Origin of the sequence: Mesobacillus sp. MER 48, assembly GCF_023714225.1 — a bacterium.
Lineage (GTDB): Bacteria > Bacillota > Bacilli > Bacillales > Cytobacillaceae > Mesobacillus > Mesobacillus oceanisediminis_A.
Genome location: NZ_JAMAUR010000007.1, coordinates 1 through 169,526, shown reverse-complemented (window position 1 = coordinate 169,526; position 169,526 = coordinate 1). Strand labels below are relative to the sequence as shown.

Sequence of the window (169,526 nt, the reverse complement as noted above, 5' to 3'; positions counted from 1 at the left end):
AAGATGAGATTTCCCATAGCGCAAGCTAGTAAGAACCCTGAAAGATGATCAGGTTGATAGGTCAGAGGTGGAAGCGCGGTGACGTGTGGAGCTGACTGATACTAATCGTTCGAGGACTTAACCAAATTGATCATTCGATTCTCTTGTATTCTTCTTACACATTATCTAGTTTTGAGGGAATAAAACCTCAAACCAAATAGTCTGGTGGCGATGGCGAGAAGGTCACACCCGTTCCCATACCGAACACGGAAGTTAAGCTTCTCAGCGCCGATGGTAGTTGGGGGTTTCCCCCTGTGAGAGTAGGACGCCGCCGGGCACTAAAAAGAACAGTCATAATGGCTGTTCTTTTTTTGTGTGAGAAATACTAACTCTGCAGAGAGAATCCTTACAGAATGGAAGGGGAAACTATGAAGCTGTTTGAACCCTGAGCATTCTCGAACAAAACCACAGAGCTAAAAAAATGGTCTGTACCTCAATTAACCTAAATATGCCGGGAAGCTCAAGCAATACAAGCGAGAAGCTTTACAGCGGCGATTGAACTCCAGTATCACATTCCGTCAAACTAGTATCAGATTCCACGAAAAACAAGACTGATTCCGCGAATTTCCCATGTAATTCCGCGGCCTGGAAAAAACTAGGATTTTTTCCAGTAAAACGTATGAAAAACAGCTTGTGACAATCACTAGAAAGACCGCACAATAAGGCTGTTTATCCCTGTCACATCTTTATTTTGTCGAATTAATGAAATCCCCCCTGAGATAATTAACAATCACAGAAATCTTCCGATATAACCTGAGTATTTAATGTTTCTATCGTTACAAACAATAAAGAGTCGGTTTACTTCAATGGGGGGAACAATTATTTTGAGGAGAAACAAGTCTGGTCTTAAATTGAAATTAGGGACAAAAATTAATTTAATCGTGTTGGGCACTGTGCTGGTGCTTTCTGTGATCATTGGTGTCATCGTGAACAGGGAAGTGACGATGGGGATCAAATCTTTTGCAGTGGAGAAAGCAAAGGGCGACCTGGCATTAAGTGAAGGGTATATCAACAATAAATTCCCTGGTGAGTGGGAAATTAAAAATGGAAAGCTGTATAAGGGAAACCAGGTTTTTAATGAAAACTTCGAGCTCGTTGACAAAATTGGCAAGGATACAGGAGATACAGTCACCATTTTTCAGGAAAACACCCGAATTGCCACAAACGTCATGCTGGATGGAAAGCGAGCTGTCGGAACGACTGTTTCAGAAGAGGTTGCTGAAGTAGTCCTGAAGCAGGGGAAGCCTTATTACGGTGAAGCTAATGTGGCGGGGCACTCGTATCAATCGGCTTATAAACCGATAATTGATCAGAATGGCAAGGCGATTGGAATTCTTTACGTTGGTGCTTCAGAAAAGATCATCGTTCAAATTCTGAGTTCTTTTATGACGAAATTTTTAATCCAGATTGCAATCGTATTAATCATCGCATTTATAGGAATCTATTGGTTTACACGAAATTTAAGAAGAAGGCTTAATGCCATATCGGCAGCCATGGTCAAGGCAGGAGCCGGGGACTTCACAGCTGTTGTCGAAGACCGGAGTGGAGATGAGCTTAGTGACCTTGCGGATAGCTATAATCACATGAAAGAAAACTTGAGCACTATGTTGCATGATGTGCTTGAAACTTCAGAACAGGTTGCCGCTTCGTCTGAACAGCTGACTGCAGGTGCTGAACAGACAAGCAGGGCGACCGAGCAAATAACAGAAGCGATCCAGCAGGTTGCCAGCGGTTCTGACACACAAACACAAGGGGTAGAAGAGAGTGCAAGGGCGTTGGAGGAACTGGCAAGGGGAGTGGCAGAGATTGCGGAAACTTCCTCATTGATTGCTGAGTCAAGTTCAGAAGCAAGTGACCATGCCAAACAGGGTGGGGCGTTTGTCGAGGAAACTGCAAGTCAAATGAATATGATCCATGCTTCTGTAGAAGAAACAGGAGAAGTTTTCAATCTGCTGAATGAAAGGTCCAGGGAAATCGACAATATCTCTAAGGTGATTACAGAGATTGCAGACCAGACCAATTTGCTCGCCTTGAATGCGGCCATTGAAGCAGCGAGGGCAGGGGAACATGGCAAAGGATTTGCCGTTGTTGCGGCAGAGGTCAGGAAGCTGGCTGAACAATCACAGAAATCCTCTTCCCAAATTTCCGATTTGATCGGACAGATACAAATGGATATGGAGCAGTCCAATGATTCGATTGAGACTGTAAAAAAAGAAGTATTAAGCGGCCTGGGAATTGTTGAAGGGACCCAAAAGAGCTTCCAGGAAATCCTTCATTCCATGGAAAATATGAGTGCGCGGATCGAAGAGATGGCAGCCACTGCGGAACAAATGTCTGCGAGCACAGAGGAAATCTCCGCAACCGTGAATGAGGTCTCGACGGTCTCAAAAGATTCTTCTGTCCATACTCAAAATGTCGCGGCTTCAGCTGAGGAACAATTAGCTTCCATGGAGGAAATAACAGCATCAGCCAATAACTTGTCTACAATGGCAGAAACGTTAAAAGATACAGTTAGCCGATTTAAAATATAATGGAGAACCATCAAGCCCTTCCTGGAACGGATGCTGGCCTGATGGTTTTTTTATGGCTTGTTCATTGCCGTGTCAATTGTGGAAAAGATTTATAAAAATAATTTTCAAATAGTTTCAAATGCTGTGCTTGAGGAAACCTTAAAATAAGAAATCTTTTCTCTCGTTATTCTGCAAGTTGCTTTACAAGTGATTTGATTAATGCGAACATTAAGGCTTATTAGATGAGATGTCTGGAGGGGTTATTGAATGCTGGAGAATAGTTTTGTCATGGTTGCCATCATCTTAATCATCAATATTGTGTATGTGTCTTTTTTTACAATCAGGATGATCCTGACGTTGAAGGGTCAGCGTTATCTGGCTGCAGGTCTGAGCATGATCGAAGTAGTGATTTATGTAGTCGGACTCGGGCTGGTACTTGAGAATTTGAATCAGATTCAGAACCTGGTTGCCTATGCTGTGGGCTATGGTATTGGTGTCATCGTTGGGATGAAAATTGAAGAGAAGCTGGCGCTTGGATATATTACGATAAATGTCATTACAAAGGAATATGATCGAGATCTTCCTAAGGCATTACGGGATCAGGGGTATGGTGTGACAGACTGGGCCGCTCACGGGCTTGAGGGTAACCGGATGGCTATGCAGATTCTGACTCCGAGGAAATATGAATTAAAGCTGTACCAGACGATCAAGGAGCTTGACCCGAAAGCATTTATCATTGCATATGAACCGAAAGCGATTCATGGCGGTTTCTGGGTAAAATCAGTTCGGAAAGGAAAGCTGTTCTCATGAGCAAGGTTAGAAAGAAACAGATGTATGAAGTCGGCGAGCATGAATCAATCGATGATTGCCTAAATAGAATGAAAAAGGACGGATTTGCCCCTGTCCGCAGGATGGAAAAGCCGATTTTCAAGGAAGTTGAGAAGAATGGCTCGGTTGAATATGAGCCTGCTGGAAGGCAGATTATCTTTGAAGCAAAGCTGATTGAAAGCTAAAGTGCGTTAGTTATTTAAAGTCCTAAACACGAACGATTTAAAATGGAAATTATTTAACGTTCGATTATTGATTGACAAAAAGTCTAAATGGTTGTTAAGATGTAGTTGTCGAAAGTGAAATCAGTTACTCCCTCGTATAATAATGGGGATATGGCCCATGAGTCTCTACCCGGTAACCGTAAATCGCCGGACTATGAGGGAAAGTAGTTTTTTAAAGTGAAGGGAAAAGAAATCACATTTACTTGTGGGTTTCTTTGCGTTTGCACCCGGACGGACTACTTTCTCTTCTATCAGAGGAAGCAGTCTATCCGGGTTTTTTGTTTTTAAAACTCCAAAGGGAGGTTTAGGTATATGACCGTTGCAGTTATTATGGGGAGCAAGTCGGATTGGGAAACGATGAAGCATGCGTGTGACATGCTGGATCGCTTAGAGATTTCTTATATAAAGAAGGTAGTTTCCGCTCATCGGACACCGGATTTAATGTTTGAGTTTGCCGAAAATGCTAGAAATGAAGGAATTAAAGTCATCATCGCCGGAGCGGGCGGAGCAGCTCATTTGCCGGGGATGGTTGCAGCGAAAACGACGCTTCCGGTTATCGGCGTGCCTGTACAGTCGAGAGCGCTCAACGGCTTGGATTCATTGTTATCGATTGTCCAGATGCCTGGCGGCGTACCGGTTGCGACGGTGGCGATCGGAAAAGCTGGGGCAACGAACGCAGGATTGCTCGCTGCTCAGATTTTAGGTGCATTTGATGGTAAAGTAGCAGAAATGCTGGCGCGATTACGAGAAGAAACAAAAATCTCAGTGATGGAAAGCAGTGATGAGCTTGTCTAAATTGATTTTACCAGGAGAGACGATCGGAATCATTGGCGGCGGGCAGCTTGGCAAGATGATGGCACTGTCAGCAAAAGCGATGGGTTTCAGGGTGATTGTGCTTGACCCGACAGAGGATTGCCCGTGCGGCCAGGTCACTGACGAGCAGATTGTCGGCAGTTATGATGATCTTGAAAAAATAAAGCAGCTATCTGAACAAAGTGATGTGATCACGTACGAGTTTGAGAACATTGATGCGGATGCTCTTGAATGGTTAAATAAATACGCCTATGTGCCACAGGGGACCGAATTGCTTCGGGTCACTCAGGACAGGATAGAAGAGAAGCGCCATATCGAGGCAGCCGGGGTGAGAGTGGCCCCATATGTGGCAGTGACCAGCGTGGAAGATATCAGGAATGGTGTTGAGGAGCTAGGTTTGCCGGCAGTATTGAAGACGGCACGGGGCGGTTATGATGGCAAAGGACAGCTGGTCATCAGGTCTGTTGAAGACATCCCTTTGGCGGAAACATTGGTCAGCCAGGGCTCGTGTGTACTGGAAAAATGGATTCCGTTTGAAAAAGAAATCTCTGTGATCATTACCCGCGGGACGAATGGTGAGACTGCTGTTTTTCCAGTCGGGGAAAATATCCATAAGGAAAATATCCTGCATCAAACCATTGTGCCGGCGAGAATCAGCTTGCAGGCTGAAGCAAAGGCAATAGGAGCTGCAAAGCAGATTGCCGAGGCGTTAGGTTTAATCGGGACGCTGGCGGTCGAGATGTTTTTAGGAGCGAATGATGAGCTTTACATAAATGAACTGGCACCGCGGCCGCATAACTCGGGACATTATACAATCGAGGCCTGCGAGACATCGCAGTTTGAGCAGCATGTCAGGGCAGTCTGTGGCTGGCCACTGGGCAGCACGAACTTGCTTAAGGCTGTTGTGATGGTGAATATCCTGGGTGAGCACCAGCAGCCATTGCTGGATAAAATCGCTGAAGTGCAGGATTGGAAGATTCACTTATATGGCAAAAAAGAAGCAAAGCATAAGCGGAAAATGGGGCATGTGACCCTTTTACGAGAGACAGTAGAGAGGGCGCTGGAGGAAGCAGAGCAAAGCGGCATCTGGGAAGGCGCAGCAGAAATGATCGGAGGACAAAAGAAATGATAGATCGTTATACAAGACCGGAAATGGGAGCAATCTGGACGGAGGAGAATCGCTTCAAAGCGTGGCTTGAGGTCGAGATCCTCGCATGTGAAGCATGGGCAGAGCTTGGCGAGATTCCTAAAGAAGATGTGAAGAAGCTCAGGGAAAATGCTTCATTTGATATTAACCGGATCAAGGAAATCGAGGAAGAGACACGCCATGATGTCGTTGCTTTTACAAGAGCAGTATCTGAAACGCTTGGAGAGGAACGTAAATGGGTGCATTATGGCCTGACTTCGACGGATGTGGTCGATACAGCATTATCGTATGTGCTTAAACAGGCGAATGCGATTTTGCTGAAGGATATTGAGAACTTTGTTGAGATTTTGGCGAATAAGGCTAAAGAACATAAATACACAGTGATGATGGGACGTACGCATGGTGTCCATGCTGAACCGACGACTTTTGGCTTGAAGCTGGCGCTATGGCTTGAGGAAATGAAGCGCAATCTTGAGCGATTCAAAATGGCTTCCAGCGACGTAGAATTCGGCAAGATTTCCGGTGCGGTTGGAACGTACGCGAATATCGATCCATTCGTTGAATCGTATGTCTGTGAAAAATTAGGACTGCAGCCGGCACCGATTTCCACTCAAACCTTGCAGCGGGACCGCCATGCGTTCTATATGGGGACACTTGCGTTAATTGCGACTTCCATTGAAAAATTCGCGGTGGAGATCCGCGGCTTGCAAAAAAGCGAAACTCGTGAAGTTGAGGAGTTCTTTGCGAAAGGACAGAAGGGTTCATCGGCGATGCCGCATAAGCGCAACCCGATTGGCTCTGAAAACATGACTGGGATGGCGAGGGTCATCCGCGGATACATGACAACAGCCTATGAGAATGTGCCACTGTGGCATGAGCGCGATATCTCACATTCATCTGCTGAGAGAATTATTTTACCCGACGCAACGATTGCTTTGAATTATATGCTGAATCGCTTTGGAAATATCGTCAAGAACCTGACGGTGTATCCGGAGAACATGAAGCGTAATATGGATCGGACACTTGGCTTGATTTACTCCCAGCGTGTGCTGCTTGCTTTGATCGACAAAGGGATGTCGCGTGAAGAAGCATATGATACGGTCCAGCCTCGCGCGATGGAAGCATGGGAAAAGCAGGTGCAGTTCCGCAGCCTGATCGAACAGGATGAAAAGATTGCCGGACTGCTGAGTGAAGCAGAAATCGATGACTGCTTTGATTACAACTACCATATCAAGCATGTGGATATGATTTTTGAAAGACTGGGACTTTAATACAAAAGGGCAAGGTTTCTTGCCCTTCTTTTATCTCTAGGAGACTGAAGATTGCCAATTATCTCAATCGGAGGGCGTTGAAATGGAAGAGCTGTTATACGAAGGGAAAGCGAAGCGGATTTACGCGACAGATCAAGAGGATGTAGTAAGGGTTCAATACAAGGATTCTGCGACGGCATTTAATGGCGAGAAAAAGGCAGAGATTGTCGGCAAGGGCAGGCTGAATAACGAGATTACGAGTCTATTATTCTCAAAGCTTGGCAAAGCTGGTATCCAATCGCATTTTATCGAGAAAATTTCCGAGAATGAGCAGCTGGTGAAGCGTGTACAGATCATCCCGCTCGAAGTGGTTGTCAGGAATTTCGCTGCGGGCAGTTTTTCAAAGCGCCTTGGCATTGAGGAAGGCAACAAGCTTTCAAGGCCAATCGTCGAGTTTTACCTGAAGGATGATGCGCTAGGCGACCCGCTGATTACCGATGAACATATTGATGTGCTGAATTTGGCAGCTGCAGAAGAAGTGGCTGAACTGAAGGCAGCGGCTTTGAAAATTAATGAAGTGCTTGGCGGATTTTTCGCTGAAATAGGTGTGAGATTAATAGATTTTAAGCTAGAGTTCGGCAAGGATACTGACGGGAAGATCCTGCTGGCGGATGAGATTTCGCCTGATACATGCCGCCTCTGGGATATGGAGACGCAACAAAAGCTAGACAAAGATGTGTTCCGCCGCGACTTAGGAAATCTTACTGATGCTTATGAAACCATTTTAACGAGATTGGGAGGACAATTGCATGTATAAAGTGAAGGTGTATGTCACGTTAAGGGAAAGTGTTTTGGATCCACAGGGGACGGCTGTTAAAAAATCGCTTGCGACTCATGGTTACGAAGGCATCCAGGATGTCCGAATCGGCAAGTATATGGAACTTACTTTGGATGAGAGTGTAAAGGATGTTGACGGCGCTGTTAAGGAAATGTGCGAGCGCCTGCTGGCGAATCCGGTGATTGAGGATTACAGGTATGAAGTCGAGGAGGTTGTTGCACAGTGAAATTTGCGGTGATCGTTTTTCCGGGTTCAAACTGTGACATCGACATGTACCATGCGGTAAAAGATGAGCTTGGCGAAGAAGCAGAATATGTCTGGCATGATGCTGAAAGCCTTGAAGACTATGATGCTGTGCTTTTGCCTGGCGGTTTCTCATATGGAGATTACTTGAGATCAGGCGCGATTGCGCAGTTCAGCAATGTGATGAAGGAAGTTGTCAAAGCGGCCGAAGCCGGAAAGCCTGTACTTGGCGTCTGCAACGGATTTCAGATTTTGCTGGAAGCAGGCCTTCTTCCAGGTGCAATGCGCAGAAATGACAGCCTGAAGTTCATCTGCAAGCAGGTCGAGCTGAAGGTGGAGAATAACGAAACAATGTTTTCAGCTGGCTATGAAAAAGGCGAGATCATCACGGTTCCGGTTGCGCATGGTGAAGGCAATTATTATTGCGATGAAGAGACGCTGGCTAATTTGAAGGCAAACAATCAAATCGTGTTCACATACGAAGGCGAGAACCCGAACGGAAGCCTTGGGAATATTGCCGGGATCATCAATGAACGAGGAAACGTCCTCGGGATGATGCCGCATCCGGAGCGTGCAGTCGATGAGCTGCTTGGCGGCGCGGACGGCCTGAAGCTTTTCAAATCAATCGTCAAACAATGGAGGGAAGCAAATGCGGTTAATGCTTGAACCAAGCCCAGAGCAAATTAAACAGGAAAAAATCTATCGTGAAATGGGACTTTCAGACAGCGAGTTTGCTTCTGCCGAACAGATCCTTGGACGTACTCCTAACTATACAGAGACTGGCTTGTTCTCGGTTATGTGGTCAGAGCATTGCAGCTACAAGAACTCCAAGCCTGTCCTGAAAAAGTTCCCTGTCACAGGTGAACGCGTGCTTCAAGGACCGGGCGAGGGTGCAGGGATCGTGGATATTGGGGATGGCCAGGCGGTCGTTTTCAAAATCGAGAGCCATAATCACCCTTCAGCAATCGAGCCATACCAGGGTGCTGCTACGGGTGTTGGCGGAATCATCCGCGATGTATTTTCGATGGGAGCAAGGCCAATTGCATTATTGAATTCCCTCCGTTTTGGCGAGTTAGAATCGCCACGGGTGAAATATTTGTTTGAACAAGTTGTTGCCGGTATTGCCGGTTACGGGAACTGCATCGGCATTCCGACGGTTGGCGGCGAGGTTCAGTTTGATGGTGCTTATGAGGGAAATCCGCTTGTTAACGCAATGTGCGTCGGTTTGATCAACCATGAGGACATTAAAAAAGGCCAGGCGCATGGCGTTGGAAATACCGTCATGTACGTTGGCGCTAAGACTGGCCGTGACGGAATCCACGGTGCGACATTCGCGTCCGAGGAATTGAATGAGGCGTCAGAAGAAAAGCGTCCTGCCGTACAGGTCGGGGATCCATTCATGGAAAAATTGCTGTTGGAAGCTTGCCTTGAGCTTGTGAAAAATGACGCGCTTGTCGGCATCCAGGACATGGGCGCAGCCGGATTGACAAGTTCTTCTGCTGAGATGGCGAGCAAGGCGGGCTCTGGGATCGAGATGAATCTTGACCTTGTGCCTCAGCGTGAAACAGGCATGACAGCTTATGAAATGATGCTGTCAGAGTCCCAGGAGCGTATGCTGATCGTCGTGGAAAAAGGCCGCGAGCAGGAAATCATCGATCTTTTTTCAAAGTATGAGCTTGAAGCCGTTGCAATCGGAAAAGTAACGGATGACAAGATGCTTCGCCTTTTACATAAAGGGGAAGTGGTTGCGGATGTTCCGGCAGATGCACTGGCTGAAGAGGCGCCTGTCTATTACAAGCCTTCCAGCGAACCTGCGTATTTCCGTGAGTTCCAGGCAATGGACAACAAAATTCCTAATGTAGAAAACTATGAAACTACTCTTTTGCAGCTGCTTCAGCAGCCGACCATTGCAAGCAAAGAGTGGGTTTATGATCAGTATGACCATATGGTACGCACAAGTACGGTCGTTTCGCCTGGGTCTGATGCTGCTGTCGTCAGAATCCGCGGTACGGAAAAAGGTCTGGCGATGACGACGGACTGTAACTCTCGGTATATCTATCTTGATCCGGAAACGGGCGGGAAGATTGCTGTTGCGGAAGCGGCGCGCAACATCGTCTGCTCTGGCGGCGAGCCCTTGGCGATCACGGATTGCCTGAATTTCGGAAATCCGGAGAAGCCAGAGATTTTCTGGCAGTTTGAAAAAGCGGTCGATGGCATGAGTGAAGCGTGCCGGACATTAAGCACGCCTGTCATCGGCGGAAACGTGAGTTTGTATAACGAAACGAATGGAACAGCTGTCTATCCGACACCAGTGGTCGGCATGGTTGGTCTGGTTGAAAATTTAAAGCATGTAACGACTCAGCATTTTAAAAATGCCGGCGATTTGATTTATTTGTTGGGAGACACGAAGGACGAGTTTGGAGGCAGTGAGCTGCAGAAGCTTGTATATGGCAAGATTTTCGGCAAGGCGCCTGAGCTAGATTTGGAAGTGGAAGCTAGCTATCAAGCGCAAATTTTAACAGTGATTAAAAATGACCTTGTTGCCTCTGCTCATGATGTTGCCGAGGGCGGCGCAGCGGTTGCACTTGCTGAATCCGTAATCGGAAGCAAGGGGCTCGGAGCAGCAGTTGAGCTCGAAGGCAACGCAGTATCAGCATTGTTCAGCGAATCGCAATCCCGCTTCATTTTATCGGTAAAACCTGAGAACCAAATTGAGTTTGAAAGTTTAACAGACGCAGTGCTGATCGGGAAAGTCGTTGAAACGCCAGTCTTAAAAGTTGATGTCAACGGTGAGAATGTGATCAATCAAGATGCAGAGGGGCTGAAAAAGGCCTGGAAAGGAGCCATCCCATGCTTGCTGAATTAAAAGGCTTGAATGAGGAATGCGGCGTTTTTGGTATCTGGGGACATCCAGAAGCAGCACAAATTACTTACTACGGCCTCCATAGCCTGCAGCATCGCGGCCAGGAAGGCACAGGCATCGTTGTCAGTGACGGCAAGCACCTTAAGGGCCGGAAAGGCGAAGGTCTTGTTACGGAAATTTTTACAGCAGATGCCATGGAAGATCTACAGGGTGTCGGCGCCATCGGCCATGTGCGCTATGCGACTGCAGGAGGAGGCGGCTACGAGAATGTTCAGCCGCTGCTGTTCCAATCACAGAGCGGCGGCCTGGCCCTTGCACATAACGGCAATCTTGTTAATGCCGATGCGTTAAGGAATCAGCTTGAGGCACAGGGCAGCATCTTCCAGACAAGCTCAGACACTGAGGTGCTGGCACATTTAATCAAGCGCGGCGGCTTCAGCCAGCTGAGGGATCGTGTGAAAAATGCCTTGCCAATGCTGAAGGGTGCTTACGCCTTTTTAATCATGACCGAGACAGAATTCATGGTGGCGCTGGACCCGCATGGGCTGCGACCTTTGTCATTGGGCAGACTTGGCGATGCGTATGTGGTTGCGTCTGAGACTTGTGCATTCGATATCGTCGGGGCAGAGTTTATCAGGGACATCCTTCCTGGAGAGCTGCTCGTGATCGATGCAGATGGCCTTCATTCCGAGATGTATTCAATGAGCTCCTCAACGGCAATCTGCACGATGGAATATATTTATTTTTCCCGCCCAGACAGCAATATTCACGGCATCAACGTCCATGCGGCCCGCAAGAATCTCGGCAAGCAGCTGGCAAAAGAAGTACCGATTGAGGCTGATGTTGTCACAGGTGTACCTGATTCAAGTATTTCTGCGGCCATCGGCTATGCGGAGGAATCAGGCATTCCGTACGAAATGGGCTTGATCAAGAACCGTTATGTCGGCCGGACATTCATCCAGCCTTCCCAAAGCTTAAGGGAGCAGGGTGTGAAAATGAAGCTTTCGCCGGTGCGCGGTATTGTTGAAGGCAAGCGTGTCATTATGGTGGATGACTCGATCGTGCGCGGCACAACAAGCCGCCGGATTGTGAAAATGCTTAAGGATGCCGGTGCCACTGAGGTCCATGTCGTCATCAGCTCGCCGCCAATCCAGAACCCGTGCTTTTACGGGATCGATACATCTACTCGCGAAGAGCTGATTGCTTCTGAACATTCCGTCGAAGAGATTCGTGAGTTGATTGGCGCTGACTCGCTGACGTTTTTAAGTGTCGAGGGCATGCTGGAGGCAATCGGACGCAATGAACCTGGCGAAACGCGAGGCCAGTGCCTGGCATGTTTTACAGGTAAGTATCCGACGGAAATCTATCCGCAGGCAGTACCTGCCGGGCAGAAGTGCTGATGGGTTTCACCAAAATTAGGATGAAGGTGCAATTATATCAGGTTAACGCGCAATTATGCGATAGAACTGTGCAATTATAGTTTCTGTTGGTGCAATTAACCTGAATGATCGTGCAATTATGAGTTCCATTCGTGCAATTAACTCGAATGACCGTCAATAGAAGGCTACTATTCGTAGAATTCTCCTGTAGTCTGGCGATGGAAAACATGGTTGAGAAGAAATGTAGAAGTTGAATACTAGAAAAACAGCCAAATCGGAGGTAGTGAACATGGCAAATGCGTATAAGCAGGCAGGTGTGGATATAGAGGCCGGGTATGAAGCGGTCGAACGGATCAAAAAGCATGTGAATCGGACGGTCAGGCCGGGTGTGTTCGGGGCGCTGGGCGGATTCGGGGGGATGTTCGACCTTTCCAGTCTCGGACTGAAAGAACCGGTACTCGTTTCAGGTACGGATGGTGTCGGCACGAAGCTGATGCTGGCTTTCATGATGGACCGCCATGATACAATTGGCCTTGATGCGGTCGCGATGTGCGTGAACGACATCGTTGTCCAGGGAGCAGAACCACTCTACTTCCTTGATTACATTGCTTGCGGCAAAGCCCAGCCTGAGAAAATCGAAGCGATTGTCAAAGGAATTGCCGATGGCTGCGAGCAGGCAGGCTGCGCCCTCGTAGGCGGGGAAACTGCGGAAATGCCGGGAATGTACTCTCCGGAAGAATACGATTTGGCTGGTTTTTCGGTGGGGGCCTGTGAAAAAGCTGATATCATTACAGGCCAGCAAATCAAGGAAGGCGACGTGCTGATCGGGCTGGCTTCAAGCGGGATTCACAGCAATGGATACTCGCTTGTTCGCAAAGTGTTTCTTGAGCAGGCCGGCTGGAAGCTTGACCGACATGTGGAGGAGTTCGGCTGTACACTTGGTGAAGAGCTGCTGAAGCCGACCCGCATTTATGTAAAATCAGTACTTGCCGCTATGAAGCAATTCGAACTTAAAGGGCTTGCCCACGTCACAGGAGGCGGCTTTATTGAAAACATCCCGAGGATGCTGCCGGAAGGACTTGGCGCTCAGATAGAAGAAGGCAGCTGGGAAATACCTCAGGTGTTCCTGACACTGGAATCATTAGCCCAACTCGACCGCCAGGACATGTATAATACTTTTAATATGGGTATTGGCATGGTAGTGGCTGTTGATCCGAAAATCGCACCAAAACTTGTTGAGTTTTTCAACGAAAATGGTGAGCGTGCTTCGGTGATTGGGACAGTCACTGTTTCTGAAGGAATCCAGATAAAAACGGCTGGTGAAGCAGTATGAAGAAAATCGCGGTGTTTGCATCTGGAAGCGGGAGCAATTTCCAGGCGATTGCGGTTGCTGCCCAGTCTGGAAGCCTGAATGCTGAAATCAGCCTGCTTGTATGCGACAAGCCGGGTGCGTTTGCAGTTGACCGTGCTGAAATGCTGGGGATTCCTGCCCTGGTCATCAGCCCGAAGAGTTATCCATTCAAGGAAGCATATGAGGAAGAAATTTTACAAAAACTAACCAGCCTGGAGGTAGACCTGATCGTTCTTGCAGGCTATATGCGCCTGATTGGGCCGACATTGCTGAATGCGTACGAAGGAAAAATCATCAATATCCACCCGTCGCTGCTGCCTGCCTTTCCCGGAAAGGATGCAATCGGCCAGGCGCTGGCAGCGGGAGTCAAGACAACGGGAGTGACGATTCACTATGTTGATGAAGGGATGGATACAGGCCCGGTCATTGCAAGTGCGGCAGTGAACATCATCGCTGGTGAGACACACGAGTCACTCCAGAAGAAAATACAGCGGATCGAACACAGCTTATATCCAGAAGTTCTGGAGGAGCTGCTGAACGGAAAAGAGGAGGCAGTACAATGGGAAAAAAGCGTGCACTGATCAGTGTTTCGAATAAAGAAGGAATTGTTGAATTAGCAAAGGAGCTTGTTGAGCTTGGATTTGAAATCATCTCGACCGGCGGTACGAAGAATGCCTTGAAAGAAGGCGGAGTTCCTGTCATCGGCATCAGCGACGTAACCGGATTCCCTGAAATCCTTGAAGGGCGCGTCAAGACGCTCCATCCAAAAATACATGGCGGATTGCTGGCAAAGTATGATGATCCCTCCCATCAGGCTCAGCTGTCTGAGAATGAAATTGGAAAAATCGAACTTGTCTGCGTCAACTTGTATCCTTTCAAAGAAACCATTTCAAAGCCAGACGTGACACCGGAAGATGCGATCGAGAATATCGATATTGGCGGTCCGGCTATGCTGCGCGCCTCAGCGAAAAACCATCAATACATAACCGTGCTCGTCGATCCTGCCGACTACCAGCAGGTGATCGAAGAATACAAAAATAACAATGAAACCACTCTGGAAACCCGCCGCACCCTTGCAGCGAAGGTGTTCCGCCATACGGCAGCCTACGATGCGCTGATTGCAGAATACATGACGAATCTCGCAGGCGTGGAACAGCCGGAAAAAATGACGGTTACTTACGAGTTGAAGCAAAGCCTTCGATATGGCGAGAACCCACATCAGAAAGCTGCTTTTTATCAGAAGCCGCTTGGTTCAGCATTTTCGGTTGCGGCTGCTGCACAGCTTCATGGGAAAGAGCTGTCTTACAATAATATCAATGATGCCAATGCGGCTTTGCAGATTGTAAAAGAATTCTCTGAGCCTGCTGCGGTTGCCGTCAAGCATATGAACCCATGTGGTGTCGGCACTGGAAAAGATGTTTTTGATGCTTTTGGAAAAGCGTTTGAAGCGGATCCTGTCTCAATCTTTGGAGGCATCATCGCGCTGAATCGCGAGGTCGATGGAGAGACGGCACGCAAGCTGTATGAAATCTTCCTGGAAATCATCATTGCGCCTTCTTTTAGCGACGAAGCTCTTGAGATTTTAACAGCTAAGAAGAATCTGCGCTTGTTGAAGGTTGGATTTGATGGGAATGAAGCCAGGGAAAATACCCTTTCCTCGATCGAGGGCGGCTTGCTTGTCCAGGAGCAGGATGCATTTGGATTCGAAGACGCTGAAATTTCTGTGCCGACGAAACGCGAACCGACGGATGCTGAGTGGGAAGCGCTGAAACTGGGCTGGAAGGTTGTTAAGCATGTTAAATCCAACGCAATAGTCGTAACCGATAAGGATATGACACTGGGGATCGGTGCCGGGCAGATGAACCGTGTCGGAGCTGCGAAAATCGCCCTTGAACAGGCTGGTTCAAAAGCGGAGGGAGCGGCGCTTGCATCTGATGCGTTCTTCCCGATGGATGACACTGTCGAAGCGGCGGCAAAAGCAGGGATCACCGCCATCATTCAGCCGGGTGGATCAGTCCGTGACGAGGATTCAATTAAAAAGGCGGATGAATACGGTATTGCGATGGTATTTACCGGAGTAAGACATTTCAGGCATTAATTTTGTGTGAATTGACAGGATGCAGGTCAGAAAAAAGCAGTTCTGAAATTAACGGGGGTGCGTGTTATGAAGGTTCTGGTGGTTGGCAAAGGCGGCCGGGAGCATGCGATTTGCAAGAAGGTCAGTGAGAGTCCGCTGGTTACAGAGGTTTTAGTGGCCCCGGGCAATCCGGGTATGGAGGATTGCGCGAAATTGGTCTCGATAAATGAAATGGATACAGAGGGTCTTGTTTCATTTGCGAAGGAGCAGCAAATCGGGCTGACAATCATCGGTCCGGAGGTTCCCTTGCTGGAAGGGCTGGCTGATATTTTCATTGAAGAGGGACTCAAAGTTTTTGGTCCCCGAAAAGCAGCAGCGATCATCGAGGGCAGCAAATCGTTTGCAAAGGACTTGATGAAAAAGTACGGCATTCCTACTGCTGCTTACGAGACATTCACGGACTATGCCGAGGCAAGGGATTATCTTGCGAAGGTAGGAGCTCCGATTGTCATCAAAGCGGACGGACTGGCAGCGGGAAAAGGCGTCGTTGTCGCGATGACGATGCAGCAAGCGGAACAGGCGCTGCAGGAAATGTTGCTAGACGGCAAATTTGGCGAAGCCTCCGCAAGCGTGGTCATGGAGCAATTTTTACCTGGGGAAGAGTTTTCGCTGATGGCGTTCGTGAACGGAGAAACTGTGATCCCGCTTGAAATCGCCCAGGACCATAAGCGTGCATTCGATGGCGACAAGGGGCCTAACACCGGCGGGATGGGAGCGTACTCCCCGGTGCCGCATATCAAAAAGGATTCGATCGAAGAAGCAGTGCAGAAAATCCTCATTCCTGCAGCAATCGCAATGGAAATGGAAGGCCGGAGCTTTACAGGTATTCTGTATGCCGGGCTGATAGAGACGGCAGAAGGTCCAAAAGTGATTGAATTCAATGCAAGATTCGGCGACCCGGAAACACAGGTGATCCTGCCGAGGATGAAATCGGATTTGGTCGAGGTGATCCTCGAACTGCTTGAAGGGTGCAAACCTGAAATTGAATGGCATAAGGAAGCGATGGTCGGCGTAGTGGTCGCGGCCAATGGCTATCCGGAGGAGTATGGAAAAGGGGCTGAACTCAAAGGCATTGAGAGCATGTCAGATGTTTTCCATGCAGGCACGGCGAAAAACGTCCAGGGTAAGTTCGTGACAAACGGCGGCAGGGTGCTGCTTGTCGGTGCAAAAGCGGACTCGCTAAAGGAAGCGCAGCAAAAAGTATATGCTGAGCTCGAAAAGCTGGACTGCCCGGAAACCTTTTATCGCAAGGATATCGGCAGCAGAGCTATCGGGCACGTCTCTTGCTAGAACCCTTCATATAGACAAGAAGCAGGGCAATGATGCTTCCGATCAGTGCAATCCAGACGAAGCTGACGTCCATGATATATTCCCAAAACATTGAATCATCTCCTTTTTGGAAGCCCCCGGGTCTGGGGGCTTTATTTTATTGCTTTGAACCATACAACAATCAACTAGGGTTATACTGGATCCATCCCTCAGAGTCCTCATCCTCAGAATTCTTTTGCTCCATCATGTCCTGGCCTTTTTCATAGGCAGCAGTGAGCGGACAGTAGCGGACGATTCCTTCCCCGACTTTCATCGCGCCAAGCATCGCAATGAAAAGGTAGGAATCCTTCCAAGGACGCTTCACCATTTTGGAAGTCGACCATGCCAGGATCGTCAACCCCGCCGTAATTCTCACAAGTGCATTGATGATACCGATATTCGGACGCACCTTCATTTTCCATCGCTCCTTTATACAGCTATTTACAATAATTTTGAAATTCTTTAATGCGTTAAACAGTGAAATATGTTACGATAGTACAATAATGTAAGGGCTTTCTTTTTGATTTTTTAACATATAGAAAAGGGGAACATGGTATGGAACAACGTTACCGATGGAAAAACAAACAATTGCGCAACCATGCTGCTGTTTTGGACGGCACCCTTTCACCGACGATCTTATTGAAAAATGCAACGTATTTGAACCAGACATTCCGCAAGTGGATGACTGCGAACATATGGATTTACAATGACAGGATTGTGTATGTTGGTGAAAACCTGCCGGAAAACACGAAGCGGTGCGAAATAGTGGATTGCGCTGGAATGAAACTGGTGCCAGGTTATATTGAACCTCACGCCCACCCATTTCAACTTTATAATCCCCATTCTTTCGCTGCCTATGCATCACAGACGGGGACGACCACACTGATCAATGATAATATGGTGCTTGCTTTACAATTGGGTAAAAAGAAAGCGTTTTCCTTTATAAATGAACTGAATGACAACCCGGTCACCATGTACTGGTGGAGCCGTTTTGACGCTCAGACAGAAATCCAGCATGAGGAGGAGGTATTCTCCAACAGCAATGTCAGGTCATGGCTTGAGCATGAGAATGTTGTCCAGGGCGGCGAGTTGACTTGCTGGCCGAAGCTGATGAATGGCGATGACATGATCCTTCACTGGATGCAGGAAACGAAGCGGATGCACAAGAAAATCGAAGGGCATTTCCCGGGTGCATCAGAGAAAACGCTGGCAAAAATGATGCTGTTCGGCGCGGATTGCGACCATGAGGCGATGACAGGCGAGGAAGTCAGAAGGAGGTTGATGCAGGGATATATGGTTTCGCTGCGGCATTCCTCAATCCGTCCTGATTTACCGAAGCTGCTTGATGAAATCCATGAGCTGGACATCGCAGTGTATGACCGGTTTATGATGACAACGGACGGGGCATCGACGGCGTTTTACGAAAATGGTGTCATCGATGAATTGATCCGGATTGCCATCGATCATGGCGTACCGGTTATTGATGCCTACAATATGGCGACAATCAATGTGGCGCGTTATTATAATTTCGAGCATCTGCACGGGAACATCGCCACCGGACGAATCGCGAATATCAATATCCTGAGCGATGAACTGAATCCGACACCTGTTTCGGTGCTGGCGAAGGGCCAGTGGGTGAAGCGCGACGGTGAGGCAATTGATGCAGCGAAAGAATTGAATTGGCCCGAGATGGGTTTCGCTCCGCTAGAAATGGACTGGGATTTAACGATGGACGATCTGCAGTTTTCAATGCCATTTGGAATCAAGATGGAGAATTCGGTGATCACGAAACCTTATTCCATCTCGATCGATGTGTCTGAAGATCAATTGTCCTCAAAACATGATGAATGTTTTTTCACTCTGATCGACCGCCATGGGAACTGGCGCATCAATACAGTCCTAAAGGGCTTCGCCACCGGTTTGCAGGGGCTTGCGAGCTCGTTCTCAAATACCGGTGACATCATTTTAATCGGTAAAGATAAACAGGATATGATGGCTGCTTTTAACAGGATGAAAGAGCTTGGAGGCGGAATTGTTGCCTGTGAAAATGGGGTTCCTGTCAGGGAAATCCCGCTGAGACTTCAGGGGATCATGTCGAGCCATCCTGTGACGGAGCTGATGGCGGAGGAAAAGCATTTGCTGGAATATCTGAAGGATAAGGGCTACAAATTTGCTGATCCGATCTATTCCCTGCTATTCTTCTCATCAACGCACTTGCCATACATCCGCATCACCCAGCAGGGCATCTATGACGTGATGAAAAAAACGGTACTCTTTCCAACGATAATGCGTTAAAATATAAAAGTGCATCTAGAGATAGACAGCCATGAATGAACTGGGTTCAAGGGGTGGCGAAAATGAGAAAAACATGGATCGCTGTGCTGGTTGCAGCAATCGTGCTTGCAGGCGGGTGCAGCAGTAAAGAGACAGAGAAAAAAGAAACAGTTAAAGAACATAAAGAAAAAGAAGTGGAAACTGTTGGCAAGGAAGCAGAAGAGTTTCAGTTCAAATTTCCGCTTACTGGAGTGGGCACCAAAGAAGAATCCTCAGATAGGGCAGTAGCAGTGGTTGTCAATAACCACCCGAAAGCAAGACCGCAATCTGGGCTTAATAAAGCAGACGTTGTTCACGAAGTTCTGGCTGAAGGCGACGTAACAAGATTCGTGGCGATTTTCCAGAGCGAGAAGCCTGAAAAGATTGGACCGGTCCGCAGTGCGCGTGAATACTTCATCGGGCTGGCATCCGGGTTTAACAGCTTCTTCGTCGCCCATGGATATAGTCCTGAAGCAAAGGAAATGCTTGAACACGGCGAAATTGATAACATCAACGGAATGCAATATGACGGAACATTGTTCAAGCGTGCTGATTTCCGTAAGGCACCTCATAATTCGTATATCACTTATAAGAATATCGTGAAGGGTGCGGAAATGAAAGGCTACGGAATGGACAAAGCTCCTGAACCTGCTGTATTCTTGAGCGGTGAGGAAGCCGATCAGCTGGAGGGAACTTCGGCGGAAGATTTCATGGTATCCTATGGTTCGCCGTCGTTCGATGTAATTTACGAGTATGATGCTGACAAGCAGAAATACCACCGTTTCAATGGAAGCGAAGAAACAGTGGATCTTGAATCGAAGGAATCTGTTCTGCTCGACAACATCCTTGTCGTGCAAATGAACCACAAGATCGTTGATGATGCCGGGCGCAGGGTAATCGACATGAATTCCGGCGGCAAGGGATATTTGTTCCAAAAAGGCAAAGTGAATGAGATACAATGGAAAAATGAGGCTGGCAGGATCGTCCCTTATAAGGATGGAGCAAAAGCTGGTTTCGTTCCCGGGAAAACATGGATCAACATTGTCCCATCAATCAGCGATGTCTCATTCGACTCTCAACAATAAAATTCTGAGTGAATTAAGGGGTAGAATATATGCAAATTGATAAATTAAGAGGCAAGGAACTAGACCAATTGTTCAAGGCGATTTTATCGCTGAAGGACCTTGATGAAGCGTACCGATTCTTCGATGACCTGGCAACGGTGAATGAAATCCAGTCACTCGCACAGCGTCTTGAAGTAGCCCGCATGCTTCGCGAAGGCAAGACCTACCATAAAATCGAAACAGAAACAGGCGCAAGCACGGCAACGATTTCCCGTGTCAAGCGCTGCCTGAACTATGGAAACGACGCCTACGAAATGGCGCTCGAAAGATTGAAAGAACAGGAAAATGCTGAAAAAGCGAATTAGTTTATGACATGGGACGGAACCAGATCTGGTTCTGTTCTTTTTTTTGGGCTGGCCGGTAAATTGGTAAAAACTACGGATAATTCCCAATTCGCTATAAAAATGAAAAAGTCGCTATATAAATGAACTTTTCGCTATAAAAATCAGAAAGTCGCTATAAAAATGGATTTTTCGCTATATAAAAGAAATTGTCGCTAAATAAAATGGGAAAAAACCAGGTTATTTTCCAGTTCGCCAATAAAATCTGATTATCGCCAAAAAAGCAGGTATTTTCGCCAAAAAAATGAAAAATCGCCAAAAAACAGGGTGAAATTCCCAATAAATATCTATAATCGCCAAAAAACCAGGTTACCCGCTATTTTAAAAGGGTAGGGGGTAGGTAAAATATAAACTTTGGAGTGAGTTGATGGGGGCAAGCTTGACGGTCATTGCGATTGTGATTATTTATTTAGGTATTATGATCATGATTGGGTACATATCTTCGAAAAAAATCAATGATAATGAGGACTTTTTGGTTGCGGGCCGTAAGATGGGTCCGTGGCTGCTGGCGGGAAGCCTTGCAGCGACTGAGGTTGGCGGCGGGTCGTCACTCGGGGTGGTTGAAAAAGCGTATGGAGATTGGGGGCTGTCGGCAGTCTGGTATGTCATCACAATGGCGATTGCCTTCGTCGTGCTGGCGTTCCTCGCGCCTATGCTGCGGGAAGCTGCTGTAAAAACGGTACCTGAATACTTTCGCAGGCGGTACGGGAAAGCGAATTCACTGGTAACATCCATTATCATGCTGCTGCCGATGGTCGGTCTGACGGCGGTTCAGTTCATCGCATCGGCGACGATCCTGTCAGTCATGACCGGCTGGAGCTACACTGTTTCTGTCATCATCGTCACCGTTGTTGTTACGTTATATAGTGTGATGGGCGGCATGTACAGTGTTGTTTACACCGATGTGGTCCAGTGGATCTTCATCATCGTCGGGATGGGGCTGATCATTCCATTCACGCTTCAGGCAGGCGGTGGTTTCGAGCAAGTGACGGCCAATATACCGGATGCGAAGTGGAGTCTCGTGGATGGTGCTGGCTGGGGGACGATTCTTGCACTGGTCGTTATGTATATCGCTTCCTTCACGGTTGGCCAGGAGGCGGTCCAGCGCTATTATTCCGCCAAGGACGGCAAGGCAGCGAAGCAAGCTTCCTATATTACTTCTTTCGTCTACGTGCTGTTCGCATTCATCCCTGCGATGATCGGTCTATTCATGTACGGAATGGTCGAGAACGGCCAGATTGACGGGGCGATGCTGATGGAAAGAGGTGCGCAGTACGCATTGCCAGTGTTGGCGATGGAGGTGCTGCCGGATGTCGTGACCGGTATCCTGTTCGCCGCACTGATTTCGGCGACGATGTCGAGCGCATCTAGTAATCTATTGGCGGCTGGATCCATTTTCACAAATGATATTTACCATCAATATATCAACAAGGATGCAGCGGATGGTAAGCTGTTAAAAATGGTCCGCTACACGATGTATGTGGTTTCCGGCTTCGCCTTGCTGACAGCAATCTGGAATGTTTCGGATATTATCACGCTATTAATGTTCTCTTTTACATTGAGAGCGGGAGGCGCGTTCATTCCTTATGTGCTCGGGCACGTCTGGGAAAAAGCGACCCCGGCAGGCAGCCTGGCGTCCTTGTTCCTTGGGAGTCTCGCAGTCTATCTTGGCGAAAAGGAGTTCATCAGCTTCTTCGGGCTTGATCCTATTTATCTCGCATTGGTTGTGAGCGGAATCAGTTTCTATGTTTTTTCAAAATTGTTCAAAGAGCAATACGAACACCGTGATTTGTAAAAAATTGCTGAAAGCGTTCCGGAAGGCGGGACGCTTTTTTGCGCATATTTAGGAGCATTCATCTATTTTTCGCTTTGAAAAAAGCCTGGCGTCAGCGCTTGCGGATTTCTCTCAAACAACCTTATGTTTCCTTTTTTATATACCGGCAACAAATGCTATAATGGTGGAATGGATAGATAGAATGGGGGCAATTCTGGGATGTACGATGTTCGCGAGTGGAGACATGTGTTCAAACTCGATCCAAATAAAGAGATCACTGATGAAGAATTAGAAAGAATTTGCGAGTCTGGAACCGACGCAATCCTGGTTGGGGGAACGGATGGAGTCACGCTAGAAGGCGTCCTCGATTTAATGGCCCGCGTCCGCCGCTATACGGTTCCGTGCATTCTCGAGGTTTCGACAATCGACTCGATTACGCCGGGTTTTGATTTTTATTTTATCCCGACGGTGCTGAACAGCGGCAATCCGGAGTGGATTACCGGGCTGCATCATAAAGCAGTCAAGGAATATGGCGATCTGATGGATTGGGACGAGCTAAAAATGGAAGGCTATTGCATCCTCAATCCGGATTGCAAGGCAGCCAGATTGACCGAGGCGAAGACCGAGCTTTCAGCCGAAGATGTACAAGCCTACGCGATGATGGCGGAAAAAATGTTCAACCTGCCAATTTTCTATTTGGAATACAGCGGCACGTACGGCAATCCTGAATATGTAAAAGCTGCAAAAGACGTTCTCGATCAAACCGTCCTCTTTTACGGTGGTGGGATTGAAACGGCGCAGCAGTCAGCGGAAATGGCTGCACATGCCGATGTCATCGTTGTTGGGAATGTAATCTACAGCAACCTGGACGAGGCATTGAAGACAGTTGCTTCAGTAAAGCAATAACCCAGTTGTATAGAAATATATTATAAGATAAAATAAGAACAAATGTTTGTATGGTGGTGAAGAGTGTGCAATTTTTGACGGATAAATTATTGAACGGCCTGAATCCGGAGCAGCAGAAGGCTGTCAAGACAGTCGACGGACCACTGCTTCTGATGGCAGGGGCAGGCTCTGGTAAAACAAGAGTTTTGACACACAGGATTGCGTATTTAATGGTGGAAAAAGGGGTAAATCCTTATAACATCCTGGCGATCACATTTACGAATAAAGCGGCACGCGAGATGCGCGAGAGGATTCAGAAAATGATGGGCGGAGCGGCAGATGATATCTGGATTTCAACGTTCCACTCGATGTGTGTGCGGATTTTGCGCAGAGACATTGACCGTCTCGGTTATAACCGCAACTTCACGATTCTTGACTCAACAGACCAGCAATCGGTCATTAAGTCGATCTTGAAGGACAAAAATATGGATCCGAAAAAGTTCGACCCTCGTGCGATTCTAGGAACGATCAGCTCGGCGAAGAACGAATTGATCACGCCGGAAGAGTATGCGAAAACAGCCGGCGATTATTTCTCACAGAAGGTCAGCGATGTGTACGAAGAGTATCAGCGCAGGCTTCGCAAAAATAACGCGCTTGATTTCGATGACCTGATCATGTCGACAATCACGCTGTTCATCCGCGTGCCTGAAGTGCTTGAGTACTATCAGCGCAAGTTCCAGTACATCCACGTCGATGAGTACCAGGATACGAACAGGGCACAATACATGCTGGTAAAACTGCTTGCGCAGCGCTTCCAGAACCTTTGTGTCGTCGGGGACTCCGACCAGTCGATCTATCGCTGGCGCGGTGCTGACATAGCGAATATCCTTTCTTTTGAAAAGGACTACCCAAGAGCGAGTGTGATTTTGCTGGAGCAGAATTACCGCTCAACAAAGAAGATTTTGCTGGCAGCGAATATGGTCATCCAGAACAATATGAACCGGAAGCCGAAAAATCTCTGGACGGAAAATGCCGACGGCAACAAAATAATGTATTATCGTGCCGATAGTGAGCAGGGCGAAGCTCAGTTCGTGATCGGCAAAATCCAGGAGCTTATGCGCCAGGGCCGCAAGCTGTCCGATATCGCAATCCTGTATCGGACGAACGCCCAGTCGCGTGTGATCGAGGAATCATTCCTGAAATCGAACATTGATTACTCGATTGTCGGCGGCATCAAGTTCTATGACAGAAAAGAAATCAAGGACATCCTGGCCTATCTGCGCCTGATTTCGAATCCGGATGATGATATCAGCTTGCAGAGGATCATCAATGTTCCGAAGCGCGCGATCGGTTCAACATCGATAGATAAAATCGCCAACTTCGCGACGATGCATGATCTATCGATGTTCCAGGCGCTCGAGACGATTGAAATGATCGGACTCAGCCCGAAGGCAGAAAAAGCTGCGGCCGAGTTCCGCAACCTGGTCAGCAATTACACACACCAGCAGGAATACCTGTCGGTCACTGAGCTGGTGGAGGAAGTCCTGGATAAGACAGGCTACCGCGATATGCTTAAGGCGGAAAAATCGCTGGAATCACAGAGCAGACTTGAAAACATAGATGAATTTTTAACCGTAACAAAAAGCTTTGAAGAAAGCAGTGAAGATAAGAGCCTCGTTGCATTCCTGACGGATTTGGCACTTGTTGCCGATATCGACCGTCTTGACGATGATGGCGAACAAAAAACCGATTTTGTCACACTGATGACCCTGCACTCAGCCAAGGGACTTGAGTTCCCGGTTGTCTTCCTGATCGGTATGGAAGAAGGAGTCTTCCCGCATAGCCGCTCCTTGATGGAAGAGGATGAGATGGAGGAAGAGCGCCGTCTTGCCTACGTGGGAATCACCCGTGCTGAAGAAGAGTTATTCATCACGAATGCACAGATGCGTACGCTTTTCGGCCGCACGAATATGAACCCGGAATCACGTTTTATCAAAGAAATTCCTGGTGATTTAATTGAAGATGCCGTGCCGAAAGTCAGAAGGCCTGCTCCAACAAGCGGCGGCAGACCAGCATCAGCCAGCGGCGGCAGACCAGGCGCTTCTGCAAGACCGTCCATGCCAGCCCGCGGCGCTGTTACCCGTCCAGTCGCAGCTGCAAGCGGCGGTGAAGGCATTGACTGGAAGGTTGGAGACAAAGCGCAGCATGGCAAGTGGGGAACAGGAACGGTAGTCAGCGTGAAAGGCTCCGGTGAAGGAACCGAGCTGGATATAGCCTTCCCAAGCCCAACAGGAATCAAGCGATTGCTGGCCAAGTTCGCGCCGATTACTAAGGCTTAATCTATACCATTCTTACAATTAAATTTCTGTCTAGCTCCAGCGCCTAGCCCCTCGAGACGCTTCGGTCCTGCCAATGAAGTCAAAGAACGACTTCACTGTCAGGCCCTCCACCGCTTGTCGGGGCTGACCAAGGCGCTTCCGCTTTTCAGTTATGAAAGGGTTGGATTTATGGATTTTCAAAGTGCTGAGAAAAAAGCCAAGGATTTGCAAAACCTGCTGAATCAATATTCTTATGAATATCATGTTCTTGACCAACCATCGGTTCCGGATGCGGAATACGACAGGCTGCTTCGGGAACTGATTGAAATCGAGGAGCAATTCCCTGAATTGCAGACTCCTGATTCCCCTACACAGCGTGTCGGCGGCGAAATATTAACGATGTTCAATAAGGTGCAGCATACGATTCCGATGCTAAGCCTCGGGAATGCATTTGACGACCAGGATCTTCGCGATTTTGACCGTCGGGTGCGCCAGGGTGTGGGCGACAATGTTTCCTATGTTTGCGAGCTGAAGATCGATGGACTAGCCGTCGCCCTGATTTATGAGGATGGCATGCTCGTGCGCGGTGCGACTCGCGGAGATGGAACGACAGGGGAGGATATTACGTCTAATCTGAGGACAATCCGTTCCCTGCCAATCCGCCTGAAGGAGCCGGTTTCGCTGGAAGTCCGAGGCGAAGCGTTCATGCCGAAGAAATCATTTGAAGCTTTGAACAGGAAGCGAGAAGAAAAGGAAGAAGAGCCATTTGCCAATCCCCGCAATGCGGCGGCAGGTTCTTTGCGTCAGCTTGATCCGAAGATTGCCGCTTCAAGGAATCTTGATGTTTTCCTCTATGGAATTGCGAATGTCGGTGATACAGGAATCCGGGCGCATAGTGAGGGACTGGACTATCTGCAACAGCTTGGGTTTAAAACAAATAAAGAACGCCGCAAGGTTGACAGTATCGAAGGTGTTATCGAGTATGTGAACGGTTGGGTAGAAAAACGCCCGGACCTTCCGTATGATATTGATGGCATCGTCATCAAGGTCGATTCACTTGACCAGCAGGCAGAGCTGGGCACGACGGCGAAAAGCCCTCGCTGGGCAATCGCTTATAAGTTCCCTGCCGAAGAAGTTGTGACGACTCTGAAGGATATCGAGCTGAGTGTTGGCCGGACGGGAGTTGTTACACCGACAGCCATCCTTGAGCCTGTACAGGTAGCAGGTACAACCGTTGGCCGTGCTTCCTTGCACAATGAAGACTTGATTCGTGAGAAAGATATCAAAATTGGTGATAAGGTCGTTGTCAAAAAAGCGGGCGACATCATTCCTGAAGTCGTGAATGTTCTTGTTGAGCAGCGGACTGGTGAGGAAGTCGAGTTCCATATGCCAACTCATTGCCCTGAATGTGAAAGCGAGCTTGTCAGGATAGAGGGTGAGGTCGCGCTTCGCTGCATCAATCCGAAATGTCCTGCCCAAATCAGGGAAGGCTTGATCCATTTCGTTTCCCGTGATGCGATGAACATCGACGGGCTTGGTGAAAGAGTGGTCAGCCAGTTGTTTGCCCAGGAGCTGATCAAGGATGTTGCCGACATTTACAAGCTGACACGCGAGCAGCTGCTGGCTCTTGAACGGATGGGCGAGAAATCCGTCAATAATCTGCTGTCCGCTATTGAAGCCACAAAGGATAATTCATTGGAGAAGCTATTGTTCGGACTCGGGATCCGCCTCGTTGGCGCAAAAGCTGCGAAGACGTTAGCCCAGGAATTTGGAACGATGGATCATCTTATGGAAGCATCGAAGGAAGAACTGACTGCCATCAACGAAATCGGCGACAAAATGGCCGACTCCATCGTCACGTATTTTGACAATGATGAAGTGAAGGAACTGATCTCCGAACTGAAGGCTGTTGGCGTCAATATGGAATACAAAGGACCTAAAAAAGTGACCGCGGAAGAATCGGATTCATTTTTTGCCGGTAAAACGATTGTATTGACTGGAAAACTAGAGCAAATGGGCCGAAACGAAGCGAAAGAAAAGATCGAAGCGCTTGGCGGCAATGTAGCCGGCAGCGTCAGCAAGAAAACCGACCTGGTCATTGCCGGAGAAGATGCCGGTTCAAAACTGACAAAAGCAGAAAGCCTTGGGATTGAAGTGTGGAATGAGGAGAAAATGCTTGAAGAATTAAATAAATAAGAGGTGTACACGCCATGAGAAAACTCTCAATGGTCGCTCTCTCTCTTGTCCTTTTGCTGACGGCCTGCGCCCCAAATTTTCAAAAACAGGAAGAGGTCGTCCAGAAAAAGGATGATGATACAAAAGAAAAAGCGATTATCCCGAAATATAAAATCTCGGAAAAATATTACCGTACCATCATGCCATTCGAGCCAGGGGAAGCCCGAGGCATGGTCGTCAATAATTTGAATACGCGCTACGACATCACAGAGTTCGAAACTGGACTGATGCGGATTGCGCAAAATTCTTTTCCAACCGACAAGTATGTGTTCAAGGAAGGCCAGTACCTTGATGGAGGCACTGTGTCAGCCTGGCTGGAACGTGAAATGACTCCGGCGCAGGTAAAGGCAAAGGAAGAAGAGCTGCAGGCAAAGGCTAAAAAAGAAAAAAGCAATAAGAAGGTCACAGTAAAGAATCTTGGACTGAACCCAATCGACACAGGCAAGGGAGATGTCCACAAACGGAACGAAAAGAATCCTATTTATCTGGCTCATATTATCGAGCATGATTATCTGGTCCAATCCGGGAAAAAGGATACGTACCAGCTTGGCGGCATTGCCATTGGCCTGGCGTTGAATTCCGTCCACTATTATCGTGAAGAAGCATTTGGGGCTGTGTTCGAGAAAAATATTCCCCGTTCCGTCCTGGAGGCAGAAGGGAAGAAAATCGCCAAGCAAGTCGTAAGCAGGCTCCGGAACATTGACGAGTTGAAGAATGTGCCGATCACCGTCGGATTGTTTGAGCAGGAAAGCCGTTCTTCGGTTGTACCAGGGAATTTCTTCGCATATACCGAAGTTTCCCAGGGCAGCAACGATATCGGCAGCTGGAAAGATGTCAAAGAAGAGTATATTCTATTCCCATCCGGCAAAGCCGAGAAGGAACACAGGGATGACCTGACATTCTTCGAGAACTTCAAACAGGATGTCGAAGAATATTTCCCTAACTTCAACGGCGTCATCGGCAAAGGCTTTTATGTCGATGGCCAGCTGCAGGAACTGAACATTGAGATCCCTATCCAATTTTACGGAAAAGCAGAAGCAATCGGGTTCACCCAGTACGTAACCGGTCTCGTCATGGAGCATTTCCCTAACTATATCTCCGTGCAGGTCAGCGTCTCCTCCGTCCTCGGCCAGGAAGCGCTGATTGTCAAGAAGCCGGATCAGGATGAACCATTTGTCCATATTTATGAGTAAAAGCGAAGCAAAGAGCATACTGGCTCTTTGCTTTTTTGCATTCTTCATCAGCTGTGTGGAGTTATTAAAGTGCCTTGCAGTTTCGTGAAACCTAGGTGTTTCAAAAATTACCGAAAAAAAAGTTGTATCTATCAGTCTCTGATTATCGTCTTAATGAGAAACACTTTGGGGAGGAAATACATGGTGAGGCTATGGGTTGTGGGAGGACTGCTCCTTATTTTAGTATTGGCGGGCTATGCGAGGTCGTCCGGTTCAATCTCTGTCACTGCGGAAAGTCAACAGGAGATTGAAAAGTACATCCGGGAAGAAGTGATGTCGCCAAACTTCGGGGGTGAGATTTTTAGTGCACATGAGATACTGGGATCTAACGAGAAGAAAGGTGAATTATACATCTGGGCGTTAATCGAGGAGTACTATAAGGAAGATTCCAAAATAGAGCAGGGCACAGGTATGTCTGTTCCGATGGTTCTCAAGGTGGATCAGACAGAAGATTCCCTGCAAGTCATCAGCCACTCAATTCCAAGGGATGGAAGCTATTATGCGAATGATATAAAAGACATGTTTCCTTACTTTGCTGAGATAAAAGCCCTTGATTATCCCTCAATCTATGTAGATAAATTGATTAAGAAAATTGAAGCAGAGGTAGCTGGAGAGTGGTGAGGAAAAAGCAAAGAGGCAGCTCTTTGCTTTTTACATGTATTTCTTTAGATCAAGTATCGTTTGAAGATGCATTCCTTCATGGAAAATCGTCCGGATGAGTACCTGTTCGATGGTGTGCATGCCCATCTCGGTTTGCGGGAATTCCTCTTCAAGACGCTCGCCATATGTTTCTTTAATTATTGCAGGCTGTATTCTGAGCAATTTTTTCAGCTCAGTGACGGAAGGTGTCTCTTCGGTAAAATTGGCTGGTGAGGTGCCATAGCCGAACCACTTATTGAAGTTTTCCGGAACATCAGCTGTCTCCTTTGTCACTGCCTGAATCCATAAATATTGGTCAAGGTAGATATGTCCGAGGTTCCAGCGGATATTATTTTTGAATCCAGCGGGAATTTTCTCCGCATCTTCTATAGAAACGGCATCCACCACGCTTAAAATCTCGCTGCGATAGGATTCGAGTTGATTGAACAACACTTCATGACGTTTTTTCATGTAAAATAGACCCCTTTTTTGAAAGATAGATAATTATTCGCTAGATTTTGGGGATTCCCTGCTGTGAGTTAGTGTAGTTAATCCTTTTATTGGCGGAAATCAGATTATATCGACCGCATTTTTGAATATATCAGCGGAAAATGAGATATATCGACCACATTTACGATTATATCGACCACTTTCCAAAATATATCGACCAAGTCCGTAAATCTACCCAAATTACAATATTGCCATAATAAATATCAAGAAAATTCGCAATCCAATACTTGCTAGTACGTTGGCATTGAACACTATGAGATTCTCATGATAGAATGGGAAAGGAATGAAAACGTTTTAATACATAGGAGGGGATAGAATGGTTCAGGCATACAAACACGAGCCTTTCACGAATTTTAAAGTTGATGAAAACCGTGAAGGATACTTAACAGGACTGAAAACTGTAGAGGGCTATCTTGGCCAGGATTACGATTTGGTAATTGGCGGAGAGAGGATCTCAACTGAAGACAAGATTGTATCTTATAACCCATCCAATAAAGAAGAAGTTATTGGTCGCGTTTCAAAGGCAAACCGCGATTTAGCTGAAAAAGCGATGCAGGCTGCTGTTGAAGCGTTCAAAACTTGGAAGAAAGTAAAGCCTGAAACACGTGCAGATGTATTATTCAAAGCTGCAGCGATCATTCGCCGCCGCAAGCATGAGTTCTCAGCACTCTTAACCAAAGAAGCAGGCAAGCCTTGGAACGAAGCAGATGCTGATACAGCAGAAGCAATCGACTTCCTTGAGTTCTATGCTCGCCAAATGCTGCGAATCAAAGACGGTGTACCAGTAGAAAGCCGTCCAAATGAATATAACCGTTATGACTATATTCCTCTTGGAGTTGGTATCATCATCTCTCCATGGAACTTCCCGTTAGCAATCATGGCTGGTACAACGGTAGCAGCAATCGTAACAGGGAACACAGTTCTATTGAAGCCAGCTTCAACTACTCCAGTAGTTGCAGCTAAGTTCGTCGAAGTTATGGAAGAAGCAGGTCTTCCTGCAGGTGTTCTTAACTTCGTGCCAGGAAGCGGCGCAGAAGTGGGCGACTACCTTGTTGACCACAAGGACACTCGCTTCGTAAGCTTCACAGGTTCACGTGACGTGGGTCTGCGCATTTACGAGCGCGCTTCAAAATTGAGCGAAGGCCAAATCTGGCTAAAGCGTGTAATCGCTGAAATGGGCGGAAAAGATACTATGGTTGTCGACAAAGATGCTGATCTTGAGTTAGCAGCCCAAGCGATCACTGCTTCAGCTTTCGGTTTCTCTGGACAAAAATGCTCTGCATGTTCACGTGCAGTAATCGTTGAAGATGTTTATGATCAAGTTCTTAACCGTGTCGTTGAACTTACAAATGAGCTTAAGCTTGATGATCCTACAGATCAGAGCACATTCATGGGTCCTGTTAATGACCAGGGTGCTTTCGACAAGATCATGAGCTACATCGAAATCGGCAAGGAAGAAGGCCGTTTGATGACTGGCGGCGAAGGAGACAGCTCTAAAGGCTACTTCATCAAGCCGACCATCTTCGCTGATGTCGATCCAAAGGCTCGCATCATGCAGGAAGAAATCTTCGGACCAGTTGTCGCATTCGCAAAAGCGAAGGACTTCGACCATGCGCTTGAAATCGCAAACAACACTGAATACGGCCTGACTGGAGCTGTTATCACGCGCAACCGTGAAAACATCCAGAAGGCACGCGAAGATTTCCATGTCGGAAACCTTTACTTCAACCGCGGCTGCACAGGCGCAATCGTCGGCTACCAGCCATTCGGCGGCTTCAACATGTCAGGAACAGATTCAAAAGCTGGCGGACCTGACTATCTAACGCTTCACATGCAAGCAAAGACTACTTCTGAGATGTACTAATACAGATTTGGAATCCCCTTCTCGTTGAGAGAGGGGGATTTTTTGTGTTGGAAACATTAATTGCACGGTAAAGACCAGGAATTGCACTATCCCCGCTATTAATTGCACCGAAAAGAGGACGAATTGCACGATAAGACTACATAATTGCACGCTTCATAAGCAAAATTGCACTGTTTACCTATTTATGGATAAGGACTATAGACCTATTTTAAAAATTTTTCAGAAAAATCCCGCAAAATAGTTGCAATCTTAAAAGTCTGTTATATAATACATATTAGAGTTATTGATACTGTACTATAACAAAAAGGGGTGAAGACAGTAAATGCCGACACAAACTACAGGGATTGAAATTGTTGGCACCATGAAAAGCGGATACGAAGAAATTTTGACACCAGAGGCTCTTGATTTTGCAGAGCGGCTTGAACGGCACTTCGGTGAACGTCGGGTGGACCTTCTGGCGGCACGGCAAAAGCGCCAGGAAGAAATCAATTCCGGCAAGCTTCCGGATTTCCTGCCAGAAACAAAGCATATTCGGGAAAGCGGGTGGACAATCGCGCCGCTGCCGAAAGACCTGCAGGACCGGCGGGTAGAAATCACAGGCCCAACTGACAGAAAGATGGTCATCAATGCACTTAATTCCGGAGCAAAAATTTTCATGGCAGACTGTGAAGATTCAACTTCGCCGACATGGGAAGCGATTGTGGAAGGCCAGATCAATCTGAGAGATGCAGTCAACCGGACAATCTCTTTTGAAAATCCCAACGGAAAAAAGTATCAACTGAACGAAAAAACAGCTGTTTTAATGGTTCGCCCAAGAGGTTGGCACCTGGAGGAAAAACATGTATTGCTCGATGGCAACCCGATTTCCGGCGGATTATTCGATTTCGCGATGTACTTTTTCCATAATGCGAAAATGCTGGTGAAGCAGGGCACAGGCCCATACTTTTACCTTCCTAAGATGGAGAGCCACCTTGAAGCGCGCCTATGGAATGATGTGTTCGTTTATGCACAGAATCACCTCGGCATTCCACAGGGAACGATTAAAGCAACTGTTTTGATCGAAACGATTTTGGCTTCATTCGAAATGAATGAGATTTTATATGAACTGAAAGAGCACTCCGCTGGCTTGAACTGCGGACGATGGGATTATATTTTCAGCTATCTGAAAAAACTGCGTTCACAAGATGATGTGATTTTACGTGACCGCTCACAGGTCACGATGACGGTACCATTCATGAGGTCGTATTCCTTGCTGACCATCCAGACTTGCCACCGCCGCAAGGCACCGGCAATGGGCGGCATGGCGGCGCAAATCCCGATTAAAAACGATGAGGAAGCAAATGCTGAAGCATTCGCAAAGGTACAGGCCGACAAAGAACGCGAAGCCCGCGACGGTCATGATGGCACATGGGTCGCACATCCAGGGCTGGTACCTGTAGCCATGGAGGCTTTCAATAAAGAGATGCCGCAGCCGAACCAGATTTATTCTGGAAAGCAAATGGATATTGAGGTAAAAGGAGCTGACCTGCTTGCTGTACCAGAAGGCACTATAACAGAAGCGGGCGTGCGCATGAATATCAATGTCGGCATCCAATATGTAGCCTCCTGGCTGAATGGCAGAGGCGCAGCTCCAATCCATAACCTCATGGAGGACGCTGCTACAGCAGAAATCTCCAGGGCCCCGCTGTGGCAATGGATCCGTCATCCAAAAGGAGTTCTCGATGATGGGCGCAAAGTGACAGTTGAAATGTACCATGAACTAAAGGGAGAAGAACTTGAAAAAATTAAGCTGGAAGTCGGCGAAGCGGTATTTGCAAACGGAAAATTCGAGCAGGCAGCAGAGCTGTTTGATCAGCTGATATTAAATGATGATTTTGTTGAGTTTTTAACATTGCCTGGCTATCAGGCTTTAGCTTAATAGATTGATAGATTTCATATAAAACAACCATAAGGAGGAACAAAAAATGACTCAAGATCGTGTAAAGCAATTACAGGAAAGCTGGGAAATGGATAACAGATGGGCTGGAGTAGAGAGAACGTATTCTGCGGAGGATGTAATTAAGCTTCGCGGTTCGATTGATATTGAATATACACTGGCACGCCGCGGCGCTGAGAAGCTTTGGAAGCTTGTAAATGAAGAAGACTTCGTCAATGCACTTGGCGCGTTAACTGGGAATCAGGCAGTCCAGCAGGTAAAAGCAGGCTTGAAGGCAATCTACCTGAGTGGATGGCAGGTTGCAGCGGACGCGAACCTTTCCGGGAATATGTATCCTGACCAGAGCTTGTACCCTGCGAATAGTGTTCCGGCGGTAGTTAAGCGCATCAACCAAGCTTTGCAGCGTGCTGACCAGATCACTCATGGTGAGGGAGACGATTCAATCGACTGGTTCGCACCGATCGTGGCAGATGCAGAAGCAGGCTTCGGCGGCCAGCTGAACGTGTTCGAACTAATGAAGGGCATGATTGAAGCCGGAGCAGCAGGCGTACACTTTGAGGACCAGCTTTCTTCTGAAAAGAAATGCGGACACCTTGGCGGAAAAGTACTTCTTCCGACACAGACAGCTGTACGTAACCTGATTGCCGCCCGACTTGCGGCAGATGTCATGGGTACGCCAACCCTGATAGTTGCCCGTACTGATGCGAATGCAGCAGATTTGATCACAAGCGATGTCGATCCATATGATGCACCGTTCATCACAGGTGACCGGACGCCTGAAGGTTTCTTCCGCGTGAAGGCTGGCCTTGACCAGGCAATCGCCCGCGGCCTTGCTTATGCTCCATATGCTGACCTTGTCTGGTGTGAAACGTCCGAGCCTGATCTAGAAGAAGCTCGCCGCTTTGCAGAAGCTATCCATGAAAAGTTCCCTGGCAAGCTGCTTGCATACAACTGCTCACCATCATTCAACTGGAAAAAGAAGCTGGATGACGAAACCATCGCAAAGTTCCAGGTCGAGCTTGGCAAAATGGGCTACAAGTTCCAATTCGTTACACTTGCAGGCTTCCATGCACTGAACCACAGCATGTTCGAACTGGCTCGCGGCTACAAAGAGCGCGGCATGGCTGCATACTCCGAGCTTCAGCAAGCTGAGTTCGCAAGCGAGCAGCACGGCTACACAGCAACAAGACACCAGCGTGAAGTCGGAACAGGCTATTTCGATGATGTATCAATGGTCATTTCCGGAGGAACTTCCTCAACTACTGCCCTGAAAGGATCTACGGAAGAAGCACAGTTCACCGCTTCTTAAACTAGTCTGTCAGCCAGGTCCATCGGCTGAGCTTAACGGGTTTTCTCCATGCCTGGGCCCTCCAACTCAGGCGTGGATTTACCATATTAGTTTTTGATTTTTTTTACCTTGCATTCTCCTATTTGTGTCCTTCTCTTCGCTGCGAAGAGAAGGTTTTTTTTGCTCAAAATAGGTTAACCTTAAACTAGCACAGACAAATGGGCGGGAACATACATAGTATTAGTGGAAAGATGCCGCTGTTTTTTGCCATCATAGACAGAAAATGAAGGATCAGCATGGTTTTTGGGTGTCATTGAGGCCGTGATAGACAAAAAATCTGTGGAAAAAGAAATATGTGTCCGTCACCAAGGCTATGACGGACAAAAATAGTACTGAAAACGAAAGAACTGTCCGTCAACAAGGCAATGATGGACAAAAATCGAAGGAAAAGTGAAAAAACTGTCCGTCATCAAAGCTATGATGGACAAAAATCCAAGGAAACACGAAAAAAGTGTCCGTCATCAAGGTTATGACGGACAAAAATCGAAGGAAAATCGAAAAAAGTGTCCGTCACCGAGGCTATGATGGACAAAAATCGAAGGAAAAGCGAAAAAAGTGTCCGTCAACAAGGCTATGCGGACAAAAATCGAAGGAAATACGAAAAAAGTGTCCGTCATCGAGCCTATGATGGACAAAAATTGAGGGAAAAGTGAAAGAACTGTCCATCATCGATGCTTGGGAAGGTAGAAGGTTAGCCCAAGTGAGGACGAAGGAGTAATATAAAGGATACCATGAAAAGTTAAACGGAAGTTACAATAAGTTAGGGGTGAACCGATTGAGCAACAGCAAGTTGGACGATTATTTGCAGCAGGGGATCCATGGTGCGAAGCAGACGAAGCCTGATGAAAGAAGAAGGTTCCTGACGACTTTGCGTGAAAGGGTTGTTATCGCGCTTACACAGGGAGAGGTCATGAGGAAAGGCGTTGAACCGGAAGTTGAGCAGCTGATGGATGAAAATCGCAATGCCCATCTTTTTTTAAATGGCAATATATCATATCGATATTTATCAGAATACATTAAAGCAGCAGAAAAACGGGGTATCGAGTTTACAATCGTGACCAATAAAGATTATGATTCCGAGTTGGGACTTGTTTTAGCGCATGACCATGCAATCGATAAGGAGGAAATTTATCTCGGTAAAAAGAAACCTGTTATCCAAGCGGCACCGGCCAAGAAAAAGGGTTTCTTATCTGGATTTGGTAAGTTATTTAGGAAATGAGCAGCCCTGCAGGGTTAGCTCATTTTTTTATGACCATCATACTTTTCAAAAAATTCACAAAAATAACATTGAAAAACGACAATGTTGTCGTTATAATAAAAACAAGTAAAACGACACCGATGTCGTTTTAATTAGGAGGGATGACAATGGACGGTCTTTTAAAAAATAAAGGCTTTATCACATTAATGGTGACACAGTTAATTTCTAGCATTGGTGACTGGTTAAGTGTTGTGGCGATCATCACGATGGTTGGATTGAAGTGGGAAGCATCGCCGATGGAGGTTTCTCTTATCATTCTGTGTTTGGCAGTCCCGATGGCGCTTCTTGGGCCATTTACTGGAACGATTGCTGATAGGTTTAACAGAAAGTCATTAATGATATTTTCGGATTTGATTAGGGCCGGACTTATTCTTGCGCTTGCCTTTGCTGAGTCTTTATGGACTGTTTATACATGCTTGTTCATCGTCGGCATGCTCTCGGCGGTATTTGTACCGGCAAAGAATGGCAAGCTTAAAGAACTGGTCGACCAGGAAAATATGAAAAGCGCAATGTCCATCACCTCCATGATTGATTCCGGGACGAAGGTGTTGGGCCCATTGTTAAGCGGCCTGCTGGTCTCGGCTTTTGGAACACAGCTAGTGTTTTTTATCGATTCAGGTACCTTTATCATTTCGGCGCTGCTGCTGTTTGCTTTGCCAAAGTCAATCGCAAAGCCGACTGAATCGGAAACTAAGGAAGCTTCTACATTTAAAGAGGATTTCATGGAAGGAATCAGGTTCATCAAAGGAAGTCGTTACTTAATCGTTGGTATGATTGTTTTAGGGGTCAGCCTCTTGATTTTGCAACTGTCTGACTCTCAAATCATCGTTTTATTGAGGGAATTACCGAATGCCTCTCCCGATTTGTTTGGTTATATTGTTACAGCATCTGGGGTCGGGATGTTTTTAACCGGACTGCTTTTGGCTAAAAAAACGGACTATAATGCGCTAATCCTGTTGTTTATTGGGGTTTGCGGAATTGGCGTCAGTTTTAGTATGATGGCTGTATTGACACGATTTGATTTAGCACTGCCAGCTTTATGGGGATCAGGGCTGGGGTTGTTAGCGGGGTTTTCAGCCGGTTTCGTCTTTATTCCGTTTCAGGCTGCTGTCCAGACTGAAACTCCTGTCCACATGACAGGCAGGGTATTCGGCGTTATGAATAGCGTGACCACAACGGCAACGATCATTGGCCCATTGGCTGGAGGCTTGCTTGCAACGGTGCTCGGAGTTGTCCCGACATTTGTGATTACCGGCCTTTTGCTGATTGCAGTCTCAATCGTTGGGTTAATCTTTAAAAGCAGCATAGAACGGGGGAGAACGAATGTCTCCGAAAGTAAGTCAGGAGCACATGAAACAGCGTCGAGCTGAGATACTGCAGGCGGCCAAGGAGGTGTTCATTGAGCATGGTTACGAGCGGGCCACGATGAAGCACATCATGGATGCTGCGAGTGTCAGCAGAGGCGGTCTGTATCAATATTTTTCTAGTAAAGAAGATGTGTTTGAAACAATCCTTGAAGAAGCTTTAGATATAGAATTAGAGGTAACGCTGGATATGGTAAAACAACATGCTACCTCTTATTGGAATATGCTGATGAAAACCATGTTTGGGAACGATGGGGAACCTGATGATGAAATGGATCCTTTAGCGCCGGCAAAACTTGAGTATTTTATTATTGGAAGAAATGATGAACACAGGAGAGAATACGGGGCCGCTCGATATGAAAATGGTTTGAAGATATTTGCGCATATCATTGAACATGGCCAAAAAAGCGGTGAATTCAGCTCGAGGTTTGGTCATGAAATTATTGCGCGTTCAATCATTACGTTTATCGACGGCTTAGCTGTAGACGATGCCATGTTATCGAGGGCAGACCTGAAAATCAAGGAGCAATCGATATTGTTTGTGGACTATTTAAAAATGGCACTTGGAATTGCCGAGGATAGAAAATAATGTATTTTAGAGGGCTTCTGGCTTTATGGAATTATAATGTATTTTAGAGGGCTTCTGGCTTTATGGAATTATAAAAGATAAACGGGGTGGAGATGGATTCCATCCCGTTTGTTGTGTGGACGCTGGATGATGCGGCAGCAATAATCAAAAAGTTTTAAATAAAAATGAACAATAATGTAGAAATGCCAACTCCTAAAATAAACGGAAGCAGCTTGCTTTTGCGTTCTTTTGGCAGTTCTTCCTTAACGGTGTTTAATAAGATGCCTCCTGCGAGCCAACTGAACCAAAGAGCAAACAAGGTGGTAGGGAGTGTGACGAAGAAGCCGAGCAGCCAACCCGCAAAAACAGAAAGAGCCAGTAGCAGCGAACCCCATGGGTCATATCGCTTTTGATGGTCCAGCCGAAGCCCCACATCATTAACCATCAGGTGTAGAATGAAAGCGACCGTGAAAATGATTAAGGATTTAGGCTCCTGCTTCAACCCTTTAATCAGGTAATAGCCTATAAATGAGTTATAGAGAACGAAGGCTCCTATATGAAAAGTAAAGACGGTTGTATCCGGTTTTGATGATTTCACAAAATGATTTATAGAATAAAAGGCAATAAAGCCAACAGTCGCAACTAAGTACAAACTATAATCTTCAAATTTTTTTGGGATGGGGATAAGGATATTGAACTCCTTCTGGATCTTTTGGAATTCAGGTAAAAGATGAATGATGACATAGGCAACGGATGCACCGCCGGCAAAGCTTAGAATTGGTTTTCGCGGCTGCTCCATCAATTTGGAGTAGTATTTTACAGATAGATGGACTCCTGCTAACAGGATTACCAGAAAAAAAGTCAAAATAGCCAAGTTTTTTTTACCCTCCTTAGGCTTTTCCTTCCCTCTGTAAATCAGCCGCAAACTATGAAAAGAAGAACACATTTGCAAAATGACATTATATATCTGCGATCTGTCTTCACTTCTGTTAAAATAGTACAAAAAGCAAGGCTTGTATTGCTTTAACGCGGAAAACTTTGCTATGATCATTATTATTGTCTGACGATTTAAAAATGGAGGTGCTATTATGTCAAGGATTTCAGAAGATCAGGTGAAGCATGTCGCACACCTGGCGAGACTGGCGATTACTGAGGAAGAGGCGCAAATGCTGACAGACCAGCTGGATAAAATCATTACATATGCAGAACAGTTGAATGAACTGAATACGGATAATGTTGAGCCGACTGCTCATGTGCTTGAAATAAAGAATGTTATGCGCGAGGACCGTGCCGAAAAGGGCCTTCCGCGCGAAGAAGTTTTAAAGAATGCGCCTGAGCACCAGGGTGGGCAGATCAAAGTACCTGGAATTATGGAGTAGGAGGATCGGCGATGAGTTTATTTGAACATAAGATTTCGGAACTTCATGAGCTTTTACATAAGGGAGACCTGAGTGTTTCCGACCTGGTCGATGAATCGTTCAAGCGGATTGGCGAGGTTGAAGGCAAGGTGCAGTCGTTTTTGACATTGGATGAAGACAATGCAAGGGCAACAGCGAAGGCATTGGATGAGAAAGCCGTGAAAAACGCTCCAGCCAATAAATTATACGGCTTGCCAATCGGCATTAAGGATAATATCGTCACGAACGGATTGCGCACGACGGCAGCGAGCAAGATTCTCGAAAACTTCAATCCTATTTACGATGCAACTGTCATCCAGAAGCTGAAGCAGGCTGAATCGGTGACTATCGGCAAGCTGAACATGGACGAGTTCGCGATGGGATCATCGAATGAAAACTCTGGCTTCCAAAAAACGCTCAACCCTTGGGATCTTGAGCGTGTTCCAGGTGGATCTTCGGGCGCTTCCGCTGCTTCGGTTGCAGCAGGTGAAGTGCTGTTCTCTTTGGGTTCTGATACAGGCGGATCAATCCGGCAGCCGGCATCATTCTGTGGTGTGGTCGGCATGAAGCCAACATACGGACTTGTTTCCCGTTTCGGATTGATTGCCTTCGCGTCATCTTTGGACCAAATTGGCCCAATCACACGAAATGTTGAAGACAATGCCTTTCTGTTAAAAGCGATCGCGGGCCACGACCAGATGGATTCAACTTCTGCAAAAGTGGATATCCCGGATTATATCGGTTCCCTGACTGGCGATATAAAAGGGTTAAGGATCGCCGTTCCAAAGGAATATCTCGGCGAGGGCGTAAATGAAGAGGTGCGCAAATCTGTCATGGACGCACTTGAAGTACTTGAGCGCCTTGGAGCTACATGGGAAGAGGTATCCCTGCCGCACTCCAAGTATGCTCTGGCTGCTTATTATCTTTTATCTTCATCCGAAGCGTCCGCTAACCTGGCGCGCTTTGATGGTGTCCGCTATGGCTATCGTACACCAAATGCTGAGAATCTGATTGAAATGTATAAAAAGACTCGTGCAGAAGGCTTCGGTGAGGAAGTAAAACGCCGGATTATGCTTGGTACTTTTGCGCTAAGCTCTGGTTATTATGATGCTTACTATAAAAAGGCCCAAAAGGTCCGTACACTGATCAAGCAGGACTTTGAAAAAGTATTCGAACAATATGATGTCATTGTTGGACCGACAACACCAACTCCAGCCTTCAAACTTGGCGAGAATACAAGAGACCCGATGACAATGTACGTAAATGATATTTTAACGATCCCGGTCAACCTGGCAGGTGTGCCGGCCATTTCGGTTCCATGCGGACTTGATAAAGGGCTCCCGCTAGGTTTGCAAATCATCGGACGCCATTTTGATGAAAGCACAGTATATAAGGTTGCCCATGCGTTCGAGCAGGCAACAGAATTCCATAAACAACAACCTGAATTGTAAAGGGGTGAAAATGATGAAGTTTGAAACGGTAATTGGGCTTGAGGTCCATGTTGAATTAAAAACAGATTCGAAAATCTTTTCGGCGAGTCCGAACCATTTTGGTGCCGAGCCGAATACAAATACAACCGTGATCGACCTTGGCTATCCTGGAGTACTGCCGGTCGTGAATAAGAAAGCAGTCGATTACGCTATGAAAGCCGCTATGGCTCTGAATTGTGAAATTGCAGAGCACACGAAATTCGACCGCAAGAACTATTTTTACCCGGATAACCCGAAGGCCTACCAGATTTCCCAGTTCGATAAGCCAATCGGTGAGAATGGCTGGATTGAGATTGAGGTAAATGGCTATAAAAAGAAAATCGGCATCACCCGCATCCATATGGAAGAGGATGCCGGCAAATTGACACACGGCAATGGCTATTCACTAGTGGACTACAACCGCCAGGGAACGCCGCTCGTGGAGATCGTATCGGAGCCCGATATACGCACTCCGGATGAGGCATATGCTTATCTTGAAAAGCTGAAGTCCATCATCCAGTATACAGACGTATCGGATTGTAAGATGGAAGAAGGCTCACTCCGCTGTGATGCGAATATTTCCATCAGGCCGGTTGGCCAGGAGGAATTCGGCACGAAAACAGAGCTGAAGAACCTGAACTCCTTCAACTTCGTCCGCAGAGGCCTCGAGTACGAAGAAAAGCGTCAGGAAGAGGAAATCCTTGCTGGACGTGAAATCCAGCAGGAAACAAGGCGATTTGATGAGTCAACAAACACCACCATCTTAATGCGTGTAAAAGAAGGATCGGATGACTATCGTTATTTCCCTGAACCGGACCTGCCTGACCTTTACATTGATGAAGAGTGGAAAGCAAGAGTCCGTGCGGAGATTCCAGAGCTACCGGACGAGCGCAAGAAGCGATATGTTGAAGAGATGGGACTGCCAGCTTATGATGCTGAAGTGTTAACTGTTTCTAAGGAAATGGCTGATTTCTTTGAATCGGCTGTGAAGGCAGGAGCAGACCCTAAACAGGCGTCAAACTGGCTTATGGGTGAATTCTCTGCCTACCTGAAGGCTGAATCGAAAGAGTTGCATGAAACAGCATTGACTCCTGAAGGACTGGCCGGGTTGGTCAAGCTGATTGAGAACGGCACAATCTCTTCCAAGATCGCCAAGCAGGTATTCAAGGAATTGGTTGAAAAAGGCGGCGACCCGGAGCAAATCGTCAAAGAAAAGGGTCTTGTGCAAATCTCTGATGAAGGTGCGCTGCTAAAAATCATCACCGAAATCATCGATGCCAACCCGCAATCGGTCGAGGACTTCAAAGGCGGGAAGGACAAGGCAAAGGGCTTCCTTGTCGGCCAGATCATGAAAGCAACCAAAGGCCAGGCGAATCCGCCGTTAGTAAACAAATTGCTAGTAGAAGAATTGAATAAGAGATAATAGCGAAAGCTGGCGAACCAATCGCCAGCTTTTTTGTCGATATTTCCCGGGAAAAAGAGAAATGTACACCGAAAAATAGTCCTATAAATACACTGATGCTAATATTAGTATAAGAACGCAACAGGGGCTGGCCGTTATTTTATTAAGAGATATTGACCTTGAGCTGCCTTGCATAAAAAAAGAAAAGATTACTAATGTTGAGCTGGATCAAAGGCCATCCAGAAGAAGGTAAAAGAAGTCGTAATCGAATTTAACAGGCTCAACGACGAATACGATCATTGCATAGAAACACTGGAACGTGAAGAATTATTCGAGTTCATTGATGATAAAGCGTGGGAAGCCGGTCTGGTGCTTGACGATGATATTACAGAAGAGTGGAGAGAGTGGTAATCTGAAACAGAAGATTTTGGTTGAAGAGGTTCCGAATGAAGTGGTCTATGGAATATTTTAAGAAAAGCAGTCTGGAAAAGTCATTGGGCCGGTTCAATAACGTTGATTAAAATTCAGGAGTTGTGCTCATGTATAAGGTATTTCTGCAAAAAATAGACAAGCTTTATAATGATGACCGGAAAAAACTATGGATTCTGTATGGAAATCTGTATGAAGACCGGTGGCAAACAAATATCCAAAAGCCTTTGAATCTTGAAGAATTACATTCACTCGAAGACGAAATAGGCAATATGCCGAATGACTTTAAAGAATTCCTGTTAACGTCGAATGGATGCTACTTGTTTGATATTTTAAGGGTCGCTGGTAAACAGAATGGTTATAGAGGTATGACCATTGAGGAACAGATTCATCAGCCAATCTCATTTCGGAAAATTTCGCCTTACTCACGCAATACAAAACACCTGGATGGCTTATTTGTATTTGCGGATTCGATGCTCACAGGCACATTTTTCGCATATAACGAAGAAGGTCAGATACTTCAATTAGAATTAAGGACCTTTAAGCCTATTAATACCTATCAAACTCTGATGGAATTGCTTGAAGCAGTATACGAGGAAGGCGAGAGGCTGGTTATTAACAAAGAATATCTGGATTTTGAATAAGAAAACAAAAGGCCCTTCAATCAGGGCCTGATTTAGATTATTGCCGGTCACCATGCGTCAATATTCTGATCAAAGATTCCTTATCCTCGACTGTCTGCTGAAGAAATTCTGTATTAAAGATCAAGTATATTGGTGCTGTATATATTCGAAGCTCTGGATAATGTGTCTTCTTCAATTCCTCCATATTATCTGATATCTGAAAGGAATCAAGCTTTTCCTTTACCTCTTCAGGAATGTCGAACTTTTCTGACTCTCCACGTGGAACAATTGCAAGGACAGCAAGTTTTTCAGGATCCTTTGATAAAAAATCATATAGGGGTGGAAGTTCTTCGATATCTAGCTTCACATAGTAAGTACTAAATTCCTTTCTCCATATTGCTTTTATCTTAAAATAGGTTCTTTCCATGTACGGGTTTTTTGGAATTGGAATGCTGGTCCCTTTAACAATCTTCTTTTCCATGCCTGGTAATGTATTTATCTGGCTGATTAAAATAGAATCAGGCTCTATTTCTGGAGGAAATGAGACTTCGAGTGTTTCTCTTTCCTTGACCTTTGATGGATTCATGCCAGCCATGGCTTTGAGCGGATCCATTTTCTCCGTCTTGGTGCCATGCCAATCATATTGGCCGAGAATTTGTGGAATCTCCTGTCCATTCACCGTTACGATTGGTACAGGCGGCTTTTCCTCTTTATATAATTTGTAGCGGTCCATGGCGATCAATACGGTCAAAAGCAATATGGTTGATGTTCCATAGAATAGCAGCTTTCTCTTCATCATTTTCCCCTCACGCTTAAGTGGTCACTATATGAATTCTATTAAGAATATGTAATTTCCTGTAAGATTTTATCGGAATGTAAAAAAACCACAGAGAAAGATCTCTGTGGTACCAGATTTTACGATTTTAAATTTTTAACACTCATATCGAATTCTTTTTCGATTTCAGGGTTTGGTCTATAAGTAACAAGGCTGATGACTACGGAAATAACCAGGTTGATGATAAAGCCCGGTACGATTTCGTACATGACATCGCTCAGGCCGAGATTACTCCAGATAACTACTGTTGCTGCACCGGCAACCATACCGAAGATCGCGCCCCAGTTGGTCATCTTTTTCCAGTAGAGGCTTAGCAAGATGATCGGTCCGAACGCTGCACCGAAGCCTGCCCATGCGTATGCAACAAGTCCAAGGATTGTATCGTTCTGAACCCAGGCAAGGGCAGCAGCGATAATCGCTACAACCAGTACCGCGATACGTCCGAAAAATACGTATTGTTTATCAGATTTTTCTTTTTTGAATAAAATCTTGTATAAATCCTCCGTCAGTGCGCTGGAAGTAACGATCAGCTGGGACGAAATCGTGCTCATGATTGCGGCAAGGACGGCTGCAAGCATAAGTCCGGCAAACAATGGATGGAAGAAGATTTGCCCTAGCACGATGAAGACTGCCTCAGGGTTATCAAGCTTGACATCAGGATTCTGGGTGAAATATGCAAGACCGATTAAAGCTGTCAGTATTGCTCCGATTAAGGAGAAGATCATCCAGCCCATTCCGATCCTTCTTGCACTTGTTGTTTCTTTTATTGATGTGATTGCCATGAAACGGGTGATGATATGTGGCTGACCAAAATAGCCAAGCCCCCATGCTGCCGTTGAAATGATGCCCAGCAGAGTTGTACCTTTAAATAAATCAAGCAATGCAGGGTCGATCGATCGGATTGTATCGAACGTTTCTGCAGGTCCCCCTGTTTTCGTGAAACCGATAATCGGCACTAGCAGCAGGGCGAGAAGCATCATCATACCCTGGATGAAATCTGTGTAACTTACAGCCAGGAATCCGCCGAATAGTGTGTACGCCACAACTACCGCAGAAACAAGCAATAAGCCGGTATGATAATTAAGTCCGAACGAACTCTCGAAGAAAACAGCCCCGGCGACCATTCCGGAGGAAACGTAGAAAGTAAAGAATAGAAGAATAACAATACCGGATACGATTCTTAAAAGCTTTGTATCATCTTTAAAACGGTTTTCAAGGAAGCTTGGAATCGTGATGGAGTCATTCGCAACATGTGTGTATGAGCGGAGTCGAGGTGCTACATAAAGCCAGTTGAGATACGCGCCTACGGTCAATCCGATGGCAATCCATGCACTTGCTAAACCGCTTACATAAATTCCCCCAGGAAGGCCCATCAAAAGCCAGCCGCTCATATCTGCCGCACCGGCGCTTAGCGCTGTGACTGCCGGACCGAGCGATCTGCCGCCAAGCATGTAATCAGTCAGATTGCTTGTCTTTTTGTAGGAATACCAGCCGATATAAAGCATCGCGGCCATGTAAATCCCGATAGAAATGATTTGATACATATCGTTGGACATCATCTTTTCCCCCTTTGTTATTTTGAGAAAATATTAAAAAAATATTGCTAATACAATTAATATTCTATCATTTTACGTAAATGATTAACAATCTATTTTTTCGCTAAAAAAGTTATTCCATAAATAGTAATTTACTTTATTAATATATTTAAAAAATAAGAGACCATGGTTGGACAACCATGGCCTTTCGTCAAAAGTTCTTAGGGGGAATGCGGTCTCCCTTCACTTTTTTATCATTGATCTTTGGTTCTATGCCGTTAAAGAAGTTCTGCAAGTTTGAACGGTGCAGGAAAATTAATAAAATAATAAAAGCAGTGAAAAGAAGCGGCTCATTGATATCGGGAGAGAAGAACGAATAAATCAGCATCGCGATTCCAACTGAAATAGAGCCCATAAATACATATTTGGTAAGGAAAATAACGGCAAAAAATGTCACATAGACGGCCAGGAACATCCCGATATTAACAATCAGCAGGGCACCAGCTGTCGTGGCGATTGCCTTGCCGCCGCGGAATCCGGCGAAGATGGGGAAACAGTGGCCAACGACCGCAATCAATCCCGCATACAAAGGTTCAATCGGTACATTGAAAGTCAGCGGAAGTGAGGCCGCCAGCATTCCTTTTGCCACATCAATCAGCAGGACAATGATAGCAGCTCTTTTGCCCATTACCCGCAGCGTATTGGTGGCGCCGGGATTTTTGCTGCCGTGATCCCTGATATCCACATGGAAAAAGTATTTGCCGACCAATAATGCGGTCGGAATCGAGCCAATTAAATAAGCAGCCAGGAGAATCAGCCAGATCATAAAAAGTCACCCTTTTAGTCAAGATTAGAGGTTCTGGTGTATTGTAAAATTATGTAACCATCCTTTCTGTATTGTAAAAAATAAATGGTATGATTGAAAGAGTTTTTCTGAAAAATACGATAGTTAACACTTTGATTAAATACTGAGTTTCTTTTTGGCAAATAGGTGTAAAGTAGTTTATGATATATCCGGTAGTATCCGGGAGATTGCCTGGATGAGAAATATGAGCTATGATGTAAAATGATGGAATCAAAAACCATATTAAGTAGGATGATGGGTATGAAAAGAGCAAGAATCATTTATAATCCGACTTCGGGCCGTGAAGTTTTTAAAAAGCATCTTGCGGAAGTTCTGGTGAAGCTGGAGAATGCCGGCTATGAAACATCATGCCATGCAACGACATGCGAGGGTGATGCGACGCAGGCTGCCAGGATTGCAGTCGAGCGGAAATATGACCTCGTGATTGCGGCTGGTGGCGATGGAACGATCAATGAAGTGGTCAATGGAATCGCCGAGCAGGAATACCGCCCGAAAATTGGCGTCATTCCAGTTGGCACAACGAACGACTTTGCCCGCGCACTGCATATTCCGCGGGATATCGAGGCAGCGGTCGACATCATTGTAAAAGGCGAAACGATCCCGGTCGACGTTGGCCGGATCAACGATAAATATTTCATAAATATCGCAGGCGGCGGCAGGCTGACTGAGCTGACATACGAAGTTCCAAGCAAGCTCAAGACGATGCTCGGCCAGCTCGCATACTATTTAAAAGGAATCGAGATGCTGCCATCGATCAGAGCATCTGAAGTGACAATTGAGTATGATGGCAAGCTGTATGAAGGCGAGGTCATGATGTTCCTCGTCGGGCTGACGAACTCTGTCGGCGGATTTGAGCGTCTGGCACCGAACTCATCAATCAATGACGGGATGTTCTCGCTGTTGATTTTGAAAAAGACTAACCTGGCTGATTTTATCAGGATTGCTTCACTTGCAGTCCGTGGCGAGCACATCAATGACCCGGGTGTAATATACACACAAGCCAACCGGATCAAGGTGCATTCGAAGGAAACAGTCCAGCTGAATCTCGACGGAGAATACGGCGGAAACCTTCCAGCCGAATTCGAAAACCTGTTCAGGCACATCGAAGTCTACGTGCCGCTCGACGAAATCCGTCCAGAAGACCGTCCGGAGAACCTGGAATTGAACTTTAAAGCAGAATGATTGGAAACCACTCCTGGTTGGAGTGGTTTTTTTGTGGTTTGGAGTAGGGTATAGGAGGATATTCCTTGGAAAATGATTATATTCCTTAAAAATGAAAATATATTCCTTAAACCTATCGATTTATTCCTGAGAAAGCAGGATATATTCCTTAGATTTTGGTTTTATTCCTATATCAAAATAAATCGATGTATGCTGATCAATATTTAGCTGTGATCAACCATTTTTACTGACAACCTCTGATAACTAAATCAGGCAAGCTAATATAGATGTACCAAAAGCCCGCCATTCGAAATGAAAAATTTGCCTGAAAATCATATTTGGATGAAAATAAAAGATAATAAGATAAAAGGATGTGGATACATAATGGGGAAGAAAGCGTTGATCAATATCGACTATACGTATGACTTCGTGGCGGATGATGGGCGGCTGACTTGCGGTGTGCCTGGCCAGGCAATTGAAGAGAATCTGGTTGGCGTGACGCAGGAATTCATCAAAAATGGCGATTATGTTGTTTTCGCGATTGATGTCCATGATGAGGGGGACGAGTTCCATCCGGAAACAAAATTGTACCCGCCACATAATATCCGCGGCACAAAGGGCAGAGATTTGTTCGGCAGCCTTCAAGAAGTTTATGACGAGAACAAACATCTGGACCATGTGTATTATATCGACAAGACAAGATATTCTGCGTTTGCCGGTACGGACCTGGAAATAAAGCTGCGCGAGCGGGGCATCACGGAAGTCCATCTTGTCGGGGTATGTACGGATATTTGCGTGCTGCATACAGCGGTCGATGCTTACAATAAGGGATTTAAGGTTATTGTGTATAAGAATGCGGTGGCTTCTTTTGACCAGGTCGGGCATGAATGGTCACTTCGTCATTTTGAGAACACGATTGGGGCAGAGGTCAGGTAGGATATTGAATACGTGGTTTTGGCAGGGAAAACGGTAAAAAGGTAAGTCGGTTTTCCGTGTTTTTAAAAGCATCCGTGCAATATCCATGATGAATTAGATGCAGTTAATTTGGAGGTTTTTTGATGAGTACGAAATTCATAGATGATAGTTTAATGCTCCATACGGACTTATATCAGTTAAATATGATGGAAACTTACTGGCGTGACGGCGTCCATAATCGCCGCGCGGTGTTTGATTTGTTTTTCCGCAAGCTTCCTTTCGGCAATGGATATGCCGTTTTTGCAGGCCTAGAAAAAATCATCCAGTACATCGAGAACTTTGGCTTCACAGAGGATGATATTCAGTATTTAAGAGAGGAAGGAAAGTTCGGAGAAGATTTCCTTGCTTTTTTACAAGATATGAAATTCACTGGCTCGATCCGTTCTATGCAGGAGGGGGAGATTGTTTTTGCCAATGAGCCGCTGATTCGGGTGGATGCTCCGCTTGCTGAAGCGCAGCTGATTGAAACTGCGCTGCTGAACATTGTCAACTACCAGACATTGATCGCGACAAAGGCTTCCCGTATCAAGCAGGTGGTGAAGGATGAAGTGGCGATGGAGTTCGGTACGCGCCGGGCGCATGAACTGGATGCGGCGCTCTGGGGCACTCGCGCTGCCTATATCGGAGGTTTTGATTCGACCAGTAACGTACGTGCCGGCAAGCTGTTTGGAATTCCAACCGCTGGGACTCATGCGCATTCCATGGTTCAGGCTTACAAGGATGACTATACCGCTTTTAAAAAATACGCCGAAACGCATAAGGACTGCGTATTCCTTGTTGATACGTATGATACTCTAAGGTCCGGTGTGCCAAACGCAATTAAGGTTGCCAGGGAATTTGGCGACAAAATCAACTTTATCGGGATCCGCCTCGACAGCGGTGACCTTGCGTATCTTTCCAAGGAAGCACGCAAATTGCTGGATGAAGCAGGATTTAAGGATGCAAAAATCGTGGCCTCCAGCGATTTGGATGAATACACAATCATGAACCTGAAAGCCCAGGGCGCAAAAATTGATATTTGGGGAGTGGGCACAAAGCTCATTACCGCATATGAACAAGCTGCGCTCGGCGCTGTTTATAAAATCGTTTCAGTCGAGCAGTCTGATGGAAGAATGGAGGACACCATCAAGATTTCCTCGAATCCTGAAAAAGTGACAACGCCTGGAATCAAAAATGTGTACAGAATCATCAACAAAGCCAATAATCGTTCTGAGGGGGACTACATCACACTTGAAGGCGAAAATCCGCAGCAGGAAAAGCGCTTGAAGATGTTCCACCCGGTCCACACGTTCATCAGTAAGTTTGTCACCAATTTTGATGCAAGAGATTTGCATCATGATATTTTTAAGGAGGGCAAGCTTGTGTATGAACAGCCAAGCCTGGATGAAGTCCGCAAGCATTCAACATACTGCCTCGGCGTTCTTTGGGAAGAATACACACGCATGCTTAATCCTGAAGAATACCCAGTGGACCTCAGCCAGAAATGCTGGGACAACAAGATGCGCAATATAGAAGAAGTGAGAGAAAAGGTCATGGAGATGACTGGAGAGAAAATGTAATGGTGAGGGCTGCTTCCTGAGGGGGAGGCAGCTTTTTAAATATATCCTGCGAATATGAAGGATTTCCCCTAGGAATAAAGAATTATTAGAGAACGAATCTTCTGCTAAGGGTGTTGCCGTGTGAATGACCAGAAGTGCAAGGTGGATTACGAACAGTTCATTCCAAGAGAAACGGGCTTTATTTTCAAGTTCGAAAAGAAAGACAATACCTTCATCCATACGTTTATTGAAGGCAAACTTCTCGGAAAAATGGGTCTTTGCCCAGAATTAATCGAGGGAAAAACTTTATTTGAGTTCCTTCCGGCTGAACATGCTCTCCGTAAGGCAGCTTTTTATGAAAAAGCTTGGAACGGGGAGCATGTCAACTATGAAGGGAGCATAGGAGGAATCCACTACTTGGCTGTCTTGAATCCTGTCCTGCAAAACGGAGTGACGGTGGAGGTAATCGGGACGTCGATCGACATTACCAAGGAAAAAACGAGAGAAAAGCAGGTCCAGCAGATGGAGAAGCTTTCCGTAGTTGGTGAATTGGCGGCAGGCATCGCTCATGAAATCCGGAATCCTCTCACATCACTGAAAGGTTTTGCGAAAATCATCAAAGAAAGTGTGTCGGACCAAACTTTATTGCCGTACCTGGACATCATGCTGGATGAGATGGACAGGATCAATGAAATCGTCAATGAGTTCATGTTCATTGCGAAACCAAGTGAACATGTCAATTTTCAGCAAACAAATTTTAATAAGCTATTACAGGAATGCATTCACTTTATGGCACCTCAGGCCAACCTTAAAAGTATTGAAATAGAGCTGAATTCCGATTCCGAAGTTTTCTTGAATTGCGACCGCAAGCAAATGAAACAGGTGCTGATTAATTTGCTGCAAAACTCGATCGAGGCGACAGAGGACAACGGACATTTTATCGAAGTAAGGCTCGAAGAAATGGGCACGGATTCTGTTTCGGTAACAATCATCGATAAGGGCTGCGGAATTGAAGATTCAAGGTTCAACCGGTTATTCGAACCGTTTTATTCAACAAAAGAAAAAGGGACTGGGCTAGGGCTGATCACCTGCAAGAGAATCATCGACCTCCACCAGGGCCGTATTAATATCAAGAGCAAGCTTGGCGAAGGCACAACCATCAGGATTTGTTTACCAAGGTTACTGGATGGAAAATCGTAAAATAAAAAGTGCTTTGCTCCTTTTTGGGGCAGGGCATTTTTGCTGTATATCTGTTACAATGAAAGAGTATTTCCTCATCACTCCCCCACTTTTTCTCACTGAAAGGAGTCCGCAAAATGCTGCAAAAAGCCCATGAATTATTGCAAAACCATTTTGGCTATTCCTCATTCCGCCGAGGACAGGACCAGGCAATCACCTCGGTGCTGGAAGGGAAGAATACGGTCTGCGTCATGCCGACCGGTGGAGGCAAGTCGATCGTCTATCAAATCCCGGCACTCGTGCTGCCAGGGACGACCATTGTCATCTCTCCGTTGATTTCTTTGATGAAGGACCAGGTGGACACACTCATCCAGCACGGAATTCCGGCGACGTATATCAACAGTTCGCTGACTGCCGGCGAAGCCGCCAGCCGGATGGATGACGCCAGGAACGGAAAGTACAAGCTGTTATATATCGCGCCAGAGCGGCTTGGATCCTGGGAGTTCATCGATGACTTGCAGGACATGGAAATCCCGCTGATCGCTGTCGACGAAGCGCACTGTATTTCCCAGTGGGGACACGATTTCCGACCGAGCTATCTGCAGATTTCTGGCCTGGCTGACCGCCTGCCTAGAAAACCGATTGTGCTCGCCTTGACGGCAACCGCGACACCAAAGGTAAGGGAAGACATTTGCGCCTCGCTGAAAATAAACCCTGAGAATACAGTGATTACAGGGTTCGAGCGCAGCAACCTGAGTTTTTCTGTCGTAAAGGGCCAGGACCGACAGGCCTATTTAAGAGATTTTATCAAAAAGAATGAGAAGGAAGCAGGCATCATCTATGCAGCGACACGGAAGAATGTCGACCAGCTTTATGAGTGGCTGCAGAAGGAAGGCTTCAATGCCGCCCGCTATCACGCAGGAATGAATGATGAAGACCGGAACCGAGAACAGGAGCGTTTTTTACAGGATGAAGCCACTGTGATGGTCGCGACGTCGGCATTCGGGATGGGCATCGACAAAAGCAATATCCGCTATGTCCTCCATTTTCAGCTTCCGAAAAATATGGAGAGCTACTATCAGGAGGCTGGACGTGCCGGTCGTGATGGCCTGGACAGTGAATGTGTCGTGCTGTATTCGTCCCAGGATGTCCAGGTGCAGCGCTTTTTGATTGACCAGTCTGCGGATCGTGAGCGGATTGCGCCTGAACTGGAAAAACTGCAGCAAATGGTCGGCTACTGCCATACCGAGGAATGTCTGCAATCCTATATCCTCCACTACTTTGGCGAGAGTGATGCGGAGCCGTGCGGTCGCTGCGGCAATTGTACCGACTCCCGTGAAACGGAGGATGTCACGAAGGATGCGCAAATGGTGCTGTCGTGCATCATCCGGATGGGCCAGAAATACGGCAAGGCAATGACGGCGAATGTTTTGACCGGTTCGCGAAATAAGAAGGTGCTCGAATTCCGGCTAGATAAACTGCCGACGTACGGATTGATGAAGAATAAGAGCACGAAGCAAGTGAATGACCTGATCGAGTTCCTGATTTCGCAGGAACTGATTGGTGTAGAGCACGGAACTTATCCGACGATTTATGTCCCGGAAAAGGGGAAGGATGTTTTGCTCGGCAAGACCAAGGTGTTCAGGAAGGAAGCGGTCCGGGTCAAGCAGGTTTCAAATGATGATCCGTTATTTGAAGAACTGCGGGAATTGCGGCGAGAGATTGCTTCTGCTGAAAAAGTGCCGCCATTTGTGATTTTCTCAGATTCCTCACTGAAGGATATGTGCCTGAAGCTGCCGCTGACGGATGGAGAATTCCTTGGTGTGGCTGGAGTTGGAGAGCATAAGCTGCAGAAGTATGGCGCACCATTCATTCAGCGGATCATCGAGTTCTGCGAGGAGCACCCAGAGCGTCAGCCCGTGATGAATGCAGTAGCTGAGCCGGTGAAGAAACCGGCGAAAAAAGCTGTTGGCGATTCCCATCTTGAAACCTACAAGCTGCATCAGGAGAGACTGTCAGTGGCTGAAATTGCCGCTAAGCGTGAATTGGTGGAAAGCACGGTCGAAAATCACTTGATTCAATGCATCCAGCAGGGAATGGAAGTCGACTATGACGTGCTGATTCCTGCTGAGTTTATAGCTGACCTGGAGCAAGCCGTGGCAGAAGCCGGCCGCGACAGATTAAAGCCAATCAAGGAACTGCTTCCAGAAGAGGTCAGTTATTTTATGATCAAGGCATTTTTGTATATGTCAAAAAAGAAGGTACATTAAGATGAGACGAAGCCAGGGGGCTTCGTCTTTTTTCATGTTTTCCACTTTATCCAGGGGTTTTGTTGTCAGTTCGGTAACATAAAGAAGTGAAATGTTCCCCGTTAATTGAGGAGAATAGGAAACGGGTCACATAAAAAGAAGATATGTGCCCGGTCAGGGGAGGAAAGGGAGAAACGGGTCATATAAATGCCGGATATGTGCTCGGTCAGGGGAGGAAAGGGGAAAACGGGGCACATAAATGCTGGATATGTGCCCGGTCAGGAGCGGAAAAGGGAAAACGGGGCACATAAATGCTGGATATGTGCCCGGTCAGGAGCGGAAAGGGGAAAACGGAGCACATAAATGCCGGATATGTGCCCGGTTAGGTGTGGAAAGGAGAAACGGGGCACATAAAGAAACGATATGTGTTCATTTAGGTGAAGAAAAACAGGTCAAAATAATGCAAATAAAATACAGTTGATTTCCAGTCATACCTACTCTCCAACAGCAAGAATCCTATTACTCTAACAAGGTCAAACGAAAATAACACTTTTCAGAAAAATTAAAAATGGTAAAATATAACTGATGACTAATATAGGGCTGGTGTGAGAATGCATCCGATTACGGTTATTGAGATTTTGTTGGCATTGGGTCTGCTTTTGCTGATTTTAGGTGTAGGTTATTTTTTGCCGCGGAACAGGAGAAAAACTGTAATCAAGATTGTCTTGATTGTAATAGTGCTAGAGCTGGCCTTTTTTGGAGTCCGTCCATTATGGATTGACTATCATCGTGAGATCAAGACGGAGCAGCTGTCTGAATATCTAAACAAAAGGTATCCGGGGGAAAAGTTCGAGATCAGTTATCCGACCAGCAGGAGCTATAGTCCATATCAGATGCAAGTCAGGTTCGCCAATGAGCCAGGCTGGATTTACTCTTATTTTGTCAATAAGGATGAAATCAAGCAGGTGGATATTGGGGTTCCCGATGTGGAGCTGCCGGAAGAAGGCGATCATTATGAGGATTTGGGAGATTGAGAGAAAGATAGTTGGAATATATTAAAATTATGTCCATCAGGAGGCTTCATGGTTTATTTTAAAAAGGCAATCGAGCAGTTTGTATTGTGGATTGTCTGTGTATTTTTGTTCATCGGGATTTTGTTTATGCCGGTTACGACGGAATACCAGACTGGTCAGGGCGGACAGTTTGAATCCGCAAGCTATCAGTATGAATTGGACAAGCACATTGCTAATATCAAAGGTTTCTTTACGTATATAAAAGAAAACCCTGACCTTGGAGAGTTTGTCCCTGGCGAATCGTATGGCCACCGGATTGCGGGCAAGGCCTGGAAAAGCCTGCTTTTGATTGTTCCGACTTTGATTTTTGCTTATATTTTTGGCATCCTAAAAGGGATTTTTGATTTCCGGATGCAAAAAAAGAAGCTGAACTTCCTTGGGAATGGGACGACTTGGCTGTTCATCTCCATGCCGGATCTCTTTTTCATCATCATCATCCAGATTGGATTGATGCTTTTATATGAAAAAGGTCTGTTTTTCCATGTAACGTTATATGGAAGTGAAAAGCTGGAAACCTATATTTTTGGCATTCTATTTTTGCTCATTTATCCTGTATTCTACCTTGCGAATATCACGAATGTGAGCCTACAGGAGCAGTCAGGGAATGATTATATCCGGACTGCGAGATCCAAAGGGACATCCGGCGTGAAAATATTGTTCATACATATTCTGAAAAACTCGTTTCCAAGGATTCTGGCGCATGCGAATACGATTACACTCTATGTATTATCGAATCTATTTATTGTAGAAAAATTGATGAATTTTCAAGGGGCGGCGGATGGCCTGTTTAATGCTGTCCTGAGGGGCACAGGCTTCAAGGTCGGGATGGAAATCATGGTGGACGGGATCTCGGCAGCAGGTTACACAGTCTTTTTTGCCTCCATCATTTTGGTCTCGAATCTGTTCACCCAGCTCTTTAAAAGTCTGGTCACTCCGGTTTCGCAAGAGGTGGACCATGAATAGATCACTACTTCTTGGCTTACTCATTTTGTCTTTTCTAGTGGTCATTTCATTTATCGCACCATATCTTCCGTTCGTGGATACCTCGTTAAAGGAAACGGTGATGAGGCAGAAGGCAGGCGGAGGATTTGAGCTTCCTCCGTTCGCGCCAACTGCGGATCATCCGATCGGCTCGGATGCGAATGGGGTGGATTTATTGAGCAGGGTGCTGCTGGGTACGAAAGAAACACTGTTAACGATCCTGGCGATTGTCTTGATTCGTTATATCATCGCGGTTCCGCTGGCGATGGCGAGTTTTTATTCGCGGTTTTTTCGGAGGGTCCTGATTCTTTGGAATCGGTTATTCTCCTTCATGCCGCCGATTTTCTTTGTGATCCTGATTCTCGGCACACCGTTTATTGTGTTTTCAGGTAATCGGTATCTTTGGATCTTGCTCGTTCTCGCGGTAATTGAAGTAGGGCGGGTTGCTGATATTTTTTATCAGGGCATGGTGGATATCTCGAAGAAACCTTATGTCGAAGCGGGGATCGTCTCGGGCTCTTCACCGTTGACGATGCTGAAAAAATACTACTGGCCGCCGTTAAGACCTTTTTTTATCGTCCAGTTTTTCTCTGACCTTGGAAGAACATTGTTTCTCATCGGCCAGCTGGGCATCGTCGGAATTTTTCTTAGTGTCAAATTCGTTTCCCAGCTCGATGGTGCCTATCAGGCGGTGAACACGTCCAATGTCTGGCCAACCTACTTCGTGAACATTACCAACCATATCTGGTCACATCCATGGCTGCCGATTACCGGAACCGTCGCCATTGGGATTACCATTTTTGCATTCTCCATGACCAGCAGCGGGCTCCAGAAGTATTTTGACAAAAAATATAAGAGAGGTTAAACGAGGGAGAGGTGCAAATGCACTTCTCTTTTTGTTTAAGTCTGTTTTCGTAATGATTGTTGTTAAAATCTTCAAGCCGATTTTAACGTGATAATAAGTCATTTTATAGTTCGGAATTAAGTGTGCAGGCTCTTTTCTCTTAATTGGCTTTAATTTTGTGCAGAAATATATATCATTCAATCCAATTTTGTTGCCAAAAACAACAAAGTTTGAGAAAAGAGCCTTGTTTAAAAAGGATTCATTAAGTTAATCAAAAAGTGTAACCTTTTTAACCGTTCTCCTGACAAATAAATAAAGAGTTTCATCAACAGGAGGATCGGACAATGAGAAAGTTATGGATAATATTGCTGATGGGTTTGCTGGTGACCGGCTGTGGTACAGGAAACCAGGTATCGAATAACAATAATGAAGAAAAAGGAGGTGCCGGAATCGTGGCAGGAGAAATGGCTGCAAGTATAAAAGAGGATAGTCCGCTGGTTTTTCAATATGAAGTGAAAAATCAGACGGAACAGGAAGTGACCCTGGAATTTACGAGTTCCCAACGTTACGATTATTCGGTTGAGACAAAGGATGGAAAGGAAATCTTCCTATTCTCAAGTGTCGCCAACTTCTTACAGGCTTTAGGAGAAGAAAAAGTAAAGCAGGGGGAGACGTTGAGCTATGAAATCGACCTTCATGAGCTATCCCTGGATAAAGGTGACTATATCCTTTCTGTCTGGATGACGCCGAAGGAAGGAAAAAAGTTCAGGGTGACAAAGGAATTTTCTGTTGAGTGATGAATCTCCAAGTTACATTAAAAATTGAATCATGGCGAATGTGATGGAGATGATGCTAATTCCAGTTCCAACAATCCATTTGATCAATTGGATCTGGTTTTGGCTCAGTCTTTTTTCAAGGTCTGCAGCGGCTACGACTTCTTTATCAGCCAGGATCTGGTTTACCAGGGCCCGAACATCATCATGATCCAATTGTGGTTGTGAGGAGTCTTGAATATGATCGATCAAGGCTTCCAGTTCCTCTATTTTTAACTCTAGTTCTTTTATTTTAAGCTTTAAATTATCCATAGTATTCATCCTTTGCTTTTTCCATATTCTATTCGTAAAAAGAGATAAAGACGGGGCTTGTACCTAATCGAACCGTTTAGAAATGCCCAAACTGCGGCCTTCAGATAAAAAGGGAGAATCGAAATGAGAACAATAAAAAAGGGGATTCTAATGCTGTTTCTGCTGGCTTTAAGCCTTGCAGCCTGCTCGAATGAGCTGATATCTGGCGAGGGTTATATTTTAGAGGTAAGCGATGAGGCAATTCTAGTCGTAAAAAACATAAATCAGGAAAGATATAATGAAATCAAAGATGTTCCCGGTGACTCATTAATCGACCAAGGAGGATTGGAGTTAATCTGGCTGGAATATGAGGCAGCGGATAGGTTACAAAAAGGCGACCATATTGAGTTCTGGATTGAAGGCAGTATCAGGAAAAGTTATCCAGAGCAAGCCACTGCAAAGAAAATAGAACATAAATAAGATGTGAAATCGAAAGCTGATCAAAAAGTTTGCTTTCTTTTTTTATGGGATGAAAGATTCCGTTGTTTTTGTCAGGACTTTGATTCCGCCCGCTCCTTCTATTGCTGCACCGATGGATTGTATAAAGTCCGAAGAGATGATGATTTTCTGCAATTCTCTCAGTTCATCCTGATTGAAGGTAGTCAGTTCTTTGCTGACAGCTAAAGCTTCGATTGTCTGGCCGATTGATTGGATCCATACACCTGCAATAATTTCGCTTTCTCCATCTTTGTCGTCTTTCAGAGCATATAACCTGGATAATAAAACCGCTTCTGTAATTTGGGCTGCTGCCTGAATGCAGAGGGAGATAGAAATCTGCTTTTCAATTTGGGCAATCAACTCCTCTTTGCTCAAATCGCTCTTCTTTTTATAAAAGTAATCCATTTTGCATTTCCTCCAGTCCATCGTGCGGATACTCAATTATATTCATATGAAGGAAATCGGCTATATAGGGAAGTGCCTAAAAGGTAATGCGTGTTCAGTAAGGAGCAGGAAGAAAGCAAATTCATAATTACAACATAGTGCCCAATTCCAACAAATTTAGGCGATTGCACTATGTGATTTGCCTAAATCTACATAAGGTGTAAAGGGAACATATTTAAGACCCACTGAGAGGAGTGCTTGCATGTATACAGATACAATGAATGCCCATTTTGTACCAGAGGTGAGAACCTTCGGAGCTGGTGGTGGACTGGGATCGTTAACTGGGTTAATGCAGCCTGGAGGATACGGTTACCAAGGAGGACCAGGCTATGGTGGCGGATTCGGCTATCCGGGATATGGCCAATATGGAGGATGGGGTCCATACCATGGAATGCCGTGGCACGGCGGATTTGGACACCACCACCATTGGCATGGAGGACCTTGGCATGGAGGAGGTCCCGGTTACCCTGGAGGACCATGGCATGGGGATCAGCCGTGGTTTGGCGGCCATTGGCATGGTCGATATTGATTTAAAAACTTTCCAATAGAGATTAGGTGTAAACCCTGAAGAAAAGCACAGCGAATCTATTCCCATTCGTTGTGCTTTTTTACTTAGGTGTTAAATTTGATATCAATGAGTGACGAATGGGTCTTGGTCTGAATGCAAAGTATGAAAGTTGTGGGCCGGCGTTTCGCAATCACTCCTTCAATATGATAAAATCTGACTTAGCTAATTCACAGCAAAGGACTTGAAATGATGAGCAAAACAATCCCTGTTAAAAAGAATGATTATATAGATGTAGAATTTGAGGATTTAACGCATGACGGTGCGGGTGTGGCCAAAATTGATGGCTACCCTATTTTCGTCCAGGGCGGACTCCCTGGCGAAAAGGCAACAATTAAAGTGACCAAGGTGAACAAGGGCTACGGTTTTGGACGCCTGATGGAGATTCTTGAAATAAGCACCTTCCGTGTTGAGTGTCCGGCAGAGGATGCCCATAAATATGGAGGCTGCCAGCTGCAGCATATCAGCTATGAAGGCCAGCTGAAGTATAAGGAAAACCAGGTGAAACAGGTACTGACGCGGATCGGCAAGCTTGAGAATGTTGTAGTGCATCCGATTCTTGGAATGGACAACCCGTGGCATTATCGGAATAAAGCACAGGTTCCGGTTGGCGAGAAAGATGGCAAGCTGATCGCAGGCTTCTTCAAGCCGCGCAGCCATGAAATTGTCGATACGAATGAAAGCCTGCTGCATCTCCATGAAATTAACGAAGCTGTCCAGGCAGTAAAAGAAATCGCCAGCGATTTGGGAATCCAGCCATATAATGAAGAAAATCATAAAGGGGTGCTTCGCCACATCATGGCGCGTTATGGACGCCAAACTGGGGAGCTGATGGTCGTTATTGTGACGAGGACCAATGAAATCCCGCATAAAAACCAGCTAATTGAAAAGATTATCGCAAAGCTGCCTAAGGTAAAATCAATCGTCCATAACATCAACTCGAAGAAAACGAATGTAATTATGGGAGATCAAACGAACTTATTATGGGGCAGTGAAGTTATCTACGACTATATCGGTGACATAAAATTCGCGATCTCAGCGCGATCATTCTATCAGGTGAACCCTGAGCAGACAAAGGTGCTTTACGACAAAGCGCTCGAATACGCCGAGTTGACAGGGGAAGAATCTGTCATCGACGCCTACTGCGGCATTGGCACAATTTCGTTATTTTTAGCGCAAAAAGCAAAAAAAGTATTCGGCGTGGAAATCGTTCCCGAAGCCATCGAAGACGCAAAACGAAACGCCGAGTTGAACAGTATTAACAACGCAGAATTCGCAGTCGGAGAAGCCGAAACAGTCATCCCGGCCTGGTATAAAGAAGGCAACAGTGCCGACGTGTTAGTGGTTGACCCACCCCGCAAAGGCTGTGACGAAGCACTTCTGCAAACTATCATCGACATGAAACCGAAGAAAGTAGTTTATGTGTCATGTAACCCAGCCACCCTCGCGAGAGACTTGCGAATCCTCGAAGATGGCGGGTACATGACGGTTGAAGTCCAGCCAGTTGATATGTTTCCACAGACGACGCACTGTGAAGCTGTTGCGAAAATAATTTTGAAAGAAGGCAACTAACCCTCTGGGCGTTGTCTTTTTGTTTGTTGAATGGAATTCCGACTAAGAAATTTTCGTTTTTAGATCTTAGGCTTTATAAGCTGGAAAAAACTCGGCCGTTTTTTATAGAGCCGAGTTAACAAGAAAATTACCATATCGATTCAAACTGTTTGGAGTAGAGGTTTGAATATGCTCCATGCTTTTCAAGCAGCACATCATGTGTTCCTTCTTCGACAATACCCTCCTCAGTCAAAACGATAATCCGCTGTGCGTTCCGAATTGTTGAAAGGCGATGAGCAATAACGAGGGTTGTTCGCCCTTTTGCGAGCAATTCCAGTGAGTCCTTAATGATGCTTTCGCTTTCGTTATCTAGTGCACTCGTTGCTTCATCCAAGATAAGGATTGGGGGATTCTTAAGGAACACGCGGGCAATGCTAAGCCGCTGCTTTTGTCCGCCCGAAAGCCTGACCCCCCGCTGACCAATTTCAGATTGGTAACCGTTCGGCAGCTTCATGATAAAGTCATGTGCATTAGCGGACTGGGCCGCAAAGATAATTTCCTCATCACTTGCATTGGGATTCCCGTATCGGATATTTTCCATTACCGTTCCTGCAAACAGGTACATATCCTGTTGAACGATACCGATGTTTTTTCTTAATGAATAAAGATCGATTTCACGGATATCAATTCCGTCCAGCATTACCTTGCCGTCAGTGACATCATAAAAGCGGGGGATAAGAGAGCAGAAAGTCGTTTTTCCTGCACCCGAAGGGCCGACCAAGGCAACATATTCTCCCGGTTTTATTTTAAGCGACATATTTTCCAAAACATGATCCAAATGGTCTTCATAACGGAATTGAACATGCCTGAATTCAATTTCACCAAGGACTTTCTGGAGGCTCACGGCATTCGGTTTGCTTTCGATTGCGGGCTTTAGATTCATAATTTCCATAAAGCGCTGAAAGCCGGTGATGCCTTCCTGGAGTTGTGTGCTCATATGAACCATTTTTTGAATCGGTTCCAGCATAAAATTTATATACAACAAAAAAGTAAGTAAATCTGCTAAATCAAGTGTGTTTTTTACAATACTGGCACTGCCGAAAATAATAACTGCAATCGTAATCAGCTGGATAAATGTTTGTACCCCATTGTAAAAAATCGCTTCTGCTTTATAGAAGGCTATCCTGCTTTCAAGGAAGAGGTTATTTTCACGAGTAAACTTCTTAATTTCCACCTTTTCATTGGTGAACGATTTTACAACGCGGATGCCAGCCAGACTATCCTCCACCTGAGCGTTTACGTCGGCAATCCTTTCTTTGTTTCTTCTTAATATCCTGTTTTCAATCTTGTTGAGCTGAAAAATAAAAAAACCCAAGAACGGCAAAAAGCAAAATACAATAATCGTCAAGGGGGCATTAATGAAGAACAAGATGACAAACGCCCCGACTAAACGAACCAGGTATTTTAGATAATCTTCAGGTGCATGATGGTATAGCTCTGAAAGCATCAACAGGTCGTTCGTAATCCTCGACATGAGCTTGCCGATTTTTTCTTTATCGTAAAAACTGAAAGAGAGTTTTTGCATGTGCTCAAACAGTTCGCTGCGCAGGTCGCTTTCCATGCGAGCGCCTAATTCATGTCCTTTAAAGTCAACAAAGTAATTCGCAAGATTTTGGATTGCGGTTAGAACAAGCATCAGCCCGCCAATCCAAAACACTTTATTTAATGCGATTGATAGGTTCCCTTCAAGGACGTCCTTTGTAATATACCTTACGAGAAGTGGAAACAACAAAGACAAGGCGGAGACGATAAAGGCACATGCCAATACGGACAAAAACAATTTTTGATAAGGTTTATAATAAGAGAAAAATTTTTTGACTGAAGAATCCATGAGTTACCCCTTTATGTGTTATTTAAATAAACACATATAAGGGAGTACACCGTAACAATTAAAGAAGTGTTTCCCCCTTATATGTTTGTACGGTTTTGTTCATGATGTTTCTCATTGAAATTCCTCCTTAATGGTTGATAAGAAAATTATAATCTAATTATTTGAAATAAGTACAGAATATTCTTAAAATTATTGATGAAATGTCCCTATGTCACCTAATCTCAGATTGGCTCTTGACCAGGCAAAACTGTTTTAATAGAGTCTGCAGCCACATTTTAGAAGTCAGAACAAATAAAGGTCAGACACACCCAAAGAGGAGGAGTTGAATTGTGAAATTTTTGCTTACATCTGCAGGCATTAATAACAAAAGTATACATGAAGCGTTGGTTGACATGCTGGACAAGCCGATCGCCGACTCTAACGCCCTGTGCATCCCCACCGCGATGTACGGACACCCCTGGGTTGGCCCCGGCGTCAAAGCTTGGGAGTTCATCAGCGGGAAAGAAGATAATCCTATGGTCGACCTGGGCTGGAAATCTGTCGGCATTCTGGAACTCACAGCACTACCAAGTATTAGTGAAGACCGCTGGGTGCCGTTGTTACAGGAGACGGACGTCCTGCTGGTCGCGGGAGGCGACGCCCTCTACCTGGGTTACTGGATGAAGCAGTCCGGATTGGCGGACCTCTTGCCGTCACTCAACGCAGTCTATGTGGGGATGAGCGCCGGTAGCATGGTGATGGCACCTAGAATTGGGGACTTCTTCGTTAGCTGGACTTCGCCGAGCGGTGGCGATGAAACGCTGAGTATGGTCGATTTTGCAATGTTCCCGCATCTGGATCACGAGATGCTGCCGTATAACACGATGGCTGCTGCAGAGAGATGGGCCGCTGGGATGCAGGGGCCGGCATATGCAATTGATGATCAAACCGCCATCAAAGTGATTGACGGAGAGGTCGAAGTTGTCACTGAAGGGAATTGGATACTTTTTACGCCATAATCTTACTACGCTGCTAGCATCTGGGATGCACCCCCAAATTCACCGAGTACTACAGTTCAATAATGAGGTATTCATCGAGATTCCGTGCAAGTACAGTTGCGGAGAATAGAAGACTTCGGTTTTTGTTGATACTTGATCGACTTGAATGGTGACAACCTAGCAGTGATGTATTCGGAGATCATATTCGTAAAATATTAAAAAACTCACCAGGCACCTCAACTGTTGCCACATACACTCAACGCATGTGGAGTGTGTGGCGCAACTCATTTTACAAGAAGGCAACTAACCCTTACTGGAGTTGCCTTTACATGTCCTGTAAAGGATTAACGAGGCTTTAATGGATATGAATATCGCCGTCTTTATTGGAAGTTATTATTGTCGTTATTACAGGTGCAGGCAGCGGGCTAGGTGCTTCGCTGACTAGAAAGTATTCTGAACTGGGCTGCCGAGTGTGTGTTTTTTTATGAAATGTTACTGAGAATCCTACCATCATTATACTTGTTGACAATTTTACTTGGCTGATTATATACTTTTACTGAATTGAATAATAAAACTTTTTTTAGTTTGTGGATTTTTCTAGAGAAACTCTATTTTCGCCACACAATTGCCTTTTTGGCAGTTGTGTGGCTTTTTATTTGTAAAAAAGGAGGGGAAGATTTTGAAACATTGGCATTATGCATTAATTGTTTTTATAGGAGGAAGTTGTTATGGAGTATTATCAACATTTGTCAAATTTGCATACTCAGCTAACCTTTCAGCACCTGAGGTTACAGGTGGACAATATTTTTTTGGAGCAGTATTGATTTGGATCATTTTCCTATTTACTAAAAAGATAAAATTTACTTTTACTCAAACATCTAAATTGCTATTATCCGGAATTCCATTTGGCTTAACATCTTTATTTTATTACCAGTCTCTTCAAAGACTTGATGCTGCATTAGCCATCGTTTTTTTATTTCAGTTTGTCTGGATTGGTACAGTTTTTGATTGGATATTTAATAAGAAAAGGCCTTCCAAAGAAAAGCTTGTTTCTATAACCATTCTCTTAATTGGTTCAGTTTTAGCAGCAAATATTGTTTTACAAGAGGGAAGTGTTCCCTCATGGCAAGGGGGAATTTGGGGATTGCTTGCTGCTGTTTCATTTACTGCTTCGGTTTTTTTGAGTGGTTCAGTCGAGAAGGATATTCCGCCAGTGCAAAAAAGTGCTCTTCTTTCAACTGGTGCATTAATAGTTGTCTTTGCATTGTATCCGCCAACATTTCTATTCGACGTTTCTGTGTTATCGAACTTGGCACCATATGGGCTGCTGCTTGGTTTGTTTGGAGTAGCTCTTCCGCCACTTTTATTTTCAATTGGAATGCCGCATATTGGACCAGGACTTGGCACCATATTAGTAGCTTCTGAGCTTCCGGTAGCCGTTACATTGTCTTCATTCGTTTTGCTGGAGCATATAAGCTGGACTCAGTGGGTGGGAGTATTACTCATTTTAATTGGGATTGTAAGTGGAAATATTAAGAGTGATAAAGGGAAGAGTAAATCTTTTGATAAAGAAATGCTAGCCCATGAAATGTAGACATCACATATTCCTATAAAGGGGTTTTAAAAACTTAAAGTGTTGCCATTCAATCAATGATTGTAGAGTGTGTTGCGCAAATAGAGTTAAAATAGTTTGGTATCAAAGGTTTTAAGCCTTTAAATTAAAAAATTAAAGTATGTTTTATGTTCCCTCAGACTGTTGGTTTGGGGGATTTTGTTTTGTAGAATCTTACTATTAGGCAGAAACTAGGATATTTGCGTTGGCATTTCAATAAAATTCGAATTAAGAACAGCATACTCGAGTGAGAATATGTTGGTGAAAAACAGGAAGAAATTTTTGAACATGTAGATATATAATTACAATAGATGTGAGATAGAGAGGTGAAGGTCTATTACAAGCGAAGAAAAATGGAAAGCAGTTAGTACCTGTAATCATTCATATGATGGATTGTTTTATTATGCAGTCATAACAACTGGAATCTTTTGCAGACCATCCTGTAGGGCCAAGACACCTTTGAAAAAGAACATTATTTTCTTTGATTATATAGAGGATGCACTGAAAGATGGATTTAGGCCATGCAAAATGTGCAGGCCTGATCTTAATGGAACAACGTATGAACCTAATAAAGAATTAATAGAAAGGGCAAAAGAAATAATTATTAGCAGTTATAACGAGCCTCTTAATCGTAAAAAAATAGCCGAGAAGCTTGGTGTAAGCAATAATCATCTAGCTAGATTATTTAAACATTATTATGGTATGACCATATCTGAATATATTATTGAGATAAGAATGGAAGAAGCAACCAGGCTCTTGACACATACAGACATAGAAATTACTGAAGTTGCACTTAAAACAGGGGTTAAAAGCATGTCTAACTTTTACAAAATTTTTAAAGAAAGAACTGGTTTAACCCCAAAAGAATATAGATTGAAGAGTCTATAAGATAATTATTTCAAGAGATGCTTCTTAAAACTAGGGAGGGATAATATGAGAAATAACTTTCAAATCGTTGCGTTACAAGAGAAGGAATTTAATAACCTATTTTTGTTGAATGAAGAAGCATTAAAAAGTATCGGGGCAGTCAAAATGATCGCAAATAAAAAGCCCGGATATCCCTGCAGGGTAAGTTTGAAGGATGCAGAGGTAGGAGAAGAGGTAATCTTACTGAATTACCAATATCATTCTGTTAATTCGCCTTATAAAGCAAGTGGGCCTATATTTATACGAAAAGGTGCAACTACCGCTAAGCTGGATGTAAATGAAATTCCGGATATGTTACACCATAGGTATCTTTCAGTACGCGGCTACAATACTGACTCAATGATTGTAGAAGCAAGGGTTATAGAAGGGGTAAATTTGAGAGAAAATATAGATGGGATTTTTGATAATAAAGAAGTAGAATATATTCACATTCTTAATGCTAAACCAGGCTGCTATAACTGCCTTGTTAATAGGGTGTAATAAAGTTGGAAATGCAAATATCTATTATCCTATAAGCATTATTATACCTTGCCATATGAGAACAGGTAAATAAGAGCTTAGAAGGCAATGTAGGAGGTGCAAAAAGACGACAGGTGGGAGTGGAGATGACCTGGAGTTGAGGGGGGATTTTGACAAAACGAGATAGTAACTTACCAGCATCCTGTGTTGTCATATACTCTTAGTGCACTGTGAAGCTGTGGTAGAAATTGTATTAGCATAAATAAGAGAGCCCTATCCATTTGGCGGATAGGGCTCTTTAAGAAGCGATACTTTACTAATTGGAATGATATTTCGCTTCCCGAATGAGACGTAAGACCATCTCTATTTCTTTAGCGCAGTGTTTTATGGAAAGGAAAGAACTGTTAATGCCCACTCAAGTAAAAAGAATCGGGAAGGTTGAATCATAAAAAGGTTTACTGTCTTATCGGATTGTTAGAGTGCGATCAGTTTCACGTCCAAAACCATCTACTTCCAGACGGTCTTTATAAACCTTTAATATGGAATATGCATTTGTATCAGCGGTTTCTACCATTCCCTTAAGGTTTAAATAATGAATTCCATTTTTATATTCATAATTTCCCGCATGGTTATGTCCATTAAAGAATGCAACAACATTGCCGGCTGCCTCGAGTTCTGCCATTACTGCTTCGGAATTCCACACATTATGCTCATTTTCAGGGTAAACAGGCATATGGGAGAAGACAACGACTTTTTCATGTGATTTCGCAGCCTTTTCAAGCACATCGTGAAGCCATTTTAGCTGTTCTTCGCTTACCCCGCCGTTCCAGGTTTGAGCGTTGATGGCATTCTTTTCTTTTAATTCGGTATACATTTTTTCAGCCTGCTGATATTTCTCAGATCCTGCTGAATTTGCGTAAAGGCTAAGGTCATTGGTGTCTAGTGCGATAAATCGCCAGTTCTTGTATTTGAAATCATAATATTGATTCGGCATGCCGAGGATATCAACGACTTGATCTGTTGTTACAGGAAAGTCATGATTGCCAAGAAGATGATATTTCGGACCCTCAATTGTGTTGAAGTATGGAAGAATGGTTGAAAAGCTGGATATATTGCGGTCAATCAAATCACCTGTTTGTACAGTGAAATCTACATCTTGCTCATTAAATGTTTGTGAAGCCTCCATTAACTTGTCGATCGAATTGCGGTAAAAGCGGGTTCCGTTATCGGTACAGTCACAGTACTGAATATCCGGTACAATACCAAATGTAAATTTTGGCTTTTCTTCCGTTTTTGCGAACGCTGAAGTTGTGGGGCTGACTGCAGCAAGGGAAATCGCAAGTGCAGAAGCGGTTACCAGGCCTTTTAGGTTTATTCCTAGTTTCTTCTTTGTTGTTTGTCCATTTAACATAAAAATTCCCCTTTCCTTTTCCTGCAAGAAGTATGTGTGATTCTTTCTAATAATAGACTATTTAAATTTTGAAAAAGCTATATTAACAATCTCTTTACCAAATTTTGATTTATTAAAGAAATCCAGTGAAAATCTTAAAAAAAAACCGTACTTTTATATCTTTACTTTTTTGCTGAGTAAAATGACAGATAGCTTTATAGGATTCTCGATAGTGCAAGAAGTCGAAGTAATCAGTGCTGGGAGATTTTATGTTCCTCTTTGATTGACCAAATACCTATGAGGATTTTACTGGTTTTTATTTACGGTTTATTATCATAATACTAGATGAAATTTTACAACTCCTATCTAAACTTATAATAGTTATTTATTTTACAAGATTAAGGGAGTTGAGAGAATGAAGAAAAAAAAGTTCATATTAGCAACATTGGCTGCTCTGATGGTGAGTACAGCTGCCAGCCAGGTATCAACACAGTCTGTTTCGGCGGCTGAGAACCCGACTTGGTCACATAACTCAAAGAGCTTTGGTCCAAAGGAGTTCGACCTGCAGGCCCACCGCGGAGGAATTGGACTAACTGTTGAGTCAACGATTGCCTCGTTTTCCAAAGCACTTGAAGTCGGTGTGAGTACCCTTGAGCTCGACGTGCAGATCACCGAGGATCATCAAGCTGTTGTCACGCACGACCGTAAGATATCAGGTGCCAAGTGCCAGGACACAGGACCGGCCTTCGAAGGAGATCCTGAATATCCTTACGTAGGAAAATACATAAAGGACCTTACCCTTGACCAGGTGCGTACATTGGACTGTGGCTCTCTTAAACTGCAGCAATTCCCGGGGCAGGAGCTGAGTCCTGGAGCAAAGATGCCCCTGCTTAGCGAGGTGTTTGATCTTGTCAAGTTCTACCACGCAAACAAAGTGTGGATGAACATCGAGACGAAAGTGGAGGCCGGGGCACCTGAGGAGACTGCTCCACGTGAAGAATTCGTACAGATTGTTGCCCGGGAGGTTCGCGAGGCAGGGATGATTAACCGGGTGTCAATTCAAAGCTTTGACTGGGGCGCACTTATGCGAATGCGTGAGGTTGAGCCTCGCCTGCCTATCGTCGCTTTGACTAACGGTCCGCAGTTCCTCCAGCCTGGACAGCCTGGTGCCTCTCCTTGGTTGGGTGGAATTGATATTGACGACTTTAGTGGCGACCTTGTTGCCGCTGCCCACTCATTCGGTGCAGATGCCATCTCCCCTGTACACGGTTTTCCGCAGAATGGCAAAGTCACAGATGAGAACTATGAACCCTATGTAACTAAGAGTATGGTGCAGGAAGCGCATAATTACGGTATGAAGGTTATACCGTGGACAGTAGACGACGAGCCGACGATGAATAAGCTTATCAATGACGGCGTTGACGGGATCATCACCGACTACCCGGACATGCTTCGTAAGGTCATGGAGCAGCATAGCATGGAACTGCCTAAGAACTACTTGGCTCCCAAGGACTTTGAGTAAAAATAAAATCTTAGCTAAACCCATTACTTAAAAGCGCCTGTGCTGAATATCTTAATTCAAGGCGATTTGAGCTCCTAGCTAGAAAGTTTTGAATCTATTTATCTTTTACTTTTAATCTCTTGTTACTCACGACGGGAAATGCTCCCGTCGTTTTTTGTATGCCAGGCAGGTTCATTAACTTGGCGGTAAGAGTCCGCTATGGGAGTTAGGATATACAAACCATTAGCTGAAGGCAAGGGTGCTATTTTGATGAAGGTGTAAACTCACCAAGCACCTTTTGTATTGGCATATACAATCAACTTACTGTGAAGCTGTTTCGAAATTAGAGAGTCTTATCCCTTGGAGGATAAGGCTCTTTTAGCAGTATGTTTTATTTCCATCTTTTGGTGTGATATATTGGTATGAGTCTTTGGAAGCCCTTGAAGGAGAGGGTTAACATAAATGGGAGTGATCTGAATTGGATAGCATTATTTTTGATCTGGATGGAACTATTTGGGATCCAATAGATACGGTCCTTAGTGCCTGGAACAGCGTTATAAGAAAAAGTAATCACTTAAATAGTGAATTAACCCGGAAAGACTTTGAAGGTACGATGGGTTTACAGATGAATGAAATAACCAGGAAGTTCTTCCCTACCCTTAATGATAATGAGCGTCAAGAAATAATAAAAGATTGTTGCGAAGTAGAACATTCTGTCATAGAAAAAAGCGGAGGGGTTCTTTTTGACAATGTAGAGAATGTCTTAAAAGAGCTTTCTCGAAAATACAAACTATTCATCGTCAGTAACTGCCAGGATGGTTACATAGAAGCGTTTTATAAGTATCATAGGCTTGATCAGTATTTTTTGGACTTTGAAAACCCAGGCAGAACTGGTTTGTCAAAAGGTGAAAATATTAAATTAATTATTGAGAGAAACAACTTATCAAATCCAGTTTATGTGGGCGACACTCAAGGTGATTTAGATGCAGCCAGATTTGCTAACATTCCCTTTATATATGCTGAATACGGATTTGGCCAAGTAAGTGAATATGATATGAAAGTTAAAAGCTTTGAAGAACTTTTAAGATTATGCTAGCAGTTGTAATGACGAAAGTGAGGGTTTTGTATGAGAGTAATCGGAATTGACTTATCAGGTCCAAGAAATCATAAGGATACAGTCCTCACTATTTTTAACCAAAAGGGAAACCACCTGCAATTGGTTAAGTGGGCAAATAATATGAGTGATCAGGACATATTGAACGAGATTTTTGAGCAAAGTCAATTAGATGAGGTAACAATCGGAATTGATGCACCATTATCCTATGAAGACGGTGGCGGAGATAGAAAAAGTGACCGGGAACTAAGAAAGTTTATTGTGAATTTAGGGATGAGATCAGGGTCCATCATGCCGCCAACCTTTAATAGAATGGTGTATTTAACTTTAAGAGGAATAAAGCTTAGTAGAGAAATAGAGAATTTAAATACTGCGAATCCCATTTCTTTAGTAGAAGTCCATCCAGGGGCCGTAATTGGATCAAGACTGTCCAAACAAAATATTGAATTTGTGTTGGCTTACAAACAAGAACAATCAGCTAGAAGTTATATCCGAAATTGGCTTATGGAGCAGGGACTTGCTCAATTACCTATTGAAATCGAAAGAGAAAGCCATTCCATCGATGCATGTGCAGCTGCGTTAGGTGCATGGCATTGGAAGGATCCTGCCCATAATCCAAAATGGATTTACCGGGCTTCTCCTCCGCTGCATCCTTATGACTATTGCTGTTAAATTCAGCGTAGTTGGCTGTATGTATTGGAAATACGCCAGGTTTGTTAGTTGGTATTTCTTATTCATCAGTTGCTTCAACTTATCCATCTTAGATTACAACCAAGGTATTAATAAAAAATGAAGAAAAAATATGATGGAATTGAGGAGGAAAAGTAAATGGATGCTGCAAATGTTGCTGAAAGAATTAATGCCCTGTTCAATATAACAAATAATGAAATTTATTCAATGGAATCCGGGCTTACATACCATGCAGATAAAAAAGTTGAAAAGGTAGGCTACTGTGTGAACCTCACCCTTGAAACCATAGAGGAAGCAAGACTTCATGGTGTTGATATGATGGTGACACACCACGATGCCTGGGATGAAATATATGGATTAAAAGTGGCATGCATCGAAAAACTAGCGGAATATGGTATCAGTCACTACTATAATCACTTGCCGCTTGATGACTGTAAATTTGGAACAAATGATAGTTTATTAGAAAAATTGAATTTAGAAATTGTTAAAAGAACCCACGAATGGGAAGGGTTATTCTTTGGCAGAGTCGCAGAGTACGCAGAAGAAATCGAATTAAATGATTTAGTGGAAAATATAGAGAATCTGCTTGAAGAGCCAGTTAAATACTGGCGCTTTAATGACAATAAGGTAAAGCGAGTAGGCTTAGTCTGTGGTAACGGAGCGCCAACAGCTTGTCTTAAAGAAGCAGTTGAAAATAAGTGCGATGTCTACATTACAGGTGAGTGTAACTTGTATACGATTCAATATGCTCAGTTTAAAGGGATCAATCTTATCATTGGAAGTCATACTTTTACAGAACTTTTTGGAATTGAAAGCCTGGCCATGAAATTGATTGAAAACGTAAAAGGGCTTGAAGCAGTTAGACTTAATGAAGAGCATTATGAAGCGAATATAAAATAAAACAAAAGCCATCCCCGACCTATATCCAAAGGGAGCCTAAAGTGATTTGTCATCGTATATACGTGCACATATACCATCTACCTTCATTGTAAGCGGTGGCGAAAATAGTCTGGAATAATAGAAGAGCCTTATCCTTTGGTGGGATAAGGCTCTTTCAGCAGCAAGAAATTCCGCTATTTGATCTGATACTTCTGCCCCTGGGTTGGAGGGAAGAACCAATGTTTTTTTCTTTTCTTATTTTAGAGTGTCACAAAAGCTTAGGTGCATTCGTTATAAAGAGTGAAAGGAGGGAGCAGTAACATGAATGATCCCAATAAGGATTATGAAAAGATGGAAGAGTTATACGACCTCTATGAACAGAAAATTTATTATTTGGCATATTCGGTTTTGAATAATATTCAGCAGGCGGAAGACACCGTTCAAGAAACGTTTATTACTCTCTATCAGCATATAGATAAAGTCCACTGTTTGAACAAGCTAGAGCTTAAACGTTACATATTGAGAATTGCAAAAAACAAGGCAATTGATAGCTATAGGAAAAACAAACGGCTTGGAATAATCTTGGATGAATATCAAAAAGAGACGACAGAAGCAGCAAATGAGAATATTAAAGATTGGGAACAGGGTGTAATCTCTGAAGCCCAAATTGATACGTTGTTAACAACTTTAAAGAATCCTTACAAACTTGTTTTTAAATACAAAGTCTTCTATGACCTGAGTTATCATGAAATTTCCGAGTTAATAGGAATCACTGAAGCGAATGTCCGCAAGCAATTTGAACGGGCTCGAAAAAGTATACTGACTATTTTAGGAGGTAGACAGAGTGATGAATTCAAAAAACTTAAAAAGAATGGATGAAGTAGCTGAAAAAATTGCTATGGACGATTTTGAAAAACAACTGGAAGAACATCATGAATTTTCACATACATACCTGCGCAGGAAAAGGTTGTTTATGCAGGGAATCAAGATGAAAGGTGAACAGCCGCTGGCCAGGCGCAAAAGGAATCGTATTTTAATCACTGTAGCCTGCTTATTGATTGGCATTCCAACTACCGCATTTGGGGCAGTTAAAGTCTATGATATGATTGTGCAAAAACAAAATTATGAAGTAAATGTATCAGTAACAAATAATGCCTCAAAGAATAACAATTGGTACAAATTAAAACTCAATTATTTGCCGGAAAATATGGAGGCAATCGATGAGACTGCAATGAAATACTCTTTTAAAGATAACTATGCCAAAGGTGGGTTTTCATTCATCCTTTGGAGGTTGGGAGAAAAGTCAGATTTTCAAACTTTGTACTCAAACAACTACGAAGAAAAAGAGATCAATGGCAGGAAAATTTTGATTGTTAATAAGGACACTGGAAACGACAATTTAGCCTTTAACAGGCAGGTATTTCTCTTATTTAAGAAAGAGGGAATCATGTTAGAAAGTTATATAGGAAAAGATGTAAGCGAAGAACAGATGGTGAAGGTCATTGAGAATATTTCTCTTGAGACAACTTCAAAAGAATTGGCATCATATATAGCAGATTATGATAGTTCGCATTTAAACAAATTGGAGGATTCAACCGAACCTAGGGTAATTCCTTTGAAAAAGGACAGCAAGCAACTGTTTCGTGTAGGACAAAAGGTTCCGGTAACAATAGAACAGATAGTTACTGGTTCCACAAGCAAGAAAGACAGGATTGAATATGTTATAGAAAAAGTTGAAGTCTTTGATTCAATTAAGGATTTAAAACAAGGTAACTTTAATGAGGTAGGACTACAAGTTCTGAGTAAGAATAAGGCTATTGATGAAACTAAGACATTCTTGCCTTACAAGCGGGATGTTTATAAAGTTGGAGATGGTAAAGATTCAATTGACGAAATAATAGAGTCAAAATTAGTTAACCCTAAATTTGTTTACTTGACCACAACAGTGAAAAATACCGGTAAACAGGCAACCGAAGAAATCTACATGCACCCGTCTTTACGAATACTTCGATCTGAAAACAATGCATGGAACTATGATGGAAAAACTGGAATTAACGAAGAAAGTATTATGACGGGCGAAGTTGATTATTTGGAACCTCACGGAAGAGGAAAAAGCTTTTACAATATTGGCATTATCCAACCAGGCCAAACGAAGAAGATAAATTTAGGGTATTTTGTTGATGAGGATAAACTGGATTCAATCTTCCTTGATGCTTTCCATTATAGTGGAGTTGGCAGTACTGAAAATATGAATGCGAAAGATCGTTGGTGGATTGATCTTCGTCAATAGCAGCCGACACCATACAAACAAGAATGGCCATTCTAGAGCATGTAAACTTCATTTGCATTCCATGTATTGTCATATTATATCAGCACAGGTGAAATATGTAGCAAAACATTATACAAAAAAGGCAACTGACCCAGTGTGGGAGTTGCCTTTTTTACTTTTTAAAAAATTTATAAAACTGTAATGTGAATAAAGATATCATTTATATCCCAAGGAAAAAAGGAACGGGTTATTTTTTACGTTTTTTCATGTTATGTGAAATAACGATATTTCTAAATAAATTTATTTGAAGATTGTTTATAAAACTTTTCCTCCCTTAAAGATTCCAACTAAGGCATAAGTGGAATTTCCCCAACGCTTCCTGTTTTTGCATAAATAGTCCAATCCCCTATGAATAAATTCCCATAATATATTGTGTTCTCAATAAAAAATAAAGGAGTGAGATTATTGGGAGATAAAGAGAATCACAAGAAGGATTTTTCAGCAAATATCAACAGCTGCTCAAACAGAAACGTAGAACCAGACGTAAATTTTGATGCCAGGATAAGCAAGGTACCTGTAGTCTTAGCTGAGATTGAAGTTAGTACCTCGGTTACAGCTGATATTACCTTTCCGGAGGATGTCTTGGAAATCAAGGATATCAAAAAACGAGTAGTCCTTGTTCAATGTCGTCTTCTGGTGCCAACGAATCAGCTATTCATAAAAGGATATGTGGAAAAAAATATTAGATACGCTGCAGCACCAACGGGATGGAAGCGGAAGTCTATTGATTCAAATATCCGATCACTTACCGTGAAAGTTCCTTTTGAGTGTTCAACTCCAATTAGGGAGTTCATTACTCGTCCAGTAAACGTCCAATTCAACCAGCGCAGTGAATTTGATTTTTTGATTAAGAAACCATTACCGGAAGGGTTTCCTGAAAAAGATGAACTGCTAACGAGCGACCTTTCACAATTTCACCAAGATAGTACTCAGCACTATAATGAACTTCCATACTGTGACTTGGTGTCCAGCCGTATTATAGAATGGGATGAAGCTACAGACAGGGTACCGTTACAAGAGGGAGCAATATTCGAAGGAACCTTTAGGAACATCGTTGAAAAGATGATCGTCAGGTTTACAATCAAACTGCTTCAGAAACAACAAGTCCCAATTGGCGGAGGTGCGACGGGGCCAACCGGGCCAACGGGACCAACAGGACCAACAGGACCGACTGGAGAAACAGGTGCAACCGGAGCAACCGGACCGACGGGACCAACAGGACCAACAGGACCAACGGGACCAACGGGGCCAACGGGACCAACGGGGCCAACGGGACCGACTGGGCCAACCGGGCCAACGGGACCAACAGGACCAACAGGACCGACCGGACCTACTGGACCAACAGGACCGACGGGACCAACAGGGCCAACCGGACCTACTGGACCAACAGGACCGACGGGACCAACAGGGCCAACCGGACCGACGGGACCAACGGGGCCAACGGGACCAACAGGACCAACAGGACCAACAGGACCAACAGGACCAACGGGACCAACGGGGCCAACGGGACCGACTGGACCGACTGGACCGACTGGACCAACAGGACCGACGGGACCAACCGGGCCGACGGGACCGACAGGACCAACAGGACCAACAGGACCAACAGGGCCGACCGGACCAACAGGACCAACGGGACCAACTGGACCGACCGGACCAACAGGACCAACAGGGCCAACCGGGCCGACAGGACCAACAGGACCAACAGGACCAACAGGGCCAACAGGACCGACGGGACCGACAGGACCGACAGGACCGACAGGACCAACAGGACCAACAGGACCAACAGGGCCAACAGGGCCGACGGGACCAACAGGGCCGACCGGACCAACAGGACCAACGGGGCCAACTGGACCGACCGGACCAACAGGACCAACAGGGCCAACTGGACCGACTGGACCAACGGGACCGACTGGACCAACAGGACCAACAGGACCAACAGGACCAACAGGGCCGACCGGACCGACAGGACCAACAGGACCGACCGGAGTAACCGGACCAACGGGGCCAATGCCTGCAACTGAATGTGATTGCTGTGTTGAGCGAATGAAAGAATACCTGGAATCATTAGAAGGCGCCACGAACATTAGTATTGCAACGACGATACAAAGCGCCCAGGGTGGGTTCACTAATGCAACCATAAATAGGGTTGTTGGTGATTATGTGATTATCAATAATGGGGATGCAGCAATACCGATTTGTAAGATTGTCGGGCTAGGAGGAAGCGCTACTTCTGCATTATTAACAACACCACTACCATCATCTGAAGATGAAGAAGGTGGCTTCTGTGAGTGCTGTGAACAAGCAACACGGGAAATTCTGCAATTGATCAAGGATAGGCCAGCGACTGCAGACTTCTTAACCGAGGGTTCTGGCGACTTTGGTAACTTACAGAATTTCACCATTCTAGAAATTCAAGAAGGATTAGTGAAGATCCGAAGTGGAAATGATGTCAGGGTACTCTCAACTTGCCACATAGCAGCTCTGTCAGATATAAATCCAAACCTGATTGTCCCTTAACACCATAACGAGATGAGGCTGTCCTAAGAGTGAATCTCTTAGGAACAGCCTTTTTCATTCTTTTACAAATTCAACAATTGATTGGTTCTTAAATATATTGATACATAATGTATCAATATGAAACATTGTTAGAAGGTGAAGATATGATTCAAACGCTAAGAACAAACGAATTCAATAGACGTCTGGCACGTCTTCCGGATGCTGAAAAACAACTGCTGACGCGTATAAGAAGAAAAGAAGATGATCAACTGCATATTGTTTACGCTATGACCCATGTCGGTATTTCTGGCGGAGTCAAAGTCATATTTGAGCATGCAAACAGGCTGAAAAAAGCAGGTGCGAGGGTATCGCTGGTATCTCATTTTCAGAAGCCGTCCTGGTTTCCGATTGAAACAGAATATATCCAGGTTCCCTTTGACCTTGACCTGGCAAAAGGGATTCCAAATTGCGATGTGATTGTCGCGACTTATTGGGATCATATTCAGGCGTGCATTGAAACGGGGATTGCACCTGTTGTTTATTTTGAACAGGGTGATTTTCATTTGTTTGATTATGACTCAATGAACGGTACTTTGAAGAATTTCATTCAGAGACAACTGGAAATTCCTCCTTTTATTTTCACTGTTTCCAATCAGGCATCAAAGCAGATTGTCAGTATTTATGGCAGGGAGGCAAAGGTTATTCCCAATGCGGTAGATGAAGATATTTTTACGATGAATGGAGGAAAAGAAAGGGGAGAAAGGCCTTATCTGCTAATGGTAGGCGCAGAGTCAGCCAAATTCAAGGGAATCGCTGATATCATATCAGCTTATGAAAAAGTGAAAAGTGAATTTGATATAGATTTATATTGGATAACTCCTGAACAGCCTTCTGAAGCAATGAAAAAGAGGGTGGCCAAGGTTTTTGTCGGTCCCACTCAGCAAAAAATCAGCAGCTTATACAGAGGGGCTTCTTTGTATATTTGTGGGTCAACCTACGAAAGCTTTTCCCTTCCGGCTTTAGAGGCTATGGCCTGCGGATGCCCTGTTGTTACGACTAATAATATTGGGGTACTTGAGTATGCAGTCGATCAGGAGAATGCTGTTATATGCCAAATGAAAGATCCTGTTGATATGGCAGAGAAAATGGCCTGTGTATTATCAAGTGAAGAAATACAAAAAAGATTAACGGCCAATGGTCTCATAACAGTTGAAAAATATAAATGGTATACAATAATCGAGGAACTGCTGTTTTTTTATAAAAAAGTGGCTTCGCATAAAGTAAAGGGACAGAATCGGCTTTCCGAGTGGGAAATAGCTGTAAAAGCAGAGCATTTTCTGGCAAAGGAAGATTTAGCGAAACTGAAAAACTTTTTACGGGTGACCAGCGCGGATATTGTGAAAGTTCCTGTGGTGTACGCTGTTGAAAAAGCGCCGGCAATAGCCAGGTGGGAAGTTGTTGCTTGTCGCAAACACGGGGATGAGGGAAAAACGGAGCATTGCTTCACCCCATTATTGCCGTTTAACAAGCTTCAGCTGTTTAATTTTCCTGGGTACAGGTCATTTTTAGTTGAAGAATATGAAAATGCCCTGGCTGAATTTCAATTTCTGTATGATCGGGAAGAAATTGAAAAGGAAAAAGCCGCAATAGGCCGCTGGGTCATTCTGAGTCTTTTGAGACTGCAAAGAAAACAGCAGGCAAAGAAGAGATTAAAGGAGTATATCAAACAATTCCCTGATCATGCTGATTTTTATTGGCTGAAATCACATCTTGATGAAAATGCGAAGGAAAAAGCCAGTTCAATTGAAACAGTTAAGCTTTTGGGTGATGCCACGTCACTTCCTGAATTTTTCTATCAAGTGAATCGTGAAAATTCAGCCGAAAAACCAACCTGAAACCCTGTTGGAAAAGTAAACAAACACTTCTTTCGTATATTTGAATATACCTAAAATGACTGAAAGAAATTTGAAGGTAAAAAGGAGTTTTTCAATTGACCTATTCATTTTCGCCGGAACAATGGGAAAAGTTGTTCAGGCTTGGCTATCCGGGTCCCTGGGATAAGGAGTCAATGGCCTCGGAGGCTATTTACAGAGGCGGAGAGGCAATTGTTAAAAGCAAACTATTAAAAAATCAATATCTTCCTTATAATCTTGAAGATATCATCGAGGAAGGCATGAAGGACCTTTCGAAGGATATAATCTGCCTGCAAACAGCAAGCGAAGTAGAAGTGCAGCTGTTAGAGGCTTTGCGGGAAAAGAAGGGGTTCAGTGTAATAAGGATTGGTGATGGCGAAATATTGGCTTTATCACACGATATCCTGGTTGCGTCAAAAGAAATTAATCAAAACAGAAGGCTTAAGGGTATGGGCGGATTTAAGGTCCCGAACCATGAAAAAAGAGATTTATTGGCTAAGAATTTGCTAGAGGCTGATATTGTTGGCATACCAGAAGCGAGATATCCAGTCTATCAGAGGATGTTTAATCAAGTCGCTAAGGAATATAGGCTGCCATTGCAGTCTATGAAATTGGCCACTTCGCTGATCAATTATCAGCTCAACCAGGAAACTGCTTTTTATCATCATGTGTTAGAGAATTATCGAGTCCTGCTGATTGGAAATCGTTCGGCTGATGGAGAAGAATTTTTCATTAAAAAGGGATATAAATCCATTGCAGGCACTATAAAGGTTCCGGGATTTGATTCGATTGAAAAAGTGTTAGAAGAAGCCGATCGATATGAGTATGATATTGCCTTCGTTTCAGCAGGGGTAGCTGCCAACATCATCTGTGTGGAGATTGCTAAGAGGGATAAGGTGGCAATAGATTTTGGACATTTGCTCGATTGGTATCTATCAGGCCGGAGGGTGATCAGGACCGAATGAGGATGACGATTATCTCTTTTCTCAATCACATAACAGGGGTGTTTTTATGATTAGCGTCATTTTGCCAGTGTACAACGGGGGGGGATTTCCTTAAGGAAACCATCAGCAGCATCTTGAATCAGACACATAAAAATCTGGAGCTTATCATCGTAAATGATGGTTCAACAGATAACAGTGAAGAGGTAGTGCTGACCTTTACTGATGAAAGAATGAAATATTGTAAACAAGAGAACAAGGGAGTGGCGGAGGCTTTTAACAAGGGATTATCAGAGGCCAAAGGAGACTATATTACCTTCCATGGGGCCGACGATATCTCCCTTATAAACCGTTTTGAGCGGATGCTCAAGATCCTTCAGCACAGCGGGATTGGAGTTGTGCATTCTGATATGCTCCTGATTACTGCTGGGGGCTCACCGATGGGCTATTGGCAATCGGGAAATGTGCTGTCTGAAGACCTGTATTCTTTTTTCCTGAATGTAGGAACTCCATTCAATAACCCAACGATGATTTTTAAAAGAGATGTGCTCAAAAGCGAAGTAAAATATGATCCTACTATTAAAGTTGGGTCCGATACGGATTTTATTTTGAAGGCTTTACAGAGTGACTGCCTGTCCTATCATATCCCGGAGCCTTTGTATCTTTACAGAAGGCATCAGACAAATGTGACGAACCAGAAAAACCCGGCTGTACTGGCTCGGCATGTGAAATTGAATCTTTCCGATGATGACCTGAAGAATATTCACGAAGCAAATGGGGGTCCTGATGGTACAGGTCACAATCTTTTTGCTGCTAAATTAATTGCCGGGCTCGCATTATCCCGGAGATGGATGATGAATGAAGCATTTATCCTCTTTAATGAGGCCATCCCATTAATCAAGAGTGACCGTGACCGTATTTTTTTTGAAGGAATGAAGGGATTGATTGAAAAAGACTATCCGCGTGCGGTTAAGCACTTCACCAAGCTCGAGAACAGGACCCATCTGGAGGAAAATTATTTGGGTGAAGCCTTGATGCTTTTAAAGAAATATAACGAGGCGTACCCACATTTCCTTAAAGCATTGGAACGGAGTCCAGATTATCATTCTCCTGTTCAGAACCTCAAAGCAATCGGCACTTTAAGAGGGCTTAATGTCATTGATAAACATGTCAATAAGTATAAATAGACCCCCAGATCCAGGGGGTTCTTCTATTCAGATACCCGGGTTTTACAGAACACGAAGGAGTGGAATCCATTGAAGGAGAAATTGAAAATTTTACTGCTGGTCAAGCCGTTCTGGATTAAGTTTCCGAAGCATAAGCCAAAGTATGAAACGATTGCTGCCCTGGAGAGCCATGCTGAGGTCAGGTACTGGCATAAAGACGGAAACATAAAAGATATCTTGCGAAGAATCGATTTTAAACCGGATTTCATTCTTCAGTATGATGTGGCGTGGGGATATGCCTTTTCACCGATCATCAGCGGCCTGGGGCAAATCGACATCCCTAAAGGGTCAATTGTAATCGACATCCATTACTTTCCCTATGTAAGAAGACAATATTTTGAAGATACCAATATGGATATGATTTTTTCCCTCACAAAGTCACCCTTTTTGAAAACATTCCCCGAATATCAGGAGAAGTTCAGGTGGTGGCCGTTTTCTATTAATCCAACTATTTTTAAAGATTGGCAGCTTGAAAAAGACATCGATTACTTACTGATGGGCCAGGTGTATGACCCCGACGGACAGAACAACACAAATACCCCAAAAGGGAGATACCCTTTCAGGGAGGAAGTTTTAAAGATGATGAAGGGGATTGATGGTTTTGTCCATCACGCTCATCCAGGGCATGATGCCCCTGAAGCTGCGATCCTGAATGAAAAGTATGCCCGTGAATTAAACCGGTCTAAAATTTTCTTCACTTGCGGGGGGCAGTATAAATACCCTGTTCTGAAATATTTTGAAGCCCTGGCATGCAGGACCCTGCTGCTTGCCGAGCCGGTACAGGATATACTGGATCTAGGTTTTAAAGATGGCCATCATTTCGTGGCATGCGATCTTTCAAACTTCCAGGAAAAAGCGCAATATTATCGGGACCATGAAAAAGAACGGCAGCTCATAGCTGATAATGGATATAGGTTTATCCATGAAAACCATACGAATGAAGCCAGAGCCAGGCAAATGGTTCAATATATTCAGGAGTTTTTAGATGGAAAGAAAAAATGAATCCATGAAAGATAAAAAAGACGAGGTATCGAAATCTCGTCTTTTTTGCTTAATTTTTTTCGGTTTTAACTTCTTTTAAAACCTTTTCAAGATAAGCTATTACATCTTCCTTCAGTTCATCTCTTTGAAGGGCAAAATCAATCGTTGTCTGGACAAAGCCTAATTTTTCGCCAACGTCATAGCGATTCCCTTCGAATTCGTATGCGAACACTCTTTGGATTTGATTCAATTGCTGAATGGAATCAGTCAATTGTACTTCGCCTCCTGCACCCACTTTCTGCAAATCAAGAAACTTGAATATTTCAGGGTTCAAGATATAACGGCCGATGATCGCTAGGTTAGAGGGGGCGGTTCCCGCAGGAGGCTTCTCGACAAAGTTTTGAACATGATATCTCCGTCCATCCTGTGCGGAAGGATCAATGATGCCATACCGATGTGTCTCCTCAGCCGGGACTCGCTGAACACCGATGATACTTGAGTGTGTCTCTTCATATTGGGTGATCAGCTGCTTTAAGCAGGGGGTTTCGCTTTGCACGATATCATCTCCGAGCAGAACGGCAAACGGTTCATCTCCGATAAAATTCCTCGCGCACCATACGGCATGTCCTAAACCCTTTGGTTCTTTCTGGCGGATGTAATGGATATCAGCCAGTTTAGAGGGGTGCTGAACCCGCTCGAGTAAATCGAGCTTTCCCTTTTCGAGAAGATTTCGTTCAAGTTCATGTGCAATATCAAAATGGTCTTCAATGGCTCTTTTGCCTTTCCCGGTCACAATGATAATATCCTCAATTCCCGATGCTACTGCTTCTTCTACAATGTATTCAATGGTCGGTTTATCGACGATCGGAAGCATTTCCTTTGGCATGGCTTTGGTAGCCGGCAGGAACCGGGTACCTAAGCCTGCAGCAGGAATGATGGCTTTGCGTACTTTTTTCACTAGCCTTCCTCCAATAATTAGTTGGTTTGTACATTATACTTATGAATGGTCTTGCATATGATTGTGATGACAAGAATCGGTGACTGCATGATGGCTGGAAAGAAGCTTAGGAAAAAGAAAGTGGTTTGTGATCAACTGATGATCTCCTTTAAAGCCTCACATATTTCCCGGATTTGATCCTTGGTTAACTCAGCGTACATCGGCAGGGATAAAAGGCTGCCGGCATATTCTTCGCTGAGCGGAAATGTCCCTTCAGGAATTCCAGGGTCTCCATAGGCTTCGGTGAGATGGATTGGCGCCGGATAATGGATACCTGTTTGGATGCCTTTGTCGAGCAGCTTCTTTTGGGCATCTTCACGATCCTTGATGCGTATTACAAACAGGTGGTACACATGCCTGACATCTTCTTTTTCAATTGGAAGAATGATATTTGTATCTTTCAGCATCTCCTTGTATAGAGAAGCATTTTTCCTTCTGGCTTCAGTCCACTGTTCGATATAGTTCATTTTTACATTCAGGATGGCAGCCTGGATTCCATCTAATCTGCTGTTATAACCGGCAATTTCATGAATGTATTTCACTTTGCTGCCATGCTGGCTCAAGAGGCGCACGCTGCCAGCAAGTTCCTGGTCATTCGTCACCACGGCACCGCCATCACCATATGCCCCTAAATTCTTGCCAGGGTAAAAGCTGAAGCATGCGGCATCACCGATCGACCCAACCCGTCTTCCCTTATATTCAGCGCCATGAGCCTGGGCTGCATCTTCAATCACTTTAAGTCCATGCTGGGCTGCGATTTCGAGGATTGGGTCCATATCTGCAGGCTGTCCATATAAATGGACTGCAATAATTGCTTTCGTTTTTTCGGTAATCCTGGAGGGAATCTCTTCTGGATTGATCGTATACGTCTCTTTGTCATGATCGACGAATACCGGCCGTGCACCTACGGCTGTAATCGCTTCTGCAGAGGCAATGAAAGTATTGGCAGGGACAATTACCTCGTCCCCATGTCCGATGCCCATTGCCTTTAAGGTAAGCCACAAAGCGTCCGTTCCATTGCCGACACCAATACAATAAGGCGCGTGGCAATAATCAGCGAAGTTTTTTTCGAAAGTTTCGACCTCTTTGCCGCCTACAAATGCACAATCCTCGAAAATTTTTTCGACGGCTTTCTTCACTTCACCTTCGATGCTTTTATACTGGGCCTTCAAATCTAAAAATGGGATCATTCTTGGTTTCTCCTTAATAAAAGATCACTTTCCTCGAGTACTTTTACAACATTCAAACCTTTATTTCCGCTGCTCAAAGGCTCTTTGTTGTTCAGGACGCAATCTGTGAAATGAGAAAGCTCAACACTCAATGCTTCTTTTAAAATAAGCTCGGGAAAATACTCTTTTTCATTCTCATACTGGTAGGAAATAGTGCCATCTTCATTTTTTGAGAAGTCTGCATGCTTATGAAATACCTTTATTTTCTTCTCGGGCTCCATGTCGTCGTAAATCATCATGCCTTTTGTTCCGACCACCGTCATTTTCCGGACCTTTTCCGGGTATAGCCAGCTGTTCATAATATAGACTTTCTCTCCGGTTGAATAGGTTAAGTTAAGAAAAGCGGTATCTTCGAGCTGTGGATTGATATCTCGATGCCCATATGCTTTGACCTTGGTGATCTGGCTGCCGATCAGATAGTCCGCAATCGATAAGTCATGAGGAGCCAAATCCCATAAGACATTGATATCCTTTTGGTATAAACCTAAATTCAGACGCTGGGATGTAATATACCGAATGGTCCCTATTTCACCTGAATCAATAATTTCCTTCATTTTTTTGACGGCGCCAGTGTATACAAAGGTATGCCCGACCATAAGTGTTAGGTTCCTGGAGTCTGCAAGTTTACAAAGTTCTTCTGAAGTTTGAACAGAGTCGGTGAGAGGTTTTTCAACAAAGACATGCTTGCCGTTAGTGAGGGCTTCTTTTGCAAATCGATAATGGGTATTCACTGGGGTCACAATCAGTACGAGATCTATTGCGGGGTCCATGATGATGTCAAGGTAGTTTGTGGTGGTTTTAATGTAAGGGTATAAGGCTTTTTGTTTTGCCAGCTGCTCAGTATTCAAATCTGCAACATAGATTAACTCAACTCCAGGCAGGGCATCCAGATTGCGGATAATATTTGGTCCCCAATAGCCGCAGCCTATGACTCCTGCTTTTAACATACATTGATCCCTCCTTGAAAAATTTTCCTGCAGCGGGATAGGATACATTATTCCTGGATGTATCGAATGACTTTAGCCGGGTTTCCGGCAACGATCGAGAATTCCGGCACATTCCTGGTGACAACACTGCCAGCACCGACTATTGCGCCTTTACCGATCGTGAGTCCGGGAAGGATGGTACTGCCGGATCCGATGGAAGCCCGTTCTTCTACAATCGTTTCCAGGAGAGTCCATTCTCCATCATTTTGCAAGGAGCCATCCGGATTGGTGGAGCGGGGGAACATATCGTTCGTGAACATCACCCCGTGGCCGATAAAAACTCCATCTGCTATATGCACTCCTTCACATAAAAAAGAGTGGCTTGAGATTTTGCAATTTTTTCCGATTTTAACTCCTTTTTGGATCTCAACGAATGTGCCAACCTTTGTTCCGTCTCCTATTTCGCAGCCATAGGCATTTACGAAATCATAAATCTTGACGTTCTCACCTAGCTTTACATTGTTTAAATTGCTTTTATTACTCATATAACACACACCCATATCTATCATTTTTAAAGAGGGGGATCACCGATTCATAATCAGTCTCTTTATGGTATATGTTCTGAAAATGGAAGTGTATGGGGGGGTGCCTACAAATGAAAAAAATCCTCTGGAAAATCAATGGCTATGCTGGTTTATTCCGATCTTGATGATCCATGATAACTGGCTAGATATTCTTCCACATATTCAATAAATTGCTGTGCCCTTACATCGTTTGTATGGTGGGTATGGATAAACTCGTAGCCTGTATCTGTTATTTTTTTTCTTTCTGCCTCGTTTTCCAGATAATACATCGCTTTTTCATAGAAATTGGATTCATTACAGGCAATAAAGTTTTCACCATCTACGAATCCCAATTCGGTAAGGTCCGGAACAGGTTTTGCCAGGAGCAGCGTTCGGCACGCGGGAGCTTCAAAGTATTTCAGTACAGGATATTGAAACTTGGACCCGCAGGTAAAGAACATTTTTGCCCGGTTTAGTTCTTTCGCATATTTTTCATTAAGATAGTTTTTTGAAGTATTCTTTGCGTAGTGTCCCGGGTGATGGTGAAATAGAAAGCCTTCTTCTTTCCTCATCCGCACTAAAACTTCCTCTCTAAATGGGTACTTGCCCTTTGGAGTACCAGTCACATTCCTGCTTTTTCGTTCCCTGTCAAAAACCTGCCCCATCAGCAGGAAATTAATATTCTTCTCAATCTGCCAATCTTTAAAAACTTCAGGATTGATGGCAAAGGGGAGCCAGCGGAACTGGTCCTTATATTGAGGGAATTTTTTCAAGAATGGTGACTTTGTTACAGAAAAAATCAAATCAATTTTATTTCGATTAAAAAATTTTACTCGTTCAGAGGGACTATAGTGGATATCAATCACGAAGCACCCTTTTGGGATGTTGATTTTGCCTAATCCCTTTATCCTTGGGGTCAGGGGGCTGTTCCAGGCATGATCATAGTGCAGAATGAAATCCGGGGTGAAATTCAATGCAACTAAAATATCATTGATGTTGCCGTCTTTATGCCAGTACCGTACGTCGGCGAATTTTTCGATTGCTTTGATTGTATCGAACTTTGGTTGATGCTTTGGTGCCGATTTGTTGAAAGACTTGATCAAAACAAGAATCTTAAGTTTCTCTTTTTCTTCCATGAAAAACACCTCCATTTCGGTGTAAGGACTTGTTTATTTTAGCTTATTCACTCTTTTTCCCGATGCCTGGTCAATTGTCACAATTGAACGGCGGAATGGTCATTTTATTTACACAAACAAACTGCGACTACATAAAATAACGGAGAGTAATTGCCAGAAGATTTCCATGATTTCGGGGGATTTCAGCTAAAAAGGCCAGAAAGGATTGTTAAGATGAAAAATGTTACAGTTGTTGGTTTAGGAAAGATTGGCTTGCCCTTAGCCGCAATTTTTGCGAATTGCGGACATTTTCATGTGTACGGAGCAGATATCAATAAAGCAGTGGTGGACAAAGTGAATCAGGGGATTTCCCATGTGGATAACGAACCGGGACTTGATGAGCTGGTTTCAAAAGCATATGAGTCCAAAACATTGGAAGCAACTGTTGATACATCAAAAGCGGTAAGTAAATCTGAGGTGGTAGTGGTCATTGTACCGGTACTCACAAAGGGAAACGGTACGATAAACTATCAATATATCGATTCTGCCGTAGAGGATATAGCCAGAGGGATTAAAAAAGGAACGCTTGTAAGCTTTGAAACGACTTTGCCTGCCGGTGATACGAGAAACAGGTTCGGCTGGACGATCGAAAAGATTTCAGGATTGAAGATGGGGGTCGATTTTTTCTTATCCTACAGTCCTGAACGTGTGTACTCCAACCGGATCATCAAGGACTTGTCTGCCTATCCAAAGGTAGTGAGCGGATTGAACGCCAAAAGCCTGGAGTTAGCAGCTGATTTTTATCAAAAAGGGTTAAACTGCGATATTTTACCGGTCAGCAGCCTGGAGGCAGCTGAATTTACCAAGGTTGCCGAATGTGTTTATCGTGATGTGAACATCGCTCTTGCCAATGAACTTGCGATGTATGCAAACAAGCTGGACATTGACATCATGGAGGTCATAAAGGCAGCAAACAGCGAGCCCTATTCGAATATTCACCTGCCGGGTATTGGCGTTGGCGGGCACTGCATTCCTGTGTATCCATACTTCTTTATCAATAATGGCCTTGAGGAGGGCTTGACCACTTTATCAAGAAGGATTAACGATGACATGGCCAAATACGCTTTACGGCTGGCAGAAGAACATCTGGATTCGTTAAAGAACAAAAGGGTCTTGATCTTAGGCCTGTCATTCCGGGGAAATGTGAAGGAGCCAACAAAATCATCCACATTGCTGCTGATTGATGAATTGAAGGAAAAGGGAGCTGCAGTATATGTCGATGATCCTTTATTCGAGGCAGGGGAGATTTCAAAATATGGTGTTGTTCCATTTTCAAAACAGCAGGCGGAAGAAATTGAACTGATCATCCTGCAGGCATACCATGATGAATATAAGAACATGGACTTTTCAGCATTCAAAAACTGCAGCCTGGTTCTGGACGGAAGGAATGTGCTGGATAAACAGGCCATTATGCAGCAGGGCATTCATTATCTTGGAATTGGAGTTAAATAGCCGGCAATTAAATGGCAAGAGGAAAGAGGAAATCTTCATGATTCCCTCTTATTTTTTGCCGCTATTTTTCATGAAATCATTAAAAAATTTCTCATTGAACAAGACCTGCTTGTCATCCGGCCGGTATTTCTTGGCGTTTTGATTGTGTTCAATCGATTTTTCTACATTGCCTAGTTCCCAATGGCACACACATAGCTGAAGATTCGGATACCAGGTGGAATAAGCCTGGTTCTGGAAGCCGGCTGTATCCTTATTCATCTTTATGGCGGTAGTATACCAGTAGATTGCTGTTTGATAATCCTTTTTGGCCTTGAAAAGATCGCCGATGCGGCAGCACGGTTCAGGCCGGGGTGCATCGAATGTCAATGACTTCAGCAAAGCTTCCATTTCTTCATCCTTTTCTCCTAGATGGACATGGCAATCAGCCAGATTCAAACACGCTCTTATGTTGTCCTCCACCCAGCCTTTTTTGCCTCCAAGGAACTCATGATAATAAATGATCGCTTTTTCATATTGCCTGTGATCCCGCAGCTCATTGGCATAATAATATAAGTCCCTTGGAGTGAAGTCCTCTCCTCTTTTAATCCGCTTCTCATAAATTCTTAAATTCCTGTCAGATGAATGGCCGGACGATCGTTTTTCATTCTTTTTATGCTCAACTGATATATCAGAAGATAGAATATTGCCGCTCACATCAAGATATTCATGAACGGGTCCGATCCACTTGAAGTTCTTGCTCCTCTTCACCAGGCGGTTCCTTCTGTAATGGAAAGTCGGGTTCCCAAATTCATCTCTGAGGATGACATAGATCATGGAGACACCATCAACATCCTTTTTCAGGGAGGTTTTCAGCTTTTTGAACTTTTGCTGGTCAGCATGCAGCAGAATATCGTCGGCATCGAGCCAAAGGATATAGTCCATCGTTGCGTTGCTGAAGGCAAAATTGCGGGCTGCGGAAAAGTCGTCAATCCACTCGAAATCGAGTACTTTATCACTGTACTGCCTGGCTATTTCCTTTGTCCGATCAGTCGACCCGGTATCCACAATGACGATTTCATCACAGATATCCTGTACACTCCTGAGACAGTTCTCCAATACTTCTTCTTCATTTTTAACAATCATGCAGAGACTGATGGTGGGCATTGATTTCCCTCCTGTAAAAGATTTTCTTCACATTTTATGTAAAAGGATAACGATGTGAAACCCCTTCGAATCCGGATGTGCAATATAGGCCGCCAGGCAAATACTTTATTTTAAATAGCCCAGTGGGATGCTAAGTGGCGGAAAGTTAAAATTACCATTTCAATCAGTTTGATAAAAAGTGCTCAAGCATGGTATAAGTGTAAAAGGAGCAGGAGCATTCTGCTTTTTAATTTTGGGATCATGGGTAAGCTCTGGTATCCCATGATGAGAGGGACTGAACGATTATGAAAGAAAATTTCTGGCGTGATTTACCACGGCCGTTTTTTATACTGGCACCAATGGAAGAAGTGACGGATGTTGTTTTCCGTCATGTAGTGAGTGAAGCAGCAAGACCTGATGTATTCTTTACCGAGTTTACAAACAGTGATAGTTATTGTCACCCGGATGGCATCAAAAGTGTGCAGGGGCGTTTGACTTTTACAGAGGATGAACAGCCGATTGTCGCGCATATATGGGGGGACAAGCCTGAATATTTCCGGCAAATGAGCATCGGGATGGCAGAAATGGGATTCAAGGGCCTGGATATCAATATGGGCTGTCCCGTGCCCAATGTGGTGCAGAATGGAAAGGGAAGCGGCTTGATCCGTCGTCCGGACGTTGCAGCAGATCTGATTCAGGCAGCAAAAGCGGGAGGATTGCCGGTAAGTGTCAAAACAAGGCTTGGCTTCTCGGACTTAGACGAGTGGAAGCCCTGGCTGAAACACATATTGGAACAGGATATTGTCAACCTTTCCATTCATCTGCGCACAAGGGATGAAATGAGCAAAGTGGATGCTCACTGGGAACTGATTCCGGAGATCAAGAAGCTTCGTGACGAGGTCGCTCCGGATACACTTTTGACGATCAATGGGGATATTCCTGACCGACAGACCGGCCTCAAGCTCGTGGAACAATATGGTGTCGATGGTGTGATGATCGGCCGTGGTATTTTCCATAATCCATTTGCTTTTGAAAAGGAGAAGAAGGAGCATAGCAGTCAGGAATTGCTTGATCTTTTAAACCTGCATATGGATCTTCATGATAAGTACTCGCATTTAGAACTGCGGCCGTTCACGGCTTTGCATCGCTTTTTCAAAATCTATGTCAAAGGGTTCCCCGGGGCGAGTGGGTTAAGAAATCAATTAATGAACACTAAATCAACGGATGAAGTGCGTGAATTGCTTGATCAGTTTGCGTCCAAGGATTTGGGTGGAGTGGGAGAGCAGTAGGAGTGAGTTGAAAATCAAAATGACTCGATGACTTTCAAAGAGTCAGATTCAATAATAAACAGTTAATTGGCTGGTGTGGAGTCTAGGGTAAACCGGACTCATGCCTGCCAATTTTTTTTGTTTGTTATTTTAGTAATCTATATTAGGTTTCCCGTTCCCAAACTTTATAGTGCGATATTTTAAGTAAACTTCAGGGTCGTGATGGTACAGCTCGGATACCCAAAGCAGGACGGTTGTAGTCCGGGCCATAAGCTAATAAATAAATTGAAATCGAAGTATTTATGACTTCTTTGAAAAAATGAGGATTTTGTATAAGCCATCTTTTATATATTAAGTAGAAATAAGCAGCTGACTTTTTCTTTTAAAGGTCTGGGGGGAAGAAGTGATGAAAGAGGGAAAAGAAATAAGGATTGGAGCCATCTATCCTTTTACAGGCTCACTGTCAGCAGTTGGGAAGGATATTCGCCAGGCCATCGATTTGGCTGTTGAAATTGTAAATAATCGATATGATTTGGATTTGCCTTTAGCTCGTACTATAGGCCTTCCTATATTAGAAAATCGAAAATTTAAAGTGATTTATGGAGATTCAGAGGGTATACCGGAAATTGGGCGGGAAGAAGCCAAACGATTAATTGTAAAAGAGAAGGTTGCGGCCATAATTGGTTCATATCAAAGTAGTGTGACTTTGCAAGCTTCTGCTATAGCTGAAGCAAGAAAAGTGCCTTTCTTAACACCAGATGCATCTGCCCCGTCGCTTACAGAGAGGGATTTTCAGTTTTTTTTCAGAACAGCACCTAATGATCATCTATATACAAATCTTTTCTTTGAACTATTTCATTTTCTAAGATCAAGAGGCAGAGAGATCAACAAATTTGCTATTTTGACCGAGGACTCTATTTTTGGATTAGAAGCAGCTGCGATTGAAAAAAGTCTTATCCGGAAGTTCCCTGGAGAACTTACAGCTTTTGAAATATATACCCCGCCTGTTACATCGCTAGTGAATGAACTCACCCGGATTCGAAAAAGCAAAGCTCAAGCCGTCTTTGGTCACCAGTTCCTTTCTGATGCTATAAATGTCGTTCAAGGTCTTAAAAGGTTAAATTGGTTTCCAGAAGGGCTGGTGGTCCAAAATGCAGGTTACACCATACCTGAATTCCTTGAAACGGTAGGGGAGGATGGCAATTATATTATTAGTCGTGTTGCCTGGGCACTCGGTTTGGGCAGAGTCAAACCTATTGTAACGGAAGTCAATGAACTTTATCGCTCAAAATATAAAGAAGATATGAATGAGACCAATGCACGCAGTTTTACAGGATTACTCGTCCTGGCTGATGCCATTAATAGAGCTGGAAGTATAAATAAAGATAAAATAGTTCAATCTCTGCGTCAAACCAACATGCCAGGAAAAAATTTAATAATGCCATGGCGAGGTGTCCGATTTGATTCAAACGGGCAAAATATATTGGCGGATGCTTTACTGGCTCAAATTATCAATCAGGAATATAAAATTATATGGCCGCTCTCAGTTGCCGAAACCCCGGTCGTGTGGCCGGCACCGCCATGGAATCAGAGATAGCAAAGTGAGGACGGCTTTTTATTGTAAGAAAGGCCGTCTTCATCAAGAGAATGTAATTTGTTTTTGCTTTAAAATCATATCCCGCTTAATTTGCCACTTTCTAATTACCTCAGTAATTTTAAAAAAAGCCGCTAGCTCACCACGTATAAATTAAGTGTTTTCTCCAAATTCATTTTGTTCAAAGTGAAAAAGTCTTATCGATAAAAGTCTGTTATTTTAATGCCATGCCCGCTAAAAGAAATCAAAAGGGGTTATACTTTTTCCTCCCACCAGCCAAACGCGACTCTTGCATGTACCTGACTTTTTCCTGGGGATCGAAAGAATAAGGAAATAGAACTTCCAGGCGGGATGATGAACATACCTTGAAAGTCATGCTTTGTGAGGGTTGTAGTTGGCTCAACCCTTCGTACAAAGGCGTTAGTACCCCGACTTGGCTTTCCTGAAATGAAGCTGGCGTTTTTGATATCAGTCTTCGGCATTGGCGGGGGCTTTAAGGCCTGGTTCCCTGAAGCGAAATGCGGCGATGTTTTTCCGTTTCCGGGAAGGATGCTGCCTATCCAGGCTTCAGTGGTTAATGCCTCATTTGAATAGTTGCTGATGGTATAGGCGTTTAAGAATAGATTCACATTGGAGTCCGCCGGGTTGACCAGTCCGCCCCATCCGTTGTAACCACCACCGAAGGATATGAGATCTGTTTGACCAAGAAAGTATTCACCGAGATAGGAGTGATATACATTTTCGGGCAGTACGGTGACCTCATTGAGGTGTTTCTCGCTGTCCATTGACTTGAAGTTCATGCCAGCTATCTCCTGCTCATGCATTGGCCGCTTCCTCCCACCAGGTCAAAACGATTGTCCCTGAGATGTATTGATAACCCGGCGGCCTTAGAAGTATGGAGAATGAGTCTCCGGGACCAATAATGATGGAACCATTGTGTGAATCGCTGACAAGGGTGGAATTTTGAGCAACGATTCTATCAAAAATATTCACACCTTTGGCCATGGGCTCAGCAGAATATCCAGCATATTTCAAGATTGCCTTTGGATGTGGAGAAGGTGAAATCGCCTGATTGGTTGGAGTTACATGGGACGAGACCGCTGCATTTCTCGGTGGAACAGCGTTTAACCAGATTTCACTGATGAAGTTTTGGTTTGAAAGGTTTGTGATCGTAAAAATATCGATGTATACATTGACCCCAGAATCAGCTGGATTGACGATTCCGCCCCACGCGTAATATCCGCCCCCGAAATTCAGCAATCCGGTTTTGCCGATAAAGTATTTTCCGCGCCTTGAATTTAAGGCTGGACTGGTTACATTCACCACTTCAATTGTCTGTTTATCCATTTCATTTGGCATACCATTACTCCTAACTGTTCATTTGTCAGAATATATAATATGAAACATTTTGGGCAGATGTTCAGGTTGGTTTTACATTGAGGGAGCAGGGGGTACGTTCCCTTGCTCCTTTTTACTTCGCCCATGGCTTAAGACTGGGGGCAAGTAACTTTGCAGCCGCTTAAGAAACTGCATAAAACGGCCGTGCACTTTTTAGAAAGGATAAAAAAGTACAGAAGATAATAAAAGATTACTATATGTTAACGCTTTCAAAGCGAATGGTCCGCTATAAGATGGAGTTGTAGCAAATTAATTTCATCTTTAAAGGGGGAAATATTAGTGAAAAAAGCTTGGAAATTATTTTCTGTTTTGATCGTTATGACAGTGTTGACTGGAATGCTGGGTGCATGCAGCGGGAAAACTGGCGGAAGCAGTAAAGTGAGCGTGGGAATCGTTCTTCCAACGAAGGATGAGCCAAGATGGGTGCAAGATGAGCAGCGCTTTAAAGATGCCTTAGCTGATTCTGATTACACGACAGAAATTTTATTCAGCCAGGGTTCTTCTGCGAAGGAAAAAGAAAATGTGGAAACTTTGCTTAACAAAGGAATCGAAGTATTGATTATTGCTCCTCACGACGGCGCAGCAGCTGGCTCTGCGGTAGAAGCGGCGAAAAAGGAAGGCGTAACCGTTATTTCTTATGACCGCTTAATTACAGAGACAGATGCAGTTGATTATTATGTAACGTTTGATAGTTTGGCAGTAGGTGCTGCTCAAGGCCAATACTTAATCGACCATGTAAAAGGCACAAATGTCCCGTTATACCTTTATGCTGGTGCTTCATCTGATAACAACGCATTTTTATTCTTTGAAGGTGCATGGAAAGTTCTTCAGCCGAAGATTGCGGACGGCACGTTTGTAATTGCTAACTCTACAGAAGCAGTGGCATTGAAAGATAAGCAAGAGCTTACTCGTGATGAGCTAGGAAAAATCCTCGGTCAGGTAACAACAAACTGGGATCCAAACGAAGCGAAAAATAAAGCACAAACACACTTAACAGCAGCGGGTGCAGATTTAAAAGGTGATGTAGCTGTTTTAGCTCCAAACGATGGAACGGCTCGTTCTATTGCTGATGTTTTCGGAACAGACTCTGATATTTCTAGTTTCGTCGTAACAGGCCAAGATGCTGAGAAAGCTTCTATTCAATACATCATTGATGGCAAGCAATCTATGACGGTATTTAAAGATGTAAGAACACTGGTTGCAGACGCAATTGATATGGCGATCGACATCCTGGATGACAAAAAACCAGAAACAACTGGCTCTTACAACAATGGAAAAGTTGATGTGAAAGCGAAACAAACAGACGTTATCGTGGTAGACGAAGAGAACGTTAAGAAAGAACTAATTGATTCAGAATACTATGAAGCTAGTGAGTTTAAAGGACTTTAAAAAAATAAAACTGCGTGATCGTATTCATTTTGCTTACGATCACGCAGTTATTATAGCAGTTTTGGTTGGAGGGAATGAGGATGAGCGAATATATTCTGGAGATGAAGCAGATTTCAAAGGAATTTACAGGAGTCAAGGCGCTCGACAATGTCAATTTCAAAGTGAAGAAGGGTGAAATACACTGCTTAGTTGGCGAAAATGGGGCTGGGAAATCCACTCTGATGAAAGTGCTGAGCGGGGTTTATCCTTACGGGACTTATGATGGGGATATTGTTTACGAAGGTAAGGTACAGCAATTCAATAAGATTAACGATAGTGTTAATACAGGTATCGTAATCATTTACCAGGAGCTGGCTTTGTTTCCTGATCTCACAGTTTATGAAAATATATTTGCTGGCAATGAAATCAAGCAAGGGGCTTTTATTGACTGGAATGAGACGATTGTTGAAGCGAAAAAACTGCTTGAAAAAGTTAACCTCGACATTAACCCGGAGACTCTTGTAAAAGATTTAGGAGTAGGGAAACGTCAGTTAATTGAAATTGCCAAAGCGTTAAGTAAAGACGTAAAGCTTCTCATTCTCGATGAACCGACTGCAGCGTTAAATGAGGACGACAGTGAAAATTTATTAAAATTACTGGACGATCTCAGAAAACAAGGAATTACCTGCATTATGATTTCCCATAAATTGAAGGAAGTTATTTCAATAGCAGATAGTGCAACTGTTATTCGTGATGGACAAACGATCACGACCCTGGATGCGTCCAAGGGGGAGATAACCGAAAATACGATTATAAAAAATATGGTTGGACGCGAAATTCAAGATATTTATCCGAAACGCCCGAAGAAATCTTATGGAGAAAAGGTGCTTGAGTTAAAGAATTGGTCTGCATATGACCAAAAGCTTGGCAGACATGTTGTGAAAAATGCAAACCTGAACGTTAAAAAAGGTGAAATCATTGGTTTGGCAGGCTTAATGGGCTCTGGCCGGACGGAACTTGCCCTTAGTATCTTTGGTAACGCGAAAGCCTATAAGCTTCAAGGTGACTTGCTATTGGATGGAATGCCAAAAGCATTGAAACATACTAGTGATGCAATAAAGGCTGGAATTGCGTATGTTACGGAGGATCGCAAAGGGGATGGGTTGTTTTTACTGCAAGATATTAAAAGCAATATTTCTGCCGCGAATTTACAAGGAATTTCTGCCAACGGAGTTATTAATGACAATGAAGAGATTAAAGTAGCAGATAGCTATAAATCTTCATTGCACATAAAAGCTGCTTCTTTAGAACAGCTTGTTGGCAAACTAAGTGGCGGTAACCAGCAAAAAGTTTCGTTAGGCAAGTGGCTGTTTGTTGGCCCTAAACTCCTAATATTAGATGAGCCTACCCGAGGTATTGACGTGGGCGCAAAATTCGAAATTTACACGGTGATGAACAAGCTGATTGAAGAGGGAATGAGTATTATCATGATTTCTTCTGAGCTTGGTGAAGTATTGGGAATGAGTGACAGAGTTTATGTCATGGCCGAAGGAGAAATCAAAGGCGAATTGCCAATAGAAAACGCCGACCAGGAAAAAATAATGCAACTGGCAACACAATAGGAGGCTAAACCAATGACTTTAATAAATGACGTGAAAACGTTAATCAGTAAAAATATTCGTGACTACGGGATGTATATTGCTTTATTTGTCATCTTTCTCATCTTTACTATTTTAACGGATGGCTTATTTATCTCTTCCCGTAATATTAGTAACTTACTAGACTCTGCAGGTTATATTGCAGTTCTGGCAGTCGGTGTCATGCTGGTCATTGTCATCAGGCATATTGACTTATCGATCGGATTCTTAGCAGGGTTCCTTGGAGCGATTGCGGCCATCCTTTTAATGCAGCATGGTTTACCTGTTTATATTGTGATTCCTGTCATTTTGGTACTTGGAACGATTGCCGGTTTGTTTACAGGCTTCCTTGTTGCAAAAGTAGGAATTCCTGCCTTTGTAGCAACACTTGCAGGCTGGCTGATTTACCGCGGTGCGATTCTGCAAGTAACAGAAAAGTCCGGAACCATTATCGTTCAAAACGACGCTTTTAATGCGATTGGAAATGGGTACATCCCATCTATTATGCAAATTAGCGGGTTGCATTTACTCTCTTTATTAATCGGTGTACTTGGCATAGTATTTTACAATTTTAGTGCAGTATCCAACCGCCGAAACAAAATTAAGTATAATTTCGAAGTGGTCTCAAAACAGATCTTCATTTTGCAGCTTGTGTTCGTTTCGGCTATCATCGCTGCAATCACTTGGATCCTAGCTGGCTATAATGGTTTCTCCTGGACAGTGATGATTATTTTATTAGTCGTGCTCGTCTATCATTTCTTGACAACGAAGACAGTAATGGGAAGACATATTTATGCTGTCGGCAGTAATCCAGAAGCTGCACATTTAAGCGGAATTAACGTAAACAAGATAACATACATCGTATTCGGCTCAATGGGTTTGCTATCTGCTTTATCAGGCATTCTATTTACCTCTCGCCTTCAGTCAGCAACGACGACCGCTGGAACCCTATTCGAACTTGATGCCATCGCAGCTGCCTACGTTGGTGGCGTATCTGCAGCTGGCGGAGTAGGTAAAGTAACAGGAGCGATTATCGGGGCGATCGTAATGGCATCCTTAACGAGCGGGATGAATTTGCTGGGTGTAGGGATTTCCTATCAATATATCATTAAGGGCGGCGTTTTAGCCTTAGCAGTAATCTTCGACGTTATGACAAGAAGAAAAGGAAACTAATTGCCTCTTCTTGCGGGCTTTCACCAAGATCATTGGGGAAGCCTTTTTTGCCATATAAGAATTCAGGAATCTTGTATAGCTCCTGTGCTGGCAGGGCTGTCCCGTGCGATTGCTGCCTGAATGACTGCCTATTTTTTTAATGCAGTTTACTAACGAGGCTGATAGAATCAAGTTAAATGACACCAAACGGCTAAAGAAAGAAAAAGGGGAGAGAGCAATATGAAAAAGTATATGTATGCCATATTGGGTCTTGTATTTGTCTCCCTTTGTTATCTCATTTTTGTATCAGCCAATATTGTCTTTAGCAATGACATAGCTTTGCCTAAAGCAAAAAATCAAACAGACTCTCGCTATCGCTTAGTTCTCATCACGAGAGACATGGACACGACGTTTTGGAATAAGGTTGGCATGGGGGCATCGAGGCAGGCAGTGAAAGAAGGGGTCAGCCTTGAAATTTGGGGAAGCTATAGCAATAATTCAGAACAGTTTTTAAAAAAATTAGAACTGGCTATCCATTCCAAAGTGGATGGAATCATCATACAAGGACTTGATACAGACGAATTTAAAGAACTTACAAAAGTAAAGGCCGCTTTTAATGGAATTCCGATTATCACAGTAGCGAATGATGTGCCAATGAAGGAAAGTCTAAGAAGAACCTACGTTGGTTCCGATCAATTCCGTGCCGGAGGTTTAATAGCAAGGCAGTTGTTGAGTGATATGGGAACTGAAGGGAAAGTTGTACTGCTGTCTGACAAGCAGAAAGAGTTTTACCAGAACGAAAGATTAAAGGGCATCTATGCCACGTTGAAAGTGTATCCAAAAATTAAGATACAATATGCCGAAACAGGAGAGTCAAAAGATCAGGTCATTACGACGATGAGAGACCAGTTAAATCAGGTGCCGGATGTGGATGGGTTTATCGCTGTAAACGCAAAGATGATTGGTCCGATGGTACAGGAAATAGGGAAACGTTCCCGGGTTGAACCATATTTTATCTATACGTTTGATGATGGACCAGAATCGTTACCGCTCTTTGAAGAGGGGAAGATTGACGGAGTCGTTGAGCAAGATCCGGAAACAATGGGTGAAGTCAGTGTACAGCAAATTGTTAAATGGCTGAATGGAGAAACGGTTCCGCTTGATATTAATGGTTACTTCACAAACACACGCATATTGAAGGACAGCAGAAATGAATAGCATCAGAAAGAAAATATTATCATTTACAACTATAGTCATTATCATTATGTCCATCATTTGGATTGCTCTGACATTTTATAACTATAAAACACAAGTAAAATACAATGATATTTTAAACCGATACTTAATATTAAGTGATGTTTCAAGGTCCAGCAATCAAGTGATTACGGACTTGAATAATTACATGAACCAATCGACACCAGGAAACTTACAAAAATTAGAGAGCAGCAAAAAGGAGCTGGAATCTTCTAGATACGAAGTATTTCAGGTGAGAAATGAAGTAAATGATTTTACATTAACAAATTACATAAATTTAATGGGCAGCTTAATTGAAACAACTGACAGATTAATGGGACTTGAACGAGATTCCGAGGCAGCGGTAAAAGACCTTGCCGAAATTACACGTATCAGCAATTATATTTCCGATATGACGCTTACCTTAATCGATATGGAACTTAAAACACATGAGCCGTTTTATCGCGGCATTATGGAACAATCCATTGAGTTGGTGAAACTTGCGATATGGATGGTTTTATTAACATCCTTGCTGCTATTATTGGCTACTTATTGGTTCTCCTTAAGCATCACAAGGCCAGTCCAGCAGCTAACGAAGGCTGCAAGTGAACTGGCGAAAGGAAAATTCGATAATGAAATAACAGTCAAATCGAATGATGAAATTGCCTTTCTTGCTAAAACATTTGATCATATGCGTACGAATATCAATAATTTAATACAGCAAATAAAGGAAAAAGCAAAGCTGGAACACGAACTGCAGCAAAACAAGATTTTGCTTCAGGAAAGCCATTTCCGCAGTCTGCAAAGCCAGATGAATCCGCATTTCCTGTTTAATACCCTTAATACGCTTTCGAAAAAAGCTTACTTGGAAGGGTCTGAAGAAATCAGTGATTTGCTCGTCAGCGTGGCAGACCTTCTGCGTTACAATTTAAAACAAATTGACCGGTCCGTCACATTAAGAGATGAATTGGTTGTTGTCAATCAATATATGCAGATTCAAAAGGCGCGCTTTACGGATAGGCTGCAATTGCGATTAGACATTGATGACTCATGCCTGGATGTTGCTATTCCCGCACTTACCCTGCAGCCGATTGTTGAAAATGCAGTCATTCATGCAATAGAGCCCAATATTAATGGGGGTGTCATCACCATTCATGTGAAACAGAAGGATGGTTATGTCGAAGTTCGAATTGAAGATGACGGAATTGGCATGTCTGATGAGATCATTTCTCAAATTTTAATGGAACGTCAAGTGCAAACAGCTGGACATTCAACAGGAATAGGTTTCAGCAACGTTGTTAAGCGTCTGCGTCTATTTTATGAGAGCGACGACGTCATTCAACTTGAAAGCAAATTAGGCAGCGGCACTGCCGTTCTATTAAAAATCCCGGAACAAAGAGGCGAGAAGCATGATTAGAATTTTAATTGTGGATGACGAACAAATAGAACGGGAAGGAATGGAAGCGATTTTAAATCGGGCATTCCCGGACCTGATTGTTGAACAAGCCAGTAATGGGAACAGAGCAGTAGAATTAGCAGCAAGCTTTAAACCAGATTTAATATTAATGGATATTCAAATGCCTGGAATGAACGGCCTGGAAGCAGTAGAGCAGATACTCACTGATTTTCCTCATATTAAATTCATAATGGTAACAGCATATGACACATTTAATTATGTGCAGTCAGCCTTAAAGCTTGGAGCAAAAGACTATATCTTAAAACCCAGTAAGGTGAGTGAAATTAGGGCAACGGTAGGGAAGGTATTGCACGAAATAGAAAGTGAGAGGGAACTGCAGGCAGAAAGCAGCTTACAACGGGAAATGATACAGAAAACATTAGCTCTCGTTGAAACGGATGTTGTAACACAGCTGCTATTCGACCATGTGCATGAAGTTCATTTAAACATGCTCATTGAGATGCTCGATATTCAATCAACAAGTCAGGTATTCGTCATGAATGTGATTGTACCAGAGGGAATGGAACATCTTTACTCCAGGATTAAAGAAAAAGTCAGGAAAACAAGAAGCGGATGGATGGGTGCCCTTTACGATGGACAGCTGCCGATCATTATCTTCAGAAACGGCCAGTCTTATCGGGCACAAGCGACTTCCCTGGCAAGAGATATTTTATTTGAAGTAAATAAGGAGCAGAAATCAGGCTGGTTCATAGGGATTGGGGATGATTGCAATTCATTGGAGAAAATCCGCCAATCTTATCAAGAGGCAATCATTGCTTCGAGCAATAAGACACTTCCGGTAAAATACCGGTTTTATCAAGATATTCCTGTCTTGAATGAAACAGGCAGCTGGCAGCAGGCAAAATACTTAAAAAAGGATCTAACCGACCAGGTACGGCTAGGGCAGTGGGAACATATAAAATCGAATCTTAGCCATCTTATTCAAGCTTACGAGATGGAAGGCATAGAAATCCAGCAAGCACAACAATTCGTATTAGAATCATTATGGTCAATCTGGTCGATCATAAACGATCTGGGGATTGAGGCAGCAACACCAATTTACCAGTATCAAGCGTCAAATTACCGTCAATTGCGGTTTGAAACCGCCAATCTTCTCGCGGAGATGAAAGATTTTTATGATCAACATTACATTAGTTTGGAAGCGGATACAATTTATCGGATTAAACAATATATCATGGAGAATTCGCAGCAGAATATTTCTTTAGAAACACTTAGTAATAAAGTAGGTTTAAGCCCAATTTATATCAGTAAGATGTTCAAGGAAAAGCTAGGGATTAATTACATTGATTTTTTAACCGAGTGCCGTATTGAAAAAGCAAAGAAAATGTTAGCAGAACCGGACAAGAGCATTAAAGAAATTACCATTGAAGTTGGCTATCATGAACCCAATTACTTCAGTAAAGTTTTTAAAAAGATGTGCAATGTTACGCCGAGAGAATATCGGAAAACATTGCTTGGAATAAAAGATTAGTCTCTTTCCTATAAAAAATGCAATCTATTAGAATAATGCAAAGCTTAAACTGAAGTTCCACAGGGAAGGGAGGGGAAATAGTGATAACAAAGTTTAGGAAAGTTGGTATATTGAATCTTATCTTCCTTCTAATGTTATTGGCGGCATGCGAAGAAGGTGGATCTCCAAAACATAAAGAGGACCAGGGATCAGAGAATGAAAGTGTTGCTGATTTTGATACAAAGCTTAAAATTGGTTTTTCGATGGACACGTTAGAAGAGGAGCGTTGGCCAAGAGATCGTGACTTTTTTAAAGAAGCGGTCGAATCATTAGGGGCGGAAGTCGTGATACGTGAAGCAAAGGGTGACGATACCTTGCAAATTGTGCAGGCAGAAACGTTAATCAGCGAGGGAGTGGACTTGCTTGTAATCGTTCCGCATAACGCCGAGGCGGTAGCAACCATCGTGAATAAAGCCCATTCTGCAGGCATTAAAGTGATTTCCTATGACCGATTAGTCAAAAATTCTTCTGTAGATTTATACATCTCTTTTGACAATGAGTTAGTCGGGGAACTTCAAGCTAAGGCAATAACAAAATTAGTTCCAAAAGGGAAGTATGTATATATTGGCGGGGCAAATACAGACAATAATGCCCATTTATTGAAAAAGGGAGTTTTTAATGTCCTCCAGCCCTTCATAGATAAGGGGGACATACAGATTGTATATGATCAATGGACTGAGAATTGGACTCCAGAAAACGCTTATGCCAATATGAAAGCCGCCCTGGAAATAAATAATAACGAGATAGATGCTGTTATTGCTGCAAACGATGCGACGGCAGGCGGAGTCATAAAAGCACTTGAAGCGCAAGGGCTTGAGGGGAAAATTCCGGTTGCCGGACAGGATGCGGACTTAGCAGCGGCCCAGCATATTGTGCAAGGGACTCAAACAATGACTATTTATAAACCTATTAAAACATTGGCCTACGAAGCAGCAAGAGCAGCGATCAAAATGGCGGAAGGTGAGATCATTACTGCGAATAGAAAGATGAACAACGGAAAAATGGAAATACCATCGCTCCTTCTTGCACCCATTGCTGTAGATAAAAATAATATAGATGACACGATTATTGCAGATGGATTTCATCGGCGAGATGAGGTATATGAAAAGCGAGGGGAATGAACTTCACACCATCCAGTTATAAAGTTTATAATCCAAAATGCCTGAGTCTATTAAGGAAAATAGAAGCACGCAGCATGCTTCCGTATTCCAGATTTAGGTAGTTTTGTTTATGATTTTAATTTATTCAAATAATTCCAATTATTCATGATATTTCGTGCATAGAAATATATAATAGACCCATCCAATGGAAATTGATGGGAGGAATGGTATTTTTGAAGAAGAAATTGATTTTACCCGTAGTTCTGTCGTCGGCAATGTTGGTAAGTTCGATCCCGATGAGCAGTGTATTCGCACAGCCATCCGATTCCAGCAGTGGACAAGCTTCCAAGGCGTGGAATGAGAAAGCAAGCGTTCCTTTATTTGTGAAGGAGCGATATGCGGAAAAGTTTTCTTCCAGCACAGCTTCTGAAGCGTTAAGTTATCTGAAACAGAACCAAGACAAAACAGGAATTCCTCATCCTGACAAAAACCTCAAGGTAAAGAGCACTCAAAAAGATGAACTTGGTATGACTCACGTTCGTTTCAACCAATCTATAAATGGTGTAAAAGTTGAAGGAGCCGAAGTTGTTGTTCACTTTAATAAGAATAATGAAATCGTATCCGTCAACGGAAGAACCAATCAGACAATTGCTGAGGGTTCAGTCGACACAAATGCCTCAGTAAGCAGCGATGAAGCTTTGAAAGCGGCACTGGCTTCTGTCAATGCACCGGAAGAGCTGACATACGAGCCTGCTTCTGAGCTCGTTGTCCTTCCTTTTGAGGGAAAAAATTACACAGCTTACAAGGTGAATGTCAACTTCATGGGAGATGCGCCTGGCAACTGGTTTGTTTTTGTGGATGCGAAAACGGGAGAGGTAATCGATCAGTACAATGGCTTGATGCATGCTGATGAGCAGACGCAAAAAGGTGCAGGGAAAGGCGTGCATGGCGATCACAGGGAGCTGCACATTACCCAGGTGAAAGAGGCGAATGCCGGAACTAAATTTGCGCTGGCAGATTACTCTCATGAGAACCTTGGAGGCATAATAACCTATGATGCCAAAAATGATAATAGCTTCAGTAACGATACTGTCTATGTTGGGAATTCGGCAGCCTTTATCAGTGACTATGACCGCGCGGCTGTCGATGCACACTATAATTCTGAAAAGGTATATGAGTATTATTTAAATGAACACGGCCGTAATTCTCTTGATGGAGAAGGAATGGCGATTGTTTCGAGAGTCCACTATGGCAACAATTATAACAATGCTTCCTGGAATGGGCGCTGGATGACCTATGGTGATGGCGATGGGAAATTCATGATTTCGCTATCAGCTGGCCTTGATGTTGCTGCACATGAGATGACTCATGGCGTCATCACTCATTCTGCAAATTTGGTGTATCGAAATCAATCCGGAGCTCTGAATGAATCCTTCGCTGATGTCTTTGGTGCACTCATTGACGACAGCGATTGGGAAATGGGCGAGGATATTATGGCACCGGAGGCTAAGGCTAGCGGAGCAACAGTATTGCGCAGCTTAAGCAATCCAAACGGTGTTGTTGTCAGCAACGAGCAAAGAAGGGCATACAGCACAAATGGCGGAGTCTATCCTGACCACATGGACGAGTTTTATCATATGCCAACCACAGTAGATGGCGGTGGGGTCCATGTTAACTCTTCAATTACGAACCATGCGGCATACCTGATCGCCCAGGATCTTGGAAGAGAGAAATTAGGGAAGATTTATTATCGTGCTTTAACGGTTTACCTAACTTCGAATTCCGATTTTAGCGATGCACGACAGGCAGTTGTCCAGTCAGCAATCGATCTTTATGGGGAAGGCAGCGAGGAAGAAGCAGCCGCTAACGCTGGATTCGACGCAGTCGGAATCTATTAATACTTTTGAATGGTACATTGAAATCCCTCAGACTGTTAGTTTGAGGGATTTTTAATTATCAGATCAATAGCGTAGCCACCTCTGTATCCAAAGAAGGCGTTCACATAATTGTTGATTAAGTTTGAAAAAAACCGGATAGATATAATACGAGGTGTGGTATATTTTTTCTTAGACAGACAGCTTTCTTTCAGATTTCCCTCGTACGCCGCTCATTATTTTCTCCCTATTTAAAATCCTTGATTTCTAACCTTTCATGAATACCTTTTAAATGAACCCTCAGATCGCCATTCGAATATCTCTAACTCTCTCATATTATTTTTAAAATAAAATCCTTCAAACGTGAAAGGAGTGATTAGCCATGTAACTGTTTATCAGTTTCACTAAGGTTCCGTAATCAATTCATATTTTACTTTTGAGGGAGGATTATCAATCAATGGGCCATGATATATACGGATTGAATAAAGCAAGGGAAGAAATTGCTTATGCGCGTTTTAGCATGGGGAATCGTAATGCACTGCTGCTTTACAATTTGCTTGATTCACTTCAATTTTATGCTGGAGTAAGTGGGTCAGGAAAGTTCTCGACTTTTTCGTTACAACAAATAGAAATGGCAATGAATGACTACAAGAAGTTTTTTAAAACTGGTGATACCCCGTCGGAAAGTGATTGTACATCCTGGGATCAAAAACAAATCCTGAAATTTATCCAAAGTTGTTTGGCAACAGCACAAAAAGAAGATAGCGTCGAAGTGTATTTTGGTTAGTAGTCTTCCACCTAAATCCACTCCCCTATCCCCCTCAGATGCCCCTATTCATAAAAGATTCCAATTATAGATACTAAATCCCTTGTCTCTTTCATAGTTATTAATGTTGAAAGCTTAATTATTTTTATTTTTGCGAAAGGGGAACGAAAATGGACAAGGATACTGCAAAGGTTGGAAAATGCCCGGTGATGCACGGGGGTGCTACTAGTCAAAAAACGAGTGGTACGGCAAATAGAGACTGGTGGCCAAATCAGCTGCAATTGAACATCCTTCATCAGCATGACCGAAAATCCAACCCTATGGGAGAAGATTTTAATTATAATGAAGAATTTAAAAAGCTGGACTATGATGCACTTAAGCAGGATCTTCAAGAACTCATGACAACAAGCCAGGACTGGTGGCCGGCTGACTACGGTCATTATGGGCCATTGTTCATCAGGATGGCCTGGCACTCAGCAGGAACCTATCGTATTGGCGATGGCCGGGGCGGCGGCGGAACGGGTTCTCAGCGTTTTGCGCCGCTGAACAGCTGGCCTGATAACGGCAACCTGGATAAGGCCCGCCGACTGTTATGGCCAGTCAAGCAGAAGTATGGCAACAAGATTTCCTGGGCTGACTTGATTTTACTGGCAGGCAATGTGGCGATTGAGTCGATGGGCGGCAAGACAATCGGCTTTGGCGCAGGACGCCCCGATATCTGGCATCCGGAAGAAGACACTTATTGGGGTGTTGAATCAGAGTGGCTCGGGGATAAACGGTATACAGGCGACCGCGAGCTGGAGAACCCGCTTGCTGCGGTACAAATGGGTCTTATCTATGTGAATCCTGAAGGACCGAATGGCAAGCCGGACCCACTCGCAGCAGCCCGGGATATTCGCGAAACTTTTGCAAGGATGGGAATGAACGATGAAGAAACAGTAGCGCTGATCGCTGGCGGCCATACTTTTGGTAAAGCCCATGGTGCAGGGGACGCGGCCAAAGTAGGTCCGGAACCGGAAGCAGCTCCGATTGAAGAGATGGGTTTGGGCTGGAATAACGCATATGGCAGCGGCAGAGGACGTGATACCATCACCAGCGGCCTCGAAGGAGCCTGGACGGCAAATCCGACACAGTGGGATAATGGCTACTTTGATTTACTGTTTGGCTATGAATGGTGGCTGACAAAGAGTCCGGCTGGTGCCTATCAGTGGCTGGCTGTGGATCCTGCCGAGAAAGATCTTGCTCCGGATGCAGAAGATCATTCTGTAAAAGTTCCAACCATGATGCTTACAACCGATATTGCCTTGCGCCATGATCCGGCATATGAAAAAGTGGCCCGCCGATTCCATCAGAATCCAGATGAGTTTGCGGATGCTTTTGCCAAAGCTTGGTTCAAGTTATTGCATCGAGACATGGGCCCTAAATCAAGGTATATCGGTCCGGAAGTTCCAAAAGAAGATTTCGTCTGGCAAGACCCTGTTCCCGCTGTAGATTATGAATTAACGGATGGGGAAGTAAAAAAGATAAAGGAATTGATTCTTGACTCGGGACTTTCCATCAGTGAGTTAGTGACAACGGCCTGGGCATCGGCAAGTACTTTCCGCGGATCTGACTTCCGCGGAGGAGCGAACGGTGCCCGCGTACGACTGGCTCCGCAAAAGGACTGGGAAGTGAATCAGCCGGAGCAGCTTTCAAAGGTGCTCAATACACTTGAAGACATTCAAAGCCAGCTGGACCAGGAAGTCAGCCTTGCCGATTTGATCGTACTTGGCGGCAGTGCAGCGATCGAGAAAGCTGCACATGACGCAGGCTTTGATGTAACTGTTCCGTTTGCTCCGGGGCGCGGGGATGCAACAGAAGAGCAAACTGATGCTGAAGGCTTTGCAGTGCTTGAGCCCTTTGCCGATGGCTTCCGCAACTATCAGAAAAAGCAGTATGGCGTAAGTCCGGAAGAGCTCTTGCTGGATAAGGCGCAGCTATTAAACCTCAGTGCACCTGAAATGACGGCCCTGATTGGCGGCATGCGCGTCCTCGGCACAAACCATGGCGGGACAAAACACGGTGTATTCACTGACCGTGTCGGCACGCTCACCAATGATTTCTTTGTGAACCTGCTCGATATGGGAGTGGAATGGAAGCCTGCAGAGGGCGGAGTATATGAGGGCCGTGACCGTAAAACGGGTGATGTTGTACGTACAGCTACCAGAGTAGACCTCGTCTTTGGTTCCAACTCACAGCTGCGTGCGATTGCGGAAGTGTATGCCCAGGACGATAACAAAGTGAAGTTTGTTCGCGACTTTATTTCTGCGTGGGTCAAGGTAATGAATGCAGATCGTTTTGACCTGCATGCAAATGTTGATGAAACTTCAGAATTAGCAATAAATTAATAGTTTGTAAGATAGCAGGTCAGTAAAATGATCTGCTATTTTTCTGCGCTTGAACCGGGGCACCAGTGGAAGATTCAATATGGCATGAGCGCAGTGGTTAAAAAACCTGATTTTCTGGGAACAATTATCTATTAACAACCTGCTAATAGTTAAGGTATGATTATTGAGTATTTAGAAAGTTGAGATTTTTATGTGTTAAAATCTTTGTATTGTAATATAATATTTCAGCCTCTATAATACTTAGTACGCGGACAGTTGTATTTTTAAAGAGGACAGTGTGCGCTGGCCTTGTACAAACGAAAAGAGAATCTACTTGTGGGGGAGATGACGATGAACGATTTACTGAAGAAGTTGAACCGAGTAAGCCTGGTGAAACAAATTATTGCGGGTCTATTAATTGGTGTGATCCTGGCACTGACAATCCCTGAAATTGCAAAGCCGGTTGCTATCTTTGGGTCATTATTTGTAGGGGCCCTGAAAGCAGTTGCTCCTGTTTTGGTATTATTCCTGGTTATGTCTGCGATTGCCCAGCATAGGCGCGGGCAGAAAACAAACATGAAAACAATCCTTTTCCTGTATCTTTTTGGAACGTTTGCGGCAGGACTTATTGCCGTTATTGCCAGCTTTATGTTCCCGGTCAGCTTAAAGCTTACGGCTGGCGCTGAGGGTGTGACGCCTCCAGGAAGTGTCGTCGAGGTACTTAAAACCTTATTGCTCAACATTGTAGATAATCCGGTTAACGCTATTATAAATGCTAATTATATCGGTATTTTAGCCTGGGCTGTCCTGATCGGTCTTGCCCTGAAGAGTTCAGCAGATTCCACAAAAACGATAATTGGGAATTTTGCCGATGCGATGTCCAAAATCGTCGCATGGGTGATAAAATTCGCTCCGCTTGGCATCATGGGCCTGGTATTTGAATCGATCACGACAAACGGTCTCAGTTCTTTGCTTGGCTATGGAAAATTGCTTGCTGTCCTGATTGGATGCATGCTTGCAGTTGCACTTATCGTCAATCCAATCATCGTGTTCACTTTAATCAGGCAAAATCCATATCCGCTTGTTTTTAAATGCTTGAAGGAAAGCGGGATTACAGCCTTCTTTACACGAAGTTCCGCTTCAAATATCCCTGTGAATATTAAAATCTGCGAAGAATTAGGGCTTGATAAGGACTCCTATTCTGTTTCAATTCCATTAGGCGCAACGATTAATATGGCTGGAGCTGCCGTGACGATCTCCGTCATGACACTTGCTGCAGTCCATACACTTGGCATTCAGGTGGATATTCCGACTGCCATCCTTCTGAGTGTGATGGCCGCCATCAGTGCTGCCGGTGCTTCGGGTGTTGCAGGCGGTTCGTTATTGCTGATCCCTCTTGCATCCAGCTTATTCGGCATCCCGAATGATGTCGCGATGCAAGTGGTTGCAGTAGGCTTTATCATTGGCGTTCTGCAGGACTCTTTTGAAACAGCGCTTAACTCATCGACAGACGTTCTATTCACGGCTGCAGTAGAATTCAAGAAATGGCGCCAGGAAGGAAAAGTCATCAACATCAAAAAAGCATCATAAATTGGCTGGATGTCTGGTACGCTTTTCACTTATTGGCGAAAGTTAAAACATATCGACCATACTCTCAGATATATCAGCGGATTTTCGATTTTATCGACCACTTTTCGCAAGATATCGACCACATCCACTGGTGGCAAGGGGAAGTCCCTTTGCTTCCAGTTGGAGCTTATATTAAGATAAGATAAAAGTGCACATCAATTGAGGTGCGCTTTTTCTGTGTAAGCAGAAGACACGTAATCATAGTTACATAGCATGAAAATGCGATAAAAAGGAGTCAAAGATGTCTAAAATAGATGAAAAAAACAAAAATCTTATGAATGCCCTGGAAGATCTGGGGGTATCTTATCGTCAGTTTGGGAAAATGGAAAAAAAGTTCTGGAAGAAGGCTGAGGCACCTGTCCGTCTGATTGATGTTTTATCAGTGCTGACAAAAGTTGAATTAGACGCAATCCGTAAACAACTTGAACTTGGCGGAATGAGCACCCTGAAAAAGGCAGAGCTTGCAGCTGAACTTGCACAGGTCATTCCTGCACACCTTGAAAGGGTGTTATCAATATTTGATCAAGAAATGTACAACCTGATAAAAAAACTAATTAAGAAATCCGGCTTATTGCCAATTGAAGATGTGTCTCTCGATTACAACATAAACTCGCTCACGAACCTGGGAATCGTTTTTCCGGTCATGCTGAATGGTCAAAAGCAATACGCGATGCCGGTTGAGCTTTTAGATCAATTTAAACAAATTGACCAGGCTAAGCTGCAGGAATGCATCCAGCGAAATTCAGAATGGATCCGGCTGATTCACGGGATGACCTATTATTATGGTGTCATCGAATCTTCAAAAATGATTGATAAGCTTGAAGATTTAACGAAGAATGAAGTGGATATTAGAAAATACTCGCAGGTAGTCAGGCTGGCTAGTGACTATTATCAGCTAATGGGTGTTTACTACCATCGCTTGGACGGATATCTCGTAGATGAGAGTATAAATAATGTTGAAGAAATTATTGAGGAACATCGTTCAAGGCCGGATGTTGATTATTATCCGTTCACCAAGAAGCAGTTTTTTATTGCCGGTCAACCCGGATTCATTGATAAATCTCCCGAAATGGTGAAATTCCTCCGTTTTTTATCTGAATCATATGACATGACAGCAGAGGATAAAGATGAAATTGCGGAAGCATTAATTTATATGATCAATTCAAATGATCCTCCATCAAAATTGATTGAGTATTTACAAAGTGCTTTAGAGTTTCCTACCTTCGAATTTGTGCAGCAGCTGACCGCACATGTCATGGAGGTCTACAACAATACGCGCAAGTGGGCTCTGAAAGGTTACAAACCGACGGAACTGAGAAAAGAAAGAGAGAACCATTTGAAATCCAAGCCTGCGCATCCTTTTCGACAGCCTCACAGTCCTTCAAATGTCATCGATTTTAGCACCAGACAAAAAGTTGGACGCAACGATCCCTGCCCTTGCGGAAGCGGGAAAAAGTATAAGAAATGCTGCGGGAAATAGGCAATTTGATAAAAGCGAAAGAAGGTCATATAAAATGAAAACGGAAAAAGAGAAGATGGTGGCCGGGGAAATGTACAACCCTGCTGACCCGGTATTGGTAAAAGATCGTGAGGAAGCCAGACGCAAAGTCAGGATCTATAATCAAACACTGGAAACGGAAGGCGAAAAACGAACACAGTTACTAAAGGAATTGCTAGGTTCTACGGGAGACGCTGTTTTTATGGAGCCGAATATCCGATTTGATTATGGCTATAACACACATGTAGGAGAAAATTTTTATGCCAATTTTGACTGTACCATCCTCGATGTGAGTGAAGTCCGCTTTGGCGATAATTGTATGCTCGCCCCTGGCGTGCAAATCTATACGGCCACACATCCGCTCCATCCGAAGGAACGTAACTCTGGCAGGGAATATGCGAAGCCAATCACGATTGGAAACAATGTATGGATTGGCGGGGGTGCCATCATCAATCCAGGAGTTACCGTAGGAGACAATGTGGTGATTGCATCAGGAGCGGTCGTGACGAAGGACGTCCCGGATAATGTCGTCGTTGGCGGCAACCCGGCTAAAGTGATTAAACGGATTGAGTTGTAAGTCGGAAGGTTTTGAAGTTGAAGTGTTGTGGGGGAGATTATGCTTTTTTTCGGACAAGGCTAAATGCCCGAACTTGGGGCTATTTCGGACAAAATCATCGTGAAGAGCTCGTGAAATGTCCGAACCTGGTCTGACTTCGGACAGATTCACGGTAAGAGCGGGAGAAATGTCCGAACCAGGTTCACCTTCGGACAAGATCATCAGTAAGAGCAGGAGAAATGTTCGAACCTGGTCTGACTTCGGACAAAGTCATCGTGAAGAGCTCGTGAAATGTCCGAACCTGATCTAACTTCGGACAAAGTCATCGGGAAGAGCTCGTGAAATGTCCGAACCTGGTCTGACTTCGGACAAAGTCATCGGTAAGAGCTACAGAAATGTCCGAACCTGGTCTGACTTCGGACAAAGTCATCGGTAAGAGCCGGAGAAATGTCCGAACCTGGTCTGACTTCGGACAAAATCATCGTAGAGAGTTCGTGAAATGTCCGAACCTGGTCTGACTTCGGACAAAGTCATCGGTAAGAGCCTGAGAAATGTCCGAACCTGGGTCAACTTCGGACAAAATCAGTATGGAAAGCCGGAGAAATGTCTGAACTTGGGTCAACTTCGGACAAAATCAGTGTGGAAAGCCGGAGAAATGTCTGAACCGGGGTCAACTTCAGACAAAATCAACGGAAAGAGCCGGAGAAATGTCCGAACCTGGTCTGACTTCGGACAAAATCATCGTAAAGAGCTCGTGGAATGTCCGAACCTGGTCTGACTTCGGACAAAGTCATCAAGAAAAGCCGGAGAAATGTCCAACCCGGGTCAACTTCGGACAAAGTCAACGGGAAGAGCCGGAGAAACGTCCGAACCTGGGTCAACTTCGGACAAAATCAACGTTAAGAGCGGGAGAAATTTCCGAATCTGTACCCGAATCTGAACAAGTGTTAATTACTGGAGGGAACAACTATGAATGAACCGGTCGTCATTGTCGGAGCGGGTCTGGCAGGGCTTCGTGCTGCTGCTTTGCTTCAGGCAAATGGAATCAGCTGCCGGGTGTTGGTGGCGCGTGATCGAATTGGAGGCAGGGTTTTGAGCATGGAGGCCCAGGACATGCCGGAGCTTGGCAAGTTTGATCTGGGTCCTACCTGGTTCTGGCCGGATCATGAACCTGTCATCACTAATTTGGTCAAAGAACTTGGGTTGTCCACTATTGAACAGCATACCTCGGGCGCAATGCTTTATGAGCAATCGAAAACTGGCCCCATCCAGCGGCATGTTTTGCCAGAAGGTGCTGTTGAGAGGTCTGTGCGTCTGGCTGGCGGTATCCAATCCCTTATTGATGCCATCGCATCCACGCTTCCTTCGGGCACGATCGAGCTGAATACACGGGTTACGGCTATCCAACTCGATGATCAAGTGACAATCGAAGCGGAAGAACTTACAGGGAAAAAGAAGAGCATTCATGCTGGAGCGGTAATCCTGGCATTGCCGCCTCGGATCATCGCTGAAAGGATCGACTTTTCACCTTCTCTTCCAGATGGAATTTTAGCGAGCATGAAAGACAAGCCAACATGGATGGCGGGCCAGGCCAAAGCGGTTGCGATTTATGACCGTCCATTCTGGAGGGAAGACGGTCTTTCCGGCCAGGTCACCAGCTGGTCTGGTCCTTTGCAGGAGATCCATGATGCATCGCCAGAAACAGGGTACGGCGCACTTTTTGGCTTTTTCGGCATTCCGGCAAAAATCCGGCAAGAACTTGGTGAAGAACACTTACATTATCTTGTCATTGACCAATTGACACGGCTTTTTGGCCCTTCGGCTGAAAAACCGATGGCTTTCCTGTATAAAGATTGGGCAGGTGATCCTCAAACAGCAGTGGAACAAGATCTTCCTCCGTTGACCAGCTTTCCGGACTATGGCCTCCCGGCAGGAATGAGTTCGTGGGGCAAGAGGGTTATTTTTGCAGGTACTGAGACAGCGCCTGGTCATGGCGGGCATCTTGAAGGAGCTCTTTTGTCAGCGGAGCGAGCGGCATCTGTTTTGATGAAACTGGTTGATGAGAATAAACTGTAACGATAGATATAAAACGAAAGCGTGCCTTTTCCGATAAAACGGATGAGGCGCTTTTTTGTTTGCGCAACTGTAGTTAGTGGAACAGGACCATGCCTCAGCAGAAATCTGGTTTAATGTAACTATTAAATTTACCTATTATTAACACAGTGATATAGTAAGAATTACCTAACTTGAGAGGACGCTATATACTATGAGTTGCAATGCGTGTGTGGTTGGAAATTTACAGTTTGAGATAAGGGTAGAAGGGGAGCAGAATGTTACCATTTTTCCTGAAGTGGTTCGTCACATGGAGCGTAACGGTGAACTGGTGCGGTCGGAAGGTGGTTCACTGGTTGTTAGCGAAGCAGGGATGAGCGATTTCCTTGATTTTTGCCATGATCATATGGAGCCGGGCAAGGTGTTTTTTCGGCTGGATGAAGAAAAATGGAGGCTTCTCTCGGAAGCAGAAGAAATCCTCGAAAGTGAATGGATCGACGAGGTTATCCGAAAAGAGCTGGTTACTTGCCATGCCCAACCGATAGTTGATGCTGGAGGCAAGGTTTACGCCCATGAAATGCTGGCCAGATTTTACCGAGAGGATGGTTCGGTGATTTATCCTGGTGCAATTTTCAGAGCTGCCAAAAAGCGTGACCGGTTGTATGCTCTTGATCGGATTTGCCGGATGGCCGCCGTCAGGGCAGCCTCATTTACGGATAAGAAGGCGTTCATCAATTTTATTCCGACATCGATTTATTCTCCTGAATTCTGCCTGAAGTCGACGACGATGCTGGCTGACCGACTGGGAGTCGATCCGGGACGGCTTGTCTTTGAAGTCGTTGAAACAGAAAATGTCGAGGATACGGATCATCTGAAAAGAATCCTCACTTTTTACAAAGAAAAAGGTTTCCGTTACGCGCTTGATGATGTGGGTGAAGGGTACAGCACATTGGAGCTGCTTTCCGACCTGCAGCCGCATTATATGAAACTAGATATGAAGTATGTACAGGGAGTGGCTGCAAATCTTCAAAAGCAGCGGACTGCTTCTGCATTCTTAACTGAAGCGAAGAAACTGGGATCTGTTCCGCTTGCGGAAGGAATTGAATCTGCGGAAGATTTTGAGTGGCTAAAGGAAAAAGGATATCAGCTGTTCCAGGGGTACTTTTTTGGCAAACCTGCGCCAATTGAAAAATCAGCAGAAGAATAATAAAGAAAAGAAACCGTGCAAAATACGGTTTCTTTTTGCTATATATCATCGGCATAATGCATGGAGCGTTTTGCTTCCAACATCTCTTTCATTTCATTTATTGCTTCTGTCAGGAGAGCAATGTCTTTAAGAATTTGCTGTTTGATGAATGTGTCGGCACTTGACTGATATTCAATTTTCAGTTGGATCAGTTCCCTTTGGAATAGAAAAAGTGTTAGCAGCTTAATCTCCCCCTTTGGAAAAATAATCATCCTCTCTATCTGTATAGTTCTATATACCCAAGTTTCTTAGTTTTAAAACATAAAATATGGTAAAAAGCCTCCCCGCATTATGGGAGAGGCTTTCAAATTTACGCTGTTGTCTTTTGTGCTTCAAATACGGCCACAGATTCTTTCCTCTGGTAGTAGTACCAGTTGAGGACGATTGAAATCACATAGAAGCCGATGAAGATGGAGAATGCTGGTACATATCCTCCGGAAATTTTTACGGACCAGCCGAACAGCTTTGGAATCAGGAAGGATCCGTACGCTGCGAATGCTGCCGTAAAGCCGAGTACTGGAGCCGCTTCTTTCGGAATAAAGATTCCAGGAATCATCTGGAATGTTGAACCAGAACCGATGCCAGAAGCGATGAACAGAACCATGAATGAAGCCAGGAAGCCGCCGAATTGCTTCGTGCCAAGGAAGTAAATGACGCTTCCAGCACCAGCCATCATCACAACAAGGACGATGGATGTCAGCTTGGCTCCGCCCATCTTATCAGCCATCCATCCGCCGATAGGGCGTGCACCTGCAGCAAGGAAGGCGCCAAGGAAGGCAAGTGAGATATATTCAGGGAACTGTGTTTTCAATAAAAGCGGGAATGCCGCTGAGTAACCGATGAAAGATCCGAATGTTGCAACGTAAAGCCATGTCATGATCCAAGTGTGCTTTCTTTTTACAATGACGAATTGATCAGCGAATGATTGCTTTGTGCCAGGCAGGTTATCCATGCCGAACCATGCAGCGATTGTGACGATGGCGATTGGGATCAGCCAGATGAATGCTGCGTTTTGAAGCCATACTTCCTGACCGTTAGACAATTTCTGTCCATCACCAGCGATGAAAGCGAATGTTCCAGTTGTAATGATTAATGGTGTTACGAATTGAACGACAGATACACCCATGTTGCCTAAACCGCCATTGATGCCGAGCGCAGTTCCACGTGCTTTTTTCGGGAAAAAGAAACTGATGTTGGATGAAGAACTTGAAAAGTTACCGCCACCCAGGCCGCACAGTGCAGCGAGTAAAAGCATCACTGAGTAAGGTGTGTCAGGATTCTGCACCGCGAAGCCGATGCCGACAGCCGGAATTGCGAGCACTGCAGTTGTCAGGACTGTCCAGTTGCGTCCGCCCATCATTCCTACTCCAAATGTGTACACAAAGCGCAGCGTGGCACCAACAAGACCAGGCATGGCTGCCAATGCGAAAAGCTGTTGATCAGTAAAATTAAAACCAATATCATTAAGGCGAATTGCAACCACAGACCAGATTTGCCAGACAATGAATGCGAGCATCAAGGAAGGTACCGAAATCCATAAGTTACGTTGGGCATGTTTTTTTCCTTCAGATTGCCAGAAACGATCGTCTTCAGGGTTCCATGTATTTATGCGAGCCATTTTAATTCCTCCATATGTGATATGAGTGTTTACAAGATTAATAAACCATTTATATCACACATCAGTTGTGACGAACCTCACATCTGGAGACACCATCACAATTCTGTCAAAAAGTCTTGAACAAATTTTGACAAGGAGCAGTGTAAGTCTGAGGGAAAACACCTATAGGAGTGTTTGGGCATGGGGAGTCTATTTTGATTTATGGCGCTCAAACGGATGAATTTACATGGAGAAAACATAAAAAGTGTGCGATTACATGACAACGAGATCGAGATTAGCCTCGAATAGAGGCAAAAAGCATGTCGGGGCGCCGGTTATTGGCGAAAATTCCAATATATCGACCACATTTTAAAATATATCAGCGGATTTTTGATTTTATCGACCACATTTAAGATTATATCGACCACATTTCGCAATATATCGACCAACTCATTATGGAATCCAGAAACATAAAAAAGCCTTATCCGGTTATGGATAAGGCTGTTCTTTGTTAATTTCTTTGCTTGATTGGCTCTCCAGCTAAAATAGGTCTAGAAATTGCCAGCTGCTTTTCTTTTAAAGGAGCAGGCTTGTTTTTCAAAAAGGTAAATAAGAAGCAGCCTGCGATGACGATGATACTGCCGGCGCCTTGGGTCCATGTCATTTTCTCACCCAAAAAAGCAAAGGCTAAAACAGCTGTGAATACTGGGTTGAAATTCAGAAACAGCCCGGCGGTACTTGGGCCGAGTTTATTTACCCCGATATTCCATAGGACCATGCAAAGGACTGTGGAGATCAGGCCTGTATATAAAATAGATTGGATGAATGATGCATTTACGTTTGTGACTGTGAAATCTGAAATCGTAAAAGGCAGAAGGACCAGCAAACCGAAAATGCCAGAATAAAGGATGGACATCATCGGTGTAACGGATGCCATCGCCCATTTGCTAAAGACCGAATACATTCCCCACATGCCCACTGCTGCCAGCATATAGAGATCCCCAGTGTTGACCTTCAAGGCAAACAATGACTCGAAATTTCCTTTTGAAAGAACAAGCAAAACGCCAAATAATGAGACGACCATTGAAAGGACCTGAAGAGAGTTTATTTTTTCCTTTAGAAAAAAGAAAGAGAATGCAGCAATTGAAAACATGTTTAACGTCGAGATTAAACCGACGTTGGTAGCCGACGTCTTTTCCAGGGCCATAAATTGCAATGCCTGAAACAAGGCCACGCCAGTGACACCCATCAAAAATAACGGGAGGATCGATTCCTTTGGAGGAATCAGCTTTTTTTCTATCCGCCAGATAAGAGGAATCAGGAAGATGATTGCAATAGCCCATCTTAGGATGGTCAGGGTGGCAGGGGAAGCATGCTCAACCAGCGTTTTTCCCACGATAAAATTACCGCCCCAAAGAAAGCTGGTCAGTAGCAATAAGATATAATATTTCACGTCATTTAGCTCCCCTTCTAAAAGAGCCATTGTGCACAATGACATTGTTCATATGAATTATTTTAACATTCTAGTTAAAAAACATAATGATATTTTGTATAATTTATATTATTTGAAATAAATGAAAGTAATATAGATTTTTAGTTTAAAAAATTCATTTTCGAATAGTGGTTAGATCTGTTTTTTGAATAATTGAAAAGGGTGATGAGTCATGGAGTCGATTGTCAGCAAAGTTTTGGACAATGTGGATATTAGAATTTTGGATTTACTGCAAAAGGATGCACAGCTAAGCAATCTTGAACTGTCAAAGCGTGTGAATTTATCGGCACCGGCGGTTCATGCAAGAATCAAGAGATTGGAGTCTGAAGGATATATCAAAAAGCAGGTCGCGATTTTAAATCATGAGAAGCTTGGTTTTGATTTGCTATGCTTTGTATTTATAAGCACCAATATGCACCAGGCTGAAATGCTCGCATCACTGGAAGGTTCATTGGAAGCAATGAAGGAAGTCCTCGAGTGTCATTGCTTATCAGGCGAGTATGATTATCTGCTAAAGGTTGCCTGCAAGGATCGCAAAGGCCTGGAGATATTTATTAGAAATCTGAATGAGCTGGGGGTCACCAGGATACAAACAAGCCTTGCTTTGAGGGAAATTAAGGATTCTACCGTTTTGCCAATACATGGTGATGAATAAAGAGTTAGATTTTTTAAAATATTGAATATATTTGTTTGGATATCCTATAATAAAGGGAGATAAGTTTGTCCTCACGATATACATAAATAGCATCTAATTTTTATTCAGGAGGTTATCATGGGTAGATTAGTTCATTTTGAAATTCATGTGAGTGATATGGATCGGGCTAAGAAGTTTTATGGAGAGGTATTCGGATGGTCATTTCAAGATTGGAGTGAATATGCAGGAATGCCATACTTCGGTGCTGTGACTGGCGATGAAAAAGAGCCTGGAATCAATGGTGCATTAATGCAGCGGCAGAGTGCTCCTCCAGAAGCTAACCAAGCATTAAATGGATTTGCATGCACAATGGGAGTAGAAAACTATGATGAAACTGAAGCGAAAATTCTCGAAAACGGCGGCAATGTGTCAATACCGAAATATGCCCTCCCTGGAATGGCGTGGCAAGGATATTATAACGATACTGAAGGAAATGTCTTCGGAATTCATCAGCCTGATGAGAATGCGAAATAGAATCTTTGGTAGGTGAACAATATCCGAGATGATTGAATAAGTGCGCTCGAGGCATGGCCAAAACTTAAATCCACAAAAGACTTCTTCTTGTGGATTTTTTTTGTGCCCGTAATGTTTAATCAAACGTTTGATTAAATTTATTGATAATAAGCGAATTCAGGTTGAGCGTGGCCGGCCCCCATGGGATTCTCCGCTTGCGGGGTTATGTTCCAAGCATCAGCGTTTCAATTTATTGGCGAAAATTTAATTATATCGGCCACATTTCCAAATATATCAGCGGATTTTTGATTTTATCGACCACATTTAAAGATTTATCGACCACATTTCGCAATATATCGACCACACTCATAATTGGCGTGCTGTTATGAAAATAGTTGAAAAACCCTCAGAGATGATTTACTATCAATTCATAACACGATATATTGTGTTGGAAAGAGATTAATATAACTAAATATTGAAATTGCCGGTAAGTATGGTGTCTGAACAAGACTTAATAGGGAATCTGGTGAAAGTCCAGAACTGTTCCCGCAACTGTAAGTGCTGACGAAATAAGGATGAACCACTGTCTTAAAAATGGATGGGAAGGCCTTAAAGTAGGGTGAAGCACAAGTCAGGAGACCTGCCATATTTATGCGTGTTATCTTCTTCGGGAATTGGGAAGGTATTACGGGGATAAATTGATAGGCTCATGTAATTTTGCAGATACATATGAGGTGTTAATTGATCAACGTTACTTAAACCCATCTTTCGAGATGGGTTTTTCTCATTTTCAGGGAGCATTTTTCAAACAGGAGGTCAGGAATGGAAGGATTATCTACAAATGTGTCCAGGACTTTGCAGAACCGGCTGGTTTTGCCTCCGGACACGAATCATCTTGGAACGATTTTTGGCGGCACCGTGTTGTCCTATATTGATGAAATCGCAGCGATTGCAGCGATGAAGCACAGCAGGATGGCAGTTGTTACGGCTTCGATTGACTCAGTGAATTTCCTGTCATCGGCAGTAGTGGGCGATATCTTAACGCTTGAAGCTGTGGTGATTTCAACAGGGAGGACGTCGATGGAAGTGTTCGTGAAAGTGGAAAGCGAGAACTTGAATACGCGTAAAAAGACTTTGACGACCACCTCGATTTTAACCATGGTGGCAAAGGATGAAAAAGGTGTGCCCGTTCCGGTCGCCGGGGTCATTCCGGAAAGTATTGAGGAATGGGAGCTGTTCAACACGGCGGACATGAGAAGGCAGCATAGGCTGGAAAAGAAAAAAAGTAAACAAGCAGGAGGAGTCATCGATGAAAATTCAAGTAAAGGATGATCATGCAGCCAAACGGATTGCAGAAATTGAACAATCGTTCCCTCAATTAAATTTTTCACCATTCAAAGAAAAGGTCGACCAGGTCCTTGAAGCCAAGAATATGACAGACGATCAACTCGAGAACATGTTAATTTTGACAGCAGTCGAACGAATCGGCCGTATTGAACCTGACTGGACCTATGTGGCAGCACGCTTTTACTTGAAGAAATTGTACAAGCTTAGTGCAGGCTTTCGGGAAGGAGTTGGTTATGGATCCTTCTATGATTTAATCAATAGACTGATAGGAATCGGGATTTATGATAGCCGAATAGTAAAGGCTTATTCCCAGGAAGAAATCGAATATCTTGAAAAAGTGATCGATCCCGAGAGAGACAAATTATTTACCTACATAGGGCTTGCCACGATGGCGGAAAGGTATCTTGCACGCACTCAAAAAGGCGATTTTGCGGAGCTGCCGCAGGAGAGATTCATGATCATCGCGATGACCTTGCTGGCAGAAGAACCGATGGAAAAGCGGCTTGGATTGGTAGAGGAGGCATACTGGGCGCTGTCCAATCTCTATATGACCGTAGCAACACCGACACTTGCGAATGCTGGCAAAAGCTATGGCCAGCTGTCGAGCTGCTTTATTGATACGGTAGCGGATGATTTAAGAAGCATCTATGATTCCAACACGGATATCTCAACCTTGAGCAAGAATGGCGGCGGCATAGGCGTGTACTTGGGAAAAATCAGAAGCCGCGGCAGTGATATCAAAGGTTTCAAAGGGATCAGTTCCGGAGTGATCCCGTGGATGAAACAGTTGAATAACACCGCGGTTTCGGTTGATCAATTAGGGCAGCGCCAGGGTGCGATTGCTGTTTACCTTGATGTCTGGCATAAAGATATCTTCCCGTTCCTTGATGCAAAGCTGAACAATGGAGACGAGCGCCAGCGGACCCATGACATATTCACAGGCATTTGCATTCCTGATTTATTTATGGAACAGGTAGAAAAGCGGGGCGACTGGTATCTGTTTGATCCACATGAAGTAAGGCGGGTAATGGGATTTTCGCTTGAAGATCATTTTGATGAGGAAAAGGGTGCAGGTTCATTCCGGGAAAAGTATTGGGCATGCGTCATTCATCCAGGGTTGTCACGTGAAGTGGTGCCGGCAATTGAAATCTTTAAATCGATCATGGTCTCTCAGCTAGAAACCGGCACGCCTTACATGTTTTACAGGGACCAGGTCAACAGGCTGAATGCCAACCACCATAAAGGGATGGTTTACTGCAGCAACCTATGCACGGAAATCACCCAGAACATGAGCCCAACTCTCCTTGAAGAAGAAACAATCGAGGACGGAAGAATTTTAATTTATAAAAAGCCTGGTGATTTTGTCGTCTGCAACCTGTCCTCGATTTCCCTTGCCAAAAGTGTAATGGATGATGTACTTGAACGAGTGATCAATATTCAAGTCAGGATGCTGGATAATGTCATCGATATCAATGAAATCCCTGTGCTGCAGGCACAAATAACCAACAAGAATTATCGGGGAATCGGTCTTGGAACATTCGGCTGGCACCATCTTCTGGCTCTGAAAGGAATCAAATGGGAAAGCGAAGAGGCGGCAGAATATTGTGATGCCCTCTATGAAGAGATTGCCTGCTTAACCATCAGCGCAAGCCTTGAGCTGGCAAAAGAAAAAGGGGCATATCCTTATTTTGAAGGTTCCGATTGGTCGACAGGACAGTTTTTCGAGAAGAGACAGTACAATGGTGAAAGATGGGATGCTTTAGCCGAAGAGGTAAAGCAGAATGGCATCCGGAACGGTTACCTGATGGCGGTGGCACCTAACTCTTCAACATCGATTCTGGCGGGTTCGACAGCAAGTATTGATCCAATTTTCAGGCTCGAATATTCTGAGGAAAAGAAAGATTACAAGATTCCAGTGACTGCACCTGATCTATCAGCAGAAACAATGTGGTTTTACAAGACGGCCTACAATGTTGACCAGCATTGGAGCATCAAACAGAATGCGCGGCGCCAGCGCCATATCGACCAATCCATTTCATTTAATTTTTATGTGAAAAATACCATCAAGGCAAAAGCGCTGCTGGACCTGCATATGGATGCCTGGAAATCAGGGCTGAAGACGACATATTATGTCCGCTCCACGTCGAGCAGTGATTTTGATGAATGTGAAAGCTGCCATAGCTAAGGGAGGAGGGAAAATCATGACCCAATTAAAGAAAAGATCACTTGTAGATGTTGGGGCACCGAATGCTTCGACAGGGATTATAAATGGGCAAAGTTCAAATATCCTGAATTGGGATGATGTCCGCTTTCCATGGGCATATCCAAAATACAAGCGAATGCTGGGGAATTTCTGGACCCCTTTTGAGATCAATATGTCAAAGGATATCAAGCAATTTTCCCAGCTGTCTGAAAAGGAAAGGGACGCCTTTTTAAAAATAATTGGGCTTCTGGCCCTCCTTGACAGCATTCAGACAGACTATGCCGGCAAGGTGGCTGATTACCTGACCGACTCTAGTCTAAATGCGCTGATGATCATCCTGGCGCAGCAGGAAGTGATCCATAATCATTCCTACAGCTATGTGCTGTCAAGCATCGTATCCAAATCGAAACAAGAGGAAGTCTTCGACTATTGGAGGACAGAACCAATCCTGCGCAAGCGGAATGAGTTTATAACAGATGGGTATAAGGATTTTGCTGAAAATCCTGATGTCGAGAATCTGCTGCATTCCATCGTTTATGACGTCATCCTTGAAGGCCTGTTCTTCTACTCGGGATTCGCCTTCTTTTATAATCTGGCGCGGAATCAGAAAATGGTCGGCACCAGCACGATGATCAACTACATCAACCGTGATGAACAGCTCCATGTAGGATTATTTGAGAAGATTTTCAAAGAGATTCTCCGTGAAAACCCTAAGTATGACTCACAATCATTGAGGGAGTTTGGGACTGCAGCCTTCCGGGAAGCTGCCCGGCTGGAGATTGAATGGGCTGAATATATTATCGGCAACAATATCGATGGCCTGCTGATGTCAGACGTGGAGGCCTATATAAAATTCATGGCCAACAAACGGGCAGAACAGCTGGGATTTGCAGCGCCATTCGAAGGTCATCGCACCAATCCGCTAAGATGGATCATCGCTTATCAGGAGGTAGACCTTGGCAAGACCGATTTCTTTGAGCAAAAATCAAGACAGTACACGAAAACATCGGATGAGAATGGGTTTGATGAGCTTTAGAGGTGGCTATTGGTCCTGGTATCTAGTGCATATGATAAAGCCTTTAGCTTCGAACTGGCTATTATTCCGAGTTTTGGCCGAAAACGCAATGACCTTGGAAAATTACCAGAAATATATTTTACGGAAAAAGCCATGATTCTGATCATGGCTTTTTTGTGCCCATGACTCATGATGCTGGCATCTGGGTGACGAAAAATGACGAGCTGATTTTCGAAAAGTTTTCCACTTGTTAAATGAAATTTCAAATTGATAAGAAAGTGACTTTCCTCCTCTGTATAAGAACCTATGGAAAATAGAAAAATAACGGAAAAACGAATGAGAGAATGATGGCATGCAACTAAAAGAATTAGAAAATAAAACCGTTTTGATTTGGAAAATGGCTATTGCCTCGGCAATTTCCTGGGAGGTAGCCAAGCTGGTTGGCTCAGATCACCCTTACCTGGCGCCGCTTTCCGTTGTTTTATGCTTACAGACGACCGTCTATCAATCGATCTTTTTTTCGATTCACCGTGTTATCGGGACAGTGATTGGTGTCATAACAACCGTATACCTTGTCAGCCGTTTAAGCATGAATGGCTGGATGCTGGGGCTATTGATGTTAGGTGGGACATTCATCGCAAAATGGCTGAGGCGTGATGAAACGGTATTGCATCAGGTAGCCCTCACGATTTTATTTATTTTCGTTTTTGAACGGAATTCAAAGGATTATGCGATGGACCGGATTGTAGATACCATTGTTGGGGCAGTGATTGCTTTATTGATTCACATGTTTTTCTATCCTCCGGATTACACAAAACAGGCAGCTGCGTCCGTTGGAAGACTGACACGGCAGATATCAGACATATTTGCGGAAGTTTCGCACTGGATTGAATTTGAATGGGGACAGGGGAAATCGACTGAAGTCGAGAACAGCATAAACCAATTCCAGCAAGAGCTAAGCACCGCCAAGACCTTGTTGAAGAGCGCCTCCAAAAGCCTGAAGTTCATTCCTTTTGGAAAAAAGCATAAATTCAACATTTCCAGATGCCAATCAGAAATGAAAAAGCTAGAGAAAGCACATACCTATCTATCTACAGTCACCGGTACTTTTAAAAATTGGGAGAAAGAGCTCCTTTTAATGCCTGAAGAGCAAGCGGATATGGGAAGGCAAATAAAGAATTTCAGCAAGCATTTCAAGAATCTTGGGAATTCCCTTCAAATTGAGGCGGATAAGTGGGACAAAACAGAACAAGCAACCCTGTATAATGTGCTTAATTCCGAATTGCAGGCATTACCGCAGGTTTCCCACGAGGGATTTAAGGGATCATTCTATGTCGCAACCAGGAATTTCTTAAAAGAATTAATATAAAATTTTGTGATGCAGAATATTCATATAGAGATGTGTATATAAAGTGGGGGGAACTCGTGGAGGATCTATATCGGATTTTGGAAACAATCGGTTGTTCCGATCAACAGCCTATGGTGCTCGCGACTATTATTCTTGTAAAAGGGTCCGCCTATAAGAAGGAAGGATCCATGATGCTGATACTGAATCACGATCGGACAGTAGGAACATTGTCAGCAGGCTGCCTGGAAGAGGATCTTAATGAAAGAGCGAAACAAGTCTGGTGTGAACAGCAATCATGTACAGTTGAATATGATTTGAGCGCTGAAGACGATTTGTCATGGGGGCAGGGAGCAGGCTGCAATGGGGTGATCACGGTTTTATTGGAGCCTGTGGCAGGAGAATTGCGGCAAAACCTTCTGTTGTTGAAAAATAAACTGGAGGAAAAACAGAAAGTAGCCAGAATCATCCGCTTCACAAAAAGCCTCGATCAACTGGAAGACTCCTTTTTGGTTGAAGACGGATCAAGCTTCGGTATCGGCGAGTTTTTTGAAGCCATTGATGAAGGAGTCCATCCTTACGATCTGAAAAAAGGCTTAATTAGGAGCAAGCATGACTCCGATTTATTTTTCATTCATGAAATCGCCCCGAAGCCGCTGTTGTATGTCTTTGGGGCAGGAAAGGATGCGAGGCCTCTAGTTTCATTGGCGTCATGGAGTGGTTTTGAAGTTTATGTGATTGATTGGCGCCCTGCCTTTTGCCACCACGGCAATTTTCCGGAGGCAAAGGAACTTATTGTAGGGCATCCGGAAGAAGTGATGAAAAACCTCAATGTTACTGAAAAGGATTTTGTGGTGGTGATGACCCATCAATTCCAAAAAGATCAATATATCCTTTCGCGATTGCTGAATAAACCGTTGTTTTATTTAGGAGTGTTAGGTTCCCGGAAACGTACTCAGCGACTATTAGGAAGTGAGCGTATCCCTAATCATATTTCCTCGCAAGTTGGACTTACGATCGGGGCAGATGGTCCTGAGGAAATAGCCGTCAGCATAGTGGCTGAGATAATCGAAAAAATGAGGCAAACGGGGAATGCTGATTCATGAACATTATCGGAATCTACCTGGCAGCCGGCGAAAGCAAACGAATGGGCAGGGATAAACGGTATTTGCCTTATCATCAGCTTCCTTTAGGATCCGTCGCCCTGAATGAAGCTTTGGAGTCCCATCTCGACCATACTATTGTGGTGACAAGAACAGAGGATTCGCTTGACTGGCTTAAGTGCAAAACACTACCTATAAAATGGAGCCGTATGGATTGCCTCCGTGCGAACGATGGCCAGGGATTGTCGATTCAGTGCGGACTGAAGAAAGCCATTGAGGCAAAAGCGGATGCTGTCATGATTCTTCTGGCAGACCAGCCTTTTATTAATAGAGAGGTAATAAATATTTTAATAGACTCTTATAAAAAGGAGCCTGGCTGTTTTTATATAGCGGCGGGGAAGAGGCAGATTCCTATGCCGCCGGTGTTATTTTCTTCGGAATGCTTTCCGTATCTCCAGAAATTGAAGGGGGATCAGGGAGCAAGGAAAATTCTCCGCGGGGAGCTTTTCAATAAAGGCAAAATCATTGATTTCCATGATCCGCTGCTTTTTTTTGATGTGGATACTGAAGAGGATTGCGTTATTTTGCAAGCCTTGGAATGAACCAAGGGGGGAGTTTAGGTGGAGTATATTGGGAAGAGTGTCATTCGCAAGGATGCATTTGAAAAAGTTACGGGAGCGGCAAAATATACCGGTGACTTTGGATCTCCGCGAACATTGCACGCAAAAATGCTTATTAGTCCCTATGCCCATGCCAGGATAATTTCGCTCGATTTTACGGAAGCCTGGAAAATCCCCGGAGTAAAAGCGATATTGGGTGGTGAACCATATCCTCTAGTAGGGGAGGAAATTAAGGACAGACCTCCAATCGCCTACGAGAAGGTGAGATATCACGGCGAGCCTGTTGCAATGGTGGTCGCCGAGACGCCTGTTATTGCAAAAATGGCTGTGGATGCAATCAAAGTTTCCTATGAGCCTCTTCCAGTTGTCAATTCCCCTACAGAAGCGATCAAAAAGGATGCCCCCCTTGTCCATGAAAATATCGCAAGCTATGAAAAGCAGCCGGGTGTATCCCCTATTCCCAATACTAATATTGCAAATTTGAACAAAATACGAAAAGGAAACATAGAAAAGGGTTTTCGAGAAAGCGATGTGGTTGCCGAGTTTACGATATCCTTCCGCCCTTCCGACCACGCGGCGATGGAAACCCGGAGTACAATAGCCGAAATCCGTCCGGACGGAACAGTCGTTTTTATGGCTTCACCCCAGGCTCCTTATGCCATAAAAAAACTAATGGATTGGTATTTTGGAATTGAGCCTGGTAAAGTCATCGTCAATACGCCATTCGTCGGCGGTGCCTATGGCGGGAAAGCCTCGGTCCAATTAGAGGTGCTTGCTTACTTAGCTTCAAAAGCAGTCAGCGGTCGCCCTGTCAAACTTGTCAACACAAGAGAAGAGGATATGATTACTTCACCCGTACATATCGGGCTTGACGCAACTGTAAAATTAGGTGCGACAAGTGATGGGAAGCTGAAGGCTGCGCAAATCCAATTCTTGTTCGATGGCGGTGCCTATTCCGACAAAGCAGTGGACATAAGCCGAGCAGGAGCGGTGGATTGTACGGGTCCATATGAGATCGAAAATATATGGTGCAACTCTTACTGTATTTATACTAACCACCCTTATGCCGGGGCCTATCGGGGCTATAGCCATTCTGAAGTACTGTTTGCCTTTGAACGGACAATGGATGTACTGGCTGAAAAATTATCGATGGATCCGCTTGAGCTGCGCTATATAAATTCGATCCTTCCTGGAGATACCACGCCAACACAGGTTCAGCTTACTTCAAGCACGGTCGGCAACCTGCCTGAATGCATCCATCGATTGCGGGAATTGATGAATTGGCAAGAGGGGCAGCGGATTCAAATAGATAGCCGAAGAATCAGAGTGAAGGGAGCATGCTGCATCTGGAAAACATCGACCTTTGATACCGATGCATCCTCCGGTGTGCTCCTTACTTTTAACTCTGACGGAAGCATTAACCTGATGTCCGGTGTGGTGGAAATTGGAACGGGGACGAAAACTGTGCTTGCGCAGATACTGGCTGAACGGATGAAGATGGATATAAACAGGATCCATGTGAAAATGCTCGTTGATACTCAAACCACACCTGAACATTGGAAGACGGTCGGTAGCCGGGGGGTCTTCATGGCAGGGAGGGCAGTTCTCGAGGCGGCGGAGGATGCAATCCGGCAGCTCAAGGAGCGTGCGGCCTGTGTTTTAAGAGTTCCTGCTGTGGATCTGGAGGTCGCCAATGAGAAGGTGTATTTTATCGATAATCCGACTATCAGCCTGGAAATAAAGGATTTAGCTTATGGATATAAGTATCCGGCCGGAAACACACTTGGAGGACAGATCATCGCCACTGGTACCTATACATTAACCCGGATCACCTATTTGGATCGGGAAACGGGGAAAGGAAACCCGGGACCCGAATGGACAGTAGCAGCCCAGGGAATCGAAGTGGAGATGGATACCCGTGACTATACTTATCGGATCCTGAAAGCCTATTCTGTGATTGACATAGGTAAAGTAATGAATGAAAAAGCTGCTTTAGGCCAGGTAATGGGGGCAATGAGCATGGGAATTGCATTCGCGGGAAGGGAAACATTTGTATTTGATGAGTATGGCAGAGTGCTGAATCCGCAGCTTCGGACCTATCGGCCACTGCGTTATGGTGAGGAGCCTGATTATGTCATCGACTTCATCGAAACGCCTCATCTTGCGGCACCATACGGGGCAAGAGGAGCCGGTGAGCATGGATTGCTGGGAATGCCTGCGGCGCTGGCGAATTGTTTATCTGTGGGGCTTGGTGTTCAGCTGCAGCATCTTCCGCTTATTCCGGAACAATTATGGCGCATGCGTGAAGGTGTAAAGCAATGATCCCATTTAATTTTGAATATGTTAAACCACAAACGTTTCAAGAGGCAGTCAGGATATTTCAGGATTTGACAAGGGATAAGAAAAATCCAATGTACTTTTCAGGCGGAACCGAGTTGATTACGTTAGGAAGATTAAATCTTGTCTATACTGATGCGGCGATTGACTTAAAAGGGATTCTGGATTATTCTGCTATATTCCAGCATGAAAATTATTTAGTCATTGGAGGAGGAGCGACCTTGACCTCCATTGAAGAGTCCAATCAATTTCCGCTGCTCGGCAAAACAGTCAGCGGGATTGCGGACAGGACCGCACGCAATAAAATCACTCTTGCGGGAAATATATGCGGTCAGATTTTTTACCGGGAAGCGATTTTGCCCCTGCTAGTTTCAGAGTGCATTTGTGTAATTGCCGGAGCGGAAGGAATCGTCTATAAGCCGATCAATAATATTTTTAATGGTGAAATCCAATTAAACGAAGAAGAATTTATTTTTTCGATCCTGATTGAAAAGAAGTATTTAACCAAACCATATGTAAGCATTAAAAGACGGAAACAATGGAACATTGGCTATCCGCTTGTGACAGTAGCTGCCATTAAAATAGAAGATGAAATCAGGATGGCTTTCAGCGGAGTCTGTCCATTCCCGTTCCGTTCTAAAGAAATGGAGCTTGTGCTGAATGACTTGGCCCTCTCAGTTGAGGAGAGAGCAGAGAAAGCAATGCCATTCGTCCCTGGACCTGTCCTGAATGATGTGGAGGGTTCAGCAGAGTACCGCTTATTTGTGTTGAAAAATACGATTATTGATGCGATTCAGGCAGTTGGAGGGTGATTGGATGACCAATGAAACTATTACTAGCGTTTCGCTCATAGTGAACACCGATGAAAAAAACGTGACTATTAGACCGGCTGATACGCTTTTGTATGTCATCAGGGTAAGACTTGGGCTAACAGGCGCTAAGCCAGGATGCTTGAATGGCGATTGCGGAGCCTGTACAGTTTTGGTAGATGGCGTTCCGATGAAATCCTGTCTGATGCTTGCCGTCGAAGCAGAGGGGAAAGAAATCACCACCATTGAAGGTCTTGAAGACACGCCGATTCAGAGAGCTTTTATTGAAAAATTTGCCTTTCAATGCGGCTACTGCACATCCGGCTTTCTGATGAACTGCCATGGACTCGTCAATAAAAAACCAGGAACAGACGAAGCTGAAGTAAAAGACTGGCTCGAATCAAACATCTGCCGCTGCACAGGTTATAAAGAAATCAGGGAAGCTGTGTTATCCGTTTTAAAGCATGAATAAATACGTACCTTATGCTTCTTTTTGAGAGGGGAAAAGTCCGTTCCTATGCTTCTTTGGCTGCAAAACCGTTTTTATCCTACTTTCCAGCACATGAAGTAAATATGCTACAATTGAACAATACTAGTGATGAGGCAAGCTATAGGAGGACTTCCAATGCTAAACAATGATATATTGATCCGTTTACGTTACGCCCTGGATATCAAGGATACCGATATGGCGGAGATGTTCAGGCTTGGCGGCGTGGCCATGAGGAAAGAAGATGTGCAGCTGATGCTGAAGAAAGTGGATGAAGATGAGTACGATGAACTGCCCGAGGATTACATAAGGGTCAACAATGCGATGATGGAGCAGTTCTTGAATGGCCTGGTTACGTTTAAAAGAGGGAAACGGCCTGGGGAAACGGGTGCTCCGCCTTTGACTGGGGAAAGTGTGAATAACCAGCTGTTAAAGATGGTGAAAATTGCCCTGTCGCTGACGAGCGAGGACATCCTTGAGCTTTTCGATCTTGCCGGTGTCCGGGTTTCCAAAGGCGAGCTTGGAGCGATTTTGCGGAAGGAAGGGCATAAGAATTACCGTGAATGCGGTGATAAGTTCGCCCGTAATTTCCTGAAAGGCCTGACCTTGAAGAATAGGGAATAAGGAAAGCATGGGGACGTGGTGCAGTTCAGCGTCCCTATGCTTCTTTTTTTAGCTTGATTTCTTTCAGTTTTTGGTGCTGTTCATCTGGCCACCATGCTCCGCAATCATCTGAAACAACACAGGCTGCGCATTTTTCGAGGTCGTAGACTTTCATTCCGGTGATTGGCGGGGAATAGAGATGGAGGGTAACGAGTCCCTCTGTACCATCACCCTGCATTTTATGGACACCATTTTTAGGCGCGAAAAAAAGCTGATCTCGATGATGGTACTCCTTGAACAACTCCTTCGGAAGCTTGCTGTTCTTGACTTCGTAGACGTAGTTGATGGAAGTCCCGTTCAGGACGTGGATCCAACCATGGGAATCGCCGTGGTCATGGGGAGCACATTCTAAATCCGACCAGTTCATCACAAGCAGCTCGACATCCTCACTTTTGTACAGAAGCTTGCGGTAATAAGGCTTTCCGGATGGCGATTCAAGGAATGTCTCCAACTCTTCAATCGTCATATTGATTTTAGCCAGCGCTTCCTTCATCTCTTGCCTGGAAGGATTCTTTAAAGAATCTAACACATTCCTTGCCTTATGATTCAAATTCATGGGCACTCCCACCTTCTTCATTTTTTAAAAATGACACTCGCTACTAAACGTGCAAGACCGCCATTGACAATGGCCACTCCTATCATAATTATGATTCCGCCGGCCGCACTTATGAGGATAAATTTTTCATGTAAAAGAATAATGGCCGCAATCAGGGTGACCAGCGGTTCAAGGTAAATGAAAATAGATACCCTTGATGCATCCAATACCTCAAGCGCCTTTCCCCAATACCAATACCCAATTCCAGAAACGAATATCCCGAGGAACAAAAGGTGGGCCCACTCTGTCTGTGTCAGCAGAGGAATCGACTCCCAGCCTTTGTTCCGGACCATAAAAGGGAGAGTGAGAATGAAGCCGATCAAGCTCATGTAGAAGGTAACAACGAGAGCGGGATAGGGGATTTGCAGCTTTTTTAAAAGGATCGAATATACTGCCCAGTTCAGCGTACTAAGGATCATCAGGATGAAGCCGATGTTAAGGGCGAATTCGAACGAATGACCGCTTCGGGTGGTCGTGACGATAAAAACGCCTGTGATCGCGACCAGCATTCCCAGCGCTTTTTTCACATCCATCTTTTCATGCAAAAACAGCACCGAAAGAAGAACGGTGAAAATAGGGGAAAATGAAATCAGCCATCCGGCAGATGAGGCATTGATCGTCAACAATGACGTTGCCTGCAGGACCTGATGAATGAACACACCCAGAATCCCGAGGACAACCAGATGAGGGATGTAACCAACCGAAATACGGAGCCGGGAACGATTGATCAGCAAAATTATCAGCAGAAACAAAGCACCGATGCCAAAGCGAAGCACCAATAGGGAATAGGGGTCAAGCTTTCCGAGAACGGCTTTCGCAGAAACAAAGGAAACTCCCCAAAAACTGACTGATAGTAAAGCATAAAAAGAAGCAGTAAGCCTGGTTCGAAACGGTAACATAACACGGAATCCTTTCTGAAGGACAAGTTTTCTACCATCCTATGCCTGTCCGGAAGAAAGAAGAAGTGTGAAAAATACTGCATTTACAAAATTATGCAAAGCTGAGATAATAAAGCAAATGGTTTAGGAGGGAAAGTAAGTTTATGGAACCAACATCTAATTGCTGATTATTAATTTTATTAATAAGAATTTTGTATTGAGTGTGAAAAGCCTATTTGCATAGGTTTATTTCGTTATGCTCTTTATGGAATGACGGCAATTAGAAGGAAACTTACTTTACTGAATCGGGATAGGTGTATTTTCGCATGGCTTATTTTGGCCTGCTGAAGATGTTGATTCAAGACTGTAGGGATTTCTGCAGTCTTTTTTATTTTGGCAGCGGGAAAGCTGTGTGAGTCAAAAATTGAATAGTAGATAAGTTCTTCTTTGTGCTGTCCATAAAAAGCGTAGCTTCATTATGGATGAAAGAAGGAATTTGTATGTTAGAACTGAAGGTGCATGGAATAAAAAAATATATGGAAGCGACGCTGGTCGTGAACAGTTTTACATTGGAAGCTTTTGAAGGAGATAAGGTGGGGATTGTCGGGGCGAACGGAAGCGGGAAAAGCACGATCCTCAAGGTGATTTGCGGAATTGAGCCGATGCATTATTATCCTGGCTACCCGCAGACCTCGAGTCCAGGTTATGATGAAGGTTTGATCCACAGGCCGCGGGGTGCGTCATTCGCTTATTTGGAACAAATGCCGTCATACCCAGCCGGTCTAAAAGTGATTGATGTTTTGAATCTGGCTTTTGAAGAGGTCCATGGGGTTGAAAAACAGATGCGTGAGCTGGAAGCGCAGATGCAGCTTTTACAGGATGAGGCTCTTGAAAAAACGTTAAATAAATATAGTGATCTGGTGAATATATTTGAAGCAAGGGGCGGGTATGAACAGGAGGAGAAGTTAAGCAGGGTTTGCACCGGGCTTAAGTTTTCTGAGAATTTTTTGCAGAGGGATTTTGATTTGCTGAGCGGCGGCGAGAAAACGACTGTTGGTCTCGGGAAAATCCTGGTTCACCAGCCGGATATCCTGCTTCTCGATGAGCCGACCAACCATCTTGATATGGAATCGATCGAATGGCTGGAGGGCTTTTTGAAAAATTATAAAGCCATCGTGCTGATTGTTTCGCATGACCGGTATTTCCTCGATAACGTTGTGAACAAAATCGTCGAGATCGAAGACATGGAGACCATCTGCTACAGGGGAAACTATTCAAGTTTTATCAGCCAAAAGGAAGAAAATATGCGGGTGCAATATGAGCAGTTCCGCGAGCAGCAAAAGAAGGTCAATAAAATGGAGAAGCAGGTGACGAGCCTGCGTGACTGGGCGCTGAGGGCGGACAATAACAAATTTTTCAGGCGCGCGGCAAGCATCCAGAAGAATCTTGATAAGCTGGAGCGCATTGATAAGCCGGTTTTTGAGCGACGCAACATGAGGCTTCATTTTAACGAAACGATGAGGTCCGGGAATGAAACGATCAAGGCGGTTGGTGTTTCTAAGCGGTATGAGGATAAGGTGATTTTTAATGGTGCTGATTTGATGGTCCATTATGGTGAACGAGTGGGTCTCGTTGGCCCGAATGGGAGCGGAAAGACGACGTTCCTTAAGATGCTTCTCGGCAAGGAACGGCCTGATGCAGGTATGGTTGAATTGGGAGCGAATGTAATGGCTGCCTATCTGCCTCAGAAGATTGTGTTTGCAAACGAAGAGCTGACCGTGCTTGAATGCTTCCGGGAGGATATCTCGATTGTCGAGGGAAAAGCGCGCGAGTACCTGGCGAAGTTCATGTTTTATAAAAAGAGTGTCTTCAAAAAAGTGAAAATCCTTTCAGGGGGCGAGCGGATCAGGCTGAAGCTGGCAATGCTGATGTTCCAGGATATCAATTTGCTGATCCTCGATGAGCCGACGAACCATCTGGATATTGATTCGATTGAAACCCTTGAGGCCGCTCTTGAGGATTTCAAAGGCACGATTTTCTTCATTTCACACGACCGCTATTTTATCAATAAAATCGGAGAGCGCGTGATTGCGGTCGAGGACTTTGGCTTGAAGAGCTATGAGGGGAATTACGATGATTATAAAAGGGAGCAGGCCGTAGCCGAGCAGGTTCCTGTTTTAAAGAAGAAAGAGCCGCATCCTGCGAAAGCGGGACCGGATGCAAAGCTCTTAAAGAAAATCGAAAGCCTGGAAAAAGAAATTTCGGAGCTTGATCTGGTGATGGGTGTTCAACAGGATTATGTCGAGTTGGATCAGTTGTACAGCAGGAAGCAGCAGCTTAATAACGAACTCGAGCTGGCGATGGAAATGTGGCTTAGTGCCGGGGAGTAATTGAGAGGAAGCATGGTGTTCATGCTTCCCTTTTTAGGTGGTATAGAGGGAAGGAACAATAATGCAGTCTTAATAGTTAGAATTTTCTATATATTAGTCGAGTATATATGTTATAAAATATATATAGGCACAAAGCTCTATTCGGGTTGTGTTTCAGGCGGCTGTCCCAGCAATGTTATCAAAGACTATTGAAAAGCAAGCCGCTGTTTTCATGAACAACAGTGACGGCAAACTGCGGGCTTAGTACCGGGAGCTTGTCAAAAAGCAGCAAGCGGCATCAAACATGAGGCAGCTGTCATGGTTTAATCGTACTCATGTCAACAAAACGATTATAGGGGGACAAGAAATGCCTACAGAGCCAATGTTCTACGATGGGAACGGAGAAAAAAAACAGGTTACTAGTTCTGCAAACCCGCAGGAAGTCAGCGTCACTCTTACTCCAGAGATTAGAAAATCCCTCAGCGGCAACCCTTATGTGTTTGTGAAATAGGAAGATTGGAGAAAGCGTCAGCCATTTGGCTGGCGCTTTTTTTTAATATAATTATTGCCTTTGGACAAGTTTGAGGACCGCGGAGGAAAAGCTGTCAAGAAAAGCCCGTAATTTTGACAGGTATAAGGTCACAAGGGGAAAAGCTGTCAAGAAAAGCCCGGAATCTTGACATGTATAAGGCCTTAAGGAGAAAAGCTGTCAAGAAAAGCCCGGAATCTTGACATGTATAAGGCCTCAAGGAGAAAAGCTGTCAAGAAAAGCCCGTAATTTTGACAGGTCCAAGGTCTCAAGGAGAAAAGCTGTCAAGATAAGCCTGTAATTAAGACAGGGACAAGGTCTCAAGGGGAAAAGCTGTCAAGAAAAGCCCGGAATCTTGACATGTATAAGGCCTCAAGGAGAAAAGCTGTCAAGAAAAGCCTGTAATTAAGACAGGTACAAGGTCTCAAGGAGAAAAGCTGTCAAGAAAAGCCCGTAATTAAGACAGGTTTAAGGTCTCAAGCAGTAAAGCTGTCAAGAAAATCCTGGAATCTTGACATGTATAAGGCCTCAAGGAGAAAAGCTGTCAAAATAGTCATCAGACCACCATTTATTTTTGCACATTCAAATGTTTTTTTCTCTAGCATTAGGTAAAAGTAAGAAAAAGGAAGGTGAGAAACAAAGATGAGTGTGTTATCGGTGAATGGAAGAGTCGACAAGGGAAAATTGGTGAAGGAGATATTGATTCCGGTGGTTGGCGGCATGGTAACAGGGATGCTTGCGACGCGGAATGCGAAAGAGAAATACAGGAAGCTGAGGCAGCCTAATTATGCGCCTCCTTCGTGGGTGTTTCCGGTTATGTGGACCGGTCTGTATGCTACGATGGGACTTGCTAATTACCGGGTTTCGATGAAAAAGGAACCGACGGCTGCGGCGGAAACCCTTTATGATATCCAGCTCGGATTGAACTTTCTCTGGTCTTTCTTGTTTTTTAAGTGGAATCTGCGCGGGACGGCTTTTGCGGAGATCGGATTGCTGCTCGGTATGATTACGTTGACAACTTATCAATACTATCAAAAGGATAAAATAGCAGGCAGGTTGATGCTGCCTTATATTGCCTGGGTGTCGTACGCTCTTCAGCTCAATTACAGCATGTGGAAGTTAAATAAGTGAGAGGGCATTTGATTCAGCCCTCTTTTTTCTAAATTTTATGCAACTTTTCTAACTATTATCCGTCTAAAATAATAGACTGCCAATCTTTGGCTGATTAAAAGTTTGCTAGAGTGGGAATACTATTTCTAACAACAAATTAAAACGGAGGTAGATTACAATGAAACAAATCACTGAGTTTATGAATGAAGAAGGTTTTGAGCTTAAAGGTTATCTTTCTCAACTATTTGAAGAAGCATCTGATAAAAAAGACGAGAAGAAACGCTGATCGCAGCAGGCTGATCAGCGTTTTTTTATTTGCTCCAAAACTTCATCGATTTTGCGTGATCTTCTGGTGATTCATCGATATGCTTCCACAAGAGTTTTCCTTCGGCTGAATAGAGCCATGTTCCTCCCTGGATGTAGACATCCCTTTTTGTAAAGCATAAAAGTTTGGATACTGTCGAAAAAAAGTTTTTGCAATTTTATGAAAACAAAGCATAAAATAAACTAAACAGTCGGTTTATTTTATAAAGAAAAGAGGAGATTCTTCATGAAAGTTGAGATCAAAAGACTGAGTGATTGTCCGTTAAAAGACGGGGTGGAAGCCTATAATCGAGGGTTTGAGGGTTATTTTTACGACCAGTCGAAAACGATAGAGACATTCGCGAACCGTTTTGGGCTAGATGGTATTTCTCCGGAGCACTCGGTGATTGCTTACTATGAAGGCAGGCCTGCCGGGATTGTGCTGAGCGGCATCAAGAAGATTAATGGTGAAGTGATTGCCTGGAATGGAGGGACCGGGATCGCGAAGGAGCTGCGGGGAAAAGGGATCGGAAAGCAGTTGATGAATGCGGCATTGGATATTTATCGTGAGAATCAGGTGAAGTACGCAACTCTCGAGGCGATCTCAAGAAATGAAGGTGCCATTCAACTATATCAATCTCTTGGTTTTACGCTGGTGAAAAAACTGAAATTCCTCCAGTACAATGAGCCATTTCCAGAAGGTACTTTTGATAGTGCAACCAACTATCAAGTCGAGCACGTGGCACCGCAAGAATTAAGTCAGGTGAATTTTTACCGTCATAAAACCTCCTGGCAAAATCACAAGGACAATGTTCAAGGTGGCAATGCGATGATCCTGCGTGATGAACAGAACGAGATTGCCGGTTACTCTCTTTTTAAAAAGTTTTATAAAGAGGGAGAAGTGGCAAACATCGGGCTGCTGCAGCTGGAAGTGGCAGAAGCCCGTGAAGACCGGGCTGATGTGATGAAAACGCTGCTGAAGCACTCTTTCTCGCCGCTGGACCGGTCATTCAAAAAGACGACGGTCAATACGCCAGAAGAAGATGCTGAGTTATTAGAGTTATTAACCGCTATTGGATTCAAACAGTGGGAAGAACAGGTATGGATGATCAAAGAGGTTCACAATTCTTAACAATCCTTTTCAATATATTTACAACTCCTTAAAACCCCATTAATAACTCTCTAGTAATCTTGTACTTGTAGCAACGGACATCATATTAGGGGGAATTATGGAATGAAGGGTTTTAAAAAGTTAGCGATGTTTACAATGCTTGCTGGAGTAATGGCTTTCGGAACAGCTTGTTCGGATGGTGAAAGCAACGCTGAAGCAAAGAATGGATCTAATGGAAATGAAACTCAACTTGAAGGCAGCGTAGTGATTGATGGTTCTGGTACGGTTTATCCATTCATGGCTAAAATGGCTGAAAACTACATGGGCAAGCAGGAAGATGTTTCTGTGGAAGTAAGCCGCTCAGGGACTTCGGCTGGTTTCAAGAAATTCCTTGTTGAAAATGGAACAGACTATAACGATGCATCTCGCCAGATCAAAGACGAAGAAAAGGCAAAAGCTGAAGAGCTTGGCATCGATGTAAAAGAAATGAAGGTCGCTTTGGATGGTTTGACGATTGTCATCAATAAGGACAATGAATGGGCGAAGGAATTGACGAAAGAAGAAGTCATCGACATCTTCCTTGCTGAAGGCGGCAAGAAGAAATGGTCTGATGTACGCCCTGATTTCCCGGATGAAGCCATCAACACATATGGCCCGAATGAAAACCATGGCACATACGAATTCATGTTTGAAAATATTTTAGAAGAAAAAGACCTGGTTGAAGGCATCAACCTGCAACAGGATTATTCAACACTGGTTGATCTTGTTTCCAAGGATAAGAACGGCATTGGATTCTTCGGCTACGGATATTATGCGAACAACAAAGATAAATTGGCAGCAGTGAACGTCGATTTCGGCAACGGACCTGTTGAACCATCTCTTTCAACGATCAAGGAAGATGGCGAATACGGACCATTCACACGCCCAGTGTTCACATACTTGAATGTAAACATGGCTAAAGAGAAGGCCCAAGTACTTGACTACGCAATCTACACTATGAAAAATGCACAGGAAGTCGCATCGGAAACTGGTTTCGCACCATTGACAGATGAAGACATCCAGGGAACATTAACTGAACTGGAAGAACTGAAATAAGGAAGTGAAAGAAGAATGGGGGCGTCCCTGTTCTTCTTTTTTAATGGGCAAAAAAATAACAGTGAGATCCACTGTTATTTGCCTTCCAATGCCGCCATGGGTTTATGGCGCTTTTGGGTGTTATTGGGCAGCCGTTCGATGGCAGAAAGTAGGGAACTTCTTTCACCAGCTCACAGCTATTTTGTATCTTGTCTTCTTTTACGTTAATTATTCGATGATTGTCAATAGGGCTTCTTGGTTATACTAAGTTCGATTTCCTTTATTTGTAAAAAAGGGGAGAATTTATGGTAAATACAATTTATGGGCTGGTTTGGGCAGGCATATTAGTGAAATGGGGAGACTGGAAGAACTGGAGAAAGTACTATCCAACCGTTCTCTTTTTTATTCTGGGCGACTTTCTCTACATGTACTTATTATCCGATCATTATCCAATGTGGAAGTATAATCCTTCACCCGGGGATGAAGGTGCTGGAATCACGAATACCCATATTTCTTTTTCCATCATGGCGATCAAGTATCCGGCCACATGCCTGGCTTATTTGGCGCATTTTCCGAGGCATGGGATCATAAAAAAAATCCTTTATTATCTTGCATGGGTGGTTGTCTATTTTGTGAATGAGCTGGTAGACATTAATTTTCAGCTGATAAAATACTTCAATGGCTGGAACTTGTGGTGGTCTGCGTTATTCAATTCGGTCATGTTCCTTATTTTAAAGCTTCATTTTCACAATCCATTGTTTGCCTGGATAGCCTCTGCGGTGTTTATATTGTTTTTATGGAATCAGTTTGATGTGCCGGGAAGTGTCTTTCGGTGAAGGCCCGAATCCTTATGTAGAATCGGGCCTTCTTTCGGTTTTTGAGGTGCTCAGGTCGTGACCTCTTTTTGGCCGTGACTTCATCCATACAAAAAAATTTGTCAATAATTTCGCTAAAATGAGCACAGATAAATAACTCAAAAATAAGTGGACATAGTGGAGGTTTCCATACATTTTAAACAGCCCCAAACCGACCAACATTGGTTTGAATGCAAATGAGAGGATGACTGCAGTCAGGATTGCATAAAGATAATAGTTCTTTTTGTGGTTAATAGACCATTGATACACGAGCATAAAAGTTACAGGGATCAGACTTGAGTCGAGCGAGATTCCTGGTAAAACCGGGAGAACTGGAAAGGGATAATTCCAGAACCCCATATTTCTTCCATAAAGATCTTCATATCCGAAGAAAACATGGACACTGTAACCATAGAAAGCGATTCTGAAGATCTTTGTCCGGTCGATTTTAAAAAACAATAAGATGAGCGGGCCTATAAGGAATAGGACCATCAGCCAATATTCAACTGAAGCATAAAGGGAGTAATCGAGCCAGTATTGATTCAAGGCCTTTTGACCTTGTTTCCCCAGCTCGACGATCTTGTCAAACTCACTTATCCTCACTTTTTCCACTTGTATCATCCGTTCTGTTTTTTCTTAGATTACCGATTTGGGGCTTGATATATGCATGATTGAGGGTTATAAGGGTATAATTAGGTATCTTGAATGAAACTGCGGAGGTGTAAAGATGGCATTTGAATTTTCTGAAGAAGATGGCCGTTTTGTTGCGAAGGATGCAGATGGGCTCGAGGTTGGGGAAGTGACGTTTACGAGGGATGGCGATGATTTTCTCGTGGTCAATCACACTGGTGTGGATCCAGATTACCGAGGTAAAGGCATAGCGGAGGAGCTGGTCCGCCATGTTGCTGAAAAAGCGAAGAATGAGGGCTTGAAGATTGATCCTGTTTGTTCTTATGCAAAAAAAGAGCTTGAGAGGAAGCCTGAATACAGCGGGGTATTAAAGGGTTGAGTCTTTGGGATACCCCCAAAGGCTTTTTTGTTGGAGACTTCTTTCTTGCACTTTGTGCTGTTGCGTGATAAGATTATCTCGAATTCAAGATAATTTGTTTTTTCGAGATGAAAACAGGTTATAGTAAGGATAGATATTTTTTTGAAAATATATCTCGATTTCAAGATAAAGGAGAGAGACCATGAACGAATTAAGAGGAATACACCATGTAACAGCGATTACGAGCAGTGCTGAAAAAAACTACGAGTTTTTCACCTATGTACTCGGAATGCGTCTTGTGAAAAAAACGGTCAATCAGGATGATATCCGTACGTATCATTTATTTTTTGCGGATGATAAAGGGTCTGCTGGCACGGATATGACATTCTTTGATTTCCCTGGGATTCCTAAAGGATCTCACGGAACTGATGAGATTTACAAAACCGGTTTCCGTGTGCCGACAGATGCCGCGCTGGAATACTGGGTCAAACGCTTTGATAAATATGAAGTCAAACACACTGGCATCAAGGAGTTGTTCGGCAAGAAGACGATTTCATTCATCGATTTTGACGATCAGCAGTATATGCTGGTATCCGATGAGCATAATGAAGGTATAGCTTCGGGTACGCCATGGCAAAATGGACCTGTACCGCTGGAGTACGCGATTACTGGTCTTGGACCGCTTCATGTCCGCATTTCACGTTTCGATTATTTTAAAGAGGTACTTGAAAAAGTGATGCATATGCGTGAAGTGGGAAAAGAGGGTTCCCTGCATCTGTTTGAAATGGGTGAAGGCGGGAACGGCGCGCAGGTCATTGTTGAAGACAATAAAGTGCTGCCTGCTGGCCGCCAGGGATTCGGAACTGTGCACCATGCGGCATTCCGTGTTGCTGACACATCGGTTCTTTATGAGTGGATCGATCATATGAAAGCTGCAGGATTCGGTACATCCGGTTATGTTGATCGGTTCTTCTTTGAATCATTGTACGCCCGTGTGGCACCGGGAATCCTGTTCGAATGGGCAACTGACGGACCGGGCTTCATGGGTGATGAGCCATATGAAACCCTTGGTGAAAAGCTATCCCTTCCGCCGTTCCTTGAATCAAAGCGGGAGCAGATCGAGGATTTCGTGCGTCCGATTGATACTGTACGAAGCACGCGTAAAATCGAAAAAGAATACCTGTAAGCCGAGTTTGCAGTTTGGACAAGTGTGGAATCATACTACTAAAGGAGGCAGATAAAATGGTTAAATTGGCAGTTATTTTTTACAGCATGGGTGGAACGAATGTGCAGCTATCCAAATGGGCTGCAGAAGGCGCGAAGGAAGCAGGAGCGGAAGTCAAAGTTTTTAAGGTGAAAGAATTGGCTCCTGAATCAGCTATCGAAGGCAATAAAGCATGGAAAGCGACAGTTGAGGCAACAAAGGATATCCCTGAAGTGACTCCGAATGATCTTGAATGGGCAGATGCCATCATTTTCAGTGTCCCTACACGTTTCGGGAACATGCCATCGCAAATGAAACAATTCCTTGATACGACAGGCGGTCTGTGGGCACAGGGCAAGCTGGTGAACAAAGTCGTCAGTGCGATGTCCTCTGCTCAGAATCCGCATGGCGGACAAGAAGCAACCATTCTGTCACTATACACAACTATGTACCATTGGGGCGCCATCGTCGCAGCTCCTGGCTATACCGATCCAGTCACTTTCGGAGCTGGCGGCAACCCATACGGCACTAGCGTAACAGTCGACCAGGACGGCAATATGGTCGAGGATGTAGAAGCAGCGGTAAAACATCAGGCAAAACGCACTGTGACCGTTGCCGGCTGGGTAAAGAACGGGAATCAATAAGCAATGGCAAAAGTCTAATTCCTTGGGGAATTAGGCTTTTTTCATTGAGGTCCATTTTAATCACCGGGAATATCTTCTAAATCAGGCCTAATAAACACCCAGGCTCCCCATGCAGGCTGGCAATAACCGCTGCGGCAACGGAAAGGCGAAGCTGACTTTCCCTGCAGTTTGATAAGCTGCTATATCATTATCACTCCCTAGATGATGGTAAAATGTATATATGGATTCTACTGGTTATATATTCCTTTCTGCCGAAACACCGCTTTCCTTTTTCAGGCGAGGGTATATTAAAGCTAAACAGTACGAACAAAGGGAGGTAATCCAATGACTGACAACCATGCTGGCTGGAAAATGGATAATAGCTATTCGCGGCTGCCGAACATATTTTATAGTCTGCAAACACCGACTCCAGTGAAAGCACCTGAGGTAGTGATTTTTAATGAGTCACTTGCGGAAGAACTGGGTTTGAACAGCGAGGCACTTCAAGGTGACGAAGGGGCTGCAATCTTTGGCGGGAACGAGATTCCACAAGGAGGAACTCCCCTTTCCCAGGCATATGCGGGACACCAGTTTGGACATTTTACGATGCTGGGGGATGGCCGGGCTGTCCTGCTTGGTGAGCAAATCACCCCTGACGGCGACAGGTTTGACATCCAGCTGAAGGGTTCAGGCCGGACTCCGTATTCACGAGGCGGCGATGGCCGTGCAGGACTTGGGCCGATGCTGCGCGAGTTTATCATTAGTGAAGCGATGACGGGCTTAGGGATCCCAACAACAAGAAGCCTCGCTGTGGCTGTGACGGGAGAGGAAATCATCCGGGAAACGATGCAGACCGGAGCAGTTTTGACACGCGTGGCAGCGAGCCATCTGAGAGTAGGAACATTCCAATTTGCTGCCAACTGGGGGAAGAAGGAAGACCTCCGGGAGCTGGCTGATTATGCAATCAAACGCCATTATCCTGAACTCGAAGGGGAGGGTAACCGATACCTCTTATTCTTGAAAAAAGTGATCAAGAAACAGGCAGCCCTGATCGCGAAGTGGCAGCATGTCGGCTTTATCCACGGTGTCATGAACACGGATAACATGACAATTAGCGGTGAGACGATTGATTACGGTCCTTGTGCTTTTATGGATACCTACGACCCGGCAACTGTATTCAGCTCGATTGATCGGGAGGGACGGTATGCCTATGGAAATCAGCCGTATATTGGCGGCTGGAATCTTTCTCGATTTGCCGAGGCTTTATTGCCATTGTTACATGAGGATGAAGATGAAGCGGTAAAACTGGCCGAGGAAGCCCTCTCTGAATATCCGGGGAGTTTTGAAACAGAGTTCCTGTTGGGTATGAGGCTGAAGCTTGGGCTTTTTACTGAGGAAAAAGAAGACAAAGAACTAATTTCCGAACTCCTTAATCTCATGAATAAGTCAGAAGCCGACTTTACGAATACGTTCAAAGCCCTGACCTTCGGAAAGCTTGAAGGATCCGAGTTATTTAAGGGTGACGAATTTAATCAGTGGCATGAAAAATGGCAAGAAAGGCTTGGGCGCCAGGAAGAATCAAAGGAAGATGTCCATGAACTGATGCGCAATAACAATCCAGCAGTCATTCCGCGCAACCACAGGGTAGAGGAAGCACTGAATGCCGCGGTAAAAGGTGACATGAGCGTCATGCTGAAATTGCTTGAAATCCTGGCAAACCCATACGAACATTCACCTGAGCAGGCCGAATTCTGCCAGCCCGCACCGCCAACAGCTAAGCCATATCGGACGTTTTGCGGAACATGAATTGGGTTGATGTGCTTTTGCTTTAAGGCTATGACGGACAGAAATACGAGGAAATTCTGAAAAAGTGTCCGTCATCAAGGCTATGACGGACAGAAACACGAGGAAATCGTGGAAAAATGTCCGTCATCAAGGATATGACGGACAGAAACACTAGGGAATCGTGGGAAAATGTCCGTCATCAAGGCTATGACGGACAGAAACACGAGGGAATCGAGAAAAAGTGTCCGTCATCAAGGCGATGATGGACAGAAACAAGATGAAATCGAGAAAAAGTGTCCGTCATCAAGGTGATGATGGACAGAAACATGAGTGAATCGAGAAAAAATGTCCGTCATCGGTATCGAGAAACGAACACACCTCTGGTCATGAAAAAAGGCAGTCCCATATCAAAACGGGACTGCCTTTTCTATTTTTCCTGCACTACAGCTGTTTTCTGATCCTTTTCAAAGAATAGGATCAGAGCCGGCAGCAGCATGCCGCGTACCAGGAAGGTGTCGAGCAGGATGCCGACGGCGACGATGAAGCCGAATACGAACAAGTCGGCGATTGGCATTGTCGTAAGGGCTGCGAAGGTTGCGGCCAGGATGACACCGGCTGATGAGATCACGCCGCCGGTATTGCGGATCGCGATTTCCAGGGCATCCTTCACTCTGTGTGTTTTTCGCTCTTCCATGAATCGGGAGGCAAGGATGATATTATAGTCGATTCCCAGTGCCACCAGGAAGATGAAGGCGTAGACAGGGACGCGGGAGCTTAATGCGTCGAAGCCGAATAGGACGTCGACGAGGAAGATTCCCAGCCCCAGTGCTGATAAATAGGACAGCAGAATAGTCCCCATCATGTAGATGGACATCTTCAGTGATCGAGTAAGAGCGAATAATAGAGCCAAAATCAAAATGGTTTCAAGGAGTACGATTTTTACGATATCTCTGTTATTGATTTCGCGTTCGTCCAGAAGCTTTGCTGTGACTCCGCTATAATAAGCTTCGCCGTCAATCGAAAGATCCTTCAATAACCCAGGCGTTTCTTCGCGCAGTTTCCCGATGAAATCAATAGCTTCTATGGAATATGGATTCATCGATAAAGCAACGCTGAGCTTCAGGGCCTTCTGATCTTCGGATTGTGCAGAAACCCGGACGGACGCAATTTCATCATATTTTTGCCATTGTTCGATGATGGCATTTGTATCTTCCTCTGTAAAAGCGTCATCACTTTCAACAAGCATGGTTGTTGGTGCCAGTTCCCCTTTATCGTACCGGGCCTCGACGATTTCATACCCGACTCGTGACGGCAGGTCTTCAGGGAATTTTTTTACCGTATCGAATTCAAAGTCGAGGTTGAGGACATTGAATGCGGTGATAACCAGGAAAACAGCGACGAGTCCGCCCGAGATGACAGGCTTGTTGACAACGAATCTGGCGACCGGCCCCCAGATTCCATGCTTTACTTCGGTTTCCTGACCGTATTTTGGAACCTTCGGCCAGAATGCTTTGCGTCCGAATAACGTGAACAGCGCCGGCAGCAGCGTGACCGATGCAATTATGATGAAGAACATGGCCGTCCCGAAAACGGGTGCGAAATTCAGGTAATCACGGAAATCGGCAAAGAACAGGATAAGCATGGCAGCGAGAACAGTGCCACCTGCAAAGAACACAGGCTCGCCAGTTGCACGCATCGCATATTTCATTGCTTCATATTTGCTTTCATATTTGTTCAGCTCCTCGCGATAGCGGGAGAAAACAAACAAGGAATAGTCAATGACCGCTGCAAAAAGCAGGATACTCATGATCGAAGAAGTCTGGCTGCTGACCTCCAGGCCACCTGCACCCATGAGCGCTACAGTTTGGTTCACGACCTGATAGACGATGACCGTCGCAAGCAGCGGGATGATCGCGAGCAGGGGTGAGCGGTAAATGACAATCAGCAAAATCAAAATGATAAGGACTGTTGCGATCAGCAGGACAAAGTCAGCTTGTTCAAACAGCTTGACGGTATCTCCGGCAATCCCGGCTGGTCCTGTAATATAAAACTCTGTGCTTTCAAGATTTTTAGCAATCTTATTGCCGGTTTCGAGTGTCTTGTCGTTGATCTCGGAATACTCGCTGTTTCCGAGTCCCTTTTCCAGCTCCATCGGGACGATCATCGTCGACCCATCCTCAGAGATAAAGCCGCCCAATGCCTGGGGCGGGAGCGCACTGATATTGACAATATTGTCAATTCCGTCAATATCTTCAGCGATGATTCCGTTCAATATTTCTTTGACTTCATCCAGATTGATGTCACCATTTTTATTATGAAAAACCAGGATTCCCGGCGTTCCCTGTTCGTTCGGGAAAAGTTTTTCCGTCTTTTTCTCGGCAATCATCGATTTTGCTTCATCAGGAAGCGATTGAAAGTTGGTCGTTTTGTACTCGCTAAGCATCGGACCAGCACTTAAGCCGACCATCAGGACAAGCCAGGCGATAAGTGTGATCCACATGCCGCGCTTTGTTGAGACCCAATCGGTAATTGGATGTAAAAGTTTTTTCACAAATAATCCTCCCTCATAATACTACAGTTCAAGCTTATCATTTCGCTTTTCTATAGTGTCAGCTTGTCTAAGGCATTTTTGTTAAACATCATCGCATATATGAGGCATACCATTCATCCCAGTCGGAACCGAGCGAGTAGGTGACCGATTTGGATTCAAGCTTCGGACAGTCTTTGACGCAGCTTCCTCCAACGATGAATTTCAGGGATGGATCCATTTTCAGACTAGAACGAATCCAATCCTCCAGCTTGCCAATCGGAGAAGGGTTGGTCATCGAGATGGCCACAATGCTGATGTCCTTCATTTTTATCAAATCCGCCAATCCCTCAAGAGGGGTGTTAGGGCCTAAATAGATGACGTCATGGCCTTTCTTTTTCAAGAATAAACTGAAGACCATCAGCCCGATTTGGTGGTGTTCCCCCTCTGGACAAAAGGCCAGTACTTTTGGGAGTGCGGGGTGAACAGGGAGGACCCGCAAAAATTGGCTGCAGCGGTTAAGGATGAACTGCGAAGCAAAATGCTCCTGGGCGACACTGATAACGTCCTTCTCCCACTCATCCCCGACCTTATACAAAACCTGAACCAGGATAAAATGGAAGACCTCTTCAAAGTCATATAAAGAAAAAGCGAGATCCGTAAGCTGATTCGCTTTCTGGGAATCTAGATTGACCAGGGCATTGTAGAGCTCATCTTTCAACTCGCTGAATTTACTATTTTCAGATGGAGGTGTGGCAGGTGCTGGCGCAGATTCCTGTAAAAGCCGGACTGCATCACTGATTTTCATGTCTTTTTCATGCACCTGTTTCTTGATCCATTTGAGTGTTTCAACATCTTTTTCGCTATATAATCGGTGGCCGCCCTCCGTCCTTTTAGGCGTAACGACATTGTAGCGGTTTTCCCAAGCCCTGATTGTGACCGCAGGAATATCCAATCGTTCAGAAACCTGTTTAATGCTATACAAACTATTCACCTCCACTCCTCATTATAGATAAGTTATACAAAAATTACACAGACAAAATGTTGTTAAATCAACTTTCTGAAAATATTATCTAAAATGTTTGCATTATTTGTATAGGTTTTGTATAATTAATTTCGAAAGGTTATACAAAAATTATACATTAGGCGGTGTTATCTTGAAAACTTTAAATCTGTTATCATTAGTATTGCTTATTGTCGGCGGTCTAAATTGGCTTTTAGTTGGATTATTTGAATGGGACCTAGTCGGAGGAATCTTCGGCGGCATGGACAGCCCAATCGCAAAGGTAGTCTACATTCTTGTAGGTCTCGCAGCTATCTACAGCATCACGCTTTTATCAAAAGTGAATAAATAATCAGATGGAAGGGCGTACAATGCTGTACGCCTTTTTGTGTGCCCAAAAGCTTGGAGAATGCTATCCTATAGGAAGAAAACGTCAAAGCAGGGGGAATGGAAATGGATAAAAGAGAAATTGAATACAAAATCGTCGAACTAAAGGATGAGTACCTGCAGCTCCAGCATAATCTCGAGAAATTGGAATCCGTAAAAGGCAATCTCCATCCGCTGGAAAATCGTCTTGCCGCGATTGAAGAGGAATTAAGCACATTGAATACTATGCTTCGTGAGATGTAGAACGACAGCCTAATATTTGATTAGGTTTCTTTCTCGGGATAAAAAAGGCATGAGTCCAATTGGATATGGGACTCATGCCTGGTTATTTTGCAAAACCACAGGGTTGATTAAACCCATTTTTCCCATCGGCCACAGCGTTAGGCATTATTAATCAAACGTTTGATTAATAATTTGGATGTGAGCCTGAGCAATCTTTAGACTTTACCTCACATAATTGTGGCTGTAATTCCAAACTGGGATCGTTTATTTCACTGCTGCTTTTCTGCCTTCGCGAGCAGAGGTCCTGACTGCGTCCAATACTTTTTGTGTCGAATGTGCCTGCTCAAAATCTGCGAGATAGGGGTGCTTTTCTCCGGAAACCAGCGTTTCATGGAGCGCATCCAAAGCCCTCTGGAAGCCGTTATAGTATCGGGCTGCAACCTCTGGCATACCAGAAGGAGCTTCTATATCCGGCACCAGTTCAACTTCTTCGAGTGGTGAATCTCCGGCGGAAAGCAGGACCTTATTGTCATCCAGCATTACAAGGGTGCCTTCCGTACCGAATATTTCAAGACGCCATGTGTTCTCGGTTTTGCGCGCAGCAGAAATGAGTTCCAGTGTTACAGTCGCGCCGTTTTCCAGTGAGCCGATGATCTGGAAAGCATCATCCGCTGTACGGTGTTCTGTATTCCCGTTATCATCCGTCTGATTGGGAACATGGATTGGGAGCTGCGCAAACACCTCTTTAAATTTGCTATCAAGCCACCATTGAAGGGAGTCTGTCATATGGGAGCCAATCGCGCCAAGCATGCCGCCGCCTTTTTCTTCCTGTCCCAGCCAGCCGCGGGGTTTTGATACCAGGCCAGTATAGCTCGCAAATGAGCACAAGTAACGGACATGTAAAACTTCCCCGAGTTTCCCACTCTCAAGGATTTCCTTTACCCTTGTACGGGCCGGAAGGAAGCGGAATTCATGGTTGATCAGCCCAAGTTTTCCCGCCTTGTCTCTCTCCGTAATCATTTCTTCTGTTTCGGCAACATTCAGAGCCATTGGTTTTTCACATACTACATGGACGCCCTTCTCAAAGGCAGCTTTAACCATTTCCTTATGTAAATTAACTGCAGATGCGACCACTACTAAATCGAGAGCTTCCTCTTCAAGCATTTGCCGCCAGTCAGTATAGATATTTTCAATCCCGCTTGCGTTCCTTGCTTCCTCAATATTGCCCCTCGATACACTCGATACAGCTACAACCTCGAACCCTACGTGGTAGTCCATCATTGGTGCATGGACTTTTGCGCCAAAACCCGTTCCGATTATTCCCACTCTAAACTTTCCCAAAATTACCACCCCTGTCCAGAATTTAGTTTAATAGTAAATCCAGCAGGGGTGGAATGTAAATGGATTAGGTCTATTTATCACTAAATTATGATAAAATTGGGTAAAAAAGGGTGGATAATATGAATATTGGGGATCTGTTATTTCAACTATTATTTTTCATTTTTCTAATCGGAATGTTCGCTGCGGTTTTCTATGCAGTTCGGTCACTGGTCATGGGACCTGACAAGCAGAAGAGCATGGAACAAAAACTGGATCGGATTATAGAGCTGCTTGAAAAGGATAATAAGGAATAAACAGTTTATATAATTGTATGTCTGCACATGGTATAATGAGGAACTCAGGATTATATGAATTTCACCCAAAATTGCACGGATGCCTGATAAGCCTCCGCCTGGCGATTCAAATATGGAGGTATAAAGATGAACAAGCGATGGACGATCGATAAGATTAAAGAGTTTGTAGAGAAAAATTCGGCGAGTAAGCTTTTGACGACGGAGTACCATGGCTTTTCGCAAAAACTACTGTTTAAATGCGAATGCGGCAACAATTTCGAAAAATCATTCAAGAAGTTCAAGGATAATCATCAGCGCAAGTGCGAAGTGTGCCAGCCGCCGAAAGCTTCACGTTAATTGAATAGAATGTATGCTGCCAATCCTGGCAGCATTTTTTCTTTTAGAGTAATTGAATATTACCAGCAGAAGCGTCAATCAGCAGGATTCACGCTTCTTTTTGTTGAAATAAACGAAGAGAAACTACAGGAGCAACGAGAATGAAGAGATATATGCTTAAAAAGAATTTCAGGGGATTGAAGAAAGGGACACAATTCTATTTGATAGCTGATTCCGAATTCATCGGTGTAAAAGAGTATGTGCTGCGCACTAAAGATTTGACGACGAGGATTGCGGTCAATGAGAGAGAGTTTCGAGGGAATTTCATTTTATTGAATTAGGAGAGAGCGGGCATGTATTTGTTATTAGCGATCTTACTAAGCCTGGTTCTGGGATATTTTTTACTAGTGATCGGGCCGATTTTTGGCGGTGTAATTGCATTTGGGGTGATTGCAGGCAGTTTATTCAGAGCGGTTTACTTGCTGAATGATATTCGTAAAAGGCTGGTGATCATGTCGCCGGATATAAAGGAGGTTTCGGAGCAGAAGCAGGTGTCAGAAATCATTCCGGAGCATTTGCAAAGTCCGGTTGCGTATAAAAAACACCTGGCAGGAAAGCAACCGAGCGGGGGATCTGAATGCAACTCACAGCAATAGTGGTCTTTGCAGTTGTCTGGGGCGGGCTGATGGTCTATTTCCTGACTCCTTTTAACGATCGATATCGTTTGGATGGTAATGTGGCGTTTTCAAAGGCTTTCCGGGTGAGTTTGAAGAGGTTGATTTTACATAAAAAGGCCATTCTTGCTTTGCTGCTGTTATTGTTTACGGTGATGAGCATCAGGTCATATTTTATATCAGCTGAAGAGTATGACAGGATGCACGGAATCAACAGGGAATATGATAGTCCAGTTTTTTATATGATCAGCGTCATTATATATGCCGCAATCCTGTATCTATTTTTGGCCATCAGATGGGCCGTGAAAACAGCAAAGTGAATGGAGAGAATCGTTTTGAAAGAGACCATTTTAAGATCGCTTGCAAAAATAGAAGAAGACTTTGATGTAAAAATCCTGTATGCGGTTGAATCCGGCAGCAGGGCCTGGGAATTTCCTTCAAAGGATAGTGATTATGATGTCCGTTTCATCTATGTTCATAAAAAAGAAGACTATCTGACGATTGACCAGATGGGGATCGGCAAGAAAAGAGATGTGATCGAATTGCCGATCAATGATTTGCTGGATATCACCGGGTGGGAACTGACCAAGGCCCTGAAGTTATTCAGAAAATCAAATCCGCCGTTAATGGAATGGCTGCGATCAGGGATCGTGTACTATGAGGATTTTTCAACTGTCGACAAGATGAAGGAGCTAAGCAAAGAGGTTTTCGCGCCGAATTCCTGCCTGCACCATTATTTGAATATGGCGAGCAATAATTTCAGGGAGTACTTGCAGGGAGATCAAGTGAAAATCAAAAAGTATTTTTATGTCCTAAGGCCGGTCCTGGCTGCCCGATGGATTGAAAAGTACAACGAGTTCCCGCCATTAGAATTTCCGAAACTACTCGAGGACCTTTTGCCTGAAGGGGAATTGAAGGGCGAGATTGATACCTTGCTGAAAAGGAAAATAAGCGGGGATGAACTGGATTTTGAACCGAAAATTGATGTCATCAACGAATTCCTGAACGAAGAGATTACACGATTAAGAGAATATGCATCAACACTTGAAATTGATTTGCCTGATTTCACCCCAAAGCTGGACCAGCTTTTCAGGGATACGCTGGAGGAAGTTTGGAAGTGAGTTTTATAGCGTAGGCTGCCTTTGGACGGCGGTCTTTTTTTAGAGGGGGAAAAGGAAAGTGAAAAAGTTTTACGCTGCATCGAGCTTTAAGAACATAGAGGCAGTTCGGTATATCAGCAAGCAGCTGATCGATAGAGGTTATATTCAGACATATGATTGGACGAGGAATGAAAGAGCCTCTACATTTAAAGACTTAAAAGAAATAGGCCAAAAAGAAAAGGCCGCAGTCATGGAGGCCGATGTCGTGATCGTTCTTTTGCCAGCAGGAAAAGGCAGCCATATCGAAATGGGGATAGCACTTGGACTTGGGAAACGAATCTATCTATATTCACCAAATGGCGAAGTGGATCATTTCGAAACAACCAGTACGTTCTATCATTTGCCTGAAGTGCAGAAATGTATTGGGAGTTTGGAAGAGTTAATACAAGAGGTTATGGAGGAGGAGCTTGCATAATTGCGCAGCCAACTATGGAGTAAGTTGAAGAAAAGATTGGATAGTTTAATATGCGATTCTCTTAAAGGGAGAGTGAATTTTACAGTCACTAACTATCGAAGGGCACACGATCAGATGGGAAGGGCATTTGTCACAGTGGATAAAAAGGAAGTTCTTAATATGTGTACGATTACTTCTGATATAAGACTTCATAGAAAGGATCGTGAATTACACAGACTGAATGAAATGGGCTATGATGATCCCGGAATTAATCGTGAGATAGGTGTTACAGCACACGAATTGGTAAAAAAAGAAGGAATCTATGCACAGTACGATTTTTACGATAGTGTAGAAGAATTTTTGAATCTGCCAATAGATCAGGCTTTGAAATCCGAAGATATGGTCGTGAAAATTCTTGCGTTGATCGACCGGAGGGCAGGGAAGCGAACTTTAATAAAGCTGAGGGAATCGATCAAAAACGAATTGGAGATTATTCAGTATTTTTATAGCCTGCGTTGTGAAGCGGAACAAATAAATGATTGATAGAACTGGAGGGGAACATGATCGGGAAATATGAGGTCAAACAAATAAATAACCTGCTGGATATGAAGCTGGATGATCTGTTCGCTGAAAGCAAGCAGGAGGGATTTCGTTTCGTTGAAAGATTGATCAATGACTATAAAAATGGCAGCAATACGTTCAGCCTTGCGGGTGAAGGCCTGTTTGGCGTTTTCAGTGAGGAAGGAACTCTAATTGCAATTGGCGGCTTAAACCAGGATCCGTTTTCGAATGGGCATAAGATTGGCAGGCTGAGAAGGTTTTATGTCAGGAAGGCGTTTAGGAGACACGGGATCGGAAGCCTTCTGGTAAAAGGAATCATGGATGAAGCGAGTAAGCATTATAAGGTTCTGGTGCTTCACACTGACACGGAACAAGGTGATCTATTCTACCGTTCTATTGGATTTTCGAAGGGTGAACGGTATCCAAACTCAAGTCACTATATTGATTGCAAGCCGCATCAAGCTCAGAGTTAATACTCTGGGCTTTTTTACATGGATGACTTCCATGTTTCGGCTGACACTCTCGTGGGAAGATGAAACTATTAGAGTTATAGGATTGGAGGAATCAGACATGGCAAAAACGATTTTTATCACGGGTGCCGGGAGCGGTCTTGGCCGAGGAGCGTCTCTGGGCCTGGCGAAAAAGGGTCACCGTGTGATTGCGACGACGGAGCTGACTTCGCAGAAGACGGATTTGATGCGAGAGGCTGAGGATCTTGGACTTGATATGGAAGTGTTCAAGCTTGATATAACCAATGCGCGGGATCGTGAACAGATCCGTGAATATGATTTTGATGTGTTTGTCGCGAATGCGGCGATCAATGAGGGCGGACCGCTGGCCGAGGTGCTGATGGACCGGATCCGCGCGCTTTTTGAAGTGAACGTGTTTGCCACGCTTGAAACGGTGCAAATCGCAGCGCGAAAGCTGGTGGAGAAAGGCAGCGGGAAAATCATTTTCATGAGCTCGATGGCTGGCATATCGGCTACGCCTTATGTTGGACCTTATACGGCTACCAAGCATGCAATTGAAGGAATCGCGCAAACAATGAAGTCAGAGCTTGCGGAATTCAATGTGAAAGTAGCGACGATCAACCCTGGAGCGTTTGAAACGGGCTTCAATAAGCGTGCAGCTGAGGAAAAGTGGAAGTGGTACGATGAGGAGAAGAATTTTACCAGGAAAGAGGATATGGAAAAGCAGGAGGAAGGACTGAAGGATCAGTTTGATCCTGAGGACATGATCACAAAAATGGTTGAGATCATTCCTGCCGACCATCATAAATTCCGGACAGTCTATCCGGAGGAGACAGAAAAGCAGCTTAAAAAGACGCAAGAAGAGAGATGGACTATGGACATCTGACAGTGGAGACAAAGCCTGGCATTTGTTTGAGTGCCAGGCTTTTTACTGCTCTGAGACGTCCAAAGATTCCAAGTGTATTGATTTTTTGTTGTGGTATAGCTGTAATAGACGAAAAATCATGAGGAGGGGAGCAAGATGGCGAAACAAAATGAACGAATGAAAAGACAGGATGTGGATCAAGAACAGACTTGGGATTTGACTGCTCTTTTTGAAACGAGAGAGGACTGGGAGAGGGAACTGAAGGCTGTCAAGGAAGATTTGCCGAAAGTTACTCAATATAAGGGGAAGCTTGGGAATAGTGCAGCTGAACTGCTCGAATGCCTTGAGGCAAGAGAGAAGCTGTTGGAGCGTCTTAACCTTGTCTCGATGTATGCAGATTTGCGGCAATCGGTTGACCATTCCGATTCTGAAAGGCAGAAGGATGCGGCTTTGGCAAGTGATGCCCAGTCGATTGTCAATGCGGAGCTGGCTTTTGCAGAGACGGAAATCATCAAGCTTCCGAATGGGAAACTAGAGAGTTTTTTAAATGAGGAGCCAGGATTAGAGCCTTTCAAAAAGTACTTAAGCGACCTGCAGGATCGGAAGCCGCATGCACTTGGTGAGGAAACGGAGGGAACGCTGGCAGCTCTCGGTTCATTGTTCAGTTCGCCTTACAATATTTATAATCGCGGCAAATTGTCTGATATGCAATTCGATCCTTTTATTGATGATGAGGAAAATGAAATTCCTTTATCTTTTGCTTTGTATGCAGGAAAATATGCCTCATCGCCTTCCAGTATGGTAAGGCGGAATTCATATGAATCTTTTAACAAGACCTTGAACCGGTATAAACATACATTTGCTGCAACCTACGCAACCCAGGTGAATCAAGAAGTGACAATGGCCAGGCTAAGGAACTATGAGTCTGCCACGGCAATGCTTCTGCATGATCAGCAGGTCACCCAGGAGATGTACGATAACCAGCTGGATGTCATCCAGAAAGAATTGGCTCCGCATATGAGGCGCTATGCAAATTTAAAAAAGCGTGTCTTAGGCCTGGATAAGATGACAAACGCCGATCTTAAAGCCCCTTTGGACCCGGATTATAAAATAGAGACTAGCTACGAGGAAGCGGCTGAAACAGTGAAAGAAGCGTTAGAAATAATGGGACCAGAGTACAGCGAGATGATCAAGACAGCTTTATCCGAGAGATGGGTTGATTATGCGGACAATGTAGGGAAAAGTACGGGGGCTTTTTGCTCGAGTCCATATGGCGCACATCCATACGTTTTGATGACATGGCCAGATACGATGCGCGGTGCATTCACACTCGCCCATGAATTGGGCCATGCCGGCCATTTTTACCTGGCAGGTAAAAATCAGAGGATGACGAACACCCGCCCATCGAGGTACTTTATCGAAGCGCCGTCAACGATGAACGAGATGCTTCTTGGAAATCATTTATTGAAAAACACAAACGACACTCGTAAAAGGCGCTGGGTCATCCTGCAGTTATTGGGGACATATTATCATAATTTTGTTACCCACCTGCTTGAGGGAGAGCTCCAACGCAGGGTATACAATCTGGCTGAAAAGGGAGAACCGTTGACAGCAGATTTATTATCCAAGTTGAAATTGGAGGTTTTGAAAAATTTCTGGGGAAATTCTGTTGAAATGGATGAAGGAGCCGGCCTGACCTGGATGCATCAGCCACACTACTATATGGGCTTATATCCATATACGTATTCTGCCGGATTAACCGTCTCCACGCTGGTTTCCCGGCAAATACTTGAAGAAGGCAAGCCGGCAGTGGAAAAATGGCTCGAAGTGTTGAAGGCTGGAGGTACGATGAAGCCATTGGACTTAATCAAAAAGGCAGGAGTCGACATGTCCAGGCCGGAACCAATCCATGAGGCAGTTGAATATGTCGGTAAGCACATCACCGAGCTGGAAGAAAGCTACGAGCAGTAACTGCATGAAAACAGCCGAATCCGGGAAGGATCCGGCTGTTCATACATATTAGTCTGTCGTGATAAATGCATCGATTCCCTGGCTTTCAATCTGCTTGATCAGAGTTTCTGCATTTTCACGATTCGAAAAGGCCCCAGCTTGTACACGGTACCAGGTCTCGCCTGAAATCTCAGCAGTTGTTACGAAGCTTTCAAACCTTTTTGCTTTCAGGTCTGCGGCTAGCTGATCAGCATTCGATCTATCCTTAAAAGAACCGGCAATCACTTTGTGTAGAGATTGTACGCTATCGGTCGCTGATTCTTCCCGATCGACATTATCCTTCGGTGTCAGATTGGATGCTTTCGCAATGCCATTGGCATGTCCCCGGGCAACATCGCGTCGCCAGGATTCCTGCTTCATGAGGGCGGCATCCTGGGCATTATCGATAAAGCCGTTTTCTGAGAGCATGGCATCCATCTTTGATTCTCGTAGAACATGAAAATCGGCATTCTTCTTGCCGCGGTCATTGAGCTGGTTCAGTTTCATGACTTCAGTGTGGATGGTATCGCGGTAATTCGCGGCTGATGAATTATTTGAAAGGCTGCTATAGATATAATCCTCGTACCCGCTGGCTGAACCATTGTCAGAGTTTATGTGGATCGACAGATAAAAATCAGCATCCCATGAATTGGCTTCATCAGTACGCTGAACCAGACTTTTCGTGACATCGCCTGTCCTGCTCATCCTGATTTCAACGTTTTTATAGTTATTTTCCAGTATTGAACGGAGTTTAAGCGCAATATCGAGGGTCAAATCCTTTTCACGGAGACCATTTCCCTGCGCGCCAGGATCCGAGCCGCCGTGGCCAGGATCTAAATATAGTTTCATCAAACTCCCTCCTTTATAATTTGCTTTCCATATAGGATATGCTGGGGAAATGTATTGGTAAGGGTGCCTGTCTTGGGAAGAGGGTAGTTTTTCTTTTTTACTGGAACCTTTGATGTTTGAAATCGTAGAACTTAGTAAGTCTGATTAATGGGGTGGAAGATGAAAACTCAGCTAAATGCGAAAAATGAGAAGGACCGGGACTCAGATTTGAAAAAGGTAATGAATATAATCGGTCTATTCATATTTGGAGGGCTAGTACTGACAAGTATCACTAACCCAATGCCAGTCGGGTACCTTAAAGAATATTTGCTTTTCATCGCCGGCAGTGCCTTTATTTATTATGTTCTGCTGAACATCTATTTCATCGGAGGTTTAGCGCGAAAATTGTTTTATGCAAGTCTGATTGTTCTTGGAATGGGCAGTTTGTTCATGGTGCTTTACCTGGTTAGTCATTCATCACATTGAGCAGCCTTATTTTGTCTGTCTTGATGTGAAAGTGCCGTGATTGCAAATGACTGTTCAATTGTGGATTATAATCAAAACTCCTTGCTTTCATGGAGTTTTAATTTGGATAAATATTACTTGCACAGTCGCTGAATAAGCATTTCTGAATTTTTTAAATATATTTACTTCTATTAATTTTGGAAGCGCTTCCATTCCCAACGGACTAGTCAGGGCGCGGTTTTTGCCTGTTCAAAATAAGGTGTAACATCCTTGAAACAATTCAGGATGTTTGTTAGGTTAGATAACCGTAAGCCCCCTGAGGGCAAAAAAAACTTGGACGGCATAATTAACATAAAGATTTTTTCAGTGTGGTTCGGCTGAATTTTTTTGTATGCCTGAGTATATTACCACTATGTTAATTATTTCGTTTAGGGAAAACGAAAAGGAGAGATTTCATGACTTTTGAAGTATTTATATCTTTAGGGATTTACTTTATTGCAATGATCCTCATTGGATTGTATGCATACCGCAAAACGTCTGATCTGTCAGACTATATGCTTGGAGGGCGAGGTCTTGGGCCGTCGGTAACTGCTCTTTCAGCAGGTGCGTCTGATATGAGCGGCTGGATGATGATGGGCTTGCCTGGAGCAATGTACGCCTCGGGTATTTCCAGCGCCTGGATCGCAATTGGGCTATCGATTGGTGCCTATTTGAACTACCTCATTTTAGCTCCAAGACTTCGAACTTATACGGAGTTGGCAAATGATTCAATTACAATCCCCGATTTCCTTGAAAACCGCTTTTCAGATAAAACTAAAATTCTGCGTTCTGTCTCTGCAGTTGTTATTATCATTTTCTTCACGCTGTACACCTCAGCGGGTTTTGTTTCGGGCGGTACTTTGTTCGAATCGGCATTCGGGCTTGATTATCGTACGGGATTGTTCGTGACAGCTGGTGTCGTCATCATTTATACGCTATTCGGCGGCTTTCTTGCTGTTAGTTTGACTGACTTCGTACAAGGTGTCATCATGTTCCTTGCGCTTGTCCTGGTGCCTGTGGTTGCTTTCACAGAACTTGGAGGACCAACAAATGTCATGGAAACAGTAAGTGCAATTGATCCTACAATGATGGATCTCTTCAAGGGGACGACTTTCCTTGGAATCATTTCACTATTGGCATGGGGTCTTGGTTACTTTGGCCAGCCTCACATCATTGTACGCTTTATGGCAATCAATTCTGTAGAAGAGCTTAAGCCTGCACGAAGAATCGCGATGACTTGGATGATCGTATCGATTATCGGTGCTTTGGCAGTTGGACTAGTTGGAATAGCTTATGTTCAGGTAAATGATGTTGCACTTGATAACCCTGAAACAGTATTCATCATGTTTGCAAACATCCTGTTCAACCCATATATCACGGGATTCTTGCTCGCTGCGATTTTAGCTGCGATCATGAGTACGATTTCTTCTCAGCTGCTTGTTACATCAAGTGCGCTGACGGAGGACTTTTACAAAGCGTTCTTCCGCCGCGAAGCATCGGACAAGGAATTAGTATTTGTTGGACGTGCAGCCGTGCTGCTTGTAGCATTAGTCGGAATCGCGCTCTCATACACTCCAAACGATACAATTCTTTCATTGGTCGGTAACGCATGGGCTGGTTTCGGTGCTGCATTCGGACCGGTCATGCTCCTGAGCCTATACTGGAAGAACATGAACCGATGGGGGGCACTCTCCGGAATCATTGTCGGTGCGCTAACCGTCATCATCTGGATCAGCATCGATGGACTATCAGAGTTCATGTATGAAATGATCCCAGGATTCTTCCTGAGCCTGATTGCCGTGATCGTTGTAAGTAAAATCACAACAGGACCAGGCAAAGCGGTAAAAGAAGAATTCAATGAAATGGAAAACATTATGACTGAATAAAAGAGTGAAGGCTGCCGGTATGATGCTGGCAGCCTTTATTTGAACTTTCCCGGCTTCTTGACATAGCTCTCGATGATGAAGCTTCATAGGTTTTTGATTTGGAAGATACATAAGGGAACGGTAATGCTGAAGAGTCCTATCTGCCCGAAAAAGAGCAAAGTGAAGGATTTCGGTCACATAAAAGGGGATTATGTGCCCGTAAAAGAGTAAAGTGAAGGAGTTGGGTCAGATAAAAGGGGATTATGTGCCCGTAAAAGAGTAAAGTGAAGGAGTTGGGTCAGATAAAAGGGGATTATGTGCCCGTAAAAGAGGAAAGTGAAGGAGTTGGGTCACATAAAAAGGGATTATGTGACCGTAAAAGAGCAAAGTGGAAGAGTTGGGTCACATAAAAAGGGATTATGTGCCCGTAAAAGAGGAAAGTGAAGGAGTTGGGTCAGATAAAAGGGGATTATGTGCCCGTAAAATAGGAAAGTGAAGGAGTTGGGTCACATAAAAAGGGATTATGTGACCGTAAAAGAGGAAAGTGAAGGAGTTGGGTCACATAAAAGGGGAATATGTGCCCGTAAAAGAGAAAAGTAGAAGAGTTCGGTAACATAAACGAAGAATATGTGCCCGAGAAAGAGGAAAAGCTCCAAGAAAACGACCGGGCTTGTCGCCCGGCATAGTTTATGACAGATGATGCAGAACCAATGAAGCCAGCAGACCAAGCGCGGTGATCAGGCCGGTGACGGGTCCGCTTTCTTCGTAAGCTTCTGGCATCATCGTGGATGCGATCATGGCAATAATGCCGCCGCCTGCGAATCCTGAGATTCCAGACATGAAAGCCTCCGAGGCATCTTTGAGAAAAAAGTAGCCAGACCAGGAAGAAAGCGTGGCAATCACCAGGACGGAAACCCACATCACTGAGATTTTCAGGCGTGAATATCCACTTTTCCTCAATCCTGCTGTACTGGAAAGTCCTTCAGGAATGTTGCTGATGAAAATGGCGATGACGAGAAGGAAGCTAACGGTATTTTGTTCAAGAAGGCTTGCGCCAATCATGATCGACTCTGGTATGGCATCCATGACTGTCCCTATAAAGATCGCAATTCCTGCATTTTCAGCTGCCTGCTTGCCAGAACGTTTCCGGTCGGATGCTCCTTTTCTGGATACTAGTAGATCTAGCAGAGTAAAGATAGAAGCACCTGCGACAAACCCAATGCTGCTTGCGAAAATTCCGCCTTCGTGAACCGCATCTCCTAACAGTTCATAGGAAGCGGCGCCAATCAGGACACCTGTGCCAAAGGCCATGATCCAACCAATGACCTTTTTAGGAATGGAAAAAATCATTGCCGCCAGGGAACCTAGCAATACTGCAGATCCTGACACTGCTCCCCAAAATGCTGCATTCCACATATGTACTCCCCTTTCATAATAAATAAAACTACCCGCTTATGATTGGAACAAAACTGTGGTGTGAGGGGAGGCGTGGCTGAAGTATTCTTATTTTATCCCGTCTAAAAAGATATTATCATCCCATTTTCCCGGCATATGTACCGAGTAATCTTTGACGTCTTTGGCAGCTCGTTAGAAGCAAACATTTTATGAAAAAATTCCTGTGGAGTCAGCTCTGCTTTTTTCAGATAATCCTAAACAACGGTTATGTCATATCTCGCCATCAGCTCGGAAGGGAGGTTAGTGGCGCTGTCCGTGATGTTTTTGATCATGGTAACTCCACCTCTACAAGGTTTATAGCATTTTTAAAAGTATGGTTGCATGCAGGCAGATACTTAAGGCTCTGGACACATCCATGTTAAAGCGTTATAATTTAATTCGTTTTCCGAAATAATTTTATCAAGCAAAATAGACTATTGCATTCAACAAGTAAAGCGAGGAGGAAGCTTGATGCCAAAAGAAAAACTTTGGACGAAGGATTTTATTTCAATCTCGGTCGTGAACTTCGTCATTATGTTGTCGATGTATCTTTTGATTGTGACAATGGCCTCATACGCTGCCGATACATACGACGCTACCAGCAGTATGGCGGGGCTGGCCTCGAGTATTTTCATCATTGGGGTTCTTTTTGCCAGATTGTATGGCGGTAAAGAAATTGCAAGGATTGGCAGCAAAAAGATGTTGCTTGGAGGAATTCTGTTTTTTGTTCTTATATCTGCTCTTTATCTCATTCCTTCTAACATCTATTTTCTGCTTGTCATCCGTTTCATGCATGGGATTGGGATCGGGTTTGCTTCGACAGCAACCGGAACGATTGTGGCGCAGGTTGTTCCTGCCAGCAGGAAAGGGGAAGGGATCAGCTATTTTAGCTTGAGTGTGATTTTATCTACAGCCATTGGCCCGCTGATTGGCCTGGCGATGATCAATGAGTTTGGTTATATAAGCATGTTCATATTCTCCCTGGTCGTCGGTGCTGCGTGTTTGCCGATTGCACTCACAATCAAAGAACCGGTCGTGGACTACCAGGCCGATGGAACGAAAAGCAGAAAGTTCAGCCTGGCTAATTATTTTGAACCAAATGCCCTTCCGGTATCGATTGTCATGTTCATCATCGCGCTTTCATATTCAGGAACGCTCTCTTTTATCGCGTCATATGCGAAAGAGGCAGGTCTTGCTGAGGTGGGCAGCATGTACTTCTTCGTTTATGCGATCGCCGTTTTATTGTCACGGCCATTCACTGGCAAACTGATGGATGCCAGAGGCGCAAACAGCGTGGCATACCCTGCATTGCTTTTATTTGCGGTCGGAATGTATGCCTTGAGCCAGGTCAGTTCCAGTCTGATTTTCCTGGCAGCTGCAGCGCTGATCGGTTTAGGATATGGAAATTTTCAATCCATCGCCCAGACGATTGCCATCAAGATGACACCGCCGCACCGCATGGGACTCGCAACCTCAACGTTTTTCATCGCTATGGATATGGGCATAGGTGTTGGGCCATTCTTGCTCGGCTTCATGGTGCCGAATTATGGTTATAACGGCTTGTATCTTGCCATGGTGCCGCTGATTCTCATAGGTTTTGTCTTCTATTACTTTTTACATGGTAAAAAAGAAAACAGGCTTGTGCATGATGCATAAAAGGAACCTCACCAGACAATGGTGAGGTTCTTTTTATACCTATTACATCGGTGCATAGTTCGTGTTGTTTTCAACATCTGTTTCCTTCTCCAATTCTTCCATTTCCATATGAGTCTGCGGGAATCCATTTGCGATCCACTCAGCGCGCATCGCAGAGTCTAGCTGGGTAAGCCCTTTTTCCGCGGGATCGATGCCCGCATCGACACTTTCCATCTGGTCCATTTTCGCGCTGTTCCTCATGTCGGTATCCTCAAGGAAACGTATCGCATCCCGCTGGCTCTTGCGGTAGGCAGCTGTCAGAAGTACAGCGCCGCCCGCTGATAGCAAGGAAGCCAGTACAAAATTTTTGGTCGATTTTTTCATCATCGGTCCCTCCATCTGAAAATAACTACTCTTGCCCTTTTAATTCCCGTTTTATATGTCTTTAAAAAGACCAGTTATTTACATTTTTGTTGCAGGAGGGGAGATTGGGAACCATTTATCTCATTTTCTCATCAAGATGTTCAAGGATCATTTCCCAAGCCGAATCATGGCGGCTTTTTGATTCTTCATTAGGGAAACCTTTGTGTGACAGGGTTAAAAGTGCCCCATTTTGATGAGATGTTAATTCAATTGTGACCACTGTTTCTGCACCCTCTGTTCCACCTGCACCTGTCAGCCAGGTGAATTCAATCAGGCGATTCGGTACGATTTGCAGAAATCTTCCGTAATGAGGATGCCGCTGTATCTCACTTTTTTCGTCCAATTTAAACACTGTTTCAAAGAAAAAAACTGAATTGACCTCGGCCTTCATAATTAGCGTGCCGGGGGCCGCAAACCATTCGTCGAACTTTTCGGTCCACGCTTCAAAAAGAACCTCAGGCGGGGAACTCATGATCCTTTCAACGGTGAAGCCATATGGCCTGGCAGTAAGATCTGGGATTGTTACAGGTTCCATTCGTATTCCTCCTTATCTGGCAGGGTATCTTTCTTTTAAAAAGACAACAGACTGATGAATCAGTGCTTTCAATACTTCAGTATCAATATCGTCCACTTTGTTGATGTACACACATGCTTTTCCTGAGGTGTGTTTGCCGAAATCCTTCAACAAAGCCTCTCTTTCGGTGTCGCCAGTGGCAAAATACAAGCTGATCTTGGCTTTGCGCGGTGAAAAGCCGACAAGCGGGGCATCGCCTTCATGGCCGGATTCATATTTATAGTGGTAGGATCCGAAACCAATGATGCTTGGCCCCCACATTTTAGCTTGATATCCTGTCGTATCTGTAAAAATATCCAATAATTTGTACGCATCGTCACGCTTCTTTGGGCTTTCTACACTCTCGATAAAGCTGATGACACTATGATCATTTTCTTTTGTTTTCAGTTCGTACACGTTAAAAATCCTCCCTCCACGTACTAATCATGACTCGTATTTTTTACATTCTAGAACTGCCGGTTTAAATCCTCTTTATATTGCTGGAAAGGGAAAGAAAGAGTGCGTTTAGTGAGGAGAGGGACCCTTATGAGGCAAGAAAGGGGATGTATTTAGAGAAGAAGGGGACCCTTATGCGGCTGGAATCGCAATCATAAAGGTGCTTTTAGAAGCAAAAGGATCCCTAAAATGAAAGGCTGTCAAAATTCGTTCAAAACATTTCAACAGAAATGTGAACAGTTTCACAAATAACCCTATTTTCGAGATATATTTGATATCTTAAGAGTGTAATAATAATAATTAAATTATTGGAGTGAGGAACATGATTGCAAAATGGTTAAGAGAGAACAATATTGCCGCTGGTATCTTGACTGTGATTAGGGTATGGCTTGGATACAACTGGATGACTGCTGGCTGGGGCAAGTTGACTGGCCCTGGATTTGACGCTACTGGATTTTTAAAAGGAGCAGTCGCAAACCCGGTTAAAGGTCCAGATGGACATATGGTATATGGCTGGTACGTTAACTTCCTTGAAAACTTCGCAATCCCGAATGTTGATATTTTCAATACAATCGTGCCGCTAGGGGAATTCCTTGTTGGCCTTGGATTGCTGCTTGGAACACTGACAACTGCCGCAATGTTCTTCGGCCTAGTGATGAACTTCAGTTTCTTCTTAGCCGGAACTGTATCTCACAACCCAACTGACATCTTCTTCGGATTCATCATCCTGGCTGCTGGTTTCAACGCTGGTAAATACGGATTAGACCGCTGGGTTGTTCCATTCATCCGCAAAACAGTATTCAAACGCGGTGAAGATGGTGTCAGAAACGTAGCATAACCTGAGTTAACTCCCCCCATATTCATAAATCGTGCTGCCGGGAAATCCCGGCAGCATTTTTATATTCCTGAAAACAAGTCCTCCAGGCAATCCCAATTTTCCGCTATCCACACATTCTCTTCACGGAACCGTTTAAGGGGCGTGGAGTCTCCAGGCTTCTCAACCCGGACCCATTCAGCTTCTTTCCACCAGTTTAGTTTTATCGAAGTGATCAGTTGTTCAAGAGGTAATGCCTTGTATTCCCGATAACCGCTGACAAATGCCAAAACGCCATCCACGTTCATTCGATTTTCATCAACGCAGCATGACAAGATCGGCCGTGAAATATCAAAATCGGTATAGACAACATTCATCCGGTCAAAATCAAGAATTGAAGAAACACCATTCTCGCTGAATAAAATATTATCCGCAAACAAGTCCCAATGTGCCCAGCCTTTATCACATTGAGTAAATAAGGATGTATCGTTTTCCGCGAGAATCCTTCTTTGTATCTCCAGATTTTGAAGGGTTTTGCTGCAATCAAGAGCAATGGCTTCTTCATATCTCTCATTCCAGTTTTCCAGCATTTCAGGTTTTGATAAAAGATCCCAATGAAGCGGCTCCCTGGCTATATTTTTCTCAAGCAGCACGTGCATCCTGCCAATGACCTTTCCCAGACTGTACATTTGAGAAGAGTTAGCGCTCCCCGGTGGGAGGGTGAATCCCTTATTAAAACCCATGAGAACGAAGCGTTCGCCATTCTCCGTATTCAAGACAAAATTCCCTTTATAGGGAAAAAGCTTAGGACACGGCAGGCCCTCCCCGTACAACATGTTTTGAATCTGCAGTGCTTTTTCCAGGCCGGGAACCCTTTCCTCCGGATATCGCTGCTTGTTATATTGCTTTACAAATAAATCGCCGGCAGTTGTTTTGACCTGCCATTTTAAGTTTTTATATCCTAAATGGATTGGATTCCAGCTTTGAATTTCGATTCCAAACAAGCGTGTGACCGCTTCAAAGATCTCCTCTTTTATCTCAGTGTCAACGACCATGTTAATCTCCCTTAGTATAGATCTAAGCTATATTTCGCGAGGAAAGGGAGAAATTCCTGTTTTTAATGGGCAGCAAAAAAGCATAGGAAGCAAATCCTATGCTTTTGACTTTATCTTCTGAAGAGATCGTCCATCGAATTGCGGAAATCTTCGAACAGGCCGTCCCTGTTTCTGTCGGTGCGGATATCATCGGCGAAGGTTCCCATTCTGTTATAAGCGGTGCGGTCAACAGAAACATAAACTCTGTCGATCCCTTTGTTAGTCTGGCGGACTCTTTGCTCAATCTGCTTTTCCAATAAAGTTACTGTCTCGCCATTATTGCGGACTGTTCCATTCATGTCATTGTCATTTCCATTGCCCAATATATTGGCACCATTATTGCCATCATTCCTGCGGTCTTTTCCAGCATCGCCCTGCCCGTCAATAATGCCATCATTCCCGGCTGAGCTGTCATCCTGGTCAACGCGGCCATTTTTGGCAAAAGTCCTGCCATTGCCATCCAGTGCATCATTGACCTGAGCATTTCCATCGTTGTCGAGGTTATTGTCCGCCAGTCTTACTCCAACATACGCATTGTTATCGGAGATGATGACCCGTGCATCATCAACCTCGGGCATCTGCTCAATTTGGCGTTCCGTACGGTCAGCAAGCTGAAGTCTGTTATCCTCGGTAGCTACAGGACCACGTCTAACCTGGTTGATTTCTACCTGCTGGTCACGATTGTTATCGGCTGCATTATTATTCGCTCCGCATCCGGCCAGGCCCATTGTAAAAACTGCACATCCTGCAATGATGATTGATTTTTTCATCCAGATCACTCCTAGTTTGGTTTAGTCATCTTTATGATGTCTAAATTTTGGAGCGATATGCAGGGGGCAGAAAGGAAGTTTTGCTTCTTCCTGTAGTACGGAAGTTGGTTGAATTGCGGAAGAAAGATGATCAGCAATAGTCAAGAGAAGGCAGCCTTTTTAAAAATTGCCCTCTAAAAACGCCATTGTCACCATTCGTTCAAAAGATTTCAACGGAATTGTGAATTCATTCACAAAACACCCTATTTTCAAGATAAATTTGATATCTTATAAGTGTAATAATAATAATTAACTTATTGGAGTGAGGAACATGTTTGCTAAATGGTTAAGAGAAAACAATGTTGCTGCTGGTATATTGACTGTCATTAGGGTATGGCTTGGATATAACTGGATGACTGCAGGCTGGGGTAAATTAACAGGCCCTGGATTCGACGCTACAGGCTTTTTAAAAGGAGCTGTCGCAAACCCGGTTAAAGGTCCAGATGGAAATATGGTGTATGGCTGGTACGTGAACTTCCTTGAAAACTTCGCGATCCCGAATGTGGATATTTTCAACACAATCGTGCCGCTAGGGGAATTCCTTGTTGGACTTGGATTGCTGCTTGGAACACTGACAACTGCTGCGATGTTCTTCGGACTCGTGATGAACTTCAGCTTCTTCCTAGCCGGAACCGTATCTCACAACCCAACTGACATCTTCTTCGGGTTCATCATCCTGGCTGCTGGCTTCAACGCCGGTAAATACGGATTGGACCGCTGGGTTGTTCCATTCATCCGCAAAACTGTATTCAAACGCGGAGAAGCCGTCGAACGCAACGCTGCTTAACCTTTGTAAAATCCCCCTTTTAAATAGAAATGGCTGCCAGTATGACTGGGAGCCATTTTTTTATTTGTTGAAGGAGTATACGAGGTATTTATGGTGGAATGTGACTATGGGTAGGGATTATCCTCTTATTTGCCACATCATCTCTAATCCTAATGTCACTCCAAAATTTTAGAAACAGAAGCTAAAGAGTCATATTGAACATACAAAGCAGGAATGTTTAGTAAGATAGTGTATTTATACATATGGACGGAATTAAAAAAACTGCTAATTTCTAGCAGTCAAAGATAATGCGTTTAGGAGTAGTAGAATGTCCTGTTGAATAGCATTCCCTACTTGGTCATCGCTACAGTATTTTAACTCGTTCTGTAAACGTCCAAGTTCTCTTATAAATAGTAAGTGTTCATCCTTACTAAGCATAGTGTATTTACTCCTTTACATAGGAAAAGACACTATGTCTGTACAGGCTATCACTAATACATTGGATTTACAATCTTTATCTCTGGTTTCAATTAAGCTGCTCGTGAGTAAGAAGACAATATACAATACGTATTCATTTCATTATTAATTTAGAGGGTGCTTCGTATTATAGAGTTAACCAGTATTTACTGGTTGGCTCTTTTTTTTATAGGACCTATTATTTCAGTAGCCAGGGTAGAACGTACGGGTGCGTGGGAGTTGGATCTCGTCAGCTAAACTGTTCGCCCC

The 169,526-nt window shown here is 44.2% G+C and carries 154 protein-coding genes, 2 rRNA genes, 3 pseudogenes and 2 riboswitches; of the genes and pseudogenes, 123 read left to right on the top strand and 36 right to left on the bottom strand.

Features of this window, described 5'->3' with window-relative positions:
- The 17 genes from M3593_RS20020 to purD form a co-directional block, all read left to right on the top strand.
- Positions 1 to 125: ribosomal RNA gene (locus M3593_RS20020) — 23S ribosomal RNA — on the top strand; the annotation flags it as partial.
- A gap of 75 nt (positions 126 to 200) precedes the next feature.
- Positions 201 to 316 (top strand): 5S ribosomal RNA (gene rrf, locus M3593_RS20015).
- A 547-nt stretch (positions 317 to 863) separates the two neighbouring features.
- On the top strand, positions 864 to 2,570 hold the full coding sequence (locus tag M3593_RS20010; protein WP_251665131.1) for a methyl-accepting chemotaxis protein: 1,707 nt from the start codon (positions 864 to 866) through the stop codon (positions 2,568 to 2,570).
- A gap of 246 nt (positions 2,571 to 2,816) precedes the next feature.
- The gene (locus tag M3593_RS20005; RefSeq protein ID WP_144480467.1) at positions 2,817 to 3,359 is read left to right on the top strand and encodes a DUF2179 domain-containing protein; all 543 of its coding nucleotides are present in this window, start codon (positions 2,817 to 2,819) and stop codon (positions 3,357 to 3,359) included.
- Entirely contained in the window at positions 3,356 to 3,562 is a 207-nt protein-coding gene (locus M3593_RS20000; RefSeq protein ID WP_251544487.1) for an NETI motif-containing protein, read from the top strand. The genes M3593_RS20005 and M3593_RS20000 overlap by 4 nt, the downstream gene beginning before the upstream one ends.
- 112 nt (positions 3,563 to 3,674) lie before the next feature.
- A riboswitch (purine riboswitch) is annotated at positions 3,675 to 3,776 on the top strand.
- Between the two features lie 137 nt (positions 3,777 to 3,913).
- The gene (purE, locus tag M3593_RS19995) at positions 3,914 to 4,396 is read left to right on the top strand and encodes a 5-(carboxyamino)imidazole ribonucleotide mutase (protein WP_251544489.1); all 483 of its coding nucleotides are present in this window, start codon (positions 3,914 to 3,916) and stop codon (positions 4,394 to 4,396) included.
- Positions 4,383 to 5,543 carry a 5-(carboxyamino)imidazole ribonucleotide synthase gene (gene purK / locus M3593_RS19990; RefSeq protein WP_251544490.1) on the top strand — a complete coding sequence of 387 codons (1,161 nt, stop codon included), beginning with the start codon at positions 4,383 to 4,385 and terminating at the stop codon, positions 5,541 to 5,543. The genes purE and purK overlap by 14 nt, the downstream gene beginning before the upstream one ends.
- Positions 5,540 to 6,832 (top strand): adenylosuccinate lyase, encoded by a 1,293-nt coding sequence (purB, locus tag M3593_RS19985; protein WP_251544491.1) that lies wholly within the window; start codon positions 5,540 to 5,542, stop codon positions 6,830 to 6,832. Before purK ends, purB begins: the two co-directional genes overlap by 4 nt.
- A gap of 82 nt (positions 6,833 to 6,914) precedes the next feature.
- On the top strand, positions 6,915 to 7,628 hold the full coding sequence (purC, locus tag M3593_RS19980) for a phosphoribosylaminoimidazolesuccinocarboxamide synthase (RefSeq protein ID WP_251544492.1): 714 nt from the start codon (positions 6,915 to 6,917) through the stop codon (positions 7,626 to 7,628).
- Entirely contained in the window at positions 7,621 to 7,875 is a 255-nt protein-coding gene (gene purS, locus M3593_RS19975; RefSeq protein WP_144480455.1) for a phosphoribosylformylglycinamidine synthase subunit PurS, read from the top strand. The genes purC and purS overlap by 8 nt, the downstream gene beginning before the upstream one ends.
- Positions 7,872 to 8,558 carry a phosphoribosylformylglycinamidine synthase subunit PurQ gene (purQ, locus tag M3593_RS19970; protein WP_144480453.1) on the top strand — a complete coding sequence of 229 codons (687 nt, stop codon included), beginning with the start codon at positions 7,872 to 7,874 and terminating at the stop codon, positions 8,556 to 8,558. The genes purS and purQ overlap by 4 nt, the downstream gene beginning before the upstream one ends.
- Positions 8,542 to 10,758, top strand: a complete 2,217-nt coding sequence (gene purL / locus M3593_RS19965) for a phosphoribosylformylglycinamidine synthase subunit PurL (protein WP_251544493.1) — start codon at positions 8,542 to 8,544, stop codon at positions 10,756 to 10,758. Before purQ ends, purL begins: the two co-directional genes overlap by 17 nt.
- On the top strand, positions 10,743 to 12,155 hold the full coding sequence (gene purF / locus M3593_RS19960; protein WP_251544494.1) for an amidophosphoribosyltransferase: 1,413 nt from the start codon (positions 10,743 to 10,745) through the stop codon (positions 12,153 to 12,155). The genes purL and purF overlap by 16 nt, the downstream gene beginning before the upstream one ends.
- A 268-nt stretch (positions 12,156 to 12,423) precedes the next feature.
- The gene (gene purM, locus M3593_RS19955) at positions 12,424 to 13,467 is read left to right on the top strand and encodes a phosphoribosylformylglycinamidine cyclo-ligase (RefSeq protein WP_251544495.1); all 1,044 of its coding nucleotides are present in this window, start codon (positions 12,424 to 12,426) and stop codon (positions 13,465 to 13,467) included.
- A complete protein-coding gene (gene purN / locus M3593_RS19950; protein WP_251544496.1) occupies positions 13,464 to 14,066 on the top strand; it encodes a phosphoribosylglycinamide formyltransferase in 603 nt (200 codons plus the stop codon). Before purM ends, purN begins: the two co-directional genes overlap by 4 nt.
- Positions 14,045 to 15,583, top strand: a complete 1,539-nt coding sequence (purH, locus tag M3593_RS19945) for a bifunctional phosphoribosylaminoimidazolecarboxamide formyltransferase/IMP cyclohydrolase (protein ID WP_251544497.1) — start codon at positions 14,045 to 14,047, stop codon at positions 15,581 to 15,583. The genes purN and purH overlap by 22 nt, the downstream gene beginning before the upstream one ends.
- Before the next feature lie 66 nt (positions 15,584 to 15,649).
- Positions 15,650 to 16,912: a phosphoribosylamine--glycine ligase gene (gene purD / locus M3593_RS19940; RefSeq protein WP_251544498.1), complete on the top strand. Its 1,263-nt coding sequence runs from the start codon at positions 15,650 to 15,652 to the stop codon at positions 16,910 to 16,912.
- Here the strand turns inward: purD and M3593_RS24315 are convergent.
- Together M3593_RS24315 and M3593_RS19935 are read right to left on the bottom strand one after the other, a co-directional pair.
- The gene (locus M3593_RS24315; protein ID WP_324782409.1) at positions 16,890 to 17,003 is read right to left on the bottom strand and encodes an EYxxD motif small membrane protein; all 114 of its coding nucleotides are present in this window, start codon (positions 17,001 to 17,003) and stop codon (positions 16,890 to 16,892) included. The genes purD and M3593_RS24315 overlap by 23 nt on opposite strands.
- Before the next feature lie 69 nt (positions 17,004 to 17,072).
- A complete protein-coding gene (locus M3593_RS19935) occupies positions 17,073 to 17,345 on the bottom strand; it encodes a YgaP family membrane protein (protein WP_251544499.1) in 273 nt (90 codons plus the stop codon).
- Positions 17,346 to 17,485: 140 nt separating this feature from the next.
- Here M3593_RS19935 and M3593_RS19930 point away from each other — a divergent pair, with 140 nt between their 5' ends.
- The 9 genes from M3593_RS19930 to M3593_RS19890 all read left to right on the top strand — a co-directional run bounded on the left by M3593_RS19930 (position 17,486) and on the right by M3593_RS19890 (position 29,773).
- A complete protein-coding gene (locus M3593_RS19930) occupies positions 17,486 to 19,225 on the top strand; it encodes an adenine deaminase C-terminal domain-containing protein (protein ID WP_251544500.1) in 1,740 nt (579 codons plus the stop codon).
- Positions 19,226 to 19,287: 62 nt separating this feature from the next.
- Positions 19,288 to 20,328 carry a DUF3048 domain-containing protein gene (locus tag M3593_RS19925; protein WP_251544501.1) on the top strand — a complete coding sequence of 347 codons (1,041 nt, stop codon included), beginning with the start codon at positions 19,288 to 19,290 and terminating at the stop codon, positions 20,326 to 20,328.
- Between the two features lie 29 nt (positions 20,329 to 20,357).
- Positions 20,358 to 20,672 (top strand): YerC/YecD family TrpR-related protein, encoded by a 315-nt coding sequence (locus M3593_RS19920; protein WP_144480433.1) that lies wholly within the window; start codon positions 20,358 to 20,360, stop codon positions 20,670 to 20,672.
- Positions 20,673 to 21,075: 403 nt separating this feature from the next.
- Positions 21,076 to 22,503 (top strand): sodium:solute symporter family protein, encoded by a 1,428-nt coding sequence (locus M3593_RS19915; protein ID WP_251544502.1) that lies wholly within the window; start codon positions 21,076 to 21,078, stop codon positions 22,501 to 22,503.
- Between the two features lie 198 nt (positions 22,504 to 22,701).
- On the top strand, positions 22,702 to 23,388 hold the full coding sequence (gene pcrB / locus M3593_RS19910) for a heptaprenylglyceryl phosphate synthase (protein ID WP_251544503.1): 687 nt from the start codon (positions 22,702 to 22,704) through the stop codon (positions 23,386 to 23,388).
- Between the two features lie 65 nt (positions 23,389 to 23,453).
- A complete protein-coding gene (pcrA, locus tag M3593_RS19905; RefSeq protein ID WP_251544504.1) occupies positions 23,454 to 25,706 on the top strand; it encodes a DNA helicase PcrA in 2,253 nt (750 codons plus the stop codon).
- Between the two features lie 168 nt (positions 25,707 to 25,874).
- Positions 25,875 to 27,881 carry an NAD-dependent DNA ligase LigA gene (gene ligA / locus M3593_RS19900; RefSeq protein ID WP_144480425.1) on the top strand — a complete coding sequence of 669 codons (2,007 nt, stop codon included), beginning with the start codon at positions 25,875 to 25,877 and terminating at the stop codon, positions 27,879 to 27,881.
- Positions 27,882 to 27,895: 14 nt separating this feature from the next.
- A complete protein-coding gene (locus M3593_RS19895) occupies positions 27,896 to 29,113 on the top strand; it encodes a CamS family sex pheromone protein (RefSeq protein ID WP_144480423.1) in 1,218 nt (405 codons plus the stop codon).
- Positions 29,114 to 29,293: 180 nt separating this feature from the next.
- Positions 29,294 to 29,773, top strand: coding sequence for a hypothetical protein (locus M3593_RS19890; RefSeq protein WP_251544505.1), 480 nt, complete (start codon positions 29,294 to 29,296; stop codon positions 29,771 to 29,773).
- 30 nt (positions 29,774 to 29,803) lie between these two features.
- On the opposite strand, the gene M3593_RS19885 is transcribed toward M3593_RS19890, so the two are convergent.
- Positions 29,804 to 30,262 (bottom strand): DinB family protein, encoded by a 459-nt coding sequence (locus M3593_RS19885; protein ID WP_251544506.1) that lies wholly within the window; start codon positions 30,260 to 30,262, stop codon positions 29,804 to 29,806.
- Positions 30,263 to 30,617: 355 nt separating this feature from the next.
- Between M3593_RS19885 and pruA the strand changes: the two genes are divergently transcribed.
- The 6 genes from pruA (at position 30,618) to M3593_RS19855 (ending at position 38,660) form a co-directional block, all read left to right on the top strand.
- Positions 30,618 to 32,165, top strand: coding sequence for an L-glutamate gamma-semialdehyde dehydrogenase (pruA, locus tag M3593_RS19880; protein ID WP_144480414.1), 1,548 nt, complete (start codon positions 30,618 to 30,620; stop codon positions 32,163 to 32,165).
- Between the two features lie 322 nt (positions 32,166 to 32,487).
- A complete protein-coding gene (gene aceB, locus M3593_RS19875) occupies positions 32,488 to 34,083 on the top strand; it encodes a malate synthase A (RefSeq protein WP_251544507.1) in 1,596 nt (531 codons plus the stop codon).
- Positions 34,084 to 34,129: 46 nt separating this feature from the next.
- Positions 34,130 to 35,410: an isocitrate lyase gene (aceA, locus tag M3593_RS19870; RefSeq protein ID WP_144480410.1), complete on the top strand. Its 1,281-nt coding sequence runs from the start codon at positions 34,130 to 34,132 to the stop codon at positions 35,408 to 35,410.
- Positions 35,411 to 36,215: 805 nt separating this feature from the next.
- Positions 36,216 to 36,668 carry a YueI family protein gene (locus tag M3593_RS19865; protein ID WP_313959738.1) on the top strand — a complete coding sequence of 151 codons (453 nt, stop codon included), beginning with the start codon at positions 36,216 to 36,218 and terminating at the stop codon, positions 36,666 to 36,668.
- 146 nt (positions 36,669 to 36,814) lie between these two features.
- Positions 36,815 to 38,077: an MFS transporter gene (locus M3593_RS19860; protein ID WP_144480409.1), complete on the top strand. Its 1,263-nt coding sequence runs from the start codon at positions 36,815 to 36,817 to the stop codon at positions 38,075 to 38,077.
- Positions 38,058 to 38,660, top strand: a complete 603-nt coding sequence (locus tag M3593_RS19855) for a TetR family transcriptional regulator (RefSeq protein WP_251544508.1) — start codon at positions 38,058 to 38,060, stop codon at positions 38,658 to 38,660. Before M3593_RS19860 ends, M3593_RS19855 begins: the two co-directional genes overlap by 20 nt.
- Before the next feature lie 154 nt (positions 38,661 to 38,814).
- Here the strand turns inward: M3593_RS19855 and M3593_RS19850 are convergent, their stop codons facing one another.
- Positions 38,815 to 39,513: a hypothetical protein gene (locus tag M3593_RS19850; protein ID WP_144480405.1), complete on the bottom strand. Its 699-nt coding sequence runs from the start codon at positions 39,511 to 39,513 to the stop codon at positions 38,815 to 38,817.
- Positions 39,514 to 39,727: 214 nt separating this feature from the next.
- Here M3593_RS19850 and gatC point away from each other — a divergent pair, with 214 nt between their 5' ends.
- The 4 genes from gatC (at position 39,728) to M3593_RS19830 (ending at position 43,980) form a co-directional block, all read left to right on the top strand.
- A complete protein-coding gene (gatC, locus tag M3593_RS19845; protein ID WP_144480403.1) occupies positions 39,728 to 40,018 on the top strand; it encodes an Asp-tRNA(Asn)/Glu-tRNA(Gln) amidotransferase subunit GatC in 291 nt (96 codons plus the stop codon).
- Between the two features lie 11 nt (positions 40,019 to 40,029).
- Positions 40,030 to 41,487 (top strand): Asp-tRNA(Asn)/Glu-tRNA(Gln) amidotransferase subunit GatA, encoded by a 1,458-nt coding sequence (gatA, locus tag M3593_RS19840; protein ID WP_251544509.1) that lies wholly within the window; start codon positions 40,030 to 40,032, stop codon positions 41,485 to 41,487.
- A 13-nt stretch (positions 41,488 to 41,500) separates the two neighbouring features.
- A complete protein-coding gene (gatB, locus tag M3593_RS19835; RefSeq protein ID WP_251544594.1) occupies positions 41,501 to 42,928 on the top strand; it encodes an Asp-tRNA(Asn)/Glu-tRNA(Gln) amidotransferase subunit GatB in 1,428 nt (475 codons plus the stop codon).
- Between the two features lie 518 nt (positions 42,929 to 43,446).
- Complete coding sequence (locus M3593_RS19830) at positions 43,447 to 43,980, top strand: SMI1/KNR4 family protein (RefSeq protein ID WP_251544510.1); 534 nt, start codon at positions 43,447 to 43,449, stop codon at positions 43,978 to 43,980.
- 37 nt (positions 43,981 to 44,017) lie between these two features.
- Here M3593_RS19830 and M3593_RS19825 read toward each other — a convergent pair whose 3' ends face one another.
- From M3593_RS19825 to plsY, 3 genes are all read right to left on the bottom strand, one after another.
- Positions 44,018 to 44,758 carry a hypothetical protein gene (locus M3593_RS19825; RefSeq protein WP_251544511.1) on the bottom strand — a complete coding sequence of 247 codons (741 nt, stop codon included), beginning with the start codon at positions 44,756 to 44,758 and terminating at the stop codon, positions 44,018 to 44,020.
- 116 nt (positions 44,759 to 44,874) lie between these two features.
- Positions 44,875 to 46,350 carry a sodium/proline symporter PutP gene (gene putP, locus M3593_RS19820; protein ID WP_251544595.1) on the bottom strand — a complete coding sequence of 492 codons (1,476 nt, stop codon included), beginning with the start codon at positions 46,348 to 46,350 and terminating at the stop codon, positions 44,875 to 44,877.
- Between the two features lie 190 nt (positions 46,351 to 46,540).
- Positions 46,541 to 47,155, bottom strand: a complete 615-nt coding sequence (plsY, locus tag M3593_RS19815; RefSeq protein WP_251544512.1) for a glycerol-3-phosphate 1-O-acyltransferase PlsY — start codon at positions 47,153 to 47,155, stop codon at positions 46,541 to 46,543.
- Positions 47,156 to 47,434: 279 nt separating this feature from the next.
- Here plsY and M3593_RS19810 point away from each other — a divergent pair, with 279 nt between their 5' ends.
- The 9 genes from M3593_RS19810 to M3593_RS19770 all read left to right on the top strand — a co-directional run bounded on the left by M3593_RS19810 (position 47,435) and on the right by M3593_RS19770 (position 57,991).
- A complete protein-coding gene (locus M3593_RS19810; protein WP_251544513.1) occupies positions 47,435 to 48,376 on the top strand; it encodes a diacylglycerol kinase in 942 nt (313 codons plus the stop codon).
- Positions 48,377 to 48,739: 363 nt separating this feature from the next.
- Positions 48,740 to 49,291: a cysteine hydrolase family protein gene (locus M3593_RS19805; RefSeq protein ID WP_144480390.1), complete on the top strand. Its 552-nt coding sequence runs from the start codon at positions 48,740 to 48,742 to the stop codon at positions 49,289 to 49,291.
- Between the two features lie 122 nt (positions 49,292 to 49,413).
- Entirely contained in the window at positions 49,414 to 50,889 is a 1,476-nt protein-coding gene (locus M3593_RS19800) for a nicotinate phosphoribosyltransferase (RefSeq protein WP_251544514.1), read from the top strand.
- A 120-nt stretch (positions 50,890 to 51,009) separates the two neighbouring features.
- A complete protein-coding gene (locus M3593_RS24310) occupies positions 51,010 to 52,068 on the top strand; it encodes an ATP-binding protein (RefSeq protein WP_251544515.1) in 1,059 nt (352 codons plus the stop codon).
- A 116-nt stretch (positions 52,069 to 52,184) separates the two neighbouring features.
- The gene (recQ, locus tag M3593_RS19790) at positions 52,185 to 54,317 is read left to right on the top strand and encodes a DNA helicase RecQ (protein ID WP_251544516.1); all 2,133 of its coding nucleotides are present in this window, start codon (positions 52,185 to 52,187) and stop codon (positions 54,315 to 54,317) included.
- 590 nt (positions 54,318 to 54,907) lie between these two features.
- Positions 54,908 to 55,330: a hypothetical protein gene (locus M3593_RS19785; RefSeq protein ID WP_144480382.1), complete on the top strand. Its 423-nt coding sequence runs from the start codon at positions 54,908 to 54,910 to the stop codon at positions 55,328 to 55,330.
- A 48-nt stretch (positions 55,331 to 55,378) separates the two neighbouring features.
- Positions 55,379 to 56,332, top strand: coding sequence for an ABC transporter permease subunit (locus M3593_RS19780; RefSeq protein WP_251544517.1), 954 nt, complete (start codon positions 55,379 to 55,381; stop codon positions 56,330 to 56,332).
- Positions 56,325 to 57,215: an ABC transporter permease subunit gene (locus M3593_RS19775; protein WP_251544518.1), complete on the top strand. Its 891-nt coding sequence runs from the start codon at positions 56,325 to 56,327 to the stop codon at positions 57,213 to 57,215. Before M3593_RS19780 ends, M3593_RS19775 begins: the two co-directional genes overlap by 8 nt.
- A 323-nt stretch (positions 57,216 to 57,538) precedes the next feature.
- On the top strand, positions 57,539 to 57,991 hold the full coding sequence (locus M3593_RS19770) for a BsuPI-related putative proteinase inhibitor (protein WP_251544519.1): 453 nt from the start codon (positions 57,539 to 57,541) through the stop codon (positions 57,989 to 57,991).
- 12 nt (positions 57,992 to 58,003) lie between these two features.
- Here the strand turns inward: M3593_RS19770 and M3593_RS19765 are convergent, their stop codons facing one another.
- A complete protein-coding gene (locus M3593_RS19765; RefSeq protein ID WP_251544520.1) occupies positions 58,004 to 58,279 on the bottom strand; it encodes a hypothetical protein in 276 nt (91 codons plus the stop codon).
- Between the two features lie 123 nt (positions 58,280 to 58,402).
- Here M3593_RS19765 and M3593_RS19760 point away from each other — a divergent pair, with 123 nt between their 5' ends.
- On the top strand, positions 58,403 to 58,738 hold the full coding sequence (locus tag M3593_RS19760; RefSeq protein WP_251544521.1) for a DUF3221 domain-containing protein: 336 nt from the start codon (positions 58,403 to 58,405) through the stop codon (positions 58,736 to 58,738).
- A 42-nt stretch (positions 58,739 to 58,780) separates the two neighbouring features.
- Here M3593_RS19760 and M3593_RS19755 read toward each other — a convergent pair whose 3' ends face one another.
- Positions 58,781 to 59,161, bottom strand: coding sequence for a hypothetical protein (locus tag M3593_RS19755; protein ID WP_251544522.1), 381 nt, complete (start codon positions 59,159 to 59,161; stop codon positions 58,781 to 58,783).
- A 241-nt stretch (positions 59,162 to 59,402) separates the two neighbouring features.
- On the opposite strand from M3593_RS19755, the gene M3593_RS19750 reads away from it, so the two are divergent.
- A complete protein-coding gene (locus M3593_RS19750) occupies positions 59,403 to 59,729 on the top strand; it encodes a spore coat protein (protein WP_144480367.1) in 327 nt (108 codons plus the stop codon).
- Positions 59,730 to 59,957: 228 nt separating this feature from the next.
- Entirely contained in the window at positions 59,958 to 61,337 is a 1,380-nt protein-coding gene (gene rlmD / locus M3593_RS19745; protein ID WP_251544596.1) for a 23S rRNA (uracil(1939)-C(5))-methyltransferase RlmD, read from the top strand.
- A gap of 127 nt (positions 61,338 to 61,464) precedes the next feature.
- Here the strand turns inward: rlmD and M3593_RS19740 are convergent, their stop codons facing one another.
- A complete protein-coding gene (locus tag M3593_RS19740) occupies positions 61,465 to 63,207 on the bottom strand; it encodes an ABC transporter ATP-binding protein (RefSeq protein WP_144480365.1) in 1,743 nt (580 codons plus the stop codon).
- Positions 63,208 to 63,536: 329 nt separating this feature from the next.
- Between M3593_RS19740 and M3593_RS19735 the strand changes: the two genes are divergently transcribed.
- From M3593_RS19735 to M3593_RS19720, 4 genes are all read left to right on the top strand, one after another.
- Positions 63,537 to 64,205 (top strand): Type 1 glutamine amidotransferase-like domain-containing protein, encoded by a 669-nt coding sequence (locus M3593_RS19735; protein ID WP_144480363.1) that lies wholly within the window; start codon positions 63,537 to 63,539, stop codon positions 64,203 to 64,205.
- Positions 64,206 to 64,863: 658 nt separating this feature from the next.
- Complete coding sequence (locus M3593_RS19730) at positions 64,864 to 65,778, top strand: EamA family transporter (protein WP_251544523.1); 915 nt, start codon at positions 64,864 to 64,866, stop codon at positions 65,776 to 65,778.
- A 354-nt stretch (positions 65,779 to 66,132) separates the two neighbouring features.
- Positions 66,133 to 66,684: a bifunctional transcriptional activator/DNA repair enzyme AdaA gene (locus M3593_RS19725; RefSeq protein ID WP_283905361.1), complete on the top strand. Its 552-nt coding sequence runs from the start codon at positions 66,133 to 66,135 to the stop codon at positions 66,682 to 66,684.
- 45 nt (positions 66,685 to 66,729) lie between these two features.
- The gene (locus tag M3593_RS19720; protein WP_251544525.1) at positions 66,730 to 67,203 is read left to right on the top strand and encodes a DUF1203 domain-containing protein; all 474 of its coding nucleotides are present in this window, start codon (positions 66,730 to 66,732) and stop codon (positions 67,201 to 67,203) included.
- A gap of 442 nt (positions 67,204 to 67,645) precedes the next feature.
- Here the strand turns inward: M3593_RS19720 and M3593_RS19715 are convergent, their stop codons facing one another.
- Positions 67,646 to 68,593: a metallophosphoesterase gene (locus M3593_RS19715; RefSeq protein ID WP_251544526.1), complete on the bottom strand. Its 948-nt coding sequence runs from the start codon at positions 68,591 to 68,593 to the stop codon at positions 67,646 to 67,648.
- Between the two features lie 394 nt (positions 68,594 to 68,987).
- Between M3593_RS19715 and M3593_RS19710 the strand changes: the two genes are divergently transcribed.
- From M3593_RS19710 to M3593_RS19660, 11 genes and pseudogenes are all read left to right on the top strand, one after another.
- Positions 68,988 to 70,094: a glycerophosphodiester phosphodiesterase gene (locus M3593_RS19710; protein WP_251544527.1), complete on the top strand. Its 1,107-nt coding sequence runs from the start codon at positions 68,988 to 68,990 to the stop codon at positions 70,092 to 70,094.
- 457 nt (positions 70,095 to 70,551) lie between these two features.
- On the top strand, positions 70,552 to 71,169 hold the full coding sequence (locus M3593_RS19705) for an HAD family hydrolase (RefSeq protein ID WP_144480350.1): 618 nt from the start codon (positions 70,552 to 70,554) through the stop codon (positions 71,167 to 71,169).
- Between the two features lie 30 nt (positions 71,170 to 71,199).
- Positions 71,200 to 71,859, top strand: a complete 660-nt coding sequence (locus M3593_RS19700; RefSeq protein ID WP_144480348.1) for a DUF429 domain-containing protein — start codon at positions 71,200 to 71,202, stop codon at positions 71,857 to 71,859.
- Between the two features lie 156 nt (positions 71,860 to 72,015).
- The gene (locus M3593_RS19695; RefSeq protein WP_251544528.1) at positions 72,016 to 72,777 is read left to right on the top strand and encodes a Nif3-like dinuclear metal center hexameric protein; all 762 of its coding nucleotides are present in this window, start codon (positions 72,016 to 72,018) and stop codon (positions 72,775 to 72,777) included.
- A 300-nt stretch (positions 72,778 to 73,077) separates the two neighbouring features.
- Positions 73,078 to 73,635, top strand: coding sequence for an RNA polymerase sigma factor (locus tag M3593_RS19690; RefSeq protein ID WP_144480344.1), 558 nt, complete (start codon positions 73,078 to 73,080; stop codon positions 73,633 to 73,635).
- Complete coding sequence (locus M3593_RS19685) at positions 73,601 to 75,046, top strand: DUF4367 domain-containing protein (protein WP_251544529.1); 1,446 nt, start codon at positions 73,601 to 73,603, stop codon at positions 75,044 to 75,046. Before M3593_RS19690 ends, M3593_RS19685 begins: the two co-directional genes overlap by 35 nt.
- Before the next feature lie 444 nt (positions 75,047 to 75,490).
- A complete protein-coding gene (locus M3593_RS19680) occupies positions 75,491 to 77,602 on the top strand; it encodes a CsxC family protein (RefSeq protein WP_251544530.1) in 2,112 nt (703 codons plus the stop codon).
- A 143-nt stretch (positions 77,603 to 77,745) separates the two neighbouring features.
- Positions 77,746 to 79,476, top strand: coding sequence for a glycosyltransferase family 4 protein (locus tag M3593_RS19675; RefSeq protein WP_251544531.1), 1,731 nt, complete (start codon positions 77,746 to 77,748; stop codon positions 79,474 to 79,476).
- A gap of 95 nt (positions 79,477 to 79,571) precedes the next feature.
- Positions 79,572 to 80,459 carry a GT-D fold domain-containing protein gene (locus M3593_RS19670; protein ID WP_251544532.1) on the top strand — a complete coding sequence of 296 codons (888 nt, stop codon included), beginning with the start codon at positions 79,572 to 79,574 and terminating at the stop codon, positions 80,457 to 80,459.
- 95 nt (positions 80,460 to 80,554) lie between these two features.
- A pseudogene (locus tag M3593_RS19665) lies at positions 80,555 to 81,622 on the top strand (glycosyltransferase); the annotation flags it as partial.
- A gap of 69 nt (positions 81,623 to 81,691) precedes the next feature.
- Positions 81,692 to 82,663 carry a glycosyltransferase family protein gene (locus tag M3593_RS19660; protein ID WP_251544534.1) on the top strand — a complete coding sequence of 324 codons (972 nt, stop codon included), beginning with the start codon at positions 81,692 to 81,694 and terminating at the stop codon, positions 82,661 to 82,663.
- 49 nt (positions 82,664 to 82,712) lie between these two features.
- Here M3593_RS19660 and galU read toward each other — a convergent pair whose 3' ends face one another.
- From galU to M3593_RS19635, 6 genes and pseudogenes are all read right to left on the bottom strand, one after another.
- Positions 82,713 to 83,600: a UTP--glucose-1-phosphate uridylyltransferase GalU gene (gene galU, locus M3593_RS19655; RefSeq protein WP_144480332.1), complete on the bottom strand. Its 888-nt coding sequence runs from the start codon at positions 83,598 to 83,600 to the stop codon at positions 82,713 to 82,715.
- A gap of 131 nt (positions 83,601 to 83,731) precedes the next feature.
- Positions 83,732 to 84,829: a DegT/DnrJ/EryC1/StrS family aminotransferase gene (locus M3593_RS19650; RefSeq protein ID WP_251544535.1), complete on the bottom strand. Its 1,098-nt coding sequence runs from the start codon at positions 84,827 to 84,829 to the stop codon at positions 83,732 to 83,734.
- Entirely contained in the window at positions 84,826 to 85,815 is a 990-nt protein-coding gene (locus M3593_RS19645) for a Gfo/Idh/MocA family protein (RefSeq protein WP_186326851.1), read from the bottom strand. The genes M3593_RS19650 and M3593_RS19645 overlap by 4 nt, the downstream gene beginning before the upstream one ends.
- A 62-nt stretch (positions 85,816 to 85,877) precedes the next feature.
- Positions 85,878 to 86,099: pseudogene (locus M3593_RS24395) on the bottom strand (DapH/DapD/GlmU-related protein); the annotation flags it as partial.
- An 18-nt stretch (positions 86,100 to 86,117) separates the two neighbouring features.
- Positions 86,118 to 86,339, bottom strand: a pseudogene (locus M3593_RS24390) (LbetaH domain-containing protein); the annotation flags it as partial.
- A gap of 149 nt (positions 86,340 to 86,488) precedes the next feature.
- On the bottom strand, positions 86,489 to 87,493 hold the full coding sequence (locus M3593_RS19635) for a glycosyltransferase (protein WP_144480324.1): 1,005 nt from the start codon (positions 87,491 to 87,493) through the stop codon (positions 86,489 to 86,491).
- Positions 87,494 to 87,706: 213 nt separating this feature from the next.
- Between M3593_RS19635 and M3593_RS19630 the strand changes: the two genes are divergently transcribed.
- The gene (locus tag M3593_RS19630) at positions 87,707 to 88,984 is read left to right on the top strand and encodes a nucleotide sugar dehydrogenase (protein WP_251544536.1); all 1,278 of its coding nucleotides are present in this window, start codon (positions 87,707 to 87,709) and stop codon (positions 88,982 to 88,984) included.
- 48 nt (positions 88,985 to 89,032) lie between these two features.
- Here the strand turns inward: M3593_RS19630 and M3593_RS19625 are convergent, their stop codons facing one another.
- Positions 89,033 to 90,127, bottom strand: coding sequence for a glycosyltransferase (locus M3593_RS19625; RefSeq protein ID WP_251544537.1), 1,095 nt, complete (start codon positions 90,125 to 90,127; stop codon positions 89,033 to 89,035).
- Positions 90,128 to 90,411: 284 nt separating this feature from the next.
- On the opposite strand from M3593_RS19625, the gene M3593_RS19620 reads away from it, so the two are divergent.
- Both M3593_RS19620 and M3593_RS19615 read left to right on the top strand, forming a co-directional pair.
- The gene (locus M3593_RS19620; RefSeq protein ID WP_144480318.1) at positions 90,412 to 91,395 is read left to right on the top strand and encodes a tRNA dihydrouridine synthase; all 984 of its coding nucleotides are present in this window, start codon (positions 90,412 to 90,414) and stop codon (positions 91,393 to 91,395) included.
- A gap of 385 nt (positions 91,396 to 91,780) precedes the next feature.
- Positions 91,781 to 92,971, top strand: a complete 1,191-nt coding sequence (locus tag M3593_RS19615) for an ABC transporter substrate-binding protein (protein WP_251544538.1) — start codon at positions 91,781 to 91,783, stop codon at positions 92,969 to 92,971.
- Positions 92,972 to 93,222: 251 nt separating this feature from the next.
- Here M3593_RS19615 and M3593_RS19610 read toward each other — a convergent pair whose 3' ends face one another.
- Together M3593_RS19610 and M3593_RS19605 are read right to left on the bottom strand one after the other, a co-directional pair.
- Entirely contained in the window at positions 93,223 to 93,792 is a 570-nt protein-coding gene (locus M3593_RS19610; RefSeq protein ID WP_251544539.1) for a DUF6143 family protein, read from the bottom strand.
- A complete protein-coding gene (locus M3593_RS19605) occupies positions 93,785 to 94,327 on the bottom strand; it encodes a DUF6143 family protein (protein ID WP_251544540.1) in 543 nt (180 codons plus the stop codon). The genes M3593_RS19610 and M3593_RS19605 overlap by 8 nt, the downstream gene beginning before the upstream one ends.
- Positions 94,328 to 94,645: 318 nt before the next feature.
- Between M3593_RS19605 and M3593_RS19600 the strand changes: the two genes are divergently transcribed.
- The 17 genes from M3593_RS19600 (at position 94,646) to M3593_RS19520 (ending at position 115,791) form a co-directional block, all read left to right on the top strand.
- Positions 94,646 to 95,755 carry a sugar ABC transporter substrate-binding protein gene (locus M3593_RS19600; protein ID WP_251544541.1) on the top strand — a complete coding sequence of 370 codons (1,110 nt, stop codon included), beginning with the start codon at positions 94,646 to 94,648 and terminating at the stop codon, positions 95,753 to 95,755.
- Between the two features lie 80 nt (positions 95,756 to 95,835).
- On the top strand, positions 95,836 to 97,356 hold the full coding sequence (locus tag M3593_RS19595) for an ATP-binding cassette domain-containing protein (protein ID WP_251544542.1): 1,521 nt from the start codon (positions 95,836 to 95,838) through the stop codon (positions 97,354 to 97,356).
- 12 nt (positions 97,357 to 97,368) lie between these two features.
- Complete coding sequence (locus M3593_RS19590) at positions 97,369 to 98,544, top strand: sugar ABC transporter permease (protein ID WP_251544543.1); 1,176 nt, start codon at positions 97,369 to 97,371, stop codon at positions 98,542 to 98,544.
- A 219-nt stretch (positions 98,545 to 98,763) separates the two neighbouring features.
- Positions 98,764 to 99,741, top strand: a complete 978-nt coding sequence (locus M3593_RS19585) for a sugar ABC transporter substrate-binding protein (protein WP_251544544.1) — start codon at positions 98,764 to 98,766, stop codon at positions 99,739 to 99,741.
- A complete protein-coding gene (locus tag M3593_RS19580; RefSeq protein ID WP_251544545.1) occupies positions 99,734 to 101,173 on the top strand; it encodes a sensor histidine kinase in 1,440 nt (479 codons plus the stop codon). The genes M3593_RS19585 and M3593_RS19580 overlap by 8 nt, the downstream gene beginning before the upstream one ends.
- Entirely contained in the window at positions 101,166 to 102,704 is a 1,539-nt protein-coding gene (locus tag M3593_RS19575) for a response regulator (protein WP_251544546.1), read from the top strand. The genes M3593_RS19580 and M3593_RS19575 overlap by 8 nt, the downstream gene beginning before the upstream one ends.
- Before the next feature lie 80 nt (positions 102,705 to 102,784).
- Positions 102,785 to 103,864: a D-xylose ABC transporter substrate-binding protein gene (gene xylF, locus M3593_RS19570; protein WP_251544547.1), complete on the top strand. Its 1,080-nt coding sequence runs from the start codon at positions 102,785 to 102,787 to the stop codon at positions 103,862 to 103,864.
- Positions 103,865 to 104,076: 212 nt separating this feature from the next.
- A complete protein-coding gene (locus M3593_RS19565; protein WP_251544548.1) occupies positions 104,077 to 105,741 on the top strand; it encodes a M4 family metallopeptidase in 1,665 nt (554 codons plus the stop codon).
- 433 nt (positions 105,742 to 106,174) lie between these two features.
- Positions 106,175 to 106,504 carry a hypothetical protein gene (locus tag M3593_RS19560; RefSeq protein ID WP_186326850.1) on the top strand — a complete coding sequence of 110 codons (330 nt, stop codon included), beginning with the start codon at positions 106,175 to 106,177 and terminating at the stop codon, positions 106,502 to 106,504.
- 149 nt (positions 106,505 to 106,653) lie between these two features.
- Positions 106,654 to 108,870, top strand: coding sequence for a catalase/peroxidase HPI (gene katG / locus M3593_RS19555; protein WP_144480310.1), 2,217 nt, complete (start codon positions 106,654 to 106,656; stop codon positions 108,868 to 108,870).
- A 330-nt stretch (positions 108,871 to 109,200) separates the two neighbouring features.
- Positions 109,201 to 110,439 (top strand): serine/threonine transporter SstT, encoded by a 1,239-nt coding sequence (gene sstT, locus M3593_RS19550; protein WP_251544549.1) that lies wholly within the window; start codon positions 109,201 to 109,203, stop codon positions 110,437 to 110,439.
- A gap of 280 nt (positions 110,440 to 110,719) precedes the next feature.
- The gene (locus tag M3593_RS19545; protein ID WP_251544550.1) at positions 110,720 to 111,958 is read left to right on the top strand and encodes a YecA family protein; all 1,239 of its coding nucleotides are present in this window, start codon (positions 110,720 to 110,722) and stop codon (positions 111,956 to 111,958) included.
- 34 nt (positions 111,959 to 111,992) lie between these two features.
- Positions 111,993 to 112,553 carry a sugar O-acetyltransferase gene (locus M3593_RS19540; protein WP_251544551.1) on the top strand — a complete coding sequence of 187 codons (561 nt, stop codon included), beginning with the start codon at positions 111,993 to 111,995 and terminating at the stop codon, positions 112,551 to 112,553.
- A gap of 115 nt (positions 112,554 to 112,668) precedes the next feature.
- The gene (locus M3593_RS19535; RefSeq protein WP_251544552.1) at positions 112,669 to 112,842 is read left to right on the top strand and encodes a hypothetical protein; all 174 of its coding nucleotides are present in this window, start codon (positions 112,669 to 112,671) and stop codon (positions 112,840 to 112,842) included.
- A gap of 397 nt (positions 112,843 to 113,239) precedes the next feature.
- Positions 113,240 to 113,509 (top strand): hypothetical protein, encoded by a 270-nt coding sequence (locus M3593_RS19530; RefSeq protein WP_251544553.1) that lies wholly within the window; start codon positions 113,240 to 113,242, stop codon positions 113,507 to 113,509.
- Positions 113,502 to 114,608, top strand: coding sequence for a flavin monoamine oxidase family protein (locus tag M3593_RS19525; protein WP_251544554.1), 1,107 nt, complete (start codon positions 113,502 to 113,504; stop codon positions 114,606 to 114,608). The genes M3593_RS19530 and M3593_RS19525 overlap by 8 nt, the downstream gene beginning before the upstream one ends.
- 190 nt (positions 114,609 to 114,798) lie before the next feature.
- Complete coding sequence (locus tag M3593_RS19520) at positions 114,799 to 115,791, top strand: EAL domain-containing protein (protein WP_251544555.1); 993 nt, start codon at positions 114,799 to 114,801, stop codon at positions 115,789 to 115,791.
- Between the two features lie 38 nt (positions 115,792 to 115,829).
- Here M3593_RS19520 and M3593_RS19515 read toward each other — a convergent pair whose 3' ends face one another.
- From M3593_RS19515 to M3593_RS19505, 3 genes are all read right to left on the bottom strand, one after another.
- Complete coding sequence (locus M3593_RS19515) at positions 115,830 to 116,042, bottom strand: hypothetical protein (protein ID WP_144480296.1); 213 nt, start codon at positions 116,040 to 116,042, stop codon at positions 115,830 to 115,832.
- Positions 116,043 to 116,140: 98 nt separating this feature from the next.
- On the bottom strand, positions 116,141 to 117,448 hold the full coding sequence (locus tag M3593_RS19510; RefSeq protein WP_251544556.1) for an MFS transporter: 1,308 nt from the start codon (positions 117,446 to 117,448) through the stop codon (positions 116,141 to 116,143).
- A 490-nt stretch (positions 117,449 to 117,938) separates the two neighbouring features.
- Complete coding sequence (locus tag M3593_RS19505; RefSeq protein ID WP_483308934.1) at positions 117,939 to 118,880, bottom strand: DMT family transporter; 942 nt, start codon at positions 118,878 to 118,880, stop codon at positions 117,939 to 117,941.
- Between the two features lie 211 nt (positions 118,881 to 119,091).
- Here M3593_RS19505 and M3593_RS19500 point away from each other — a divergent pair, with 211 nt between their 5' ends.
- From M3593_RS19500 to M3593_RS19445, 12 genes are all read left to right on the top strand, one after another.
- Positions 119,092 to 119,574 carry an Lrp/AsnC family transcriptional regulator gene (locus M3593_RS19500; protein WP_251544558.1) on the top strand — a complete coding sequence of 161 codons (483 nt, stop codon included), beginning with the start codon at positions 119,092 to 119,094 and terminating at the stop codon, positions 119,572 to 119,574.
- A 117-nt stretch (positions 119,575 to 119,691) separates the two neighbouring features.
- Complete coding sequence (locus tag M3593_RS19495; protein WP_251544559.1) at positions 119,692 to 120,087, top strand: VOC family protein; 396 nt, start codon at positions 119,692 to 119,694, stop codon at positions 120,085 to 120,087.
- A gap of 456 nt (positions 120,088 to 120,543) precedes the next feature.
- A riboswitch (cobalamin riboswitch) is annotated at positions 120,544 to 120,728 on the top strand.
- A 160-nt stretch (positions 120,729 to 120,888) separates the two neighbouring features.
- The gene (locus tag M3593_RS19490; RefSeq protein WP_144480287.1) at positions 120,889 to 121,398 is read left to right on the top strand and encodes an acyl-CoA thioesterase; all 510 of its coding nucleotides are present in this window, start codon (positions 120,889 to 120,891) and stop codon (positions 121,396 to 121,398) included.
- Positions 121,376 to 123,598 (top strand): ribonucleoside-diphosphate reductase subunit alpha, encoded by a 2,223-nt coding sequence (locus M3593_RS19485; RefSeq protein ID WP_251544560.1) that lies wholly within the window; start codon positions 121,376 to 121,378, stop codon positions 123,596 to 123,598. The genes M3593_RS19490 and M3593_RS19485 overlap by 23 nt, the downstream gene beginning before the upstream one ends.
- Positions 123,599 to 123,614: 16 nt before the next feature.
- On the top strand, positions 123,615 to 124,652 hold the full coding sequence (locus tag M3593_RS19480) for a ribonucleotide-diphosphate reductase subunit beta (protein ID WP_285848121.1): 1,038 nt from the start codon (positions 123,615 to 123,617) through the stop codon (positions 124,650 to 124,652).
- Between the two features lie 331 nt (positions 124,653 to 124,983).
- The gene (locus M3593_RS19475; protein ID WP_251544561.1) at positions 124,984 to 126,000 is read left to right on the top strand and encodes an FUSC family protein; all 1,017 of its coding nucleotides are present in this window, start codon (positions 124,984 to 124,986) and stop codon (positions 125,998 to 126,000) included.
- Between the two features lie 56 nt (positions 126,001 to 126,056).
- Positions 126,057 to 127,082: an XdhC family protein gene (locus tag M3593_RS19470; protein WP_251544562.1), complete on the top strand. Its 1,026-nt coding sequence runs from the start codon at positions 126,057 to 126,059 to the stop codon at positions 127,080 to 127,082.
- The gene (locus M3593_RS19465; RefSeq protein ID WP_144480277.1) at positions 127,079 to 127,681 is read left to right on the top strand and encodes an NTP transferase domain-containing protein; all 603 of its coding nucleotides are present in this window, start codon (positions 127,079 to 127,081) and stop codon (positions 127,679 to 127,681) included. Before M3593_RS19470 ends, M3593_RS19465 begins: the two co-directional genes overlap by 4 nt.
- An 18-nt stretch (positions 127,682 to 127,699) precedes the next feature.
- Positions 127,700 to 130,021 carry a xanthine dehydrogenase family protein molybdopterin-binding subunit gene (locus tag M3593_RS19460; RefSeq protein ID WP_251544563.1) on the top strand — a complete coding sequence of 774 codons (2,322 nt, stop codon included), beginning with the start codon at positions 127,700 to 127,702 and terminating at the stop codon, positions 130,019 to 130,021.
- Positions 130,018 to 130,848, top strand: a complete 831-nt coding sequence (locus M3593_RS19455) for an FAD binding domain-containing protein (protein WP_251544564.1) — start codon at positions 130,018 to 130,020, stop codon at positions 130,846 to 130,848. The genes M3593_RS19460 and M3593_RS19455 overlap by 4 nt, the downstream gene beginning before the upstream one ends.
- Positions 130,849 to 130,852: 4 nt before the next feature.
- Complete coding sequence (locus M3593_RS19450; protein ID WP_251544565.1) at positions 130,853 to 131,317, top strand: (2Fe-2S)-binding protein; 465 nt, start codon at positions 130,853 to 130,855, stop codon at positions 131,315 to 131,317.
- A 153-nt stretch (positions 131,318 to 131,470) separates the two neighbouring features.
- Positions 131,471 to 131,956: a YehS family protein gene (locus M3593_RS19445; RefSeq protein WP_251544566.1), complete on the top strand. Its 486-nt coding sequence runs from the start codon at positions 131,471 to 131,473 to the stop codon at positions 131,954 to 131,956.
- 34 nt (positions 131,957 to 131,990) lie between these two features.
- Here M3593_RS19445 and M3593_RS19440 read toward each other — a convergent pair whose 3' ends face one another.
- Both M3593_RS19440 and M3593_RS19435 read right to left on the bottom strand, forming a co-directional pair.
- Positions 131,991 to 132,551, bottom strand: coding sequence for a cysteine dioxygenase (locus M3593_RS19440; protein WP_251544567.1), 561 nt, complete (start codon positions 132,549 to 132,551; stop codon positions 131,991 to 131,993).
- A gap of 17 nt (positions 132,552 to 132,568) precedes the next feature.
- Positions 132,569 to 133,489 (bottom strand): DMT family transporter, encoded by a 921-nt coding sequence (locus tag M3593_RS19435; protein ID WP_251544568.1) that lies wholly within the window; start codon positions 133,487 to 133,489, stop codon positions 132,569 to 132,571.
- Between the two features lie 479 nt (positions 133,490 to 133,968).
- Here M3593_RS19435 and abc-f point away from each other — a divergent pair, with 479 nt between their 5' ends.
- The 6 genes from abc-f (at position 133,969) to M3593_RS19405 (ending at position 140,800) form a co-directional block, all read left to right on the top strand.
- Positions 133,969 to 135,858, top strand: a complete 1,890-nt coding sequence (gene abc-f / locus M3593_RS19430; protein WP_251544569.1) for a ribosomal protection-like ABC-F family protein — start codon at positions 133,969 to 133,971, stop codon at positions 135,856 to 135,858.
- A 346-nt stretch (positions 135,859 to 136,204) separates the two neighbouring features.
- A complete protein-coding gene (locus M3593_RS19425; protein ID WP_251544570.1) occupies positions 136,205 to 136,348 on the top strand; it encodes a hypothetical protein in 144 nt (47 codons plus the stop codon).
- A 660-nt stretch (positions 136,349 to 137,008) separates the two neighbouring features.
- Positions 137,009 to 137,497 (top strand): TspO/MBR family protein, encoded by a 489-nt coding sequence (locus M3593_RS19420; RefSeq protein WP_144480261.1) that lies wholly within the window; start codon positions 137,009 to 137,011, stop codon positions 137,495 to 137,497.
- Positions 137,498 to 138,026: 529 nt separating this feature from the next.
- Positions 138,027 to 138,911 (top strand): GNAT family N-acetyltransferase, encoded by an 885-nt coding sequence (locus tag M3593_RS19415; protein ID WP_251544571.1) that lies wholly within the window; start codon positions 138,027 to 138,029, stop codon positions 138,909 to 138,911.
- Between the two features lie 102 nt (positions 138,912 to 139,013).
- Positions 139,014 to 139,985 (top strand): PstS family phosphate ABC transporter substrate-binding protein, encoded by a 972-nt coding sequence (locus tag M3593_RS19410; protein ID WP_144480257.1) that lies wholly within the window; start codon positions 139,014 to 139,016, stop codon positions 139,983 to 139,985.
- A 284-nt stretch (positions 139,986 to 140,269) separates the two neighbouring features.
- A complete protein-coding gene (locus M3593_RS19405) occupies positions 140,270 to 140,800 on the top strand; it encodes a CBO0543 family protein (protein ID WP_251544572.1) in 531 nt (176 codons plus the stop codon).
- A gap of 12 nt (positions 140,801 to 140,812) precedes the next feature.
- On the opposite strand, the gene M3593_RS19400 is transcribed toward M3593_RS19405, so the two are convergent.
- Entirely contained in the window at positions 140,813 to 141,430 is a 618-nt protein-coding gene (locus tag M3593_RS19400; protein WP_251544573.1) for a hypothetical protein, read from the bottom strand.
- Positions 141,431 to 141,545: 115 nt separating this feature from the next.
- Between M3593_RS19400 and M3593_RS19395 the strand changes: the two genes are divergently transcribed.
- The 4 genes from M3593_RS19395 to M3593_RS19380 all read left to right on the top strand — a co-directional run bounded on the left by M3593_RS19395 (position 141,546) and on the right by M3593_RS19380 (position 145,439).
- A complete protein-coding gene (locus M3593_RS19395) occupies positions 141,546 to 141,827 on the top strand; it encodes a GNAT family N-acetyltransferase (RefSeq protein ID WP_144480251.1) in 282 nt (93 codons plus the stop codon).
- Positions 141,828 to 142,008: 181 nt separating this feature from the next.
- Complete coding sequence (locus tag M3593_RS19390; protein WP_251544574.1) at positions 142,009 to 142,992, top strand: ring-cleaving dioxygenase; 984 nt, start codon at positions 142,009 to 142,011, stop codon at positions 142,990 to 142,992.
- Between the two features lie 56 nt (positions 142,993 to 143,048).
- On the top strand, positions 143,049 to 143,654 hold the full coding sequence (wrbA, locus tag M3593_RS19385; protein WP_251544575.1) for an NAD(P)H:quinone oxidoreductase: 606 nt from the start codon (positions 143,049 to 143,051) through the stop codon (positions 143,652 to 143,654).
- 324 nt (positions 143,655 to 143,978) lie between these two features.
- Positions 143,979 to 145,439, top strand: a complete 1,461-nt coding sequence (locus M3593_RS19380) for a protein adenylyltransferase SelO (RefSeq protein WP_251544576.1) — start codon at positions 143,979 to 143,981, stop codon at positions 145,437 to 145,439.
- 406 nt (positions 145,440 to 145,845) lie between these two features.
- Here M3593_RS19380 and M3593_RS19375 read toward each other — a convergent pair whose 3' ends face one another.
- The gene (locus tag M3593_RS19375; RefSeq protein WP_251544577.1) at positions 145,846 to 147,969 is read right to left on the bottom strand and encodes an MMPL family transporter; all 2,124 of its coding nucleotides are present in this window, start codon (positions 147,967 to 147,969) and stop codon (positions 145,846 to 145,848) included.
- 88 nt (positions 147,970 to 148,057) lie between these two features.
- A complete protein-coding gene (locus tag M3593_RS19370; protein WP_186326847.1) occupies positions 148,058 to 148,930 on the bottom strand; it encodes a MerR family transcriptional regulator in 873 nt (290 codons plus the stop codon).
- 172 nt (positions 148,931 to 149,102) lie between these two features.
- Between M3593_RS19370 and M3593_RS19365 the strand changes: the two genes are divergently transcribed.
- Both M3593_RS19365 and M3593_RS19360 read left to right on the top strand, forming a co-directional pair.
- Positions 149,103 to 149,300, top strand: a complete 198-nt coding sequence (locus M3593_RS19365) for a DUF378 domain-containing protein (RefSeq protein WP_144480239.1) — start codon at positions 149,103 to 149,105, stop codon at positions 149,298 to 149,300.
- A gap of 101 nt (positions 149,301 to 149,401) precedes the next feature.
- Complete coding sequence (locus M3593_RS19360) at positions 149,402 to 149,578, top strand: SE1832 family protein (RefSeq protein WP_251544578.1); 177 nt, start codon at positions 149,402 to 149,404, stop codon at positions 149,576 to 149,578.
- 243 nt (positions 149,579 to 149,821) lie between these two features.
- On the opposite strand, the gene M3593_RS19355 is transcribed toward M3593_RS19360, so the two are convergent.
- Positions 149,822 to 150,898 (bottom strand): Gfo/Idh/MocA family protein, encoded by a 1,077-nt coding sequence (locus M3593_RS19355; RefSeq protein WP_251544579.1) that lies wholly within the window; start codon positions 150,896 to 150,898, stop codon positions 149,822 to 149,824.
- Between the two features lie 119 nt (positions 150,899 to 151,017).
- On the opposite strand from M3593_RS19355, the gene M3593_RS19350 reads away from it, so the two are divergent.
- The 11 genes from M3593_RS19350 to pepF all read left to right on the top strand — a co-directional run bounded on the left by M3593_RS19350 (position 151,018) and on the right by pepF (position 157,601).
- Positions 151,018 to 151,191 (top strand): DUF4083 family protein, encoded by a 174-nt coding sequence (locus M3593_RS19350; RefSeq protein WP_251544580.1) that lies wholly within the window; start codon positions 151,018 to 151,020, stop codon positions 151,189 to 151,191.
- A gap of 126 nt (positions 151,192 to 151,317) precedes the next feature.
- Positions 151,318 to 151,527, top strand: a complete 210-nt coding sequence (locus M3593_RS19345; RefSeq protein ID WP_144480233.1) for a hypothetical protein — start codon at positions 151,318 to 151,320, stop codon at positions 151,525 to 151,527.
- A 140-nt stretch (positions 151,528 to 151,667) separates the two neighbouring features.
- Positions 151,668 to 151,847 carry a hypothetical protein gene (locus tag M3593_RS19340; RefSeq protein ID WP_144480231.1) on the top strand — a complete coding sequence of 60 codons (180 nt, stop codon included), beginning with the start codon at positions 151,668 to 151,670 and terminating at the stop codon, positions 151,845 to 151,847.
- Positions 151,848 to 151,859: 12 nt separating this feature from the next.
- Positions 151,860 to 152,162 carry a hypothetical protein gene (locus M3593_RS19335; protein ID WP_144480229.1) on the top strand — a complete coding sequence of 101 codons (303 nt, stop codon included), beginning with the start codon at positions 151,860 to 151,862 and terminating at the stop codon, positions 152,160 to 152,162.
- The gene (locus M3593_RS19330; RefSeq protein WP_251544581.1) at positions 152,144 to 152,500 is read left to right on the top strand and encodes a hypothetical protein; all 357 of its coding nucleotides are present in this window, start codon (positions 152,144 to 152,146) and stop codon (positions 152,498 to 152,500) included. Before M3593_RS19335 ends, M3593_RS19330 begins: the two co-directional genes overlap by 19 nt.
- Positions 152,501 to 152,515: 15 nt before the next feature.
- On the top strand, positions 152,516 to 153,301 hold the full coding sequence (locus M3593_RS19325) for a nucleotidyltransferase domain-containing protein (protein WP_251544582.1): 786 nt from the start codon (positions 152,516 to 152,518) through the stop codon (positions 153,299 to 153,301).
- Positions 153,302 to 153,359: 58 nt separating this feature from the next.
- Positions 153,360 to 153,755 (top strand): TIR domain-containing protein, encoded by a 396-nt coding sequence (locus tag M3593_RS19320; RefSeq protein ID WP_144480224.1) that lies wholly within the window; start codon positions 153,360 to 153,362, stop codon positions 153,753 to 153,755.
- Positions 153,756 to 154,277 carry an SF0329 family protein gene (locus M3593_RS19315; protein WP_144480222.1) on the top strand — a complete coding sequence of 174 codons (522 nt, stop codon included), beginning with the start codon at positions 153,756 to 153,758 and terminating at the stop codon, positions 154,275 to 154,277. It begins immediately after the preceding gene.
- Between the two features lie 17 nt (positions 154,278 to 154,294).
- Positions 154,295 to 154,768 (top strand): GNAT family N-acetyltransferase, encoded by a 474-nt coding sequence (locus tag M3593_RS19310; RefSeq protein ID WP_251544583.1) that lies wholly within the window; start codon positions 154,295 to 154,297, stop codon positions 154,766 to 154,768.
- Between the two features lie 97 nt (positions 154,769 to 154,865).
- Positions 154,866 to 155,651 carry an SDR family oxidoreductase gene (locus M3593_RS19305; protein WP_251544584.1) on the top strand — a complete coding sequence of 262 codons (786 nt, stop codon included), beginning with the start codon at positions 154,866 to 154,868 and terminating at the stop codon, positions 155,649 to 155,651.
- 135 nt (positions 155,652 to 155,786) lie between these two features.
- Positions 155,787 to 157,601, top strand: coding sequence for an oligoendopeptidase F (gene pepF, locus M3593_RS19300; RefSeq protein ID WP_251544585.1), 1,815 nt, complete (start codon positions 155,787 to 155,789; stop codon positions 157,599 to 157,601).
- A gap of 48 nt (positions 157,602 to 157,649) precedes the next feature.
- Here the strand turns inward: pepF and M3593_RS19295 are convergent, their stop codons facing one another.
- The gene (locus tag M3593_RS19295; RefSeq protein WP_285848122.1) at positions 157,650 to 158,468 is read right to left on the bottom strand and encodes an N-acetylmuramoyl-L-alanine amidase; all 819 of its coding nucleotides are present in this window, start codon (positions 158,466 to 158,468) and stop codon (positions 157,650 to 157,652) included.
- Positions 158,469 to 158,627: 159 nt separating this feature from the next.
- Here M3593_RS19295 and M3593_RS19290 point away from each other — a divergent pair, with 159 nt between their 5' ends.
- The gene (locus tag M3593_RS19290) at positions 158,628 to 158,933 is read left to right on the top strand and encodes a hypothetical protein (protein ID WP_144480214.1); all 306 of its coding nucleotides are present in this window, start codon (positions 158,628 to 158,630) and stop codon (positions 158,931 to 158,933) included.
- 434 nt (positions 158,934 to 159,367) lie between these two features.
- Positions 159,368 to 160,837, top strand: coding sequence for a sodium/proline symporter PutP (gene putP, locus M3593_RS19285; protein WP_144480212.1), 1,470 nt, complete (start codon positions 159,368 to 159,370; stop codon positions 160,835 to 160,837).
- A gap of 666 nt (positions 160,838 to 161,503) precedes the next feature.
- Here the strand turns inward: putP (M3593_RS19285) and M3593_RS19280 are convergent.
- On the bottom strand, positions 161,504 to 162,232 hold the full coding sequence (locus M3593_RS19280; RefSeq protein ID WP_251544587.1) for a ZIP family metal transporter: 729 nt from the start codon (positions 162,230 to 162,232) through the stop codon (positions 161,504 to 161,506).
- A 489-nt stretch (positions 162,233 to 162,721) separates the two neighbouring features.
- Here M3593_RS19280 and M3593_RS19275 point away from each other — a divergent pair, with 489 nt between their 5' ends.
- The gene (locus tag M3593_RS19275; protein WP_251544588.1) at positions 162,722 to 163,906 is read left to right on the top strand and encodes an MFS transporter; all 1,185 of its coding nucleotides are present in this window, start codon (positions 162,722 to 162,724) and stop codon (positions 163,904 to 163,906) included.
- Positions 163,907 to 163,948: 42 nt separating this feature from the next.
- Here the strand turns inward: M3593_RS19275 and M3593_RS19270 are convergent, their stop codons facing one another.
- From M3593_RS19270 to M3593_RS19260, 3 genes are all read right to left on the bottom strand, one after another.
- Complete coding sequence (locus tag M3593_RS19270) at positions 163,949 to 164,269, bottom strand: hypothetical protein (RefSeq protein WP_251544598.1); 321 nt, start codon at positions 164,267 to 164,269, stop codon at positions 163,949 to 163,951.
- 115 nt (positions 164,270 to 164,384) lie between these two features.
- A complete protein-coding gene (locus tag M3593_RS19265; RefSeq protein WP_251544589.1) occupies positions 164,385 to 164,843 on the bottom strand; it encodes an SRPBCC family protein in 459 nt (152 codons plus the stop codon).
- Between the two features lie 12 nt (positions 164,844 to 164,855).
- Positions 164,856 to 165,278 carry a DUF1801 domain-containing protein gene (locus M3593_RS19260; protein WP_251544590.1) on the bottom strand — a complete coding sequence of 141 codons (423 nt, stop codon included), beginning with the start codon at positions 165,276 to 165,278 and terminating at the stop codon, positions 164,856 to 164,858.
- Positions 165,279 to 165,639: 361 nt separating this feature from the next.
- On the opposite strand from M3593_RS19260, the gene M3593_RS19255 reads away from it, so the two are divergent.
- The gene (locus tag M3593_RS19255) at positions 165,640 to 166,155 is read left to right on the top strand and encodes a DoxX family membrane protein (protein WP_251544591.1); all 516 of its coding nucleotides are present in this window, start codon (positions 165,640 to 165,642) and stop codon (positions 166,153 to 166,155) included.
- A gap of 59 nt (positions 166,156 to 166,214) precedes the next feature.
- On the opposite strand, the gene M3593_RS19250 is transcribed toward M3593_RS19255, so the two are convergent.
- On the bottom strand, positions 166,215 to 167,186 hold the full coding sequence (locus tag M3593_RS19250) for a phosphotransferase (protein WP_251544592.1): 972 nt from the start codon (positions 167,184 to 167,186) through the stop codon (positions 166,215 to 166,217).
- Positions 167,187 to 167,296: 110 nt separating this feature from the next.
- Positions 167,297 to 167,995 (bottom strand): YhcN/YlaJ family sporulation lipoprotein, encoded by a 699-nt coding sequence (locus tag M3593_RS19245; protein ID WP_251544593.1) that lies wholly within the window; start codon positions 167,993 to 167,995, stop codon positions 167,297 to 167,299.
- 310 nt (positions 167,996 to 168,305) lie between these two features.
- On the opposite strand from M3593_RS19245, the gene M3593_RS19240 reads away from it, so the two are divergent.
- Positions 168,306 to 168,821, top strand: a complete 516-nt coding sequence (locus tag M3593_RS19240) for a DoxX family membrane protein (RefSeq protein WP_144480180.1) — start codon at positions 168,306 to 168,308, stop codon at positions 168,819 to 168,821.
- The last annotated feature ends 705 nt before the right edge of the window (positions 168,822 to 169,526 follow it).

What these genes read in the sequence shown, in the direction of transcription:
- M3593_RS20005 (WP_144480467.1), top strand. Translation starts at nt 2,817, where the DNA reads ATGCTGGAGAATAGTTTTGTCATGGTTGCCATCATCTTAATCATCAAT.
- M3593_RS20000 (WP_251544487.1), top strand. Translation starts at nt 3,356, where the DNA reads ATGAGCAAGGTTAGAAAGAAACAGATGTATGAAGTCGGCGAGCATGAA.
- purE (WP_251544489.1), top strand. Translation starts at nt 3,914, where the DNA reads ATGACCGTTGCAGTTATTATGGGGAGCAAGTCGGATTGGGAAACGATG.
- purK (WP_251544490.1), top strand. Translation starts at nt 4,383, where the DNA reads ATGAGCTTGTCTAAATTGATTTTACCAGGAGAGACGATCGGAATCATT.
- purB (WP_251544491.1), top strand. Translation starts at nt 5,540, where the DNA reads ATGATAGATCGTTATACAAGACCGGAAATGGGAGCAATCTGGACGGAG.
- purC (WP_251544492.1), top strand. Translation starts at nt 6,915, where the DNA reads ATGGAAGAGCTGTTATACGAAGGGAAAGCGAAGCGGATTTACGCGACA.
- purS (WP_144480455.1), top strand. Translation starts at nt 7,621, where the DNA reads ATGTATAAAGTGAAGGTGTATGTCACGTTAAGGGAAAGTGTTTTGGAT.
- purL (WP_251544493.1), top strand. Translation starts at nt 8,542, where the DNA reads ATGCGGTTAATGCTTGAACCAAGCCCAGAGCAAATTAAACAGGAAAAA.
- purF (WP_251544494.1), top strand. Translation starts at nt 10,743, where the DNA reads ATGCTTGCTGAATTAAAAGGCTTGAATGAGGAATGCGGCGTTTTTGGT.
- purM (WP_251544495.1), top strand. Translation starts at nt 12,424, where the DNA reads ATGGCAAATGCGTATAAGCAGGCAGGTGTGGATATAGAGGCCGGGTAT.
- purN (WP_251544496.1), top strand. Translation starts at nt 13,464, where the DNA reads ATGAAGAAAATCGCGGTGTTTGCATCTGGAAGCGGGAGCAATTTCCAG.
- purH (WP_251544497.1), top strand. Translation starts at nt 14,045, where the DNA reads ATGGGAAAAAAGCGTGCACTGATCAGTGTTTCGAATAAAGAAGGAATT.
- purD (WP_251544498.1), top strand. Translation starts at nt 15,650, where the DNA reads ATGAAGGTTCTGGTGGTTGGCAAAGGCGGCCGGGAGCATGCGATTTGC.
- M3593_RS24315 (WP_324782409.1), bottom strand. Translation starts at nt 17,003, where the DNA reads ATGTTTTGGGAATATATCATGGACGTCAGCTTCGTCTGGATTGCACTG.
- M3593_RS19935 (WP_251544499.1), bottom strand. Translation starts at nt 17,345, where the DNA reads ATGAAGGTGCGTCCGAATATCGGTATCATCAATGCACTTGTGAGAATT.
- M3593_RS19930 (WP_251544500.1), top strand. Translation starts at nt 17,486, where the DNA reads ATGGAACAACGTTACCGATGGAAAAACAAACAATTGCGCAACCATGCT.
- M3593_RS19925 (WP_251544501.1), top strand. Translation starts at nt 19,288, where the DNA reads ATGAGAAAAACATGGATCGCTGTGCTGGTTGCAGCAATCGTGCTTGCA.
- M3593_RS19920 (WP_144480433.1), top strand. Translation starts at nt 20,358, where the DNA reads ATGCAAATTGATAAATTAAGAGGCAAGGAACTAGACCAATTGTTCAAG.
- M3593_RS19915 (WP_251544502.1), top strand. Translation starts at nt 21,076, where the DNA reads ATGGGGGCAAGCTTGACGGTCATTGCGATTGTGATTATTTATTTAGGT.
- pcrB (WP_251544503.1), top strand. Translation starts at nt 22,702, where the DNA reads ATGTACGATGTTCGCGAGTGGAGACATGTGTTCAAACTCGATCCAAAT.
- ligA (WP_144480425.1), top strand. Translation starts at nt 25,875, where the DNA reads ATGGATTTTCAAAGTGCTGAGAAAAAAGCCAAGGATTTGCAAAACCTG.
- M3593_RS19895 (WP_144480423.1), top strand. Translation starts at nt 27,896, where the DNA reads ATGAGAAAACTCTCAATGGTCGCTCTCTCTCTTGTCCTTTTGCTGACG.
- M3593_RS19890 (WP_251544505.1), top strand. Translation starts at nt 29,294, where the DNA reads ATGGTGAGGCTATGGGTTGTGGGAGGACTGCTCCTTATTTTAGTATTG.
- M3593_RS19885 (WP_251544506.1), bottom strand. Translation starts at nt 30,262, where the DNA reads ATGAAAAAACGTCATGAAGTGTTGTTCAATCAACTCGAATCCTATCGC.
- pruA (WP_144480414.1), top strand. Translation starts at nt 30,618, where the DNA reads ATGGTTCAGGCATACAAACACGAGCCTTTCACGAATTTTAAAGTTGAT.
- aceB (WP_251544507.1), top strand. Translation starts at nt 32,488, where the DNA reads ATGCCGACACAAACTACAGGGATTGAAATTGTTGGCACCATGAAAAGC.
- aceA (WP_144480410.1), top strand. Translation starts at nt 34,130, where the DNA reads ATGACTCAAGATCGTGTAAAGCAATTACAGGAAAGCTGGGAAATGGAT.
- M3593_RS19860 (WP_144480409.1), top strand. Translation starts at nt 36,815, where the DNA reads ATGGACGGTCTTTTAAAAAATAAAGGCTTTATCACATTAATGGTGACA.
- M3593_RS19855 (WP_251544508.1), top strand. Translation starts at nt 38,058, where the DNA reads ATGAAACAGCGTCGAGCTGAGATACTGCAGGCGGCCAAGGAGGTGTTC.
- gatC (WP_144480403.1), top strand. Translation starts at nt 39,728, where the DNA reads ATGTCAAGGATTTCAGAAGATCAGGTGAAGCATGTCGCACACCTGGCG.
- gatA (WP_251544509.1), top strand. Translation starts at nt 40,030, where the DNA reads ATGAGTTTATTTGAACATAAGATTTCGGAACTTCATGAGCTTTTACAT.
- gatB (WP_251544594.1), top strand. Translation starts at nt 41,501, where the DNA reads ATGAAGTTTGAAACGGTAATTGGGCTTGAGGTCCATGTTGAATTAAAA.
- M3593_RS19830 (WP_251544510.1), top strand. Translation starts at nt 43,447, where the DNA reads ATGTATAAGGTATTTCTGCAAAAAATAGACAAGCTTTATAATGATGAC.
- M3593_RS19825 (WP_251544511.1), bottom strand. Translation starts at nt 44,758, where the DNA reads ATGATGAAGAGAAAGCTGCTATTCTATGGAACATCAACCATATTGCTT.
- putP (WP_251544595.1), bottom strand. Translation starts at nt 46,350, where the DNA reads ATGTCCAACGATATGTATCAAATCATTTCTATCGGGATTTACATGGCC.
- plsY (WP_251544512.1), bottom strand. Translation starts at nt 47,155, where the DNA reads ATGATCTGGCTGATTCTCCTGGCTGCTTATTTAATTGGCTCGATTCCG.
- M3593_RS19810 (WP_251544513.1), top strand. Translation starts at nt 47,435, where the DNA reads ATGAAAAGAGCAAGAATCATTTATAATCCGACTTCGGGCCGTGAAGTT.
- M3593_RS19805 (WP_144480390.1), top strand. Translation starts at nt 48,740, where the DNA reads ATGGGGAAGAAAGCGTTGATCAATATCGACTATACGTATGACTTCGTG.
- M3593_RS19800 (WP_251544514.1), top strand. Translation starts at nt 49,414, where the DNA reads ATGAGTACGAAATTCATAGATGATAGTTTAATGCTCCATACGGACTTA.
- recQ (WP_251544516.1), top strand. Translation starts at nt 52,185, where the DNA reads ATGCTGCAAAAAGCCCATGAATTATTGCAAAACCATTTTGGCTATTCC.
- M3593_RS19785 (WP_144480382.1), top strand. Translation starts at nt 54,908, where the DNA reads ATGCATCCGATTACGGTTATTGAGATTTTGTTGGCATTGGGTCTGCTT.
- M3593_RS19780 (WP_251544517.1), top strand. Translation starts at nt 55,379, where the DNA reads ATGGTTTATTTTAAAAAGGCAATCGAGCAGTTTGTATTGTGGATTGTC.
- M3593_RS19775 (WP_251544518.1), top strand. Translation starts at nt 56,325, where the DNA reads ATGAATAGATCACTACTTCTTGGCTTACTCATTTTGTCTTTTCTAGTG.
- M3593_RS19770 (WP_251544519.1), top strand. Translation starts at nt 57,539, where the DNA reads ATGAGAAAGTTATGGATAATATTGCTGATGGGTTTGCTGGTGACCGGC.
- M3593_RS19765 (WP_251544520.1), bottom strand. Translation starts at nt 58,279, where the DNA reads ATGGATAATTTAAAGCTTAAAATAAAAGAACTAGAGTTAAAAATAGAG.
- M3593_RS19760 (WP_251544521.1), top strand. Translation starts at nt 58,403, where the DNA reads ATGAGAACAATAAAAAAGGGGATTCTAATGCTGTTTCTGCTGGCTTTA.
- M3593_RS19755 (WP_251544522.1), bottom strand. Translation starts at nt 59,161, where the DNA reads ATGGATTACTTTTATAAAAAGAAGAGCGATTTGAGCAAAGAGGAGTTG.
- M3593_RS19750 (WP_144480367.1), top strand. Translation starts at nt 59,403, where the DNA reads ATGTATACAGATACAATGAATGCCCATTTTGTACCAGAGGTGAGAACC.
- rlmD (WP_251544596.1), top strand. Translation starts at nt 59,958, where the DNA reads ATGAGCAAAACAATCCCTGTTAAAAAGAATGATTATATAGATGTAGAA.
- M3593_RS19740 (WP_144480365.1), bottom strand. Translation starts at nt 63,207, where the DNA reads ATGGATTCTTCAGTCAAAAAATTTTTCTCTTATTATAAACCTTATCAA.
- M3593_RS19720 (WP_251544525.1), top strand. Translation starts at nt 66,730, where the DNA reads ATGAGAAATAACTTTCAAATCGTTGCGTTACAAGAGAAGGAATTTAAT.
- M3593_RS19715 (WP_251544526.1), bottom strand. Translation starts at nt 68,593, where the DNA reads ATGTTAAATGGACAAACAACAAAGAAGAAACTAGGAATAAACCTAAAA.
- M3593_RS19710 (WP_251544527.1), top strand. Translation starts at nt 68,988, where the DNA reads ATGAAGAAAAAAAAGTTCATATTAGCAACATTGGCTGCTCTGATGGTG.
- M3593_RS19700 (WP_144480348.1), top strand. Translation starts at nt 71,200, where the DNA reads ATGAGAGTAATCGGAATTGACTTATCAGGTCCAAGAAATCATAAGGAT.
- M3593_RS19695 (WP_251544528.1), top strand. Translation starts at nt 72,016, where the DNA reads ATGGATGCTGCAAATGTTGCTGAAAGAATTAATGCCCTGTTCAATATA.
- M3593_RS19690 (WP_144480344.1), top strand. Translation starts at nt 73,078, where the DNA reads ATGAATGATCCCAATAAGGATTATGAAAAGATGGAAGAGTTATACGAC.
- M3593_RS19675 (WP_251544531.1), top strand. Translation starts at nt 77,746, where the DNA reads ATGATTCAAACGCTAAGAACAAACGAATTCAATAGACGTCTGGCACGT.
- M3593_RS19650 (WP_251544535.1), bottom strand. Translation starts at nt 84,829, where the DNA reads ATGATCCCATTTTTAGATTTGAAGGCCCAGTATAAAAGCATCGAAGGT.
- M3593_RS19645 (WP_186326851.1), bottom strand. Translation starts at nt 85,815, where the DNA reads ATGTTAAAAGCAGGAGTCATAGGCTGCGGCTATTGGGGACCAAATATT.
- M3593_RS19635 (WP_144480324.1), bottom strand. Translation starts at nt 87,493, where the DNA reads ATGGAAGAAAAAGAGAAACTTAAGATTCTTGTTTTGATCAAGTCTTTC.
- M3593_RS19630 (WP_251544536.1), top strand. Translation starts at nt 87,707, where the DNA reads ATGAAAAATGTTACAGTTGTTGGTTTAGGAAAGATTGGCTTGCCCTTA.
- M3593_RS19625 (WP_251544537.1), bottom strand. Translation starts at nt 90,127, where the DNA reads ATGCCCACCATCAGTCTCTGCATGATTGTTAAAAATGAAGAAGAAGTA.
- M3593_RS19620 (WP_144480318.1), top strand. Translation starts at nt 90,412, where the DNA reads ATGAAAGAAAATTTCTGGCGTGATTTACCACGGCCGTTTTTTATACTG.
- M3593_RS19615 (WP_251544538.1), top strand. Translation starts at nt 91,781, where the DNA reads ATGAAAGAGGGAAAAGAAATAAGGATTGGAGCCATCTATCCTTTTACA.
- M3593_RS19610 (WP_251544539.1), bottom strand. Translation starts at nt 93,792, where the DNA reads ATGCATGAGCAGGAGATAGCTGGCATGAACTTCAAGTCAATGGACAGC.
- M3593_RS19605 (WP_251544540.1), bottom strand. Translation starts at nt 94,327, where the DNA reads ATGCCAAATGAAATGGATAAACAGACAATTGAAGTGGTGAATGTAACC.
- M3593_RS19595 (WP_251544542.1), top strand. Translation starts at nt 95,836, where the DNA reads ATGAGCGAATATATTCTGGAGATGAAGCAGATTTCAAAGGAATTTACA.
- M3593_RS19590 (WP_251544543.1), top strand. Translation starts at nt 97,369, where the DNA reads ATGACTTTAATAAATGACGTGAAAACGTTAATCAGTAAAAATATTCGT.
- M3593_RS19585 (WP_251544544.1), top strand. Translation starts at nt 98,764, where the DNA reads ATGAAAAAGTATATGTATGCCATATTGGGTCTTGTATTTGTCTCCCTT.
- M3593_RS19580 (WP_251544545.1), top strand. Translation starts at nt 99,734, where the DNA reads ATGAATAGCATCAGAAAGAAAATATTATCATTTACAACTATAGTCATT.
- M3593_RS19575 (WP_251544546.1), top strand. Translation starts at nt 101,166, where the DNA reads ATGATTAGAATTTTAATTGTGGATGACGAACAAATAGAACGGGAAGGA.
- M3593_RS19560 (WP_186326850.1), top strand. Translation starts at nt 106,175, where the DNA reads ATGGGCCATGATATATACGGATTGAATAAAGCAAGGGAAGAAATTGCT.
- katG (WP_144480310.1), top strand. Translation starts at nt 106,654, where the DNA reads ATGGACAAGGATACTGCAAAGGTTGGAAAATGCCCGGTGATGCACGGG.
- sstT (WP_251544549.1), top strand. Translation starts at nt 109,201, where the DNA reads ATGAACGATTTACTGAAGAAGTTGAACCGAGTAAGCCTGGTGAAACAA.
- M3593_RS19545 (WP_251544550.1), top strand. Translation starts at nt 110,720, where the DNA reads ATGTCTAAAATAGATGAAAAAAACAAAAATCTTATGAATGCCCTGGAA.
- M3593_RS19540 (WP_251544551.1), top strand. Translation starts at nt 111,993, where the DNA reads ATGAAAACGGAAAAAGAGAAGATGGTGGCCGGGGAAATGTACAACCCT.
- M3593_RS19535 (WP_251544552.1), top strand. Translation starts at nt 112,669, where the DNA reads ATGTCCGAACCTGGTCTGACTTCGGACAGATTCACGGTAAGAGCGGGA.
- M3593_RS19530 (WP_251544553.1), top strand. Translation starts at nt 113,240, where the DNA reads ATGTCCGAACCTGGTCTGACTTCGGACAAAATCATCGTAAAGAGCTCG.
- M3593_RS19525 (WP_251544554.1), top strand. Translation starts at nt 113,502, where the DNA reads ATGAATGAACCGGTCGTCATTGTCGGAGCGGGTCTGGCAGGGCTTCGT.
- M3593_RS19520 (WP_251544555.1), top strand. Translation starts at nt 114,799, where the DNA reads ATGAGTTGCAATGCGTGTGTGGTTGGAAATTTACAGTTTGAGATAAGG.
- M3593_RS19515 (WP_144480296.1), bottom strand. Translation starts at nt 116,042, where the DNA reads ATGATTATTTTTCCAAAGGGGGAGATTAAGCTGCTAACACTTTTTCTA.
- M3593_RS19510 (WP_251544556.1), bottom strand. Translation starts at nt 117,448, where the DNA reads ATGGCTCGCATAAATACATGGAACCCTGAAGACGATCGTTTCTGGCAA.
- M3593_RS19500 (WP_251544558.1), top strand. Translation starts at nt 119,092, where the DNA reads ATGGAGTCGATTGTCAGCAAAGTTTTGGACAATGTGGATATTAGAATT.
- M3593_RS19495 (WP_251544559.1), top strand. Translation starts at nt 119,692, where the DNA reads ATGGGTAGATTAGTTCATTTTGAAATTCATGTGAGTGATATGGATCGG.
- M3593_RS19490 (WP_144480287.1), top strand. Translation starts at nt 120,889, where the DNA reads ATGGAAGGATTATCTACAAATGTGTCCAGGACTTTGCAGAACCGGCTG.
- M3593_RS19485 (WP_251544560.1), top strand. Translation starts at nt 121,376, where the DNA reads ATGAAAATTCAAGTAAAGGATGATCATGCAGCCAAACGGATTGCAGAA.
- M3593_RS19480 (WP_285848121.1), top strand. Translation starts at nt 123,615, where the DNA reads ATGACCCAATTAAAGAAAAGATCACTTGTAGATGTTGGGGCACCGAAT.
- M3593_RS19475 (WP_251544561.1), top strand. Translation starts at nt 124,984, where the DNA reads ATGCAACTAAAAGAATTAGAAAATAAAACCGTTTTGATTTGGAAAATG.
- M3593_RS19465 (WP_144480277.1), top strand. Translation starts at nt 127,079, where the DNA reads ATGAACATTATCGGAATCTACCTGGCAGCCGGCGAAAGCAAACGAATG.
- M3593_RS19455 (WP_251544564.1), top strand. Translation starts at nt 130,018, where the DNA reads ATGATCCCATTTAATTTTGAATATGTTAAACCACAAACGTTTCAAGAG.
- M3593_RS19450 (WP_251544565.1), top strand. Translation starts at nt 130,853, where the DNA reads ATGACCAATGAAACTATTACTAGCGTTTCGCTCATAGTGAACACCGAT.
- M3593_RS19445 (WP_251544566.1), top strand. Translation starts at nt 131,471, where the DNA reads ATGCTAAACAATGATATATTGATCCGTTTACGTTACGCCCTGGATATC.
- M3593_RS19440 (WP_251544567.1), bottom strand. Translation starts at nt 132,551, where the DNA reads ATGAATTTGAATCATAAGGCAAGGAATGTGTTAGATTCTTTAAAGAAT.
- M3593_RS19435 (WP_251544568.1), bottom strand. Translation starts at nt 133,489, where the DNA reads ATGTTACCGTTTCGAACCAGGCTTACTGCTTCTTTTTATGCTTTACTA.
- abc-f (WP_251544569.1), top strand. Translation starts at nt 133,969, where the DNA reads ATGTTAGAACTGAAGGTGCATGGAATAAAAAAATATATGGAAGCGACG.
- M3593_RS19425 (WP_251544570.1), top strand. Translation starts at nt 136,205, where the DNA reads ATGCCTACAGAGCCAATGTTCTACGATGGGAACGGAGAAAAAAAACAG.
- M3593_RS19420 (WP_144480261.1), top strand. Translation starts at nt 137,009, where the DNA reads ATGAGTGTGTTATCGGTGAATGGAAGAGTCGACAAGGGAAAATTGGTG.
- M3593_RS19415 (WP_251544571.1), top strand. Translation starts at nt 138,027, where the DNA reads ATGAAAGTTGAGATCAAAAGACTGAGTGATTGTCCGTTAAAAGACGGG.
- M3593_RS19410 (WP_144480257.1), top strand. Translation starts at nt 139,014, where the DNA reads ATGAAGGGTTTTAAAAAGTTAGCGATGTTTACAATGCTTGCTGGAGTA.
- M3593_RS19405 (WP_251544572.1), top strand. Translation starts at nt 140,270, where the DNA reads ATGGTAAATACAATTTATGGGCTGGTTTGGGCAGGCATATTAGTGAAA.
- M3593_RS19395 (WP_144480251.1), top strand. Translation starts at nt 141,546, where the DNA reads ATGGCATTTGAATTTTCTGAAGAAGATGGCCGTTTTGTTGCGAAGGAT.
- M3593_RS19390 (WP_251544574.1), top strand. Translation starts at nt 142,009, where the DNA reads ATGAACGAATTAAGAGGAATACACCATGTAACAGCGATTACGAGCAGT.
- wrbA (WP_251544575.1), top strand. Translation starts at nt 143,049, where the DNA reads ATGGTTAAATTGGCAGTTATTTTTTACAGCATGGGTGGAACGAATGTG.
- M3593_RS19380 (WP_251544576.1), top strand. Translation starts at nt 143,979, where the DNA reads ATGACTGACAACCATGCTGGCTGGAAAATGGATAATAGCTATTCGCGG.
- M3593_RS19360 (WP_251544578.1), top strand. Translation starts at nt 149,402, where the DNA reads ATGGATAAAAGAGAAATTGAATACAAAATCGTCGAACTAAAGGATGAG.
- M3593_RS19350 (WP_251544580.1), top strand. Translation starts at nt 151,018, where the DNA reads ATGAATATTGGGGATCTGTTATTTCAACTATTATTTTTCATTTTTCTA.
- M3593_RS19345 (WP_144480233.1), top strand. Translation starts at nt 151,318, where the DNA reads ATGAACAAGCGATGGACGATCGATAAGATTAAAGAGTTTGTAGAGAAA.
- M3593_RS19340 (WP_144480231.1), top strand. Translation starts at nt 151,668, where the DNA reads ATGAAGAGATATATGCTTAAAAAGAATTTCAGGGGATTGAAGAAAGGG.
- M3593_RS19335 (WP_144480229.1), top strand. Translation starts at nt 151,860, where the DNA reads ATGTATTTGTTATTAGCGATCTTACTAAGCCTGGTTCTGGGATATTTT.
- M3593_RS19330 (WP_251544581.1), top strand. Translation starts at nt 152,144, where the DNA reads ATGCAACTCACAGCAATAGTGGTCTTTGCAGTTGTCTGGGGCGGGCTG.
- M3593_RS19310 (WP_251544583.1), top strand. Translation starts at nt 154,295, where the DNA reads ATGATCGGGAAATATGAGGTCAAACAAATAAATAACCTGCTGGATATG.
- M3593_RS19305 (WP_251544584.1), top strand. Translation starts at nt 154,866, where the DNA reads ATGGCAAAAACGATTTTTATCACGGGTGCCGGGAGCGGTCTTGGCCGA.
- pepF (WP_251544585.1), top strand. Translation starts at nt 155,787, where the DNA reads ATGGCGAAACAAAATGAACGAATGAAAAGACAGGATGTGGATCAAGAA.
- M3593_RS19295 (WP_285848122.1), bottom strand. Translation starts at nt 158,468, where the DNA reads ATGAAACTATATTTAGATCCTGGCCACGGCGGCTCGGATCCTGGCGCG.
- M3593_RS19290 (WP_144480214.1), top strand. Translation starts at nt 158,628, where the DNA reads ATGAAAACTCAGCTAAATGCGAAAAATGAGAAGGACCGGGACTCAGAT.
- putP (WP_144480212.1), top strand. Translation starts at nt 159,368, where the DNA reads ATGACTTTTGAAGTATTTATATCTTTAGGGATTTACTTTATTGCAATG.
- M3593_RS19280 (WP_251544587.1), bottom strand. Translation starts at nt 162,232, where the DNA reads ATGTGGAATGCAGCATTTTGGGGAGCAGTGTCAGGATCTGCAGTATTG.
- M3593_RS19275 (WP_251544588.1), top strand. Translation starts at nt 162,722, where the DNA reads ATGCCAAAAGAAAAACTTTGGACGAAGGATTTTATTTCAATCTCGGTC.
- M3593_RS19270 (WP_251544598.1), bottom strand. Translation starts at nt 164,269, where the DNA reads ATGAAAAAATCGACCAAAAATTTTGTACTGGCTTCCTTGCTATCAGCG.
- M3593_RS19265 (WP_251544589.1), bottom strand. Translation starts at nt 164,843, where the DNA reads ATGGAACCTGTAACAATCCCAGATCTTACTGCCAGGCCATATGGCTTC.
- M3593_RS19255 (WP_251544591.1), top strand. Translation starts at nt 165,640, where the DNA reads ATGATTGCAAAATGGTTAAGAGAGAACAATATTGCCGCTGGTATCTTG.
- M3593_RS19250 (WP_251544592.1), bottom strand. Translation starts at nt 167,186, where the DNA reads ATGGTCGTTGACACTGAGATAAAAGAGGAGATCTTTGAAGCGGTCACA.
- M3593_RS19245 (WP_251544593.1), bottom strand. Translation starts at nt 167,995, where the DNA reads ATGAAAAAATCAATCATCATTGCAGGATGTGCAGTTTTTACAATGGGC.
- M3593_RS19240 (WP_144480180.1), top strand. Translation starts at nt 168,306, where the DNA reads ATGTTTGCTAAATGGTTAAGAGAAAACAATGTTGCTGCTGGTATATTG.